Origin of the sequence: Hydrococcus rivularis NIES-593 (assembly GCF_001904635.1) — a bacterium.
GTDB classification, from domain to species: Bacteria; Cyanobacteriota; Cyanobacteriia; order Cyanobacteriales; family Microcystaceae; genus Hydrococcus; species Hydrococcus rivularis.
Genome location: NZ_MRCB01000003.1, coordinates 57,672 through 260,501, shown reverse-complemented (window position 1 = coordinate 260,501; position 202,830 = coordinate 57,672). Strand labels below are relative to the sequence as shown.

Below are 202,830 nucleotides of genomic sequence, written 5' to 3'. Positions count from 1 at the left end.
GTTTCATATTCTTATATTAACATAGAAGATTATGTCTGACTATATATGACTATACCTTAATAGTTTGGATTATATACTAGCAGTCGCTTTCTTCAGTCGGAGCGAGGGAAAGAAGGGAAAGCAGGGATTGAACGTCCAGTGATAACTAAGCCGGGGAAAAGGCAGCCAGAGGTTAAAGCTGACTTGCCAAAAGGGAAAGAGGGGAGAAAAAACCCAATCGAGAACCAAACTCTCTTTAACCGCAGGAGAGGGAGAGATGGAAGGAGCCAGCGACCAAGCTTCTCGATTAAACTCTTCTTTTAACAGTTGTATTCCCCAATGGGTGACTTGAGCGCGCGGGGAAGATTCCGAAGACACTATGCAGATGCTATTTTCAACGAAGCGATCGCTAGAGGCAACCACGAGCAGATTGGTTCCATCCAAAGTAGCCTCAAAAGTCGCAAAATCTCGCTCTTGCCAACTCAACAGCACGCTCTGACCATCTGTGCCAATATATTCAGCTACTAGGTCGGTTGGCTCGACCAACGTATTGCCATCTTCGCCTAACTTTCCTCTAACCCGACCGACTAGGCGACTGCCGTCGTTGAAATGATAAGACCAGTTATACAGTTTCGCGATATAGGTTGGCTCTTTACCAAAGGTGAAGGACAAACCGACAGGTGATAGAGTCAATCGGGTACGGTAATTAGTCACTGGTTTTTTTGAGATTATGAAAGATGCCGCGAGCGAGCGGGTCTTTTGATCTTATTTTAGCTCGTGCCGAGCGAGCTGGTGCTTCTTTTATCTAAGTCCTCGAACTGAAATTTTCCTTAAAGCCAATCTTTCTTTGTTCGATTCTTTTGTTGATTTCTCCGATCCCCTACTTCAGGAAAATTAACGAGAGCATTATAGTAATTTCCTAAATACCTGCTCCGGATAGTTAAATGGGAAAAGGGCGCGATCGCTGTTAAGATTTGTTGGGCATCTTTACTATTTCGCGACCTTTTCTCAACGGTACTATCTCAGCTTCCTTGCTTTCTCTAGCCACCCGAATCAGCAATCCAGCCAAAATCAAACTCGCCAGACTAGAACTCCCGCCATAGCTAAATAAGGGCAAAGGCAAGCCCGTTGTCGGCAATGCTCCAGTTGCTACGCTGATATTGAGCAAGGCTTGTCCTACCATTACCGTCATCGCACCAAGCGCCACCAATTGTTTGACGCGATGGTTACATTTCATGGCAACGAACAAAGCCAGTGTGGCATAGCTGACGAGCAAGAGTAGCAGCAGGATACCGCCTGCGAAACCAAATTCTTCGGCAAAGACGGCAAAAATAAAATCCGTGTCCTGAAACGGTAAGTAGGAGAGCTTTTGCTGCGATAGCCCAAAACCCTCGCCCCAGGTTCCCCCAGAACCAATCGCTAGTAAACTTTGAACCAGTTGATAGCCTGTGTTCCTCGGATCCGCCCAGGGATCGAGGAAGGAAATAATCCGCTGGCGTTGGTATTCGTTAATAGTGACGCTGACAAAGGCGGTCAACATGCCAGTAATGGCAGTTCCGCCGAGATAGATCGAGGGCAATCCCGACCCTAATGCAATCAACCATATAGTTATGCCGCACAAAGCCGTAGTACTTAAATTGGGCTGAAGCAAAATTCCGGCAAGCGTTGCCGCGAAAACTCCCAGCCAAGTCAGGCGTATTTTCCAAGGCAATCGCCTCCACTCCCCAAAAAACCAGGCACTTTGCAGAACGAGCGCGGGTTTCATAAACTCTGAGGGTTGCAGGAGGATCGGTCCAAGTTTAATCCACCGGGTGGCTCCGTTGACTTCCGAACCCAGGGGAGTTAGGGTTAACAAAATCAATCCCAAGCAAAGCAAAACCAGCCAAGGGGCGATTTTTAATAGCAAACGAATCGGCGATCGCGCGATCGCATTGCAACCCATTAAGCCTATCCAGATCCAGATGAGTTGGCGTTTGACGTAATACCATCCATCTCCTCGCGTCGCGTCATTATCTGGATTGGCAGCCACGGCATAGGAGGCAGAAAATAAGACGACTAAACCGATGCCAAGCCACAACAGGGTTAACCAGCGCAGCAAACGCGCTTCAACCGACCAATTTTTTACTTCTGGGTCAAAAATAGGAATGAGATACCGCAGCACAGTAAATTTTTATCTCCAGCCCTTGACAAAGCAAAAAGAGGTCGTCACTGACCTCTCTTCGGTCTGCTGACTATTGAATTGATTACAGCAAGCCCGTATTTGTTCCTGGTTTGCCCGTTGCCAGCTGAACTTTGATAATTTTTCCGCCCATTTTCATGATGCGCTGCTGTTCGCGGAACCAGTTATCATAGGGAACTAGCTTGGTAAAGTAGGTGTTTTGTAATTCGCGCTGCGTCCGAATCCGGGTTTGGCTGGGCACGCAAGCAGTTACTTTGAACATCCGCATAAGTTAGATTCTCCCAATCTATTTATCCGATATTTTAAGGGTTGTACTTTTCTTATTTACAACAAAGGCCGGGAGTCATGAGTCAATACTAGATCTTTAAAACTTATCTTTTTATTAAGATTAAGCCTTTAAGGAGCTAGCACTCACTCTAGACTTCCCGAACCTCTAATAGACAACTTTTCTTCGGTTGCCAGATTAGTCGCTCTAGCTCAAGCCAGAACAGATGTAGTCGAAGTATACACCCATTTCTTTGCCAGCATCAGCACCAACTAGGCTAGCAGTAACTTCTTTCATTGCCTGGATAGCTTGGATGGTGGAGGAAATGGGAACGCCTAGAGAATTGTAGGTTTCCTTCAATCCATTGAGAACGCGCTCGTCGAGAATAGAGGGATCGCCAGCTAGCATTGCATAGGTTGCATAGCGCAGGTAGTAATCCAAGTCGCGGATGCAAGCAGCATAGCGGCGGGTGGTATACATATTTCCGCCAGGACGGGTTACGTCGGAGTAGAGCAAGGACTTCGCGACAGCTTCCTTGACGATTCCAGCAGCATTAGCGCTGATAACGCTGGCTGCCCGGACGCGCAGTTCGCCGCTAGCGAAGTAGTTCTTGAGCTTATCCATGGCAGCACCGTCGAGGTACTTTCCTTGAACGTCAGCCGAATTGATGACAGAAGTAATTGCGTCTTGCATAGTTTTGCTTCCTTATTTTGCCTAGTCTTATAAATCTTTACGAACAAACGCGAGATCTTTCTTGACGAATTAGGGGGCAGTAGTCCCTATGACATGGCTCCGATTACGTAGTCGAAGTAAGAAGCTGCTTCGGAGGCATCATCAGCAGACATCAGTCCTAGAGAGACTTCCTTCATTTCGCGGACGCTTTGAGCCACAGCGCCGATGTCGGTTCCCAAAGACTTATACATTTCGCGAACGCCAACTAAACCGATTTCTTCAATCGGGGTAACATCGCCAGCAACTACGCCATAGGTGATCAAGCGCAGGTAGTAATCCATGTCGCGCAAGCAAGTGGCGGTCATTTCTTCGCCATAGGCGTTGCCGCCAGGAGAGACGATATCGGGACGCTTTTGGAATAAGCGATCGCCTGCTTGCTTAACGATGGTTTCGCGAGCGCCAGTCAGGGTTTCGGCAATGCGCAGGCGAGCGGCACCGCCAGTAACAAACGCTTTGATTCTATCTAGTTCGCCAGGGCTGAGATAGCGGGCTTCTGCATCTGCATTCACGATTGATTTCGTGACAATACTCATCGATGGATTCCTCCCAAAAAAAATGAGACTAAAAAAGAGCGGATTCTCTTTAAACTATTAGCTCCGTTAAAACGGCTTAACAATCTTGTGTTTTAACACATTATTGACCCACCCGAATGCTCGAAGTTGAATAAAAATTCGGCTTTAGCGGGTAGCTTTTGCTTTTTGAGACTGTGGTTTGACTTGACTCGGAATTATGTCCCGATAGGTCTTACCGCAATTATTCTGAGGCATTGCGTTCACATTCGCTGTTACTCCTTAACAGTTTTTAACATTTTCCCTCAGAAATAAGGTCTGAACTCAGAAAAGCGATCGCTTATTGTTTTTTTGCTTAGCACGATTGAAGCCATTTGACAACCAGGACTCAAGAGAAAAATTCGGGGATTGGCGATCGCACTCAATACTACTTGCTAGTTGCTTAAATATTATTTCAGTTTGATATAAATATGAGGAGATTTTTAAATCTCAAAAATTTCTACTACTCTAACAAGTTCACTAATTTTTTTATGACCATAGTTTCTCGGATCGAACGAAGGAGAAAGCTTATTGAGTTGATTTCTTAGTTGACTTAAATCTGCCCATCCATCTTCACCTGAACTAGCCTCATAAGCATTTTTAAGTAAATTAATCAATTTTTGATTTTGATTAATCTTATTGTTCTGGCTAGATGTCTTTGACTCACCTAAAATATCTGTATAAACAAACTTGTTGCAGGCAGCCACGAAAGCTTCGGGTGTTTTTTGTTTTTCTCCAAAGCCATAAACAATCAATCCTGCTTCGCGAATGCGAGAAGCTAATCGGGTAAAGTCACTGTCGCTAGAAACAATACAGAACCCATCAAATTTACCTGTATAAAGTAAATCCATTGCATCGATAATTAAGGCGCTGTCAGTCGAATTTTTTCCGGTAGTGTATCGAAACTGTTGTACGGGTTGGATAGCAAATTTATTCAATTTATCTTTCCAACCGTTTAGATGAATACTCGTCCAATCGCCATAGATGCGTTTAACATTTGCCGTTCCATACTTAGCAATTTCTTCAAGTAAAGGCTCAACAAGATTGGCACTAGCATTATCTGCATCAATTAAAATAGCTAATTTAGCAGGATTGGATAGGTTGACGAAGCTCATAGGCTGAGGCAAAAACGACTGCTCTGGGTCTCTGTATCTAGAGTGCCCAAACGATCTAAAAAAATAGAGACGCGATCGCAAACCCTGCCTATATTTCCCAACCTAAAAATGCTGTGACAAATACTGCACAAATTCTACGTGTTCTTGACTATTCAATCCTTGTTGCAGCAGTGCTAAAACTGTTGTCATCTCTCCTGCGAGTAATGCCGTCACATTTAACCACAAACCAGGAAAAACAAAACTTTTAATGATACCATCGGCATCGGGTTCGAGTAGCACGTATTCGTCATTTTGCAAGCTGAACCAATCGAGTTTATTTTCTAAAATCTGCCAAACAATATATTCTCTAACACCATTACGACGATATGCCCGTTTCTTGTCGTATAAGTCAATGGCTGCACTGCTGGCGGCGACTACTTCTGCGACTAACTCTGGTGCGCCCTCGATGTAATCGTCTTGGCTAATACGTGCTTGTCCGCCGAGACGTTCGTCAATCAACAACACCGCATCTGGTTGCGGTTCGTTATCTAAGTCCAAGCGGACTGTGGCATTATCGGCTAATTTAACGCCTGGGGTAGCAACTTTGTAAACTCCCAACCAGATAATTAGGTCTCCATGAGGTTGTCCATGACTGTTAAAACGCAATGGGGAGGGCACGTACACGACTCCTTCAATTAATTCTGCTTTCTTAAGATGGGGCATCGCGGTATAACGGCGTTCAAATTCGTGGCGAGTGAGTCTATCCCCACTTTCTAAAGGCGGTGTATTTGGTCGTGCAAAAGTCGTCATAAGCCGATTCCAATTGAAGAAGTTTTGCTGCATCCAGTATATCGAGCTTGATAAAATTCTTTAATAAAAATAAAGACGCGATCGCTCGCGCCTCCATTCTATCTATGCGACTGATTTTACAGCCTTACACATTCAATTTTGCGGGTGTAAAACTAGGTACGACTATCTCCGTATCTTGCTTGGTCAGCTTATTATAGAGCTTCTCCGTATTGGGGAAGTTTGCCGCCGGAAGTGTTGGGAAGCGACGGTAGGGCACCACATCCTCACCGAACACTTGGGCATATTCCATGCTGTTGACCATCGCGCCAATGAAAGCACGAATGCCCTGCGTAGCCAGAATTTGATTGTATTTCTGGATTTCGCGCTGATTGAGGGGCGCACGCCCCAAGAAATGCTTCGTACCTAACTCGATTACTTTTGTATTGGGGAAAGGCGCGTAGAACTCTTTGATGTAGAGATCCGAACACCCCAATCCTTCGATAAACTCCTTAACCGTAATTTCTCCATTGCTCAGCTTGCTCTCCAGAGCAGAGAACTCAGTCTGAACGATAAAGGGATTGAGGTCGCGCTCGAAAATCTGACGATAGGCAGCTCGAATGAGGTTTCCAACCGCCACTTTGTCAGCCAAAGAGGTGAGCTTGAAGATCTTGGTTTGCTGACGCTGAGTGCTTACGCCTTGATTAATGCGGAATTGAATTTCGGGTTCCGTCAGCATTGCCGTCGTCTGACCCAACTCGACAAAGCGAGGCGTAACTTCTTTGTCAACTCGCTTCCCGATATCTTCGCGCAGCATTCCTACTCGTGCCATGCGCATTTGCAGACCGCCAGGGGTTAAATAGCGTTCGTAGGGAACGGTATCTTCCCCAAATGCCTGGGTATATTCGGGGCTGTCGATAATTGTATCTACGAGAGCATAGAAGCCTTTCTTGGAGCAAAGATCGAAGTACTTGTTCATTTCCTGACGACCGTAGGTCGGACGACCTAACAGGCGACGATGGATATACTCGATCGCTTTGACGACGTAGTATGGAGTCCAGTATGTCTTGCGGAAAGTTTCCGACTTCGCCAGCATTTTGATAAATTCGCGCAGCGTAATTTCGCCGTTCTCCAGCTTGATTTCTGCAACGCTCAGGCGCTGACCTTCGTAGACATCCCGTCCGAAGACCTGGCGATAAGCAGCCCGAATCACTGCCTGAGTCGAGCTTTCGCCATACTTGACGCTGACTCCATTGCTCGCTCCTGGCAGCTCGTTATTGAGGCGAAATACCTTCGGTCCCAGAGATCCTGGCATCTCTCCTCGCGCCGAGGGATTGCTATTTTGGTTGTTGATAGCAGGACCCCGGTGAATGAGGATGCGCTTGGTATCTTTGTTAAATGGAGCGGGTCTGGCGTTGGGATTGCAAGTTTCTTTAGGGAAGATCGCGCCAAATTGAATTTCCAGCGGGTCGTTACCGGAACCGTAAACGTGTTGATCGGGTAGCGGGCGATCGTACTTGGCGAAAGTTGTGATAAACTGAGGGACTTTGCGGAAGGGAGCGCTGTAGTTAAACAGATCTTGCTGCATTCCCCAATTGCGGCATTCCTGTGCTTCTTGACCCAATCCCCGGAGGTAGGGGACGGTTTCTTCGCCGAAGTAGTCAGAGTATTCTTGCGAATCTACTAAAGCATCTACTAGCGCGGCAAGTCCGCCGCGAGAAACAATGTCGAAGTATTTCTGAACTTCTTCGCGCGAGGAAGGACCGCGACCTAGAATATGACGGAACGCCAGTTCGAGAGCGCGGCTGTTGATAAATGGCTCGAAGAACTGTTTCCGGTACAGGGGAGATTTACATAGGCGGCGAACAAACTCTTTCATGGAAATGTCGCCGTTTTTAACCTGAGATTCTAGGTAAGAGATAGACAGGCTGTAGGCGCGAGTAATATCGCGCTCGAAAATTTGTCGGTAGGCAGCTTTGATAACAGCTTGCTTTTCTAATTCCGACAAACCGGGCTTCATAACGAATTTCTGCCGCCGCTCCGCTGCATTAAAATAACTCTGAGGCAGCGCTAATCCTTGCACGTCCGCAGAAGGCCCTTGGCGCAGCTTATTAGCAGGCGTTGGCGCTTTAAATTCGCTGATGAGAACGTCGAAATACTGCTTAACAATTTCTTTCGCTTCCAGATCGCGCTGGAAGTAATCGATAGAAGCTGCTCGCATTTCTTGGAGGGCAACGATAGTCGCATCGGTCGAGCAAGCATTTTCAATTACTTCTCGCAGTCCGCGCGTATTGACTACCAATATATTGGGGTCGCCAGCGACGATCGCGTAAGTAGTATAGCGCAAGAACCAAGATAAATCCCGCAGAGACTTTTGCATGTTGCTCGGACCGTAGCGGGAAATAGGAATGGGGCGAAATCCTGGCGGAATGGGACCTGTAGAACTAAAAATGGAGCGCAGACCGCCAAATATGCCGCCGCCACCGCCACCGCCTTCGACATAGGTGACATCCATGCCCGTTGCTTGCCGAGCACCTCCAGCTGCTACGCCAGCCACTGCCATTTCTTCGACCGAAGGTTTTTCCAGGTAAGCCATCGGCGACCCTCCGGTGAAAATCCGGTTAGCAGCACGGGACACGATTAGGTCGGAGTTTTTCGTCAGCGTCTGAGCAATGTCTATCCGCTTGCTGCCGGAGCGAAAATATTCGGTTAACTGATTGAGTTCTGCCTTTTCTAAAAAACGATCTTGTTGTTCTGCTTGAGAGATCGCAGAAACTGGGACGGTTTGATAGAGTTGAGGACGGGCTAACGAGCTTCCACCACTTGCCTTGACAGTCATTGGATTTCAACTATCTCCCATTAAAAAATTTGTTTAGTGAACTCCAGATTGGAGTAAAGATGCTTGCTACATCTCGATTTAAAATCAGATGTTTAAATTTTTGCGTCAGCATCTAGATTAGAATGTTTCGCGCTCTGTGAGTTACATTATTAAGAATTGTGTCGCGAAGTCTGAGAAAAAGTTCGAGAAGGCTGGCGATCGGGAACTAGGAGAAATCAAGGACAGCGATTAGCCTTGGGAGCGATCGCTCCCAAGGCTGGTCTGAATCGACTGTTTGTCAAGCAAAAATCAAACGATTTTTACTTTTTTTAAACAAACGAGAATGCTGGAGAGCCAAGGTTCAAATCGGTCGGAACATTTTGCAAAATGCTAATGAGTTCTCCTCTGGCTGCATCTCCAGGATCGTAGATCAAGGCTGCATTGATACTGCCGCTGCTAGTCGTGAAGAAGTCCAGACTGTACTGCGCGATCGCGCCATGCAGCTGAATAATATCTTGACTGGAGTCGAAATCGCTAATTAACGCATAGTCAGACTCGCCAGTGGTCAGCGGATCGCCATCGCTGTAGAAAACGCGATTGGCATCTCCCAATACAAAAGTATCGCTATCTGAAAAGCCAGTTAAAACATCCAACTCGCCAGCACCATAACCAGCAGACGGATCGACTCCAACTAAGCGATCGCTGCCAGCGCCACCATCGAGGGAATCATTGCTCGCTCCGCCTGTAAGGCTATCTGCGCCAGCTTCGCCAACCAGGCTATCCTCGCCTTTACCACCAAAGATGAGATCGTTGTCGGTACCGCCGTTGAGGGAGTCTTTTCCTTCTCCTCCATCGAGAGTATCCTGACCTGCATCGCCAAGAATGGTATCGTCGCCGGATTCGCCTAAAAGGCGATCGTTGCCAGCTCCGCCCTCGATCGAGTCGTTGCCGCCGCCACCGAGAATATTATCCCGTCCTCCGTTGCCTTTGAGGCGATCGTCGCCGTCGTTGCCAAAGATTCTGTCTCTGCCAGCGCCTCCTTCGACCGTATCGTTTCCTTCGTCAGCAGTAATTAGATCGTCGCCGTCGCCGCCGAAGATCTCATCTCTACCTGCCAGCGCTTGTATCACATCATTGCCGCCCAAACCGGAAATGCGATCGCGACGGTTGGTGCCAGTTATGATATCATCGCCTTCGGTGCCGACAATTTCATTGGGAGGACCGAGTTCGCTGAGAGCGTTGAAGGCATTGAGCCGACCGCCGGAGACAGTTTTTCCTTCTAGAACCGTGAGGGGATCGACAGTCGTCAGAAGCAGTTCTTTGACTTCTTGTGCGCTGAGGCTGGGGTCTTCCGACCAAAGCAAGCTGGCAACTCCCGATACGTGAGGCGTAGCCATTGACGTACCATCATAGGATGCATATCCCCCTCCAGGAACAGTGCTAAGGACACTCACCCCTGGAGCACCTAAATCGACGGAAGTTGCTCCGTAATTAGAAAACCACGCCAATTGGTCGCTAGCATCAGTAGCTGCGACAGAAATGATGTTGTCTAAATCGAAGCTAGCAGGGTAAGCAGGGTTTGGACCATCATTGTCATTAGCTCCGTTTCCTGCTGCCGCAATAAACAACTGCCCTGCTTTACCTGCGGCAGCGATCGCGTCGTACAAACCTTGGGAGAAGAAATAACCTCCCCAGCTATTGCTAGTCAGTTTCACTCCCATGAGGGTGGAATATTCCACTGCCTCAATCGCATCGAAGTCAGTTCCGCCTCCTCCAGAATCCAAAAACTTGATCGCCATAATCTTGGCGTTCCAATTGACACCAGTCACGCCAGTGTCGTTATTACCTTCAGCAGCAATTGTCCCCGCGACGTGAGTGCCGTGGAAAAAGTCATCAAAGGGATCGCCATCTTCGTTAACAAAGTCATAGCCGTAGTAATCATCTACATAGCCATTGCCATCATCGTCAACGCCATTGTTGGGAGTTTCTCCCGGATTGGTCCACATATTGTCGTTGAGATCCGGATGATTGTAGTCCACTCCCGTATCAATTACTCCCACTACTACGTCGCTTCCGGTTTGCCGATCCCAGGCTTCTGGGGCATCGATATCGGCATCGGAGGTGCCACCTGTTTGTCCGGTATTGTTTAAACCCCAGAGTTCGCCAAAACGCGGATCGTTGGGAATAGTTGCCGTAGTAGAGCGGATATAGTTAGGTTCGATATATTCGATCGCGGGATCTGCACTAAAACTTGCGATCGCGTCTCTGACGCTCGTTCCCGCTATCTTCCAACGTTGAATTCCCAGCGTCTTGGTGGTTTCTAGAACTGTAGCTCCTAGCCTTTCTTGGAGAAGACTAACTTTGTTTGCTTCTGTGCCAGCTTTGAGTTTAACGATCAGCTCGCCGGAGGCATAGTCTTTTCCTTCTGCCAAACCAGCTAGTCTTGCTAAGGGGCTAGTATTTTCTGGGATGGGACTTTCATCGGCGTTATTTGTCGTTCGTTGGGCGGATAGCGATGCGGTGGACACAGATGAAGCACCAGATCCTCCTTGCAAAATCGCGATCGTTTCCCCTCTGGCTTCTACTCCTGGATCGTAAATCATGGCTGCATCTACCCGTCCCGAAGGAGTGGTAAAGTAGTCTAATTTATACAGGTCGTCTGAGCCTTTGCGTTGCAGGGAATCTTGGCTGGGGTCGTAGTCTGTAATTAAAGCATAGTCAGACTCGCCCGTCGTCAGCGGATCGCCATCATCGTAGTAAACGCGATCGTTATCGCCAAGGGCAAAAGTGTCGTTTCCCGTACCGCCAGAGAGAGTATCGATCTCGCCCGCACCAAAACCAACTTTCGCGCCGGAGACTACCGCGAGGTTGATTCCCACTAAATTATCATTTCCGGCTCCTCCATCGAGGAGATCGTTATCGAATCCTCCCACCAAGGTATCAGCCTCAGTGCCGCCGCTGAGACTGTCACTGCCGCTGCCTCCTAAGATGCGATCGCTTCCCACATTGCCAGAAAGCGAGTCAGTGCCATCTCCCCCGTCGATGGTGTCGTCGCCGCCTTGACCGACGATGGTATCATTGCCTGCCTGTCCGAGCAAACGATCTCGACCAGCGCCGCCATCAATGGAATCGTTGTCCTCGCCACCGAGAATGTCATCGCGACCCTCATTACCGATTAAAATGTCATTGCCGCCATTCCCAGAGATGGTATCATTACCGCTCCCTCCTTCCGCTTTGTCTTTGCCATCTCCAGCAGTAATCAGGTCATTGCCTGTGCCACCTAAAATTTGGTCGTTGCCAGCTAGACCTTGTAGAACGTCATTGCCACCCAAACCAGAAATGGTATCGGGTCCTCTGCCGCCAGTTAATACGTCATCGCCCTCAGTACCGATGAGTTCGATACCAGGCGGAATTTCATAGAGATAAATTTCATTGTCGGTGCCGTCATAGCTGCTCCAGACTACTTTATTACCAGAAATCTGTGGGCTGTAGTCGGAGAAGTTGTTATTGGTCAGTTGGATGACATCGCCATCGTAGAGGTAGATTTCGTCGTCGTTACCGTCATAGCCACTCCAAACTACTTTATCGCCATCTATCTGTGGACTGTAATCGTAGAAATTGTTGTCGGTTAGTTGAATGGTTTGGTTGCCATCGTAGAGGTAGATTTCGCTGTCGGAGTAGTCGGGAGGATAGGCGGACCAAACTACTTTATTGCCATCTATCTGAGGGCTGTAATCGTAGAGATTGTTGTCGGTCAGCCGAGTAGTCTTATTACCATCATAAAGGTATATTTCATCGTCGTTGCCGTCAGAGCCGCTCCAGACTACATTGTTGCCTGAAATCTGTGGGCTGTAGTCGGAGAAGTTGTTATCGGTTAATTGAACGATTTTGCTGCCGTCGTAGAGGTAGATTTCGTCGTCGTTACCGTCATAGCCACTCCAAACCACTTTATTGCCCGAAATCTGTGGGCTGTAGTCGGAGAAGTTGTTATCGGTTAATTGGACGATTTTGCTGCCGTCGTAGAAGTAGATTTCGCTGTCAGAGTAGTCGGGAGGATAGGCGGACCAAACTACTTTATTGCCATCTATCTGAGGGCTGTAATCGTAGAGATTGTTGTCGGTCAGCCGAGTAGTCTTATTACCATCATAAAGGTATATTTCATCGTCGTTGCCGTCAGAGCCGCTCCAGACTACATTGTTGCCTGAAATCTGTGGGCTGTAGTCGTAGAAGTTATTATTGGTCAGTTGGGTAATCTTGCTGCCATCGTAGAAATAAATTTCACTGTCATTAAAGTCGGGATAACCAATCCAAGCTACTTTATTGCCATCTATTTGCGGACCGTAGTCATCAAAGTTGTTGTTGGTTAATTGGATGATGTCATTATTGTTAGCCATGTTTCACGTCTCCTGATTCAATTGGGCAACTTTCAATGGGTTGCTCAGTTGAGAGTTCGCACGGTAGCGATTCTTCTTCAAAAACTGCCCGTGATTACGATGCGCCAATCGCCAAAATTATTAATTTAATTTGCATATTGCGGTTGTTGTCACTGCAAGACAATATAACTCCTTCGCTACCCTCTTAATTTGGGAAGCGAACGATGTTGGCAAGATAAGTATGCAGCGCTTTCAATCCGCCAAAATCAAAAAACTTCTTGGGTTCTTAGAATCCTGTGTCCTCCAATTGCACTCCTAATAAACCACTTAGCTTTAGCAAAGACAAATGGTTCCTTTGAAAGTTCTTTTGAATGTTTGTTAGGGAAAACAGAAGCGAACGATCTTTGAGAAGAACAAAGATGTTTTGATTGAGTATGTATTGTATGTTTCTATTTTAGGATATATGCAAATTAAATCAACAAAATTTGTCTTAAACTTCTGGAAATCGATTGATAAATTATCAAAGCTTCATTTTTCTTAACTATAGCGATCGCTAGATTTCTTCAACAGTTCTTCATTTTTCTTCGGTTTAATGATAAGTAACCCGACTCGGTTTTGGTTTATGGTCTCGATTGCTAAGCAATATAGGAGTTACAGGAAAGCTGTAGTACCCTCCAAGCAAATTTTGATTATTGATGATGAAGCTGACAACCGAATGGTTATCGGTTGTTGCTTAGAAGATCTGGGGGGTTGGCAAGTACTCGAAGCCGCTTCGGGTGAGGAGGGGCTGCTCGAAGTACAAACCCGAAAACCCGATGCCATTATTTTAGATATAGAGATGGGCGGGATGAATGGAATCGAGTTTCTGCAACGACTGCGCGCGAACCCCGAACATCAGAAAATTCCAGTGGTGTTGTTGACGGTAATTGCCGATTTGCTCGATCCCCAGGAACTGTCAAAGCTAGGGGTTGTAAAAATACTTGCCAAACCCTTTAAGCTGTCTGCCTTAATAACCCAGATAGCGGAGGTGCTTGAGTGAATCTGAGATCGCTCGGAATTGCAGAGTGAGTAAAATATTTTCCGATTCGCTAGTTCCCAGCCTATGAAACCTTATCAAAAAATTCCCATTCAGGAGTGCGACGAACCATTAGTTGCCATTCCACTTGGAAAATTCGCGATCGAGTCTCCCCATCCCTACGAAAAACTGGGGGCAAATTACAGAGGGCAATCGCCCTATTCTCTTCGCCAAGGCGTTCTTGAAGCGTTAATTAACGCCCAAACTTACTTACATCAGCGCTATCCGGGATGGAAAATTAAAATTTTTGATGCTTATCGACCCGTCGAAGTGCAACAATTTATGGTCGGTTATACCTTAGCTAGGCTGCTACGAGAGAGGGGATTAAAGCAAGAAAATTTATCGAGCGAACAGCGTCAGAAGCTTTTGGAAGAAGTCTACCAAATTTGGGCAGTTCCAAGCGATAATCCCGCTACGCCTCCCCCACACAGTACGGGAGCGGCAGTTGACGTTACTTTAGTCGATGCGACGGGAAATACGCTGGATATGGGAGGGGAAATCGACGAACTCTCGCCGCGATCGCATCCCGATTACTATGCCAACATGACTAGCGAAAAAGAACGCCTTTATTGCACCAGACGGCAGCTGTTATATGAAGTCATGCGCGAGGCTGGATTTTGCCGTCATCCGGGAGAATGGTGGCATTTTTCCCTAGGCGATCAAATGTGGGCGTGGCAGCACAGTCGAGAAAATCTCGATAACTTTCTGGCTGCTCGGTATGGAAGGGTATTAAATCTGTAATAATTTAATACTGAAGAGTTGTAAACCTTTTTAAAGAAAATGTCACTACCTCTGTTTAAAGGTTACTTATCAGTGTTCTCTACCAGTCAGCAGAGACAATAATCCTGAGAGGAATTTCAAAAAGGTTTACAGAAATTGCAGGGAAAGCCTAAAAGCCTTATCCCTCAATTGAGATGAGTCCAAAGACTGAAAAGATAAACATAAAGAAGGTTAGTTATGACTCAGATGTCAGGAGCATCCGATGTCCCAGATATGGGTCGTCGCCAATTCATGAACTTATTGACTTTCGGGACGATTACGGGCGTAGCGGCAGGCGCACTCTACCCAGTCGTCAAGTACTTTATCCCGCCTTCTAGCGGCGGAGTTGGCGGCGGCGTTACCGCTAAAGACGCTCTCGGTAACGATATCATCGTCAGCGAATTTTTAGCGACTCATAACCCAGGCGATCGCACTTTAGCACAAGGACTCAAAGGCGATCCTACTTACATCGTCGTACAAGAAGACAAAACTATCGCTAACTACGGTATTAATGCCGTTTGCACGCACCTGGGTTGCGTCGTTCCTTGGAACGCCGCTGAAGAAAAATTCATCTGTCCCTGTCACGGTTCCCAGTACAATGCTGAAGGGAAAGTCGTGCGCGGTCCCGCACCGCTATCCCTTGCCTTGGCACATGCTACGGTAGACAACGATAAAGTTGTCTTTACCCCCTGGACGGAAACCGATTTCCGAACTGGCGAAGACCCCTGGTGGGCTTAATTAGTCTCGATAGAATAACGATTTGTTGAAGTTTCAGTTTTTGAGTAATTTGACATAGAGATGAGAACCCCTTATATCTCGGCAATATGGCGAACTGGCAAGCAGGTAATGCTCAAAGCAACCCTGCTGGCGATCGTTTCTGTTGCCCTTTTCCTTGCCAGCGATCTAGCATTTCCTCAATCGGCGGCAGCTTATCCGTTTTGGGCGCAGCAAACCGCACCGGAAACCCCTCGCGAACCTACCGGACGCATCGTTTGCGCTAACTGTCACCTAGCCCAAAAATCTGCGGAAATTGAAATTCCCCAGTCGGTGCTGCCCGATACCGTTTTTGAAGCCGTGGTAAAAATCCCCTACGACACAAGCGTCCAACAAGTTTTAGGAGACGGTTCTAAAGGCGGTCTCAACGTTGGCGCAGTTCTCATGCTGCCAGAAGGATTCAAGATCGCTCCCCCCGACAGAATTCCTGAACAAATGAAGGAAAAAGTCGGTGGCATATACTTTCAGCCCTATCGGGAAGACCAAGAAAACGTCGTTATCGTCGGACCTCTCCCTGGCGAACAATATCAGGAAATCGTTTTCCCCGTTCTCTCTCCCGATCCCGCAACTGATAAAAATATTCACTTCGGTAAATATTCCGTTCACTTAGGTGCCAATCGCGGTCGCGGTCAACTCTATCCTACGGGAGAAGCTAGCAATAATAACGTTTTTAAAGCATCTGCGGCTGGCACGATCTCACAAATTAGCAAGCAAGAAGCAGGCGGCTACGAAGTGACGATTACTGCGGCAGATGGCAGCACCGTGGTAGACAAGATTCCTGCCGGACCAGAATTAATCGTTTCCGAAGGACAACGGGTTGCTGCCGGAGAAGCCCTTACTAACAACCCGAACGTGGGAGGATTCGGTCAGAAAGATACAGAAGTCGTTCTGCAAAGTCCAGACCGCATTAAGTGGTTGATGGTGTTCGTTGCTGGTATTATGCTGTCTCAAATCTTGCTGATTCTCAAGAAGAAGCAAGTCGAAAGAGTTCAAGCAGCAGAAATGAACTTTTAATTCGAGCGTTAATAATTCCTATCTAGGGCGGGTAATTATTACCCGTCTTTTTTTTGCGATCTTCTCTTGAGCGCGATCGCAAATTCTACCATTTTTCATTCATTAATGACAGAGATAGTCGATCGCCCTCACCCCCAACCTCTCTCCNCTATTTGGGAGAGGGGAGAAGAATGTCGATCGCGAAAACCTGAAAATTGGTATTAATTCTGATACGGCAGGGGTTAGTTCTGCGATTTCAGCGATCGCTTTATTGCGCTTCAACTTTGCTAACTGGGGCAGCTTTTTGGTGGCTTGGTAATGGCTCTAGTTAATCAAGCATACACGGTATTGGTGTGGATACCGTTTTCGTGCGCGATCGCGTTGTAACTGTTTTTTAAGTGACCGCCGAGCAGGTGGCGATCGCGCAACAATCCAGTTGAACTTAACTAAGAAATGAGTTCTCAGTTGCCTTTCCTGGAGGCACGGACGGCGATGCTTGCTAGAACTTTAGGAAGTGCTACTAAGCAGAAAATAGTAGATTCTCAGTTCGTCATCTTCATAATAAATAGAAGTATTGGCATGGGTGCGACGATACGCCTCGCACATCTGTAAGGCTTCGTACTGCACGCTAGCTCGACCTGCTGCCGATCGATAGTAGCGATAGGTAGGATCGGACAGGAGCGAGTAGGGAACATTTTGAGGAGCGATCGCTGAGGTAATAAAGGGCTTTTTTTCCACGAAAATAAACAGATGAGGCGTGGAAAACGGAAATTTAAAATCCGGATTGCCTACCTTTTTGACATAATTGTTGACAACCTGTGCCAGATCTTGATACCATCCTGCGCCATAACTTTGGGAAAACTGCTCGACGGGAGCGACAATCGCCCAACTTTTGTTCGGAAAGAGCATGCGGAGTTCTAAGGTTTTGCGAGCAGCTATATCGTATTCTAGATAAGGAATCTGGGGCGGCAGGGGAAGTAAGAAATTCAGCGAAAAGGCAAAAACGAGTATTAAGCAGACGGCGTGCGACCATCGACGCAATATTAAACTCAATAACCAGATTGCCAAGAGCGACAGAAGTCCCCAAAGTAAACTCAATCCTATTGGCAGCGTCAAGAGAAAGCTTTGACCCCAGTGCTGCTGATTTTCGGGACTAGCCGCGAGTAGCGCCAAGGCTATCCACGCGATCGCAACTACGGCCAGGGCAAACCTGCGTCCGCCTAGCAGTCCGATCCCGCCAACGAATGCCAGAATTAGTAGTAGCGGAGCTGTCATGGTAACGATCGCCAAGCAACAAACAATATCGATCCCAGCAGATTGTCTTTGTTTTCCGAATCCGGCATTGCAGCAGCAGGCGATCGCTAATAGAAGAAAAGTCGCTCCGATTTCTAACTCGCCTGCTGCCCATTGTCGAATCAGCGATGTATTCAAACTCTCTACAATTGTACTCAGCCATTGTTGCAACCAGTCGGGTAAATTGCTATGAATCTCTTTGTGCCAAGTAAATAAATAAGCTCCCAAGCTGTAGGTCGCTATCAGTGCGGCTGTTGTATTCTGCGTGAGAACGCGCACGTGATAACCGACGCTCAACACTAAGAGTAGCCCCAATAGCGGACTTAAGAAGCGAATCACCTGCATGGCATCGATCGCCCCTAATAGGGACACGACAGTTGCTAAGGCAGGTAACACGGGCACATAGTTGACCTGGGGCTGTTCTCCTGCCAGAAATTGCCGGGTTATCAGCAAGGTGCGATAGCTATCGGGGTGTGAGAAACGCAGTTCGAGTAGGGGATGTTCGAGACGAAGCAGGATAGCAAAGGTGAAAATGACTAACAGTGCCAGCACGGCCAGCTTGTTCTGTTCTATGGCAATTCGGATCGATCTAAGGGAGCGAACCAGCCAAATTTTGAGGAATCGCCCACTCTGACGAGCTACCTGCTGAAGTTCGGCAAACAAGCCGCGATCGAGCCAATCTACGGTAGCAAACGCCAAGGGTTGCAACGCTAAGGTCAACTGCGCGATCGCACCCCGGCGATGGCGGAACAGCCAGCCCAGCAGAAAACACAAACCGCAAAAAAGCACTAGGGTAAACCAGCTAAATAGGCGCAATGTGCTTAAACTCAGTACTCCCGCCACTGCAACTAGCGTCATTCGCGCCCAAGCTGCGATCGCTCGACTGTCAGGCGATTTGGCTTTGGCAGAAGACATCAACTGACCGGGCAACCAAAAAAATACGGCGATAAATAGCGCACTTACCCAGAGAGCAGCAATTAGATCGAGGAGAAGGTTTTGAATAACTGACACGATCGCAAATTTAAACGTTAAAAATTTAACCAGTTAATTCTCAGCTTACAGGCAAATCCATCATACTCTATAATGCAAATTAAATAATGTCATTTTGGCGATCGATTACAGTTTTTAAATTTGTACATTTTATATCCTAAAAAAATAACATTTTTGCCTCAAAAAATACTCTTTTTAAGGTGCAGCAGAAGCCATAAACTAGGTAACGCGAAGTCCAAACTCCTTGAAAATTATGGCATTTTACCCAATAAAGATTTAGTTATTATAAATTTTGATTTTAGACTCTTGATGTTTTAATTAGGATGTGACTATAATTAAAGATTAAGTATTTTCTTTTAAAAAAAGCAATTCAATATTCATAGAAAAATAGCAATAAATCGTAAAAAACTTGACAGAAACTTTATAAAAGCTGTAAGTTGTTATGTCATAATAATTTTTGAAAACATTTAAGTATATTCTCTTAAGTAAAATCCGATGACTAAAAAAATATTAGTTACCGGAGGAGCTGGTTATATCGGCTCTCATACCGTGTATCAATTGGGAAAATTTGGTTATGATGTCGTGGTTTATGACAACCTTTCTACTGGTTCGGCATCGGCAGTAACTAATGGCGAATTGATTGTTGGCGGATTAGAAAATAAAAAATTTTTATCGCATATTTTTGCCAAACATCAATTTGATGCCGTCATCCATTTTGCAGCCAGTATTTCCGTCCCGGAATCCGTCGCTCAACCCCTCGATTACTACACCAACAATACTTGCAACACCTTAAATTTATTGCAGTGCTGTCAGATCTACGGGGTTGATAAATTCATCTTTTCCAGCACCGCTGCTACCTACGGTGAGCCAAAAGAAAATCCGGTGACAGAAAACTCGCCAACCGAACCGATGAATCCCTACGGTCGCTCTAAACTGATGAGCGAACAGATAATTCGCGACTACAGTCGCACTTCTGGATTAAAATACGTTATTTTGCGCTACTTCAATGTAGCTGGCGCAGATACGAGCGGAAAAATCGGTCAGTCTGCCAAAAAAGCCGAACACTTAATCAAGGTGGCTTGCGATGCTGCATTGGGTCGTCGTCATTGTGTCAAGGTCTTTGGAACGGATTTTCCTACTCCAGACGGCACCGGGATTAGAGATTACATCCACGTAGAAGACTTGGCAAGAGCGCATATCGATGCACTGCGCTACTTAGAAGCAGGCGGTGACAGCCAAATTTTCAACTGCGGTTATGGTCGAGGTTACAGCGTCCGAGAAGTTATCGACAAAGTAAAAGAGATTTCTGGCGTAGATTTTTCTGTCATCGCAACAATGCGACGAGCAGGAGATCCTGCTTGTGTCGTTGCCTGCGCTGACAAGATTCGTCAGATGCTCGGTTGGGAACCTAAATTTAATAGTTTGGACACAATTGTTAGAACGGCTTTGAATTGGGAGAAAAAATTAATTGCGCTTGCCCAATTAGAAAAAACCCTAGCCGAACAAAATTTTAAGCTAGGCGTTCTCCTGCTTGAGAAACAGATTATTTCTGCAGCTGAATTAGAGAAATTCTTACAAGAACAATCGGCTAACGGAATGAAGTTAGGCGAACTGTTAGTTCAGAAAGGAATTTTGTGCCAAAATCATTTAGAGAGCATTCTAAAAGAGCAAAGCTGGCGAAAGAAAGGTGTTTGGTTAAAGTTACCAATTGCAGTTTGATCTAACGAGTTATCTGTTGTTTTCCTAGCCCTTCAACCTAAAAATTATTTTTCTGAAAACCAATAGTTTTTCTTACTCCTTACTTCGAGCAATCTTGGAATAGTTAGGAGTTCTAGAATCTATGTTTAATTCTCTCAATTAAAATTTTTAGTTTATTAGATAAAAAGGAGCAATAATGTCTAATTATTGGCTGTTAGAATCAATCGAATCAGCATTGACTACAGTTTTACCGAGCGCCTTAGAAAAACTTAAATTTTTGAGTAATGACGAAGTGCAAGCAGGCTCCGCCGTCTCACAGCGGAGTACCTTGCACTCTACTTTTCTTGAAAAAATGAGTCTTGCTTTTGGCAATGCTTGGGATCGCGATCGCGCTAAAGCATTACTAAAAAACTTAGTAAGCGGTAACAATTTACCAGAGATTAAAATTGTTTCGTCTACGCAAATTAATGGCGGCAAAGGAGCTTTCGATCGCGTCGATAATGTTATCTATTTATCGCAGGAATTTTTAATTGCCAATGCTGGTAATTTAGATTCTATTGAAAGCGTTCTTCTAGAAGAAATCGGTCATTTTATTGATTCTCAAATTAATCCTACAGATTCGGCGGGAGATGAAGGAGCAATTTTTGCGGCAATTGTTCAAGGAAAATCTCTATCTGACTCGGAACTTAACGCTCTAAAAACCGAAAATGATACGACTACTGTTACCATTAACGGACAAACGAGAACGGTAGAACTTGCGGCAAGTTTTGGCAATATTACTCTCGATGGAAACTTAAGCGACTGGACAAACTTTTTCCGCTTAGATGCAGTTCCAGGAACGGGACAACCAGGATATGAAATTTATGGCAAATATGCAGGCAATGCCTATATATTTGCGATTAAATCAGATAGTACTCAAATTGCTACTGGAACGACTATTTGGCTAAATACCGACCGCAATACAAGTACGGGCTATCAAATATTTGGTTTTGCCGGCGGTGCAGAATATAACGTCAATTTTTTCACCGATAATCAACCCTATCTTTATACGGGTGCAGACGGAGAAATTCCGGTTGGAGATACGATTGCTGGCATCCCTTTAAATTATGCTTTTGGCAATAACAATCAAATCGTTGAATTTGCCGTTCCCATCTCGCAGTTGCAAGGAGTTTCTCCCAATAGCGCGATCGATATTTTAGCCGATATTAATAATCAGGTATTCTTACCATCAGATTATTCTGCCGCCCCCTATACGATTAAAACCAATTTACCGCAGAGAACTGACTTTAGTAAAAAAGTCGCCATTGTTTTTTCTGAAACAACTGCTAATAACTTTTTTGATAAAAAGGCATATACCCAGCTATTCATGTCCATGCAATACCAGGCGATGATGGCAGGGATTCCCTTTGACATTATTACAGAAAACGATCTGACCAATATCAATAATCTGGTCAATTATGATGCTATAATCTTTCCCTCTTTTCGCAACGTTAAAACTAGCCAACTGGGCGCAATTACAGATACTCTACTCGACGCGGTTTATAAATACAATATCGGCATTATTACTGCCGGAGATTTCCTAAGCAATGACGAAAATAATAATGCTTTACCGGGCGATTCCTACATTCGCATGAAGCAGCTTTTAGATGTCACTCGTACTACGGGCGGCGGTCCCATTAATGGTACTCTCAGAGCTGAGGATATTACCCATCCGGTAATGCAGAATTATGCCTCTAACGAGCCAATTCGTGCCTATAATGGCATATTTTTTAACGCCTATGGCGACGGAATTACTGGCGACAACAAACAACCCATCGTTTTGGCAGATTTTGAAGCAAACGGTCAGAGTTATAATGCCATTTTAGCAACGCAAACAGGCGGTAGAAACGTTCATTTTGCGACTGAAGGATTTCTCGGAGATAATAATTTAGTTTGGCAAGCACTGCAATGGGTTATTTCTAATAACCAGCCAACCGTTCGACTGAATATGAGTCGGGATGCAAGTATTTTTCTCTCCCGAAATGACATGGATCAGTCGCAGTATATCGATCAAGTTCCTCGCGTAAATGTTCCACTGTACGACATCATTGCTGAGTGGAAGAATAACTATAATTTTGTCGGTTCTTATTACATCAATGTTGGGAATAGACCAAACCAAGGAGCCGTTACGGATTGGACGGTTTCTGGTCCCTTATACCGAGATTATATTGCTCTGGGCAATGAAATCGGAACTCACTCTTATACTCATCTGCAATTCGACTATACGCCTCCTAACGATACCAATGTTTTAACTCCCGCTCAATTAGAATTTGAATTCAATCAATCCAAATTAGTTATCGAGCAAGAATTAGGAAAATACGTTCCGGGTTTTCAAGTTATTGGTGCGGCAATTCCCGGTCAACCGGAAGGAATTGCCGTCAGTGAAGAATTAAGAAAATATCTTTCCTATGTAACGGGTGGATATGCAAGCGTTGGTGCGGGATATCCAGGGGCATTTGGATTCATGTTTCCGGAAGATGATTATGTCTATTTCGCTCCCAACATGTCTTTCGATTTTTCCTTAATTGGATTTAGACAATTAACGGCACAACAAGCCGAGGCAGTTTGGGCGCAAGAATATGCAGAGATAATTAACAAAGCTGCCCAACCGATCGTTCTCTTTCCTTGGCATGACTATGGTCCTACTTTAGCCGAGCCTGGTTATACCAAGGAAATGTTTACCAATTTTATCGCTAGGGCATACAACGACAACACAGAATTTGTTACTTTTGCCGATCTCCATCAGCGCATCAAAACCTTCGAGCAATCTCAGTTATTTATTAACAATGCTGGCAATACTATTACTGCGAGAGTCGCTTCCAATGATGTGGGAAAATTTTCGCTCAACGTTAGTAATAACCAATCCATTCAAAGTGTAAACAATTGGTATGCCTACGACAGAGATACGGTATTTCTTCCCAAAAATGGCGGCGAATTTACTATCAATTTGGGTGCGACACCCGATGATGTCACGCGGATTACTAACTTGCCCATGCGGGCTGAATTGTTGTCTTTGACGGGAAATGGCACCGATTTAGAGTTTACCTTCGTTGGCGAAGGTGAAGTCGTCCTCGATTTGAAAGCTGCTAATGGAAGAAATTATTCCATCGAAGGGGCAAGCAGTTGGACTCTCAATGGAGAAATCCTGAGAATGCGATTCAATACCGTCAAGCAACATACAGGGCGCGTCAGCTTGTCTCCAACGGTTGCAAGTCCCCTGTCCGTTGCCAATCCCATCGCCGATGTTGCAGTTGATGAAGATGCAGCCAATACCGTTATCGATCTCAGTAACGTCTTTAGCGACGGTAGCAGCCCCCCGGCAGCCATTGAGAAAACCATCTTTGCCAACAGCAATAGCGATTTAGTCGCTGCTACGATCGCCGATAATAATCTGGTTCTAGATTATCAACCCGATCGCTTTGGCACCGCAGAAATTACCATTCGCGGTACATCTAATGGTTCGATCGTCGATGACACCTTTATCGTTACCGTCAATCCCGTCGATGATGCACCTATCGTCGCCAATCCGATTGCCGATGTCAGTGCCAACCAAGATGCACCCAACACCAGCATCGATCTCAGTAACGTCTTTACCGATATCGATAACGATCCTGCCGCGATCGCGAAAACCGTTCTGACTAATACGAATCCCAGCTTAGTTACTGCCGCGATCGCCAATAATACCCTTACCTTAGATTACCAACCCAATCGATTTGGCACTTCAAACATTACCATTCGCGGCACATCTGGCGGCAAAACCGTTGACGATACCTTTAGTGTCACCGTCAACCCAGTCGGCAAGGTCATCAATGGAACGGCTAGCAACAATTCCCTTTCAGGCACCGCAGGTCGAGACATTATCTACGGTTTGGGCGGAAATGACACGCTCGCCGGCAACGGGGGAGATGATGTTCTCTTTGGCGGGGCAGGCAATGACTCTCTCCAAGGTGGCGGCGGACGCGACGTACTGATTGGGGTCGATCCCAGTCAATCGACCGCAGGTAGGGGCGAGATAGATATTCTCAGAGGCAACCAAGGCAGCGATCGCTTTGTTCTAGGAGAGTGGGATCGAGTTTATTACGACGACGGCAACGACGGCGATCGCGGTTTAGCCGATTATGCTCGAATCGTTGATTTCTCGGCTACTCAGGGAGATACGATCCAACTTCGCGGGAATGCTTCTAACTATAACCTGAGTGCTTCTCCCAGCGGTTTGCCTAGCGGGACGGCTATCTTCTTAAAGACTTCGGGACAGGACGAACTGATTGGCATCGTACAAGGGGTTAGCAACCTAAATCTCAATAGCAGCGCTTTTAGTTTCGTTTAGTACTTGGGAGGATTTTCTCGATGGCATCGTCTTTTATGACAACGCAAGACCCAACAGAAACGAGACTGGAGGGCATGTCCTTACCCGCTTCGCCCTTATTTGGCACCGACGGCATTCGCGGCAAGGCGGGCGCACTTTTGACCGCACCGCTGGCATTGCAAATCGGCTTTTGGGCGGGGCAAGTCTTAAAAACCTACCATTCTCAACCGGGAGCGATCGTGGTCGGTCAAGATTCTCGCAATTCCAGCGATATGCTGGCAATGGCGCTTTCGGCTGGTCTAACTTCAGCTGGAATGGAGGTGTGGCATGTGGGGTTGTGTCCCACCCCTGCCGTTGCCTATCTCACCAGTATCTCCCCCGCGATCGCGGGAGTCGCTATCTCGGCAAGCCACAACCCTCCCGAAGACAATGGCATCAAATTTTTTGGGGTGGATGGAACTAAACTATCCGACGAGCTACAAAACCAGATCGAAGCCGGACTGCGAGGGAAGCTCTCAGAATCCGTCTCTGAGTCTTGGGGACGGCAATATTACCGACCGGAGTTATTAGATAAATACTTTCAGTCTTTACAAGCTTCCTTCCCCTGCTGCGAAAGCTTGGCAGGCATGCGGATCGTCCTCGATTTAGCCTGGGGTGCTGCGGTTCATCTCGCCCCAAAACTCTTTGAGGCAATGGGTGCCGAGGTCATCTGTCTCCACGATCGCCCCGATGGCAATCGCATCAATGTTAACTGCGGCGCGACGCATCTGGATTTCTTGCAAGCTGCCGTCGGGCGCACTCAAGCCGATCTCGGTCTGGCTTTCGATGGTGATGCCGATCGCCTGATGGCAGTAGACGAACGAGGACGGGTGGTGAATGGCGATTACATCCTCTATTTATGGGGTCGGGAGCTAATGCAAGCGGGGCGATTGCCCGGAAAAACGACCATCGCGACGGTGATGTCCAATTTGGGTTTTGAGAGGGCTTGGCAACGGTTAGGCGGTCAACTGATCCGAACCGCAGTCGGCGATCGCTACGTCTGGGAAGAAATGCTCCGCCAGGGAGCCATGCTGGGCGGGGAGCAATCGGGACATATCCTCTGTCGGCATTACGGCGTTTCTGGCGACGGCTTGCTGAGTGCCCTACATTTGGCTGCACTGGTGCGGCAGTCGGGAACTTTGCTCGGAGAACTGCGCGATCGCAGCTTCGCTCCCTATCCTCAATTGCTCAAAAACGTCCGCGTCAGCGATCGCGATCGTCGCTTGGATTGGAGAGCTTGCGAACCCCTGCAACAGACAATCCAACAAGCTGAAACGGCGATGGGAGAGGAAGGACGAATTTTGATTCGCGCATCCGGCACCGAACCCGTCATCCGAGTCATGGTAGAAGCCACCGAACTAGAACTCGCCAGCTACTGGTCGGATCGGCTCGTCAGCGCCGTCGAGCAACATTTAGCAGCTTGAAAAATTTATCGCTTAGCTTCCCTAATCCAAACGCTAAAATGCAAAATTCAAAATCACTATAATATGATTCGCATTCTTATAGTAGACGACCAGAAAATGTTTCGAGAGGCGCTCAAAACTCTGTTGGAGTCAGAGCCAGATTTAGAAATCGTCGGCATTGCCAAAGATGGCTACAGCGCGATCGAGCAAGTCAAGACACTGCACCCCGACGTGGTACTCATGGATATGGAAATGCCTAAGCTAGATGGCGTGAGCGCTACCAAAACCATCTGCCAGCGCTTTTCCAGTTGTAAAGTTCTCGTTCTCAGCAACCACGACGACGACGAGTACGTCGCTAAAGCGCTCCATGCCGGGGCGATGGGCTATCTGCTCAAGACTATCCCCGCTCAGGAACTCCGAAAAGCGATTCGGTTTCTTCACAAGGGATATGCTCGCATAAGGCCGGGACTCTACGCCCAAGTAGTTCCGACTTTTAAAGGCATGACTTCTACCATAAAAACTGTCGAGTTAGCCGAGAAACTTTCCTTAGAGCTAGGAGCCACAAGCGCTCCTTCTAATGGCTCTGCTCTCCAGTTACTTGAGAGAGAGAATCGAAGGGCGATCGAACGCAAGGAAAACGAACCGCTCGAACGCCCGAACGTCAAAGAAATTAGCTGGTGGCAAGTGCTTGCCATGCTAATAGTAGGAGTTGGCTTGACGGGAGGAATTTATCTGGTGCGTCAATTCTTCAGACAGCCTTTACCTTCCCTAAACCTATCGCAACAAGCCGCTACCCTTGCCGATACAAAATTTCCTGGAAAAATCAAACCAGCTAGAACTTTCAAGATCGCGGCGACAACTCCTTCAGTGGTAGAAAATATTTACGTTAAGATCGGTCAACCCGTCAAAGCGGGCCAACCCTTATTGGCCGTGCAAAATTTGGAAGCAGAAAATGCGCTCTTACAAAAGCAACAGCAGCTACAAGCGGCGCTACAGCAGCAGCAGATCGCCTTACAACAACAGCAAACCGCTAGAGGGCGTATCTTAGAACTCACCCAAGAAATCGATCGCATCTCTCGAACTGAAATCCCCCTAGCCAGTCAAATCGCTGAGGCAGAATTGCAGGTTTCTCTTGCCCAGAGCCAAGTTGATACCGTTCCTTTACCCCAACGGCAGGACTCGATAGAACGAACCCAGGCAATCTATCAACGCGCTCTCTCCAAAGTCCATCGCTTTACCGAACTCTATCAAGAAGGCGCGATCGCCAAAGATCAACTAGAGCAAGCTCAAGCAGACCTTCAGGTCGCCCGCGCCGATTTTCAGGTAGCACGGGAAGCCGCCCAAGCAACGGCCGCCCTCAAAGCTGCCAGACAAGAAAAATCTCGCTACCAGCTTCGCTCGGCTCTCAACGCGCAGCAGGAAAAACTCAAACAACTGCAACAACAACTCCAAACCGCTCGCTTGGAATATGCTCAAGCAACCGATCGCTTAGAACTGCTGCGAAAACAAACGTCTCAGCTATCTGCCAGTCAAACTCCCCAGACAAGGACTATCGTGAAAGCCACTAGCGACGGCATTGCGATCGAACTGCCAGTCGCCGTCGGAGAGCAAATTTATACGGGCAATCCCTTGATCGGATTGGCGCAATTATCTAACCTAACCGTTGAAGTTCCTGTCAGCGCTCGCCTGATTAACGCCCTCTATCCAGGACAGTCAGCCGCGATCGCAGTTGGAGTCGGCGAAAACACCCAAAAGTTTACAGGCAAGATCGTCTCGATCGATCCCTTACCCGATGGCGAATTAAATCATGCAGTAGAAATACAATTTGCCAATCCCAAGCAAGCTTTGCTAATCGGTCAAGTAGCAACCGTCGAGTTTTTACAGTAAGCAGTTACCAGCTACCAGTGAAAAATAAACTATTGACCGCTCGCGGAATAACTGACTAACTGGTAACAATAACTAATCACTAATCACTGATAATGAAACCTTGCGTGCTATTGACCACAGAGGGCACTTATCCCTTTCATAAAGGAGGGGTGAGTACGTGGTGTCACGTTCTCACCCAGCGAATGCCCGAAGTCGATTTCAAACTCTTTGCCCTTGTCGCCAATCCCTATCTGCCGCTGCGCTACGAGCTATCCTCGAATGTTCGCCAGGTAGTCAAAGTGCCTTTGTGGGGAATCGAAGATCCCGTGGAATACTCTTGGCGCTTTCCCTTTTCCAAGGCGATCGAGAGCAAAACGAAGGCGACAGAACGGACGATTGAGAAGCGGTTTATTCCCCTGTTCGATCGCTTTGTGCAAGCCATTCTCTTTGGCAAGTCGGATATGGAAGCGCTTGGACGCTTGCTTCTATCGATCCACGAATATTTTCTGCGCTACGACTACCACAAGACTATGAAATCGCCTCTGGTGTGGTCGGCTTTTGGGCGATGGGCGCTTGCCGATTGGCAGCAGCAGTACGATCCCAAGCGCCTGACGATCGCCGAACTGACGGAAGTCATGCGCTTGTTGTACCATTTCCTGATTTCTATCCACCTCCCCGTCCCCGAAACGGATATAACTCACTCGTCGGCAGCCGCTTTTTGTGGTTTGCCCTGCGTTATCGCTAAATTGCAGCGGGGTACGCCCTATTTACTGACAGAACACGGGATCAATATCCGCGAGCAATACCTCAACCTCAATCGCAGCATCGATTCTCCTTTTGTCTGCCTGTTTATGTATCGAGTGATGGCGGCAGTGGTAAAACTCAACTATCACTTTGCCGATCGCGTTGCTCCGGTTTGCGCGTACAATTCCCGTTGGGAAAAGTGGTGGGGCGTGCCGGACAAGAAAATTAAGGTCATCTACAACGGAGCCGATCCCGACAAATTTCACCCAACTCCAAGCGTCGAGAAAGAACGCCCGCTCGTGATGAATATGGGCTTGATCTTTCCTCTCAAAGGTCAACTCGATTTGATCGAAGCCGCCGCGATCGTTCGCGATAAAATTCCCAACGTGGAGTTTCGCTTCTACGGGAAAGCCTCCGACGAAGAGTATTTTGCCGAATGTCAGCAACGGGTGCGCGACTACAAGCTAGAGGAAAATATCAATTTTGCCGGGTTTACTAACGAACCCTGGCGCGTTTACAGCGAAGCCGATGTGGTCGCCATGGCAAGTATCTCTGAGGGCTTTCCCTATGCTGCGATCGAGGCGATGCTCTCCGGCGCGACTATTGTTTCTACCGATGTTGGCGGAGTCAGCGAGGCGCTGGGCGATACGGGATTGCTAGTACAAGCTCACCGCCCGCAGGAACTCGCCCAAGCCATTCTCAAGCTACTGGAACTCCCCAAGGAGAAGCGAGAGCAATATGGTCGGCGGGCACGCGATCGCGCTTTGGCGTTGTTTACCGAGAAGCGCTTCCTCGAAGAACATTTGAAAACCTATGGCCAGTTAATCGAGCGTTTGAGGACAGACGAGGAAACCAATGAATTTGCCAGAGAAAAAGTTACAGGAATTGCTTGAGGCAGTCGAGGACATCAATCCCCAACTGGTGGACTATTGGCAGGCGACTGCCATTATTGAATCTTTGGGCTACACCGATCGCGTTATTCAAAAAGAATTTAATTTTCCTGATGCGCTCTGTTTGGGCAAATATATCTACGAGCGCCATAGCCCTTTTCCCTCTCCCAAGCCTTTGCAAGCGCGCCAGCGGTTTTGGAAGCGGGCGATCTCAGAAATCGGGATTTTTATCGATCAGTTCTCTCGCAGCTTTGTCTATGCCATCCCGCTAATTCTAACGTTGCTTTTGGAGTATATCGGACTGGAGGGGAAAGTGCGATCGCTGCCGCTTGGGCTAGCATCTCTGATTACGCTGGCAACGTTGGCGAGTCTATGTACCAGCGGCGGTTTCGTGCAGATGATTAGCCGCCGAGGCGCATTCTACATTGGTTTGGGAGAGCCGTTGCAAGCGCGTCGAGTTTGCCTGCCCATTTTCTACTTAGGTGCTGCCGCAAGCATTCTCTTTTGTTTGGTTGGACTTTGGTTTGGTTTTTATCGCAGTCTCGTCGCCGATGAATATTTGATTTTGGCTGCTATTTACTATTTATTGCTCAGTTTGCTTTGGATGCTGATCGCGATGCTTTCGGTTCTATTTTCTAAAGCCGAGGCTTTCGTTCTGATCGGATTCAGCCTGCTATTTCTTCTATTTCGGGTGCGTTTGGGCATGGACGCGATCGCGGCTCAAATTGCAACGACTTCGATTGCTTTGGCAGCAGTTATTATTTTAGTTGCGATCGCTTTTAACAAGGGAAAACATGCCTGTGATGGCAGTGCTGATGTCAAATTACCCCATTTGAGCGCTCTTATTTATTTACTGGCTCCTTATTTTTTCTACGGAATCGGTTATTTTAGTTTTATTTTTGCCGATCGCTTAATAGCGGGTTGGGCGATCGATCCGGCTTCAGGGTTAATTTTTGCGATTAATTCCGACTATCAAAGAGATATGGATTTAGCGCTGCTTAATTTCCTAATGCTCGTTCCTTGGGTGGAATATTTGAGCTATAAATTTATTCGTTATTGGTACGATCGCGCTAAACGATTAACTCCAATAACAAGCCGCGCTTTTGTCAAGAAATTACGGTATCTCTATGGATTAGCGCTCCTCTTGACAGTGCTGTTTTTTATCTTCTCATTTACATTGGTTGTTGGTGGATTCAAACCCCTTAATTTAGGAGCCAAAGAAACATCACAAACGCTTTTGGGCTGTTTTGGATATTTGTTTTTTGCGATCGGATTGTTCAACGGAATTTTACTGTTTAGTTTGAATCGGGCTAAGGAAGCATTGCAAGCTTTATTGCCCGCTCTTGCACTCAATTTTACCGTTGGTTATCTTTGCGCTAATCTTGTCGATGTCCACAGGGCTGCGATTGGTTTGCTAGTCGGTGCATTTGCTTTTATGATTTTTTCAAGTCATAAAGTTTTGCAAGCCATTAAATTTCCCGACTATGCCTATTATTTAAGCGGATATTAAATAAAATAAGTCATCATACTTGCTTAAACTCTTTTTGCTCGTTTAGAGATTGTGCTGTTTCCTGTTTGGCGAGCTTCCTGCGTTCGAGATAATCTCTATGAAAAATCCATTGCCCATTTTTGATAAATCCCCAATCTCTCACCTTAAAACCTCTGAAAAATAATGTCCAAGCTCCATCCGAACCTTCTGGAATTTCTAACCGATGCAGAGATTGAGGCGAACTGATGCGGAAATGCCCAACACCTCGCCAAAATTTGCCTTCGGGCTTGATTTCCCAGTAGCCACCTTTTAAAATCAGCGTTGCATACCACCAGGGATGATCGTGAAGTTCGTCGGGGTCGCTCAAACAAATTTTGTGCAGCATGATATTGAAGGGAAGATCTCGCGCTTTTTCCTCGTCGGTCAACTTATCTTTAAACAATAGATAGTAACGGTACATATAAGGCTGCACGTTATCTCGGTCGTAAATAATGCGCATGCGACCCAATTTTTCTAGAAGTTTTAGCAACATCGTTAAGATTTTCAATAGAAATTACTTTAAGATTAGCAAGGAATTTTCGAGTAGGTGCATCTCAATCAAACTTCTCTCAACAAACTCTCGCGTTGTCTTTTCTTTGCCAAATACTGCTGATGAGATTCATCAGCTAGATAGTATTCCGTTGCGGGTTGAATTTGGGTGACAATTGCTTTGTCAAAACGACCCGATCGCTGGAGGTTTTGTTTAGAGAGCCTTGCTGCCATTTCTTGTTCGTTATCATAATAAAATATGACAGATCTATACTGCTCGCCTCGGTCGGAACCTTGGCGATTGAGCTGAGTCGGATCGTGAATCGACCAAAATACTTCTAAAAGTTGTTCGTAGCTGACGCGATCGGGGTCATAATCGAGCTGTACGACTTCGGCATGACCGGTTATTCTTGATAAAACATCCAAATAGCTGGGATTGGGAAAGTGTCCTCCCATATAGCCTACTGAGGTAGAAATTACTCCTTCAACGTTCCGAAAAGCTTCCTCAACACCCCAAAAACACCCGGCTCCAAAAGTAGCTTTCATGCCTTTTTCCCGACTCTTGTGTAATTATCGAGCGCTATTTACTCGTGCATTATTCCATCGATTTTTTCGATATGCTTAGGATTATCCAGAATTGTCAAAAATTCTCCTTTATCTTTAAAAATTAGAAGTCAAACAAAGATTCTAACTCGGTACGCATTGCTTCAAAGTTTACAACTTGGGCAACGATAACATTTTCTTGTCCCAAGATTTCTAATTCGCTCCTCCAGTATCGTACCTTGGCTTCGTGCTTAAACCAAAAGTCAACGATTGTCCGAACTACTTCATCCCAATCCCAATTGGGTTTGTAGGGGATGGCTTGAGTCGATTTAATGAAAGCATCGAGGGTACATTGATAGCTTCCCAAATAAGCTTTTCCTCGATGGGGATTTTGTTCGACTCGTTGTTGATGTTCAAAGAATTTTAAAACTGGTACTACTCCAACCAAATCGAAGGAATAGGACATAACGGACTCTGAAAACAATTTATATCAAAACACTTTTCTTGATTCGATCTTAACCAGTTAAATCTAAAAAAACTGTTCTATATCAACTCTTTTTTACAAATGATAGGCTGGTCGGGTCGCGATCGCGCTCCAACAAAAACCAACCACCAAGACAGAAAGACCAATAAATGCCCTTGTATCTTGGTGGCTCAAGTTGTTGAGTTGACCAAAACAATTGCCAATTGGCAATTGGCAATTCGCAATTAATAAATTAGGGAGTACAGGCTCCCACTGAAAGTTTGATTTCACTGGCTCTCAATCAGTGGTGAGTCTAAACTGCCTACTGATTGTATTGCGAATTGATGTGACCGAATACAGTTCTTCTAAGGCGCTAAGGCATTACCCCGCAGAAGGCTGCCAATGGTCTTAGCCGTAATCTTCATCTGAATGAGAGGATTAGCGGGTACTACCGTCTTGTAGAGATAGCTATCAAAAGTCATTTTTTGTACATCCTTATCAGCACACATCTCTACAAACGCCTCGCGGGTGGCATCGGTGCGATAGAAGACTCGTTGCAGGATATCCAGCACGAGATAAGTCATGCCGTACTTCTTATCCCAACGCTTGAGATAAAGCTTGAGGTCGTCTTCGGTGGGAAGGCGCTGTCCGCCGTTGGTGGTTTCTACGATGGTTTCGGCGCACATGCGAGCCGATTTTGCCGCAAAGTAGATCCCTTCGCCAGAAGACTTGGTAACGGTTCCTGCTGCGTCTCCTACGAGGGCAACTCGACCGACGACGCGACGGGGACGGGGATGTTCGGGGATGGGATGTGCTTCTACTTTGATAATTTGTCCGCCTTCTAGTTTACGTGCGGCGCGGGTACGAATCCCCATTTGCAGGTCTTTGATGATTGCCTTGTTGACCTTCATCGTGCCCGTTCCTACGGCAACGTGGTCGTATTTCGGGAAAACCCAAGCATAGAAGTCGGGGGAAACATCGTTACCGACGTACATTTCTGCCAATTCTTCGTAGTAGTTCATTTTGTCTTCTGGCAGGCGAATGCGTTCTTGGAACGCGATCGCGTAGTTATAATCCCCGGCATCGATGGCTTTGGCAATGCGAGAGTTAGCACCATCTGCCCCGATGACGACATCAGCTTTGAGAGTCTTGATGACTCCTTGAGCATCGCCATTTGAATGGTCGGCGTAATGAAGAGTATAAGGGTCTGTATTATTGCTGGGAATATCTAATTGATAAACGGTGCCATTAATCAGGTTTGCGCCCAATTTGGCAGCGCGATCGCGCATAAAACCGTCGAGAACTTCCCGGCGGCACATGCCAATATATTCGTCTTTGTTTTCTAAATTGATATCCACCTCGATATTCGACGGCGAAATCATCTTCATTTTTCTGACGCGCCGATCGATAATTTCTGGCGGTAGATCGAATTCGCTTACCATGCACAGCGGAATCGCACCGCCGCAAGGTTTGGCATTGTCTAGCTTGCGCTCGAATAAATAGGTTTCGATTCCGGCTTTTGCTAGTACTTCGGCAGCCGAAGAGCCAGCCGGACCCGAACCAACAACAGCAACCCTTAACACCAAGGCTTTTCTCCTAATCCGTAAGCAAGTTACGGATTGCATCGTACCACGGACTTCCGCTCTCTACGACCGATTTTGGTCGATTTCGAGCAAAGTTGAAATAGAGCTTAACATCTTTGGTAACAAAGCTTCACAATTGGGAGAGCGATCGCGTGCTTTTCAGATTTGTCACCAGATGTACCTGTAGGGGCAGGTTTTGTCTTCAAGTTACGATCGCCGTTCAGAAGTGTTGGCTAAACCTGCCCCTACTGAGATTTGCCAATCGAGAATTGGCAATCAAAAATCGCGGCAGGTGACTCCTTACCGCGACCCGTTGAAGCTATAGTCTAGACTCCAATCCTACCAACCGATAGGGGTTTCTTGGGGCGTTGGCGTTGACGTTTGTGGCTGTTTGGGAATCAATTGCATCAATCCAAACCCAACTACAGCAACGGCTGCCAGTCCGCCAACAATCGCTGCTGCTTTGAGGGCAGAATTGACTTTTGGTTGCGAGGTTGTATCCGCTTCCGTTGGATCTTCTGAATGGGCGAAGCGGTGATAAAGGAAGTCGAGGGCGTAGTTACGCAGTTCGTAGTAGGCAGGATCTTCGAGGATGCGGGCGCGAACGCGAGGACGGGGGAAGGGAATCTTGAGGATTTCGCCAATCTTAGCAGCAGGACCGTTGGTCATCATGACTAAGCGATCGGCTAAGTATAACGCTTCATCGATGTCGTGGGTAATCATTAACACCGTTAGGCGATGTTCGCGCCAAATTTTAAGCAGTTCGTCTTGCAATTCTTCTTTAGTAATCGCGTCTAATGCCCCAAAGGGTTCGTCTAAAATCAAGATTTGCGGACGAATTGCGAGGGCACGGGCGATCGCGACTCGCTGTTTCATCCCCCCCGACAATTGGGCTGGCTTTTTATTGGCGGCTTCCGTCAATCCCACCATTGCCAAATGTTCCTCGACAATTGCCACTTTCTCGGCTTTGGTTTTGTCGGGATAAGCCCCCTTGACTGCCAGATAAACGTTTTCAAAGGCAGTTTTCCAAGGCAGTAAGGAGTAGTTTTGGAACACCATCATGCGATCGCGACCGGGTTTGGTAATCAGTTTATCCTGTAGCTTTACCTCTCCCGTCGTCGGTTGATTGAATCCAGCCACCATGTTCAGCAGAGTCGATTTTCCGCAACCAGAGTGACCGATAAGGCAGACAAATTCGCCTTCAGAAACGGTCAGATCGACCCCTTCCAAGACTGGATAAGGACCGTTAGGCGTGGGATAAACCTTGGAAACTCCATTAATCGAGAGCAAAGTTTTATTTTCTCGAACTGACTTTTGTTCGGTATTGGTAATAGCTTGCATTTTTAGTTATCAATCGTTACTGCTGTGCTGCTATAGTTTCATCGATGAGAATTTCCGAGATGCGGAACTCCCGTCGAATATCAAAACGTTCGACATAACTGACCGGATCGTCTGGATCGAACACCATGCCATCAAATAACGCAAAGCTATGGCGATCGGGTTCGATATCGGGCAAGCCCAACTGACGACAGGCTTCGCCAAAGAGATCGGGACGGCGTACCCTCTCTAGAATTTCGATCCAGTTTCTGGGGAAAGGCGCATATCCCCAACGGGCAAGTTGGGTGAGAATCCACAATCCCTCTACCCGTCCGGGACAGTTGGTTTGGTCTACATGGAACTGATTGAAACGCAAGATCCGTTCTGGGGGTGCCCCTGTGCCGCGATCGTAGGGATCGAGGAAGCCGGGACGAGTGTATTCTGGTAAGGAGCCGACGTATTGCGGCTGACAGAGTAAGTCGAGGATTTCTTCCCGATGGCGGCGATCGTCGCAGTATTCGCAAGCTTTCAGTAAGGCTTTGACAAGGGCGATATGGGTTTCGGGATATTTTGCTACCCAGTCTTCCCGTACTCCTAACACTTTCTCTGGGTGACTCGCCCAAATGTCTAAGTCGGTGGCGATGACGTAGCCGAGTCCTTCATAAACGGCGCGGGAGTTCCAAGGTTCCCCGACGCAGTAGCCGTCGATATTTCCGGCTTTGAGGTTGGCGACCATTTGCGGGGGCGCGATGACGGTTAGGCTGACATCGCGATCGGGATCGATACCGCCAGAAGCGAGCCAGTAACGCAAAAGCAAATTGTGCATCGACGATGGGTGAACCATTCCGAAGGTATGCACTCGATCGGAATTGTTGGCTAGGGCAGCTTTCAAATCCCGTAAAGTCTCGACTCCCCACTGCTGGAACTGTTTGCTTAGAGTGATGGCATTGCCGTTGCGGCTGAGTACCAACGCGGTAATGATGGGAACAGACGGTTTGCCTCCCGCACCGATGGTCATGCTCAAAGGCATTCCGGCGACCATCTGCGCTGCATCTAAACGTCCCGTTGCCACGCCTTGCGCGATCGCTTTCCAACTCGGTTCGCGACTGAGGTTAACTTCTTCTAAGCCTTCTTCTTTAAAGAAACCTTTTTCTTGGGCAACGATGAGCGGTATGCAATCGGTTAGAGGAATAAAGCCGATTTCGAGGTTAATTTTTTCTAAGCCATGACGAGCGATCGCAACTTTCTTATGGGGAACTTGTCCGACTTTTTTGGCGCGTTTCTGCTGGTTGAGGAAGTAGACGATCTCGTTGCGCATCGCATAGTAGCTGGGATGGTTGACCACTTCCAGACGATGGCGGGGACGAGGAATCGGTACGTCGAGAATCTGTCCGATATGTGCCTCTGGACCAGTGGTGAGCATCACCACGCGATCCGAGAGCAATAGTGCTTCGTCTACATCGTGCGTCACCATAATCGTCGTGACGTGGTTCTCTTCGACAATTTGCATCAATCGCTCTTGCAAATTGCCTCTGGTCAGCGCGTCTAACGCCCCAAACGGTTCGTCTAGTAGCAACACTTTGGGACGGATTGCTAGGGCGCGGGCGATCGCGACCCGCTGTTTCATTCCCCCAGATAGTTCTCCCGGACGCTTGTTGGCTGCGTGCCTCAGACCGACCAGATCGATGTTATGCTCGATGATGCCTCGCCGTTCCCCTTTGGGCAAATTGCCCAGAACTCGATTGACTGCCAGGGCGATATTTTGGCGTACTGTCAGCCAGGGTAAGAGGGAGTAGTTTTGAAAGACAACCATGCGATCGGGACCCGGTTCTCGCACTTCCCGACCTTCAAGAACTACTCCTCCCGCCGTCGATCTATCTAATCCGGCAATGATATTGAGTAAAGTAGATTTTCCGCAACCGGAGTGTCCGATTAGAGAAATAAATTCTCCCTTTTTGATTTTTAGATCGATATTTTTCAGGGCGATATAACTGTCGCCATTTGGCAGGGGAAAGATTTTATCAACGCGATCGATTTCGATAAAAGAAGACATTATTCAATAGAAAGAATTTGAATGTAGTGCGGGCATCCTGCCCGCGCGAGCAAGATGCTCGCACTAACAAAGAAATTTACTTCTGTTCTTCAGGAACGACGAGACTAGCAATAAAGCCAACCAAGCGATCTAGTAAGAAACCAACGATGCCGACGTAAACGAGGGCGAGAATTAACGGGCTGAGACGGCCGCTATTATAGGAATCCCAAATAAAGAAGCCGATGCCAACGCCGCCTACCAACATTTCAGCAGCGACGATTGCCAGCCAAGACAAACCAATCCCAATTCGCAACCCCGTAAAGATATACGGAACGGTTGAGGGAAAAAGAATATTGAAAAAATACTCAACTTTAGAGAGTTGCAAAACTCGCGAGACGTTTTGGTAATCGCGAGGAATTTGTTGAACTCCTACCGTAGTATTGATAATGATGGGCCAAATTGCTGTAATGAAAATCACAAAAATAGCGGAAGGGTTTGCCTGACTAAATGCCGTTAAAGAAATCGGCAACCAAGCTAAAGGGGGAACGGTTCGCAACACTTGAAAAATTGGGTCTAGGGCATCGAACATCAGGCGATTAGAACCAATCAAAATGCCCAAACCAATCCCAACAATAGCGGATAGAGAGAAGCCAATCCCAACCCTTTGCAAGCTGGCTAAAATTTGCCAAAATAACCCTTTATCCGTTCCGCCGTTGTCAAAGAAAGGATTGATAATGAGCGGATTCCAAGTTTCTTGGAGAATCGTTAAAGGTGCGGGAATCCCAGACTTGGCTCCCCCGGCTAAAATTTGCCAAACGATTAAGAAAATTGCGATCGCTACGATGGGCGCAATAATTTTTCTGGGCGATTTTTGCAGGGCTGGTAGCAGAGAAGCCAATCTATTATTTTGGGAGCGGGATGGTAAATTAGCAGTCATTTCGATCGGTTATTGTTTTTTGGTTAGTAGTTAGTTGGTATGAGGTAGTTAGTAGCTAGCCTTAGCAATTAGTAGAATAAAATACTATTAACAACTAACTACTAACAACTGACTTTCTATACTTTCTTAATTGCCAGACTCTTGAGATATTCTTCTGGCTTTTCTGGATCGAACTGCACGCCATCGAAGAAGGTTTCTACACCGCGAGAAGTACTTTTAGGAATCTCTGCATCGGCAACTTTTAGTGCTTTAGCCGCTTCTTTCCAAAGATCCTCGCGGTTGACTTCATCGACTAATTTTTTCGTATCCGTATCTGGCTTAATATATCCCCAGCGAATATTTTCGGTTAAAAACCAGAGATCGTGACTCTTGAAAGGATAAGACGCATTATTCGACCAGAATTTCATCAACTCTGGGAAGTCTTTTTTGACGACACCCGTACCGTAATCGATATCGCCTTTCATGCGTCCCAAAATATCCTTTGCTGGAACTTTTAACCACTTATCCTGGGAGATAATTTGGCACATTTCTTCTTTGTTTTCTGGCTTATCGCACCACTGCTGGGCTTCCATTACTGCCATCAGAAGTGCTTTAGCTGCCTTGGGATTTTTATCGACCCAATCTTTGCGCATGGTGAAAGCTTTTTCTGGGTGATCTTTCCAAAGTTCTCCGGTCACAATAGCTGTATACCCTAATTGCTGGTTAATTAGCTGAGCATTCCAAGGTTCGCCGACGCAGAAAGCTTCCATATTGCCAGTTCGCATATTGGCTACCATTTGCGGTGGCGGTACGGGGATGAGGGAAACATCTTTATTCGGATCGATTCCTCCAGCAGCTAGCCAGTAGCGAATCCACAAATCGTGAGTTCCGCCTGGGAAAGTCATCGCTACTTTAATTTCTTGTTTGCCGCCTGCTTTTGCTTTTTCAAAGGCTCCTTTGAGGGCTTTGCTATCCAAACCGACTTTTAGATCTTTGTAGGTATTCGCAACAGAAATTCCCTGACCGTTAGTATTGAGGCGAGCGAGGATATACATCGGTAGAGGTTGCTTGGTCTTGGTGATTAGACCCATCGTCATCAAGTAAGGCATGGGGGTCAAAATATGCGCCCCGTCGATGCCGCCACCGTCAGAACCCAGTTCCAAATTGTCTCGCGTGACGGGCCAAGATGCTTGCTTGACAACCTCTACTCCCGTCATGCCATATTTGTCGAAAAGACCCTTTTCCTTAGCAATAATTAGGGGAGCCGAATCGGTCAGCGCGATAAAACCGAGTTTGGCGGTCGTGACTTCGGGTCCGTCACCTGAGGCAGCAGCAGGACTCGTCGTTGCAGCGGGAGAAGATGTCGGCGTAGTTGTCTGAGTATTGTTACTGGTGCAGCCATGAAGAATCACTGTGCCTGCGGCAGTAGCACCTGCGGTTAAAATAAATTTGCGTCTAGATAGTTTGCTCATGTTTTCTCGATAATTTCTAGCTGTTAGAAAATAGGCAAGATTTAGATTGTCGAAATTTAATCGCATAGGTAATATCAAATCTGGTTAAACAGCCATATTGCTTGTAGGGGTGAGTTTAGCTAAGATTTTGAGTGTAATTAATAACTTAAAAACAAAACCCCTCTCCACCGATATTGCGGGCAATCAATCGGATTTGATATCAATCAGAATTTCTGTGAGAAATAAACGTCTATTAAATACTTTTTTAGACAATTTTTCTCGGCAGTAAATTTGGGTAATAATTCCATTGAGGTTTGGATTTTTTAAATCATTGAGGGGTACTTGGTTTTCAATTTACAATCTTTAATGAAGGAGATTGTATTTTTTGTTACAGATAGTGATTTTTAATGCATTTTTAGCATCACAAAGATTTTTTATTGCATAAACTCAGTGGAGTCTGAGGAGCGTTTTTACGAAGTTAGAGGAGGATCCGCCGTCTCACGGCGGATCCTCCTCTAACTCTAGGTGATTTATGGTACAATTGTATTAATTAAAAGAAGTTCGAGAAAAAGTTTTTAGGGGTTCAGCCCTTAACAAACTTTCCTTAGAACTGCTCTAAAGCCGTCTGTAACCCTTTTGTGTTAGAATTTTTGAGGATTTTGCTGTCAAGAGAGTCGTTCGGTGGCTCTTAGCTTGATTTGAGGAATTTTATGACGAGCACGAGTAACTACGGTGCAGAACAGATTCAAGTTCTTGAAGGTCTAGATCCTGTACGCAAGCGTCCGGGGATGTATATTGGTACGACTGGACCGAGAGGACTCCATCACCTCGTTTACGAAGTGGTAGATAACTCTATTGACGAAGCGTTAGCAGGTTATTGTACCCACATCGAAGTCGATATTAACCCCGATGGTTCCGTCACCGTAACCGACAACGGACGTGGTATTCCCACAGATACCCATCCTACCACTGGCAAGTCAGCCCTCGAAACTGTCATGACAGTCTTGCACGCTGGCGGGAAATTTGGCGGCGGCGGTTACAAAGTTTCAGGCGGACTGCACGGTGTTGGCATTTCCGTCGTCAATGCCTTATCGGAATGGGTAAAAGTTACTGTCTGGCGAGACAACAAAGTTCACACCCAGCGCTACGAAAGGGGCATTCCCGTTACCGAGTTAGAAATCAAGCCAGAGGAGGAAGAACGCACGGGAACATCTGTCACCTTCTTACCAGACTTGCAAATCTTTACGGGCGGTATTGAGTTCGACTATAGCACTCTCGCCGGAAGATTGAAAGAACTTGCCTATCTCAATGCAGGAGTCAAAATTACCTTTTCCGACAAGCGAGGGAGCGAACTCCACGTCGAAACCTATTGCTATGAAGGCGGAATCAAAGAATACGTCGCTTACATGTGTCGGGAAAAAGAACCCTTACACCAAGACATTATCTATGTGTCGGGAGAAAAAAATGGCATTCAACTCGAAGTTGCCATGCAGTGGTGCGTTGATGCTTACAGCGACAACTTATTAGGATTTGCCAACAATATCCGTACCATTGACGGGGGAACCCATTTAGAAGGATTAAAAACCGTTCTGACGCGCACGCTCAATAACGTTGCTCGCAAACGAAATAAAATTAAGGACAACGAGCCTAACCTTGCTGGAGAAAACGTTCGAGAAGGATTGACGGGGGTCATTTCCGTCAAAGTTCCCGAACCCGAATTTGAAGGACAAACTAAAACTAAACTTGGCAATACAGAAGTTCGAGGAATTGTCGATTCCATCGTCGGGGAAGCCTTGAACGAGTACTTAGAATTTCATCCTCAAGTTGCCGATGCGATTATAGACAAAGCGATTCAAGCTTTCAAAGCAGCTGAAGCTGCCCGTCGCGCCCGCGAATTAGTTCGCCGCAAATCGGTCTTAGAATCTTCTCCCTTGCCAGGAAAATTAGCCGATTGCAGTTCTAGAGATCCCAGCGAGTCAGAAATCTTCCTCGTGGAGGGGGATTCAGCTGGTGGCAGCGCCAAACAGGGAAGAGACAGGCGCTTTCAAGCGATTCTGCCGCTACGGGGAAAAATCCTCAACATCGAGAAAACCGATGATGCCAAGATCTACAAAAATAACGAAATTCAGTCGTTAATTACGGCACTGGGATTGGGAATCAAAGGAGAAGAATTTGATGCGTCGCAGTTGCGCTATCATCGCATCGTGATTATGACCGATGCTGACTCGGATGGCGGTCACATCCGCACTTTATTGCTCACATTCTTCTATCGATATCAACGGGAATTGGTCGATCGCGGTTTTATTTATATCGCTTGTCCTCCCCTCTATAAAATAGAGCGAGGTCGCAATCATTACTATTGCTATAGCGATCGCGAAAAAACGCAAATAATCAATCAGTTTCCTGCCAATGCCAATTACACTATCCAACGGTTCAAAGGATTGGGGGAAATGATGCCCGATCAGCTTTGGGAAACGACGATGAACCCAGAAACCCGCACCCTCAAGCGAGTCGAGATTGAGGATGCCGCGGAAGCCGATCGCATCTGTACGGTGTTAATGGGCGATCGCGTGGCTCCCAGGCGAGAATTCATCGAAACCTACGGTCCTCGACTCGAATTTACCGATTTGGATATCTAATTCCGATTTCAAGAATCTCTGTAACGCCTAACCCCTACTACGGCGCTAACCGTTCTCTCAACCAGCTACCATCTTCGAGCAAGCGATAGCGCAGGCGATCGTGCAGGCGACTGGGGCGACCTTGCCAAAATTCGATCGAATCGGGAATGACTCGAAACCCTCCCCAGTGGGGCGGGCGGGGAATTGCTTGTCCGGCATATTTTTCCTTGAGTTGGGCGAATCGCTTCTCTAAAACCTCGCGACTGGCAATGACTTGGCTTTGATTGGATACCCAAGCCCCTAGCTGGGACGTTTCGGGACGACTGGCAAAATATTCGTCCGATTCTTGGGCGGAGACTTTTTCAACTCTACCTTCGATGCGGACTTGGCGTTCTAGTTGCGCCCACCAAAATACCAACGCCGCCCAAGGAGTTTGGATTAACTGCTGTCCTTTAGCACTGTCGTAGTTGGTATAAAATGTAAAACCCCGTTCGTCGAAATCTTTGAGCAAGACCATACGGGCTGAAGGTTTGCTATCTGGCGCGATCGTTGCTAAAGTCATGGCATTGGGTTCGGGCAGCTGAGCTGCGACTGCCTCCGCCAACCAGACTTGGAACTGTTGGAAGGGATCGCGATCGGCATTGGCTTCGCTTAAGCCTGCAAGAGTATAATTTTGACGTAGATCGGCTATCGAGATGTTCGCCATTTAACTTTGTATCGTTAATCTTTCGCAGTTCTCAAATTTATTATGATAACGCCTGCTCAAGAAGCGATCGCCACCTTAATCGAATTGGCACAAAATGGAGAAATCAACCCTTGGGACGTTCCCGCGATCGACATCATTGACCGTTTTTTGAGGGAGTTGGGACTTCCCGACGAGATCGATGCCGTTCGAGGACAGGCAAATTTACCTAAATTCGGGCAAGCTTTCTTGTGGGCATCAATGCTAGTGTTACTCAAAGCCGATACCTTAGCAAGTCTCGAAGCCGATGAAGAAGACATTGTTCCGGAAGAATTAGAATTATTATTAGAAGAAGAAAATTCCCAACGCTCCCTACCGAGGGATTTAGAACGCCATATCCGCAGGCGAGCTTCAGCACCACCGCTTCGCAAGCGACGGGTGACGTTGCAAGAGCTGATCGCGCAAATCGAGCAAATTGCTGCTGAATTAGAGAAAGTCTCCGATTCTGCTGCTGTGGTAGAGCGTTCTCGTCCTCAATCTCGCCGAGAAGCCATTCGCACGATCGCTCAACTCGCTCATCAGGAAAATTTGACCGAGTTAGCTAGCCAATTAGAACAGTTTCTCACCTTTGAGTTGCCGCAGCTAGCACCCGAAAAGACGCAAATCGAGCTAGAAGAACTGTTGAACTGGTGGGCGCAAAGTTCGCTCAACGATGCCAGGGCTATGGGAGAAACTCCTAAAGCGAAGGATAAAGTTGGCGTTTTCTGGGCGCTGTTGTTGCTGTGTTCTCAGTCTAAAGTGGAGCTATCTCAAGCTGAATTTTATCAAGACCTTACAATTCAAGTGGTTCGCTAGATTGTCCCCTCGTTGAAAACGATTTTCTCGATTTGTGCGAGGTAAGTGCTAAACTGGGCATTATTATTCATCATAGTCATTGTCATTCGCGCCATAGGTGAGGAACAAGTATTCATGAAAGCCATGATTCTGGCGGCTGGTAAAGGAACTCGCGTAAGACCGATTACCTATGAGATTCCCAAGCCACTAATTCCCATCTTTCAAAAGCCAGTAATGGAGTTTTTACTAGAACTTCTACGAGAGCATGGCTTTGACCAAATAATGGTAAACGTGAGTCACCTAGCCGATCGCATCGAAGATTATTTCCGCGACGGTCAGCGCTTTGGCGTTCAAATTGCCTATTCCTTTGAAGGGCGGATCGTTGACGATGGGAAGTTGGTAGGAGAGGCATTAGGATCGGCAGGAGGCTTGCGGCGCATTCAGGATTTTAATCCGTTTTTTGACGAGACTTTCGTGGTTCTCTGCGGCGATGCACTCATCGATCTAGATTTAACCGCAGCCGTCAAATGGCATAAAGAAAAAGGCGCGATCGCTACAATCGTTACCAAATCCGTGCCTAAAGAAGTTGTCTCTAGCTATGGGGTAGTCGTCACAGACTTAAGCGATCGCATCGTCGCTTTCCAAGAAAAACCCTCGGTTGAAGAGGCCTTAAGCACCCAGATCAATACGGGAATTTATATTTTTGAACCAGAAGTCATTGACTTTATTCCTCCTGGGATAGAATACGACCTCGGCAGTCAGCTATTCCCCAAGCTAGTCGAGAAAGGCGCTCCTTTCTACGCTGTCAATATGGATTTTGAATGGGTAGATATCGGGAAAGTCCCCGACTACTGGCACGCGATTCGAGCTATTTTGCTCAGAGAAATTAAAAATGTCGAGATTCCTGGAATTGAGGTCAAACCGGGTATTTATACCGGACTCAACGTAGCAGTTAATTGGGATAAAGTAGAGATTACGGGTCCCGTTTATATCGGGGGAATGACGAAGATCGACGATGGTGCCAAGATTATCGGACCTTCTATGATCGGTCCGAATTGTAGGATTTGTAGCGGCGCTACAGTGGATAACAGCATCATTTTTGATTATTCCCGTTTGGGATCGGGAGTCAGATTGGAGAATAAATTAGTCTTTGGTCGCTATTGCGTCGATAAAACCGGAGCGTCAATCGATATGAAAGCCGCTGCCCTCGATTGGCTCATTAACGACACTCGCAAAACGCCAAATTTTGAAGAAACGCAAGAGCATCAGGCCATCTTTTCCCTGCTAAATAACGGCACTGGCTCTGGCGAATAGAGCTAGTTTTTATCCTTTAATCAACTCGACTGCATCGCGTCCGTCTACTTGCTGAAGATAGACTTTCACTCGTTCCTCAGAAGCGGTGGGAAGTTTTTTACCAATAAAATCGGGATGAATGGGCAATTCTCGATGTCCGCGATCGACCAAAACTAGCAAGCGAATAGCTTGGGGTCTGCCGTATTCGGTAACGGCATTTAGAGCAGCGCGGATAGTGCGCCCTTTATAAATAACATCATCTACTAGAATAACTGTTTTGCCAGTGAGATCGAAAGGAATTTTGGTTTTTTCTGGGGTTCGCGTTTTAATGCGATCGAGATCGTCCCGATAAAAGGTAATATCGATCGCTCCTATGGGAACCTTGACTCGTTCGAGGATCTCGATTTGATTGGCTAGCATGGCAGCTAAGGGAACGCCTCTAGTGTAAATTCCCAATAAAACAATTTGAGAAAGATCCCCCGATTTTTCTACTATCTGAGAAGCCAATCGGGTAACAGTACGACGGATCTCTTCGGCTGATAGAATTTCAATAACTTGTGTCATTTTGGCGATCGCTCAGTTGTCCTTTGTCATTAGTCATTGGATAGTGTTAGTCGCTACTGGGAACTACATCTGGTAAGGAACGCCTAAACCAGTAAACCCATACAAGTGCGATCGAGCTAAGAAGAATTAGAGTTAGACTAACCATCTGAGCCATTTTTAAAGGACCAAACATTAAGCTGTCGATACGCAATCCTTCAATCCAAAAGCGACCGATACTGTAGGCAACGAAATAGACTAAGGCGATCGTACCTACTTTTAGGCGTTCTCGATGTTTCAATCCCCAGAAAAAGATATACATCAGCAACAAAAAAACGAGTAAATTCCAAATTGATTCGTAGAGAAAAGTAGGATGGAAATACTCGTAATCAAGATATTGCGGTGGGCGATTGCTAGGGGGAATATAAAGTTTCCAGGGTAAATCGGTTGGTTTACCAAAAGCTTCCGAATTGAAAAAATTGCCCCAGCGTCCAATGGCTTGTCCTAAAGCAAGTGCGGGAACGACTAGATCGAGCAATTGCCAAACGGAAATTTTATTAAGACGTGCAAAAATCATTGCTGCTAATGTTCCTCCGATAATTGCCCCATGGATGGCAATTCCCCCTTTCCAAATAGCCAAGATATCGCCGGGACGTTGGGCGTATTCTTGCCACTGAAAAATTACGTAATAGAGTCTCGCAGAGGGAATAGCAGCAATAATTAGCCAAATAGCTAAATCTCCGATTAAATCTGGATTAATATTACGACGCTTGGCTAAATATTGCGATAAAGTCACCCCAATCAAGACGGCAGAGGCAATTAAGAACCCATACCAGCGAATGCTTACGGGTCCTATCTCAAACATGATAGGACCGGGCGATTGAAATCGAAAGGCTAACAGCATGGAAAATAAAGAATAAGGTTAGAATCAATTGGTGTCATGATTAGTTCAAAGTTTAAAGTTTAGAGTTCAACGTCCAAAATGTTTGGCTGGCTAATTTTAAACTGTTTTGGTTAATCCTTAATTTTTGCAGTTTGACCGAGCTTTGTTAACTTAGCCAATGATAGATTAAATCTATCATTCCCAGTTTTCCTTTGCACAAATGCGATCGCGTGGTTAGCGATCGGCTCGCTGAGGTACAATTCAACCAGGGTAAGCTTTTTATAAAAATGCTCGAACATCTACAAACTCAACTTTACCAACTCGAACAATTTGCCAATCGCCTGGTCTCTCTACAGTTAACCCATCTAAGTGGATTTAGCCTTGCGATTATTTTCCTGGCAGGACTGCTGACTAGCTTGACACCTTGTATGTTATCGATGTTGCCCATCACGATTGGCTACATTGGCGGTTATGAGGCAAAAGGGAGATTTCAGGCTGCCGTTCAGTCTGCTTGGTTCTCACTTGGGTTGGCAACTACGCTGGCAGGATTGGGAATTGTTGCCGCCTCTTTAGGACGAGTTTACGGACAAGTCGGCATCGGAGTGCCTATTTTTGTGAGCGCGATCGCGATTATCATGGGGCTGAATTTACTAGAATTGCTGCCCTTGCGCTTTCCTTCCTTGGGAGCTACCGATTGGATTAAAGAAGAATTTCCGACTGGTTTGCGCTCTTATTTATTAGGTTTAACCTTTGGTTTAGTTGCTTCTCCTTGCAGCACCCCCGTTTTGGCAAGTCTACTCGCTTGGGTTGCCTCGACGCAAAACTTATTACTGGGAGGGGGATTGCTCCTTTCCTATGCTGGCGGATATGTTACTCCCCTGATTGTAGCGGGGACTTTTACGGCTTCTATTAAAAAGTTACTAGAACTACGTCGTTGGTCGGATTGGATTAATCCGGCGAGTGGAGTTCTTCTGATAGTATTTGGGGTCTTTTCTCTTTTATCTCGGCTTCCTGTAGGAAGTTTTTAAACCGATCTCATCCTAATTTTAATATCCCGATCTTTACCAAGAAATTCATCAAAAACTACCTGCATTACTCCAAAAATCAAAAATTCAAAATCTAAAATCAAATGACAGTTTCAGATTCATCGAATACCTCTGAGTTACTATCTTTACTTCAACAAGGATTTCGCTCTCTTATAAAAGTCATTACAGACCTTCGCCTGGCAATAATTTTACTTTTGGTTATTGCTCTTTTTAGTGTTAGTGGAACCGTTATAGAACAGGGGCAATCGCTGCAATTTTATCAAGAAAACTATCCGACATATCCTGCATTATTTGGATTTATTACCTGGAAGTTTATTTTGATTTTAGGACTGAATCATGTTTATAGTACTTGGTGGTTTTTGTCCTTATTAATTTTATTTGGAACGAGTCTAACTGCTTGTACTTTTACCCGTCAAATTCCTGCTCTCAAAGCAGCTCGACATTGGAAATTGTATCAGCAATCCCGCCAGTTTCAAAAACTCGTCCTTAGCGCAGAATTAGATACAGGTTCTCCTACATCTCTACTTCCTTTGCTACAAAAGCGCGGCTATAAAGTTTTTCAAGAAAATCAGGCTCTCTATGCCCGTAAAGGGATTATTGGACGAATTGGTCCTATTATCGTTCATGCAGGTATTTTGATTATTTTGGCAGGAGGAATTTGGGGAACTCTCACGGGTTTTTTGGCACAGGAAATGGTAGCGAGTGGAGAGACATTTCAGGTCAGAAATATTTTAGAGTCAGGTCCTCTAGCAGCGCCACAAATTCCTAAAGATTGGGCAGTTAAAGTCAATCGTTTTTGGATCGATTACACGCCTAATGGAGAGATCGATCAGTTTTATTCCGATCTTTCTGTTATTAACGAGCAAGGAGAAGAATTAGACCGCAAGACAATTTATGTTAACCAACCCCTGCGTTATCGCGGCGTGACTTTTTATCAAACCGATTGGGGAATTGCTGGAGTAAGGGTGCAAATTAATAATAGCCCCATTTTCCAACTGCCGATGGCTCAGTTGAATACCAATGGAAGAGGTCGCCTTTGGGGAACGTGGATTCCCACAAAGACCGATTTGAGTGAAGGGGTTTCCTTGATTGCAAGGGATCTGCAAGGCACGATGGTAGTCTACGACAATCAAGGCAATTTAGTCGGTGCAGTGCGTTCTGGAATGGCAATACCAATCAATGGAGTAAATTTGAAGATCCTCGAACTCGTTGGCAGTACGGGATTGCAAATTAAGGCAGATCCAGGCGTACCCATCGTTTATGCTGGGTTTGCTTTGTTGATGGCGGGGGTAGTGATGAGTTACGTTTCTCATTCCCAAATTTGGGCATTGCAAGAGGGAGAACGCTTTTATATCGGTGGAAAAACCAATCGCGCCCAAGTCAGTTTTGAGCGCGAATTGATAGCAATTGTAGAAGAACTCAAATCAGAAAAATCCGCTCGAGTTGTGGAAACCGTTTAAGTCCTATAATTATCAGTGCGATCGCACCAACCTTTTAATCATTTTTATGTGAAGAATGCCCGCTTCATAAAATGGCTCTCCTACTGGTTCAAATCCTAGTTGTTTGTGTAGTTCTTTAATATATTCCTGCGCATGGATAATAATCTCTTCATAATCCTTGTTTTTTTCAACAATTTCTGTCGCTGCTTTCATTAATTTTTTCCCGATTCCTTTGCCTCTAGCTGAAGGTAAAAGCGCTAATCTTTCTATTTTGGCTGTTTTTCGATCTAAGAATCTAATTCTTATCGTTCCTATTGGTTGACTGTCTAGATACGCTAAAAAATGTATGGCAGTTTCATCTCGACCATCAAATTCTATTTCTGGCGCTACCCCTTGTTCTTCTTGAAAAACCGAGCGTCGAATAGCATGAATTCTTGTCGATTCTTCAAAATAGTTAACTTGTTTAATTTGTAAATTATTCATCTCAAGTCTATAAACTGAATTAATCGATGTTAGTTTAATTCGAGCGTTCGCTGACGAAGAAAGCCAGAGAATAAATTCTCTGTCTAATCCCTTAAGTCCTATAAGACAGACTTAAATTTTGAGCCAAGAAATTCATTTCTTGGTTAACTGCAATCAGAATGAAATAACCCTGATTAACAATTCCTTTAAAGCAATAATACCCCCTGGCGAGATATCCTGAAGGTGGGAAAACTGATTTATCCGAATCGGATAGGGATTAAATCTTTAATTAAAACCAATCAAAAGTGTGGTGTAAGAACTGACATTGAGGAGTTGAGAACCAATAACAAAGTGCAAGGTACTCCGCCGCGAGGCAGCGGAGCCTGAAAAGCACTTCGTCAATTAGACTAGAAACTGAGGTCTAATCGCGCGTGACTAATGACTGACGAACAAAAAATTGCTGTTGAATTTCGAGATGTTAGCTATCGAGTTCAACAGCGATATCTTCTATCCGATCTCAATTTTAGTATCTATCGAGGTGAAGCCCTAGTCTTACTCGGACGTAGCGGTAGCGGCAAAACGACGACCTTAAAACTCATCAATCGCTTGCTATCGCCAACGCAAGGACAAGTCATCGTCAGCGATCGCCCGACTACTGCTTGGAATGCGATTCAACTGCGCCGCAGCATCGGCTATGTCATTCAGGAAATTGGTTTATTTCCTCACTTGAGCGTCGAAGAAAATATCGGTCTCGTTCCTTCCCTAGAAGGTTGGAAAAATAGTCGCCTGAAGTCGCGAGTTTATGAATTATTGCATTTAGTCGGTCTGGAACCGGAAAAATTTGCTAGCCGCTATCCCCATCAACTTTCAGGCGGACAGCGACAGCGAGTCGGAGTTGCTAGGGCACTCGCTGCCGATCCCCCAATTCTTCTAATGGACGAACCTTTTGGGGCACTCGATCCTATCACTCGTCTGGAGTTGCAGCAACAGTTTTTCTACTTACAAAAACAACTGGAGAAAACAGTCATTTTTGTCACCCACGACATTCAGGAAGCTTTTCTTCTCGCGTCTAGAATTGGCTTAATGGAGGAAGGCAAGTTAGTGAGTTTGGGAGTGCCTAGTGAATTTCGGCAAGATCCCCACCCAGAAGCACAGCGTTTTTTGGCTTGTTTGCGAGTGTTAGAGTAGGTAGATGGGGAATTTATTTCCAGAAATTTGGCTGCGGACTGGCGAGCATCTAGTTTTGGTCGCTATTGCCATGACGGCAGCGATCGCGATCGGCATCCCATTAGGCATTCTCATCACTCGCCAACCCAAACTTGCCAAACCGATTCTCGCTATCGCCAACGCCATTCAAACCATCCCCAGTCTGGCGATTTTTGGCTTTCTCATCACCGTTCCCTTTCTAGGGGGAATTGGCAAAGCGCCAGCAATCGTCGCCCTCTCTCTCTACGCCTTACTTCCTCTCATTCGCAATACCTATACTGGAATTACCAGTATCGATCCTGCCATCCGCGAAGCGGCGAGAGCAATGGGGATGACAGATAGGCAGATGTTGGTGCGGGTTGAAATTCCTCTCGCATTAGGCACGATCCTAACTGGCGTGAGAGTGGCAACCGTCATTTGCGTCGGCATTGCTACCATTGCTGCGGCTATTGGCGGCGGGGGTTTGGGAGTCTTTATTTTTCAAGGCATTGCCACTGTCAACAATCAGCTTATTTTAGCTGGGGCAATTCCTTCAGCTACTATCGCCATTATTGCTGATGGAGCGATCGGCTGGCTGGAAAGTCAGCTAAAACAGCCAGGAAAACGCAAGCGGTTGGTAGTCGGACTATCTGTAGGCACGGCGATTTTACTGGGGTTGAGTCTATGGGCGATCGCTTCTCAACAACCCCTTGCTCTCACGACAGAAGGGACGATTGTGATTGGTTCAAAAAATTTCACCGAACAAGTTATTTTAGGAGAAATTCTCGCCCAAGCGATTGAAGCGAAAACAGATTTAAACGTCGATCGCCGCTTTAATTTAGGCGGAACTTTTATCTGTCACGAAGCTGTAAAAGCCGGCAAAATTGATGGATATATCGAGTATACAGGAACGGCTTTTACTACTATTTTGAAAAAACAACCAATTAGCGATCCAAAAGAAGTTTTCCGACAAGTCAAACAAGCTTATCAAGAGAAATTCCAGTTAGAATTTTTTCCCTCTTTAGGGTTTGAAAATACCTTTGCGATCGTCATTCGCCAAGAAGATGCCGACCGATATAACCTGAAAACAATTTCCGAAGCTGCTAAATATACGCCTCAATGGAAAGCAGGATTCGGTTATGAATTTTTTGAGCGGCAAGATGGCTATCCAGGTTTATCCAAAACCTATGGATTAAAGTTCGCTCAAACTCCACAGGCAATGGAATTGGGATTAGTCTATAAGGCATTGTCAGAAAAGCAAGTCGATTTAGTTGCAGGTAATTCTACTGATGGGGTTATTCCTGTCTTAAATTTTGTCATTTTGGAAGATGATAAACGATATTTTCCACCCTATGAAGCCGTGCCAATCTTTAATCAAAAAACGCTTGAAAAATATCCTCAACTGATAACAGTAATTAATGGTTTAGTGGGAAAAATTTCTGCCTCAGATATGCAACAATTGAACTATCAAGTAGATAACCAAGAGCGAGCGTTCAAGGAAGTCGTGCAAGTTTTTTTAGAATCCAAAGAATTATAAAGCGAGGGAAGCTCAGCGATCGGAGAGAAAATAAACTACAAGTTTCCGCTTAATTTTTCATCTATTCTCCAATCGGCTTCACCCCGCAAGCCGCAATCACTTTGCCCATCATGGTTCTCAATCCAAATCGACTCTCATCTTGAGCAAAAAAAACGAATCGGTCGGGGGTCGCTTTGGGTTTGGCGCTCAAATTGACTTAACAGTTCGAGGTCGTCAGCAAGGTTTGCTTAAATGCCTCGCGCTTGGCGGGGTCTTGCTTCCGAACGGCGCACCCGTGTCCTCCTCTTTTGGCGTTTTCGCTTGACGTAATCGAACGGCTAACTCGTCCGCACTTTCTTTCACTTCGATAGTTGGGCAAGCGTTGGTGGAGGCTCGAATCCTTGGGCGATCGCCCCACAGACTTGTCGAATCAGATCGAGGTGGGGTTCGTCGGGTAAAATCCGATTGGGATAACAGCGCTGGCAGGGAAGAAACCCGGATTGTTCTGCCTCGTCAGGTTGGGAAAAACAGCAGGTTTTCTCGCCAAGGTTGGCGCGACGGACAGCAAGGAAGGCAGTAAATCCCCGTCGAACGGACGGCATAGACGCAGGTGCGATCGAATGGGGGATCGCGATTGACAACGGCTTACCAGTATTCGTCTTCGCTCATCGGGTCGTCTCCAAAATCATACTCTTTGGATTGAGACTAACCTATGCTGACTAGGCTAGCTATGCAACTCTATCGGTTTCTTGCGCTTTACCAAACGGTTTGCGATCGCTGATGCAATACTAGACCGTACACGGCTTCGGTCTGTCGTGCCAGTTTGGGCCAGCTAAAACGGCGTTCTAGGTCTTCATAAGCATTATCGATTAACCACTGAGCATAGCCGGGATTTTTCAAAACTTCCAAAATTCCCCATGCCAGAGAGTCGGGATTATTGGTATGCGTCACAATTCCCGTTTTCGTATGTCGTACCACTTCTGGAAATCCGCCTGTATCCGATACTACAACGGGAACGCGGGCGGCAAAGCTTTCTAGAGCAACGATTCCAAAAGGTTCGTAAAGACTGGGGAAGACGGCACAATCGGCTATAGTTTGGAACTTATCTAAATCCTCCTCGGACATGAAACCTGTAAAGTAGCACTTGTTCGAGATCCCCAAGTTCCAAGCTTGCTCTTTAAGCTTATCGGTATTGCCGCCGCCGATAATCACAAATTTGACATAGCCGCCCATCTCCCAAATAACTTTGGGAGCGGCATTTAACAGCACGGCAACTCCTTTTTCATAAGTCATGCGACCGACGTAATAAACAATTTTTTCGCTATCTTCGGCATAGCGACGGCGAAACGCCTGGTAGTCAAAGTGAGGATCGCGTTGCTTTTTCTCGGCTCGGATGCCATTATAAACAACATCTATTTTGTCCCAGGGAGTTCCCAATGCTCGTTGCAGTTCTTGACGCATGTAGTCGCTACAGACGATGATGCGCCATGCATTGTAAGCCAGGTTTCCTTCTTTGCTGGCGATGTAACGCTGCTCCTCTGTGTAAATGCCGTTGTGGCGACCGTATTCCGTAGCGTGAAAGGTAGCAACTAAAGGAATCTTAAAATGGTGCTTGAGCGCGATCGCGGCATCCGATACCAACCAATCATGGGCATGGAGAATATCAAAAGGGCCTTCTTCTACAATCAGCTTGCCCCCGTAATATCCCATACTGTCGTTCATGTTGACGACCCAATGGAAAAAGTTATGAGCTGGGGCAACGGGAACCCGATGAACGCGAACTCCTTCTACCTCTTCATAACCGGGAGCTTGACCGAACTCCACTGTAATTAAACGAACCTCATGCCCCAATTTCACCAGTTCTGGGTAAATTTCCGCCACATGGCGCGCGATACCGCCGACAATGCGCGGGGGAAACTCCCATGTTAACACCAGAATCCTCATGCGCCCCAAACCTCTATCCTCTAAAAATATCAATCCAAACTTACATATTTCTCTAACTTTGGCAACCGTTTTACCACACTGGATCGGAATATAGATAAATGGTTAAATGTTGCTTTCCGTCTGGAACGGAACTAATACAAGCACAAATGGGAGTTCCATCGCCCAGTTCGACCTCGCAAGCATAACAAGACCCCATCAAACAACCAGTGGGAATAAAAACTCCTGCCCGTTTGGCTACCTCTAACAGGGGTTCTCCTGGTTGCGCGTCAATCGTAACATCGTCAGGCAGAAATTGAACGTTAACTGTCATCGGTAATCTCAATAGATGAATCTCATCTTTCATCTATGTAGGTTAACTCAATTGAAAGAAAAATGTGTCCTTGCAGATGCTCCCAAACTGAAGGCAGTAGCCCATTAACGAAAGGAGCAAATTTTACCTCGATTTCTTAGAAGAGATTTTAATTTCATCGAGATTCCAAAAAGCGCCTCCGAGTGCAGAAAATTGAATTCCTTCAAAGCGATCGCGTACTGCCCCCAAAGAATAGGGTTGAACCAAATAAATCATGGGCAAATATTCTTGCTCTAGTCGTTGAATTTCAGTATAGATTGCTTTGCGTTTTTCTATGTCTAATTCTCTAGCTCCTTGGATAGTCAATTGAGCCAGTTTTTGTTCCCACTCCGATACTTCCCAGCCCTCTATTGGTTTCTGTCCCGGTTGGGGTTTCTGATTAAAAGTATGCAAATTACCATCAGTCAGCCAAACGTTAGGTATATGAGGTTCGTTATCGCCTGTCAAGCCAAGCAAATAACATTCCCAATCCAAACTATTGCTCAATTTGTCTACTAAAACATTAAAATCAATAGGGGTATAATCGACTTGAATGCCTATTTTAGCTAAGTCATTTTTTATTTGTGCCCCCATCGCTTCCCGACTTTTATTACCAGAATTAGTGATTAGAGTAAAACGAACTCGATTTCCTTCTGAATCCAATAATTGTTCTTTGCTATTGTATTTAAACCCGGCTTCTTGCAATAATTTCTTTGCCTTTTCAGGATTATAATTATATCCCTTCAGAGTTTTATCATAGTAAGGAGATTGAATAGAAATTAATGAGTTAATTGGACCTCCCAGCCCCTGATAGATATTATTAATAATTCGTTGACGATCGATCGCATAGGCAACTGCTTGTCTAAATTTAACATTATTAAACCAGCGAGATTTAATCGGATTAACTAACGGCTTCCCATTCCTTTTGCCTTTATTAAGATTAAAAGAAATAAACTGCGATCCATAAGCAGGACCTCCATTATAAATAGTAAACTTGCCTCGATCTTCTTCTCGTTTGAGCAAGGAAAAATATTCGGGATTAACGCTCAAAGAATCTAAACTTCCCGACCGAAATTGCAATAAAGAAGTATCTTGAGATTCTACAATTGCTAAAATCACTCGCTCGATATAAGGTAATTGATTTCCTTGTTTATCCTTTTTCCAATAGTAAGGATTGCGTTCGAAGATAACCCGCTGACTGGTAACAAAATTTTTGAGTTTGTAGGGACCATTAACAATAATTTGTTCGGGGGGCGTATCGACTCCCCAAGTAGAGAGAAATTTTAGCCTTCCCTCTGCATCTTTTGTTTTTAATGTTTTTCGTAAGATATGGGCAGGTAAAATAGGCAATCCAGCCGTATCGAGAAAAGGTGCATAGGGTTCTGGCAAAATAAATTCTATTCGTCGGTCGTCTAGTTGGCGAATTTTAGGAAAAGCTTGGCTGAGACCGATTTTTAGGCTATCTTTGTAATTGTTAGGAATATTTTGGTTGAGATAGAGGTCATTGTAGCTAAAAACGACATCGTCCGCAGTTAGCGGTTGTCCGTCCGACCACTTCAACCCTTTTCTAAGCGTAAAAACAAACTTCAGTTTATCCTCGGAAACTTGCCAAGATTCGGCTAAAGCCGGTTCTTTTTTTCCCGTGATAGGATTTTCGGTAATTAGACCTTCGTAGATATAACCAAACACATTCGGCGACTCTGCCGAGAGAACGGCATTAAACGTTTTAGGATCGCTTATGATTGAGAAGACGACTTGAGGAACTTGAGCCGCTTGGCTTCTGAAACTGGCTGGATTGCAAGCCCCCAGAGAGACTGTAACGAGTATCCCTAGGACAATTGCTATCCCACGACGACAAATTGTAGCAATAGAACTAGAAAGTTTGGTCATTGGTCATTGGATTTTGGCTTTTAGATTTTGGATTATTAGTGGTGATTAGTTAGTCGATAGTAGTTAGTAGTGAGTGGTTGGTCTTGTCTTCCCATCTCAGAAGTCCCCCCACTCCCCCCACACCTCCTCCACACCTCCAGTCTTCCGTCCTAACCAAGTCCGTCTCGGCGTCCGAGTTCGTAGACTCCGCTAGCAATACAAGCTAAAATTCCTACACTAACTGCCCAGCTACGGCCCAAACCGATTTCTACGCCCCAGTTACAGAGTCCTCCCAGGGCAAGAAAAGGAACGATGCTAAACAGAGAAGCATAAAAAGCGTTTTGCGATTCTCTTGCCCGACGAGTTTTTTCAAACTCTTCAACCGAAGTGTACAGCGATCGCTCGGCAAAGTTAAACCAGCGATCGAGTTTTTCGATAATCCATTCTCTAGCCGATGAGAATCCCAAATATAAAGCCAAAGACCAAAGACAACTACCAGCGATCGCAATCGGATCTAGCTTGAGCGAAAAGGGAAAAAAAGCATCGAGCATAAGCGGAGTGGCGCGATAAACAAGCGCAATTTACTTACTGTTTCTGGATTTTAACAAAATCTTTCTATAAGCTGATATGATATCGGACAGCGATCGGCTTTGACGATCTTTTAAAAATCTTCCGATCCAGTTTGTAGGTGTGAGAAGTGAGCTTATGAAACTCATTGCCTCCCTGAGACGAACAGCAAAAAGTCTTCGTCTGCGACAACATTATTTTCTCCTCTTAACCCTTCTGGTTATGGCAACCTGCATTATCATTGGAGGAGTTAAACAACAGCCTCTCCAAGCCCAAACCGTCCCGGCTGCCACAAGGAACAATCCTTGGCAATACGCTTCTTTTCCGGTAGAAAATTTTCAGGCTTACACTTCTCCTTTTGGCTATCGCACCTCTCCGGTCGATGGAACGACTCAATTTCACTATGGTTTGGATATGGCAGCCCCCTTGGGAAGCTATGTTCGCAATTGGTGGGGCGGGAAAGTAGTAGAACTATCGGACGATACGGGCTGCGGTACTAGAATTGCCATTCAATCGGGACAGTGGAAACATATTTACTGTCATCTTATGGGGCACGTTGAAGAAACACCTCAAGGTCGTTATTTGATCGATCGAGAAGGTGGAGTTATCCTTGGGCAAGGGCAAAACGTTCCCGCTAGTGCCCGAATTGCCCGCGTGGGAATGACGGGTCGGACGACAGGACCCCATCTTCATTGGGAGTTAAAGTACGCTGACAAATACATCGACCCCGCCCTAGTGCTTCAGAAAATGTATAGCCGACATTCGACTTCTCGTTCCTAAGAAACCCCAGTAGTTTAAGAGTTCGAGAGTTCGAGAGATTAAGTGATTATCTTGCGAATTTCTTCTACCCGTTGCTCGTACTGAGAGTCATCGAAAACTGGAAGGCTTCCTTCGAGAGAAATAGATTGTAACAGTTCGATCCAAGATTTACAGCCGCCGTATTCTTGAGAGTAGGAAACCATCTGCGGCTGAGGAAGTCGATAAACTCGCAGCAGGAGAACGTATAGCGGTTGGCGAGGTTTCCAGTTAAAGCGATCGCTCGCCAATCGCTCGTTCCAGATATGATAGGGAAGCAAGCGATCGACAACTGATGCTTTGCTGACACAAAAAACATCGCTAATCTCTGCCCAACTGCCGATGCGAACGGTTTCTGGATGCCAACCGGAAGCGACGGGCGTGACTCGTCCCGCGTATTCTGGCTTAAGTAGATAGGGTTTTTGATGCTCGTAAGTCGGATAAAGCAGCACTCGCTCGTACTGAACCTGAAAACGCCCTCCAACTTCTCGAATTCCGCCTTTACGCAGCAGCATGATGGTTTTACCCGCTTCTAAGGCGTTGACAGCAACTGCCCATTCTTTGAAGGCGTGCGTGGTACTGGGCATATTCTTTACCGAAGTTTCGGACAACTTAGTTGGCTGGCTTTATTAGCAATCATACGACAATCCCATACTAAATTGTTGTGCAAGGTACTCCGCCGCGAGGCGGCGGAGCCTGAAAAGCACTTCGTCAATCGACGATCTTAAGCTTTACTTGAGCTAGAGAAGTTATGTAGACGATTTGCAAATTGGCTTGACATTCCCGTGTCACATTTGCGCCTCATACTAAAAATAAAGAATTTATTAAATATTTGGCTCGCTCAAGAATCTAGAACACATTTTTTCAAACCCGTAAAAGCCGTCCAACTATGAATCCTGTCGAATCTCAGCAGCCCGAGTCGGATAAGCCGTCGAACATTTCAGAACAAACGGATTCCAAGCCTTTACCGCCTAGAAAACCCTGGTTCTGGGCATTAATAATACTAGCTCTAACGACGGGTGGAATCGTTTTCTGGCGGGCGATCGCACCTTCGGGTCAAACCTCTCAACCTGCTAGCGCCCAGCAGCAGGGACAACCGCCCAAACCCGTCGAAACCGTAGCACTTGCAACCGGAAACGGGACGAGGCGCATACAACTGTTGGGTCAGGTAGAATCGAGAGAGCAAGCAACGATTCGCGCTCAAACAGACGGAGTGGTTCGACGGATTTTGGTACAACCAGGCGATCGCGTGACGGCGGGAATGACCATTGCCATCCTCGACGACTCCGACCAACAGTTAGCCGTTGCCCAAGCAAAAGCAAGACTTGCCCAGGAACGCAGTAACCTCGCTCGCTTGGAAGTAGGAACGCGACCGGAAATCATCGCCCAGAGACAAGCAGCCGTGAAATCGGCAAAAGCGCGAGAACAGGAAGCCCAAGACAACCTCGATCGCCTGATTAACCTCGTCGCAGAAGGCGCATTCTCCCAACGCAATCTAGTCGAAGCGAGAGCGACAGTAGACGATGCGCGAGGAGAACGATTAGAGGCAGAAGCCGCTTTAGCCGAAGCCGTGGCAGGTCCGATTCGAGAAGAAATTGCCGCACAACGGGCGAATGTGGCGGCAGCAGTGGCAGCTTTAAATCAATCCGAATTATCTCTACAAAGAACTCGCGTGAACGCCTTGACCTCTGGAGTCGTACAAGAAAGACAGGTCAGTCCGGGAGACTATATAGAAAGTTCGGGCGCGATCGCGACTTTAGTTGCCGGAGACAGCCTCGATGTTTTCCTCGAATTGCCGGAGGAATTGAGCGGCACGATTAGACCTGGTTTATCCGTAGAATTAAGCGCTCGCGCCTTACCGCAATGGCGAGAACGCGCCACGATTACAGGAGTCGTGCCAGCAGCCAATTCCGCATCGAGGCGACAGCGAGTGAGGGTTCGCTTAGACAATCCTCCGCCAGGATTATTGTCCGGCATGGCAGTGACGGGAACTCTGGCGTTACCATCCAATCGGTCGGGCTTTGTGGTATCTCGCGATGCGCTGACCAGAAGACAAGATCGGTGGCTCGTTTTTACTGTTGTCGATGGCAAGGCAAAGCCAATTGAAGTGGAAATGGTTGCCGATATGGGACAAGAAGTTGCGATCGACAGCGAACAATTACGCGCAGGACAACCGATTGTTTTACGAGGTGGAGATGGGCTGACCGATGGAGCGGCTGTAAGAGTAATGAATTCTGGATCGTGAAATCTAAAAATTCATTTTTGCCTTTTGCCTTTTAACTTTTGCCCTACTCATTATGAATTTTATTGAAACTGCCGTTCGCTGGCGACACGGAACCTTCGTTTTATTCTGCCTGCTAGCTATATTGGGCATTCTTTCGCTACTCAACATGCCACTGGAACTGCAACCGGGGGGCGATCGCCCGGAAATTACCATTACTACGCCCTATCCTGGTGCGGGACCAACAGAAGTCGAAGACCTAGTTACCCGTCCCATCGAAGAACGCATGGAGGAAGTTCTGGGGGTACAGGAAATCACCAGCAGTTCTCGTCCTGGTAATAGCGCGATTACCCTGGAATTTACCTGGAATAGCGATGTCAACGAGCGCTTAGTAGACATACTCAATAAATTACAACAGGTAGAAGATCTCCCCGAAGAAGCCAGCGAATCGGATGTCGAACTGGTAGGCGGCAATAGTTCGCCCATGATGTGGATAGTACTTGCTCCCAAAGAAGGCACTAACAGCGATCCCGATCGCTACCGCGATCTAGTAGAAGATCTCATCGTCCCCAGATTGCGCCGAGTCGAGGGGGTAGGACAGTTCCTTACCCCTGGCGGGCGCGAACGGGAAGTAGAAGTACGAGTCGATCCAAGAGCTATTGCAGACCGCAACCTGACCATTGGCGACGTGGTTAGAGTTCTGCGAGAGAATAACCGCGACATCCGAGGCGGTCCTTTGGTATTGGGCAGGCGAGAGTACCGAGTTCGTACTGTAAGCCGATCGCAAGAATTGGAACAAATTGAAGGATTTATCCTGCGTCGAGATGAGTCGGGTACGGTCTTTCTGCGAGATGTGGCAGAGGTGCGGATGGGACGCACAATCCAGGATAGCGCTCTAATTTTTAATGGAGAACCTGCGGTGGCGATCGGGATTATTCGCCGAGTCGGGGCAAACGTACCGGAAGTATCGAAGGGAGTACGCGAAATTATATCGGAGTTTCAGCAACAGTTTGACCGACAGGGAGAAGGCATTCGCTTTGTCTACAACTACGACGAAAACGAATACGTCGAGCAGTCGATCGCGTTGGTAGAAGGAAACTTGCTGACTGGCGCATTGCTGGCGACGGCAGTACTTATCCTTTTCCTCGGTTCGATGCGAACGGTGGCAGTCGTTGCCCTGACTATCCCGACGACTTTGATTACCGCATTCATCGTCATGTCCTTCCTAGGGCGGACGCTCAACATTATCAGTTTGGCCGGATTGGCGTTCGCCGTTGGCATGGTGGTCGATAACGCGATCGTAGTCATCGAGAATGTTTTCAGCCACTTGCAGCAAGGCAAAAGACCGATTCGAGCAGCGATCGACGGCACTCAGGAAGTTTGGGGAGCCATGTTGGGATCGACTCTGACTAACGTGGTGGTGTTTATCCCGCTAGTCGTCGTCACGGGCGAGGCAGGTCAGTTATTTACCGATATGGCGATCGCGCTTTCCGCTTCCTCGCTATTCTCTCTATTTGCCGCACTGACTCTAGTTCCCATGCTCTCCGGTTTATTCCTCAAAGAGGAGGAAGCGATGCAAATGTTTGAAGGCGGTGAATATCGAGGCGGCAATTGGTTTGAGAGGTCGGTAGCCAAAACTTCGGCAGTTTTTCGACTGTTTCAAGGCAAGTTAGAAAATTTCCTCGCTTCTACAGTAAGTTGGTCGCTTGGGCGAGGTCGCATGGTACGCCGATTGTTGGTTTTGTCTGTTCCAGTCATGCTTTTGCTGGCTAGCTTTTTCCTGCTGCCTCCTGCCGACTACTTGCCCGAAGGAAACCGGAACCTCGTATTTTGGGTGGCAGATCCTTTACCGGGAACTAGCATTCCCGAAGCGATTCGACTCTCAGAAGGTCCCAGAGGATTCTTGAGAGAGCAACCAGAAGTCGATCGCGTTATGTATATAAACAGATCGGGACGGCGCGGAATTGCCGCCATCCTCAAGCCAGAGTTTGCTACCACGCAAGGACTTGCCGATATGGTAGACCGAATGCGATCGCAAAGTAATAATTTTCCTGGCTATCGTACTCTATTTCCGACTAGATTCTCGATTTTCCAAGATCCGGGCAAACAATTTGAAATTCAAATCGTAGGCGAAGATTTGGAGAGATTGAGTCAGCTGGAGAAGCAAATTACCGATAAATTGCGGGCATTCTCTGGCGTGCAAAATGTTCGCTCCGATTATACTTCGGGTGCGGGAGAACTTCGGGTGATTCCCAATCGAGAGAGACTCGCAGAGGTTGGTCTATCCGAAGCCGAAGTAGGAACGATGGTAGAAGCAGCCCTTGGCGGTCGCTTTGCCTCGGACTACATCGATGGCAAGAAAAAACTAAATGTCTCGGTGGAGTTAAAAAACACCTTCGTACAAACCCCAGAACAATTGCGCCAACTCCCTCTCTATACCAGTCGCGGACAGGTACAGTTAGCGGACGTGGCAGAAGTACGCGAGACGACCGGACCCGATGTTATCAACCACGTCGATTTAGAGCGATCGATTACCTTAACGACTACACTAGCGCCAGACGCGCCGCTGGGAACTCTGGTCGAACAGACAGAAAACGAAGTGTTAGCCCCATTGCGAGCCAATTTACCGACAGGATATCGCTTGGAACTAGCTGGTTCTGCCGATCGCCTCTCTGAAACGGTATCTCAACTCGCTTCTGCTTTCGTGCTTTCGGTACTGATTACCTACTTATTGCTGGTGGCGCTCTACCGCTCTTTCCTTTATCCTTTCGTTATCATGGCAACCGTGCCGATGGGGATGAGTGGGGCGATGTTGAGTTTGGTGATTGCCAATCGAATTCCCGGTTTAATCGTCCCTCTGGATATGATTACCGCCCTGGGATTCGTTATTTTAACGGGCGTGGTGGTCAATAATGCGATTCTACTGGTAGACCGAGCCTTGCAGCTTCAAGAGGAAGGTAAAGATTACGATGACTCTTTGTATCATGCAACGCGCGATCGCCTGCGGGCTATCTTTATGTCCGCTGGAACCAGCGTCTTAGGAATGCTCCCGCTAGCCGTCGTTCCGGGACAAGGGGCGGAACTCTATCAAGGGTTGGGGATCGTCCTCACGGGCGGTCTTGCCTTTTCGACGATTTTGACTCCCACCGTCGTTCCCGCACTGATGGGACTGCTGGGCGATTTTTCCGGTCGCAAGCCATCCAAACCCAACAAGGGAGAAATCGCCGAACCCGTAATAGCAGACGGCAATGGCAAAGCGATCGCATTGACTAATCGGGCAGACAACTAGGCAATCAAAGGAAAGAGAACAAAAATGCAAAAATTCATTCCCCTGATAGCCAGAACATTTCTCGCTATAATCTTTGTTCACTCTGGATTTGGTAAAGCGTTCTTTGATTTCGCTAGTACTCAGCAGCAGATGGCTGAAGCAGGAATCCCAATTCCATTTGTCGTTTTGATTTTTACAATCGCCTTCCAAATTGTCGGGGGCATATCTTTAATCCTGGGATACAAGGCTAAAATTGGGGCTATTTTACTGATAATTTTCTTAGTTCCTGCCACCCTTGTTTTTCACAATCCAATTGCCGATCCAACTCAGACAATTGATTTCATGAAAAACTTGGCCATCTTGGGAGGCTTGTTAATGGTCGTTTCCTTTGGTTCGGGACCATTGAGTTTAGATGGAAGGGCTGACTCTTTGAAGATGTCTTCTAGACTTCAAGATTAAAAGCTCCATATGCCAGAAAAAATGGCACAACATACAAAAAGAAAAAAGATGCTCTACTCTCGTAAGATTGTGCTACGACTATCAATTTTTCTAACAGTCATGGCGATCGCATCTAATACCATTTTTCATTCATTAATGACACAGATAGTCGATCGCCCTCACCCCCAACCCCTCTCCCAAATAGGGAGAGGGGAGAAGAACGTCGATCGCGAAAACCTGAAAGTTGGTATTGGTATAAGATCTATTTGACCTGAGGAATTGAAGGTCTTGCTAAGGAATTAAAACAGGAGGAAGCTAAATAATACAATGCTTTTATTGAAAAGAATGCCAATAAATTAATTTAATATCAGATCCGGTTGAACAAACACAATAACCAGTAGTGCGAGCTTCTAGCTCGCGTTCGAACAGGCATGAAAAGCGAACGAGATGTATGCGCTTTGTCGAGCGCACGCTACGATGAGCGCACTGCACTACATAATATTACGGTCAATTAAACGGATTTATATAAAGCGATCGCATACCACATTTAAATATTCTTTGGCAACTGACGCAGGTGCAGCGATGCCCGAAAGCGACTAAAGCCAACGCGAGGTTTACCCCAGGAAGTATACCAGTAAATATCCTGAATAGCTGCATTTTCACTAGGATTACCATACCAATCGAAATGGATGAGTCCTAGATTGTTCGTGCCGACTACTTCTTTGCCCTCTTGAAACCAGCGATTCTGCCATAGCCACTTAACAAAGTTATACAGCCAATTCGGTTTCTGTTGCCCCCTAAGCCAAGGAACGTTTTTTCCCCACTCAGGGATTTGTATGGGTTGACGGGGAATCCATTCAAGGGAACATTTCCAATCTGGCAACGAGCGATCTGTATGCCTAACCTCAATCATTTCTGGCAGATTCGTCCAGCCAATCCAAAAGCGCCGACGCTCTGGCATCAAAATTGACTTCGCTTTAGTATGAATGAGTTGAGTCATCAACTCTGAATTTTTCAGGGCGCTTGAAGTGAACTGAGTTAAAAGATGCGGCTTGAAAGACTTTTCGGAGTCTGAGACGACTGAATCGGAAGGGCGGCGCGACCAATAATCCAAACGTGCCGTGGCGCTGTAGTGAATGTCGCCAGAAAGAATAATAACGCGATCGCGTCCTTCAAAAAGCGTAGCTAAAAACGCAGCTAAGCCAGAGGCGTTCATATTCCAGCCATCCCCTACATCGGCATTAAAAACTTTGCCCTGCTTTAAATACCATTGTTGAATGCCAGCGATCGCCTGCAAGGTAAATATATTAGTTGGCGAAATAACTAGAGTCGCTTTAATGTTCGATCGCGCTTGCTGCAATACCGATCGCAGTTGCCGCTCGAAGGCACTCGGACAGAGTAAGGCTGGCGGAGCAATGGGGTCGCGATCGGCTGGGTAGCCGCGCCAAGTACGAGTATCCAGAACGATAACCTCATGGCTGCCGCCTCTAACTGTATAATGCCATCTAAGGGCTTCTGGCGAGCGGTCTAACACCAAAAACTGTCCGTCCAAACGCATTTTGGGAAGACTTGTCAGCGGATCGGATTCGGGTAAACCAAGATAGCACGCGATCGCCTCCTCTGCTGTCTTATCCCCTCCCGCCGATGCCGACCACTTGCTCGCTGCTTCCAGGAGTTTGGCTCCCGATTGCCCATCTTGAAATTGCTCTGGCGTATTTCCCCACCCTTGAAAGACGGCATAAGCCAATAAAGCGTTTTGAACTACACGCCGCCCTAGCGGTTTTCCCAATACCCGCAGGCACCACGCTTGATTCAAATACCAATCATCGCTGATATCGTGGTCGTCAAAGATAGTGTATCTGGGAACGTTGGCAAGCGCCCGTCGTACTTTCCAGATCGTGCTAGCAAACTGCTGCAAGTCTTTCAATTCCCGATCCCATTGCTTAGCTGCTTGTCGATCCTGACAAATCTCGCGCCCTTTAGGAAATGGCTCCAACCAAAAAACCTGGGACCAGGCGAACAGATAAATGGCGTAATACTCTCCCAATCCAAACAAATGACTTTTAGCCAATTCTGCTTTGTCGCGAATCCCTGCGGTAAATCCTGCTTGCTCGCATGCAATTTTACTGCGCTGTCCCGGCTTTAACTGCTTTGAGGTTAGATGAGAGACTTTTGACGATGGCAGTAATGGCAGTTGTTCCTGCCAACCGAGTAAAAGGTCGCCAACTTCAGTCAGCGCATACAGCAAGGGATCGGCAACATCGTCGCCATAAATCTGATCGCCTGTCAGAAAAAGTTGATGGGGTCTAAAATCGGGTAAGGCTGCATTGTGTTCGAGCAAACTATCCAAAATGGGCAGCGCATCGTAACCTTTGCCATGAGGTTTACGACAAGATCCATACACGATCTGCAATCGATCTAGGTCTTCAGGCGGTAAGGCGAACGTGGGCAGTTGATGTGGGAAATAGCTAATCGGAACTAAAGACAAACTCGGAGAAGTTAGCACTTGCTGCAAGGTTTGTCGATCGCCTTCCGTCCCAGTAAAGCTTAAGTCATAAGCATAGATTTGTCCCGATCGCAAGAAATCGCCGTTCTGCGATTGAGCCGTTACTGCAACTATGTGTAGATACCGACCGAGGGCAACCGTCGTCCGCTCTCCAGCCATTGCTAACGCACCGACGACATTCCCACTGTCAGCAGTCTCGTACACCTCGATCGCAACCCGACGCGGTTCTTTAAGGGCAACCCAAACCGTCACCGACTCTGACGAGGTATGTTGCAAGATCGGACCTGCCAGAATCAGTGGCAATCTCTCTAAGCGATCGCGAAAAGAAATCTCGGACATAGTTTTATTGTCGATGAGATATTCAGTCTAGTGCAAGGGGACACCTCTAAGGACGGCAGTCGGAAGGCAGAAGTCGGAATTAGAAAGAAGTCACTACTAACCACTAACCACTAACTAAGAAGTTGAAAATTTTTATGACCCAGATGTAACGCCAAGCGCGTAAATTGGGAACGCTTAGGATTAATAGAAATCTCGATAAGAAACCAAACAGCGATCGCTCTATCATGACAAGTCAGTCAAACGCAACAGATAATTTAACTCTTGGCAACCAATCTGAAACCAAAACGCCACTGACTGCCGCCCATCTCCTAGAGAGGTACGCAGCGGGGGAAAGAAAATTTAGACAGGTACAGCTTAAAAAAGTCGATCTCAAAGGTGCAAATCTAGTACAGATCGACCTCAGAGGAGCCGATCTCAGTTATGCCAATCTCAGAGAAACAGATTTGAGTAGTGCTGACTTGAGAGACGCTTGTCTCGATGGAGCCGATCTTTACAAAGCCAATTTAAGTCGAGTTAATTTACAAGGCGCTCGTTTGGGAAAAGCTAACTTAAAAGAAGCCAATCTAACTAGAGCCTCTTTAGAGCAAGCACACCTCGAAGGCGCTTTTTTGACTAAGGCGTTGATGAGTCGGGCTAATTTAAAAGAAGCGCATTTAATTGGCGCTCATTTGAACGAAGCCGATTTGGGATACGCCAATCTCAGCAATGCCTATCTAGATAGCGCTTACTTGATCCAAGCCAACATCCAAAAAGCTAATCTAGAAGAAGCTAGTTTGATAGGAGCGTTTTTCAGTGGAGCCAGCTTGAGAGGAGCCAATTTTCACGGCGGTTACTACACCGATAAAACGAATTTCGATACTTCTTTTGACCCCGTTGGTGCGGGATTGCGGAAAGTCCAAAAGACGACTCTCGAAGAACTTCTAAGCGCTTTCAAGCATCTGAGCGAATCTGCTAGTCGTTACATCGGCCCTAAAATGACAGCGAGATATTGGGAGTCTTCCCGTCCCGAATTTGAGTGGCTCCACCAAAAGTTTCGGGTTAGTTCTTCCGGTCAGATTTCGTTTTCTGGCAGTACGACAGAGCCTCTGACTTTTGCCCAATTAAAGTATGGCTATAGATGGGTCAATAACTTCGTCGAGTCCTGCTCTGCGATCGTCCAAGAATTTCCCAATCTCATCGATCGCAGCAAACTAGAGTTTTACTCGTCCCAAGACAATCGTGACAATTAAATCAAATCAACTCTCGCACGTCAGCCACTTCCCCTTTAACAGCAGCGGCAACCACCATTGCCGGACTCATCAGTAAGGTGCGTCCCGTTGCCGAACCCTGACGACCTTTAAAATTGCGGTTAGATGAAGAAGCACTGATTTGATCGCCTTGGAGTTTGTCGGGATTCATCGCCAGACACATCGAACATCCCGCTTCTCGCCATTCAAACCCTGCTTGCAGGAAGATTTTATCCAATCCTTCCGCCTCCGCCTGCTTTTTCACCCGTTCCGAACCTGGAACGACGAATGCTTTAACGCCCTCTGCCACGCGTTTTCCTTTAGCGAATTTAGCTGCTTCGCGCAGGTCGCTAATGCGTCCGTTGGTGCAGCTACCGATGAAGCAGACATTCACTTTGGTGCCTTTAATTGGCTGTCCGGGCGTTAATTTCATGTAGCTATAGGCTTCTTGAGCGATCGCGCGATCGCTTTCTGCTAACATTTCAGGAGTGGGAATCGATTCGCTGACCCCAATGCCTTGACCCGGCGTAATTCCCCAAGTTACCGTCGGTTCGATCTCAGACGCATCAAAAGTAACGAGATCGTCATAAACCGCATCGTCGTCGCTGCGAATACTTTTCCACCATTCGACGGCTTTATCCCAGTCTGCGCCTTTGGGTGCAAAGTCTCTTCCCTTTAAATATTCAAACGTCACTTCATCGGGATTGATATAGCCGCATCTGGCGCCGCCTTCGATGGACATATTGCAAACGGTCATTCTCTCTTCCATCGACATTTGCTCGAAAGTCGTGCCAGCATATTCGTAGGCGTAGCCGACTCCGCCTTTCACCCCTAGCTTGCGAATGATGTGCAAGATAACATCTTTGGCATAAACGCCTGGTGCTAAAGTGCCGTTAACTTCAATTTTACGAACTTTTAGTTTCGATAGCGCTAGAGTTTGGGAGGCTAGGACATCGCGGACTTGAGATGTGCCGATCCCAAACGCGATCGCGCCGAATGCGCCGTGCGTAGACGTGTGAGAGTCGCCGCAAGCGATCGTCATTCCGGGTTGGGTCAATCCTTGTTCTGGTGCGATGACGTGGACGATCCCTTGATTTCCCGAACCGATATTATAGAAGCGAATTCCGTAGTCTTTGGCATTTTTTTCGATCGCCACCATCATTTCTTCGGCGAGATCGTCTAGAAAGGGACGGGCTTGGTTTTCTGTCGGAACGATATGATCGACTGTAGCGACGGTGCGTTCTGGATACAATACTTTTAGTCCGCGAGCGCGCAGCATGGAAAAAGCTTGGGGACTGGTGACTTCGTGGATTAAGTGCAAGCCAATAAATAACTGAGTCTGACCTGAAGGCAAAATTTTAACGGCGTGTGCTTCCCAAACCTTATCAAATAACGTTCCTTTACTCATGTAATCGGTCTTAACTGCTAGTGGTTAAAGCTTTAAAGATATATTCAATCTTAGCTCTTAATGGATAGTAGCGGCATGAGAAAAATATTTTAATTTAATTATTACAAAAAATTTTCTATTTATAGTTATGCTATGCAATTAAATCAAATTAATGTTGAATGCTAAATGCTATAATTGTCTTTTTAATCGTTGCGATCGTTGTTGCTTTAATTTGGCTCAGACCTATTCTGAGAGAAATTAGACGCGATCGCTTAAAAAATAAATTTTTCCCATTACATTGGAGAGCAATCATCGAGCAAAATATTCCTTGCTATCAAACCCTTCCACGTTCCTTACAGCAACAACTTCATGGACACATAAACGTTTTTTTAGCCGAGAAACAATTTCTAGGCTGTGGAGGATTACAGATAACTGATGAAATTAAACTGACTATTGCTGCTCAAGCTTGCCTTCTCTTACTCAATCAAAAAGGAAATTATTATCCAAAACTTAAGTCAATTCTCGTTTATCCAGGTGCATATATTGTAAAAACAACAACTCCTATTAGCGATTACTTAGTAGAAGAAAAGCAAGAAATTAGACTCGGTGAATCTTGGTATAGAGATCGAATTGTCCTTTCCTGGGAACAGATAAAATACGATACAAAAAATTGGCAAGACGGACATAACGTTATCCTTCACGAATTTGCTCATCAGCTAGATGGAGAGGATGGAAGTTTAAATGGCGTACCCCTTCTCGATCGCCAATCGGATTATATGACTTGGGCGCGTGTTTTTGAAAGAGAATACAAGCAATTGTGCAGCGATATCGAATTAGGTTTGAGGACAGCGATCGATGCATATGGCGCAACTAACCCAGCAGAATTTTTTGCAGTTGCGACAGAAACTTTCTTTGAAAAACCTCAACAAATGAAACAGAAACACCCCGAACTTTATGCCGAACTAAAACATTACTATAAATTCGATCCACTTGAATGGATTTAGAAACGACCAAAATAATAGCTAGAAACCCAAGAAAAATTCGAGTTAAATCCGAGTTAAAAAATCCTAGAAAAGCGATCGCAGCAGCTAGAGCTTGAAAAAATACCTTTTAACTCATCAACTATGACGATACCACAAAAGTCTTACAGTTTTTGCGGGCAATTACTCAGATTGTCTCAGAAAAACATAGTTTTGTAGTTAGCAATCTAAATCAAAGTAGTTTGACAATAAAGTCAGTGTCAAAATCTAGCCCTAACCGCGACAATACGGAAAACCGTATCTCCACAGAACTTTCAACTCCTCTAAAATAGTTAATGAACTCCGTCAGGAGTAGCATGATATAAATTTTAAACGGGTTCTTATAAAGGCTAGGGAATATGGGATTTTTTGATTCAGAAGTCGTTCAGCAAGAAGCTAAACAGTTATTTGAAGACTATCAATCCCTGATGCAACTTGGAAGCGAGTACGGGAAATTTGACAGAGAAGGGAAAAAAATCTTTATCGAAAAAATGGAGCAGCTTATGGAGCGCTATAGAATCTTTATGAAGCGCTTCGAGCTATCGGAAGATTTTATGGCGCAAATGACGGTACAGCAGCTTAAAACTCAACTCAGTCAATTTGGCGTGACACCCGAGCAAATGTTCGATCAAATGCATATGACCCTAGAACGGATGAAATCTGAGATTAAAGATTAATTAACATTTTAATTTAGCATTTAGTTAAGTTTGAGTGAAGTACCCTAAAGCTTTTAGGCTTTTATAAGAAAATTTTTATAACCAGCAGCGACGATTCTGCTCGAATTAAAACCCTAAAAGATTTTGAAGGGATTTGGAAACGTTCGAAAATGTCCATTGACTTAACGAGTTTGAAAGGACTGCACCATCTCGCATGCGAGGTAGTGCGGTTAAACAACCATATTGCTTGTAGGGGCGGGTTTTGTTTTTAAGTTACTAATTTCACTAAAAATCCTAGCTAAACCCGCCCTTACCGATATTGCGGGCAATCAAACAGATTTAATATAAATTCAGCAACGCCGGAAAAGTATGACAAGTCATACCATTTCTAATACCATTTTGGATGAAAGGATTGGGAACCCCTTTCTACGATTGAATTGTGTAAATTCATCTATCGCCTTCTTATTTCAAATTTGTATAACAAAGAACGCTACAGACGATCGAGGAAAAAGCCTGATACACAGATCTGCTGACTAATTGCGAACCGACGCGGACTCCCACGAAATAGAGGAGCATCGGCGAATTGGTATTATTGTTCGTCCATCAAAGTCGATCTCAATCTCAATCTGATAGGCACGATCGATTAGCTAATACCAATTTTCAGGTTTTCGCGATCGACACTCCCCTCTCCCAAATAGGGAGAGGGGTTGGGGGTGAGGGCGATCGACTATCTGTGTCATTAATGAATGAAAAATGATATAAGCCCAAAGTTAGTAATATGGTAGATTATTTCTGATTTCCGATTTTTAAGATGATTCTAGGTTTCGATCCGGGGCGAGATAAATGTGGCGTGGCGATCGTAGGATTGGATCGTCAACTTCTCTATCATCAAGTAGTGAGTGCGGCTGTAGCCCTTGACACTATTAAATCTTTATGTCAGCAATTTGCTATCGAACGGCTAGTCATAGGAAACCAAACGACTGCCAAACAGTGGCGACAGCAATTAAAAGAACATTTACCCCCCTCAGTATCGATAAAGATGGTAGACGAGCGAAATAGTTCCCTGGAGGCACGCGATCGCTACTGGCAAATGTATCCGCCCCAGGGACTGCAACGCTTAATTCCGCAAGGGATGAGAGTACCGCCGCGTCCGGTTGACGATATCGTTGCAATTCTGTTGATTGAAAGATATTTACAAAACGTATAAAACTAAAGGGGAAAGCACAATTCAAGATATACAGGATATAAAAGAATATCCAAGAATTCCGAAAGTCTTACGATTCACCTACCCGAACGATGTGACCATTTGGCATGAGCCTGGTGTTAGTTTGATAGGATTTTAGGGAATTCTATAGGTTGAAGCTTCTAAAACTTGTTTATTTAAGTAAAACGTAGCCATGACGACTGCTAACCCTTCCTCTCAAAGTCCCCTAATCATCAGGGATTTTAATGCTGAAAAACAGGCTGAGTTTTTTGAAAAGCTTAAACAGAATCGATTTAGCGGTCAATTGGTGCTGACAAACCCTAAGGGAGAGAGGTGGTTCTTCTATTTCTACTTGAGTCGAATTATCTATGCAACAGGTGGAATTCACCCCGTCAGACGCTGGAGACGAAACCTAATTACTTATTTTCCCCAAATCGCTTCCCAACCCTCAACCGTGCAGGTCGATCTCGCCAACATCGCCCCCGATAAGTTAAAAATTTGTTGGGAATACGAACTATTGTGTCTGTGGGTAGAACAGCAAAAAATCATGCGGGAACAAGCCGCCAAAATGATTCGCGCCTCCATCGTCGAGATCCTATTCGATATCACTCAAGGAATGGCAGTAGCGTGCGAAATCAAGCCAAATATCCTGCTTCCTCCCAGACTGGTTTTAATCGATGGCGAGCAAGTTATCGCAGAATCCCAGCAGTCCTGGCAAGCTTGGCAAGAAGCCAAAATTGCCGATCGCTCTCCCAATTCAGCACCAATCATTCGCCAAAGCGAACAACTGCAACAAAAAACCTCTCCCCAAGTCTATCAAACCCTCAGCCAACTCCTCGACGGGCAACAAACGCTGCGCGACCTGTCAATCCGCATGAAGCGACATGTCTTGCCAGTGATTAGTTCGCTGCTACCATACATCCAAATGGGTTTGGTGGAATTGATTAGCGTTCCCGATCTTGCCTCTCCCGTTGCTCCTCCACCGACTCCTAGCGGAGGTACGCCAGCCCCGATAACTTCTGGCAAAGCTCCCTTAATTGCCTGCGTGGACGACAGTCCCCTGATGTGCCAGACAATGGAGAAAATCCTCACGGCTGCTAATTATCAATTTGTCGGCATTAACGATCCGCTCAGAGCGATCGCTATTTTGCTCGCCCGCAAACCCGATCTGATCTTTCTCGATCTCGTCATGCCCAACGCCAACGGCTATGAAATTTGCGGTCAGTTGCGCCGAATGACTTTTTTCAAAGATACTCCCATCGTCATTCTCACCGGCAATGATGGCATCGTCGATCGCGTTAGAGCCAAGATGGTTGGATCTACGGACTTTATCAGCAAACCCGTCGATCCGGAGATAGTGATCGGTACGATTCGCAAACATCTCAGACAAGAAAGTCTCGCCTAGTTCTCTACCTAAATCAAGATTTAACGGTAGACTAAATTTTAAATTCTATAAAAACTGTTACGCCGATAAAATTTCTGGGAATGCTATACGTAGCTCTTGAAATCGACTAGCTAACAGCAGCCATTATTTCCAATCCCTGCTCTGGTTCTTTTGCGCGTTAATTGAGGTAAATGTCATGGGTACAGCCCTAGTTGTTGATGATTCTCTGACAGAACAAAAAATTATTACAAGTTGCTTGGAAAAAGAAGGCATCAATGTTCTGATCGCCTCTAGCGGAGAAGAAGCCCTAGAGAAAGTTAAAAGCACTCGCCCCGATGTTATCGTCCTAGACGTGGTACTGCCGGGGCGAAGCGGTTTTGAAATCTGCCGCCAACTTAAAGCCGAAGCCTCTACCAGCACCATTCCCATTATCATCTGTTCGACCAAAGGGAGCGAAATGGATAAATTTTGGGGAATGAAGCAGGGAGCAGATGCCTACATTCCCAAACCGATCGATCAAGCAGAGTTCGTGCAAACTGTCAAGCAACTAATTAAGCAATAAGGCTGAAAATCAATAGCCTATCTATCGAAAAATAGTAAAGGAGAAATACATATGATGTCCGATGCGTTCCTGCGGGATCTCGGACAAACTGCCTCAGGATCGGGCGGGCGAGGACGAGAAGAGCAGTTTTTGCGATTTTATCTAGAGCCAGATACGAAAGTGATGTTACCAGTGGCTCAATTGACAGAAGTACTTACCATTCCCCTCGGTCAGATTATTCCCATTCCCCACATGCCCGCTTGGGTAATGGGAGTTTATAACTGGCGAGGGGAAATTCTTTGGATGGTAGATTTGGGACAATTGGTCGGACTGACTCCCTGGCATCAGCAATCTTTCAAAGGCTCGACTTACAGAGCCTTTGTTCTTAAGAGCGCTGGCAAATCCGAAACGGCAGCTAAAAGCCAAACCCTCGGTTTAGTTATCAGTAGAGTCGATGATATAGAATGGTGCGACCCAGCACAAATCCAATCGCCGCCAGCCTCAGCAGTAGAGCCAGGATTGGCTCCTTTTCTGCGAGGGTTTTGGGTAAAACCCGATGGCGAGATTCTCGTCGCCCTCGAAGGAGAGGCGATTATGGCAGCTATGCCCAAATCGTAAATTCTCACTAAACACAGATAGATGACTATCTCAGACGAGCCTGACCGACAACAATGAAAGGGCAAGGTTAAGGCTTGTATTTTCAGGTTATTATTTTCGGATTATAAATAACAAATAATGAGATTTTTTAGCCGATGATGTTAATTCGGCAGATAATACGGGAATTCTATTAAGTGAAACTCTCCAAGTTGCTCAAGGCTCTCCATTGCGATCGCAAGATGACTAATTTACTGAATTTTTGACGAGGTTGACTTTATGACTCAGATTCCTCCTAAATCCGATCCTAAAGATTTTGTTAACAGTCGTCTGCCAGAAGACGATCGCGCGTTTCTGACAGACCAAACAGCCTCTGGCGACGAGCTGCCAACTCAAGCCTTTTACGCCGAATCAGAAGCGATCGCCGATGACAAAGAGCCGCTCCTAGAGTCAGAAGAAGCAGCGATCGAGCCTTGGGAACATCAAGCAATGCCGCGCAAGTCAGGTTGGGGACAAAAGCTGAATCTCAAGACGAAAGCAGCAGTGCTGGCACTGGCGATCGGAATTATTCCCGCCGTGGCGATCGGGTCGATCGGTTACTACGCCGCCTCACAATCGGAAACGCGACAAGTTTACACTGCCAAAAAAACCCAAGTCGATGCTCTTTCACAAGTCTTGACCAACTTCTTAGCCGAACGCTACGGGGATATCCAGGTGATGGCTGATTTGTCAGTTCTGGCAGATCCTCGACTTAGAAACACGACATCGCTCCAGGAAAAGCAAGCCAGATTAGAACAGTACATCAAGAGCTATAAAGTCTATGAGAGCATTGTCGTCATAGATATGAAGGGCAATCCCATCGTGCAAGCAGGATCGAATGACAGACCTGCCAATTTTCTTGAGAAAAAAGTCGATTACTATATGGAAGTTCTCAAGACCGGCCGTCCTGCCCACTCGCAACGTCCATCAGTTGTAACTGGAAAATATGCTTTGTTTTTCGCTGCGCCAATCAAAGACTCGGTAACGGGGCAAACCATCGGCGTTATTCGCACTCTCGTTCCGATTAAAGTGGTCGAAGATTTAATTAAACCCTTTACTAATGAAGCCAATGAAGTCCATTTGGTAGATAAATCGGGTAAAGTTTTCTTGGCTCCAGAAGGCGAGCAAAAACTGGTGGGTCAGTCTTTAGACAAAGAATACCCCGAATTTGAAGCGAAACTATTGACCGATCGAACGGGTCTTACTACCCTGCGAGATGCTCAGAAAAACTCGAACGTTCTTTTAGCTTACTCAACCCTACAAAAACGAACCGACCTACCTGATTTTGACTGGCGCATATTATTGAGCACTCCAACATCGACTGCTTTTGCCGCTCGGAGACAGTTATTGCTAACTACTTTGTTGGGAACGGGAGCAACTGCGATCGCAGTTGGTATTATCGCCGTTCTCCTAGCCGAACGCCTCACTCGACCGATTATATCGGCAGCCGAAGCCGTAGAAAAAATCGGTCGCGGCGAATTGGATACTCGCGTGGCGGTATCCGGGGAAGACGAATTAGCGGCTTTGGGAGCCAACATCAACGTCATGGCGGCTCAGCTAGAAACGTTGGTGCACGAACAAGCCGTATCGGTCGAACAAGCTCAGCTCCTCAAAGATCTTACAGTTAGAATTTCTCAAGCGCTGGATGTCGATACGATTTTTAGGACGACTGTAGAAGAAATTCGCAAGGCAATTGTATCGGATCGCGTTATTGTCTATCTCTTCGACAAAAACTGGAAAGGCACGGTCGTTGCCGAATCGGTGGTATCGGGCTTCCCCAAAGCGCTAGGCGCGCAAATCGCCGATCCTTGTTTTGCCCAAAACTATGTCCAGAAATATAAGAAAGGTCGCGTTCAGGCAACGCCCGATATTTACAATGCCGGGTTGACCGACTGTCACCTCGCACAACTCGCCCCCTTCAGCGTCAGAGCCAATCTCGTCGCGCCTATCGTCGCTAGTGGAGAATTGCTAGGCTTGCTGATCGCTCACCAATGTTCCGGGACTCGCAATTGGCAAGTCGGCGAGATCGACTTCTTCACTCAAGCGGCTATCCAAGTCGGTGCGGCGATCGATCGTACTAACCTCTTGCAGCGACAGCAAATCGAAGCCGAACGGGCAGGAGCTCTTAGAGATATTACCTTGGAACTGGCTCAAAAAGTTACGAAGGAGGAAATTCTCGCGCAACTACCGCTCGATAAGGTTCGTCATGCCCTCAGTTGCGATCGCATCATTCTCTACCAATTCGATAAAACCTGGAAAGGAACGGTCATTGGCGAGTCGGTAGCCGAGGAATTTCCTAAAGCCTTGGGAGCGCAAATCGCCGACCCCTGCTTTGCCGAGAACTACGTCCAGAAATATAAGAAAGGTCGCGTTCAGGCAACGCCCGATATTTACAACGCCGGGTTGACCCAATGCCACCTCAAGCAGCTAGAACCCTTCAGCGTCAAAGCTAATTTGGTTACGCCAATCGTGACGAGCGGCGACTTGCTGGGCTTGTTGATCGCTCACCAGTGTTCCGGCACTCGCCAGTGGGAAGAAGCGGAAATTAACTTCTTGGCTCAGGTGGCAACGCAAATCGGTCTGGCACTCGATCGCACCAATTTGCTAGACAAACAGCGTCTATCCGAGCTAGCACAGCGCAAAGAAAAAGAAAAATTGCAACAGCGAGCGCTGGAATTACTCATGCAAGTCGATCCGCTCACCCAGGGAGACTTGACCATCCGCGCCACCGTCACCGAAGACGAAATTGGTACCATTGCCGACTCCTACAACTCCACTATCGAAAACTTGCGCAAAATCGTCTCCCAGGTGAAAGAAGCCGCTCAAAAAGTAGCCCTGACCACCAGTAATAACGATGCCTTGGTCGCTGCCCTCTCCCAAGGCGCCATGCAGCAAACCGGAGAAATCGCCGCCGCCCTAGAACGCATTCAGGCGATGACCAACTCCATTCGCGCGGTTGCCCTCAGCGCCGAGCAAGCCGAAGAAGCGGTAGACCAAGCAGCTCAGACAGTAGAAGAGGGAGATGCTGCCATGAACCGCACCGTAGAAGGGATTATGGCAATTCGTCAGACGGTAGCAGAAACGGCGAAAAAAGTCAAGCGTCTCGGCGAATCGACCCAGAAAATTTCTAAAGTCGTCAATCTGATTAGTAGCTTCGCCGACCAAACCAACCTGCTTGCGCTGAACGCTTCGATTGAGGCGGCGCATGCGGGAGAACAAGGTCGAGGCTTCGCGGTGGTCGCCGATGAAGTGCGAAACCTAGCGCGGCAGTCTGCCGAAGCAACCGCAGAAATCGAAAAAGTCGTAGCGGAGATTCAGGCAGAAACTAACGATGTAGTCGCGGCGATGGAAGAAGGCACCGAACAGGTGGTTATGGGAACCAAACTAGTAGAAGAAACTCGTCAAAGCCTCAACCGCATTGCCTCAGCCAGCGAACAGATCGGTCAGTTAGTAGAAGCGATCGCCAAAGCAACCGAAGAACAAACCGAAGTGTCCGAAGTCGTCAGCCAATCCATGACGGGGATTGCCGCGATCGCCAATGAAACCTCATCCTCTGCGACCGACGTGTCAGCCTCCTTCAAAGAACTCCTCGCAGTCGCGCAAGCCCTCCAAGAAAGCGTCGGCAAATTCAAAGTTAGTTAAGCGCGAGAAGTGAGTTGTGAGTCGGCAGTCGTTTCTCACTCCAACCATCGGCAACTAACCTTCGCCAACCAATCGTCCAGCAACTACTAACCGCTAAGCATGACCCAGACCCCTCCTAAGCCCAATTTCAAAAAAATCGCTAACGATCGCAGTTTAATATCTCAATCTCCTCAAAGAGAGACGCGGACTCCATCGCCACAGCTAGTGCCTTCTCCAAGCCAAATCGAGCTATTAGACGCGCCTAAAGAAGGTAAAGCCAACCTTTGGCAAAACCTGAGCTTTCGATGGAAACTGGCGATATTGCTGATTGCTGGGGCTGCCCTGCCAACAATCGGCGTAACTCAGGGAATTGTTTGGTACAGTCAAAAGACCGCTCAAGACACGCTCAAAGAAACGGTTGCATCGAATGCAAGCGGATTCCAAGAAGATTATATTCACTGGCTACGACTGGAGAGTTCGGGACAGGTTCAGGCGATCGCCGACGTACTTGGGGCAAGCAAAATAGATTTGCAAAATCCCGCACAAATCAAAGCCAACCAAACGCTATTGCAAAGTCTGATCGTTCCCTCCAAGATCGAACAAGAGCGACTTGACGGATGGAAAAGCTTCAGAATCATCGCTAACGCCCAGGGAAAAACGATCGCTCAGTTCCTGAGAGTTCATAAAGATTATCCCCTAGGAACCGCTGCCGAAGATCGCAGCGAGGCAATTGAAAATGTCTCTTTACCCACAGGAATCGATCTCGGAAATATTGCGATCGTTAAAGAATCCCTACGCCTCAAACGCCCGCTCAAGGGAATCGAACTGCTCGATCGCTCGGTCATCCAAAAGTTGGGGTTGGGAGAGCAGTTTAAGGCTTCCGATGCTAACAAAGGGATAAAAGGACTGACTGCGATGGCAGTCGAACCGATCGAGGTCAACGGCAAAGTAGTAGGAATTGCGATCGCAGGAGTACTTCTTAACCGAAACAACATCTTAGTCGATACCTTCCGAGAATATTACGGCTCAGAAGCCAGTTTATATGCAGGCGACTTGCGAGCCAGCACGACGATAGCCGCAGCCGACGGAAAAAATCGAGCCATCGGCGATCGCGCTGCCGAAGCCGTCAAGAAAGCCGTTCTCGGCGGCGGAAAAAGATTCCCTTGGCGCGAAGAGATCGGCGGTAAGCCCTATCTGACCTATTACCTACCCCTATACGACTATCGACAGGATTTGAATCCCCAGCAAGCCAAACCAGTCGGAATGCTTGCTGTTGGAACTGCCCCAGAGACTTTAAATAGCGCCGTGAATAGCGTTCGCATCGTCGGCTACGGCATTGGCTTAGTGTTCTTGCTGGCGGCTGGCGCGATCGCAATCCCGGTAGCAGGAACATTTTCCCGTCCGCTACGGCGCTTGCAAGATTTTGCTAGAGGGATCGCTAACGGCGAAAAGATCGCTGGGTTAGCGGATACGGCTCGTCGAGATGAAATTGGAATTCTCTCTCAAGAACTCGATCGCATGGCGACCAAGATGGAGGCTAACCTAACAGCCCTGCGTCAAGAAAAAGCTCGCGAACAACTTCTCAAAGAAGTCACCTTGGATCTGAGCCAATACCCTCAAGTGAAAAATGCTTTCGAGATCGCCTTAGAAAAGCTTCGGATCGACCTCAATGTCGATCGCGCCTTTTTCTATCGCTTCGATGAAGAAACTTTAGCCGGAGAGGTCGTCGCTGAATCGGTAGCCCAAGGCTTGCCTCGCGCTCTAGGGGCTTTAATTACAGACCACTGTTTCCAAGATCGGCTTGCTGAGGAGTATCGTCGAGGTCGCATCCAAGCCCTATCCAATATTTATGAATCTGGATTAGCGGATTGCCACATCAAAATGCTAGAGGCGTTTGCCATCAAAGCTAACTTGGTGGTGCCTATTCTGCGCGGCAGTCGCCGCATCCTAACGGGTTTATTGTCCGTCAACCAGTGTTCGGAATCTAGAGTTTGGCAGCCAAGTGAAATCGAGCTACTAACGCAGATTGCAACGCAATTCGGTCTAGCGATCGACCGAGCGAACCTAATCGAGAAGACTGAGATCGCCGCAGAACGCGCTCAAGCCATCAAAGACCTTACGCTCAAGATATCTCAGTCCCTCGATTCCAAGACAATCTTCGATACGGCTGTGGCAGAGATCCGCCAAGCGATTCGTACGGATCGCGTCATTATCTATCAGTTCGACAAAAACTGGAAAGGCACCGTAGTTGCCGAATCCGTTGCCGACGAATTCCCCAAAGCGCTAGGAGCAGAGATCGCCGACCCCTGCTTTGCCGACAAATACGTCCAGAAATACAAACAAGGTCGAGTTCAACCAACTCCCGATATTTACAAGGCTGGCTTGACCGAATGCCACCTCAAACAACTCGAACCCTTTGGCGTCAAAGCTAACTTGGTTGCACCTATTGTGGTAGGGGAAGATTTATTGGGCTTATTGATTGCCCACCAGTGTTCGGCTCCCCGCAACTGGGAGCCGGCAGAAGTGGACTTTTTTGCTCAGTTGGCTACGCAAGTTGGACTGTCGCTTGAGAGAGCCAGCCTCCTCGATCGCCAGCGCCAGGAAAAAGAAAACTTGCAGCGACGAGCGCTAGAGTTACTAAAGGAGGTAGATCCCGTCAGTCAAGGAGATTTGACAATTCGCGCTACCGTCACCGAAGATGAAATCGGAACTGTAGCGGACTCCTACAACTCCACCATCGAGAGCTTGCGGAAAATCGTAGGGCAAGTAAAAACGGCTGCCAAACAGATGACCCTCACCACTAGCCAAAATGAGGTATCCGTACAAACTTTATCTCAAGAAGCCGTGCGTCAGTCCCAAGAAATTACTGATGCCCTGGCGCGAATTCAATCCATGACCAAATCGATTCGCGAGGTGACAGCTAATGCCAAGCAAGCAGAAATGGCAGTTCAACAAGCCTCCCAGACAGTGCGATCGGGCGACGCTGCCATGAACCGAACCGTAGACGGAATTTTGGCGATTCGGGAAACGGTCGTTGAGACTGCCGAGAAAGTCAAGCGCCTTGGAGAATCGACCCAGAAGATTTCTAAAGTCGTCGGTCTGATCGGTCGATTTGCCGCTCAAACTCACATGTTGGCGCTGAAAGCTTCTATTGAGGCTGCCCGCGCCGGAGATGAAGGACAAGGTTTCGCGGTGATCGCCGATGAAGTAAGAATTCTAGCCGCGCAATCGGCAGAGGCAACGGCGGAAATCAGTAACTTAGTAACCAGCATTCAGTCAGAAACTAATGAAGTAGCAACGGCAATGCAGTCGGGAACCGAGCGAGTGGCACTGGGAACGAAACTGGTGGAGGAAACTCGCCAAAATCTCACCAAGATTGCCGAGGCGAGCGCTCAGATCGACCAGTTGGTTAGAGCGATCGCCAAAGCCGCCAACGAGCAATCTCAAGCGTCTGAAACGGTTAGCCAGACCATGAATGAAGTAGCAGCGATTTCGACTAAAACCTCAAGCGAAGCCACTCAAGTTTCCAACTCTTTTAAAGAACTGCTGACAGTAGCCCAAACGCTACAAAAGAGCGTCGGTAAGTTCAAGGTAGAGTAAATACGGAGTTTTAAGGCTGAATTCCGAGATTCGATCGTCAATATTGAAATATTACTTATTCTTATTTCTCATCTCTATCCTCTACTCACGAGCAAACGATGGCACTCAACTCCGATATCCGCGACCAAGCTTACCAGTTTTTCATCGAAGAAGCGCCCGAACTGTTGCATAACATCGAAAGCGGGTTACTTACCCTTCGAGAAGAGCGCAGTACGGCAAAAGTCCACGAAATCATGCGAGCTGCTCATTCTCTCAAAGGAGGCGCAGCGAGCGTGGAACTGAACGCCATCAAAACTCTGTCTCATCGCTTGGAAGATACTTTCAAGGCACTTTACAGCGAATCGGTCGAAATCGATACCGAGCTAGAAAGTTTGCTCCTGCAAGCCTATGACTGTCTCAAAAATCCCTTGATGGAGCAAATCCAAGTGGGTAGCTTCGATGCAGACGCGGCGCTGCAAGTTGCCGAACCGATTTTTAAGCAGCTCGAAGAGCGCTTGGGAGATAGTCTCGCTAACGCAGATCGGTACATTCCCTCCTCTAGCGATTTGGGGATCGATATCGTCTCCTCGATCTTTGAAGTCGATGTCGCTCAGGGATTAGAACGCCTTGCCAATGTCGTTGCCAACCCTCAAAATTACGAAGTGGCTGGAGAATTGCGGGCGCAAGCAGAAGTATTTGTTGGATTTGCGGAGTTGCTCGGGTTGCCTGGATTTGGAGAAATTGCTCAAGTCGCTTTGCAAGCTCTCGATCGCCATCCCGATAAAACGTTACAAATTGCCCAACTGGCGCTGGCAGATTGGCAGATGAGTCGAGAGCAAGTCCTAGCAGGCGATCGCGATCGTGGTGGCAATCCCTCTGAGGCTCTCATCGCTCTGGCTCAAGATTCGACAGGAACGGCAGCACCGCTCGTTCACTCCGAAATAATTGAAGCTCGATCTGGCTCTGAAGCTCAACCTCTAGAAGCTTTCTGGGGTGAAACAACCCCTCCGGCACTAGACAATATCTTCGGAACCGCAGCACCCGATCCAGAAACTGCGCCGATTAATTTTAGTGCCCCTTCTCTCGATGATATTTTTGGTTCGGTCGCCCCTGAAACTGCCGAAGCAGCACCCTCTCTCGATGATATTTTTGGTTCGGTCGCCCCTGAAACTGCCGAAGCGGTTCCTTCTCTCGATGAAGTCTTCGGTTCGGTCGCCCCTGAAACCGCCGAAGCGGTCCCCATGCTGCATCTTACCGAGTCCAAACCCGAAGAACTAGCAGAGAAAATTGACGCAGCCGTTCAATCGGTCGAGCAAATTTTCGATCGCCTGCCGTCAATTGAGGAAACTTCCGAACCTTCTGCTCCTCTCTCTTTTCCGCTTTCTGCCTCTGCCACTCCTGCGCCGATTGCCGATAAAACCGATCGAGAAACATTTACCGAACCGGACAAACATCCAGAACTTCCCGGCGTGCCAGCAGCCAAGGCAGCCTCTAATCTCTCAGTTCGGGTAGACTTCAACCGCTTGGAGCGGATGAATAACCTAGTCGGCGAGCTTTCCATCAACCGCAACAGCCTTTCGTTACAAAACGAGCAAATCCAGGGGGGAGTTAAAGAGCTACTAGCTCGCTTTGCCCGGTTCCAGAAAATGACGGGGCAATTGCGAGAATTGTCAGATCAAATGTTAGTCAAACCAATGAATGACGAGCTTGGAGGTCTGAAATCGGATCGAGATTCAACCGCCGCTTCGAGTCAGAGTTCGGAATTTAGAATTCAAAGCTTGGCTGAATTCGACGCTCTGGAAATGGATAGTTACGGAGCGCTCTATTCGCTGCTGCAAGGGCTAGTGGAAGAGATGATCCAGCTCGAAGAAGCCGTCGAAGATATCGTCCTGTTCGCGCGTAACTCTAACCAAAGTCTAGAGCAACAGCGTCAGATGCTCACCAACTTGCGGGATGAGTTGATGTGGGCTAGAATGCTGCCTTTAGGCGAAGTTCTCAACCGCTTCCCGCGAACCTTACGCGACCTATCTACGACTTATCGCAAACCCGTGAAGCTCAAACTGAGCGGAACGGGGGTATTGGTGGACAAAGCCGCACTGGAGAAGCTCTACGACCCCTTACTGCACTTGCTCCGCAATGCCTTCGACCATGGAATCGAACCGCCAGAGGTGAGAAAACAGCAAGGCAAATCAGAAGAAGGACAAATCGAAATTCGGGCATTCCACCAAGGCAACCAAACCATTATCGAAATCAAAGATGATGGTCGGGGTCTGAATCTGGAAAAAATTGGGCAGAAAGCCATTAGCGTTGGCTTGGCAACTCCGGAAGAACTGGCAATGATGACCGAAGATCGCATTGCCGAGCTGATTTTCGAGCCAGGATTCTCTACCGCTAGCCAAGTCAGCGAACTGTCGGGACGAGGAGTCGGTCTCGATGTGGTTCGCTCTCAGTTGCGATCGCTCAAAGGCACTGTCGTAGTAACCTCTACGCCTGGAAAAGGAACGACTTTTACTTTGCGTCTCCCCTTGACCCTAACGATTTCTAAATTGCTGGTTTGTTTGATGAACCAGGAAGTAACCGGACAAGCAACTGCCGTGGCTTTGCCCTCCGACAGTATCGAAGAAATTATTATTCCTACTGGCGAGCAAATTAAAAAATCGGGCAGTCAGCGCTTCTTGCATTGGCAGCAGCAAATTATTCCGATTTATCGATTAAACGAACTGTTGACCTATAATTGTGCCTTGCCAGAAATTACGTCCAGTAAGGTACTCAGCTCGGTGCCCACCCCGGACGATTGGGCACTACCCCTCCTGCTGCTGCGTCGAGGACAGCAATTATTTGCCTTGGAAGTCAATCGCTTGGTGAGCGAACAAGAGTTAGTTATCAAGCCATTCGGAAGCGCGATCGCTTCTCCTAGCTATACTTATGGTTGTACGATTTTGGGAGATGGCACCCTAATTCCGGTTATCAACGGAGGCATCCTGCTAGACCAGTTCCTAGAACCCGAAACAGCCAAGGCAGCAATCAAATCGGCGTTCTCGGACAAACAACAAATTGCCAATGCAAAATCAGCGCCAACGGTTGCTCAGGCAACTACTATTCTGGTGGTGGACGACTCGGCCACCCTACGCAGAACGCTTGCCCTTACCTTACAAAAAGCTGGCTATCGCGTCGTTCAAGCCAGAGACGGACGAGAAGCGATCGAGCAACTGCAACAAACTGCGGGCATACAACTCGTTATTTGCGATGTGGAAATGCCCAATATGAATGGCTTTGAATTTCTTGGGCAGCGCCGCCGCGATCCCGAAATGACTAAGATCCCAGTCGCCATGCTTACTTCCCGCAGCAGCGACAAACACCGCCAGCTTGCTATGCATTTAGGAGCTAGCGCTTATTTTACCAAGCCTTTTATCGAACAACAATTTTTAGCAGCTATCAAAGACTTGCTCGCTCAAAATTCCTCTAAAGCTCTTACCGCCCTAAGATGAACGATCTCTCTAACAACCAATCTCCCAATATCGGACTGCCAATCGGACAGAGCCAACGATCGATTAAATTACTGACTTTCGGTGTTGGCAAACTGAATGTTGCTCTACCGGTCGATCTCGTCAAAAAAGTTGTCAATTACACTCCCATTTATGGAAGCGGACTCAGCCATCTAGGAGTAGCTCGCATTGACGATCGCGAGATTACGGTAGTTGACTTACACAAGCGCCTATTTAACGCCAGCCAACTCATACCATCTGGAGCGCGCGGTTATCTCATTATTGCTAGGAATAGCGTTGGCGAATCTTTTGGGATTTTGGTCGGGCAAGCTCCATCTTTGCATGACGTGCCTATCTCTCAAATTCGGGCACTACCTGCTTCTTATCGTCGCGCCGATACGTTGGAGATTGCCAGCCACGTCACGGTTATTTCTCACAAAGAGGAATCGCTGACAGTTTTTATCCTAGAAGTCGATCGCATCGTTCCGCCAGTTTCTGGGATCATTTCTGCCTCGCCCCAGCTCAGTTTTCCCTTTTAGATAACAAAAAGGTAAAAGTAAGGTTTTCTCTTTTGCCTTTTACCTTTTGCCTTATTAAAATGCGGATGGCGAGACTTGAACTCGCACGGCAATAGCCACACGCACCTCAAGCGTGCGCGTATACCAATTCCGCCACATCCGCAAGTGCTTTTCAAGCATAGCATATCTCGGATCTCACAAGCAATGGTAGGAAAGAATGTATTAGCATAAAAATTGCCGTAAACGCTGAGGTATCAACAATGAAATTGACCAGTCCCGCGTTCGCGCATGAAGGGAAAATCCCCCCGAAATACACGTGCGATGGAGAAAATATCAATCCCCCACTCGTTATATCCGACGTTCCTGCCGAAGCGAAAAGCTTGGTGTTGATTATGGACGATCCCGACGTGCCAAAACGCCTGCGAGCCGATGGGATGTGGGATCATTGGGTAGTCTTTAATATTGCGCCCAGTTTAACGGAAATTCAAGAGGGCAAAGAACCACCGGGGGTTCATGGCATCGGCACCAGCAAAAACTTGAACTATTATGGTCCTTGTCCCCCAGACCGAGAACATCGCTACTTTTTTAAGCTTTATGCTTTGGATACTCAGTTAAACCTTCCAGAGAAAGCAACCAAGCAGCAGGTGGAACGGGCAATGGAGGGTCGCATCTTAGCCAAAGCAGAACTAATGGGAAGGTATGAAAGAATTAGAAACTGAAGAGAAAAAAAGATCTCACTTGCCAAAAGTTTTGCTAGTATGTAATTGAGATCGTAGTGGATCGACCTAAACCCTAGAGTGAAGTGGCAACGCCTCTTATAGGAGGCAACGCCAAACCAGGATCTGAGGAAGAGGCGACTAAGGTAAGGAGAAAGCGAGAAGCTGGCGATCGGTTCCAATTAGAAAAGGTTACGGAGGGAACCTTGGAAAATCAAACAGAAATGATTTGACGGGCTGAGTCTATAAGTGACAAAGCCCGTCAAATTATTGTGCCTAACATCTGTGGCTTTTTAGTGACTGCTTCCATTCTTAACGAAAGCTAGGGTCAAGCTATCGGGTACGAGGAAGTGATTGAGATGGTAAGCTCTCTCTTCTGTTTTTAGAAGGATTTTTTCATACAAATAGCGAGTAGCGCGATCGCCTAAACTTTCTGCTTGAGCGGCTTGACGGCGTATGAGTTGGATTAGCGCTTGTTCGGCTTCTAGATCGTGCTCTATCATTCGGCGGCAGTCATAGGCACCGTCAGGTTCGGGAGAAAAACAACACAGTTCTGCCAGCTTAGCAAAACTAGCGACTGGAATTCCACCCAATCCATTTAAACGCTCTCCAAGATCGTGTACGTGTTCCTGTACCGCTTCGTAGGATTCTTGGAAGAACTCGTGCAGTTGATAAAATTCGGAACCTTCTACAACGAAATGATGTTTTTGATATTGAAGGTATAAAGCCTGGAAGCTAGCAAGGGTAATATTTAACCCCTCACAAACTGGTGCTGTTACACTTTTGTCTAACAAAACCGGATTGTCGCCAACTTCGCCAAAAGCACGCAGTAAACCTTGAGCTGTAGACATAGTTGCGTTCTCCTCTCGATTTGAGAATGCCTTTAGAAATATTCTAGTCTACGCAGATCGCGCGAAAGTGTAAAGAAAATTACTGTAAGTCTTAAAGTTTAAAACTTTTTTACCAAGCAGCCAACTAGCACCGAATATCTTCTTAAAAACTACTTGAGAATAATTAGCATTTATAGATATACTCAAACTGGAGGATATAAATGCCAAAGATTATCATTTAATTAAAAAATGAACGGTGTCAATTCACAATTAGCATCAAGTTATGTTGTCAATGTCAACTGGGCAGATCGGTGGGCTATCTATCGCCGCTTGCAAGAGTTACAAATTCCTTGCCATTGCAAAACCGATCGCCCTTTACAAGTAGCCATTCACAGTCCCACAGCTGCCATTCAGCTATGGAGTGCAGTCAGACAAATCGCCACACCTCGCTGGGAATTAGTCCGTTGGTTAAATGGCTGCTGGCATCTGGAAAGTAATGTCAACGAGTAGTGAAATTTAAGTCTGGTGGAAAAAATGTCAAGTGTTATTCCCGAAGTCTCGGACTTTAGTCTGGTCGGACAATTACTAGGCTTTATTATTAAAGATAGTTATAAGATTAAGTATCTGAGAATTGCTTTTGCCGATCGCGAATATTGGGTCAAGCCAGCTAAAGAAATTCGCGAGCAGATCTTAGAAACTATTGTCCCCGGTAGCTGGGTTGAAGTACGGGGAATGAGACAGCAATCTCGTAAGACGGGTAAAGTCAAACTGAAAGCGAATTCCGTCAAACCCGTTAAGATCGACAATAATACTTCAATTCCAGTTTCTGTTTCCGAATCGCCGCCACTGTCCAAAGCCAGTATTTTAGTGTGTCAAAAATCGAGTTGTTGGAAAAGAGGAGGTCGAGCAATCTGTCAGGTATTAGAAGAAAGCTTGCGCGATCGCGGCTTGGCGGACAAAGTTCAAATTAAATTAACGGGTTGTCTCAAACAATGCAAACAGGGTCCCAACTTAGTTATGATGCCCGATAAAGCGCGTTACTGCCAAGTCCGACCGGAGCGCATTCCAGAATTGTTGGAGGAGCACTTTGCTTCTAGCTATAGTTAGGTAAAAGCTTGAACGATCTTACATCCGCAGGCGATCGCCATTTTTTAGCTGCTCGTTTTGTTTTTGTTTGTCGCTATTTTGGAGACTTTCCGACCATTGCTTAGCAAGGGTAATCATATCCGACGGCATCATTACAATTGTTGTCGTGTTGTTTTCTGCCCCAATTTCCGTTAGCATTTGCAATCGCCGTAACTCCAGCGCTGCCGGATTTTCCATAATTTTTTGCGAGGCTTGCGCTAACTTAACTGAAGCTTCTTGTTCGGCTGAAGCTTTGATAAGGCGGGCGCGTTTTTCGCGTACCGCTTCTGCTTCTTTCGCCATTGCTCTTTGCATTGCCAGGGGAATTTCTACATCTTTCATTTCTACCCGTTCGATTTCGATGCCCCAAGGTTCGGCCATCTCATCCACAATTTGTTGAACCTCGTGATTAATTTTGTCCCGATTTTGTAGGACATCATCGAGAATGTTTTGTCCGACAACGTTTCGTAGCGTGGTCATCGCAGCCTGATAAACAGCTACTTGATAGTTCTCAACCCGATTAATGGCTTTGGAAGGATCGAGAATCCGATAGTAGAGAACTGCATTGACTTTGATCGTAACGCTATCAGCCGTGACTGTTTCTTGAGGAGCAATGTCAACGGTTTTAGTACGGACATCCACTTGAGCTTTTCGATCGACTAGGGGGATAATCCAATACATGCCCGGCCCTTTGATGTCGTTGAATCGTCCCAGACGAAAGATAACGCCTCGCTCGTATTCGCGATCGATTTTGATGCCGCTAACGCCAAAGAGAAAAACTAAACCAATCAGAGTGCCCAGAATCGCTTCCATATTCGACTCCTCGAATGCTCTAAAGTCTTTTTGCATTCAGATTCGAGATGATTCCATTTTAGAAAGCCTGAGGGTGGAGAGGCGATAGCTTAACAAAAAGATCGGTAAATCTTATATTAATTGTTTGTCTACTTACTGTGTCAATTTTGTTTTGCCTGGTTTTGTGGTAGTGCGAAAGCTCCTTCGCGTCTTGCTCGCACGAGCGAGACGCTCGTACTACGATCGAATCAAACTTGACAAACTACTACCTACTGACTTCCATGCCACCTGAAATCCAATGGTATCCCGGTCACATTGCCAAAGCGGAACGACAGCTCAAAGAACAACTCAAGCGCGTCGATGTCGTGCTGGAGGTGCTAGATGCCAGAATTCCCCTCGCTTCGCACCATCCCCAAGTAGCGGAATGGATTGGTAGCAAACCGCGAATCTTAATTCTCAATCGCGCGGATATGATTCCCGAATCGGTGCGTCAGGCATGGCAAGCTTGGTTTAAGCGACGGGGAGAAGTACCTTATTTTACCGATGCCCAACAAGGTCAAGGTATTAGAGCCGTCAGTAAAGCGGCGCAAGCGGCGGGAGTCGAGATGAATCGGAGACGGCGCGATCGCGGCATGCGTCCCCGTCCCGTTCGTGCAGTGGTCATCGGCTTTCCCAATGTCGGTAAATCGGCGCTAATTAATCGTTTGTTGGGGCGCAAAGCCGTTGCTAGCGCCCGTCGTGCGGGAGTGACTCGCCAACTGCAATGGGTGCGGATTTCCGAGTCAATCGAGCTACTAGATGCGCCTGGGGTCATTCCTTCTAAGCTAGACAATCAAACCGATGCCGTCAAATTAGCCATTTGTGAAGATATTGGCGAGGCAGCTTACGACAATCAGCACGTTGCCGCCGCTTTGGTCGATCTCTTGGTTGAGCTAGCCTATGAGGAAATATTGCGATCGCGCTACGGATTAGATCCCCTCTCCATGACTGGGGAAGAATATATTCACGCGTTGGCAAACAGTCGCTATCAAGGAGATGCTGAAAGAGCAGCGCTTCAGTTATTAAATGATTTTCGTAAAGGATTGATGGGAGCGATTCCTCTAGAGTTACCGCCGACGAATTGAGGTTATTTTAAGCAAAAACTGACGAATTTGGTGAGTTTCCCTTCCCCCTTTTTCAAGAGGGAATTAGGGGATGAGAGCAAAAGCGCTCTAGACAGCTGTTTTCTCTTGCCAATCGGGCCTATCCGCACCGCCTAACTTGGTGACTATGGGAGAATGGGTTGCCAGATGAGTGGCTAATTGGGCGTTAATCTGGTCGCGCACAATTTGACGGTAGTCATAAAAATGTTCTATGAAAGCACAAACTTTTATATAGTGATCGGTAACGCGGGGATTGTATCGAAGGATCTTAAACAAATTAATCCAGAACTTCCAGCGCGTCTTGCGAAGCATCCCCTGTCGCCAAATTAAAATGAGTAAGGCGCGAATTTCTCTCAACCTAAGCCGAAACTCTCCAGAATGCTTGGGCGCTCTTAGCTTCATAAAGTGACGGAAGGTGCGATCGAGATAGCGTTCCGGATCGTAGAGTTGCCAAAATCCCTCGATATATTCGCGGGCAATATCTTCGATGGGACGAGTCGGCACGAAGTTCATGAGCGTCGTCTGATTCATTCCAGATTTTTCTGCGAGTAGTCGTCCTTCTTTCTCCAGTCGATGCCAGAGAGCCGTATTTGGGAGTGCCTGCAACATGCTGAACATGGCGACGGGAATGTCTGTCTGTTCGACAAAGCGAACGATGCGATCGCCCGCCCCTGGTTTTTCACCATCGAAACCAATGATAAATCCCGCCATAACGCGCAATCCAGAGCGCGTAATCTTTTCTATGGCTTCGCTTAGGGAGTTGCGGGTATTTTGAAACTTTTTGGTTAGGTTTAAGCTGTCCTCGTCTGGCGTTTCAATCCCCAAAAAGACATTGGTAAAGTTGCACTCTGCCATCAGTTCCATCAGTTCTGGATCGTCGGCTAAGTCTACCGAGGCTTCAGTCAGAAACTTAAAAGGATATTTCTTTTGAGCCATCCAGACTTTCAACTCTTTCAGTAACAACTTGACGTTGCGCTTGTTGCCGATGAAGTTATCATCTACCATAAAAACCGAACCTCGCCAGCCGAGATCGTACAGGCGATCGAGTTCTGCGAGAAGTTGTGCTGGCGTTTTAGTCCGGGACTTACGACCATAAAGAACGATGATGTCGCAAAATTCGCACTGGAAGGGACAGCCGCGCGAAAATTGCAGCGACATATTGTCGTAGGCGTCGAACTCCAATAAATCATAGCGAGGGATAGGGGTTTCGGTAACGGATGGTTTTTCGGTTGCCCGAAAGGTGCCGTTCGCTTCCCCGCGCGCGATCGCTTCTACCAATAATGGTAAAGTGATTTCGCCTTCATCAAGAACTAAATAATCTGCTCCTGCCGCTTTCACTTCGTCGGGAAGTGAAGTAGGATAGGGACCTCCTGCAACTACTCGCTTTCCTCGCCGCTTTGCCTCTTGGATTTGGGCGAGCATGTCTTCTTTCTGGACGATCATGCCAGAGACGATGACCAGTTCTGCCCAATCCCAATCTTGTTCGGTCGCCTCACGAACGTTGCGATCGACTAATTTATACTCCCATGCTTGCGGAAGAATCGCCGCAACGGTAATTAAACCGAGAGGAGGTAATAATGCCTTCCGATTCACGAGGGCTAAAGTTTTCTCAAACGACCAAAAACTCTGAGGAAATAGGGGATATAACAATAAAACTCTCATGTAGCTTGCGTTTTTCCTTGCTTTGCTGAGTTTGAGTTTTTCAAGCTTAACGTATTAGGAAGCTTGTCCATTATTCCCAATATAAAGATTCTTTAAGCCAGTCTTTGTCAGGAATATCTCACTAGATGACTCGGACTGGCGATAGAAGTGACATACACAAAGACAGAGAAGGAAGGAAGATGGTTCCTGCGAGTCTTGATTTATTATTTATGCCTTACCAAATAATTTCATTATCTTACCTCAAAAAGCTTACTATCGCAACTCTCCAGAGATATTTGACAAAAAGCTAGCAATTGTTCAAGAAAAGTCTTTTTTATGGTTAACAACTTATAAGTTTGCGAGTCGGACACGCTTATTTGAAATACGCCTTCAAAAACCGGAATATATGTATATTAATATCTGGCTAGGGATATTATGGGAGAGAGACTAGCGAGGTTGCAGTCAATAAAGTTTTTCTCTAAAATTTTTAGAGAAAGATTGGCATTTTTTTTGCTTGAATTTTTCCTTGCTTTTTTGCCTTTTTTTAATAACCTATTATTAAGAGACTTGTTTGGTTTCTTAAGAAGAAATTAACTATTGAAAATCTAAAATTCACTTTTTAATTTCTGAAACCCCCAAAATTAAAATATTAAGAAAGAAAAATAAATTAGCGATTGTCTGTTTCTATTTAATCCGCAATTGAGTAAAATCATAAATTACATCAATCGTACCCTTATGCCCTTATGAAACCCCTATGTTTATTCAAGACGAAGAAGTCTCTGGCAAATCGAAGGCTGTAGCTGAGTGCTTGACATAAGCAAGATAAGCACAACCCCAATTTCCCTGATGAATTCAGAAAATAGTCTATTTTCTTAGGAGAGATCGATCGCTGCCCCCAAAATACTTCTAGCTGTCCACAAACCGTTGATGACAGACTTGGCTAACGACTTAACAGCTACCCAAATAGCCGCATTACTGGCTCGTTATGGGTTTGAGTTGAGAGGATATACCGCACTAGAATTAATCGACCAGTGGCTGCGACTATATCCAGCTAAATGGGTTCGCTTAGCTGTCGTAGAAGCTCTCTATCAAGGACGTTACAAAGCGATTTCAGTGGAACATATACTTAGCATATGGCTGCGACGCGGACAGCCAACGTTTCACTTTTCCTATGAATTTGAACGTCTCGTGTTTCGGGTTCTTCCTCCCGCTAGCGAATCTAAATCTGCCTCGGACGCTACAGAAGATTCAGAACGAGAGGAGGATAATGAATTAGTCGCTCGCCTGCAAGAAGTTTCCAAGAGATTGAGCCGCTTCCATCAAGCGATCGCCAAGAAGCCGTCTACAGCTAACTCTACTCCAGAAGAGTTGTCAACCATTACTCTCAATCGTTCTACCTCTCAACAGTCAAGTCTAGTTAGCGCTCAAGAAAATACCCTTCTAGAGGCAAAACCGCAACAGAAGTCTCCCCCTCTCCCGGACAACGAGTTTAGACCCTTGGCAAGCAAGCGACGAGCCATTCGCGAATTTACCCCAGCGATCGATCAATCTGACTTTTACTCTAAGCTCAAGGCAGTCGTTCGACAAGAATTAGACGAGAATTCTGAATAAAGATGAGGTAGCTTTAAATTTCGACCTCAGCGGGTAACTTCTCTTTTAAAATATGTTAAGAAACTGAAAGGAAAAGACTCAATGCGCATTGCGATCGTTGGTGCAGGATTAGCAGGAATGGCGACAGCCGTCGATCTAGTCGATGCAGGCTGCGAAGTAGAAATTTTTGAATCTCGGCCGTTTGTTGGCGGCAAAGTCGGCAGTTGGATCGATGCTGACGGCAACCATATCGAGATGGGATTGCACGTCTTTTTTGGCTGCTACTATCAACTGTTCGACTTGATGAAAAAAGTCGGTGCTTTCGAGAACTTACGGCTTAAAGAACACACCCATACCTTTATAAACGATGGGGGACGAGTCGGAGAATTGGATTTTCGCTTTATTACGGGCGCCCCCTTCAACGGATTAAAAGCCTTTTTTACCACTTCCCAACTCTCAACGGTCGATAAAATCGCCAATTCGATCGCGTTGGGAACTAGCCCATTGATTCGCGGTTTAGTAGACTTCGACGGGGCAATGAAAACAATTCGAGAGTTGGACTCGATTAGCTTTGCCGACTGGTTTCGCCGGAAAGGCGGCAACGACGGAAGCCTCAAGCGGATGTGGAACCCTATCGCTTATGCCTTGGGATTTATCGATACCGAGCAAATTTCCGCTCGCTGCATGCTAACCATTTTCCAGTTTTTTGCGGCAAGAACGGAAGCCTCGATCCTGCGCATGCTGGAAGGGTCTCCCTCTGAATACTTACACAAACCCATTATCGATTACATTGAAGCGCGCGGCGGAAAAATATATACCAGACGGAGAGTGCGGGAAATTTTCTACCAGGAAAAAACAGGACAAATGCAAGTAACTGGGATGGCAGTTGCCAACGGCGAGACGGAAGAAACCATTGTTGCCGATGCCTATGTTTGTGCTTGCGACGTTCCCGGTATTCAGCGCCTTCTCCCGCCAGCTTGGCGCAAATGGACTGAGTTTGACAATATTTATAAACTCGATACCGTTCCTGTGGCGACAGTGCAACTTCGCTTTGATGGATGGGTGACAGAATTACGAGATCCGCAGGCACGCCAACAATTAGAAAAAGCTGTCGGAATCGATAATTTGCTATACACTGCCGACGCTGATTTTTCTTGCTTTGCAGATTTAGCACTCACCAGTCCGGGAGATTATTATAAAAAGGGACAGGGATCGCTGTTGCAGTTAGTGTTAACCCCTGGCGATCCTTTTATCAAAGAGAAAAATGAAGCGATCGCCCAACACGTCCTCAAACAAGTTCATCAACTCTTTCCTTCTTCGCGGGAGTTGAATATGACTTGGTATAGCGTCGTTAAGCTAGCCCAGTCTCTCTACCGCGAAGCACCAGGAATGGATCCCTATCGTCCTCCGCAAACAACTCCTATCGCTAACTTTTTCTTAGCAGGTAGCTATACCCAACAGGATTATATCGACAGCATGGAAGGTGCTACAATTTCTGGACGGCAAGCGGCAAAAGCGATTTTAAAGGGTGCTGAGACATTAAAAGTCAACGCGCAACTATCAACAGCTGGATAATCTGCCGATCGCTGGCTTGGTAGTCGAGAATAGAAATAGAGTAGATAGTTAAATCTCTCCCCATCCATTCCAAATCAAATGACGAACTGGTTAGAACATACCGTCCAAATTGAGATTGATGCTCCTATCGAACTTGTCTGGAATCTCTGGTCAGATCTAGAACAAATGCCGCGTTGGATGAAGTGGATCGACTCGGTTAGAGTTTTAGAAGACAACCCCGAACTCTCTCGCTGGAAGCTGGCTAGCGGCGGTTTCGAGTTTACCTGGCTTTCTCGTATTCTCAAGTTAGTGCCGCATCAGATCATCCAGTGGGAATCGGTTGATGGTTTGCCTAACCGAGGTGCAATCCGTTTCTACGATCGCCATGGTAGCAGTATCGTTAAAATGACCGCAGCCTATGCCATTCCTGGATTTTTAGGTAAACTAATGGATAATTTATTTTTAGGACGGATCGTCGAGTCAACTCTGCAAGCCGATCTCGAACGCTTTAAACAGTACGCGATGCAAAAGCAGGCTCAGTCTTAGTAACTAGCGACTTGTTATTGGTAAATCCGAACTCGCAAGGCAGTTAGAGATTAGTTAGTGGTGAGTGGTTATCAGTTAATTATCCCCCGTTCCCCAGCCTCAGAAGTCTCCACACCTTCGCCTGAATTATCTTTTTTATGATGGGGGCGCTTATTCAAAACGTTCCCAATAGTCTTCTGAGGACTCGGGTTCTAGTTCCCAGCGCCTGCGATCGCGTCGTTCCAACTTGTCTCGCGTGCGGATAGGTTCCCCATCGACTGGAGCAATCCCCATCGACTGAAGTAGTTGTTCGGTCACGCTTTGGTCGGGCGTAGGAGTCTGTCCGCCGACGGCTTCTTCTCCCACGACTTCAGCTTGATACCAATCGTCGTCGAGATCGCCCCCCGTCACGTTAGTACTAGAATGACGCTCGTAGGTAAACCTCTCCCAGGCGCGTTCCATTCCCATACTGCGATCGACCAAGCCCTCAAAAATTAGCTCGGCTTCTTCGGTTCCGATTAAATCGGCTAATAAAATCTCTTGAGAAATAATTTCTGGCGCTGCTTTAGGCGAATTGATAGGTTGAAAAAAATTACTGTCTTTCATGACGATCGCTCCTACCCCTTAATCATGAAGCATGAATTGAGCCTTTAATTAAATGTTATTAACTCGATGAGGCAGCTAATTCTTTCCAATAAAGACTCTTAACGACTCGAAAGGAAATTTCATAGAAGATAACAAGCCTTACTCTTTTGGTTCTATGGCTGAGATCACATCGCTCTTTACTATGAAATCACCGCCCTTTCCCTTTAAATATCGGACGATCGAGCTAGAAAGTAAAACGATTGAAAACTCTGGTTTAGCCGAGAATTCTCGTAGTTTTCACGATTTCTATCGCCAATCTAACTTGACAAGAATGGAAAACGAACTTTATCTTGCTCGACTAAAACAAGATGTCGATGCCTGGAATCAATGGAGAAAGGGCAATAGCCAATGGATCGACCTCTCTCGCGCCCAGTTGAGGGGTGCTGCTCTCAGACGAGCCTGGCTCGACAACATCGATCTGAGCGAAGCCAACCTCAGCCGCGCCGATCTCAGAAGAGCGCGTCTGTGCAATATTTGCGCGATCGCAGCCGACTTCACCGAAGCCAATCTCAGTCGAGCATCTTTGCAAGATGCCGTTCTCAAAAGAGCCAATTTTGCGAAAACTTCCTTAAGATGGGCTTGTTTAATTGGATCCGATCTCAGCGGAGCTAACCTAGCGGGAGCCGACTTAACGGGAGCCGATTTGACCAATACCGACTTGAGCGGAGCCAACCTGACGGGGGCGGAGCTGACGGGCGCAGACTTGAGTGGAGCTTCTCTGATCGACGTGCAAGCGTGCGGAACCAATTTTCAAGGAGCAATTTTCACCGGAGCTTGCCTGGAAAATTGGAAAATTGACAAGGCGACGCAGTTAGACGAGCTAATTGGCGATTACGTTTATCTCGAATCCGGTCGGCAGGGGCGCTTTCCGAGCAATGGCAGCTTAGGGCTAGGAGAAATCGGTCAGCGATTGCAAAAACTTTTAGGAAAGATCGAGCCTTTAGGGACGTGATGCTCCACGGCGGCTAGAAGCCCCGTGGCTTTTTTTGAGCAATCGAGAGAGCGAACAAACGCGATTTTTTTAGGTAATGTTTTGTGAATTTAAATAGGGTTTTAGGTTCGGAGTGCAACAATCGACTAAGGGAATTTCTGCCAGAGATCCCAACCCGACAGAATTTAGCAAACTCGACCAATCAGCCTGCAAGCTAACGTCTTTTGGGTTGGCGCGGTGCAGTTCGGCTAACTCGGCGATCGTTGCGTGCCAAATGCCGTTTCGAGCATAAATAGCGATGCGCTCTCGCTTCGAGACTGTAGCTTTTAGCTGGCGGTTGAGGATGGCATTCGGTACGATCCGTCGAATCTTGCCGCCGACAACGGGATTTTGAGAAGGGCTTTGGGGATTGATCGAGACGGAGAAAAACGATCGATACTGCTTGTTCGCGTCTAGGAGGCGATCGAGGCGAACGCTAATTGTACCAGGCGTTTTGGAGAGAGGTATGCGTTGCTTGTAAACGAAGCGATCGCCTTGATACAAAACGAAATCTGCAAACAGATCGGGGGTTGCTTTGGTGGAAATATAAAACCAAAAGGTGGACGTTGCAGAGACGGTCAGCGTTGCAACCGCAAAACGCCAACTAATATGCCAGTCGCAATCGCGGCTAACGCGCAGGGAACGAACTGATTACTGTACGGGCGGGTTTGGATTTATTGGAATCAGATTGGTTGTCTTGACCATTAAACCCACCCCTACTGATAACCGATCGTGCCAGCACGTCAAATCACAAAATCTTCTTTGATGCTAAAGATATTGTGGGCTATTTGAATGCTAAAGCGTTCTTGGGCTTCGCCCCTAAAGCGCGGTAGCTGAATGAAGTTATCTTGATTTTGCGATCGCACTTCCCGCAACGTTTGCCCCGATTCATTGAGTAATGCTAGCGTCAAGTTATCGGGAAGTACGGTTCCCTCTCCCATCGGTTGAAGTTGGATGCGAATACCGATTTTTCGATCGCAATCTTGAGCGATCGCGACTAGCAAAGCCACCTGTTTTTGAGATTCGGGCAACCGAATCGCTTTGAATCGTTTGATGGTGTCTTCTCCTCTCAGGTGATAAATACTGCGCAGCCGAGGTAAAATTCTGGGGTTTGCGATCAGGGCTTCTACGGGTTGCCAAGCTTCCTCAAAAGTATGGTCGAACCATTGGCTGAGGTTAGTTGGTTGTTTGGGCGATGGCGTTAATTCAATCGTATCTTCAAATGCAGACGACAATTTGAGGCGATGGGAAACCTTGCCGCTAATTTGCTCGACGAGCTGGCTGGTGACGTATTCCATTACCATGGTCGGGAGAGCGAAAAGAGACTTTCCAGCTTCGGATGTCGTGGTTTCGAGCAGCGATCGCTGCCCCAGAGAGGCAAGGGCTTCTAAGAGTTCGCCTTGGGAGATAGGTAAGCCCAGATTGGTTGCTAGGCTAGAAAAGGAAATCGGTCGTCGCTCGATCGCCAGCCAGTAGAGAACTTCCCGCTCCAACTCCGACAAGCGTCTCCTCAGCGGCGCTAGCAGTTTGTCAATATCCCCGAAAACAAAGATTTCTCGTTCTAAAAATTCGGCGACATTGCCATTAAATAAGTCGCGAATGAGTTTGGCAGCCAGCTTGAGCGCGGCTGGATTGCCCTGATAGCGTTCGACAAGCGATCGCCAACTGCTAAAATCGCTCAGTCCCTCAGCTTGCAAAATTTCTCCGGCATCGAAGATCGATAAGCCAGATAAAATTAATGAACGCACGGGGGCTGATTCTCCCTCCAACCAACCAATCTCTCTCGGATTTTCTAGACTGGTGACTAACAAGCAACTCTGATGCGATTCTTCTCCGACTCGCGCGAACAGTTCGCCGTAATTCTCGTAACCTTCCCGATAGCGTCCGGCTAGTTGATTGGGTTGTAAAATGGCTTCCACGCCGTCAAGGACTAGCAAACAGCGCGACGAGCGTAAATAACTCATCAGCGAAGATAGTGAATCGCCTTCATATTCCGATTGTGCGCCAGAAAAAGCTTTTTGCAGGCTGGCAAGCAGTTCTTTGAGCCTAGGAGCTTGACTCAAAGAGCACCAGAGCGTGCAGTCAAACTGTTCTCGAATTTCTTCTGCCAGTTGTCTGGCGAGAGCCGTTTTGCCAATGCCGCTAATGCCTCGTATGGCGATTAGATTACAGCCATCTTGTATCCATTGTTTGAGGGTGGCTAGTTCTTCAGTTCGACCGAAGAAGACGGATCGTTCCGGCGTTTCGTTCCAATTGTGGCAGGTTGCTATTTCTGAGGTGACATGCCCGTCCAATTCTTCATGAGAGGTCGAGCCAATGTTTTTCTCATTTGGATTTTCTTCGATTAGCTGCGATAGGGTTGTTTTGACTGGTAGGGAAAACAAGCGTCTCTCCAAAATGACCCGAAAGTTGGTTTTGCTAACTTCTTCTCCCAAAACTTCTGAAAGCAGTCGCCAGAGCCGAGGTCCAATGTCGCGCATGAGGTAATTGAGACTGTACTGGGAGTTTTCTGCCATTTGGTCGTAGGTCATTCCTTGCCAGGTTCCCTCAAGGATAGTTACCTCTGGGGCGCTCAGGTGTCTGCCTGCTTGCTGAAAAACGATAGCATCTACAAAGTTCAAGGTTTCTTCAAAATTCATCGATCGATTAGGGTAGGGAACTTTACTCCATGTAATTTTAGGCAATATTCATTCAAGCATAACTTGGCTCGGCAGCCTCTCCTGTTTATTTGTGTTAATAGTATGCATAACTCGTACTCGAAAACCCCGATGATACATGCCAAATTTATCAAATTATATTTGCATTATTTCCATTTAACATAACTCACCTCATAAATTATGTTGAAAAAATCTAGGCAATTTACTTAAGTGAGTTTGATGATGTAAGTAATACCGTTTTTGGGACAACCTGTAAGGAGTTAGACACTGAAGCAGCATTTATATCATTTTTCATTCATTAATGACACAGATAGTCGATCGCCCTCACCCCTAACCCCTCTCCCAAATAGGGAGAGGGGAGAAGAATGTCGATCGCGAAAACCTGAAAATTGGTATAAGTACTGACAAGATAGACACAAGTTCGGAAAACAGTCGATTTTTTCAATTCTGCTCGCTTGTCAGCCCCGCGATTTATTCAATAGTAATAATTACAAAAATTCAATGAATAAAGATAGCGATCGCGCCGCAAAAGTCGCATTTACAATTTTTAATTTGGATTAGTTTTTTGAAACCATCAAAGAAATTTATTCAACTCAAACAAAACACCTCAAAAATTCCACTGTTTCTTCTGTCAAAAACGACTTTGACGTTTAGGAAAGAAGTCAGCGATAGAATATCGCTACCTCATATTTCAAGTCGTCTTCATCCGACTAAAGAAGTGTTGCAGTCCATTTTAATGGATTCAGTCCGTCAGCTGGGAAATTAATTTCCATGGGCCTGTTGCGAAACTGACGATTGAATTTAACTATCGTGTTTTATTTCTTCACTATTGTTTAAAAAACTTTGCATACTGCGTTGAATGATTTTCTGTGCCAAAAGAGCTTAAAAAACATTTAGTATCGCTCTCTCATGACAAAATAGTGATAGGTATTCTATGACAAGCAAAATTAATATGACACAAGCAACGCAAGCAACCATAGAATCAATCCTTCAGGAAAAGCGTTTATTTGCGCCCCCGCCGGAGTTTTCTCAACAAGCTTATGTGGGCAGCTTCAGCGAATACCAGCAGCTTTATGATAAAGCCAAAGCCAATCCAGAGCAGTTTTGGGGAGAATTAGCCGAGCAGGAATTACACTGGTTCCAGAAGTGGAACAAAGTTCTCGACTGGCAACCTCCCTTCGCCCAATGGTTTGTCGGCGGCAAGATTAACATTTCCTATAACTGTCTCGACAGACATCTCACCACCTGGCGCAAAAACAAAGCGGCTTTGATTTGGGAAGGAGAACCAGGAGACTCGCGCACGCTGACCTATGCCCAATTGCATCGGGAAGTTTGCCAGTTTGCCAATGCCATGAAACAATTGGGCATTAAGAAGGGCGATCGCGTCGGCATTTATATGCCCATGATTCCCGAAGCCGCGATCGCAATGCTAGCCTGTGCGAGAATTGGTGCGCCCCATAGCGTTGTTTTTGGCGGTTTCAGCGCCGAAGCCCTCAAAGATCGACTCGTAGACGCGCAAGCCAAGCTGGTAATTACCGCAGATGGAGGCTATCGCAAAGATAATATCATTCCCCTCAAAGAACAAGTCGATCGCGCCCTAGCCGATAACGGCGCGCCAACCGTGGAAAATGTCTTAGTCGTTCGACGCAGCCAACAACAAATTCATATGGAACCGGGGCGCGACCATTGGTGGCACGACCTCAAACAAGAAGTATCTGCCGATTGCCCTGCCGAACCAATGGACAGCGAAGACGTGCTTTTCATCCTTTACACCAGCGGTAGCACGGGCAAACCCAAGGGAGTCGTTCACACCACCGGAGGCTACAATCTCTACACCCACATGACAACCAAATGGATCTTTGATATCAAAGATACCGATGTTTACTGGTGTACGGCGGATATAGGCTGGATTACGGGTCACAGTTACATTATCTATGGTCCCCTATCAAACGGTGCGACGAGTTTAATGTATGAAGGCGTGCCCCGTCCCTCCAATCCTGGCTGTTTTTGGGATATCGTCGAAAAATACGGGGTAAATATCTTCTACACCGCACCAACAGCGATTCGGACATTTATTAAGATGGGCGAACATCTGCCCAAAGCCAGAGATCTCTCTTCCTTGCGACTGTTGGGAACGGTCGGCGAACCGATTAACCCCGAAGCGTGGATGTGGTATTACCGCGTTATTGGCGGCGAACGGTGTCCGATTACCGATACTTGGTGGCAAACGGAAACGGGAGGTCATATGATTGCGTCCTTCCCCGGTGCTATTCCCATGAAACCCGGTTCTGCGACGCTTCCTTTTCCCGGCGTTGTTGCCGATGTCGTGGATTTAGATGGCAATCCCGTTAAAGGTGAAGAAGGAGGATACTTAGTTATCAAACATCCCTGGCCCGGCATGCTGCGTACCGTCTATAACAATCCCGACCGCTACCGCAGCACCTATTGGGAACACATTCCTCCCAAAAACGAACAATATGTTTACTTTTCTGGGGATGGAGCGAGAAAGGATAAAGACGGTTACTTCTGGATAATGGGTCGCGTAGACGACGTGATAAATGTTTCCGGGCACCGTCTGGGGACGATGGAAATCGAATCTGCCTTGGTATCTCATCCTGCCGTCGCTGAAGCGGCGGTCGTCGGCAAACCCGATGAGGTGATGGGCGAGTCAATCGTTGCTTTTGTTACCCTAGAAAGTAAGTATAGTCCTAGTGAAGGGCTGATAAACGAGCTGAGACAACACGTGAGTAAAGAAATTGGACCAATCGCGCGTCCGGGAGAAATTCGCTTTACCGATGCTTTGCCTAAAACGCGATCGGGTAAAATTATGCGTCGTTTGTTGCGCAGCATCGCATCGGGTCAAGAAGTGGCAGGCGATACCTCGACGCTAGAAGACCGCAGCGTACTCGATAAGTTGCGAGGTGGGGCATAAACTTGTTTCTTTAAGGGGCAATTCAAAACGGTATGCGATCGCGCTTTATGGTTATTAACGCGATCGCACCTTAAATTGCTTTAGTATTAACCCAGCATAATAAGTCTAAATAAGAGGTATAAGGGGTGATTCGATCGCACAAAAGAAGATTGCTATGAAAAAAGTTGCAGTATTTGGCAACACTGGAGGCGGTAAATCAACGCTAAGCAAGAGATTATCGGAAATTACTGGTTTGCCACTTCACGCCTTGGACAAGATTAAATATCAATCGGGGGGTACTGAGGTTCCACACGAAGACTACAAGCGTGCCCATCAGAAAATCTTGGAGACCGATCGATGGATTATTGACGGGTTTGGTTGCATAGAAACTGTCTGGCTGCGACTTAATGAGGCCGATAGTCTAGTTTTTGTCGATCTACCGCTATGCGTACATTTCTGGTGGGTGACTAAACGAGCGATCGCAGGTTACTTTAAACCGCCCGAAGGCTGGCCCCAAAAGAGTCCAATCTTAAAGAGTTCGATTAATAGTTATCGTGTGCTTTGGTTATGCCACAAATATTTAACCCCAAGATATCGTGAGTATATCAAGCAGGCTCAAAGCACCAAAAGTGTTTATCACATTAGATCTACTCAACAGATTTCACAATTTTTTGAATTAATTGAAAATGATGCCAGTGTTGAAGATAGTTCGCCAACGTAACTATACATTTGCGTGCTACTTGACTCTTGGCAGTGGGATTTGAGGAGCGATCGCGCCATTTTTCGACCCTTCGGATCGATTAGTCTTCTTGATACTATTGAGAACTTCTATATTTTCTTCTTTTATTATGAGCGAAACTTCTATTCGTCCTGCTCGAATCAATAAAGTTATTCCTAACTCTATTGCAGCCGAAATTGGATTTGAACCGGGAGATGCGATCGTTTCTATTAATGGAACTAAGCCCCGCGATCTTATTGACTATCAGTTTCTTTGCGCGGATGAAATTTTAGAAATTGAAGTCATTGACGTTGCCGGAAAAACTCATCACATTGAAATAGAAAAAGACTACGATGACGATCTAGGATTAGAATTTGAAACGGCTCTTTTTGATGGTCTCATTCAATGTAATAATCGCTGTCCTTTTTGCTTTATCGAGCAACAACCACCAGGAAAAAGAGATAGTCTTTATCTCAAAGATGATGACTATCGCCTGAGTTTTCTTTATGGAAGTTATTTAACGCTAACCAATTTAACCCAAAAAGAATGGCAGCGCATCGAGCAAATGCGCCTTTCTCCTCTCTATGTCTCCGTCCACGCCACAGAACCAGAAGTTCGCATTCGCCTCCTAAAAAATCCCCGTGCGGGACAAATCATGGAACAGTTTCAATGGTTTCAAGAAAGGCGCTTACAAATTCACGCTCAAGTCGTTGTTTGTCCCGGTATTAACGACGAAATTCATTTAGAAAAAACTCTTTTAGATTTAGCCTCATTTCATCGAGGAGAAATTCCTGCTGTTGTTTCTGCTGCAGTCGTTCCCGTCGGATTAACTCGCTTTCGTCCTACAGAGGATGAGTTAATTCCCGTCACCCAAGAAAAAGCCACAGAAGTTATCGCTCAAGTGCAGAAATTGCAAGAAAAATTTCGTCAAGAATTTGGAAGTAATTTTGCTTGGCTAGCCGATGAATGGTTCCTCATTGCTCGACAAGAATTGCCATCAGAATCTCACTACGAAGATTATCCTCAAATTGGCAATGGAGTAGGTTCGATTCGTCAGTTTATCAAACAATTCCAAACAACTGCGAAAAAGGTTCTTCCCGATCGACTAAAGAAACCTAGAAAGTTAACTTGGGTAGTAGGAAATGCTGTCGAAATTGCCTTTAAGCCTTTGGTAGAAAAACTCAATCAAGTTCAAGGATTAGAAGTAACTTTAGCTCCTTTGCGCAGCAATTATTGGGGGCAAGAAATTACTGTAACTGGTTTGCTTACCGGACAGGATTTGATAGAAGGATTAAGAGAAAAGGAGTTAGGAGAGGCGATTTTATTGCCATCGGTTATGCTGAAACATGATGAATATAAATTTTTAGACGATTTGACAGTAGAAGAAGTGGCTCGCCAATTAGGAATTAAAATTCTACCCGTCAATGGGGTTGAGGAATTTCTTAAAACTTGTATTAGTGATAAGTGAGTGGTATTCAAGGGAGAGAAATCGTAGAGACGCGATATATTTATTGCGTCTCTACCTGACTTTATTTAATACTTTTTTCAGAGACGACTAACTAGATTACTTGTTTTTCTATTTCCAGATTAAACAACATTTGCAAAGACTGAAGGCATCGCCGACGGGCTTCGATATCTTGCTGCGCCCGCAGTTGTACCATCGGTTCGTGAAGAATTTTGTTAACGATGCCTCTTGTGAGCGCTTCGATGACTTCTTGGTGTTTTTCGGCGAATTCCGTACCCAAGCGCGAGAGGGCTTTTTCTAGTTCTTGCTCGCGGATGGTTTCAACTTTGGAGCGCAAACAACTAATAGTGGGAACGGTTTCGAGCGATCGCCACCACAACTCGAATGCTGCGATTTCTTCTTCTAGCAGGGCTTCAGCTTCTTGTGCCATTTTGCGGCGGCTTTCGTAGTTCTGTGCCACTACTGCTTTGAGATCGTCTACGTTGTAGGACTGAACGCTTTCCATTCCCCCAACATCGGCATGGACGTTGCGAGGCACGGAAATGTCAAATAACATTAACTCGCGATCGCGAGTTAATGAAGCTTCTAATTGCGAGCGATTGATAATCGGTTCTGTGGCGGCAGTACTGGTAAAGACAATATCCGATGCGGCTACCGCACTCATCATTTCTGTCAAAGGATAAAGTTTGAGTTGCACTTCTGGAAACTGACTTGCCAATTCTTCGGCACGCCGATGAGAACGGTTAACGATGCAAATTTGTTGTGTTCCCTTTGCCAACAAGTGCTGGACCAACAAGCGAGACATTTTCCCCGCACCAATAATACAAACGCGACGGGCAGCTAAATTCTCGGCTTTCATGTGCGCCAATTCTACGGCTGCCGAACTGATAGAAACTGCGCCAGTACCGATATTCGTTTCGCTGCGGACTCGCTTGCCTGCCGTCATCGCTTGTTTGAAGAGGCGATCGAGGATTTGTCCGAGACTTTGATATTTTTGTGCCAATTTATGAGTATTTTTAACCTGTGCTAATATTTGTCCTTCCCCTAACACCAGACTTTCCAGTCCTGCTGCGACTCGCATCAAATGGCGTACCGCATCTTGGTGCAATAAGATGAACAAGTACCGCCGCAGTCGATCGAGGGGAATGTGACCGATTTCGGAGAGAAATTGGCTAATTTCTCGCACGCCTTGGTCGGTTTCAGTTGCGATCGCGTAGATCTCCAATCGGTTGCAGGTGCTGATAATTGCAACTTCAATGATGTGAGGGTAGCTTCGCAGGTGAGCTAGGGCGCTTTCTAGCTTGGCTTCTTGAATGCTCAATTTTTCACGAATTTCCACAGGGGCTGTCTTGTGACTCAGACCCACAACAGCAATATTCATGTGTTCTCCTAGAGTTTTTTGTCTTCCGTTGCTCGAATTAAAACTACAGAGGAACTTACCTTACAAGTCTCTAATCTTTGCAATTTAAACGCGATCGGTTCTTAGAGAAAGGATTTGAAAACAAACTTTATGAATCAGACAACGCGATCGTTAATTCTCGATTTCAATTAATGAGTTAGAGGTTAGTTGTTAGTGTTTACTTCCTACTAACTACTAACGACTAACTAATTCCTAACGACCTATCTCAATTGTATTGTCTTGGGCTTCTCAAACATGTGAATCGTATCGACAAAGCGGGCTGTCATCGACTGGGAGGAAATAACTAAGCTTTGCGTTCTCGCGCCGCCATGGAAGAAACGAACGCCTTCCATTAAAGTACCGGGGGTGATGCCGCAGGCAGCAAATAATACCGTTTCTCCGCTTGCCAGTTCTTCGGCGTTGTAGCAGCGATCGGGGTCGCTAATGCCCATTTCCTTGAGACGAGCGATGTTGCCTTCCTTGCTCTCGCCGATCAAGCCAGTCTTGACGATTTCGGGGTCGTAGATCAACTGTCCTTGGAAGTGACCGCCCAAGCAACGCATTGCTGCTGCGGAAATTACGCCTTCGGGCGCTGCACCGATTCCCATCAGCGCGTGAACGTTTGTTCCTGAAAACGCACAAGAAATGGCTGCCGAGACATCGCCATCGCTAATGAGTCGAACTCTCGCGCCAGCTTCTCGAATTTCTTGGATCAGTTCTTTGTGACGGGGACGATCCATCACGATGACGACCAATTCCTCGATCGCGCGATTTAAGCACTCAGAGAGAATTTTGAGGTTTTCTGTTGCCGACTTGTTAATGTCTACATGACCTCTAGCTGCGGGTGGCGCTGCTAATTTTTTCATGTAAAAGTCTGGCGCAGCAAACAAACCTCCTTTCTCGGAAATGGCTAGTACTGCCATAGAACCGTTTTGTCCGTAGGCGACTAGGTTAGTACCTTCGCAGGGATCGACGGCAATATCAATCTCGATCAGTTCGTCTGGATTGCAATAGTCTTTGGCATCCTCGCGGGTACAGATGCCTACTTCTTCTCCGATATAAAGCATGGGAGCTTCATCCCGTTCGCCTTCGCCAATGACGATGCGACCCCGCATATGGATTTTGTTCATCCGCTCCCGCATCGCTTCTACGGCTACGTGGTCGGCGGTATTTTTGTCGCCTTTGCCCATCCACTTGGCTGCGGCGATCGCGGCTTGTTCGACAACTTCAATAATTTCTAAACCCAGCGTACTTTCCACGGAATTTTTCCTCCCAACAGCTTATCTAGTTATTTGGTTTTCCTGGCGTTGTTTGTTCGCTTCACAGTCAAAAGTCTATCAGACAGTGGGAACTCCTTGAAATTAAGTCTGGTCTTGCTAATTGTTAAGTTTTTCTACAAAGAAGGTTTGAAAACACAAAAACCCGTCTTAGGCGGGTTTTTAGTAGCTCGAACGGACAAATTAAGATTTCGATTTATGCCCAAGGATCGGGCATGTGTTTATTAGATGGCGATTTGGATGGTTCGACGGGTTTTGGTGCAGGTTGGTCTCCCACAGGAAAATCAAAAGCGATCGTTGCTTTCCCAGGATCTAATTCTTTGTGTAAATCTTCCCACTCTCCAGAAGCGTTTAATTCTTCATAAATCAGAGACTCTTCAGCAAACAGATTATCAGAAATCATGGTAGCTTCTTTATCGACTGCCAATCCCCTGCCAGGTTGCTGTTGATGGCCCATCTGCTGCGACTCTTGGCTGAAGAAATCTTCAGAAATCATGGTAGCTTCTTTATCGACTGCCAACTCCCTTTTGGGTGAGGGTCTCCTTTCGGGTTCTTTGACAGTAGTGCTTTGAGTAGAAGTTTTTGGCACGGCATCCAACTCTCTTTTGAGTTGTTGAAATTCGCGGGTAAATGTTTCGAGCAAATTCTCTAGGATTTGCAGGCGTTCGGAAAGATTGACAGAAGATGCCATAATCGTAGTCTCCAAGTCTCCAAAGAAGATGGGTGAGTTCTGTAGTTGGTTTATTCTTCTCTACTTACCAGAATTCCCAGAATCTTCCTTGAAGTTACCAACAATTATTTTTTCTCTTGGCAATTTCCAAGTCGTTCAAGCGCGATCGCGAAGCACTTACGCAGACGATCGCGCGTCAGGAGGAATTTCGCTCATCTGCCCTAAATATTTTCTTAAATAGGGAGAAAACACTTCATAAATTAGCGTTATCGGCTTGCCATCGTGCCAAAAGAGGTAATGACGACCCCAAAAAGGTCCTTTTTCGCCGAATGAGACTTCCAATTCCTGGGAATGACCGTAATAGATGCCTTGAATATCTCGGTATAACTCGGCATGCAAGCGCGAGAGGCTTTCCCAAATCGGCAGAGAGCGATTCTGTAGATACTCGTCTACATGGTTGGCATCCCACCAAGAGGCTGCATATGCTAATCTCTGCCCTGATGCTGTACGCAACCAAACCTGTCGTCGCAACCTCGGTTCGGGAACGGCTTTTACCTGATTGGGTGCCCCATCGTCTTCGGTTCCAATCAGAGACATATCGATGACATCCACTTCTGTTTTCTCTCTCGTCAAGAGTTGTAGATGACGAGTCGGCGAACCATCTCCTAGCAGCAATATTTGCCATGTCGGTGCTAGTTGAGCGTGAGGTAATCCTTGGCGAACAACATCTTCACCTCCCTCCCAGATAGGGGTTAGAGAATGCCATTGAGATGCTCGCGTCGTTTCATCATGAGGTTTAAAGGTAGCAGTCAAGGCTCTTTACAAAACTTAACTCTTCGTTAAGCTTATGATAGCAGAAAGCAAGGGATTGATGAGAAGGGGACTGGGAGAGCTGGGAGTGTGGGGGGACAAGGGGGACAAGGAGACTTCTGAGACGGGGAGAACCGGGAGGGTGGAAAGACAAGGGAGGAAACTAACCACCAACCACTAACCACTAACTAATTCCCAATCCTTTCATCCCAAATCCCAAATCCAAAGTAATATAATTTCTGCCGACTTCAGCTACATGCCCATAATTTCGTACCCGGCATCCACATAGATAATCTGTCCGGTGATCCCGCTGGCGAGATCGCTACAGAGAAAAGCGGCTGTATTGCCAACTTCTACTTGGGTAACAGTTCGTCGCAGGGGGGCGACTTTTTCTACATGGTGGATCATATCTAAAATTCCTCCGACGGCTGAGGAAGCAAGCGTGCGGATAGGTCCGGCAGAAATCGCATTAACGCGGATATTGAGCGGACCTAATTCTGAGGCTAGGTAGCGAACGCTCATTTCTAAACCAGCTTTGGCAATTCCCATCAGATTATAGTTGGGAATCACTTTAACGCCGCCTAGATAAGTGAGAGTGAGAATACTTCCTCCCTGACTCATTAAAGGTTTGGCTGCCCTTGTTAAGCTGACGAGAGAATAGGTGCTGATTTCTAGGGCTTGAGTAAAAGCGGCTTTGGGGATCGCGCTAAAGTCGCCTGTCAGTCCTTCTTTGTCAGCAAAAGCAAGACAGTGAATGAGGATATCTAACCTGCCCCATTTTTGCGCGATCGCTTCAAAGGCAGAGGTAATTTGAGCTTCATTCTGCACGTCGCAAGGAACGAATATACTAGGATTAAGAGGGTCTACCAGTTCGCCAACTTTTTTTTCAAAACGCCCCTTGTCATCTGGTAAGTAAGTGACACCGATGTTCGCACCAGCTTTGTGGAGTTGCTGGGCAATTCCCCAAGCAATAGAGCGATTGTTGGCAATGCCAGTGACTAGCGCATTTTTTCCGGTTAAATCTAACATGATCTTGAATCTTTAAATTTGAGCCGCTCAATCCTCCTATTACTAGGATTGGCATGTATAATTTTTGTACGAAAGCGGAAATTATTGCTCTCAATACAATTATTTTGAAGCAAAAAGTACCAAAAACTTTGGCAATTTAGATAAAGTGTTTTATCTATCTCCTAAGTTCAAAACGCCTTAAGGATAGCCTACAACTCACTTTTCCATTGTTTTAAACCCGTGATGGATCTGTCCCTGACTCAAGATAAACCGCTAGCAGCTGTATTCCGACAAATTGGTAGCGGAGGCTTTTCTCCGGTCGTCGAAACGTTTGAGCGAGGAAAAACGATTTTTTTTCCGGGCGATCCTGCCGAAAGAGTTTACTTTTTGCTCAAAGGAGCAGTTAAGCTATCGAGAGTATACGAAGCTGGTGAAGAAATTACTGTTGCCTTGTTGCGAGAAAACAGCGTCTTTGGTGTATTGTCCCTGATTACGGGACAGCGATCCGATCGCTTTTATCATGCCGTTGCTTTTACGCCTGTAGAATTGCTTTCTGCCCCTATCGAGCAAGTAGAGCAATCGCTCAAAAGCAATCCCGAACTGTCGATGTTGATGTTGCGCGGGCTTTCTTCTAGAATTTTGCAGACGGAAATGATGATCGAAACCCTCGCTCATAGAGATATGGGTTCTCGGTTGGTCAGTTTTCTTTTGATTCTCTGTCGAGATTTTGGCATGCCGACTACCGATGGCATTCGCATCGATCTGAAGCTATCTCACCAGGCGATCGCCGAAGCTATTGGTTCTACTCGCGTGACGATTACTCGACTGCTCGGAGATCTGCGCGATCGCGGGATGATTTCCATTCACAAGAAAAAAATAACCGTTCACAATCCAGTCGCTCTCAGCCAACAGTTTACTTAACCGATCGTCTCGAATGACTAGCGCCTACGTCCTAATTACAGCAATTGTTATTTTGGGAGGCTTAATTGCTGTATTGGGCGATCGCTTAGGCAGCAAAATTGGTAAAGCTCGCCTGACACTATTCGGTTTGCGTCCTCGTCAAACGGCGCAGTTAGTCACAGTTTTGACGGGAACGTTAATTGCTCTTTCGACGTTAGGAATTTTGTTTGCCCTAAGTAAATCTTTGCGTCAGGGTGTGTTTGACTTAGATCGGATCCTCAAAGAGAAGAGAGAAGTTGAGAGCGAGTTGGCACGAGTCAAACAACAAAGAAATCAAGTCGAACGAGAACTTTCTGTCGCCAGAAGCGAACAAACAACTGTTGAAGGTCGCCTTCAACAGATCAATCAAAATTTCGCTCGCGCGCGATCGCAATTGAAAACGATTTCTAACCAAGCTAGGACACTGCAAGAAGATATTAAAACGCTACTGGCAGAAAGGCAGCAGCTAGTTCGGCAAAAAAATGACCTATCTCAACAAATTGCTCGATTTCAAGAACAGCTCAAAGTAAAAGATCGAGCCTTAAGCGAACAAGACCAAAAAATTGCCCGACAAACTGAAATTTTAAAACAAAGACAAACTCGTCTTCAGGAGTTAGAAAAACAGCAACGTTTGCTTCAGGGAAAAATCGACGAGCAAGACCGGTTAATCGGACAATTAGATAAGTCAATTTCTGACAAAGACCAAAGTCTTAAAAGCAAAGAAGAACAACTCAAAGAATTAGAATCTCAGCAAGCATTTCTCAAGCGAGAAGTCGAGGTTTTAGAAGACTATTATCAGACTTATCAAGAATTACGAGAAAGGAGAATTGCGATCGTCAGAGGACAAGTTCTCTCCTTTGCTGCCGTTCGCATTGTCGATCCCAATGCAGTAGTGGGAGCGATCGATCGCCTTTTAAGTCAAGCCAATCGTACTGCTATTTCTGCTACTCAACCCAGCAATGAAGAGGTTCGAGAACGAGTCGTTAAAATTACCAAAGCCCAGGTCGAACAATTAATGGCGCAAATTAAGGATGGGCGAGATTATGTAGTACGAATTCTCTCGGCAGGAAACTACGTCCAAGGGGAAAAGGAAGTGCGCGTCTTTGCAGATGTCGCTCTCAATCAAAAGGTCTTCGAGCAAAATGATATCATTGCGACTATCTCGGTCGATTCGGTTGAGGCAAAAGAGCTAACCGAAACCGATCTCCAAAATCGACTCGATATTTTATTGTCGGCTTCGCAATTTCGCGCTCGTCGCTCTGGAATTGTCGGAGATATTCAAGTTGAGGACGGTCGCATTAAAAAGATTTTGAATTTCATCGAGCAACTCAGTCAATCTAAAGATGTTCCCGATGAGATCAAAGCGATCGCATCGGAGACAGCCTACACAGCAGGTCCGCTTAAGTTGCGATTAGTTGCGCTCAAAGACAGCAAAATTCTTTTCAGTACTTATTGACATCAGGGTATGGCTACTGCCATACCCTGATGATTCTTAAATCAAGCTAATTTTGAGGATTGGGATCGGTCACCGCTTCTGGCTGTCGATTTTGCAATTGCTCGTTTTGTTGGCGCTTGAACTCATCAGCTGCATTTCTAATGCCGGAATCCGTCTCTTGCTGAAACTCGCCCATACTGCGACCGCGATTTGTATTGGCGCGGTGAATTAGGTCGAAAGCGTTAAAAGAACCGCTACCGATATTACCGCCCAAAACATTTTGTTCGTTAGATTGATAGCCGTCGCGATCGCGATTATCCATCGAATTGACCGACTGAGCTAAAGTTGACTGTCCGAAAGCGACTGTTGCTCCCAAGCAGAGACTGAAAGTTATCGCTAGTGTTTTCAAGGTAGAGTTGTAGCTTTTCATAATAGATAAACCATGGAACCCAGAGAATTTTTTAGGCAAAACGGCGACGGAGTAAGGGTTGAATTGCTAACAATACTAGCGCATCAAAAGTCGCCAAAATTAGCAGCGTGCCGCTAAAATCGAGCGATGCCCAGGGCGTATGCAGCACCACGCTATTAAATGTCCAGTCGTTGTTGAGATAGAGATAGCGAATCGGATCGATCGCGTAGGTTAGGGGATTGAGACTGGCAACGATTTGTAACCATCCTGCCATGAACGAAAGTGGCGCTAAAGCAGTGCTGGCAAAGAGCAAAGGCAAGTTAGTGACGAAGATCGCGGCAATCAGTTCGATATGACCGGGCAAAGCAAACGCCAAACCCAAACTCAATGCCGTCACGCCTAAAACGATTAGAAAGACGATGAGGGCAATTGTTCCCAATCCAGCTAAACTGGGCAAACCCGCCCCCAATAAGGCGCTAGCTCCCACGATAACAGCCGTTTGGATAAAGCTGAGGGCGATGATATAAATCGTCGAAGCTGCGACAATCGAGTAGCGCGAGGCGAGGGGCGCGACTAATAGGCGATTGAGGAAACCGAATTCGCGATCGAACATGACGGGCAAACCCGCATTCAACGCGCCCGAAAAAGCCGTAAAAACGATGATTCCAGGAGCGAGAAATTTGGCATAACCGAGGTCATTTCCGAACAACCCTGGCGGGGCATTGTAAAACAACGCGCCAAACAAGATTAACCACATAAATGGTTGAATAATCCCAGCGATTAAGGTCGAAGGACGGCGTTGGAGTTGAATAAACAGGCGTTTGGTTAGGGCTAAAGTTTCTTGTAGAAACTCTCCTAACCCATTGCCGGCTTCATCTACTTGCTTTCCCATCGAAGGATTCGGCGCTAAACTCGGCTCAAATTTTGACGGTGTAATCGTTTGACTCATAGCTTTATTTTTCTCTTTCTAACTTCATTTCATTTCTTGTTTTTTCTCTGCCTTAAGATCGCGAGTGCCGACAGCAGCTAATTCTGCATCTAATAAAGTCCGTCCCGTGGCTGCTAGATAAACATCGTCGAGACTGGGACGCGATTGTGCCATGCTAAAGATAGGCAAGCCAGCTTCTTGCAAGGATTGTTCGATCTGGCTGAGAGGGTTGCCCCCAGAAGTGACGATGAGGTTGAGGGAATTTCCTTGAGCGCTATTGATAATGACTTCTTCTACAAATGGGAGAGCTTGTAAAATTTCTTGAGCTTTTTGCGCTTCTTGGGCGGGCGAGAATTCCCGAATGCGCAAGGTAACGCGATCGCCGCCAACTCTATTTTTTAATTCCGATGGCGTTCCTTGAGCAATCACCACTCCTCGGTCGATAATCGCCAAGCGATCGGCAAGCGCGTCGATTTCTTCTAAATAATGACTCGTAATCAACACCGTCGTTCCGGCTTCTCGCAGCTTGCGCAGGAAATCCCAGACGACGAAACGACTTTCGATATCTAACCCGACACTGGGTTCGTCGAGTACCAGGACTTCGGGTTGATGGAGCAAACCTGCTGCCAAATCGAGGCGCTTGCGGATTCCTCCCGAATAAGTTCCCGTTTTCTTATCGGCATATTCTTCTAAACCGAGCAATGCGAGCAATTGCGCGATGCGATCTTTAGCTTTCTCCTTGGGCAAGTGGTAGAGCGCTGCTTGCAACTGAAGTAATTCCCGTCCCGTCAGGACTTTATCGAGGGCTACTTCTTGCGCCACATAACCCAGTCGCCTGCGTGCCGCTTTGGGGCGATCGATGACGGAAACTCCGCCAACCTCAATTTTGCCAGCATCGGGTTTGGTTAGGGTACACAGACAGCGAATCGTCGTCGTCTTCCCAGCACCATTAGGTCCGAGTAAGCCGAATATTTCTCCGCTTTGGACTTTAAAAGAGATATCTTTAACGGCTTCTAGGGAGCCGTATCGTTTTTTTAGCTGTTCGATGATAACGGCAGGAGCCATAAATGTTTCCGTGCTTGGACAAGCTATACAATTCTCAACATTTTCTTCTTCCTATTGTAGGCGCTTGACGGGCAAACCGAAGCGATCGCTAAACTAATGCGACTTTTGAAGCATTAAACTACTCCAATTTTGGAAGAGCAATTGCGCCGGGCGCAGCGCCTGGAAGGCGGATCGCGCTTGTGGGTTCGGTGCGGCGCTTGAGATAAGCTAGAGCTAATGGCTTAATCGACCTTTTTGCCGCCCATGCATGACTTCTCTGCTGTACCTTCTGCCCTCAGTTCCGGTTGCCTATACAAAGTTGGTGGAAGTCTAGCATTCGATCACCCTACCTATGTAGAACGAAGGGCAGATAAAGAACTTGTAGATGCCCTCAGATTGGGAAAGTTTTGCTATGTCTTCAATTGCAGACAAATGGGCAAGTCTAGCCTGCGCGTGCGTGCCATGCATCGGCTTCAAGCCCAAGGTATGAGTTGTGCATCGATCGATCTGACCAGCTTGGGAAGCCATGTTAGCCAGCAGCAGTGGTATAGCGGGATTATTACGCAGCTATGTTTGGGTTTTAATCTGACTGAAAAAATTAATTTAAAAGCATGGTTGAGACAGAGAGAAGAACTTCCTCCCATTCAAAAATTGGGACAGTTTATTGAAGCGGTAATTTTAGTCAACTGTCCGGGGAAAAAAATTCTTATTTTTATCGATGAAATTGATAAGGTTATCAGTCTTGATTTCCCTCTAGACGATTTCTTTTCCTTAATTCGCTTCTGCTACAATCAGCGGGCTGAAAATCCGCAATACAATCGCCTAGCGTTTGCCTTATTTGGGGTTGCCACGCCTTCGGACTTAATACGAGAGAAAACCCAAACGTCCTTTAATATCGGAGTTGCGATTGAACTAACGGGTTTTACAATCGAAGAAGTTCGACCCCTAGAGCCAGGATTAAAAAACATTGCCGAAAATCCTAGCGCCGTTCTCAAAGAAATATTGTCTTGGACGGGAGGACAACCCTTTCTCACTCAAAAGCTTTGTCAGATCGTCGCTACGGCTGACACTTTCATTCCCTTAGGCGATGAAGCAGAAATTGTCGAAAAAATAGCGCGCGATCGCATTATTGAAAACTGGGAATCCCAAGACGAACCCGTCCATCTCAAAACAATTCGCGATCGCCTTTTGGTCAACGAACAACGCGCTGGCGCGCTTCTGGGATTCTATCAGCAAATCTTGCAACAAGGATTCATCGAAGCAGACGGCAGTCCCGAACAAAGCGAATTGCGGCTATCGGGGTTAGTCGTCAAGCGCGATGGGAAATTACAAGCCTACAACCCAATTTATCAAGCCGTTTTCAATCGCCCTTGGGTAGACAAACAATTAGAAAAGCTGCGTCCTTACGCCGAGGCACTCGTCGCTTGGCAAGTTTCTCAATATCAAGATGAATCTCGCCTGTTGCGAGGGCAAGCTTTAAAAGACGCGCTAGCCTGGGCTGTGGGAAAAAGTCTTAGCAACGTAGACTATCAATTTTTGACCGCCAGTCAAAAATTAGACAAACGAGAAGCCGAACGCAAATTAGAAGCCGAACGCAAAGCCAACAAAATTTTGACCGATGCCAACGAAAGAGCCACGCGCATGATTCGCATCGGTTCTGCTATTTTAATCGTTTCTGTTGTGGGATCGGCGATCGCGCTCTCGACGGCAATTTATGCCTTCAACAAGCAGCAGCAAGCTCGCATCGGCACCCAGCTTCAAAAAATGGGAGATACGGCGTGGCGACAGTTCGAGTTCGAGCAAATCGAAGCCTTGCTCACAGCTATGAAAGCGGGACAAGAATTAGAAAACCTGATTCAAAAAGACAATCGTCCCTTGCAAGACTACCCCGCTACCAGTCCCATACTCGCTCTGCAACAAATTCTCGACACCATTCAGGAAAAGAATCAGCTAGAAGGACATCAAGAGACAGTCAACAGCATCAGCTTCAGTCCCGACGGGAAATGGATTGCTACCGCTTCTAGGGATGCAACGGCTCGGTTGTGGGATCGACAAGGTAACGGGCGCGTTATCTTTCAAGGACACCACAGCGATGTCTATAGCGTTGCTTGGAGTCCCGACGGACAGACGCTGGCAACGGCTTCTAAAGACGGTACGGTCAAACTTTGGAACTTACGCGGGCAGGAACTAGCCACGTTTAAGGGACACGAAAGTTCCGTCTATAGCGTTGCTTGGAGTCCCGACGGCACGAGAATCGCCACGGCTTCGAGAGACGAAACGGCTAGGATCTGGGATTGGCAGGGCAGGCAGCTGGCGATCTTAGTAGGACACCAAAGGTCGGTCGATGATATTAGTTTTAGTCCCGACGGGAAACAGATAGCAACTGCTTCCAGAGATGGAACGGTGAGGCTGTGGAACTTAGAGGGCAAACAGTTGGCAATTTTTCAGGATGCTTCCAATGCCTTCTACAGCGTCGCTTGGAGTCCAGATGGAAAGCATATTGCTGCCGCCGCTAGAGACGGTACGGCGAAAATATGGGACAGACAGGGCAATCCGATCTTGACTCTAATAGGACATCGAGAATTAGTCAATAGCGTTGCCTTTAGCCCTAACGGAGAGAGGATAGCAACGGCTTCGAGCGATGGAACCGCTAAGCTGTGGGACTGGCAAGGAAACGTGTTGGCAACGCTTGCAGGACATCAAGAACCTATCTATGATGTGGCGTTTAGTGCCGACGGGCAACAAGTGGCGACTGCCTCTAGCGATACTCTCGTCAAGCTATGGAACCTTAAAGAGAAACCCCCAGGAGAGTTTAAAACTATAGAAGATACTGTCACTAGCGTTGGTTTTAGCCCTGACGAACAATTAATTGCGATCGCTTCTAAAGATGGCATGGTTTATTTACAAGATTTGCAGGGCAATCTCAGACATCAGTTCAAAGCCCATCGCGATCGAATTTACAGCATTAATTTCAGCCCCGACGGTCGGCAAATTGCTACTGCCTCAAGCAACGGTATCGTCAAAATTTGGAATTGGCAAGGCGAAGCGTTAGTAGAATTGAAAGTCAATTCCGTTCCCGTTTATGGTGTCAATTTTAGTCCCAACGGACAGTTGCTGGCGATCGCGTTTAGAGATGGCGATGTCTGGTTGTGGGATGTGAGAGGAGATCGACCAAAAAAAGTCACGAGTTTTAAGGCGCATCGGGAAGCGGTTTACAGCGTCAGTTTCAGTCCCGTCCGCCTGACGCTTTCCCCGGAAGTCGGACAACAAATCGTCACGACCTCCAGAGATGGAACGGCTAGGCTGTGGGATTTGCGGGGTAATCTATTAACCGAGTTTAAGGGACATCAGGATTTAATTTACCGAGCCACTTTTAGTCCCGACGGGCGCACCATTGCTACCGCCTCTAGAGATGGGACAACTAAGTTATGGAACTTGCAAGGAAACCTAATTGCCGATTTGAAAGGCGATCCCTTCCCCGTCTACAGCGTCAGTTTTAGCCCCGATGGAAAAAGAGTAGCAACGGCTTCTAGCGACGGGACGGCGAGGGTTTGGGACTTACAAGGAAATCTCAGGGCAGAGTTTAAGGGAGATCGAGATTTGCTCTACGGAATCAATTTTCAAGCCGAGCGATCGCCGTTTTCTAAAAAAGATAGCCAACAGGTGGTAACGGTTTCCAGGAATGGCACGGTTAGACTTTGGCAAGTAGAAGAAGAATTAGCGAGATTGGAAGGTCTTCTCGAACAAGGATGTAAGTGGTTGAACGATTATTTAGTCAGTCATTCGCAAGAACGAGAGAAGCTAAAAGTTTGTTCTCAATCGGCTTTTTCTAAGTAGCCGTCACTAACTGCCATCTCTAGAAGGCATGAAAATCTATCGGTTCTGTTGCAAAAAATTACGGTAGTTTGGTAGAAGTAAAAATTGTGGCATGACTCGACTCCTCTGAACCCATTTTGTAAATGAACCCAAAGTCACTTTTCAAATGGCTCAAATGGCATCACTTTTAGTCTGAAATTATACTTTTTATACTTTAAGTTTTTGCAACACAATCCTCATACCAATCTGAAAAATCTTGGCTACAGATAGATTTTTCAAACCTTTACTTTATAAGATCGGTCTTTCTCAATCCCAAATCCCAAATGGTATCATGTCCCAATCCCCTATCTACCAAAAAGTTGTTTTCTGCGACTTTGATGGCACTATTACTGCGATCGAAACCTTTGCGGGAATGCTTAAAGCGTTTGCCCCAGATTTATCGGCAAAACTGATGCCCCAAATGTATAATCGCACCCTAACGCTACGAGAAGGCGTTCGCCAACTGCTAGAATCGATTCCCTCCTCTCGCTATCCCGAAATCCTTAAGTATGCCTCGGACAAACCCATTCGCCCTGGATTAGAGGCTTTACTAGACTTTCTCGATCGCCAAAACACGCCTTTTGTCGTTATTTCTGGCGGACTGCGGGGAATGGTAACGAAAGTCTTATCTCGCTATGGACTTTTAGAAAGAGTAGCTGCTATCTCTGCCGTGGACGTCGACACCAGCAAAGACTATCTGCAAGTTTACTCGGACTATGAAGGAGAGACAGAATTAGTTGCTAAAGTACAAGTGATGGCACGATATCCCGCTCAAGAAACGATCGCGATTGGCGATTCCGTTACGGATATTAACATGGCACTGAAAGCTGATTTGGTTTTTGCTCGCGATCGCCTCATCGATTATATGGAATCGGAAAATAAACCTTATATTCCCTGGAACGACTTTTTTGAAATCCGCGATTTTCTGCAAAAGCGCCTACAGCAGTCCTAGATCGTTGAAGCAACGGCGCGTCAATGCCATTCGGGCAAAGGCATCTTTTTCTTGACGAATCTCTATATTTGTGGCAAAAAAGTAAACATTTTTTCTTTCTCTAAGTACCCAACCAACCATCCGATTTGGGGTTTCCGCCATCGTCAAATCCAACCCAACCCGTCTTGTCCCTGATTGTGTCGTCAGGCGTTTGCTCTAGAATCATTAGACCTCCTGCAAAAATCTAAGATGGCTATGTAAAATAGAGTAGCGCGATCGGACATAATCATGACGTATTCTCAGATAAAAAATTTAAAGCCGACAGAGTTTAAATAGCTGTGTGGGGTGTATCCAGAAACTTTTAAAGAGATGGTAAAAGTCCTAGAAGCTGAAAAAGTATTACAGAATAATTTGATTGCTGGAATTTATAATTATGAGCTTTTTGTTGACTCAAATGTAGCGATCGCGTAACACTTTTGCAGGAGATCTATTGAATGAAAAATGGTATCACCTATTCCCAAAGGTAGATAAACGCAGAAAATAAACTGGGGAACTCTTACATTTAACAGATGTTCGATCGAGATCGACCTGCTCTAATAAAAGAGAAGTTGCATTGGTACAGTATTTAGTGATGCCTAAATTAAATATTGGTCTTACAGAAGAACAAAGACAAGGCGTAATTGGACTTCTCAATATCGATTTAGCAGACTTTTATTTGCTGCTAATTAAGACCAAGAAATATCACTGGGATGTGATTGGACCTCAGTTTCGCTCTTTACACGAGTTGTGGGAAGAACAATACGAGACTTTGACTGCTAACATCGATCGGACTGCCGAAAGAATTCGCGCGTTGGGTGGCTACCCAATTGGTACTGCTCAAGGATTTCTCCAACATAGCACCATTCAAGAGCAACCCGGCACGCTGCCCACTGCGAACGATATGGTGATGAGCTTGGTTAACGACCACGAGCAAATTATCCGCAACTTGCGCGAGCATGTCGATCGTTGCAGCGATGAATTTCACGATGAAGGAACGGCCGACTTTTTGACTGGCTTGATGGAAGAACATGAAGAAATGGCTTGGATGCTACGTTCTTTTATTGAAGGGGAAGATCTTAAGCCAAGCGGCGATCGCCCTGGATCTGAACTTAAGGAATCAATTAGTATATAGCATACAAGCTGGTTGAGTAACAAAACTCAAATCGCCCTCACCCCAACCCCTCTCCCGCTCTGGGAGAGGGGCTCTCAACTTAAGACTTTGGAGTGAAGTCCCTTCGCCCCTTGTGGGAGAAGGGATTTAGAGATGAGGGGACAAAGATTTGTCAGTCAACCAGGCATACAAGTCAAAGCAATTGCTTTTGAGGGCAATACCAATCATGATTCCAGAAGCTGCGCGATCGCCTTCAATTGATAAAGAGAAGTCGGAATTCGGAAAAAATCCTTCCGACTTCTCTTGTTTTTTCTAGCCAAAGACAAAATTGGTTTCGGCAAGGCTATCGGCTTGAATGCCTTGTAGAATGGCAACATCTCGACCGAACGCCTCAATAACCGCGTCATTGCCTGCCTGACGCAGATTCCAATCCCCTCCCAATGCCCCGTAGGTGAGACTGGTGTCGGCAAAACCGATAACATCGCCTTCGGTACTATTGAAGTCAGTAATTGTATTCGCTACAGAAGGCAAGCCATCATCGCTGCTGGTAATCCAGAATTGGTCGGCTCCAATGCCACCTGCTAGTAAATTATCGCCCTCCCCCGCACCGAGGAAAAAGCGATCGCTTCCCTCTCCTGCCGAGACGATATCCTTACTGCCATCAAAGTTTCCGCTAGGATCGGCTGCATCGAATACATCATCGCCAAAAGTCCCAAAGACAGTTTCTGGGAGTTCCGTACTGGCGGGCGCGACATTAGCGCTCAAAACCTTATCCTCGCGGAAGTTCAGGTTTTGAATGCGGGTATCTTCTTCGGGAGCCACATCTGCTACATCAAACGGATTCTGTTCGTTAAAATTGGCAGCGAGATATTCCGCTAGCGCATCCTGTTCCGAACCGTCGGCAGCAAAGGTAGCGACACCCGTGCGGCTGCCAGGATCGGGATTTTGAGAGTCTTCTGTTACCAACTTCACTGGATTAGTGTTGGCAAACGTCGCGAAAGGATAGTTATCGCCGCCACCGGCGAGGAAGTCAAGCGTAACAGTTCGGAAGGTACGGTTAGGATCGCCTTGCAGTTCGCCGTTTTGGACGACGACATCGGTGACGTTGCCTCGATTGTCAGTAACAGCTAAGGACAAAACGCGATCGCCCGCTGGCAAGTCGGGGTCAAAGCTAAAGGAAATGCCCGAAACTTGAGGAAATTGACCGGGCGTTTTGCCGGGTGCCGTTGCTGCCACGCCGTGTTCGATAGTTTGGAGCAGCTGTTCGGCGGTTAAAGTCAGTAAGGTCAATCCATTGTTAAAACGTAAAGAATTGGCAATATCTAACTGGGAAATATCGCCCTCTTCTTTACCCGCTTCGGGATTAGCTGCGGTCGGCAGCAAGGTAAAATCATCGGGATCGGTCGAACCGCCCGCCGCCGCGATCGCGCCGATATTGGAGCGAATGCCGCCGCCATTTTTGATAGATATGACCGTGCTGGGATCGACCGCTTGAGCCGCCGCCAGGTTAGCATCGGCAGTTAGATTCCCTAAGTTGGTTTCCTCGGTGCGAACGAAGGTGCGATCGCCTCTGAGGAAGACATTGGTCTTGCCAAAGATCTTGCCGTCTTGCTCGTTAATTACATTAGCTAGGGTGTCGGTAATGGCTACCACTTCTGGATCGGGAGTTCCGCCGACATCGGCTACTCCCTGCTCGTCGGCAGCATAAGCGCCGCTGATGTTGGGGTCGATGCTTTCAGGAACGAGAACCCCATTGGCATCGAAGTCGGCAACCAAGCGCCCGACATACTGGTAATTGGCATCGGTGTTGACGATCGCGATCGGTTCGCCGGAGGCAGAGATAGTTAGGATGGGATAAGTGCCGCCGCTAGTATCTCCGCTTCTGAGGCGATCGCTCTCATCCGAGAGCAAGGTATGGGAACCGCCTGCAACAATAATATCCACATCCCTCAGCAACGGGGCAACCGCTTGCTCGATACTGAGTTGTTGGAAGTGACTCAGTAGGACTACCTTATCGATTCCGGTTGCCGTTAGCTCATCTACTGTCTTCTGAATTTCAGCAGCTAAGGCAGCAACATCGTTGGGATCGGAGGGAATCACGCCTACATCGCCAGAGGAAGAAATCGAGGGGAGAAGCGGTGTCGTCGCCCCTACAATCCCGATTTCTTCGCCATTAACCGTAATTACGGTACTTTCGGCAATTGTATTAGGAATCGTGCTGGCTTCTTGCCCGTTTGCCGTTACCAGCCCGCTCAAGTTGTTGTCGGTACTAAAATCTAGATTGGAACTGAGGTAGGGAAATTGAGTACCGCGATAGGCATCGTCAGGGCTAATCAATCCTTGGACTTCCCTCGTTCCCAGATCGAATTCATGATTGCCCAATGCTGAGGCTTGAATGCCAATTTGATTCAAAATTTCAATGTCGGCTCGTCCTATCCCTGCTGTGCCGACGGGGGTATTAGCCAGGGAAGGATCGCTAGCGGCAAACAGGAAAGGACTGGGAATGTAATTGTCTCCAGAGGACAAAACCAAGGTATTTTCATAATCATCCCGTAGCCCGTTAACGACGGCGGAGAAGCGCGGCGCATCGTCTAGTGCCTCAACACCAGCCTCAAAGTCAGATCCATGGAGAAGTTGCAGCGTAAAAGCTTCTGACGCTGGTTCGGGTTTTGACTCTGTCAAGCGGAAGCGCCCTAAGATGGGTTCGTGGTCGCTTGCTTGGGTGGAAAAATCGGCATTGATATGAACGCTGTCATACTCAGCATTTTCATACAAGCGATCGCTGGCAAATATATGGTCGAGAGACTGGGAATTGCCTTGAAAGTTGTACGAGTAGGTAGCATCGTCGGTTGCTTTGCCGATAAGGTTGGTCAATACTCGCTCGTCTCCTTCACCCGCCAGCCGCGACAGCGTATCGGTGAACTCAAACGTATTGAGATCGCCCGTCACGATGACATTAGCGTCGGGATTTTTTGCTAGAAGTCCGTCTACGAAGTTATTAACGACTTCTGCTTGAGCATTGCGCTCATCTTCCCCAGCTTGAACAAAGGGTTGAGTTGCCCCAAAAATAGGCGTACTGCCGACGCGCGATGTCCAGTGATTGTTAATTATGGTGACTGTCTCGCCGTTGAAGGTAAAATCAGCCACTAGCGGATCGCGAGAATCGTTAAACGCCTCGACATCCAGCGACTGGAGCGAGTTTTTGTTAAGTTGAACTCGCTGTGGATTATACAAATAAGCAACTCGAATATTGCCGCCCGGTTGCCCGCCGGAAGTGCCATCTGCTGGCGGGACTTCAGCAAATTGATAAGTAGGACCGCCAGCGGCAGCAATCGCATCTGCGAGGGCTTGTAAGGTGCGATCGCCTGCCGTCGTGCCGTCGTCCGTGGCGCCGCTATTGTCCTGAATTTCTTGCAGGGCAAGGATATCGGGCGACTTGAGATTATTGACGATTTGAGCGGCGATTTGAGCGATTTGCTCGGTGTCGGACGGATCGAGATTCAGAACGTTGTAGCTGGCAACGGTAAGCTGGCTTTCTGTGCTGACTAAGGTAGTTTCTTCTTGTCCGAGTCCGCCATCGGTGACTTCAAAAGCTTCGGTAGCGACAACTTCGTAATTCCCAAAGTTATAGTTAACCACTCCCGTCACGTCGCTCAATTTGTCCGCAACTTTGACCCTTGCCTCAAAGTCGGGCAATACCTGTGCGTCTAGTTGTACTTGAATGCGTTCGGGATTGGTATCGTCAGCTTGCAAGGGAATGCCGCCGCGAGAATTCAAACCGGGCGTTGCTAGCACTCCTTCGTCCGTAACCGTCCAAATTTCGCCAAATTCGTTGGTAGGAGAAACGGCAACGGGATTTTGAATCGTTACCCGCATTCCTTCTAGACTTTCGTAGAAGTCGATCGCGTCTTCCTGGGGATCGAAAACTTCAAAATTGTCGTTTTCAACGATTTCTGTTGGCGGCGTGCGTCCTCCTTTGCCCAAAACCACTGCCGCTGGCAGGTCGTTACCCGTCGATTTTGTCGCAATCGTGGGGCTGACAATCTGAGTGAGCGAAAGATTTCCCGTATCTTTGCCGCCGGGAACAAATTCTTGTACTGTGCCCTCAATCTCTAATTCATCGCCAACTGCGACGGTGGGGGCTGAATCGGTGAAGACAAAAATCCCCTCTGAAGTCGCATCGTTGCCATCTCCCTCGGCATCTTGCAAGTAGAAACCTCGCTCGTCTACTGCCGTGACAATCCCAGTCGTTTTGACAGTTTGACCGACTAATGAGGAGGTCTGACTTTCGCCTTGAATCGCAGAAATTTCTACCGTTCCCTTGCTATTATTTTGAGCGCTAGGATCTGATGCCGGAGTGATTTGAGCGGTTGCGATCGCTGATGGGGAGGGATTGCGATCGCCGCTAGCCCCACCAAGACGGGGATCGAGATTGAGAGGTTCGGGTAATTTAATCTGAATAATTTCGGTGTTGTCGATTTCTGGCGGACGACCGATAGAGAAGGGATAGTTGTTGTCGTTGGCAACGAGAAGAGTATTTTCATCGATGACTAACAAGTCTTCGATGGTGACGAAGGGAAAGGTAAAGGTCGTGCTGCCATCGCCGTTGATGTCGTTAGGATCTTGCACGTTCAGCAGATCCACCAATTCTTTTTTGAAGACAAAGCCATTATCGTCTACTTTAGAGAAGTCAACTTGGAAGATTTTCTTGAACTGGGCTTTTTCGCCTTCATTGCCATCCCGTTCGATAACTAGGAATTCGTTGTCGTTGATGGGCGTAAAATCGCCGATCGCGTGGCTGGGATCGTCTAGGCGGTAATATCCAACTAAATCCTCGGAATAGGAAGACGTAGCAACGTCATACTTGTAAATGCGCAGGGCATTATCGGAATCGCCCTCTACCGATCCTTCTAGTAAAGGATACAGGGTGGCGCGATCGGAGCTGTATGCCATGCCCTCAAAGCCGCGAGAACTGGCTAAATTAGCTTCTTCTGGGTCGTCGGTCAAAAAAGGGTTATCGGGCGATCGCACGAATTCGCCAATAACGCGATCGCGTACCAAATCTCCCGTCTTGGGAAAGTCAGTAAAGAACCCATCCACTCCCAACTGGATGTACTGTTCGTACTCTTCTTCTGCGGTTTGAGGCGTTCCATCTTCTTTCAACACCAAGAATCGTTCTTCATCGCGGAAGGTGTAGGGATGCACTTGCAATCCGGCTTCGTGGGCATCCCTAACCACCGGAAGCACTTCTCCGGTGAGTTGTTCTGTAATTTCGGGTACGCCGTCCCCATTGCCATCGACTGGCGTATCCAGCTTTTCGGTAAGAACGAAAGTGCGCTTCCAAGGTCCGATCCCATCGGCGTAGGTAGCCACAAAATCCTTCAGGAGGTTAACGTCTGGGTTGCTGCCTTGATTAATTAAATCGCCGTAAGTCGTCTCAGCCGTAATTAAATCCGTTCCATAGATCGATACGGGATCGAAGTTGGGATCGCTGAAATTGGCGACGATATCGTAGGGCTGTAGTTGGAATTCGTCGTACAACTGCACCAGGGGCGTATTTTCTAGCGGCGTTCCAGGCAAAAGTTGCTTGTCCAACTTCAGCAGGTTCTGCACTTCAAAGGACTGAATAAACAGTCGATTGGGATCGGTAAAACCTTTATCTAGTAAAGTTTCTACCAGAGGCTCTTCAAGGGACAGTCCCTGCTGGGCGAAGTAGGTGGGATGCTTGGTTTCGGGATAAATACCAATTTTTTGCCCCGTCCGCGCTTCGATATCTTGTACGAGGTCGATAATCTCCTCAAGCGTAGGAACTTCATATAGCCCGTTAAAAGACTGGTCGCGGTAATCGCGAGGCTGAACGGCTCGCAGCGTTTTAATTTCTTCTAGCGTAAAGTCTTCGGCAAACCAGCCCGTATAGCTTACGCCATCAACGGTTTTAGTCGTTCGGCGGTCTGCAAATTCTGGACGAGTAGCAACGTCGGTAGTCGTGTTGGCTGGGATGACTTCGCCTGTTGCCGGATCGACAACTGCAAGCATGGGTTCGTGACGGGCGATTAATACCCCATCTTTCGTGCTGACTAAATCGGGTTCGATGAAGTCAGCCCCTTGTAAAATCGCTCGCTCGTAGGCAGCTAAAGTGTGTTCTGGTAGTTCGCCGCTAGCACCTCGGTGTCCGATGACTAGCGGTTCTTGTCCGTTGAGGGTTTTCAGATTGGGGAGATTGGGAGTAGAAATAGGCGCTTCTTGTAAGACTCCGTTAGCATCAAAGTGTAGCAGGTATGGACCGAATTCATCTCCTATCCAGAAGCTGCCATCTTCGGCAACGACGAGCGATTCTACATCGAAATCCGCCCCCGTCAGCAATCGGTCTTCAGTATTTGCGTTAGTAATTTCCCAAGGAATTAGCCGATTGGGATCGGATAATTGGACGAACTCTTCTACATTAACGCTGCCGTCTCCAGCTTCCGAACCGACAAAATTGGGGTCTGCTTTATAAATCCGCAACAGATAATCGGCACTGTTGTTTTTTGCGCCAAAACCATTGTCGGAGAGGAACCAGAAGTTTTCTCCATCGGCAAACTGAACGCCGCTAAAGCCTTGAATTGGCTGCCCTTCAAAAGGGCCGGTGCGATCGTTAGCTGCAATTGGCTGTCCCTCGCCATTGTCTGCACCCGCCGGAGGACCTTGTGCAAAACTATCGGCAGGAAGCGAAGCAAATCCCTCTAACTCTGGACGCGGCACCTCCTCTGGTTTAACACCAAACAAGGTTTGGTACATGAGGCGATAAATCTCGGTGTTGTCCAGGGTGCTGGGCAGTTTATCTGCATTCATGCCGAAGGCTTTAGAAACGATACTGCCGGGAACGTCGGACTGAGTTGCCCAGCCAACCCCGAAGGGATAGGTATTGCCATTAGCGTCGGGTTGAGAGACAAAAGGCTCGGTATTAGCTCCGTTGGTGCCATCGAGGGGAACTTCGGTTCCCGGTTCGGTTGTCGGATTGACTTCCTCGGTTCCCACGGTTTCATCGGCTGCTAGGGGATCGCGCACTTCTAAACCGCCAGCATCGCTATCGGCAGCCGTAATTAGCAGCGTATTGGGGTTAACGTTATCGATATAGTTCTGCGCTACCCCGATCGCGTCGTCGGCTCGTTTGGCTGCTTCAACTAACCCGGCTGCGTTATTATTGTTGCTAAAATTGTCCGTGCCTTCCTCTTCCATCACCACCATAAATCCATTGGGGTTCTGGGAGACGATGGAGAGGGCAGCTTCTAGCATCTGCGCTACTGTGGGGGGAGTTTCATTGCCCGGTTGTCCGTAATTTCCTAATCCTTCGGCGGTGTTGACTTCTTCTGGCTGGTCGTTGTAAGTATCTTCTGCTGCAAAAATCCCTAAAACTTTCTGAGTTCCTGGGGGCAGATTTTGCAATTCTTCGAGGGTGTAGACGACTGTATAGCCTTTTGCTATTGCTTCTTCTATCAGGTTGCGTCCGTCTTTTCTAACCCCTTCTTCTCCGAAGCGTCCGACAACGCCTTTAGGCAGGTAGTGGATTTCGCCTCCGCCGAGGATGACGTTGGCTCCCGATTCGACAATTTGAGCGGTAATGCCCGTAAAATCGTTGCGGTTTTCTGCTTGTGCTAGAAACGCTCCCGTTCCCGGTTCGGCGATAATACCGGAGTTTATCACTGCCGTAGCTTTTCCGGCTTTAATTGCCTCTTCCATGATGGTCAGTCCGGTTTTGCCAGAGGCGGGAACGACGGGATTGCCGTTTTCATCTAAGCCGTAGGAACTAGCCTGTACCTTTACGCCCATGGCATGGGTAACTGCACCAGCGTTGGAAGTGCCGGTGAGCTGGTCTTTCATGTGTCCCAGATATACTCCGGCATTGGACATCCTGTCCCAGTTGAGTCGCCCATCGGGCCCATAATGGAGGAAACGGGCAGCCGCGTAGTGAGATGGGCTAGTGCCGTCTGGGTGGATGAAGATGACGCTGTTGGTGTTCGCCATAGTTATCAAATTCTGTTAAGAACTCCTCAAAAGGTTAAAAAAGAGCTACCCTAGCACAGAAGTCATGACCAACTTCCCGTACTCTTGCGCTGGTAAGGTTTACCATTTAGTAGAGTTTCATTCCCAGGTTAAGAAGCGAATAGATTTGGGTTAAATTTTGTGCGCAATTCGGTATCGCGATCGCCTTTCTGTAACGGTTTATGACAATCGCGCTTTTGACTTCAATTCACAATTATTTCGCTTTTAGCAAATTTAAATTTCATGGCATTTGTTTGCCAAAAACTTGGATATTGCCAACAGTAATGGTTGGTGTTTTGTCAGTTATTGCAATTTAGTTATTTATTATTTTTTAGTCTTATTGATTTATTTTATTTTGACCTTTTCTATCGATCCCTTTCCTTAAGCTTTACTTGTTTCCTCCGATTCCCGTCGATTGGCAATACATCAGAAAGCGCCAGATCCATCTTTACTGATGCCAGAACTAGCGCTCTCCATTTTCTTATTGATTTTTATTATATTTAGGGTCTTTATATTGGCTGACCCCATTTGAAACCTATATATAGAATTCCCCAAATTTTCCGAATTCTTGAATTCCTTAATTATTTTTTTATCTTTCTTTTTCTTAAGTCTCGTCACTTTTTGTAAACATTTGTTGAGTTGTCGTTAAAGATACGCCAAGTTTTTTGGATAGCCAAACTTCAAAGTTACGGATGGCGTAAGAACGTGCTGCCATGGCGGGATCGACCATTGGCTCTACTAAAATAGTAAACATTCCCAAGCGGTTGCCTGCGATCGCGTCGGTAAAAAGGCGATCCCCAACCATTGCCACCTGCGAGGCTGGTAAATTTAATGCCTCAAGGGCTTGTCTCAACTTCCGCCGAGATGGCTTTCTCGCCCCCCAGATATACGGCGCATTAAGGGATTGAGCGATCTTGCCGATGCGATTTTCGCTTAAATTGTTACTAACCAGCCAGATTTCCGCTACCTGTCTAATTTCAGTCGCCCATTGGATCAATTCTTCAGATACTTCTCTAACTCTGAGGGGAACTAGCGTTTCATCCACATCCAAAACCAAACCTTTAAGTTGGTAATGGTGCAAAATCTCTGGCGTTATGCCCAACACGGTATCTCCTAAAATGAGATCGGGCTGTAGAATATCTACCTTCAACATCGATCGATATATATAAATAGGGACGTTGTTAATCTTATTTCCTTGCCTGAATGACTTGCAAACTTCCTCCGAGATAAAGACGCTGTTGGCACTCCGAAAACCCTACAGCCTTAAGTTGCTCGACTAAATCTGCCTCTAGTAGCTGCCAAGCTGTTTCCGTTTCAAACAACCACATAAAAGTTGCCAGAGGCAGCCAAAATAAGCCGTTAGTTGGCTTGTGGAGGTCGATCGCGGCAAAAATCCCTCCTGGCTTGAGAACGCGATAAACTTCGCTTAAAATTTGTTTGAGTTGCTCGCTTTCCATCTCGTGCAGGGCAACGCTAGCGTGCACGAGGTCGAACTGTCCGTCAGCCAGTGGCATTTTTTCTGCCAACCCTTCGATATAATTGGCTTGAGGGACCGAACGAGCAGCTCTTTGAAGGGCAAGAGCAGATGCATCCAATCCGGTCACGCGATTGGAGAATTGCACTAAAAATCGAGTGGTCTGACCCGCACCGCAACAAAGGTCTAAAATCTCGGTATCGGGTTTAATGTCCAAATCTTGCAAGGCAAGATGGCGAAATCGCTTTTCTCCTCCAACGCCAAGAGTAGCTAGACGAGAAATGCCATCATAGAGCCACTGATATTTATAGCTTAAGGGTCTTAGAATTGTAGCCATTTATAAGAGTTCGGGGTTCGGAGTCCGGAATATTTCTCCTGACTCTTTATTCCTGTATTCTGTACTAAAAGGATGCTTTTTCTTGCCATCTTTTTCTTCTGGAAGGATGTTGCATCCATTGAAAAGAGACGAGGTTTAACAAAAGTCCGATCGCGAATAAAATAACCATTAAAGTGATTTGATACCACGCGATCGGCGTTACAAATAGATCGAGGATGATGTGGAGTAAATTCAGCACCGAATAAAAGACTGTTAAGCCAAAATGAGCAACTCTGAAGCGTTTCGACTCAGTAAAAGCCGTAGCGATAATAGCAAACATTGGCAAGACAAAAAAAGCTAACATTAACCACATCACCCAAGAAATATCTCCAATTTCATGGGAATGAGCGACGCTTTTTCCGTGAAACAGAGGCATTAAACCTAGGTCGGTGTGAAAAATTGTTCCTAAAAGGAAAGTGATCCAAAGGGTAATGATTTTCCCTTGATAATTGACTGACATAATTATTAATTTCTGAATGATTCAACTTGAGCGATTGTCTTTTGGTTTTCCCAAAGAAATTAAAATTCTTGGAACCTAAATATTAAGTTGTATCAACTGCTTATACAGTCGTCTAAAGACGACTTTGAATAAGAGGCAGCAATAGAATATCGCTGACTTTCTTGTAATTAATTTCCCGTTCGATCGAAAAAGTCTTTTAAACGAGGCTTGATAGGAATTTTAGTTTATTTTAATAAAGTTGAGCTTTGAACCTAGAACTAAAGTTCTAGGCGTTGATGCCCAAGATACAAGATCTGAGTTTAAACGGAATAAACTAATTATAGATGAAAACTTTTCAATTCAAAAGCCTTATTAATATTTAGCAATATAAAGTCAAGATTCCCCAAAAGATACAGTTTAGTCTACTTTTGGAAGTTAACTTCAGATGAAGCTTCTTTCCAAAATATTAGATGGCACTCTGGTTTCCTCAAATAAGTGATTAATTTGACGTTGTAGGACGTTAAAGTCTTGCCAAGGATTGTAACGAATTAGCATTTTCAATTCTCCCTCGTGTAATATTTAGTCGATCGCTGATTTTGTTTTTGAGATTTTAAATCCTTTCTTGAAACCCTATGTTATTGATAAATAAACCCGATGTAAATCCGGTTTTTAACACTTAATTAATCCCGATAACCGAACTAAATTTTTTTGGTATAGGTGAGGAAAACTGAATAATTTTAGTACGGAGAACCCTTTATTTTAATTTCTTTTAATTACAGGACAGTTTTAAACCGAGCGAGAATAGGAGTAGAAAAGCAAAATAAGAGGAGGCGAGAAGGATGATGCACGATTGGAATGTAGTCGTCAATCTTCACGAGCATAGCTTTCAAAAAGCCTTTAAAGAGCTTCAAGGATTTGGAATCGTTAATGAAACGGACTTTTTTAATGTTTTAGCGATGAAAGTTGGCGATATCAACCGATTTCTAGAAAACTTACAGGAGTGGATCGCAAACCATCCCGATTTTTTGACTCGCATTGCTCGCATCGTTCCCGTAACCGATACCTTTACTTTTCAATCGCCTGAAGAATTTGAAGCTAAGGCAAAAGAGATTGTTTTGCAGTGGGTGCCCCAACTAGCAGGTAAAAGTTTTCACGTGCGCATACACCGTCGCGGTTTTAAAGGTCGCCTTTCGAGTTTGGATGAAGAGCATTTTCTCGATAAAATTTTGCTAGAAGCACTGGAGAAAGCGGGAACGCCAGGACGCATTACCTTTGAGAATCCAGATGCGATCGCGATTGTAGAAACCTTGGGTCAATGGGCGGGTTTAGCTTGCTGGAAGCGAGAAGATTTAGAACGCTATCCCTGGATGCGGATTGATTGAAAATGGTTATGAGTTAGCGGTTAGTTGTCGCTAACATTTTCCCCAACTACTAACTACTATCAACGACCGAATGCCCCGGCCACCAGCATCACATCGACTTCTTGCCCTGACGCGATCGCCGTTTGACCGACGGGTAAAACAGCCAAACTGTTCGTTCGTGCTAGATTGATGAGATTGGCTGAATTTTGAGCGCCACCCGCCAATTGAAACTCGCAGACACCGTCAACCGACTGCAACTGTCCCCAAAGATAAGTTTCTCGCTTGCCATCAGAAATCAAACGATCGCGCGATCGCACTTTCATAAAAGTCGGCAGCCAATTGTCCGACAAACCCGATAACTTTCTCAAAGCAGGTTGCACGAAACGCCAGCAACTGACTAGGGCAGATACTGGATTTCCGGGAATGCCAAAGTAGGTGCAACCATTGGCAAACGCGGCAACCGTAAGCGGTTTTCCGGGTTTAATCGCAACGCTGCGGATACGGATTTCTCCCCCCAACTCGGCGAGGAGTTGCTCGACATAATCATAATCTCCCACCGAAACCCCGCCTGTAGAGAGAACCATGTCGGCAGTGGCAATCGCTTGAGTCATTTTCTCTTTGAGGAGATCGGGTTTATCGGGTACGATGCCCAAGCGAATGGGAATTCCTCCCTGACTTGCCACAAATGCAGCCAAAGCATATTGATTTGAGTCTACAATTTGTCCCGGTTGCAGGGTTCTATCGGGTGGAACCAATTCATCTCCCGTCGAGAGAATAGCGACGCGGGGGCGGCGATAGACCGTTAATTGGGTACATTGGGCAGTCGCTAATACAGCAATCTCAGACGCATTAATTAGTATCCCTGGCTCCAGTAGCGGATTGCCTGCCTGGTAGAACGATCCCCGCTGGCGGACGAAGGCGTTTGACCTACTTGGAGGAGATAGCACTAAAACGCAATTTCCTTCTCGTTTGGTATTCTCCTGTATGACAATAGTATCTGCCCCTTCTGGCATCATCGCCCCAGTAAAAATGCGGGCTGCTTGTCCCGATGCGATCGCGCTTTTGGGCTGAACTCCGGCGGGAATCTCTTCGACAATTTCTAAAACGGCGGGAGATTCGGCACTACAGGATTCAACATCGGCAAACTTAACTGCATAGCCATCCATCGCCGAATTATCCCAGTAGGGAAAATCTAGCTCGCTAGTAACGGGTTGCGCCAGAATGCGACCCGTGGCATCTTCTAGAGTAACGACTTCGGTGTCTTTTCGCGTATCGAGTGGCTTAACTAGCTCTAGAATGATTGATTCTGCTTCTTTGACTGACAACATAGCAATGGAGACTAAAGACCCGTATTCGGATTATACTTGTCATACTCTCGCCTAAGTTTCATTAACCGTCGGGGAATGAATTCCCCGTCTTATATATAAAGTCCATTAAAATGGACTCAGATGCCTATCTAGTCGTCTTTGGACGACTTTAACTATGAGTCGGTTCTCCCTAACAGCCAAAATCCCACTCCCAAACCAATAAAATTGGGCAACCACGCCGCCAGAAAGGGAGAAAAAATTCCAATCGTGCCGAAGCTTCCCAGCGAGAATCCTAACACGTAATAAAGAAACACGATCGCGACGCTCAATCCAAAACTGGTTGCTCGACTCACGTGTTGAGGACGACTTCCCAACGCCGATCCGACTACGCCAAATACCAGACAAACAAAAGGAAATGCCATTTTTTGTTGGGTTCTCACTTGAAACATGAGAAGCTTCTTTTCATCGCCTGTCTGTCGGAGGAGTTTTATATATGCTTGCGCTTGAGCAATGTTCATTTCATCGGGATCGCGACCGAGAACGGCGAGATCGAAAGGAACTCTGGAGAAGGGAATCTGTCGGCGATCGAATGAAAGTGTCTCGTCGTAGGAAGTATCGGGAGCGATTTTATAGATCGTGCCATTAAAAAAATCCCAAGTTTGTTGCTCCCCGTTCCAACTTGCCGAGTCAGAAATAATAATTTGGTTTAAGTTTTCTCCTAACCATTGCAAAATAGTCAGCATTTTCATCTGTTTGCCATCAAATTGTTTGGCATAAAACAAGCTTTTGAGTCTCTGCCTAGTTTCGCCATTGGGCAACGTCACTCTCTCGTAGTCGGGATAAAAAATGTCTCTCGTTTGCCAAAAGGGATGTTCTTCCTGGATAGATTCCACTAAGATAGCTGTAGCTCGATAATTGGCTGCGGGAACGACTAATTCGTTGAAGAGAAAGGTTATGCCTGTAACTAATAGGCTAAGCGCGATCGCGGGAGCTACAATTCGATAGAGACTGACACCGCAACTGCGCAAGGCAATTATCTCGCTATTGTTGCTGAGGCGACCGAATACCATTAGCGAAGACAGAAGAACTGAGATCGGCAAGGCATAGGAGACAAATTCGGGCACTTTCAACAGCAATACTTGCGCTGCTTGCACGATTGGCAAATTGGATTCAATAACTTTGTTAATCAAGTCGGACAAATAACCGATCGCAACGCCTAAAGAAGAAAAAATGCCAACACTCAAAAGAAAAGGCCCGATCGACTCAGTGACGATATAGCGATCCATGATTGATATGCCACCAAGCTGCGACTTGAGCAAATAATAAAGCGGTTTATCAAATTTCATCGCTATCGGTGATTATCGGCGGCAATATCTTTATCCCTGACCATTTAAATCGATCTTAGATATTAGAACAACTCGAACGCTTGCGTTACAATTTTTAACAAAAGCCGCAACTCTTATACTAAATACCATGAAAACCGCATTAATCACTGGTGCATCTTCTGGAATTGGTGCAGCTTTTGCTAGAGAATTAGCTGCCCGCAAGACCGATGTGGTCTTAGTTGCTCGTTCTGAAGAGAAATTAGCGCAACTTGCCAAACAACTCCAAGAGCAATTTCAGGTTCGCTCAGAGGTTATCGTCCAAGATCTGACCGCGCCAGGAGCAACACAATCCGTAGCCGATGCAATTTCTGAAAAAGGATTGACAATAGATTTATTGATTAACAATGCGGGTTTTGGCGATTATGGCGCGTTTGTAGACACAGACTTACAGCGACAGGTAGAAATGATTCAACTCAACATTACGACGTTGGTTGAATTGACCTATCGATTTCTCCCTGGCATGAAACAACGCGGTTCGGGAGGAGTTATCAATGTCTCTTCTATTGCAGGTTTTCAACCCCTGCCCTATCTATCTGTTTATGCTGCCACAAAAGCATTCGTTCTCAACTTTAGCGAAGCACTTTGGGCAGAAAATCAAGGCACTGGCGTTCGTATTTTAGCCTTATGTCCGGGAGCAACAGAATCTGAGTTCTTCAAAGTTGCCAAGTTTCCCTCATCTTTTGCTGGTAAGAACGGGAATCGATATACTCCAGCAGAAGAAGTGGTCAGAGATGCCCTGAAAGCTTTAGAACAAAATCAGTCTCATATAGTTACTGGCGGTGTCGGCAATAAATTGATGGTTAATCTCTCTCGCTTTTTTCCCCGCGATTGGTTAGTTAGTGCAGTGGAAAAACAGTTTAGAGGTTAGCGATTGTTTTTTGGTATTGAATATAATTTTCTCGTACTTTTTTAAGCTAAAAGGGTGAGTATTACTCACCCTTACTTTTTTGGCAATACTAAGCAATCGATCTGTTATACCATTTTTCATTCATTGATGACAGAGAGAGTCGATCGCCCTCACCCCCAACCCCTCTCNCCTATTTGGGAGAGGGGAGAAGAATGTCGATCGCGAAAACCTGAAAATTGGTATTGCGTTTTAGTTGACAGTTTCTTCAATAACTACTTCTTCGACTGTTTCTTCTACAAACTCTACTTCAGTAGTTTCTTCAACTACTTCTTCCTCAACTGATACGATTAATTCTGCAAATTATGCGCCTCCCCAGGTAAGATTTGATTGTTAAGATTAGCGCGATCGCTTAAATTATTAACAAGTTATTTAACTACCTGCAAATTTTGTCTACTTGGTAAGACAAGGTGATACAGATTAGATGAGAAATAGTGAAGATAAATAAATACAATCTTCTCCATCAAAAAATTGATTTTTTAACCGTTGAATTGTTTATTTTTATTAAGGAGAGTGTCCATTTATACCAGTTATAATAAAAACGCGATCGCGGGAATAAAAATGAATAAATTAAAACTCGCTACACTGAAATAAAACATAGAAAACTAAGGTGAAATAAGAATGGGATCGATAGAAAGAGAAAAAGCTTTAATACTATGGTTTGAAGAAGTAGGAGCAGAAGATGTCGGTTTAGTAGGGGGGAAAAACTCTTCTTTAGGCGAAATGATCCAACAGTTGAAGCCCAAAGGGATTAACGTTCCAAACGGATTTGCAACGACTGCTTATGCCTATCGGCATTTTATTGAATCGGCGGGTTTAGAGAACAAATTACGGAAAATTTTTGCCGATTTAGACGTAGATGATGTTAATAATTTGCAGGAACGGGGACAATATGCGCGATCGCTAATTCTCAATACGCCCTTCCCAGCGGACTTGCAAGAAGCGATCGCCAATGCATATACAAGTTTGTGCGAACGATTCGGGAGTGCAACTCGCCAACAGGTCGATGTGGCGATTCGTTCTAGCGCAACGGCTGAAGATTTACCAGAAGCTAGTTTTGCCGGTCAACAGGAAACCTATCTCAACGTCTATGGGATCAAAGCCGTTATAGAATCCTGTCATAAATGCTTCGCCTCTCTGTTTACCGATCGCGCGATTTCCTATCGCCAGCACAACGGATTCGACCATTTCGCCGTTGCCCTTTCCGTCGGGATTCAGAAAATGGTGCGTTCCGACTTAGCCACCTCTGGAGTCATGTTCTCCATCGACACCGAGACGGGTTTTAAAGATGCCGTCTTTATTACCGCCGCCTACGGATTAGGAGAAAACGTGGTTCAGGGGGCAGTCAACCCCGACGAATATTTAGTCTTCAAACCCACTCTCAAACAAGGGTATCGTCCTATTTTGGACAAGCGGCTGGGCAGCAAAGCGATTAAGCTGGTTTACGATACGGGCGGATCGAAGCTGACCAAAAATGTCGCCGTACCTAAAGCCGATCGCGGGAAATTCTGTCTCAACAGCGACGAGATTTTACAGTTGGCGCAGTGGGCAATTCAGATTGAAGACCATTACTCTCAAGTCCGGGGAACTTACACCCCAATGGATATTGAATGGGCAAAAGATGGAATCACAGGAGAATTATTTATCGTTCAGGCGCGTCCCGAAACCGTTCAATCCCAGAAATCCGGTAACGTCCTCAAAACCTATCGATTGAAAGAACGCACCCAAGTATTGGCGACGGGGCGCAGCGTCGGGGCGGCGATCGGACAGGGAAAAGCGAGGGTTATCGTAGATGTAGGCAAACTTAATGTCTTCCAACCCGGAGAAGTCCTAATCACCCATCGTACCGATCCCGACTGGGAACCGATTATGAAAAAAGCCAGCGCGATCGTTACTAACCAGGGAGGACGCACCTGCCACGCTGCTATTATTGCCCGCGAGATGGGAATTCCTGCCATTGTGGGTTCTGGAAATGGCACGGAAGTCATTAAATCGGGTCAAGAAGTGACGATTTCTTGCGCCGAAGGAGAAGAAGGTCGGGTTTATGAAGGTTTACTCGACTTTGAAGTCACAGAAACTACCTTAGACAATCTGCCTCGCACCCGCACGCAAATTTTCATGAATGTCGGCAATCCCGAACAAGCCTTTTCTCTCGCCAGCCTTCCCTGCGACGGGGTAGGGTTAGCCCGGTTAGAATTTATCATCGCCAACCACATTAAAGCCCACCCATTAGCCTTAATTCATTTCGACGAGTTGCAAGACGACTCGGTAAAAGCAGAAATTGCCGAGTTGACCAAACTGCATCAAGATAAACCCCGGTTTTTTGTCGATAAGTTGGCGCGGGGCATCGGCACGATCGCGGCGGCTTTTTATCCCAAGCCCGTCATCGTGCGGATGTCTGACTTCAAGTCTAACGAATACGCCAATCTTTTAGGCGGTCGTCAGTTTGAACCCAAAGAAGAAAACCCCATGCTGGGATGGCGCGGTGCATCCCGTTACTACGATCCGCTCTATCAAGAGGCTTTTGCCCTCGAATGCGAGGCAATACTCAAAGTGCGCGATCGCATGGGCTTAATCAACGTCATTCCCATGATTCCTTTCTGTCGCACCCCGGAAGAAGGGCAGCGGGTAATCGAAGAAATGGCAAAAAATGGCTTGAAACGCGGCGAAAATGGCTTGCAGGTCTACGTTATGTGCGAATTGCCCAGCAACGTCATTCTCGCCGACGAATACTGCGAGGTATTTGATGGGTTTTCCATCGGTTCCAACGATCTCACTCAGCTAACGCTAGGATTAGATCGCGATTCTGCCCTAGTTGCCCATCTGTTTGACGAGCGCAACCGAGGCGTAAAGCGGATGGTGAAGATGGCAATCGAAGCGGCAAAAGCCAAAGGTCGCAAGATCGGTATTTGCGGTCAAGCGCCCAGCGATTATCCAGAGTTTGCTAAGTTCTTAGTTGAATTGGGAATCGATTCGATCAGCCTTAATCCCGATTCTGTCCTCTCAACTTTGTTGATGGTTGCAGAAGTGGAAGGCGTTAAAGCGTAAGCGATTGAGGTGGGTAATGCCCACCTTTTTCAGCTAAAAGATGCTCGATGTGCCAGATGGGATCGGCGCGATCGCGTTGATTTTGACATCCAGCATCAGATCAAAGCTCTTCAAACTCAGGCATCAATTGAAGCACTCCCATAGCTAATTCTTTAGCATCGAGTGCCTTAGTCTCAAAAAGCGCCATCATATCCGGGAGTTGAGGATTGCCGCGAGAGGTTCCCGTCACTCCCATAGCGACGATCAAACCGCAATATCCCTCGGTTTTATGACAGCGCCGATCCCACTTTTTGCGAGCTTGAACGTGTTCGGGATCGTCGCTGACAAACTCGCCAAAGATGTAGAAATTTTCATTGAAGGTTTGAAAAATCCCCAGATCGTAGTTGACTCCCGTCAACGGATCTTCTCCTGGATTAAAACAAATTGCCTTGAGTCCTCCATCCTTTTTGAGCGTTTCAATCAAAGCTTTGGCTTTAGGACGAGAGGTTTGAATCAAGACAACGGGCATTCCCTCGCCTTTGGGGGAAGCCCCTTGGTTTTGATAGTAAATTTTTGGATGATGGCGAAGCGTTTCGACTAATTCCCAAGGCACCATTCCCACGCTCAAAAAAGCATTATCGGGAACTAAATCGTCGCGCAAGGGCAAACTCAATTGCGATTCCTTCTCGTCCTCTTCTGCCTCTATGGTTTCCATAATGTCGAGTAGCTCGGCAGATAACTCTGGTAAGGTAGAAACCGTCACGGGGATAGTTTCACAAGCGTCGGGTGCTGGAGAGGTAGAAATCCGATAGCGCTTGCTAATTTTATCGATAGGCTCTCGGTCTAATCCCCGCTTGCTGGCGCGAAAGAAGCGCAGAAGAGCCTGAAGCGATACATAGACGGCTTTAGCTTCTTCTTCGTCCAAATAAGGTCTGATGCCTTCATAGGGATGCACGCTGCCAAAGAGGGAGCGAATCTGGGAAGGGGGTAAATCGGCGAGGTCGAACTCTTCCTCCTCCCATTCGACATCGCGGACGGGTTCGTAATTGAGAAACCAGCAATCTTGAGCTAAAAAGGCTTTTTCGAGTTGCTCGACCGACTTTTCTTCTAGGGCAGCCAGCCGAAATCGCTTGAGCGAGTCGAGAGAGCGATAGAGGATAACGCCGTATTCTTTGCCCAACATTCCCATCACGCAGGCATAGATTGTCTCAACATCCCAGCGATTGAGTTCGATCGCCACAACATCGCGATCGGCGAGGACTTCCCAAGGGGCTGCTTGCCATAGCTCGCGGGCAAGGTCTTTGAGAGCGGTATCGTAGAGGGGCGGAATGGCAGGCGGTCTTGTCCCGCTGAGATCCTCGAAGCTGCGAAATAGCTCGTCGATCAGGGGTAATTCTGGAACGTAGTCGATCGCGATATCTAAATTCTGCAACGCTCCCCGCAAAAAGAATTGAATTTCTCGATTGCGGACGACGATTTTCTGCGGTCGAGCAGGTTTCGCCGGACTGTGAGGGGTTTCGATCGCTCTGAGTAACGTGCGCACGACGGCTTCGGGCCCCATTTCTGGAGAAACTACGTCCATCGCCCTGACGAAGCCTTCCGAGCCGTCTACCCAGATAATACATTCTCCATTGCCTTCCGTATCTGACTCTAGATGCGCTCTGAAACTCGATAGCGAACGGCGATCTCCTTCCCAGACGCTGGGAATTTGGGGAATTTTTTTGAGCCGACGTCTAGTTGGCTGAGGGAGAGTGTTCATATTGCTCGATTGAGTTGTGTGGAAAGATCTGGCACTCAGGTGCGATCGACTGGCAACGTTCCGATTCTACTTTAACGTGAGTTCGGAGTTCGTAGAGACGTTTCGGGGGAATGTCAACTCCCAATTCAGTTATCCGTTCCTAACTTTACTTTCTAGTTAAATATACTACTGACGTGACGAGACGACTTGATAAACAAAGCTTAACGTAGCCCAAGCCTTGGTATCCAAAGCATAGACATCGGTTAGAGAGCCAATAATTTCGCTTTTGACGGCACTAGCGTCATGCAAGTCTTGTAGCAATGCTAGAGCGACTTCGAGTGGATTGGGTACGTTGAAGATTTGTTCGCGATCGCCTTTAAGATATTCTTTAGAGCCTAGCGCTTCGACGGTCTTGACAAAGGGAGCATAGGCGCAAACGACATGCATTTCTGCCAATCCTGTCGGAGCCGATACGAGCCAGTTAACCGAGGCAGTAGGATTGGGAACGACAAGTTGCTCGCCTGGGATAAGGCATCGCTCCTTCAATTTAGAACTCGTCTCAGTCGGGAGCGATTCTCGCTCCCGTCGCGGAGCGTGTAGGGCAATTGCCCCTCCCCCAGAATCAATGCCCAGCAGCAGGAAATAAATTGGGCGATCGCTCAAATTTTCCAGTCGATACTGGATCTGAGTGCCAATCGGCAGGCGCGGCAAGACAGCAGTTTCGCCTACCGAGGTAGTACTCGCTGGTAAAGACGAGTTATCCGCCCCAAACGCTTGCCTGCGAGTATCGCGCCGAATGAAAGCTTGAGGGGGTTTCCCCGCGATTTCCAGCGTCGCGCTAACTGCGAGGTTCGACGAGCCTTCGTTTGCCGTGAGCCGCCACCACTTGACTGCCAGCAGTTGTTTGAATTGGGGTTCCAATCGCGCGATCGCCGATTTGATCGCTTCGCTGCTCGACCCTTTAGCGTTTGCCAAAGCAACTCCTCCGGCAGACAATAATCCATACCCTTCCCATCCCAGGGCAGCGCTGGGATTGTCTTGGGTAGAGGCTAGGGTCGTGCCCGAAGAATCTGCGGCTCGAACCTTACTCAACACGCAATCTGCTGCTTGTTCTCCCGCCGCGATCGCCCCAGCAACCGCGGCAACGCTCGCCAATGCACTGGTGGCATCCACTCGTTCGATCCGCTCCAAACTGGGATCGAGCGCCACTGTCAGACTTAAATGGCGCGGCAGGATGCGAATCGATTCTTGGAGGAGCTGCCCTACTTTTAGCGGCATAGGTCGCTCGTCTGGAGCTTCTAGCAGCTTCGCTTTTGCCTTCAAGCCCTCCCGCGAGCGGATTTGCACTACGACTTCTTTCGAGTCGGGCGATGGGACGACCGTCAAACAGGAATTAAGTCCGTAATGGGCGAGAACGTAAGCAGGAAGTCCGGCCAGTAGAATCTCGACGGCGCGATCGTCTTCTAAACGAGTGATGACTCCTTCTGCACCGATAGGATTTTCAGGCATTAAATAATAAGTCAACAAAGGTTGCTTATCGCCGCTAATTTGCTGGGGTTCCTGACACATGCCGATCGCCACTGCCATTTGCTCGGCAGTTCTCGTCATGGCAACGAGAATTCTACTGGCTGGGGCAACTTGCCAGAGATACTGGGTCAGGGTATGGGTAAATAAGCCCGCATTCAACCCATCGATCGCGATTTCCGTTGCCATTCTCTCCCTTCCGGCGGCTGAGAGGATCGTACCGGATCGGCTCGTTCCAGTAGATTTCCAAGTTGGCGAGGTAGCATTCAAGCGGCGTTGCAGTTGTTCTTGCGTTGCCAATTCCTCTGGATTGGGGTTTTCTGCCAGGGTAGGGAAAGAACGCACCCGCAAGTTTCCCTGAAGCAGGCGACCCGTACTGCAATAGCTGGTATCTAAAACGAAAGTGACTTTATCGGTGGCTAGCGATCGCCCCAGCAAAAGCAGCGTTTCTTCGAGCAAATCGTTAGTTGCAGGCGTGCCTTTGGTAGTCAGAATGCTATCGCTAGGCATCAAGCTATTGACGAGTCGATAAGATTCATCAACCGTCTCAGGAACTTTTACCTGTCTGCCGTAACCGCTAAAGTGAAAGATGACCACATCTCCTGGCGTTGCCTGTTCGATGAGATGTTCGAGAAAAGCGCTTTCTATGGCTTCTCGCCTGGCTTGCTGCCCCGTCAGGGTTAGAATGTCTTGCGCTTTAAAGCCAAAGCGATGAACGAGCAATTCTTGCTGTAGTTCTACATCCGTCAGGCAGCCTTTTAAACTGGTGCTGTCGGGATACTCGTTAATCCCCACCAACAGGGCTAATTTGCGAGGCGTTGGCGCTGCCAGAGTTTGATGGTATCGGTTTATTGCCAGTGACAGTCGGCTATGACTGACTCCCAAGGTCAGCACCCCCAACCCAGCCTTTTGCAAAAAAGTCCGCCGATTCGATCCCATTAGAAATCCTCCCCTGTAAGGATGAAGGCGGGGAGCCAGTTTGGGAGAACAAACACTAGCAGGCTCAATCGTCTCTCATCCCTACGTTTTAGCTGACTCATTTAGAAAAAAATGGATGCGATAGAGACGCGCTCGGGCACGTCTCTACTCTAACGCAAACGCGCTAACAACGATTAATTTCCGTTGGCTTGCATCATTGCTTTGGCTAATTCGGCTGCCACCTCCGGACGAGAAAATTCGGGCGGAGGGAGTTCGCCTCGCCGCAACATTTCTCTGACTTTGGTTCCTGAAAGGTGAATGCGTTCTTCTTTCGTACTCGGACTGGTTTTGCTGGTCGCCATTTGCTGGGTGCGAGTGCAATAGAAAGCGTGCTCGAACTTCATCGGCACGATCCCCAATTCTTGGGGATCGAATTCGTCGAAGATTTTTTGTCCGTCGTAGGTGCCGTAATAATCACCCACGCCAGCATGGTCGCGACCGACGATAAAGTGGGTGCAGCCATAGTTTTTGCGAAGGATAGCGTGGAAAATGGCTTCTCTGGGACCCGCATAGCGCATCGAACAGGGATTGATAGCTAAAATCACCCGCTCTTTCGGAAAATATTTCTCCAGCATAATTTCGTAACAGCGCATCCGCACGTCAGCGGGAATGTCGTCGCTTTTCGTCGCACCGACGAGGGGATGGAGAAAGAGTCCGTCTACAACTTCTAGGGCGCATTTTTGGATATATTCGTGGGCGCGGTGGATGGGATTGCGAGTTTGGAAGCCGACAATTGTTTGCCAGCCTTTCTCTTTGAAGAGTTTTCGCGATTCGGCCGGATCGATTTGATACTTGGGAAAGAGTGGGTGGGGATCGCGCTGAAGCAACCAGACGGGACCAGCTAAATTAATCGCTCCCTGTTCGTAGAGAACGCGAACGCCGGGATGGTTGATGTCGTCAGTGCGATAGACGTTAATCGCTTCGTGGGCTTTATTGTAGCGGTATTTCTGCGTTAGTTCCAATACGCCGATGAACTTGCCGTCGGAGTCGTCGAGTCGCACCCAGTTGCCTTCTTTGAGAGGTTCGGCGACTTCCTCGCTTACTGGCAGGGTAACGGGAATCGACCAAGCAAGACCGTTGACCATGTGCATATCGTCTACGACTTTCTCGTAGTCTTCCTGTTCCATGAAACCCTTAAGGGGACTATATCCACCGATGGCGATCGCGATCAGGTCGGAAGTCGCCCGTTCGTCGAGTCGGACGCGGGGCAAATACTCGGCTTGAGCTAAAAATTCTTCGCGTTCCGCAGTAGTGGCTACGCGATTAATCAGTTGACCGCCATGAGGCGCAATTCCATCCGTATGTGTAGTCATATTAATTTTTCTAACTGTCGGGATCGATCCTACCAAGGTCTGATATCTATTTAATAGGGTACTGGCGATGGGGATTTTTTTTCACTGGCAACGCTCCATTGCTGCCCGCCAATTATGGGATATCAAAAAATTTTAGTAGCGCTCGATCGCTCGCCGCAAAGTGAAATTGTCTTTGACAGCGCCCTAGAAATCGCTAAAGAGTTCGGTGCTGCTTTGATGGTGTTTCATTGTTTGCCAATCGAAACTCCGGCAATGACCCCTTATGCCAATCTCTATGGCGAAGAACTGATTGATTTTGCTCAAGCTATCCACCAACGGCTAGAAGAAGAAACCCAGCAAGTCCAGCAGTGGCTGAGGGAATGCTTTCAAAAAGCGAGCGAACGGGAAGTCCCGACAGAATTGGATTACAAGGTTGGCGATGCGGGACCCTGGATTTGTGAGATGGCTAGTACTTGGGGCGCAGATTTAATCGTTCTCGGTCGTCGCGGCAGGAGGGGTTTAGCGGAAATGTTTCTAGGAAGCGTCAGCAATTACGTCATTCACCACGCCAGTTGTTCGGTTTTGGTCGTGCAAGGAGTTAGTGGTTAATAGTTAGTAGTTGGTAGTTAGCGGCCATTTTTCTTAACGATTAACGACTAACTACTAACAAAAAAAGAAGCTTCACTGAGATCTAATGAAAAAGATTGGCTCTCAACCAACTTTCTTGCCAACAATAACCAAACCTCGCTTTATCCCATCTAATTCGGCCACTTTTGGCAAATATCCCCACTGCTGAAAATGATATTTGGCGAACAGTTGCAAGCTCGGTCGATTGTGGGCAAAAATAAAACCGACCAGAGTATCGAGTCCTAGTTCGGGACTTTTTTGGATTGCCTGTTGCAGAAGTTGTTTTCCGATCCCTTGGCGGCGGTGAGGCACGGAAATGTAGAGACTGACTTCTGCGGTTTTATGATAGGCAGGACGACCATAAAAAGATTGAAAACTCAACCATCCCATGATTGTATTATTATCATTTTCCATCACCCAGAGCGGTCGGCTGGTAGGAGAATGTTCGTCAAACCAGCGCTTACGACTTTCAACGGATACAGGTTCTAGATCTGCTGTTGCTATGCGAGAGGGAATGCTGGCATTGTAAATCTCGACGATAGCGGGTAAGTCGGCTTCAGTTGCGTCTCGAATCTGTTTTTGAGAGATCGCGCAAGACATAGAACAATCGGGTTAATTGGCGTGCGATTCTAAGATAAACTACCTCATTTTAAATCTTGAATTGTATAACTTATGGTAGATTTTTGGGATCTGCCCTCGTTCGTTGCACGGCGATCGCAAACCCAATTTCTAATGCCAACAACCCTCAGCCAGAAAGCTAACTAGCGACAGAGTTCCCATTCTTTTCATCCATCGTCAATAAAAGCGATCGCCCCGATCTATTTACCCTAAAAATTAGGAATTAAAAAGACAATATGCTTGCCCAAATCCGCCATCTTTTAAGCCAGTTTTTTAGTAAGTCAAGGACAATCAACAACGAACCTCTTAATAAAGTCAGTTTAATTGTCATTATTTTAATTGATATTTTTATTGCTATTAATGTTTTTGCAGGATTGGATGATATTAGCCAATGGTATATTAGCCCTTCCCAGGCTTATCCTTGTTATTTCGAGTGGGAAAATTATCGAAAAGACGCTGCTAACGATAAAGATTATCGGATTGTCAGGCTGGCATTTTCATACGACACGAGCGATCGCTTCAGTTTTCAGCAAACCTATCAAAAAGCTGAAGAAGAACATTTAGGTTGGGTTTCTAAAACCTGTTTAAGGTATGGCGACTACAAAGATAAAATTAACAATTCTGAAAATCAACAAATCATAAAAACCATCGATCGCAAACAATCAGAAATCAGTACGCTCGAACAAAATAATCGCAATATTCGCGCTCAATATGACTCGACGCTCTTAGAAAAAATTGCGGGTCAACCTCGCGAGCGATCGATTAATCTCATTGCTGCTGAAAAAGCCAAACAGGAATTAGAGCGCAATAACCGCCAAATTTCTACACTGAAAAAAGAAATATCTAATCTTAAAAATAAACTGGTTACCAAACCCGAAAGCGTTGGTTTTATAGCCTTTCTTAAGGATGGCGAGAAATTTAGGGAAGTCGAAGGGGGCTATCAGCAGGCATCATTTTGGTATCCAAGTATCCAACTGGCTTTTCAGTCCCTCTTTCTTGTGCCGCTGATTCTCATCGCCTTGTCGGTTTACAACTTGGGTCAGCGAAAAGGATATGGACTCATCTCGCTAATGAGCTGGCATTTGCTGGTCATCTTTTTTATCCCGCTGATTCTTAAAATCTTTGAATTTCTTCAAATTGGTGCGATATTTCGATTCATTTTTGATATTATTCGCGCTCTTTTTGGCAGTTTACTTTTCTTGCTCAGTTATGTTTATATCTTGCTGATTCCACCGATCGGTTTTGGAATTATCAAGTTTTTTCAAAAAATTGTCTTTAATACTAAAGCCCAGGCAGCTAGTAGAGTTCAAAAATCTCGCTGTATCAAGTGTGCTAAGAAAATTCGGCCCCACGATAGCTACTGTCCGCACTGCGGTTATTACCAATATATTGAATGTCAACACTGCAATAATTTGACTTACAAACATTTGCCATATTGCAAACAGTGTGGATCTTCTCAAAACCTTGATAATTTGTAGTCGCTGGTATCAGCGTAAAAACTTTTACAAAAATCCGCTTTCGGGATGCAGAATTCTGTACAATAAGACGGTTGTATTGGGCGATGCCGTGATCGAGCGCTATACCTTGCCCGAAATGGGCGAAATCTGGACAGAGACATATAAATTAAAAACCTGGCTGCAAGTCGAAATTGCAGTCTGCGAAGCACAGGCAGAATTGGGCTACATACCAGCGGAAGCGGTTGAAGAAATTAAGGCAAAAGCTAATTTCGATCCCAAGCGAGTATTAGAGATCGAGGCAGAAGTTCGCCATGACGTAATTGCTTTTCTTACCAACGTCAACGAGTACGTTGGCGATGCTGGCAGATATATTCATTTAGGATTAACCAGTTCGGATGTCCTCGATACGGCTTTGGCATTACAACTGGTAGCCAGCCTGAACCTAATTTTAGAATGCCTCGAAGAGTTAATCCAAGCGATTCGCTATCAAGCGCAACAACACCGCAATACAGTTATGGTAGGGCGATCGCACGGCATTCACGCCGAACCGATCACCTTTGGCTTTAAATTGGCGGGATGGTTGGCTGAAGTTCTCAGAAATCGCGATCGCCTGGTTCGTCTGCGCGAAAATATCGCTGTGGGCAAGATTTCTGGCGCGGTGGGAACCTATGCTAATATCGACCCCAGAGTAGAGGCGATCGCGTGTCAAAAACTGGGACTCGATCCCGATACGGCTTCTACTCAAGTCATTTCCCGCGATCGCCATGCGGAATTCGTTCAACAACTCGCCCTGTTAGCTGCCTCGATCGAACGCTTTGCCGTAGAGATTCGCAACTTGCAACGCACCGATGTCCTAGAAGTCGAGGAGTTTTTCTTAAAAGGACAGAAAGGGTCTTCTGCTATGCCTCACAAACGCAATCCCATTCGTTCCGAACGCTTGACGGGGATGGCGAGGATTATTCGAGGTCATGTTGTCGCCGCATTAGAAAACGTTGCTCTCTGGCACGAACGGGATATTTCCCACAGTTCCGTAGAACGGGTCATACTTCCCGATACCTGCATTCTGATCCATTTCATGATTAAAGAGATAACCGACCTAGTCAAGCATCTGTTGGTCTATCCAGAGAACATGAAGCGGAATATGAACGTTTACGGCGGGGTGATTTTCAGTCAGCGAGTATTACTTGCCCTAGTTGCCAAAGGAATGAGTCGGGAAGAAGCTTACACAGTCGTCCAATCCTGCGCTCATCAGGCGTGGAATACCCCAGAGGGAGATTTCCACGACTTAATTAGCAAAGATCCTCGCGTAACGCAACTGTTATCCCCTCAAGAAATTGAATCGTGCTTCGATCCGCAACAACATTTGAAAAACCTAGACGAAATCTATCAGCGATTGGGGATTTAATAGTTTTACCCGCTCAAAGCTGGCGGAGGCGACAGGGAACTCATAAAGACGACTGTACAATCCCTTGACTAAAGTTGCTTGCCAGCAATCCTGACCTTTTCTCTCCATTCTCGTTCGACGCGATCGATTCCATAAAAATGCTTCCAGAAGGCATCGGTAAACCGGGTAGGCATAACTTTCGTCATCAAGGGGACAAAAATACTGCCGCCTGTAGCAGCTATATACCGAGGACGAGGATGTCTTGCAGTGAGTGCTTTGATAATAACTTTGGCAACTCGTTCGGAAGTCCAACCGAGGAGTTGCAATTGCTTATCGATCGCCTCTATTTTTTCAAAAGCCGGATGATAAATCGTTTGTGTGGGTTCTGGTACGGTGTGTTGAATTTCCTCCCAAGCGACGCGAAAAAATTCCGTCACTACCGGACCGGGTTCTACCACGCTGACTTGAATGTTAAATGCCTTTAATTCCATCCGCAAAACATCGCTGAGGGCTTCGAGGGCAAATTTAGAACAGCTATACAATCCCCCTGCCGGAAAAGCCATCCGCCCGCCCAACGAGCTAATATTGACGATTCTTCCTCCCCCGCGATCGCGCATCGCAGGAATTAACGCTTGAGTCAAGAGTAAAGGAGCGTGAAAATTGACGGCAAACTGCTGTTTGGCGGCTTCCGGAGGAATTAATTCTATTGGACCCATTTGTCCGTAACCCGCATTATTGACTAAAGCATCCACGCGATCGAACGTTTGTAAGGCACTTTGCGCCAAGGCTTTTATTTGGTTTTCGTCAGCCATATTCGTAGGTACGACGAGAACGCTAGCACCAGCTTGACGGCATTGAGTGGCGACTTGCTCTAATTTGTCTTGTCTTCTAGCAGATAACACCAAACGGATACCAGAAAAGTTCTTGGCTAAAGCCTCGGCTAGCGCTGCGCCGATTCCAGCCGATGCACCAGTGATGAGAATAACTCGTTTGGAGAAAGGAAGATCTTGGCTTGGCGTTCCCATTGGTAACTACTACATTAAGCTGATTTTATTCATTATATTTTTTGACGATCGCATCAGTAAATATCTATTAAAGTGAATCCGCTTGTAGGTTTTTAAAGGGTTGTTTCATGCGATCGGTAACCGATCTCGTTGCTTTTTACTGATAAGTGTTTTATCGTCAGTGGCTTTAGAATTCTGCGTATTTTTTCTGAGATGAGAGGGGATTTAGAAATTAAAACTAAGCTTTCTAGAATTTGACCGATAGAGCAAGCGTTTTGTCGGCAAAAAGCAATCATCCAAAGATTGCTTGTACGACTGGCAAGAATTAGGAAATCTGCATCGCGATATCAAATCCGATCGAACAAATATACAGCAGTGTGCAGATCAAATAAGTACAATCATTTGTACTAAATAGTTAAAATAGATTTTTTAATGAAGCCTTACTCTCTAGACTTGCGCCAAAAAATTGTGATAGCTTACGAAAACCAAGAAGGTTCGATTCGTCAGCTAGCCAAACGTTTTAAAGTCAGCCCAGATTGCGTTAGAAGATTGCTCAAACGTTATCATACATTTGTGGTTTATTGAAAAAATTTTAGTTCCTCAGTTATGGTCAGGGGCGGTTGTGGTTATGGATAATTTACCTGCTCATAAAGTTCAAGGGGTCACTGAAGCGATCGCCTCAGTCGGAGCCAAGGTTATCTATCTCTCTCCTTATTCACCAGACTTTAATCCGATTGAAAATCTGTGGTCTAAACTCAAAGCTTACCTTCGTTCTGTCGAAGCCCGAACCCAAGATACATTGCATGATGCGATTCGTGATGGCTTACAGCTTATTACCTTGAAAGATGTTCGTAATTGGTTTGCTCATTGTTGTTACTGTACTTAACTACTCTGCACACCGCTATAATAACCAGTAGTGCGGGCTTCTAGCTCGCGTTCGAGCAAGCATGAAAAGCGAGCGAGACGTATGTGCTTACGCGAACGCACTACGTATACCATTTTTCATTCATTAATGACACAGATAGTCGATCGCGAAAACCTGAAAATTGGTATTAGCTGTAGGAGAATTAGTTTATTCTTTCGAGGTAAGCGCGATCGCTAGCTGGCCAAAGCTAATCCATCGGCACGCGGTTCGGAAGCAGCAACTAACGCATCTCCATGTCTCAGAATCATTTGACCTTTCCCAAACATGAATTCAGGAGCAATTTGAACGTCGTGACCCCGTTTAATCAATCCCTCAACGATGCGATGGGGTACACCCTTCTCCAAAAGCACGCTCTTACCCGCCAAAAATCGCCATCTTGGGGCATCTAAGGCTGCTTGAGGATTCATTTGATAATCAGCCATATTAACAACCATTTGCAAGTGTCCTTGCGGTTGCATCGGCGCACCCATGACACCAAAGGCTCCCAGCGGTGCCCCATCTTGTGTCAGAAATCCAGGAATAATCGTATGGAAAGGACGTTTGGCAGGTGCGACTCGATTGGGATGTCCCGCCTCTAAAGTAAAACCAGCGGCCCGATTTTGCAGGGAAATCCCCGTACCGGGAACGAGAATGCCGCTGCCAAAACCGTCATAATTGGATTGAATATAGGACACCATCAAATCGCGATCGCTGGCACATAAATAAACAGTTCCTCCTTTTGGCAAACCCGATTGAGCGAGTTCGATCGCTTGGTGTTGGATCGATTGTTGGCGTTCTCTGGCGTAGGTTTTGTCTAATAGGTGTTCGACAGCAACTTCCATAAAATCCGGATCGGCGACGTGGCGATGAACGTCCGCGAATGCAAGTTTCATTGCTTCAATCTGCCTGTGAAAATTTTCTACCGAATCGCGGGGATAGCTTGCCATATCGAAACCTTCTAAAATAGCGATCGCCATGAGAGCAGCAATTCCTTGACAGTTAGGAGGAATTTCCCACACCTGTAACTGACGATATTGGGTGGAAATCGGATCTACCCAAAGCGGTTGGTGAGTGGCGAGATCGGCAGCGGTTAGAAAACCTCCCGTATCCGAAGCAAAATTGGCGATCGTTTCGGCAATTTTTCCGCGATAAAAACTCTCTGTGCCGCTTGTTGCAATTTCTCTCAAGGTTTTGCCATGTGCTCGACTGTGCCAAATTTCCCCCGTCTCTGGGGCGCGATTATTGGGAAAAAAGACTTGTTTGAAGGGTTGAAATTCTGGCGAGGTTAGAGGAAGATAAATTTCTGCTGCACGTTTCCAAGCTTGTGCGGTGAGGGGAGACACGGGAAAGCCTTCTTCTGCATAGCGAATCGCAGGCGCAAATAATTGTTCAAAAGGCAATTTGCCCCATTTCTCCCACAAACTTCGCCACGCCGAGACTGCACCCGGTGTTGTCACTGTCAACCATCCCAATCCCGGCATGGTTAGCATTCCAGCAAAGCAATCGAGGGAAAGATTTTGGGGACTTTTCCCCGAAGCATTGAGTCCATGTAGTTTCCCATCCCAAACGATCGCAAAAGCATCGGAACCAATCCCGTTTGAAGTCGGTTCGACAACGGTAAGCGCGATCGCCATGGCAATGGCAGCATCGACGGCATTCCCTCCCGCCAAAAACATTTCCATCCCTGCCAGCGTGGCTAGGGGTTGGCTGGTTGCAGCGGCGCAGCGTTTGCCTAGAATCACGCGGCGTTGGGAAGGATAGGGATAATCGTTGAGATTGAAATCCATGCGATCGCGCTTACTCCTTAATTGACTCGCTAAATACTTTTTTAAATTTCAACTAGCAACTCATCATAGTTGCGATCGCACTCATCCCCTATCAAAATCTAAAAGAAATCTGCCATCCAAGGATGAGAACCAGAAAATAACAATCTTGCCGTCTCTAAATCTTCTTGCGTCGCCTTCAGTCTATCTAGAAGTTGCAGTTGCTGGGGAGTTAAGAAACCTGTATAAAGAGACGCTAAACTACGAATATCTATTTGGAAAGTACCTTTTCCGCCTTTAGTGACTTCACCTCGTCCCTCGGATACACTTAGACAGAATTTACCATTGTTAGCAGCTAATAAATCATCCCGAACTTCTAAGTGTAATTCAGCCTCTAACCCCATCGGATAACCCCGCTTTGACAAAGCTGAAGGCACATCAATTATTCGCAGCATCCAATTCATGCGATCGATGATTTTGGCTGTTTGTTCGGGTAAAAGCAGCAGGAAGGGGTCAAATGGCGAACCGCGCCAAGATATCTTACCGATTTGGGAGCGATGGTCGCCTAAAAACGTCCACAAGCGCTTGGCGGCTGATGCTGTTAGGATTGCCCAATCTCTAATCTCGATCGCTGACTCTTGTTTCTCTCGATTCTGAGTAAAAATTATGTAGCCTTCAGGTTCGTTCTCAGAACCGATAAGATAAGCATAAATTGCCTCTTCTTTTGGAGGTTCGAGCACTTGCTCCCAAATCGCTCGATGGCGAACTAAGTTACCATTATTAACCTGAGCCTGTTGGTTGTAGATGTCCTCAAAAATCGTATAGTTAATTGGACTGACGGGATAGATGGAAAGATTGCGTTCTTGTAGCCAAATGCTAGCAACTGATAATTCCCAGCGACAGAAGCTTCCGCCTTGTTCGTATCCCACCTTTCGATAGAGTGCTTGAGTGGCGGGATACAGCACGGAAATGGGAACTCCCAGCTGATAAAGTTCTTCAATTGCGCGACTTAATAATTCGTAGGCGATTCCCTTGCCGCGATCTTCTGGCGGTACGCCAACTGCGGCAATTCCCGCCATCGATAGGATTTTACCGCCATACCACTGCCCCATATGATAAATCCCTAAGCCTGCGATCGCTCTTTCCCCTTGGCGGAGGACACGGAAATTTTCAGCGCCGATGCGATTGAGGTAACGCTCCCAGTCGTTAGGAGAACCGCCAAAACACTGTTGGATAATTTCTCCCAGCCGCTGTATTTCCTGCAAGCTGGAGATGGAGCCATATTCAAATTGAGAGGTCATAACAGCCCGATTGTAATATAATTGTATTTTATATTACTACGCTATCGACCTCATTATCCTCCGCTAGATTGATTAGTAAAAATAAAAATAAGGGCGAGCAATTGCCCACCCTTGTATTGTAAATCAGTGCGTAGGATCGATTGGAGGATTAAGGAATTTGCTGGCGAAGCTTCCTAAATTTTAGGCATCCTGCTTCTTCTTTCTCAGAGAACCCGCCCCTAGAGTGCCGATTGCTAGTAAGCTTAAAATAGAAGTGGGTTCGGGAACCGATACTTTGGGTCCAACCGTGAATATCCAGTCGGAAGCAGCGATGTGATGATCTGTGTAATTGGGCTGGGTTTGATGGGGATCGTCTTTAACATGATTGATCCAACCCCAACCAGAAATTCCCGAAAATCCTCTGTGTCCCAAATCGTCGTTTTCATTGCCTAAGCGGAAAAACAGCCCAGATTCGTCAGCCTGAGAGGACAGATTGAACGTTCCCAGTGAAGATGATATCGTTCCAGAACCAACTGTATAGGAAGACTCTTTAGATAGTCCCGTCACTTCTAAATCGTCATCGCCTAAAACCTGGGTAACGTTTTTATAGGTAAAGTCAATATTCCAAACTGCCGCGGTACCAGATTTATAACCGTTGTTGGGATCGCTGGGATTTGTGCCGCCGATATCCTCGCCGCCGAATGCTTTTCCGAAGATACGGATAGTTTTAGCTCCTTCATCATAAGTCAAGAACATTTCGGACTGGGAATTCTCGAAATCGAAGGTATAAATTTCATTTGAGTAGGTAGCACCTCCTGCTACAAATGTATTTCTGGTTAGTAACCCATCGAGACGCAGACCGTATGCAGGTGGTTGGAACGCTCCAACAGGATGATTTTTGAGTTTGTATGTTCCAGAGCTTATTATGGCAGCTTGAGCAGAAGTAGCCGAAAGGACAAAATAAGTGCCTGCCATTACGCCTACGCAGGCTAATGCATTTCTGAATTTCATCAGTTATAATATCCCCAACAGTAAAAATCTTTCTTTTAGGACTAGGTAATGTGCCCTAGTCCGTTTCTGAAATTCATTATAGAAAGTCTTATTCAGTAAATCCACGCAAACGCTACGTAAGTGGACTAACTTTACTAACAATTTAAATTAATGACGGTTTTTAGCAGGAATTTGTAAACTTTCGATTAAGCGGCGATAGACAAGCTGATTTTTTCTTGACAATTTTCCATTTCTATGTGATGTCATATCTGCTATCGGGCACAGGACTTGAGCAACCACCCTAGAACAACTCCTAGTCCTCCGAAGCGAACGATTTGCCAGAAGACTTCTCCCATTAAGCCGCGTCGCACTCCTTCCCAGAATAAGGCTTTGAGATGGCGATCCGACAGTAAAGCGCTCTCTAAGGAAACTTCTAAATCTTGAAGGTGTTCTTTAATTTGCTGTAATTCTTTTTCTAACTCAGGCGACTGAATTCTTTGCCATTGTTGCTGAAGCTGTTGCTCGCGTTGCTGAAGTTCTGTCTGATGCTGACTATCCCGTTGTACTTGAGCGTAACGCTGTTTGAGAGCTATCAAAGAACGCTCTACTCTCATCAGTTCTTGCTCGAATTCTTCATTATCTCCGTTTGGCTGGCTGGGATTTTCTGGGGACATTATTCCACGATTCTGGTTTGAACTTAAACTAGAGATAGAAATCGTTAGCTCTAGGTTTCTCAATTATCCCTTACCCCAATCCAAAATCGAAAATTTAATTTTCCTATGACTCTTCCCGCTCAACAGTCAAAAACAGAGGCTCTCCAAGCTTTTAGCACTCTGGAACTTGCTCAAGCTTTAGCAGAACGTCTGGCGATCGCGCCGAATGACTGGCATTGTCTCAAAGCTAATCGTCCAGCGCAAGCGGGACAACAATTGTCGGCAGCATTAGTCTTTCTGCTTAAAGAACAACCTCAAGAAGCGCTAGTCCGGTTGAATCAAGCAGTAGGTTGGTTAGACCGTTCTATTTCTGCGCCTCCCTGTCCGACTCATGGAAACCATAGCACCAAGCAATAGTCTGAGTTCGAGACGCTCGCAGGAAAAATATAACTATCTAAATAAATTAACAAAGAAGGGGATTGAGTCTTCCTCTTCTTATTTGCTTGCAAAGCCTGAGTTCGCTTCCCTCTCTATTCCATTGAACGCGATCGAAAATTTGATGGAGAAGACATAAACCTCGACCGCTTTCATAGTCGTCTGAAGGCAATAATTCGGTTGGTTGACAAGCGCAATCGCAATCAGGCGAAAACCCGCAGCCTTCATCAGAAATTATCCAAGAATATCCATCTTTGGTGATGGCAAATTGAACCACGATTGTTTTGCTGGGATCTAATTTATTGCCGTGCTTGGCTGCGTTAACGAGGGCTTCTTGGAGTCCGAGTCGGATTTCTGGCTGCAACTGGGAAGGAATTTTGGCAAGTAGTAAATCGAGAACTGGATAAAGATAGAGGGTAGAAGTGAAGCTCATCGTACTCCAACTTCCTCTAGTGGCAGGCAGTGAAATGGCAATCACGCTCTTTACCTCTAGTTGTGATTAAATGAACCGAATTGAGCGATAAGAGTAGCCGCAACATAACAGCAAGATGAGTTGTCTGTTGTCAGCAGATTTTTAGGTAAGATTCCCATCAGTCATAGGCTAATTACGCAAAAACGCAAACCTTTATACGATCCCCACCCCCTCCTTAAAGTTTTTAAGTTCTTTTTTGGTTCCAAAGAAAGCGATCGATGCATTCATTATTTTCAAGCCCTTTTTATTTAAAGTTAAATGACTTTAATTGGGGAGGGTTGGTTTCAGGAACTACTTGTAAATACGGTTCCTCCATTTTCTTGCTCATGGTTTCTATTCGATCTTAGAAGTTTCAATAGTCTTGGCTTTTTCGTCTGAGATGCTATAGAAAACCATCATTAGAGTTACCGTTAAATGGTTTGCCAATGAGTTTATGAGTAAATCTAATCCATATCTCTCCTCGACTAGAAAGATTACTGAAGAGATTATTAGTATTTAGCCTTAGACTAATACGATCATATCATGTTTGTCGATTCGTGTCTAAGAAAAGCCGCACATTCAACGTGAACAGTTTGGGGAAAGAAGTCTGCGGGTTGAACAAAAATTAATCGATAGCTACTATCTTGACAGAAGAGTTTGAGATCCCGCGCTAAAGTTGCTGGCTGACAACTGATATAAACTAATTGAGAGGGTCGAATTTGCAGTAGTGTATCGATAACAGCGCGATCGCAACCTTTGCGGGGAGGATCGACCAACACGATATCGGGTTTCGCTTCTAGTTGAGGCAAGACGGTTTCTACCGCTCCAGCTATAAAACTGACATTGGCAATGTTGTTAATTTGTGCGTTCAGTTTTGCCTGCTCTACTGAAGTTGGTTGCACTTCGATCCCTATCGCCTGCTTGACTCGTCGTGCTAGCGGTAGGGTAAATGTCCCTATTCCGCAGTAGGCATCGATTAACACTTCATTGCCCTGCAAATCGAGTTTTTCAATAATCCTATTTAATAAGGCTTCTGCCACTTCGGTATTGACTTGAAAAAACGTTTCGGGACGTAATTGCAGCTCAAGTCCGGCAAAGATTTCGCTTATGTAAGGCTTTCCCGCTATGGTGCGCGTTTCGCTGCCAAAAATCGCGTTAGTGCGTTCTGGATTGCGATTGAGGGCGACTCCGACTAGCTGCGGATAGCGTTTTAACCAGATTTGCGCTTGTTCTTGAATGCCTTTGAGATGCCAATCCGTACTAACTAACGTCAGCAATATTTCTCCCGTCCGCCGTCCGATGCGGAGGGAGAGGTGACGTAGTTGTCCGCGATCGCGTTTTTCATCGTAAATCGACCAACCCCGTTGTTGAATGTCCCGCTTAATTTCTGCCAAGAGGGGATTTAAACGGAGATCTTGTACCGGACATTGATTGAGGTTAACGATTTGATGGCTGTTGCGTCGATAGTATCCCGTTTGTACTTTACCAGTTGCAGAGAGGCCCAGAGGATAGGTAGCTTTATTGCGATAGCCCAAAGAAGCCTCATCGGCTAGAATGGGAGCGACATTGGGTCGAGAAAAACCGCCGATGCGTTCTAGTGCCCGAATGACGCGATCGCGTTTAGCGATGCGTTGGTAGCCATCGTCGATATGCTGCCACTGACATCCGCCGCACTTATCGGCAACGATACAGCGAGGACGAATGCGGTGGGGAGAGGCTTGAATCAGTTGGTGAAGCTTGCCCAGGATATATTGACGTTTGATCTGAACTAATCGCACCAAAGCGCGATCGCCCGTTACGGTATCTGGCACGAAAACGACGCGATCGTCTATTCGTGCGACTCCATCGCCATCGCTGTTGAGGTCGGTGATTTCAAGTTCGACTAAATTTCCTTGTTGGGTCATTCAATGAAAGGATTGTGGATGAAAGGATTTTAGATTTTAGATTGGGGAGTAGTTAGTAGTAGGGGCGGGTTTTTTGCAGTAAGTGTCGGTAAATCTCTAGAATTTTTAGATAAACCCGGCCGTACAGTGGTTAGTAGTTCATTATCCCCCGTCCCCTTGTCTCCCAGTCTCCCAACACTTTCCCTACTTCCGACTCCTGCTTTTTTGAAGAAGTGCTTCTGCATCTTCTTTACTGAGCGGTTTTGAGAAGAGATAGCCTTGTCCTTTTTGACAAGCAAGTTTTTTGAGTTGTTCGAGTTGCTCGGAGGTTTCTATGCCTTCGGCGATCGCATTCATGCCTAAAATGTTAGCCAGGGCAACGATCGCTCGAACAATTTCGCTGCTGTCATCTTCGGGCTTCATTTGCTTTATAAAAGAGCGATCGATTTTAATGGTACTGACGGGAAAACGGTGTAAATAACTTAGCGATGAATAGCCCGTACCAAAATCATCAAGACACAACTCAATCTTTCGCTTTCTTAATTCTAAGAGTAAATCGGTAGCAACTTCGACATTTTCTATCAGCAAGCTTTCGGTAATCTCTAGTTTTAATGCACTTCCATCCAAACCCGTTTCGGCTAAAATGCGATCGATCTGCTCGATGAAATTAGTCCCTCGAAGCTGTTTGCCGGAAAGATTGATATTAATTTTCAAAGGAAGTTGCTGTGGAAATCGCTCCTGCCAAGTCCGCATTTGCTGGCAAGCTTCTTTGAGCATCCACTGACCGATGGGAACGATTAAGCCCGTTTCTTCGGCGATGGGAATAAATTCGGCAGGCAAGATTAATCCTCTCTCTGGATGCTGCCAGCGAATTAAGGCTTCAAATTCTGTAGTTTTCCCGCTTTTTAACGACACGATCGGCTGATAGAAAACTAAAAACTCTTGCTGGTTAATTGCCCGTCGCAGATCGGTTTCTAGCTGCAAGCGAGATACGGCAAGCAGGTACATTTTCGGGTCAAATACGGCATAACATCCCTTCCCCTGTGCCTTTGCCCGATACATGGCAGTATCGGCATCTCGCAGGATCTCTTCCGAGCTTTGATAATCGGAGTTACTCAAGGCAATACCAATGCTGGTATTGGTGAAAACTTGTTGACCGTCGAGATCGAAAGGCAAAGTCAGAGTCTGGAGAATTCTCTCAGCAACGAGAACGGCCTCCTTAACCGTCTTGATATCTTCTACCAGAATTGTAAACTCGTCGCCGCCGAGTCGAGCTAGGGTATCGCTGGGACGAAGGCATTCGCTCAATCGACGGGCAAAACCTTGTAGCAAGCGATCGCCCGTCAAATGTCCCAAGCTGTCGTTGATGAGTTTAAAGCCATCGAGATCGAGGAACAAGACGGCAAATAGACTCTCTGGGTGCCGTTTGAGGCGCTGAAGTGCGTGCTCCAAGCGATCGGTAAAGAGAGCGCGATTGGGTAAGTCGGTTAGGGGATCGTAAAAAGCATTGCGCTGAAGTTGCGCTTCTGCTTGCTTGCGTTCTGTAATATCAGTATCGGTGGCATCGATCCGAATAGCTTTGCCCGAACCATCATAAATAATTTGACTGCGATTATATAGCCAGCGTACCTCCCCATCGGGTCGCACGATGCGATATTCCATTTCGAGACTGCCAGTCTCGTGTAGCTGTTTGAGATAATACTTCACCTGTTTTTTATCCTCTGGATGCACGATTTTAAACCAGAGGGTGGGATGGTTGTAAAACTCCGATGCGGAGCGACCGAAAACTTTTTCCGCAGTCGGGTTGATATAAAGAGTCTTCAACGTAGTTGCTGAGGCTGACCAAACCACATCTTGAATGGAGTTGAGAATTCCTTCTAGCCGTCGTTCGCTCTCGTACAGTGCCTGCTCTATCCGCTTGCGATCGGTAATATCTGTAATCATGCCCAACGCTCCGACATAATTCCCTTCGCTGTCAAATAAAGGATTGCTAGATAAAATCGTCCATAAATCGGTTCCATCGCGGCGGCGGAGCTTGAAATCGAAACTTTCTCGGATTCCTTGAAGGTGTCGCTTTCTATGAGCCATGGCAATTGCCCTACCTTCCTCGTCGAGAAAAGCCAATAAATTTTTGCCCATCATTTCCTCGATGGTATAGCCCAGCATCTGAGCCATTTGCGAGTTGACAAAGCTGGTGTTACCGTCGCGATCGAGTACCCAGATCCCTTCGGCTGCCGTTTCTACGATCTGGCGATATTTTTCTTCGCTCTTTTGTAGGGCTTGTTCGGCTTTGTAGCGTTCCGTAATGTCTCGCAGAGAGACGAGATAGGCGGTTTCTCCTTGCCAGTTAATTTCTCTCACTCGCATTTCAGCAGTAATCAGTTCTCCTGTCTTTTGTTGGATACAAATTTCAGCAGTGTTTCCTACTACGCATGGCAAGCCAAACAAACGGTCTAAAATTTCTGCCATAGAAAGTCCGAAAAGCGATTCGGCAGCCGGGTTGACAAACCGCACCTTGCCATCGAGATCGACGACGAGCAAACCGTCGGAAATTGTGCTGATAATCTGCTGCAAGCGATCTTCGTTCTCTTGTAAATCTATTTCTGCTTGCTTGCGATCGCTAATGTCGCGCACTACGATCAACGCTTCTTCTTCGCTCAGCGGAGAAATCCTTATCTCTTCATAGGAGAGTTTGCCGCATTTTTCTAGTTGATGCTCGTAAACTTGCAATTCGCCTGTAGCTATAGCCCGCTTGACCGCCTGTAATTGCTCCCTTAACAATTGAGGCGGCAAAACCTCACAGAGGGACTTCTCAATCGGAAGAAAAGTCCTTGCCTCTGACTCTTTTGGCGGTATGAAGTCAAGACACACGCCATCTTGCCGAACTCGCATAATCAAATCGGGCATGGCATCGACGATCGCGCGATTGCGAGCTTCGCTGTGCTGCAAGGCTTGTTGGGCATGCTTTTTTTCGGTGATATCGGTAGCAATTCCATCGATCCGAATCGGTTTCCCGGAGCAGTCGTAAATCGGTTGGGCGCGATCGCGAATCCAACGCACTTCTCCATCGGGACGAACGATTCTATATTCGAGATCTTTGCTGATGCCTTGCTCGATTACGAGGCGGGAAGCTGTCTCAACCTGCTGGCGATCTTCGGGATGAACGGCTTCTAGCCACAAGTTTGGATTTTCTAAGAATTCTGAGATAGTACGACCGTAGATGCTTTCGGCGGCAGAGTTGATATAGATGTATTGATAAGACTCCAGAGAAATCGACCAGACGAGATCTTGGAGGGAATTGAGAATATTGTTGAGATGTTCTCGACTCTCCCTCAATAACTGCTCTGCCTGTAGGCGCTCGGTTTCTATTTGCTTGCGTTGGGTGATGTCGCGATCGATGCCGCGATATCCTCGGAATCTGCCATCAGCGTCAAAAATCGGAACTCCGCTGGTTTCGAGGACGACGAAACGACCGTCTTTATGGCGGTTGGTATTTTCTATACATTGAAAGGGAAGCTGTTGAGTTACAAAGGTAGTGAAAATCTCACTCACCCGACGAGCTTCTGCTTCAGGCATTAGATCGAAGGGAGTTTTGCCCAAGACTTCTTCCGGTTCGTAGCCCAAGAGATCGCGCACTTGGGGACTAGCATAGCTATAAACCGCGTTTTCATCGACTTCCCATACCCAATCGCTGCTTGTCTCGACTAAGTTGCGAAATTGTTCTTTGCTTTCTTGCAAGGCTGCTTCTGTTCGCTTGCGATCGCTAATATCTGTAATGATGGCGATCGAGTATTCGGGGTTGCCTACTTTGTCGCGTGCTACCGAGATGGCGATCTGACACCAAATAATCGCTCCGTCTTTGCGAATGTAGCGCTTTTCTTTTAATAAGCTTGATGTTTTGTCGTCTAAAAGTCCTTGTCTCCAGGTGCAATCGGATTCAAAATCGTCGGGGTAAATAATATCGGTAAATCGCAACTGACAAAGTTCTTCGGCAGTATAATCCAGAAGCTCGCACAAACTTTGATTGACTTCTAAAAATCTGCCATCGCAAGCTATTTGAGCGATTCCTACCGCCGCTTGCTCGAAAATTTTTTTTGAGTGGGTCAGTGCTGCCTTTAATTGTTTTCGGCTTATCAGATATCCTAAGAAGAAGCTGGCGAATCCCAACAGGAGGAGCGCCAAACTTAAATAATCGATCGGGGCTGAAGTAATTTGACTTAACATATTAGATTTCAACCCTTTAGAGTTCTCTATCGGGCTGCGATCGCAATTTCAGATAGCCAACTTTAGAAAATTATAATTTCACTATTTTCTGAAATTGTACTCAATTAGTCGTTCTAGATTCAAAACTAAAAATCTAATCGTGCAATCTGAACAAATCGCAACCATCCTTAGTGAATATTTCGGTGTCGATACCGTAGAGATGCCTACTGCCGACTCGTGGCAGGTGAATACTCCTCAAATGCGCTTGTTAGTCATTCTTTCTGAAGATAAATCTTGGCTGAGGCTATTGCTGCCGATCGCTCCGGCACAAGAAGTACAATCCTTTCTAGAGCAGATCCTCGAAGCTAACTTCGATCTGACCCAAGAAGTTCGCTATGCGCTCTATCAGGATGTTTTGTGGGGAGTTTTTCAACATAGCTGCCCCACTCTAACGACTGAAGATTTTAAAGGCGCGATCGTGAAATTAGTGTCTTTAAAAGAAAAAGGGTTGGAAGAATGTTTCAACCTACTGATTGAAAAGCGCATCCGCCAAATTATCAAAGCTGCCAAACTCCAGGGGCAAAGCCTCGAAGCAACGCTACAAAACCTCAAGCGCATGTACGAGGAGGGAATGCTCGGCGGTTTACAGCAAGATCCCCAGGAAAGACAACGATTTTTAGCCGCTTGGCAATATCAATTAGAGCGTCTCTGGTCGGAAGTAGAAATCCCCTAGTAGCGTTGCTGAATTTAGGGATGATATTAAATCCGTTTATTAATTGACCATAATATGTAGTGCGCCTAGTTGAGTGACCAAACTCAAATCGCCCTCACCCCAACGCCTCTCCCAGAGCGGGAGAGGCTTTCCACTGAAGACTTTGAACTGAAGTCCCTTCGCCCCTTGTGGGAGAAGGGATTTAGGGATGAGGAAACAAAGATTTGTCAGTCAATCAGGTAGTGCGCTCATCGTAGCCTGCGCGTAAGCGCATACGTCTTGCTCGCTTTTCATGCTTGCTCGAAGGCGAGCTAGAAGCTGGTACTACTGGTTATGATGTTTGTTCAACCGAATTTAATATGGTTTGTCATTTTAGACGGAACCCTTCGCTAACGCTCAAGGGCAGGCTTCGTGTACTGAAGAATTCTGACAGATGCTTCGTTAGACTTACACCTGGCAATAAACCCAAAAGTATACATACAAGTCCTCCGATCCCTCTAGGCTTGAATGAGAAAATCAGAAGCGGTAAGCGTTGGAATATCACTCAACACAGCGAACTGTCCTCCCGATCCAAAACCGTTGCCAGAGCTATTAGGATTGTAGAACAAATTTCCGGTAGAGCGACTATAGACGATCTTGGCGGCGCTAGTGGCTGCTGTCGTATCGTTGGCAACAGCAGCAAACTCTTTTGCAGTGCCGCTTAATTCCGCGAACGTAGTGCGATCGAGAATAATTTTGTCAGTTTTAGAGGCAAAATCCCTAATGCGGTCAACGCCAATAACGGCTCGATTGAAAGCACTGTTTATGTCGAAGTAGAAGCGATCGCTGCCACTGCCGCCAATGAGAGTGTCATTGCCCGCGCCGCCTTTTAGAAGATCGCTGCCACTGCCGCCAATGAGGGTGTCATTGCCAGCCTCGCCCCTGAGAGTGTCATTGCCCGTGCCACTCGTCGTGGGCGTACCGTCACTAGCTTCAGTGCTAGCAGGAATAGGATTGCTGCCAGTAAATTCCCAAGCTCCGATATCATGGCGACCGTTAACCGGGCGCGCGCGGCCTAAATAGTCGTTGGTGGGAGCATTTTGAGAAGTTCCAGCGTCGATGGCAGGGGAGCCTGTCCGCAATTGATAATCTTCGGCTTTAAAGCCACCCGGTTTGACTAATAAGGGATCGGCTTGGAGATCGTCAGGATCGGATGTCGATACAGAAGCTATTTCTACTGTCGTAGAACTGTCGTACCAAAGATTTTGCTGAAAATTGAGACCGTCGAGACTAGGCACATAAGCCATCGTCCTTCCATTTGTTTGATGGAAGATGTTATTAGCAAAGGTGGTATTGACGTGACCTTCATCCTCGTCAACGTGAAGTAACTCCTGGGTGCCTTGATAGAAGGTGTTGTTAATCACCTGGGTGTTTCTCAGACCGCCGCCTTTTTCGTAATTGCCATAGAAAAAACCCGCTGACCCACCAATGACGATGTTGTTGCGGACAATATTGCGATCGAGATTGGTCCCAAGCACATTGGTACTAGAAAATTCATTGCCCATCTGTATGCCTGCCGATGGATGCCAGGTGTTTCCTCCATCTTGAGTGCGCCAAAACTCGCGATTTCCCGTGTTATAGATGAGATTGTTTTCTATTACAGAGTCGATCGCGTTCAACACGTACATTTCAACCGCGTAATTGTCGTAGACGACATTTCCAGAGGCTCTATTTTTACTGCCAGAAATACCAATTCCTTCACCAAAGTTATTAAAGACTCGGTTATCGGTAATCGTAATGTTGTTGCCAAAGCCGCTGATTCCCTGACCCCAACCCCCGTAAAAATCACGGTCTTGGTTCTTGAGGGTAGCGCGATACACCGTGTTGTTATCAATGAGAATATCTGTCGGGCGAGAGTCAGACCGATCGTAACCGACAAAGATCCCCGTATCTTCGGTATTATGTACGGTGTTATTTAATATGCGTATATCATCGCCTCCCCAAACAGAGATCCCATTCTTCGGAGCGTAACGAACTTCAAAGCCTTCAAAATCGATATATTGACCGTCAAGGTGAACGAGAGAAGACCCTTCGGTCAACTTGCTGCCATCTAGGATAGGTTTTTCGCCCTCGAAGGCGCGAATGGTGATGCGAGCATCCTCGGTGCCAGAACGATTCTCACCTACCCAGATTCCGTTTTCGGGATAATAAACGCCACCGCGCACATAGATTGTGTCGCCTGGTTTCACTTGGGAGATAGCACGGGTTAAGGTGGCAAACGGACGGTCAATCGTTCCAGAATTATTGTTGGTGTCGCTACCTGTTGTTGAAACGTAGTAGTCGGTCATAAATTATTTTTAGGGAACAGTAACCGCAAGGATTGTAACAGATATTGTCATAAATCCTATAAATGGTAGAGAAAATAACACTTTTCTTGGGAAAGCAGATAAATTTCTCAAAAATCCGGAAAGCTACGGTTGCCAATTGTGGTTAATTCTGACGGAATAGAACTCTTAAACTAACTGTCATCTTTGAGGAGAAAACGCGACAATGGGTCAAAAACTAGCTTATAACCAAGCCAAACAGACCAAAGCTATGACTGACGAACAGTTCGAGCAAATTGTCGAAGCAATCTTGGCTGGAAAATACTCTTGGGCATGCGTTCTCATTCTACGCTTCGCTGGTTACAATCCTCTTCACTACATTCCCTATCGCACCTACAATCGACTGCTCAAAGATAACTGCTTGCAGGGTAAGTCAACTCAAGCACAGCCAGATGTCGCCTCAGTTATCAAATCTAGCCAAGGTCTATCGCTTGGGCGAGTTACGCAAATCGACGATCTTAATTTCACCGAAGAAGTCGATCGCAACAGTACGAAAGTTCGCGGTGGCATGGGAATTTTTGAATATTTTTGGCGCTAAAATCTCGGTGTTGGCTCCGAAATTATACCGTTTTCAAAAATGCCTGCTATGAATTCCTTGTTTAATCCACCTATACTCCCCACACCTCCCACACCTCTCTCTTCATCGGTAGCTAGAAAAGAGAAAATTGATATTATTACCTTGAAGCCTCTAGCTTTGGTGGGATGGTTTGTACCGGAAAGTGGAAGAGGGCAACAATTGCCCTTACGGTAAAGATAAACATTGTCAGCGCGCCGATGGCAAAAATGATATCTCCTGGAATCCGCAGCCATACCGTCCATCGCATCCAAGGACTGCCGATGACTTCAGCACTGCGAGCAAACCAGGTGCCCTGCTCGATCGACTGAACCAGTTGATGGAAGTCATTGGGAATCAGACCAAACACCAAACCGCCTGATATACTTATCGTCTCTTGACTCACTTTATAAGGTTTTGCCCAAACTCAAAAAAATTTTTAGAAGGACTTGACACTCTGTAGCGATTAGCTGCTACTATAAACAAGGCGATATCGTTGGGGTGTAGCCAAGCGGTAAGGCAGCGGGTTTTGGTCCCGCCATTCCTAGGTTCGAATCCTAGCACCCCAGTGTAAAAATAAATAGACTTGCGAATTGGTATTATTCATTCTGGGTTGCGATCGCACGATATCGCATAATGCCAACCGAATTGCAGGCACCCCAGCAAACGGATTCGTAGTATTCCAGCGACAATAACCAAACAATTGTCAATTCGCACTTATCAAGCTCTAATTGCCAATTGCTGCTCTCGCTTCCTCAACCCAAGGCAAACGCCCGTATTTTAGATAGAAACCCGCTAGCATCAACAAGACAATCCCAATTGTTCCCAATCCCATATAGTTTGGTGCCCAGAATACGACTTCAATGGTATTGATTTGACCGGGTTGAAGGTGCCAGATTAGCTGATTTTTTGTCTCACCAACTTCTGGAGTCAAGAAATTATTTGCCGTAGTGCGTGCGCCCCAAGGGGTATTTAAAGCCAACTCTAAATCGATCAAAGACCCAGGACTGACAATAATATTTCCCTGCTTGGAGAGAACGCCTAGAGCGCGTAAATCGACGTTTAGATTTAATTTATTGCGTTCCACAATCAGCCAATTATTTTGCTGTACGGACATTTGAGAATTGAGCTGAACTAAGTCGAGCGTTTCGCTCGCGACCGTCCCAGAAGGGACTTGTTCGTCAGCCTTAAAAAACTGGTTAAACTTTTTCGCGAGTTCCTGTCCGTTCCCAAAGGGAATCGTGACAATAATTTCTTGCGGGGAAATCCGTTCGGTTTTTCCCTGCAATTGTTCGGCTCGTCGTTCTATGCTATTCAACCACTTAATTGCTTCCGAACCGCCTAGCGTAGTGAGTTGTTGTTCTAATTTGATGTGTTGAACGATTTCTCCGCGATGCTGATGATCGAAGTTAATGCCTACTTCATAGCGAACGCAACCTGTTAGTAATGTTAAAAGGCACAAGACAAAAGGCAAAAGCAATCTAAATGGATTTTTCCTTATCTTCTTTTCTGTCTTCATTGGTTGTTTGTCATTAGTCATTGGTCATTGGTCATTAGTTCCTTGTTTCCCCTACTTCCCCCACTCCTTCTCCTCCGCCCTCCGTCCCCATCCCTTCTTTCTAGTCTTCTTCTAAATCTTCGTTACTCGCGGCGCTGCCGCCACCAACAGTTACTAAGTCAATTTGCTGGCGGTAGTAATCGACGCTTTTTACTTCTACTTCGACTTCATCTCCTAAGCGATAGGCGATGCGATTTTTGCGTCCCACCAAACAGCTATGGCGAGAACGATATTCGTACCAGTCGTCTTTGAGCGAGCTAACGTGAACCAATCCTTCGACTAACAGGTCTTCTATTTCGACGAAGAAGCCATAGGATTGCACTCCGGTGATTAAGCCCCGGAAAACCTGTCCGGTGCGTTCCTTCATTTTTTCGGCTTTCTTTAAGCCTTGGAGGTCTTTTTCTGCATCCTCGGCAAGTTTTTCTCTATCGTTGAGGTGAGAGACGATCGCGTGTAATTCTTCTTCTAGCTTTTCTTGGGTTTGAGGAGGCAAAACATTCCAGTTGATTTTGCCATGGCTGGTGCTACTGCCGAGATTAACGCCTGTTTTTGCTTGTTTCTGACGGCGATCGCGCCCTTCTGCAAATATCGTCTTCAGCACTCTCTGGACTAACAAATCGCCATAGCGCTGTCCCGGCGAAAGGCAATGAGTATAGCGATCTTCGTAGGCTAGTCCGAAATGCGGCGCGGGATGGCTGCTGTATTTGGCTGACTTGAGCGTCGATAGCAACAAATGATTCAAGATTCTAACGCAAGGCGCTTTCGAGAATGCCTGGGTTAAATTTTGATAGTCGCGGGAAGTAATCTCCTCCTCAGATTCTAAGCGTTGGTCTAATCCCAGATTGTTTGCCAATTTCAGGACATCTTCCAACTCATCCCAATCCGGTTCCGGCTGGGCGCAGTAAATTCCGGGTACGCCGAGGGCAAAGAGGTGATCGGCTACCGCTTTTCCTGTCAATACCGTCAACTCGGTCAACAGAGAACGAACTGGCAGGGCGGAAGACACCAGAATGGCACCGATTCTTCCCTCATCTTTATAAGGGCATGACGTTTCTGAAAGAATCTCAAAGCTGCCTCGCTGGATTCTTTGAGCTTTGATTAGAGGACTGAGATTAAAAAATAGCTGCTTGAGGCGATCGACGACCTCTGCCATCTCCGGTTCGATCGCTTCTGGATTGTTGAGCAAAGACTGCACCTGCTGGTAGCTGAGTTGGTGGTCTACCCTAATAACGGTCGGTAAAATTTCATATTCAAGCAGTTGACCCGTCTCGTCGAAGGTCATTAGGACTGAGATAGCTAGCCGATTTTCATCTGGAGCAAACGAACACAGACGAGTGACGGCTTCTGGAAACAGGGGCAGGACTTTTTGTCCGAGATATATTGCCGTGCCGCGCTTTTTGGCTGCTTTATCTAAGGGAGAATCCGGTTCGATATAGTGAGCAACGTCGCTGATGTGAATGCCCAATTGCCATTTTTTCCCTCTCAGTTTTTCGAGGGTGAAAGCATTTTCTATAAAGGGGGGATGATCTCTTTCTATGTCTTCTTCTATGGTGAAGGTCAGTAACTTTCTGAGGTCTTTTCGTTTTTTGATTTCGGCTGATATGGAGGCTTCTGACAGTTTCTCTGCTGCTTTGAGAACTTCTGGCATAAAGGTTTGGGGCAGGTCGTGCTTGCAGCAAACGATATCCGTATCTGCGGCTGCTTCTGCATCGCTTCCCAGGATGCGAGTTACTTTTCCTAGCGGCCCGTATTGTCCGATGGGATAGCGCACCACCGAGACGTGAACGAGATGATTGACGGCTTCTTCTAGATTGTTGCCATTTTGTTTGAGGTCTAACTCGAACAAGAGTCGGTCGTCTAGGGGAACGGCACGGTATTTGCTATCGTCGCGTTTGACTTGCGCTAACAGCGAAGGGTTGGCTCTTTCTAAGATGAGCTTGACTTCTCCTTCTGGAGAGCGACGGCGACTGCCTTCTTTGATGATTTTAACGAGGACGCGATCGCCATTCCAGGCATTGCTGAGATGGCTTTCTCTAACGTAAATATCGTCGGCATCTTCATCGTCTTGGATGGCAAAGCAGAAGCCTTTACTGGAGCAGCGCAGCTTAGCTTCTACGACATTTTCTTCCTGGACTCGACGATATTTTCCTCGTTCTTTAACCAATATCCCAACTCGTTCTAAGGCATCTAGGACAATTTGCAACTCCTGGATACTTTCTTCATCTTCACAACCGAGTTTTTTTTCTAAAACTTTAGCGGCGACTAATTTATCTTCACTGAAATGGGATAGTAATGTAGCGATTGAAAATTCCATCTAAAATAATCCTTCTGTGTTTAATTCTGATTTTCCGAGCAACTGCTCTTATGAGCTACTACTTTTTAGCATTGCTAATGAGAAAACCCAATTCAAAAATGTCAGCCGTCAATCGATCGCAGACCGTTGCGTTAACCGATTGTTCCCAACTAACTTTGCGATCGGGTAAATTTCCTCATCATGCAGTTTTCTAAATCTATCATTGGCAGATCGAGAGGCGACATACAAGATTCGACTATAAGAACTGTCGTAATGCAAAAAAAATTTTCTAGCTTTTTACTTGGCTAGGGAGGACTCTAGCTGGCGGTTATCGTTCAGTGCGCTCCAAGCTCGCGCAGCTGCAATAACTTTGTGAAGTTGCAGCTAGCTAAAATGACCTTGTCCGCAGGGAGTTGTAGCCCTATTATAATTTTGAGAGCCATCTCTCAGCAAACTAGAATAGTTTAAGCGGTTTAAGGGCTAATGCTGAGGTTTTATTATTGTCAAACTGTAGATAACCCCTCAGCATTTTTTTCCAGAGGACATTTCATTTAGTCTTTAATTTTACCAATAGAGGAGACATTTTGCTTCTCTTTTCTTCAACCTTTAAGCTCAATTAGTACTAAATTAGTACTAAGATCTCATTGTTTGAGCGAGATAATTTTTTAGTGAGAAAAATCGTATTATGTTGACGCAATTCCGAAAACGCTATCCTCACGCCAGCCTCATCAGCGAGCTAGTGCAAATCGATCGCGACAAATACATCGTCAGAGCTTTGGTACAAGTGGGAGGCATGACCGTCGCTACAGGTTTAGCTGCTGCCGATACAGTCGAACAAGCAGAAGATCGGGCAAGAAGTAGAGCTTTAGCCATTTTGGAGATCGATGAGGCAATAATCGTTCCTTCAGAAGTTACAGCAACAGAAACTCCGAAAACTGAAAGCGTCAAAACAAGAGAATCTCAAACAGCCGTTTCTCAACCGCTTGAAAAGATCGATCGCGCCGAAATTTCCTCATCTCAAAGTTCCACAACCGACCGACTCCGAACCATTTCGGACTCGCTTGCAGGCGCCCAAAGGAATTCGGGAGACAACTTGGAGGAGGATGCGCTTCGCTTGTCCGGGCGAGACCGCACTCCAGCGTTCGTCCAAGCTCAAGATAAAGTTGAATCGTCCGAATCGCTACCTTTACTATCTAACGGAGTCACTTCCGCTCAAACCACTGGCGCGTTTGCCAAGTCCGAGGGATCCCAGGAGAATGTTAGTTTCCGCGAATCTATGACCTCAGATCCTGAGGAAGCTCGCTTAAGCTTTCAGGAAACTGCCGAAGCGAGCGAAGTTGTCTCGGAATCGGCTCAACTTCCGCAAGAAACTGCAACTCCATCGCCCACCTTATCTTTTGATGAGATGATGCTCCAAACCACCGTTCAAATGAAGCGTTTGGGTTGGACGGACAAACAAGGGCGCGAATACTTGATAGAAGCTTACGGAAAGCGATCGCGCCACTTGCTTAACGATGAAGAACTGCTCGACTTTCTTCGCTATTTGGAGAGTTTACCCAGTTAGTAAGGCTTTTATGCAGAAGGCAATTACCAGTGATTCGATGATTTGATGAAAGAATTGGGAATGGTTAGCCGATAGTAGTTAGTAGAAGCGGGTTTATCTAAAAAAACCTAGAGATTTACCTACAGTTACTGTTTCGGAGTCCCCCAGTCTCCCGCTCTCCGAGCCACCTTCTCGCCAAATAATTCCCAATTACTGACCGTTAACTACTGCGGGTGGATGGCTAGCAGAGGGGCGGCGATTAATCACTTGGTCGATTAACCCGTAGGTTTTTGCTTCCTCCGCAGACATGAAGAAATCGCGTTCGGTATCTTCTGCGATTTTGTCTAGAGGTTGTCCCGTGTGGCTGGCAAGATGCTCATTGAGCAAGTTTTTGAGGTAAAGAATTTCCTTGGCTTGAATTTCAATATCAGTCGCTTGTCCTTGGGCACCTCCCAAAGGCTGATGAATCATGATCCGAGAATTAGGAAGACTCATGCGTTTGCCTTTTGCTCCGGCACTGAGGAGAAAAGCGCCCATACTAGCTGCTAATCCGATGCAAATAGTGCAGACATCTGGACGAATTTGATTCATGGTATCGAAGATTCCCAGACCTGCCGATACCGAACCGCCGGGAGAATTGATATACAGATAAATATCTTTCTCAGGGTCTTCTGCTTCTAGGAATAACAATTGGGCAACGACTAAGTTAGCCGACTCGTCTGTAACTTGCTGCCCTAAAAAGACAATTCGCTCTCGCAGCAGTCGAGAGTAAATGTCAAATGCGCGTTCGCCACGACCTGAAGTTTCAATTACGGTAGGAATCATTGAGTTTCTATCTTTTGTCCGACTTCTCTTTGATTGTAACGATTGTTGTGTCGATTCGCGATTCGAGGATATTCTACTTTTTTCCACTGACAAAGAAACAAAACCTTACTTCGATCGGTCGAATTTCTTTGAGTTTTGGGACTGACATGACGCGATCGCGCCAATTACTCTAAACAATATCAACCTACTCGCAAAAAGTTTTTTCTCGATCGGATCGAATTCGAGTCTTCTGCTCTTGTCACGGTTTTCCTCTTGCCAATCCACCCTGCTGTCAAGCAGGGTTTTTCGTCACTAGGTATAGCATGGGGGGGTAGGCGAGATAATACCAATTTTCAGGTTTTCGCGATCGACTATCTGTGTCATTAATGAATGAAAAATGGTATAAGGCTAGTTTACGCAGGAGTGACTAGCTGCTCTTGAGTTAGCTTTCTGTATTCAGCGACCAGTTGGCGGAACTGGTCTCCCTCAATAGTTTCCTGCTCGATCAACAGATCGACCAACTTATCGACCAAGGCGCGATTTTCCTGGATAATCGATCGGGCATGTTCGCGACAATGACTGATAATCTCTCGTACCTGTGCGTCGATGCGAGAGGAAATTGCTTCTGAATATTCAGCCCGCTTGTTGACGAGATCGTTGCCTAAAAAGACCGCTTCGTTCTCGCCTTCAAGGGCGACTAGCCCCAACTCAGACATGCCAAAGCGAGTGACCATTCGCCGCGCCAGATAAGTAATTTTCTCTAAATCGTTACCTGCTCCTGTGGTAACTTCGGACTCGCCAAAGATAATTTCTTCGGCAACCCTTCCGCCTAAGAGTCCGGTAATGCGAGCCAATAGTTGCGATCGCGAAATCAAGCCTTGTTCTTCATCGGGCGTAAACCAAGTTAACCCTTTGGCTTGTCCTCTGGGAATTAGAGTTACTTTTTCCACTGGATCGTGACCCGGACACAGCGTTCCGACGATCGCGTGACCGATTTCGTGATAGGCAATCAGGCGCTTAGCTTTGCTATCGACTAAGGGAGTTCCTTCCATCCCGGCGACAACGCGATCGATCGCATCGTTAACTTCTTGCATGGTCATCGCCTCTTTGCGCCGCCGCGCTGTAAAAATAGCGGCTTCGTTAAGGACGTTGGCCAAATCGGCTCCCGTAAAACCCGGCGTGCGACGAGCGATGGCTTCTAGAGAGACATCCGAGTCAATTTTTTTGTTGCGGGCGTGAACTTCTAGAATTTCCAACCGTCCTTTCAAATCGGGATAATCGACGGTCGTTTGTCGATCGAAACGCCCCGGACGCAATAGCGCCGAATCGAGAACGTCGGGACGATTGGTGGCAGCAATCACGATGATGCCCGTATTGCCTTCAAACCCATCCATCTCGGTGAGTAGCTGGTTTAGGGTTTGTTCTCGTTCGTCATTGCCACCGCCAATCCCAGCGCCGCGCTGGCGACCGACGGCATCAATTTCATCGATAAAGATCAAGCAGGGAGCGTTTTCCTTGGCTTTTTTGAATAAATCGCGCACTCGCGAAGCGCCCACTCCTACGAACATCTCGACAAATTCCGAACCGGAGATACTAAAGAAGGGAACGCCTGCTTCTCCCGCGATCGCTTTGGCCAACAGGGTTTTTCCTGTGCCGGGAGGGCCGATGAGCAATACTCCTTTGGGAATTTTGGCTCCAACTGCCGTAAATTTTTCTGGCTGTTTGAGGAAGGTAACAACTTCCTGCAATTCTTCCTTGGCTTCTTCTATTCCAGCAACATCCTGGAAATTAATTCCCGTTTTCGCTTCCATCTGAAAGCGAGCGCGAGACTTGCCAAAGTTCATCGCTTGTCCGGAGGCGCTAGCAGAACGGCGCAGGATCGCAATGACGACTCCTAAGAGTAAAAACAGGACTAATAGGTTAGTGACTAACCCGATAGCTGCCGAACGATCTGCCGTAGGGCGATTCTCTACTTCAACATTTTTTGCTGTCGTCAGCAGCGCATCCAATTCTGGGTTCCGCTCGAATAATTGGACTTCTTGGGGAGATTCGTTTTCGCCCTGACCTACCAAGGTAACTCTTGCTATCTGATTGGCTGGATCGAGTTCGACTTTACTAACTTGACCTTTTTCCAGCTTCTCTAGCAGTTGGCTGTAACTAAGCGCATTTTTTTCTCCTGTGGCAAGAGCTGGCAATCCCATTAAAATCGTCTGGCAAATCATCAAACCCGTCACGAGCGGTTTGAGGTATTGGGGAGAGGATCGTTTTTTGGGGAGTTTGCGATCGCTGGGGGGATTTTTTGTTCTCACTCGTTCGTTATTTTGCTCCTGCCGCGTTTCCTGCCAAGAATTTTCCTTCATAACCAACTGCTGTAGATGTGACTCTATTTTCCATTATGCATCGCCTCAGTCATCGGTCATTGGTCAAAGTTTGTTGTTTGTTAGATTTTCAATCTCTGTACGGACAATCCCTTGTCTGGCTCCTACGACTGCTGGCGTTCTTTTCATTTGCCTCGTTCGCTGTTTTTTCCGTATCGCGTTTCTTGTAGAGTATTGCCGATTCCTTGAATTATCCCGCGAGCGATCAAGCCAATGGCTCTGCCGATCACTTGCGTGAGCAAGTAAACAACGCCTTTGCCAACAAACCCAACAACCGCTCGCAGGCGCGGGGAAAGCGCGTCGCGCAATTCTAATACTATTGTCACCAACCAAGGAATTCCCCTAAGTTGGTAAAGTTCGTCTTGGCGCGGCGCATAGATATAAGTAGTTTTCAGGCTGCCTCCGTTTAGGAAAAATAACCGATATTGACTTTCAAAAATATTTTTTGGCTCTTCAATGTAGCGTTCTTTTCGGTATCGCCAAGAAATGTCGTTCCGAAATCGCGCAATCTCTCTAGAAGACAGATATTTTTTCTGATAAAGATTTTGCTTGATAATTTCAATTTCAGAAAAATTATTCAAGATCGTTTGGACAATCGCATTGACAATTCGCTCGATTAGGTTTTGTAAAATAATTTCTGCTCTGGCGATTGCTTCGGGCGATTCGGAACGATAGAAAACATTATCGATCGCCAAATGAGTTTCGAATAAACAATATCCCAAAAGCTCATCGATCATCGGAATTTTTTCTAAGATTTCTTCTTCAATCGTTCTAGCATCTAGGGAAAAAATCTCGATAATTTTATTAGCATTCAAATCGAGCGAGGTGTAATATTGACTAAAAAAATCTAATAAAGAAGACTCTAATAACTCTCGCAAAACCAGGGAGCGTTTCTGGGGTAGCTCCTCGCGAGTAACATTGAGCGATCGCAAGTCTTCTAAAATTTTTCTGAAGCGATCGAGAACTAAATAAAATATTTCTTGTTTTTTATTGGCTTGCAGAATATCGATTTCTAGCGGAACGCCAGTTCGATTCTCTATCCCCAGTTGAATTTTTGCCAGCGTATTATTTAATATAATTGCTGTTGGAGATGTCCCAGGCACAAGCAAGTCAGTAGGGAGAAGGGAGAGACGGGACAGGTCGCGTTTGGGAGAGATGGCTAGGTCGCCGCCGCGATCGCTGTTTTTTTTCGGTTCGGGAGCGGTTTCCGGAACGACGACAACTTCTATGGGCACGAGTTGCTTGACTAGCCAACGCGAAGCTAGGAGTTCTCGCCTTCTCCCACTCCAATATAACCAATCGAATAGCGGTAGCTGAGGGTTATCTAGCTGAGCTTGTACCTCTTTTAGCGTTGCTTCAATTTGCGCCAGTCCCGACTCCCCCGTGCGAACGAGCCAATTTCTGCGGCGGATGGGTTGTCGAAGAGAGGGCATTGGATACCATTGAGTTTCGCCTGCAGCAACCAGACGCAGAGCTGCTACAATTTCTTCGATCGCCGTTCCTTTCGGGGCGTAACCTTTCACGCCATAGGCTTGAGCTGCTAACAGGTTTTCTGAATCGGTTGTTGCGCTTAAGAGAAAAATTGGTAAATCGGGGTAATCTTGTCGAGTCTGCCGACAGAGTTGCCAGCCATCGGGCATAGCTGGTTCTAAAATAACAAGATCGGGAATTTTTTCTGCCAATCGGGCAAGTGCGGTAGCCATGCTGTCGGCTTGGGCAATAACCCGAATATCGTCAAAGGCTTCTAATGCTGTAGCAAGACCTAGCCGAAAGATCGGATCGTCGTCGATGGTCAGAAGTTCAATCGGGCGATTGCTCACAGAATTTCGTCGATCGCTAGTCGTCAGTCATCGATCGGTTCGATTGACACTTCATAGTTTACAACCCGCCGTCAGTTTGCACTTCTGACACTGAGGAAAGTTTCTACGAATTAGCCATTCACGACAATTCCCTATCTCTGGAATACCGATCGATTGTCATTATCTCGGTCATCGTTCATTTGTCAAGGACAATCGACTTTCGAGCGACAACCGCAGTCATTTTAGTTTATCCCAGTATCCCGAAATTAATTCTCGTAACCGTAGAAATCTATGCGATAGTCAGTTATCTTAACACCTGTTTGTTCTTCGATTTGTTTGATTAATGTCTCTGGAAGTTCGACGCGAACGTCAATAATGCGATCGCTATCGAGACAGTTGACGTGACTGTGAGAGTCGCTAATATTGCCGTAGAGTCTGCCGTCGCATCGCTCTACACATTCGATGATTCCTTGACTCGATAAGGCTTCTAAGTTTTGATAAACAGAGGTGTGACCGATATCTTTGCCCTGTTGGTTCAAACGGTCGTAAATTTCTCTGGCTGACAAGTGCTCTTGCGCTTCCCAAAGCAGTTCGAGAATGTAGCGGCGCTGGCGACTAACCCGCATCCCCATCGTTTGACAGCGTTCGATGGCATCTTCGAGGGAGTGAATGGGTTTGGTTTTTGCCCCTTGTTCTTTCATATCTGAGGCTAGTTATTTAGGTACCAAGACAAACTCATTACCAGTTTAGCCTAGAAAAGCCGAGAATGTCTACCTTGGCGCTTCCATAAGCCACCAGCATGACATCGCCGCACGCTGGCAGCCATAACTCGAACTCGAACATGAGTCAAATAACTCAGGGCACGATTTTAGATAGCAACCGTCGCATTCGACAAAGAATAAGATAGCGCTTCTTTTAGGAGTGCTGCTTTGTCAGTACGTTCCCAGGGCAGTTCGAGATCTGTCCGTCCGAAGTGACCGTAGGCAGCCACATCTTGGTAGAAGCGACCTCTTTCTGCTGGGAGACGGCGCAAGTTAAAGGTCTGAATAATGCCAGCCGGGCGTAGTTCAAAATGCTGTTTGACAGCCTCTAGTAGTTTTTCCTCATCGACTTTTGCCGTGCCGAAAGTTTCTACCATGATGCTGACGGGTTTTGCTACCCCGATCGCGTAGCTCACTTGCACTTCGCACTTATCTGCCAAGCCTGCTGCGACGATATTTTTAGCGACATAGCGGCAAGCGTAGGCAGCCGAACGGTCTACCTTAGTGGGATCTTTGCCAGAGAAAGCGCCGCCGCCATGACGAGAATAGCCGCCATAGGTATCGACGATAATTTTCCGACCCGTCAGACCCGCATCTCCTTGGGGACCGCCGACGACGAATTTCCCGGTTGGATTGACTAGATAGCGAGTATCGCGATCGGGTTTGACATCAATGTCTGCGAATACTGGCTCAACGACAGCTTCCCAGAGATCGGCTTTGATTTTTGCCTGAACGGCAGCGTTGTCGCATATCTCGCCAATGGTCTCTGTGTGCTGAGTCGAAATTAAAATCGTGTCGATTCCAATGGGTCGTCCGTCTTCGTAGACGACGGATACCTGAGTTTTCCCGTCTGGACGTAGATAGGATAAATCTCCGGTTTTGCGAACGGCTGCCAATCGGCGAGAAATTCGATGGGCAAGGCTGATCGGCATGGGCATCAGTTCGGGCGTTTCGTTGCAGGCATAGCCAAACATCAACCCCTGATCGCCAGCACCGATGCGGTCTAATTCGTCATCGCTGAGTTCTTCGCGTTGTTCGTGAGCTGCCGTTACCCCTTGAGCAATATCGGGAGATTGTTCGTCTAAGGCAACTAAGACGGCACAGCTATTGGCAGAAAAGCCATTATTGGCATCGGTGTAGCCGATTTCGGCAATTTTCTTGCGTGCCAAGTCAACGTAGTTGACATGAGCGTTGGTGGTAATTTCCCCAGTGATGAGGACTAAACCCGTATTAACGACGACTTCTGCGGCGACGCGGCTGTGGTCGTCCTGGGCGAGTAATGCATCTAAAATCGTATCGGAGATCTGGTCGCAGATTTTGTCGGGATGACCTTCAGTGACGGATTCAGAAGTAAATAAATAGCGGCGAGACAATTTTCGTTAGCCCTCCTTAAGAAGTACTACTAAGCGATATTAACTAACTGCTGAAATTAATCTAATATCATAGCGGTAAAAAATATAGATAAGTGTAACGCTAAATCGGTTATCGGTTCGTTAAGAATCATTTTTACAGAATCTTTACAGGATTTTGGCTCCTCTTTATCGATCGGATTCAATCCTCCAACCATGGATAGTTTCCGAACTCGTAGCAATCCACTACATTAAATAATGTTCACTACTGCAAAACAAGAGGAAATCTCGTGCTGGAGTTATATCAGTTTGAACTGTCCCAATATTCGGAGAAAGTCCGTTTAATCCTTGACTACAAAGGACTGGAATATAAAAAAATTGAAGTAACTCCCGGTATCGGACAATTAGAACTTTTTCGACTTTCGGGTCAGCGGCAAGTTCCCGTTCTCAAAGATGGAGAGACATTCGTTGCCGATTCGACAGAGATTGCTTTCTATCTCGATCGCAAGTATCCCGAAAAACCAATTATTCCAACCGAGCCGCTTTTGAGGGGACAATGCCTCTTAATAGAAGAATGGGCGGATGAATCGATCGGGTTAAAAGGTCGCAAGGCTTTTATCGGCGCGTTAAACCAAAATCAGAATTTTCGCATCTCAATTTTGCCCAAGAATGTCCCTGACTTTTTCAAATCCTTGGTAGGGGCTGTCCCTTCTGAATTTTTGGGGTTGTTGGGAACGGGAGTTGGCTTCGGTCCGGATGCCATTAAAGAGGCACGCCGAGGACTCGAACAAGATTTAGAAGCCCTTACTCTTATTTTACAGAATCGTCCCTATTTGGTGGGGGACGAACCGACTTTGGCAGATTTAGCAGTGGCGGGACTAAGTATGATCCTGAAGTTTCCTGCCGGAAATTATTTAAATGTTCCCGAACAACTCAAAGGCAAAGGAATTCCGGGGTTGGCAGATCGAAGTGCTTACGAGCCGTTTTTCTCCTGGCGCGATCGCCTTTATGCCCAATATCGCAAACCCTTAACTGGGAGTGGTGAAACCGATTCTAGTCCTACGTCGATAGAAATAGATTAGATGATTCCTTCATGGCTGGCGATCGCGAGCATTACTTTTGCGATCGCTTTTGCACTCAATCGAGTTTCTCCTAGAGGTCGTCGCTGGTTTAGCCGCCTGCGCCGACCGAACTGGCTTACTTTTGAATGGGCAATCCCTTTGATCTGGATTGTTATCTTTATCTGCGGAACCTGGTCGGCTTATCTGGTTTGGGAAACTGCTCCCGGTAGCAGTCGAACTTGGTGGCTGATGGCGTTTTATTTACTCGTAGAGGTGGCGATTCTGGCTTATATGCCCGTGATGTGCAATCTTCGCAGTCTGAGAGTTGGGACCTTTATTGGGGCGACGGGGTTTTTCTTGGGGCTGATTCTGGGGTTGTTGGTTTTTCCCGTTTCGAGGGAGGCGGGTTTTTTGCTGCTTCCCTATTTAATCTGGAGTCCGATTGGGACTTTCGTCACCTGGCAGACGATCGATCTCAATCCTGGGGATGCTTAGATATATCTCTAGAACCACTTCTGTAGTTTCCTCTGGTATATCTATTAAAAAGAATTGCTAAGTGTCCGGGTTTGTTAATTAACGATTGAGAAAGTTTGACCATGAGCGATCGCCAACCTCCAGATTTAATAGCCATCCGTCAAGGCAAAGTCAAAAACCTCGTCCATGCCAATCTCGCCGGAATTAATTTAGCGGGAGCGCAGCTAGCTAATGCGGATTTGTCTCAAGCTAATTTAATGGGAGCGACGCTGACGGGAGCGAATTTACAGGGAGCTATTTTGCGGGCTAACCTACGAGGAGCCGACTTGAGCGGAGCCGATTTGACTGGGGCAGATTGTCGCAATGCCGACTTGCGCGGAGCCAATCTTCTAGACGCGCAATCTTCCCAAATTAGCTTTGCTGGAGCATTTTTAGGAGGCGCGATCCTCAGTCATTTAGACTTGAGCGGTGCAGATTTTCGAGGGGCGGACTTGCGGGGAGCAACGCTGACAGGAGCTAGGCTAGATGGAGCAGATTTGAGCAACGCTAATTTAGCGGGAGCGGATCTCTCGCAAGCCGATTTAGAAGAAGCCACCCTAAATGGTGCTATTTTACGAGGAACAAATTTGACCAAAGCCAATTTATTGTGTGCTCAAGTCGAGCAAGCCGTTTTGACTGGCGCTATTCTCGAAGGGGCTTGTCTTGAAGGAACCCCTTTAATGCCAATTCGCAATTGAATTGGATTTAAAAACCTTCCCTATCTCTAAATTTCGACAACGGGCCAATCGAGTTCTCGTTTATACGCTGTCATATCCCAAAATTTACGCAACTGAACTTGACGAATGGTAAGTATTTGGGGTTCGGTTCCCAACCAGCGATCGTTAAAATTGGACAGACGTTCGACCAAGCGATCGCGGTCTAAATCGGCAGCAATTTCATCAAAATAACCTAAAGTTATATGTCCGGTTAAATAATATTGTTGTTCGATTCCTAGAGCAATTAAATTGGAGTTTTGATAAATCGATCGCCGCAGCCGCAAAATTTTTTCATAATCTATCTCGTTTCTTGGCACTAAACCGACAGCGATGGCACGGGGAAAAATAATTAATCCCATTAATTGCCATTGACTCGGACTGTTTTGAGGAATAATTTTTTTATAATTTTCAAAGCTTTCTCGGATGCATGCTTGGAGTTGGCGATCGAAGTCGAGATTTTCTGCGATTGAGTTCTTATAGGCATCGTTCCAAATTAAGTCGGCTACCGTCAAATGAAAACTGCTTGGAGGAACTGCTACGACCAATTTTGAGTCTAATTGTTTCAGTAGCTCCTCTTGAGCGATCTCTAGATCTTTATAGAAATCTGAATTGTCCGAGTCTTCTTCTGCGGGAGGCGTTATCGCGCTGTAACCTGGAAAAGGAACTGCTTTTCCATCCCGAAATTTGGGAGACTTTTGGATGTTCTGAAGTTGAGTCTGATAAGTGGAAGGCAGGGTCATTCTTGCCATCCGATTGACATAGACTTGATAAGTTTCGTCCAATCTAATTTCCTCTATGAGTGCCTATACTCATTTTCTCTCATCTAACTTGACTCAGAATTCTGAATTCATAATTCATAATTCCTCATATGCCAATCTATCTTTTTTGGGGAGACGATGATTTTGCGATCGCGCAAGCAGTCAAACAACTGCAACAAACCGTACTCGATCCTAACTGGTCGTCCTTTAACTATGATAAGATTTCTGGCGACGAACCCGATGGGACGATATTCGCCCTCAACCAGGCGATGACTCCGGTTTTTGGCGCGGGAGGACGGCTTGTTTGGTTAGTCGATTCTTCTATCTGCCACTCTTGTTCTGAAGCGTTGTTGTCTCGTTTGCAGCAAACTTTACCTGCGATTCCTAATACCTCGCATTTGCTGCTGACTTCTCAAAAAAAACCGGATGCACGGCTAAAATCGACCAAATTATTGCAAAAATATGCAGATATTCGCGAATTTTCTCTTATTCCTCCTTGGAAAACGACCGAACTGGTCGAGCAAGTCAAGCAAGTCGCCGGACAAGTTGGGGTAAACCTCACGCCTGCTGCTGCCCATCTGCTTGCGGAATTACTCGGCAATAATACCAGACAGTTATGGGGCGAACTGGAAAAGTTACGCCTCTACAGGGGAGAAAACTTTCATCCCATCGACACCGACATCGTTACTCAGCTAGTCAATGGAAGCGCTCAAAATAGCATCAAGTTGGCAGAAACCATTAGCAATGGCAATGCCGATTTGGCTTTGGGGATAGTCGCCGATCTCATCAATCGCAACGAACCCGCACTAAGAATTGTTGCAACCTTAGTCGGACAGTTTCGGACTTGGGCAATAGTTAAACTAAAACTAGAAGCCGGGGAACGGGACGAAAAAGCGATCGCAACAGCCGCAGATATTGCCAATCCCAATCGAGTTTTTCATCTTCGCAAACAAGTTCAATCTTTTTCTTCTCGTCAATTGCTTGCTACCCTACCAGTTCTTCTAGAACTCGAAATGAATCTCAAAAAAGGTGCCGAACCCATTTCGACCTTACAAATGCAAATTGTTAAACTCAGCCAACTTTTAAAAAAAAAATTAATGCACTAAATCCTATTATTTAGCGTTAATTATCAATCTAATTAAGGGCAGATTGCCATCGGTAAAACTACCGAATTTATGCAACTTAGACCATTAAAACTTCACATTATCTCAAGACAAAAATTAAGTGTTTCTACGATACCTTCGGATCTCGCGGATAGACTACACTGAAGTTATCTTGGGGGATTTCAAAAATTTATTTCTAAACAGACCATACAGGTCAATAATCAGTAAAAGGGAGGAGTAGATGCGACCCCCTCAATTCGCTCTGGCAGGATCGATCCAAAGCCGAAAACTACTGCGAGTTATCAATAGGCGAGTCAAACCATTAAAGATTAATCTTTTACTCCAATTACAAGTTGAACGTTCGTCAACAATGAATACCCAAGAATTTGAATTTGACGTAGTAACCGTCCAGCCAAAAGCCTCGAAAATTAACTTGAATCGAAGTTATAGTCAGTATTTCACTGAAGAATTAGGAAACCAGATCGTTCTGGAAATGGTATCTATTCCTGAAGGAAGCTTCATGATGGGTTCGCCTGAAAGCGAAGTAGAAGCCTACGACAGCGAAAAGCCCCAGCACCAGGTAACAGTGAAACCTTTCTTTATGGGCAAATACCCCGTTACCCAAGCTCAATGGCAAGCGATCGCGGCACTCGATCCGGTCGAGTTGACACTCAACCCAGAACCCGCCAAATATAAAGGAGCCGATCGCCCCGTCGAGAAAGTCTCTTGGTATGAAGCCGTCGAGTTTTGTTGGCGACTGTCGCGATTGACCGGAAGAATTTATCGATTGCCCAGCGAAGCCGAATGGGAATATGCCTGTCGAGCCGGAACCAATAGCCGCTTTCATTTTGGCAGGAGACTGCCAAAAAACCTCGTCAATTGTTACGGATCGCTGTCGATGCAAGGATACGAAAAGGGAACTACGCCCGTAGGAATTTTTGGGGTAGCCAATGCCTTCGGCTTGTACGATATGCATGGAAATGTCTACGAGTGGTGTGCCGATTGCTGGCACGACGACTATGAAGGTGCGCCGACCGATGGAAGTGCTTGGTTGTCTGAGGATGAAGAAGGCGAGGATCGCGTAATTCGCGGGGGATTTTGGCTCTCTTATCCCAGACACTGCCGTTCGGCTTTTCGCGATTGCTGCGAACCCGATCTGAGATCGAGTACCGTCGGCTTTCGAGTAGTCTGTGAAATTTAAGGCAGAAGGCAGAGAAAGTTAACTATCTGAATGATTTTGTCGTTTTTTAATCAAGGAAATGGCGCGGCTGACACTTTCGGGGAAAATGACCACCAAACCGCCATTCTCGACGCGGTCTAAACCCGTTTCAATCGCTTCTGTTTCGTCCAAGATAGTTTGATAGCGAGCATCAGGCTTTTCTTGAAGCATGCCTTTGACAATCAGATCGGCAACTTCGCCGCGCTCTCGTCCTCGCGTATCGTCGTCTTCTTTGACGATAATGCAATCGAAGATTTGCGCCGAGAGTTTACCCAAAAGAATCAAATCCTCATCGCGGCGATCGCCGGGGCCGCCCACTACTCCAAGTTTCTCGCCACTCCAATTGCGGACGAATCCGCCGACTGCTTCATATCCGGCAGGATTGTGAGCGTAATCGACTAGAGCGTGAAAAGAACTCAGCTTAAATAAATTCATCCGTCCGGGCGTTTGATTCGCCGACGGACTAAAGGTTCTGATCCCTTGACGGATTGCTTCGATATCAACGCCATTAGCAAAGGCTGCCAAACAAGCAGCTAGCGCGTTGGCAATCATGAAGGGAGCCATTCCTCCCATCGTGACGGGAACATTGACAACTTCTTCAATGCGCAGCGTCCATTCGCCTTCTAGAATTGAAAGATAGCCATTTTCGTATACGGCAGCCATACCACCCCGACGGATATGGTTTTGGATAATCGGATTATCGGGGTTCATAGAAAAATAAGCGATCTTACTTTTAACGCGTTCCGCCATTGCCGCCACGAGAGGATCGTCAGCATTGAGAACGGCATAGCCATCGGGACTGACGGTTTCTGCCACTACGCTTTTGACTTTCGCCATTTGTTCGATAGTATCGATATCGCCAATTCCCAGGTGATCGGCTGCCACGTTCAAAACCACGCCGATATCGCAGCTCTCAAACGCTAGCCCGGAACGCAGAATTCCGCCACGAGCCGTTTCTAGAACGGCTACTTCTACAGTTGGGTCTTTTAAAATAACGCTCGCGCTCTGGGGTCCGGTATTATCGCCTTTTTGTACTAAGTAATCATTAATATAAATGCCGTCAGTTGTGGTGTAGCCGACCACTTTTCCCGTTTGGCGATAGATATGAGCGGTCAGGCGAGTCGTAGTAGTTTTTCCGTTGGTTCCCGTCAGGGCAATTATGGGAATGCGAACTGGCGTTCCTTTTGGAAAGAGCATGTCCAGGACGGGAGCCGCGACGTTGCGAGGTAAGCCCCGGCTGGGAGCGACGTGCATGCGAAATCCCGGAGCCGCGTTGACTTCGACGATTACGCCGCCGACTTCTCGTAAGGGTTTGGTGATGTCTGGGGTGACGACATCAATGCCTGCAATGTCCAAACCGATGAGCTTGACAACTCGCTCGGCAATCCAAATATTTTCTGGGTGAATATCGTCGGTGCGATCGATAGCAATCCCGCCCGTACTCAAGTTAGCCGTGTCTCGCAGGTAGGCGATTTCTCCTTGCCTGAGTACTGTTTTGAGGGTGTAGCCTTGACGTTCTAGGACAGAAATCGAGGTGCGATCGATGGTAATTTTCGTTAGCACGTTATCGTGTCCTTCGCCGCGATTGGGATCGCGATTGGTTTGTTCAATCAATTCTTCAATGGTCGATCTCCCATCGCCGACCACGTGAGCGGGTATTCTCTCGGCAACGGCTATCAGTTTGCCATTAATCACTAAAATGCGATGGTCGCTTCCCTGATAAAAGCGCTCCACGATTACCGAGCGGCTTTTGGCTTCCGCGCTTGCTAGGTCATAGGCAGCTTCAGCTTCTTGCCAGTTCTTGATGTTAATTGTAATGCCGCGTCCGTGATTGCCATCGAGAGGCTTGATGACGATGGGATAACCGCCTACATCTTCGATCGCGTCTTCGAGTTCGTCGAGATATTGAATGACGGTTCCGCAAGGCACGGGAATTCCCGCATCCTGAAGAATCGTTTTTGTCCCTTCTTTATCGCAGGCGAGTTCGACAGCTAAGATTCCGGAATAACTGCTTAAAGTTGCCTGAATGCGCTTTTGATGAATTCCGTAACCGAACTGAACCATGGCGCGAGCGCTCAGCATCATCCAGGGAATTTTTCGCGCTTCGGCTTCTTTGACAATGGTTTCCGTACTCGGACCGAGTGAGGCATTGGCACGAAGATCTTTGAGGTCAGCTATGTCTTGCTCGAATTCTGCTTTGGGATAGGTTCCCGTATCGACAATCGATCGACACAGGCGCACGGCTGCTCTGCCAGCGTAACGTCCTGCTTGTTCGTCAACGTATTCAAAAACGACATTATACACGCCGGGAGTCGAGGTTTCTCGCGTGCGACCGAATCCCACTGGCATCCCTGCCAATTCCTGGAGTTCGAGGGCGACGTGTTCGATGATGTGTCCCATGTATGTGCCTTGCTGCACTCGCTCCAAAAACCCCCCGCGACGACCAAGAGAGCAGAAATGTTCTTCTATGGTCGGCAATACCTTAACCAATCCTTCATAGAAACCGGGGATCTCGTTAGAGGATTTATCTGCCAGATCCTCTAGATCGAGACGCATAACAATTAATTTATGCCGCCGAATGCTCCAGTAATTGGGACCGCGCAGGGTTTGGGTTTTGAGAATCTTCATAAGTGTCGATTGTCGTGCCTTGATGAGAAGCGCGAAGAGACAGTTTTTAATTTTCTCGCTTGCCAGAAACGAGAAACTGTTCGCTATGAACAATTTTTGAGAACTTTGTGACTGCTAGTCCCTTTACTGTTTTGGGACGGGTTTTTGTAAGTGGAGATGATAGTTATCTCCGTGGGAGAGAATGTGAACTCGCAGGTTGTGCAAGCTGATTGGTTCGGTAGCCCCTACCTCTGTTTGGTTGGTGTAAGACATCTCTCTCGCATCCACAATTGTAACCGTTCCTCGTCCAATGACTCGCAACCATCCATCTTTTTCAAACAAGGCGCAGGTATCTTCGTCAATGCCGATCCCCAGCCGTTCGGGGTGATTAGAAATCGCGCTGAGCAAACGAGCCATGCGATTGCGGTTGTGAAAATGTTGATCGACGATAATCTCTGGGATGAAGCCCAAACCGATTGCCATATCGACGAGAGCACGATTGGGACATTCGCCGCTACTGCCGCCAGCGATCATATGATGCCCCATGATGGCGGCTCCCGCGCTGGTTCCGGCGAGGGTAATTTCTCCCTGTTGCACCCGTCCTCGGATGCGTTCCATAAGCGGCGTATCGGCAAGCAAGCCGCATAGCCTCAGTTGATCGCCTCCGGTTAAGAAGACTCCCGTACATTGTTCGATGTACTCTTGGAAATAAGGGTCTTCGCCTTGTTCGCGATCGCGGATATCGAGAACTTTAGTAAATTTAGCCCCCATCTCTTCAAAAATCTGCTGGTAGCGATCGCCAATGAGCAGAGGTTCTCGCGATGCCGAGGGAATAATCGCGATCGCGGCATCGCTTCCTCCGGCACGAAGCCAAAAGGTATGTAAAATTTCTCGCCCGTGAACTTTATCTTCAGCACCGCCGATTACCAAAATGGCAGTTTTTGTGGACGGGGGCATATGGCTTGCTGGGATTTCAGTCTCTATTTGCGGCATGTTATCGCTTTTGAGCATAGGCATGGTCTAAAGGTATTTTGGGTGACGGTGCTGAAAAAAACAATTCCTATTTTTTGAGATTTCTCAGAGGCTTTGAATCACTCCGTCCCCTCCTCTAGTTTTTCGGGATTGACTTGTATAACTGCTTGGCTAAGTGTCACCCTCTGCGATCGCCAAGCTTATTTGTATTAACCAGGTTTCACCCCTTTTTAGACTTTAAAGCTTAGCTCGATTCGGTTAGCATGAAGTAATTATTTAGTTCACACTTTGTATAGAACCTTTATAATTACTACACAATAGAGGAAAAGTCAACGATACATCGATACAAGATACTGTTTATCAGTTACCAGTCATTAGTCATTGGGATTGGGAGAAAGGGAAAGGGGAAAAGGGCAAAGGGCAAAGACATTTTCATTTTCCCTCTTTTCCCTTGTCCCTAAAAAATTTGTCATTGGTCATTCGATGAAAGGATTTTGGATTAAGGAGTAGTTAGTGGTTAACTGTCTCCCCGTCTCCCAGTCCCCCAGTCTCAGAAGTCTTCCTACACCCTCACACTCCCCACACTCACCTATCCTTCCAATTACTGGTTATCGAACACCGAACACTGATTGAGGATTTCCATGCGATTCGACGTGATTACGCTGTTCCCTGATTTTTTTACCTCTGCGCTGGAATCTGGGTTGCTGGGCAAAGCTTTAGCCAAACAGATTGCCCAAGTCAATTTAGTTAATCCCCGCGATTTTGCAATGGACAAACATCGACGAGTCGATGACGAACCATACGGCGGCGGGGCGGGAATGCTGCTCAAACCCGAACCAATTTTCGCGGCTGTGGAATCGTTGCCGATTTTGCCTAGAAGAGAGGTTATTTTGATGAGTCCTCAAGGTCAACCCTTGAATCAGCCACTGCTGCAAGAGTTAGCTAGCAATTACGACCAACTGATTCTGATTTGTGGGCATTATGAAGGAGTTGACGAACGAGTAGTAGAGCATTTAGTTACCAGGGAAGTGTCCCTGGGCGACTTTGTCCTTACTTGCGGAGAAATTCCTGCCTTGGCAATCATTAATGGCGTGGTGCGACTGTTGCCGGGAACGGTGGGAAAAGTTGAGTCCCTCAAAGCAGAGAGTTTTGAGGACGGATTGCTCGATTATCCGCAGTACACCAGACCTGCGATTTTTCGCGGCTGGGAAGTTCCAGAGGTTTTGCGATCGGGAAATCACCAGGAGATCGATCGCTGGCGCAAACAGCAGCAAATACAAAGAACGAAAGAACGCCGTCCCGATCTTTGGGAAAGATGGATAGAAACTCACCAAACCGATGTCGATCGTGAATAGTGAATGGTTGATGGCGATCGGCAAGATCAACGAGACACCAAAGTCATCGAGTTAGCATAGAAGAGAAATCGCAAGTAAGCCCCATCAGCATTGTGCAGCTTTGTTGCTGCTGGATTGGTCGTTCGCCTCCCACAAGCGCCGACAATTCCGCTTTCTTTGGCAATTAAAGCGCTATCTGCTATAGTCCAGATCGTTTCGTTGGTTTTCAAATCGAGCTTATAAATTAGCGTCGTGTTAGGGTTAAGTTTGGCTAGTTCTTTAACGAGTTCGGGAACTCTAGGATCTCTGGTCAAATATTGGTCTAACATTCTTCGGAAATTACTTACGCGAATATTCGGGACATAGCTTTTGCGCATGGCATCATCTGCGACTAAGTTAATAGATGAGCCGGGACTATACCGAAAATAGACAACCTCCGTACCTACCGGACAAGAAATCTCGGAAAATTGGGGTGGATTGCTTAAGATGGTTGTCGCGATCGGTTCGGCAACAGTCAGAATGATTAAACTCAATCCAAACATCCATAGCAGGAAAGACCGATCTGGTTGCGCGGGAATTTGCACCAGGCGATGCCATTCCATCTTTTGAGCGATAAATTTCGCTTTCTCCACTTTTCTAAAAAACTCATCTTTAGTGGCAATCTCCTGCTCAACAGAGTCAGAACGTCTAATCTTTCATACTCACTAATTAAACATGCAAGGTCTGGGTTTAGCAATGCCGTAGCCTTGTGCATAATCGACTCCGATTTCTTGCAACTTTTTCAAAATCGCTTCATTTTCTACAAACTCGGCAATAGTTTGAATTCCCATAGCATGAGCGATCTGATTGAAACTCTCGACCATGACATAATCGATGCGATCGCTAGTAATATTCTTAACAAAGCTCCCGTCAATTTTTAAATAATCGATGGGTAAGTTCTTGAGATAGGTAAGGGAACTCATGCCATTGCCAAAATCATCGAGAGCAAAGCGACAGCCAAGTTCTTTGAGGGAGTTGATTAACTTGGCAGCGCGATCCAAGTTGGCAATTGCAGTAGTTTCGGTAATTTCAAAGCAAATTGTTCGCGGACGGATTTGGTATCGCGTCAATTGCTCGGCGAGAAAATCAAAAAACTGAGGATTATTGACGCTTGCTCCGGAAAGATTGATCGCGTAAAATTCCTGCAAGCGATCGGGGTTTTCTTGATGGTATCGTTCGTAGCTAGCGAAGAAAGTACTAATGACCCAGCGATCGACAGCTGGCATCAGATCGTAACGTTCCGCTGCCGGAATAAAAGCCATCGGCGATACTAACTCTCCGGTTTCATCAACTAAACGAAGCAAGACCTCGTAATGGTATCTTCTGGAGGCGCGAGTAACCGAGACGATCTTTTGACAGTGCAGGCGGAAGCGGTTTTCCTCTAGGGCTTGGGTAATTCGGGCGATCCATTGTCTTTCGCCTCGTTGCCGCACTAGATCCCTATCGTCAGTTCGATAGACGCGGATGCAGTTGCGCCCGTTTCCCTTGGCTGCATAACAAGCCGCATCGGCTGCGCTGAGGATATCATTTAAATCTTTAGCATCGGCATCGATCGCAACTAGGCCGATACTTGCTCCGATAGTAAATATTTTGCCGCCCCAAATGAAACGAAAATCTTGGACGATCTGCCTGAGAGTCTCTGCGATCTGTTGAGCCATTGGTAGCGGACATTGATAAAATAACAGCCCAAATTCGTCGCCTCCCAAGCGAGCGAGAATATCTGTCGTGCGAACTCGTTTTTGCAGAAGGGCGGTCACTTGACGCAACAGTTCGTCACCAGCAATATGACCGCAAGTGTCATTGACAACCTTGAACTGGTCTAAATCTAGATAGCAAAGGGCGTGTTGTCGATCGCTATTTTTGGCATCGGCAATGGCTTCTATCAGTTGCCGCTCGAATTCTCGCCGATTGACCAATCCAGTCAAGGTATCGTGGGTTGCTTGCCAGGACAATTGACGGGCTAGCTGTCGAGATTGGGTGACATCGTGAAACACTAGCACGGCACCAATTGTCTTGCCATTGCGATCGCGAATCGGCGCGGCTGAGTCATCGATGGCATATTCCGTTCCGTCGCGAGCGATTAAAATGGTATGGTTTGCCAAACCAACGATGCGATCTTCGCGCAAGACTCGTTCTACCGGATTTTCTACTGGCTCTCTAGTGACTTCGTTAACGATCTTAAAAATTTCGGCTAAAGGCACTCCTTGAACTTCGTTTGCTCCCCAGCCAGTGAGTTGTTCCGCCACCGGATTGAAATACTCGATCTTACCCGCCATATCGGTGGTAATGACCCCATCCCCAATGGATTGCAAGGTGACTTGAGCCAGTTCTTTTTCTTGAAAAAGAAGTTCGGCGATGCGTTGGCGCTCCCGAATTTCCCTTTTGAGGGCTTCGTTAATGGTGACGAGTTGGGTGGTGCGATCGAGCAGTTGTTCTTCGAGTTCTCGATTCAATCTGCGCATTTTGATTTCTACTTGTTGGCGTTCGATGAGTTCGGTTCGCAGTTGTTCGTAAAGTTCTGCTCGCTGGAGCGCGATCGCTACTTGGGTGGTCAGTTGCTGGAGAAATTCAATTTCCCATGACTGCCACTGTCGCCTATCAGAGCATTGTTGAACGGCTAGCAATCCCCACAGTTGCTTGGAGATTTTGTCATTCTCTTCTTCCCCTGTTAACACAATCGGAACGACTAGGTTAGCCCGAATTTGAAATGGAGCTAGCAGATCGATATGACACTGAGATAACCCATCAGTATAAATATCTGTCGTAACTTGGATGCGACCGTTTTTGTAAGGTTCGACCCAATTTTCTCCAAAGCAACAGTCATGAATTTTTCTCCCTAACATCGAAGGCAAACCGTCGCTGACTGACTCGATCGCAACAACTCCACTCCAATCGGGATTGAATCGATATACAATTACCCGCTCGGCTTTAAGTAGCTTGCGGACTTCTGCCACGGTGATGCCGAGAATTCTGCCTGGCTTGAGCGAACGGCGAATGCGGAGGGCCGTTTTGGCTAGAAGATATTCTAATTGAGTCTTTTGTTGAGATTCGCTGGGAGTTTCTTCCTGTGATTCGGGAACTTGACTAGCTTCGGGTTGCATCAGGAATTTTTACCAAATAGTGACTTCAATCACATTTAAAGTTCCCCAAAATTTTTTAAGAGTAACGCAACCGTTAATAATGAAACATTAATTTACAGGATTTCAACATGCTGCAAGTCAATTCAATTCCCAATTATTGCTCCGTATGGGCTGCTCGCGCGATCGCGTTCTTGAGAGGCTCGAACCGCTACCTTTAAGGTCTTTTATCTAGCCAAACTTTTAATTAATCTTCATAGATTAGCTTTGATTTTTCTCCGATCTAATTTTATTTAACTTAAAGCTTTTTATTAATAGTTAACATTCGTTTAACTTATTTAATATTGTATAGAGTTTGCTTTAAAAGAAGTTGCAAGTTTTGCATATTTGCCCCAAGAATGCGCTACGCTCACAAATCATAGTAAATACTTTTGAGCGCGATTTGTAAGGAGTAAGCACACAAATGAAGTAATAAATCCTGAAGAAATTGTATAGCTCAATTCAATCGAGTTTTACTCTTGGGGGTGAATTTATGAACCAAAAAGTCCTCGAAAATACCCGTAATGTAGCGATTGTTGGTCCATACTCAAGTGGAAAGACCACTTTACTAGAAAGTTTGTTATTTTTGGCGGGTGCAACCACTCGCAAAGGCAGCATTAAAGATGGCAATACCGTTGGCGACAGTTCTCCAGAAGCCAAGGAACGCCAAATGAGCGTAGAAGTCACCGCTGCCAGTGCAACTTATCAAGACATCAACTTTACCTTTCTCGATTGTCCCGGTTCCATCGAGTTTGCTCAAGAAACCTATAATGCTTTAGTCGGGGCAGGAGCAGCTATTATCGTTTGCGAACCCGTCATCGATCGCGTCCTAACCTTATCGCCTCTATTCAAATTCCTCGACGACTGGGAAATTCCTCACCTGGTTTTCATCAACAAAATGGATCGGTCGAAGAACGGCTTTATGGATGTTCTCCACGCTCTTCGAGAGGTGTCGAGCCGTCCGTTAATTCCCCAACAATACCCCATTTACCAGGGAGAAGAGCTAGTTGGCTATATCGACCTCGTTACCGAACAAGCTTATCACTACCACGCAGGCAGTCCTGCCGATCCCGTCCCTCTTCCCGAACACCTCAAAGACGAGGAAAAGGCAGCCCGCACTGAAATGCTGGAAACCTTAGCAGACTTTGACGACCATTTACTAGAAGAACTGCTCGAAGATATAGACCCCCCCCAAGAAGAAATTCTCCAAGACTTGAAGAAAGAGCTAGGCGCAGACCAAATCGTGCCTGTATTTTTGGGCATTGCCGAGCAAGATTATGGCGTGCTTCCCCTGTTGGATGCCCTAATTAAAGAAGCTCCCGCCCCCACAGTAACAGCCGAACGTCGCGGACTAACTGCCGCAGACAAGGACAACACGATAGTACAAGTTCTCAAAACCTACTTTACTCCCCAAGGTGGACGACTCTCTCTGGTCAGAGTTTGGCAAGGGGAAGTTACCGACGGCATGGCGCTTAATGGCGTTCGTGCGGGCGGCATCTATCGGATGATGGGACAGCAACAACAGCCAATCGGACGAGCGTTTGCGGGAGAAATTATTGCCATCGGTCGTTTGGAAGGCATCCAAACAGGAGATATCCTGACTAGCTCGAATCAGAAAAAAGTTCCCCAATTGCCTCAAGCAGAAAAGCTAGAACCCGTCTATGCCTTGGCAATTACTCCGGAAAACCGCAAAGATGAAGTGAAACTCAGCGCAGCGATGGGCAAACTGATCGAAGAAGATCCCTCGCTATATTGGGAGCAACACGGGGATACTAAGGAAGTGATTCTCTGGGGACAGGGAGAAATTCATCTCCAAGTTGCTCTAGATCGTCTGCGCCGCAAGTACAACCTGCCCATGACAACCCATTTACCCCAAGTTCCTTATAAAGAAACCATTCGTCAGGCGACCAAGTCCCACGGACGCTACAAACATCAAACGGGCGGTCACGGCGCTTTTGGAGATGTCTATTTGGATATCAAACCCCTGCCGCGAGGAGAAGGCTTTCACTTTCACGAAACCATCGTAGGCGGCGTGGTTCCCAAGCAGTACATTCCAGGCGTGGAAACGGGCGTGCGCGAGTACCTCGAACACGGACCTTTAGGTTTTCCGGTGGTCGATGTCGATGTTACCCTCACCGATGGCTCCTATCACACTGTAGACAGTTCCGAGCAAGCGTTCAAACAAGCGGCTCGCATCGCAATGACAGAAGGGATGCCTAAGTGCCAGCCGATACTCCTAGAGCCGATTCTCATGATTGCTGTATCCGTACCTTCTGAATTTACCTCCAAGGCACTACAGCTAGTCAGCGGACGGCGAGGGCAAATTCTCGGTTATGAAGGACGAGAAGACTGGAAAGGTTGGGATCGCGTGACGGCATACTTACCCCAAGCTGAAATGCACAACTTTATCATTGAGTTGCGATCGCTGACCATGGGCGTTGGCACCTTTACGTGGCAATACGACCACCTGCAAGAAGTGCCCGAAAAACTTACGGAAACCGTTCTGGCAAGCGCTAGCAATGGGAATGGGAAGAGTTGATCGAGACAGGCAATATTAATAAATGGGTGGGCAATGCCCACTCATTTATCTGTTCAAATTTACAAACGTTTGGCAAGAACTGCATAGAAAGGATCTGCTCCCATCATGCCCAGCATTTGTAGAAAACTGGGCATGGTGGAGGCACGAGCGATGACTTCTGGTTCGCTAAAGCCGGGGACGGATCTAAAATAGCGTTTGACTAATTCAATTCGGCTCATGTCCGTGCCATCTCGCCAAGCCGCGATCGCTTTTTGATAGAACATACGATTGGAAAAACTGACGATCGCAATTCCCTCTGGTTTGAGAACGCGATGAATTTCGGAGAAGATCGCTTCGGGATATTGCAAATATTGCACGGAAACTGCAATGAGAACGGCATCAAAATCCCCATCTGCGAGAGGTAGCTTGGGATTGGCATTGAGATCTTGCACGAAATAATGATTCAATCGAGGATTTTTTGCCAATTCCTCTTCGTTCATGCCGTGTCCTTCGACATGGGCGAATTCTATCTCTTCTGGCAAATGAGAAACCCAACTGCTCATCAAATCGAGAATGCGCGTGTTAGGTTTGAGTCTTTCTCGATAGAGATTTGTCAGTTGCTCGATAAATCCCTCATCGACGTGAGTGACAAGACGGGGAAAAGAATAAAAAAGCGTGTCGTCCGTGTCGTCTAATTTATTGCGTTGTTCTGGTCTCAGCATAGTCAGTTATCAGTTATCAGTAGGAGCGCGTTTAATGGTCAAGGCAACCAATCTGATTCGATAGGGATAACTCCAAACCCGCCCGTACAGTTATCAACGATCGTTACCATTTGCTTCAGCAATATTAGCTCCAATTGATGTACTACTTCTAATCAACTATTTAGATAAAATAAACTCATTTTTATGGTGATTAAGATATTTATAGGCATTAAAAATTCTGAGAGCAAACATATAGGCTTTGTTATATATTAGACTCCTGCTTGCTAACTCTTCATTACTCATCGATAATTTATAACTAACAATTGACAACCATACACTGATTACTGATTACTGACTCAAGGAATCCATTTTGGCTGATAACCAGGGTCTTCTAATTCTTCTAGTTTTTTCGGATCGAACTTAGGTGGTTTCGAGTCTGCTTGAATTGTTTGGAGTTCTGGTAAGGGAAATAGCCAGAGGCTTCCTTTCAAAATTGCCTCTCCGCTATCAGTTCTGATTTCGGCATTGGCAACGGCGATGTTAGTAAAAAGTTGGTCGAACAGCAATACCATTCCATCGGGAGACATGCTCAGGCTAACGTTTTGATAGTTAGGCAATCCCAGTATGGGAACTTCTTTCATCGTTTCTAGGTCGATCGCGGCTATATAAGCCTCTCGATCGATTTGTTGCTCGCCTCTTTGAACTAAACCTATTTTAAGACAGTAGAGAAGTCTTTCTTCTCGCGGTTCTAACTGGCAATTGACAACCGGAGCTAGGGTTTGAAACAGGGGTTTTGCCTCGCCTTCCTTATTGATGAGTACTAGCGATCGCGTGTAATCGGCATTATCTTTGACGAGAAATTGCTGGGAGCCATCTTTAGAAAACCCGACGATAGCTTCATAAGCGGGCAAAAATTTCGATTCTCCCCCTTCTGGCGTTAGGGGAAGCGTCGCTATGCCTCCTCGCTGAGCAACTGCAACTGTCTTGCCATCGGGTGCAACGAGAAAATTATTTCCTGACAATCCTAGCGGTCTCGGTTGACCGTTTTCTGGAATTACCCACAATCCAGAGTCAGCCGGATTGTTTCTATTTACCCGTTGAACGACGATGGTTTTGCCGTTATCGGATAGGTCAAATTTGAGATTTTGGTAGTCTTTGGCATCTAAAATGCGCTGAATTCTTCCCAGGCGTTCGACTGACTTGGAAGATTGAAAATTTAGTCCCGTCGAGACGGTATAAAGTTGTTGTTTTTCAAATCCTTGATTTCCGCTCCCTCGCTCGAAAGCAGAAAATAATATTTTGTCGCCATCGGGATAAATTTCAAAATGGGTGACGATTAAATCGCCAGGCGTGAGTGCGTCTCTTCTCTTGCGAGTGAGATTGACGAGAACTAATTGCCCTCTCTCTTTGTCCGCCATGCTTATGTAGACAAAGGCGCGATCGCGACTTTTAAAGACATTGGCATAAGATTCCCCGACGCGATCGCTGTTGAGTTGTTTTATCCTCGCCAGACTGAGTTGATAATTATTGCCATAAGTTGGCGGTTTGGCAAGCGTATACGTTAATTTTCGTCCCGTCCAGCTAATTTTTCCCGGCAAAGGAGGTTCGATGATAAGATTTTTTTCTACGCTTTCGCGATCGACAAGACGATTAAACCCCAGCGTAAACCAACGGTCGTTCACCCCTACGATCTTATCTTCCCAGCTAAACTCAGTAACGCGCAAGGGAACGCGATCGCCTTGCAAAAGAACGATGCCTATCAGCACGCACAGCACTAAAATAGCACCGAGAACAATGCGATCGAAGCGCTGAAGGGATCTTTTAGAGGTTGGCGGTTGTTGTTGGGGAGTTGATGTCATCTCAGTTGAGAATTAGTGAGTACGATTAAAAAGTCGAGCCATTCCATCCCCACATTGACCCTTCAGAATTATTGAACTCGATATAGGTTCGATTTTTAGCAACTCCTAACTTCTCTTGAATTTGCTGGCAAAAGTCTTGACTCATCGCCTGCGTTTGCGAGGGAGACATCTTGCCAACGCTTTTCACTTCGATGTAACACGTTGGCTCAAACGTTCCTCCAAAACTCATTTTTACATTTGGCTCAAACGATGTCATGACATAGGATTCTGGTTTTCCCAGATGCTTTGCCAACTTCGCCGAAAGACTTTTGAGCAGTTCGTCTACAGTAGTTGAATCTGGTGCGGCAACAGATGATTGAACTTTAATTAATGGCATAGCTAGTAATTGGTAATTAACGAATTATTCGGTCATCCTCCATATTGCCAACCCGTGCTTTCGAGCAGTAGGGGATTGCCTTCGCGGTGGATGCCGGCAGCGATTACTTGACCGACAAAAACGGTGTGATCGCCTTTGGCTACGGCATCGATTACTTGACATTCAATATAGCCAAGCGAATCTTTAATAATGGGACAGCCCGTCGCTGCACCTTCGTAAAACTCTACGTCATCGAATTTATTGCCTACACGACGTTTGCGCTTAAAAAATTTTGCAGCTAAGTCTTTTTGTCCATCTTCAAGAAAACTGATGGCAAATACCCCGCTTTTTTTAATCATTTCATGGGAGATAGAATCATTTTTCACGCAATTGACGACTAGGGGCGGCTCGAAGGAAGCTTGCATTACCCAACTAGCGGTAAAACCATTGAGTTCCTCCCCATCTTTCACCCCACAGATGTAAAGTCCGTGGGGGATCTTGCGCAGCATTGTTTTTTTCGCTTGTTCGTCTAGCAAGGTTGTTCTTCTCCCTAATTCCTTCTCTCGAAATTAGTCTATCAATCTTTACAGATTTTTTGATTCATTTCTGTTTGGGGTTAAAAACTCGTACTGTTCGATCGAAAATACTTTTCGGCTGAAAATTTTGCTTAAATTTTTTGAATTCGCCAGCATCAAACCAAATTCCGCGACATTTGGAACATTGTTCGTACCAAATGGCATATAGGTCAATATCCAGCATTCGTATCATTTTGGCATGGCATTTGGGACATTTGAGTTCTTTTTCGCTGCAAGCGCAGCTCATGCCTGTAGCAGAGACGCCAATGTCTACGCTTTCGGAACCCTGAATCATTTTGAGCCGTTCGGCTTCTAAAGAGTCCAGCCAAATTCCAGCGCACTTAGGGCAGCGATCGATTTCTATTCCCTGATAGACAAAGCTTTCCAGTTTTGCCCTACACTTAGGACAGGTAATAGGTTTCATGTTATTTATTTATCTATGAATAAATCTTTTGTTTCTAGATTAACCGAGCCAGCAGCAGAAGTCATTACGAGAACGCTAACCTTTTCTTAGTAAATTTTTAAGGTAATTTTTGGGTTTTTTATACAATTTAAATAAATGTCTAATAATTTGAGGCGATTAATTGGTCTAACAGGCGGAATTGCTACTGGCAAAAGCACGGTTTCTCGCTATCTAGCCGATACTTATCAGCTTCCTATTCTCGATGCCGATCTTTATGCGAGAGAAGCTGTTCAAGCCAATTCGCCGATTTTATTGAATATTTTCAAACGCTATGGCGATCGCGTTCGACTGCCTGATGGAAATCTAAATCGCCAGCAACTAGGCGAAATTATTTTTAATAACTTAGAAGAAAAAAACTGGCTAGAATCACAAATTCACCCTTATGTCCGCAACCGCTTTCAATCTGAAATAGAGCGAACAGATGCCCAGACAATAGTTTTAGCAATTCCGCTTTTGTTTGAAGCGAAAATGACCGATCTAACTACTGAAATCTGGTTAGTTTATTGTTCTTCTCAAGAGCAAATTAGACGCTTAATCGAACGCGATAAGCTAAGTAAAGAGCAAGCGATCGCTCGCATTCAAAGTCAAATCCCTATAGAAGAAAAAGTGGCTTGGGCTGATGTCATTTTAGATAATTCTTCTACCTTAGAAAATTTGTTTCGCCAGATTGACGATGCTTTTTGTCAGTCTACTAATTTAAAATAACGTTAGCTTTTCTGTCTGAATTCTTCTCATCCTTACCTACTCGCGATCGCTTCGCATACTCCCATCCGGCATAACCGTGAATTGCAAGATAGCATCGCTGCATCCTTGTGTCTCAACAGCACCCATCAAATTAGCACCAGTGAGATTAGCATCCTTAAAGCTGCTATACAATAAATTGGCATTACTCAAATTAGCTCCATTAAGATTAGCCCCGTTAAAACGGCATTGGCAGAGTACGGCAAAGCTGAGGTCTGCATCAACTAAGGAAGCTTCATCAAAGTTAGTCTTATCCCCATAAACCCAACTCAGGTTAGCACCATCGAGTTTAGCTCTACTGAGATCGGTTCCTTCCAGACTTGCCCCTTTAAGGTTAGCACCGCTAAGATTGGCATCGCTGAGATCGGCACCATCCAAGTTAGCTTCCTCCAAATTAGTTCCGCTCAGGTCAATCCCTCTCAGTTTGGTATCGCTTAAATCAACACCACGCAGATCGATCCCAGAAAAATTCCTCTCGCCAGCAGAATAAAGCCCTGATAATTCTTTTTTCATAGATTAACTCCTATATTCTTTCACATCCTCAACAAGACTGAATTGGCTCCTGAGAATATCCCAGGAACGAAAGATGTGAGAGATGGTTGCTCGTCACTGAAAATGAGCAACTGGGAAATTACTTTATTATTCTCGATCTTTGCAACAAGCGTTCAAAAATCCTTTGACAAGTGAATGTGGTCGTTCGGGAGTCGATGAAGTTTGAGGAACGAATAAGCTTGCCAGAAAAAAGCGATGGGTTGGCAGTTCGAAAATGCGAGGTTCCCCCTCAGCGTCGTATCCGGTAATTTTTTTTGAATTGCTTTCATAAGCTTTATTTATAGCGTTCTTTCAGTACCAGCATAGTTGCTGCGGTAGAATGAGTCAAATTTATTAAATTCACATTTTAAATGAAAAAAAATCATATAACCTTGGCGCAGCTTCAAGCTTTCGCAACGGTTGCAGAAGTCGGCAGCTTTACCACAGCTAGTGAGGTGCTGGGCATGACGCAATCAGCAGTGAGTCACTCCATCGCTAGCTTAGAGAAAGAGTTACGAGTGTCGCTGCTCGATCGCGATCGCAACGGCATCTTTCTTACCGAAATTGGCAAGCGAGTTCTCGTGCAAGCGCAAGAAATCTTGTTTCGTGTAGAACAAATTCGACAGGAGACGGCGGCAGCAGTCGGTTTGGAGACGGGAAAAGTTCGTTTGGGCAGTTTTCCCAGCGTGACTGCGCGTTTTCTCCCCGGACTTTTGCGTCAGTTTCGACAGCACTATCCCGGCATTGATGTTGTTTTATTGGAAGGAACCGATGATGAAGTGCTAGAGTGGATTAATTCTCGCGCCGTCGATGTTGGCGTAGTTGCATTGCCCGTCGAGGATTTAGAGACGATCGCGATCGCGCAAGACGAGTTTCTAGCAGTCGTATCGGCTTCTCACCCTTTGGCAGAACGGGATAGAATTCACATCCGCCAACTAGCACAAGATCCCTTCATCATGTCCAAAGTCGGATGCAAACCCATTATTGTGAAAATGTTTCGTCAAGCCAAGATCGATCCGAAAATCCAGTTTGAGGCGATCGACCTGCGAACCATTTTTTCAATGGTGCAAGAAGGAATGGGCGTGACGATTGTCCCGGAAATGTCACTTCCTGACAATCTGACGGGATTTCGCATTTTGAACCTCGAACCAAAAAGATTGCGACGATTAGCCTTTGCACTGCCTTCTCTAGAAACGGCTTCGCCTGCCGTTAAAATCTTCTTGCATCAAGCACGCAATTGGGCAGAGTCTCAGCATTATCTTATCCCCGAAAAACAAAACCCCTTAGCCAGACAGCTAGAGGGATCTTGAAGCGATTCTGTATAGATTAACCGCTACGCCGTTTTACCTCAGTTTATGACCTGGATAAACCAGGTGGGCACCGACGCTTCGCGTTTTCGTTTCCGAGTACAAGCTCGGTCTACTGCCACGCAATGCTGTTGGTTCCCTTATTTTTCAAGCATAGATCAAAAAACTTGATTGGCAGTCACCAACGTAGCAGCTCAACTTCTTTTATATTAATCGTTTTTTCTGATTTAGGCAAACTAGATTTTAAGGACGGAGAGCAGAAGTCAGAATTCGGAAGTCGGAAGTCGGAATTAGCAATAAATTACTACTAATACCAATTTTCAGGTTTTCGCGATCGACATTCTTTTTCCCCTCTCCCAAATAGGGAGAGGGGTTGGGGGTGAGGGCGATCGACCATCTGTGTCATTAATGAATGAAAAATGGTATAACCACTAACTACTAACTCATCCCCAATTACTAGCTAAATTAGTTTATGCTGGAATAGATCGCAGTTTACGTAACTTTACAAAATACTATGCAGTGCGTCATTCACCGTCGAGCGCAGTTTTCAGCGAGTCATCGCTACTGGCTGCCAGAACTCGATGAAGCAGAAAACTGGGAACGATTTGGGGCAGGTAGTCGATTTCCCGGACACGGACATAATTATGTCTTGTATGTATCTCTCGCCGGGGAAATCGATGAGTATGGCATGGTACAAAACCTATCCAATGTCAAACGGGTTATTCAGCAAGAAGTTACCAGTCAACTGGACTATGCCTATCTCAATGACGTGTGGTCGGAATTTCAACAAACCCTTCCAACAACAGAAAATATTGCTAGGGTCATTTGGCAGCGATTAGCCCCCCACCTACCTCTGGTTAACATTCAACTGTTTGAACATCCCGATCTGTGGGCAGATTATAAAGGAAACGGTATGGAAGCGACTCTGACTGTTAAAACTCATTTTAGTGCCGCTCATCAATTGGCTTTACCCGAATTGAGCCAAGAAGAAAATAACGAAATCTATGGCAAATGCGCTCGTCCCAACGGTCATGGGCATAATTATCATTTAGAAGTATCGGTAGTGGGAGAAATCGACCCGCGTACTGGAATGATAGTCGATTTAGGCGATCTCCAAAAAGCGATTGACGACTATGTTGTAGAACCTTTCGACCACACTTTTCTCAACAAAGATATCCCTCACTTTGCTAAAGTCGTACCGACGGCTGAAAATATTGCCCTCTACATCGCGCAATTATTGCAACAACCCATTCGCGAACTCGGTGCGGAACTTGAGAAGGTTAAATTGATAGAAAGCCCCAATAATTCTTGTGAAATTTACTGTCGCCAGTTAGCTGAAGGGACAACAAATCTACAAACGAAAAAACCTGCTTTAGCGGCTAGGTAGAAACGGTTCAAAGTTCAAAATCAGTAATCCAAACATTTTGAACTTTGAACTATAAATTTTGGATTATACCATTTTTCATTCATTAATGACAGAGATAGTCGATTGCCCTCACCCCCAACCTCTCTTTCAGTTTGGGAGAGGGGAAAAAGATGTCGATCGCGAAAACCTGAAAATTGGTATTAAATTGAGGGGCACAGTGGTGGATAACGGCTCTAGTAATTGCCAGTTATCGCCGT

155 protein-coding genes, 2 tRNA genes, 1 other RNA gene and 3 pseudogenes (1 of these 161 cut by a window edge) are annotated in these 202,830 nt (G+C 46.5%); 74 read left to right on the top strand and 87 right to left on the bottom strand.

The window, feature by feature from the left end:
• Positions 1-69: 69 nt before the first annotated feature.
• The 9 genes from NIES593_RS05000 to NIES593_RS23425 all read right to left on the bottom strand — a co-directional run bounded on the left by NIES593_RS05000 (position 70) and on the right by NIES593_RS23425 (position 12,795).
• Entirely contained in the window at positions 70-693 is a 624-nt protein-coding gene (locus tag NIES593_RS05000; RefSeq protein ID WP_073598521.1) for a hypothetical protein, read from the bottom strand.
• 253 nt (positions 694-946) lie between these two features.
• A complete protein-coding gene (locus NIES593_RS04995; RefSeq protein WP_073598520.1) occupies positions 947-2,140 on the bottom strand; it encodes an FtsW/RodA/SpoVE family cell cycle protein in 1,194 nt (397 codons plus the stop codon).
• An 82-nt stretch (positions 2,141-2,222) separates the two neighbouring features.
• The gene (locus tag NIES593_RS04990) at positions 2,223-2,426 is read right to left on the bottom strand and encodes a phycobilisome linker polypeptide (protein ID WP_015145928.1); all 204 of its coding nucleotides are present in this window, start codon (positions 2,424-2,426) and stop codon (positions 2,223-2,225) included.
• A 204-nt stretch (positions 2,427-2,630) separates the two neighbouring features.
• On the bottom strand, positions 2,631-3,116 hold the full coding sequence (gene apcB / locus NIES593_RS04985; RefSeq protein WP_015145929.1) for an allophycocyanin subunit beta: 486 nt from the start codon (positions 3,114-3,116) through the stop codon (positions 2,631-2,633).
• 86 nt (positions 3,117-3,202) lie between these two features.
• On the bottom strand, positions 3,203-3,688 hold the full coding sequence (locus NIES593_RS04980) for an allophycocyanin subunit alpha (protein ID WP_015145930.1): 486 nt from the start codon (positions 3,686-3,688) through the stop codon (positions 3,203-3,205).
• A 458-nt stretch (positions 3,689-4,146) separates the two neighbouring features.
• Positions 4,147-4,818 carry an NYN domain-containing protein gene (locus NIES593_RS04975; protein ID WP_073598519.1) on the bottom strand — a complete coding sequence of 224 codons (672 nt, stop codon included), beginning with the start codon at positions 4,816-4,818 and terminating at the stop codon, positions 4,147-4,149.
• A gap of 102 nt (positions 4,819-4,920) precedes the next feature.
• A complete protein-coding gene (locus tag NIES593_RS04970; protein ID WP_073598537.1) occupies positions 4,921-5,607 on the bottom strand; it encodes a Uma2 family endonuclease in 687 nt (228 codons plus the stop codon).
• A gap of 124 nt (positions 5,608-5,731) precedes the next feature.
• Positions 5,732-8,422, bottom strand: coding sequence for a phycobilisome rod-core linker polypeptide (locus NIES593_RS04965; RefSeq protein ID WP_073598518.1), 2,691 nt, complete (start codon positions 8,420-8,422; stop codon positions 5,732-5,734).
• Between the two features lie 308 nt (positions 8,423-8,730).
• Positions 8,731-12,795, bottom strand: a complete 4,065-nt coding sequence (locus NIES593_RS23425; RefSeq protein WP_139253626.1) for a S8 family serine peptidase — start codon at positions 12,793-12,795, stop codon at positions 8,731-8,733.
• A gap of 664 nt (positions 12,796-13,459) precedes the next feature.
• Here NIES593_RS23425 and NIES593_RS04930 point away from each other — a divergent pair.
• The 4 genes from NIES593_RS04930 to petA all read left to right on the top strand — a co-directional run bounded on the left by NIES593_RS04930 (position 13,460) and on the right by petA (position 16,396).
• Positions 13,460-13,813: a response regulator gene (locus NIES593_RS04930; protein WP_217651817.1), complete on the top strand. Its 354-nt coding sequence runs from the start codon at positions 13,460-13,462 to the stop codon at positions 13,811-13,813.
• 63 nt (positions 13,814-13,876) lie between these two features.
• Positions 13,877-14,590, top strand: a complete 714-nt coding sequence (locus NIES593_RS04925; protein ID WP_073598517.1) for a M15 family metallopeptidase — start codon at positions 13,877-13,879, stop codon at positions 14,588-14,590.
• A 216-nt stretch (positions 14,591-14,806) separates the two neighbouring features.
• Entirely contained in the window at positions 14,807-15,346 is a 540-nt protein-coding gene (gene petC / locus NIES593_RS04920; RefSeq protein ID WP_015145935.1) for a cytochrome b6-f complex iron-sulfur subunit, read from the top strand.
• 60 nt (positions 15,347-15,406) lie between these two features.
• The gene (petA, locus tag NIES593_RS04915; protein WP_073598516.1) at positions 15,407-16,396 is read left to right on the top strand and encodes a cytochrome f; all 990 of its coding nucleotides are present in this window, start codon (positions 15,407-15,409) and stop codon (positions 16,394-16,396) included.
• A gap of 486 nt (positions 16,397-16,882) precedes the next feature.
• Here the strand turns inward: petA and NIES593_RS04910 are convergent, their stop codons facing one another.
• Entirely contained in the window at positions 16,883-18,679 is a 1,797-nt protein-coding gene (locus NIES593_RS04910) for a hypothetical protein (RefSeq protein WP_073598515.1), read from the bottom strand.
• A 474-nt stretch (positions 18,680-19,153) separates the two neighbouring features.
• Between NIES593_RS04910 and galE the strand changes: the two genes are divergently transcribed.
• From galE to NIES593_RS04880, 6 genes are all read left to right on the top strand, one after another.
• Complete coding sequence (gene galE, locus NIES593_RS04905; RefSeq protein WP_073598514.1) at positions 19,154-20,377, top strand: UDP-glucose 4-epimerase GalE; 1,224 nt, start codon at positions 19,154-19,156, stop codon at positions 20,375-20,377.
• Positions 20,378-20,552: 175 nt separating this feature from the next.
• Positions 20,553-24,722, top strand: coding sequence for a polysaccharide deacetylase (locus NIES593_RS04900; protein WP_073598513.1), 4,170 nt, complete (start codon positions 20,553-20,555; stop codon positions 24,720-24,722).
• A 20-nt stretch (positions 24,723-24,742) separates the two neighbouring features.
• Entirely contained in the window at positions 24,743-26,164 is a 1,422-nt protein-coding gene (glmM, locus tag NIES593_RS04895) for a phosphoglucosamine mutase (RefSeq protein ID WP_073598512.1), read from the top strand.
• Between the two features lie 63 nt (positions 26,165-26,227).
• Entirely contained in the window at positions 26,228-28,030 is a 1,803-nt protein-coding gene (locus NIES593_RS04890; protein WP_073598511.1) for a response regulator, read from the top strand.
• A 92-nt stretch (positions 28,031-28,122) separates the two neighbouring features.
• Positions 28,123-29,646, top strand: a complete 1,524-nt coding sequence (gene pelF, locus NIES593_RS04885; RefSeq protein WP_073598510.1) for a GT4 family glycosyltransferase PelF — start codon at positions 28,123-28,125, stop codon at positions 29,644-29,646.
• A complete protein-coding gene (locus NIES593_RS04880) occupies positions 29,609-31,153 on the top strand; it encodes a hypothetical protein (protein WP_073598509.1) in 1,545 nt (514 codons plus the stop codon). Before pelF ends, NIES593_RS04880 begins: the two co-directional genes overlap by 38 nt.
• A gap of 13 nt (positions 31,154-31,166) precedes the next feature.
• On the opposite strand, the gene NIES593_RS04875 is transcribed toward NIES593_RS04880, so the two are convergent.
• The 3 genes from NIES593_RS04875 to NIES593_RS04865 all read right to left on the bottom strand — a co-directional run bounded on the left by NIES593_RS04875 (position 31,167) and on the right by NIES593_RS04865 (position 32,669).
• Entirely contained in the window at positions 31,167-31,664 is a 498-nt protein-coding gene (locus tag NIES593_RS04875; protein ID WP_073598508.1) for a hypothetical protein, read from the bottom strand.
• A 65-nt stretch (positions 31,665-31,729) separates the two neighbouring features.
• Positions 31,730-32,206, bottom strand: a complete 477-nt coding sequence (gene msrA / locus NIES593_RS04870) for a peptide-methionine (S)-S-oxide reductase MsrA (RefSeq protein ID WP_073598507.1) — start codon at positions 32,204-32,206, stop codon at positions 31,730-31,732.
• A gap of 121 nt (positions 32,207-32,327) precedes the next feature.
• On the bottom strand, positions 32,328-32,669 hold the full coding sequence (locus tag NIES593_RS04865; RefSeq protein WP_073598506.1) for a hypothetical protein: 342 nt from the start codon (positions 32,667-32,669) through the stop codon (positions 32,328-32,330).
• A 99-nt stretch (positions 32,670-32,768) separates the two neighbouring features.
• On the opposite strand from NIES593_RS04865, the gene NIES593_RS23925 reads away from it, so the two are divergent.
• Entirely contained in the window at positions 32,769-32,915 is a 147-nt protein-coding gene (locus NIES593_RS23925; RefSeq protein WP_175561035.1) for a hypothetical protein, read from the top strand.
• Between the two features lie 116 nt (positions 32,916-33,031).
• Here the strand turns inward: NIES593_RS23925 and chlP are convergent, their stop codons facing one another.
• From chlP to NIES593_RS04840, 5 genes are all read right to left on the bottom strand, one after another.
• Positions 33,032-34,249 (bottom strand): geranylgeranyl reductase, encoded by a 1,218-nt coding sequence (gene chlP, locus NIES593_RS04860; RefSeq protein WP_073598505.1) that lies wholly within the window; start codon positions 34,247-34,249, stop codon positions 33,032-33,034.
• A gap of 339 nt (positions 34,250-34,588) precedes the next feature.
• The gene (locus NIES593_RS04855; RefSeq protein ID WP_073598504.1) at positions 34,589-35,590 is read right to left on the bottom strand and encodes an ABC transporter ATP-binding protein; all 1,002 of its coding nucleotides are present in this window, start codon (positions 35,588-35,590) and stop codon (positions 34,589-34,591) included.
• Positions 35,591-35,606: 16 nt separating this feature from the next.
• On the bottom strand, positions 35,607-37,619 hold the full coding sequence (locus tag NIES593_RS04850) for an ABC transporter ATP-binding/substrate-binding protein (RefSeq protein WP_073598503.1): 2,013 nt from the start codon (positions 37,617-37,619) through the stop codon (positions 35,607-35,609).
• A 76-nt stretch (positions 37,620-37,695) separates the two neighbouring features.
• Positions 37,696-38,535 carry a nitrate ABC transporter permease gene (gene ntrB / locus NIES593_RS04845; RefSeq protein WP_073598502.1) on the bottom strand — a complete coding sequence of 280 codons (840 nt, stop codon included), beginning with the start codon at positions 38,533-38,535 and terminating at the stop codon, positions 37,696-37,698.
• A gap of 116 nt (positions 38,536-38,651) precedes the next feature.
• Positions 38,652-39,986, bottom strand: a complete 1,335-nt coding sequence (locus NIES593_RS04840) for a CmpA/NrtA family ABC transporter substrate-binding protein (protein WP_073598534.1) — start codon at positions 39,984-39,986, stop codon at positions 38,652-38,654.
• Positions 39,987-40,675: 689 nt separating this feature from the next.
• Here NIES593_RS04840 and gyrB point away from each other — a divergent pair.
• Entirely contained in the window at positions 40,676-42,604 is a 1,929-nt protein-coding gene (gene gyrB, locus NIES593_RS04835) for a DNA topoisomerase (ATP-hydrolyzing) subunit B (RefSeq protein ID WP_073598501.1), read from the top strand.
• Positions 42,605-42,641: 37 nt separating this feature from the next.
• Here gyrB and pdxH read toward each other — a convergent pair whose 3' ends face one another.
• The gene (gene pdxH, locus NIES593_RS04830; RefSeq protein ID WP_073598500.1) at positions 42,642-43,289 is read right to left on the bottom strand and encodes a pyridoxamine 5'-phosphate oxidase; all 648 of its coding nucleotides are present in this window, start codon (positions 43,287-43,289) and stop codon (positions 42,642-42,644) included.
• 39 nt (positions 43,290-43,328) lie between these two features.
• Here pdxH and NIES593_RS04825 point away from each other — a divergent pair, with 39 nt between their 5' ends.
• Both NIES593_RS04825 and NIES593_RS04820 read left to right on the top strand, forming a co-directional pair.
• The gene (locus NIES593_RS04825; RefSeq protein WP_139253625.1) at positions 43,329-44,120 is read left to right on the top strand and encodes a segregation/condensation protein A; all 792 of its coding nucleotides are present in this window, start codon (positions 43,329-43,331) and stop codon (positions 44,118-44,120) included.
• Between the two features lie 114 nt (positions 44,121-44,234).
• Positions 44,235-45,413 (top strand): nucleotidyltransferase family protein, encoded by a 1,179-nt coding sequence (locus NIES593_RS04820; protein ID WP_073598498.1) that lies wholly within the window; start codon positions 44,235-44,237, stop codon positions 45,411-45,413.
• A 9-nt stretch (positions 45,414-45,422) separates the two neighbouring features.
• Here the strand turns inward: NIES593_RS04820 and pyrR are convergent, their stop codons facing one another.
• Positions 45,423-45,956 carry a bifunctional pyr operon transcriptional regulator/uracil phosphoribosyltransferase PyrR gene (pyrR, locus tag NIES593_RS04815; RefSeq protein ID WP_073598497.1) on the bottom strand — a complete coding sequence of 178 codons (534 nt, stop codon included), beginning with the start codon at positions 45,954-45,956 and terminating at the stop codon, positions 45,423-45,425.
• A gap of 46 nt (positions 45,957-46,002) precedes the next feature.
• A complete protein-coding gene (gene lgt, locus NIES593_RS04810) occupies positions 46,003-46,836 on the bottom strand; it encodes a prolipoprotein diacylglyceryl transferase (protein ID WP_073598496.1) in 834 nt (277 codons plus the stop codon).
• A 266-nt stretch (positions 46,837-47,102) separates the two neighbouring features.
• Here lgt and NIES593_RS04805 point away from each other — a divergent pair, with 266 nt between their 5' ends.
• Together NIES593_RS04805 and NIES593_RS04800 are read left to right on the top strand one after the other, a co-directional pair.
• On the top strand, positions 47,103-47,843 hold the full coding sequence (locus NIES593_RS04805) for a cytochrome c biogenesis protein CcdA (protein WP_073598495.1): 741 nt from the start codon (positions 47,103-47,105) through the stop codon (positions 47,841-47,843).
• A gap of 101 nt (positions 47,844-47,944) precedes the next feature.
• The gene (locus tag NIES593_RS04800; protein WP_073598494.1) at positions 47,945-49,321 is read left to right on the top strand and encodes a cytochrome c biogenesis protein; all 1,377 of its coding nucleotides are present in this window, start codon (positions 47,945-47,947) and stop codon (positions 49,319-49,321) included.
• A 12-nt stretch (positions 49,322-49,333) separates the two neighbouring features.
• On the opposite strand, the gene NIES593_RS04795 is transcribed toward NIES593_RS04800, so the two are convergent.
• A complete protein-coding gene (locus NIES593_RS04795; protein ID WP_073598493.1) occupies positions 49,334-49,783 on the bottom strand; it encodes a GNAT family N-acetyltransferase in 450 nt (149 codons plus the stop codon).
• Positions 49,784-50,200: 417 nt separating this feature from the next.
• On the opposite strand from NIES593_RS04795, the gene NIES593_RS04790 reads away from it, so the two are divergent.
• Both NIES593_RS04790 and NIES593_RS04785 read left to right on the top strand, forming a co-directional pair.
• A complete protein-coding gene (locus NIES593_RS04790; protein WP_073598492.1) occupies positions 50,201-50,950 on the top strand; it encodes an ATP-binding cassette domain-containing protein in 750 nt (249 codons plus the stop codon).
• A gap of 4 nt (positions 50,951-50,954) precedes the next feature.
• Positions 50,955-52,484 (top strand): glycine betaine ABC transporter substrate-binding protein, encoded by a 1,530-nt coding sequence (locus NIES593_RS04785; protein ID WP_073598491.1) that lies wholly within the window; start codon positions 50,955-50,957, stop codon positions 52,482-52,484.
• A gap of 492 nt (positions 52,485-52,976) precedes the next feature.
• On the opposite strand, the pseudogene NIES593_RS25440 reads toward NIES593_RS04785, so the two are convergent.
• The 5 genes and pseudogenes from NIES593_RS25440 to NIES593_RS04760 all read right to left on the bottom strand — a co-directional run.
• Positions 52,977-53,048, bottom strand: a pseudogene (locus NIES593_RS25440) (Ada metal-binding domain-containing protein); the annotation flags it as partial.
• A gap of 171 nt (positions 53,049-53,219) precedes the next feature.
• Positions 53,220-54,407 (bottom strand): glycosyltransferase family 4 protein, encoded by a 1,188-nt coding sequence (locus NIES593_RS04775; RefSeq protein WP_073598490.1) that lies wholly within the window; start codon positions 54,405-54,407, stop codon positions 53,220-53,222.
• Between the two features lie 70 nt (positions 54,408-54,477).
• Positions 54,478-54,717: a 2Fe-2S iron-sulfur cluster-binding protein gene (locus NIES593_RS04770; protein ID WP_073598533.1), complete on the bottom strand. Its 240-nt coding sequence runs from the start codon at positions 54,715-54,717 to the stop codon at positions 54,478-54,480.
• A 123-nt stretch (positions 54,718-54,840) separates the two neighbouring features.
• Positions 54,841-56,625 carry an ABC transporter substrate-binding protein gene (locus tag NIES593_RS04765; RefSeq protein ID WP_073598489.1) on the bottom strand — a complete coding sequence of 595 codons (1,785 nt, stop codon included), beginning with the start codon at positions 56,623-56,625 and terminating at the stop codon, positions 54,841-54,843.
• 149 nt (positions 56,626-56,774) lie between these two features.
• On the bottom strand, positions 56,775-57,155 hold the full coding sequence (locus NIES593_RS04760) for a hypothetical protein (RefSeq protein ID WP_073598488.1): 381 nt from the start codon (positions 57,153-57,155) through the stop codon (positions 56,775-56,777).
• Positions 57,156-57,309: 154 nt separating this feature from the next.
• Here NIES593_RS04760 and NIES593_RS04755 point away from each other — a divergent pair, with 154 nt between their 5' ends.
• Positions 57,310-57,951, top strand: coding sequence for a M23 family metallopeptidase (locus NIES593_RS04755; protein WP_073598487.1), 642 nt, complete (start codon positions 57,310-57,312; stop codon positions 57,949-57,951).
• A 38-nt stretch (positions 57,952-57,989) separates the two neighbouring features.
• Here the strand turns inward: NIES593_RS04755 and NIES593_RS04750 are convergent, their stop codons facing one another.
• Positions 57,990-58,553: a DUF1802 family protein gene (locus tag NIES593_RS04750; RefSeq protein ID WP_073598486.1), complete on the bottom strand. Its 564-nt coding sequence runs from the start codon at positions 58,551-58,553 to the stop codon at positions 57,990-57,992.
• Positions 58,554-58,855: 302 nt separating this feature from the next.
• Between NIES593_RS04750 and NIES593_RS04745 the strand changes: the two genes are divergently transcribed.
• Genes NIES593_RS04745 through NIES593_RS04735 form a run of 3 tightly spaced genes read left to right on the top strand, consistent with a single transcriptional unit; the run spans position 58,856 to position 63,914 of the window.
• Complete coding sequence (locus NIES593_RS04745; RefSeq protein ID WP_073598485.1) at positions 58,856-60,211, top strand: efflux RND transporter periplasmic adaptor subunit; 1,356 nt, start codon at positions 58,856-58,858, stop codon at positions 60,209-60,211.
• Between the two features lie 52 nt (positions 60,212-60,263).
• A complete protein-coding gene (locus NIES593_RS04740) occupies positions 60,264-63,476 on the top strand; it encodes an efflux RND transporter permease subunit (RefSeq protein WP_073598484.1) in 3,213 nt (1,070 codons plus the stop codon).
• Positions 63,477-63,500: 24 nt separating this feature from the next.
• Entirely contained in the window at positions 63,501-63,914 is a 414-nt protein-coding gene (locus NIES593_RS04735; protein WP_073598483.1) for a DoxX family protein, read from the top strand.
• Positions 63,915-64,440: 526 nt separating this feature from the next.
• Here NIES593_RS04735 and NIES593_RS04725 read toward each other — a convergent pair.
• Complete coding sequence (locus NIES593_RS04725) at positions 64,441-66,738, bottom strand: alkaline phosphatase D family protein (protein WP_073598481.1); 2,298 nt, start codon at positions 66,736-66,738, stop codon at positions 64,441-64,443.
• A 224-nt stretch (positions 66,739-66,962) separates the two neighbouring features.
• Here NIES593_RS04725 and NIES593_RS04720 point away from each other — a divergent pair, with 224 nt between their 5' ends.
• Positions 66,963-67,967: a pentapeptide repeat-containing protein gene (locus tag NIES593_RS04720; protein ID WP_073598480.1), complete on the top strand. Its 1,005-nt coding sequence runs from the start codon at positions 66,963-66,965 to the stop codon at positions 67,965-67,967.
• Position 67,968: 1 nt separating this feature from the next.
• Here the strand turns inward: NIES593_RS04720 and leuC are convergent, their stop codons facing one another.
• Positions 67,969-69,372 carry a 3-isopropylmalate dehydratase large subunit gene (gene leuC, locus NIES593_RS04715; protein ID WP_073598479.1) on the bottom strand — a complete coding sequence of 468 codons (1,404 nt, stop codon included), beginning with the start codon at positions 69,370-69,372 and terminating at the stop codon, positions 67,969-67,971.
• 158 nt (positions 69,373-69,530) lie between these two features.
• Here leuC and NIES593_RS04710 point away from each other — a divergent pair, with 158 nt between their 5' ends.
• The 10 genes from NIES593_RS04710 (at position 69,531) to NIES593_RS04665 (ending at position 86,012) form a co-directional block, all read left to right on the top strand.
• Positions 69,531-70,355, top strand: coding sequence for a M90 family metallopeptidase (locus NIES593_RS04710; protein ID WP_073598478.1), 825 nt, complete (start codon positions 69,531-69,533; stop codon positions 70,353-70,355).
• Positions 70,356-70,729: 374 nt separating this feature from the next.
• Positions 70,730-71,047 carry a DUF1825 family protein gene (locus tag NIES593_RS04705; RefSeq protein ID WP_015144025.1) on the top strand — a complete coding sequence of 106 codons (318 nt, stop codon included), beginning with the start codon at positions 70,730-70,732 and terminating at the stop codon, positions 71,045-71,047.
• Positions 71,048-71,837: 790 nt separating this feature from the next.
• Complete coding sequence (locus tag NIES593_RS04700; RefSeq protein WP_073598477.1) at positions 71,838-72,233, top strand: pre-16S rRNA-processing nuclease YqgF; 396 nt, start codon at positions 71,838-71,840, stop codon at positions 72,231-72,233.
• A 190-nt stretch (positions 72,234-72,423) separates the two neighbouring features.
• Complete coding sequence (locus tag NIES593_RS04695) at positions 72,424-73,635, top strand: response regulator (RefSeq protein ID WP_073598476.1); 1,212 nt, start codon at positions 72,424-72,426, stop codon at positions 73,633-73,635.
• Positions 73,636-73,810: 175 nt separating this feature from the next.
• Positions 73,811-74,176, top strand: a complete 366-nt coding sequence (locus NIES593_RS04690; protein ID WP_073598475.1) for a response regulator transcription factor — start codon at positions 73,811-73,813, stop codon at positions 74,174-74,176.
• A 51-nt stretch (positions 74,177-74,227) separates the two neighbouring features.
• Positions 74,228-74,773 carry a chemotaxis protein CheW gene (locus NIES593_RS04685; RefSeq protein ID WP_015144021.1) on the top strand — a complete coding sequence of 182 codons (546 nt, stop codon included), beginning with the start codon at positions 74,228-74,230 and terminating at the stop codon, positions 74,771-74,773.
• A 255-nt stretch (positions 74,774-75,028) separates the two neighbouring features.
• Entirely contained in the window at positions 75,029-78,430 is a 3,402-nt protein-coding gene (locus NIES593_RS04680; RefSeq protein ID WP_073598474.1) for a methyl-accepting chemotaxis protein, read from the top strand.
• A gap of 99 nt (positions 78,431-78,529) precedes the next feature.
• Positions 78,530-82,009 (top strand): methyl-accepting chemotaxis protein, encoded by a 3,480-nt coding sequence (locus NIES593_RS04675; RefSeq protein WP_073598473.1) that lies wholly within the window; start codon positions 78,530-78,532, stop codon positions 82,007-82,009.
• Positions 82,010-82,107: 98 nt separating this feature from the next.
• Positions 82,108-85,476, top strand: coding sequence for a hybrid sensor histidine kinase/response regulator (locus tag NIES593_RS04670; RefSeq protein ID WP_073598472.1), 3,369 nt, complete (start codon positions 82,108-82,110; stop codon positions 85,474-85,476).
• On the top strand, positions 85,473-86,012 hold the full coding sequence (locus NIES593_RS04665) for a chemotaxis protein CheW (protein WP_073598471.1): 540 nt from the start codon (positions 85,473-85,475) through the stop codon (positions 86,010-86,012). The genes NIES593_RS04670 and NIES593_RS04665 overlap by 4 nt, the downstream gene beginning before the upstream one ends.
• Before the next feature lie 60 nt (positions 86,013-86,072).
• On the opposite strand, the gene NIES593_RS04660 is transcribed toward NIES593_RS04665, so the two are convergent.
• Positions 86,073-86,154 (bottom strand) — tRNA-Leu (locus NIES593_RS04660).
• 97 nt (positions 86,155-86,251) lie between these two features.
• Between NIES593_RS04660 and NIES593_RS04655 the strand changes: the two genes are divergently transcribed.
• Positions 86,252-86,710, top strand: a complete 459-nt coding sequence (locus tag NIES593_RS04655; protein WP_073598470.1) for a YbhB/YbcL family Raf kinase inhibitor-like protein — start codon at positions 86,252-86,254, stop codon at positions 86,708-86,710.
• Between the two features lie 83 nt (positions 86,711-86,793).
• A complete protein-coding gene (locus NIES593_RS23920; protein WP_175561034.1) occupies positions 86,794-86,940 on the top strand; it encodes a hypothetical protein in 147 nt (48 codons plus the stop codon).
• 60 nt (positions 86,941-87,000) lie between these two features.
• Here NIES593_RS23920 and dpsA read toward each other — a convergent pair whose 3' ends face one another.
• On the bottom strand, positions 87,001-87,558 hold the full coding sequence (gene dpsA, locus NIES593_RS04650) for a DNA starvation/stress protection protein DpsA (protein WP_073598469.1): 558 nt from the start codon (positions 87,556-87,558) through the stop codon (positions 87,001-87,003).
• Between the two features lie 228 nt (positions 87,559-87,786).
• On the opposite strand from dpsA, the gene NIES593_RS04645 reads away from it, so the two are divergent.
• Both NIES593_RS04645 and NIES593_RS04640 read left to right on the top strand, forming a co-directional pair.
• Positions 87,787-88,047, top strand: coding sequence for an Asr1405/Asl0597 family protein (locus tag NIES593_RS04645; RefSeq protein ID WP_073598468.1), 261 nt, complete (start codon positions 87,787-87,789; stop codon positions 88,045-88,047).
• A 24-nt stretch (positions 88,048-88,071) separates the two neighbouring features.
• Positions 88,072-88,644 carry a (2Fe-2S) ferredoxin domain-containing protein gene (locus NIES593_RS04640; RefSeq protein ID WP_073598467.1) on the top strand — a complete coding sequence of 191 codons (573 nt, stop codon included), beginning with the start codon at positions 88,072-88,074 and terminating at the stop codon, positions 88,642-88,644.
• Between the two features lie 18 nt (positions 88,645-88,662).
• Here NIES593_RS04640 and NIES593_RS04635 read toward each other — a convergent pair whose 3' ends face one another.
• Positions 88,663-89,475, bottom strand: coding sequence for a slipin family protein (locus tag NIES593_RS04635; RefSeq protein ID WP_073598466.1), 813 nt, complete (start codon positions 89,473-89,475; stop codon positions 88,663-88,665).
• Positions 89,476-89,735: 260 nt separating this feature from the next.
• Between NIES593_RS04635 and ylqF the strand changes: the two genes are divergently transcribed.
• Complete coding sequence (ylqF, locus tag NIES593_RS04630; protein ID WP_073598465.1) at positions 89,736-90,578, top strand: ribosome biogenesis GTPase YlqF; 843 nt, start codon at positions 89,736-89,738, stop codon at positions 90,576-90,578.
• An 87-nt stretch (positions 90,579-90,665) separates the two neighbouring features.
• Here ylqF and NIES593_RS04625 read toward each other — a convergent pair whose 3' ends face one another.
• Entirely contained in the window at positions 90,666-92,258 is a 1,593-nt protein-coding gene (locus NIES593_RS04625) for a B12-binding domain-containing radical SAM protein (RefSeq protein ID WP_073598464.1), read from the bottom strand.
• A gap of 906 nt (positions 92,259-93,164) precedes the next feature.
• Between NIES593_RS04625 and NIES593_RS04620 the strand changes: the two genes are divergently transcribed.
• The 3 genes from NIES593_RS04620 (at position 93,165) to NIES593_RS04610 (ending at position 95,927) form a co-directional block, all read left to right on the top strand.
• The gene (locus NIES593_RS04620) at positions 93,165-93,848 is read left to right on the top strand and encodes a hypothetical protein (protein WP_073598463.1); all 684 of its coding nucleotides are present in this window, start codon (positions 93,165-93,167) and stop codon (positions 93,846-93,848) included.
• Between the two features lie 81 nt (positions 93,849-93,929).
• A complete protein-coding gene (gene zds, locus NIES593_RS04615; protein ID WP_073598462.1) occupies positions 93,930-95,402 on the top strand; it encodes a 9,9'-di-cis-zeta-carotene desaturase in 1,473 nt (490 codons plus the stop codon).
• Between the two features lie 78 nt (positions 95,403-95,480).
• Complete coding sequence (locus NIES593_RS04610) at positions 95,481-95,927, top strand: SRPBCC family protein (RefSeq protein WP_073598461.1); 447 nt, start codon at positions 95,481-95,483, stop codon at positions 95,925-95,927.
• Positions 95,928-96,077: 150 nt separating this feature from the next.
• On the opposite strand, the gene NIES593_RS04605 is transcribed toward NIES593_RS04610, so the two are convergent.
• Positions 96,078-96,512 (bottom strand): DUF6335 family protein, encoded by a 435-nt coding sequence (locus NIES593_RS04605; RefSeq protein ID WP_073598460.1) that lies wholly within the window; start codon positions 96,510-96,512, stop codon positions 96,078-96,080.
• A gap of 181 nt (positions 96,513-96,693) precedes the next feature.
• Here NIES593_RS04605 and NIES593_RS04600 point away from each other — a divergent pair, with 181 nt between their 5' ends.
• On the top strand, positions 96,694-97,503 hold the full coding sequence (locus NIES593_RS04600) for a pentapeptide repeat-containing protein (protein ID WP_073598459.1): 810 nt from the start codon (positions 96,694-96,696) through the stop codon (positions 97,501-97,503).
• 69 nt (positions 97,504-97,572) lie between these two features.
• On the opposite strand, the gene NIES593_RS04595 is transcribed toward NIES593_RS04600, so the two are convergent.
• The 3 genes from NIES593_RS04595 to NIES593_RS23915 form a co-directional block, all read right to left on the bottom strand.
• Positions 97,573-98,103, bottom strand: a complete 531-nt coding sequence (locus NIES593_RS04595) for a DUF928 domain-containing protein (RefSeq protein WP_281250701.1) — start codon at positions 98,101-98,103, stop codon at positions 97,573-97,575.
• 161 nt (positions 98,104-98,264) lie between these two features.
• Positions 98,265-100,160 (bottom strand): DUF1822 family protein, encoded by a 1,896-nt coding sequence (locus NIES593_RS04590; RefSeq protein WP_073598457.1) that lies wholly within the window; start codon positions 100,158-100,160, stop codon positions 98,265-98,267.
• Positions 100,161-100,476: 316 nt separating this feature from the next.
• Positions 100,477-100,623 carry a hypothetical protein gene (locus tag NIES593_RS23915; RefSeq protein ID WP_175561033.1) on the bottom strand — a complete coding sequence of 49 codons (147 nt, stop codon included), beginning with the start codon at positions 100,621-100,623 and terminating at the stop codon, positions 100,477-100,479.
• A 507-nt stretch (positions 100,624-101,130) separates the two neighbouring features.
• Here NIES593_RS23915 and acs point away from each other — a divergent pair.
• The 3 genes from acs (at position 101,131) to NIES593_RS04575 (ending at position 105,275) form a co-directional block, all read left to right on the top strand.
• Positions 101,131-103,110: an acetate--CoA ligase gene (gene acs, locus NIES593_RS04585; RefSeq protein WP_073598532.1), complete on the top strand. Its 1,980-nt coding sequence runs from the start codon at positions 101,131-101,133 to the stop codon at positions 103,108-103,110.
• 154 nt (positions 103,111-103,264) lie between these two features.
• Positions 103,265-103,810 carry a P-loop NTPase family protein gene (locus NIES593_RS04580; protein WP_073598456.1) on the top strand — a complete coding sequence of 182 codons (546 nt, stop codon included), beginning with the start codon at positions 103,265-103,267 and terminating at the stop codon, positions 103,808-103,810.
• Between the two features lie 127 nt (positions 103,811-103,937).
• On the top strand, positions 103,938-105,275 hold the full coding sequence (locus NIES593_RS04575; protein WP_073598455.1) for a TIGR03279 family radical SAM protein: 1,338 nt from the start codon (positions 103,938-103,940) through the stop codon (positions 105,273-105,275).
• Positions 105,276-105,366: 91 nt separating this feature from the next.
• Here the strand turns inward: NIES593_RS04575 and NIES593_RS04570 are convergent, their stop codons facing one another.
• From NIES593_RS04570 to fabI, 5 genes are all read right to left on the bottom strand, one after another.
• Entirely contained in the window at positions 105,367-106,653 is a 1,287-nt protein-coding gene (locus NIES593_RS04570; protein WP_073598454.1) for a glutamyl-tRNA reductase, read from the bottom strand.
• 239 nt (positions 106,654-106,892) lie between these two features.
• Entirely contained in the window at positions 106,893-107,930 is a 1,038-nt protein-coding gene (glpX, locus tag NIES593_RS04565; RefSeq protein WP_015143994.1) for a class II fructose-bisphosphatase, read from the bottom strand.
• A gap of 214 nt (positions 107,931-108,144) precedes the next feature.
• A complete protein-coding gene (locus tag NIES593_RS04560) occupies positions 108,145-108,639 on the bottom strand; it encodes a hypothetical protein (RefSeq protein ID WP_073598453.1) in 495 nt (164 codons plus the stop codon).
• A gap of 156 nt (positions 108,640-108,795) precedes the next feature.
• Entirely contained in the window at positions 108,796-109,431 is a 636-nt protein-coding gene (locus tag NIES593_RS04555) for a chorismate lyase (RefSeq protein WP_073598452.1), read from the bottom strand.
• A 249-nt stretch (positions 109,432-109,680) separates the two neighbouring features.
• On the bottom strand, positions 109,681-110,457 hold the full coding sequence (fabI, locus tag NIES593_RS04550) for an enoyl-ACP reductase FabI (RefSeq protein WP_073598451.1): 777 nt from the start codon (positions 110,455-110,457) through the stop codon (positions 109,681-109,683).
• Positions 110,458-110,679: 222 nt separating this feature from the next.
• Between fabI and ntcA the strand changes: the two genes are divergently transcribed.
• Both ntcA and NIES593_RS04540 read left to right on the top strand, forming a co-directional pair.
• Positions 110,680-111,357: a global nitrogen regulator NtcA gene (gene ntcA, locus NIES593_RS04545; protein ID WP_073598450.1), complete on the top strand. Its 678-nt coding sequence runs from the start codon at positions 110,680-110,682 to the stop codon at positions 111,355-111,357.
• Positions 111,358-111,370: 13 nt separating this feature from the next.
• Positions 111,371-112,831, top strand: a complete 1,461-nt coding sequence (locus NIES593_RS04540) for a DUF3084 domain-containing protein (RefSeq protein ID WP_073598449.1) — start codon at positions 111,371-111,373, stop codon at positions 112,829-112,831.
• A gap of 46 nt (positions 112,832-112,877) precedes the next feature.
• Here NIES593_RS04540 and NIES593_RS04535 read toward each other — a convergent pair whose 3' ends face one another.
• The 3 genes from NIES593_RS04535 to NIES593_RS04525 are packed head-to-tail and all read right to left on the bottom strand — an operon-like array spanning position 112,878 to position 115,212.
• Positions 112,878-113,240 carry a hypothetical protein gene (locus NIES593_RS04535; protein ID WP_073598448.1) on the bottom strand — a complete coding sequence of 121 codons (363 nt, stop codon included), beginning with the start codon at positions 113,238-113,240 and terminating at the stop codon, positions 112,878-112,880.
• Between the two features lie 31 nt (positions 113,241-113,271).
• On the bottom strand, positions 113,272-114,168 hold the full coding sequence (locus NIES593_RS04530; protein WP_073598447.1) for an ABC transporter permease: 897 nt from the start codon (positions 114,166-114,168) through the stop codon (positions 113,272-113,274).
• Between the two features lie 24 nt (positions 114,169-114,192).
• Positions 114,193-115,212, bottom strand: a complete 1,020-nt coding sequence (locus tag NIES593_RS04525; protein WP_073598446.1) for an ABC transporter ATP-binding protein — start codon at positions 115,210-115,212, stop codon at positions 114,193-114,195.
• Positions 115,213-115,455: 243 nt separating this feature from the next.
• On the opposite strand from NIES593_RS04525, the gene NIES593_RS04520 reads away from it, so the two are divergent.
• Both NIES593_RS04520 and NIES593_RS04515 read left to right on the top strand, forming a co-directional pair.
• The gene (locus NIES593_RS04520; protein ID WP_073598445.1) at positions 115,456-119,028 is read left to right on the top strand and encodes a WD40 domain-containing protein; all 3,573 of its coding nucleotides are present in this window, start codon (positions 115,456-115,458) and stop codon (positions 119,026-119,028) included.
• Between the two features lie 310 nt (positions 119,029-119,338).
• The gene (locus tag NIES593_RS04515) at positions 119,339-119,998 is read left to right on the top strand and encodes an HAD-IB family phosphatase (protein WP_073598444.1); all 660 of its coding nucleotides are present in this window, start codon (positions 119,339-119,341) and stop codon (positions 119,996-119,998) included.
• On the opposite strand, the pseudogene NIES593_RS04510 reads toward NIES593_RS04515, so the two are convergent.
• Positions 119,984-120,206, bottom strand: a pseudogene (locus NIES593_RS04510) (class D beta-lactamase); the annotation flags it as partial. The gene NIES593_RS04515 and the pseudogene NIES593_RS04510 sit on opposite strands and share 15 nt — an antisense overlap.
• Positions 120,207-120,608: 402 nt before the next feature.
• Here NIES593_RS04510 and NIES593_RS04505 point away from each other — a divergent pair.
• Positions 120,609-121,148 (top strand): Dps family protein, encoded by a 540-nt coding sequence (locus tag NIES593_RS04505; protein ID WP_073598443.1) that lies wholly within the window; start codon positions 120,609-120,611, stop codon positions 121,146-121,148.
• 291 nt (positions 121,149-121,439) lie between these two features.
• Here NIES593_RS04505 and NIES593_RS24785 read toward each other — a convergent pair whose 3' ends face one another.
• From NIES593_RS24785 to NIES593_RS04480, 4 genes are all read right to left on the bottom strand, one after another.
• Positions 121,440-129,131: an esterase-like activity of phytase family protein gene (locus NIES593_RS24785; protein ID WP_073598442.1), complete on the bottom strand. Its 7,692-nt coding sequence runs from the start codon at positions 129,129-129,131 to the stop codon at positions 121,440-121,442.
• Between the two features lie 622 nt (positions 129,132-129,753).
• Complete coding sequence (locus NIES593_RS04490) at positions 129,754-130,302, bottom strand: YqeG family HAD IIIA-type phosphatase (RefSeq protein WP_073598440.1); 549 nt, start codon at positions 130,300-130,302, stop codon at positions 129,754-129,756.
• A gap of 34 nt (positions 130,303-130,336) precedes the next feature.
• Complete coding sequence (locus NIES593_RS04485; RefSeq protein WP_073598439.1) at positions 130,337-130,960, bottom strand: class I SAM-dependent methyltransferase; 624 nt, start codon at positions 130,958-130,960, stop codon at positions 130,337-130,339.
• 64 nt (positions 130,961-131,024) lie between these two features.
• Positions 131,025-131,459 carry a hypothetical protein gene (locus NIES593_RS04480; protein ID WP_073598438.1) on the bottom strand — a complete coding sequence of 145 codons (435 nt, stop codon included), beginning with the start codon at positions 131,457-131,459 and terminating at the stop codon, positions 131,025-131,027.
• A gap of 818 nt (positions 131,460-132,277) precedes the next feature.
• Here NIES593_RS04480 and NIES593_RS04470 point away from each other — a divergent pair.
• Positions 132,278-132,820 carry a THUMP domain-containing protein gene (locus tag NIES593_RS04470; RefSeq protein WP_245817282.1) on the top strand — a complete coding sequence of 181 codons (543 nt, stop codon included), beginning with the start codon at positions 132,278-132,280 and terminating at the stop codon, positions 132,818-132,820.
• Between the two features lie 59 nt (positions 132,821-132,879).
• Here the strand turns inward: NIES593_RS04470 and NIES593_RS04465 are convergent, their stop codons facing one another.
• A complete protein-coding gene (locus NIES593_RS04465) occupies positions 132,880-134,127 on the bottom strand; it encodes a molybdopterin molybdotransferase MoeA (protein ID WP_073598437.1) in 1,248 nt (415 codons plus the stop codon).
• Positions 134,128-134,279: 152 nt separating this feature from the next.
• Entirely contained in the window at positions 134,280-135,452 is a 1,173-nt protein-coding gene (locus NIES593_RS04460) for an LptF/LptG family permease (RefSeq protein WP_073598436.1), read from the bottom strand.
• Between the two features lie 127 nt (positions 135,453-135,579).
• Here NIES593_RS04460 and NIES593_RS04455 point away from each other — a divergent pair, with 127 nt between their 5' ends.
• On the top strand, positions 135,580-136,359 hold the full coding sequence (locus NIES593_RS04455) for an SDR family NAD(P)-dependent oxidoreductase (RefSeq protein ID WP_073598435.1): 780 nt from the start codon (positions 135,580-135,582) through the stop codon (positions 136,357-136,359).
• 657 nt (positions 136,360-137,016) lie between these two features.
• Positions 137,017-139,443, top strand: coding sequence for a phosphoenolpyruvate synthase (ppsA, locus tag NIES593_RS04450; protein WP_073598434.1), 2,427 nt, complete (start codon positions 137,017-137,019; stop codon positions 139,441-139,443).
• Between the two features lie 100 nt (positions 139,444-139,543).
• Here the strand turns inward: ppsA and NIES593_RS04445 are convergent, their stop codons facing one another.
• The 4 genes from NIES593_RS04445 to sat form a co-directional block, all read right to left on the bottom strand.
• Complete coding sequence (locus NIES593_RS04445) at positions 139,544-141,181, bottom strand: DUF6930 domain-containing protein (RefSeq protein ID WP_073598433.1); 1,638 nt, start codon at positions 141,179-141,181, stop codon at positions 139,544-139,546.
• Positions 141,156-141,305 (bottom strand): hypothetical protein, encoded by a 150-nt coding sequence (locus tag NIES593_RS24495; RefSeq protein ID WP_217651813.1) that lies wholly within the window; start codon positions 141,303-141,305, stop codon positions 141,156-141,158. The genes NIES593_RS04445 and NIES593_RS24495 overlap by 26 nt, the downstream gene beginning before the upstream one ends.
• A 41-nt stretch (positions 141,306-141,346) precedes the next feature.
• Complete coding sequence (locus NIES593_RS04440) at positions 141,347-143,623, bottom strand: caspase family protein (protein ID WP_073598432.1); 2,277 nt, start codon at positions 143,621-143,623, stop codon at positions 141,347-141,349.
• A gap of 173 nt (positions 143,624-143,796) precedes the next feature.
• Entirely contained in the window at positions 143,797-144,975 is a 1,179-nt protein-coding gene (sat, locus tag NIES593_RS04435; protein ID WP_073598431.1) for a sulfate adenylyltransferase, read from the bottom strand.
• A gap of 114 nt (positions 144,976-145,089) precedes the next feature.
• Between sat and NIES593_RS04430 the strand changes: the two genes are divergently transcribed.
• The gene (locus tag NIES593_RS04430; protein WP_073598430.1) at positions 145,090-145,563 is read left to right on the top strand and encodes a universal stress protein; all 474 of its coding nucleotides are present in this window, start codon (positions 145,090-145,092) and stop codon (positions 145,561-145,563) included.
• A 102-nt stretch (positions 145,564-145,665) separates the two neighbouring features.
• Here NIES593_RS04430 and NIES593_RS04425 read toward each other — a convergent pair whose 3' ends face one another.
• Entirely contained in the window at positions 145,666-146,181 is a 516-nt protein-coding gene (locus NIES593_RS04425) for a GNAT family N-acetyltransferase (protein ID WP_073598429.1), read from the bottom strand.
• A gap of 254 nt (positions 146,182-146,435) precedes the next feature.
• Between NIES593_RS04425 and NIES593_RS04420 the strand changes: the two genes are divergently transcribed.
• Together NIES593_RS04420 and purB are read left to right on the top strand one after the other, a co-directional pair.
• Positions 146,436-147,677, top strand: coding sequence for a hypothetical protein (locus tag NIES593_RS04420; RefSeq protein ID WP_073598428.1), 1,242 nt, complete (start codon positions 146,436-146,438; stop codon positions 147,675-147,677).
• A gap of 88 nt (positions 147,678-147,765) precedes the next feature.
• Positions 147,766-149,061: an adenylosuccinate lyase gene (gene purB / locus NIES593_RS04415; protein WP_073598530.1), complete on the top strand. Its 1,296-nt coding sequence runs from the start codon at positions 147,766-147,768 to the stop codon at positions 149,059-149,061.
• A 68-nt stretch (positions 149,062-149,129) separates the two neighbouring features.
• Here purB and NIES593_RS04410 read toward each other — a convergent pair whose 3' ends face one another.
• Positions 149,130-150,065, bottom strand: coding sequence for an SDR family NAD(P)-dependent oxidoreductase (locus NIES593_RS04410; RefSeq protein WP_073598427.1), 936 nt, complete (start codon positions 150,063-150,065; stop codon positions 149,130-149,132).
• 411 nt (positions 150,066-150,476) lie between these two features.
• Here NIES593_RS04410 and NIES593_RS04405 point away from each other — a divergent pair, with 411 nt between their 5' ends.
• Both NIES593_RS04405 and NIES593_RS25740 read left to right on the top strand, forming a co-directional pair.
• Positions 150,477-150,629 carry a helix-turn-helix domain-containing protein gene (locus NIES593_RS04405; protein WP_073598426.1) on the top strand — a complete coding sequence of 51 codons (153 nt, stop codon included), beginning with the start codon at positions 150,477-150,479 and terminating at the stop codon, positions 150,627-150,629.
• A 43-nt stretch (positions 150,630-150,672) separates the two neighbouring features.
• Positions 150,673-150,930: a transposase gene (locus NIES593_RS25740; protein ID WP_425432528.1), complete on the top strand. Its 258-nt coding sequence runs from the start codon at positions 150,673-150,675 to the stop codon at positions 150,928-150,930.
• 212 nt (positions 150,931-151,142) lie between these two features.
• Here the strand turns inward: NIES593_RS25740 and NIES593_RS04395 are convergent, their stop codons facing one another.
• The 4 genes from NIES593_RS04395 to NIES593_RS04380 all read right to left on the bottom strand — a co-directional run bounded on the left by NIES593_RS04395 (position 151,143) and on the right by NIES593_RS04380 (position 155,655).
• A complete protein-coding gene (locus tag NIES593_RS04395) occupies positions 151,143-152,735 on the bottom strand; it encodes a gamma-glutamyltransferase family protein (protein ID WP_073598424.1) in 1,593 nt (530 codons plus the stop codon).
• A gap of 98 nt (positions 152,736-152,833) precedes the next feature.
• The gene (locus NIES593_RS04390) at positions 152,834-154,012 is read right to left on the bottom strand and encodes a GNAT family N-acetyltransferase (protein WP_073598423.1); all 1,179 of its coding nucleotides are present in this window, start codon (positions 154,010-154,012) and stop codon (positions 152,834-152,836) included.
• 180 nt (positions 154,013-154,192) lie between these two features.
• A complete protein-coding gene (locus NIES593_RS04385) occupies positions 154,193-155,002 on the bottom strand; it encodes a PEP-CTERM sorting domain-containing protein (RefSeq protein WP_073598422.1) in 810 nt (269 codons plus the stop codon).
• 251 nt (positions 155,003-155,253) lie between these two features.
• The gene (locus NIES593_RS04380; protein ID WP_073598421.1) at positions 155,254-155,655 is read right to left on the bottom strand and encodes a sll0565 family protein; all 402 of its coding nucleotides are present in this window, start codon (positions 155,653-155,655) and stop codon (positions 155,254-155,256) included.
• Between the two features lie 105 nt (positions 155,656-155,760).
• On the opposite strand from NIES593_RS04380, the gene NIES593_RS04375 reads away from it, so the two are divergent.
• Positions 155,761-156,051 carry a DUF6439 family protein gene (locus tag NIES593_RS04375; protein ID WP_073598420.1) on the top strand — a complete coding sequence of 97 codons (291 nt, stop codon included), beginning with the start codon at positions 155,761-155,763 and terminating at the stop codon, positions 156,049-156,051.
• A gap of 46 nt (positions 156,052-156,097) precedes the next feature.
• On the opposite strand, the gene NIES593_RS04370 is transcribed toward NIES593_RS04375, so the two are convergent.
• From NIES593_RS04370 to NIES593_RS04360, 3 genes are all read right to left on the bottom strand, one after another.
• Entirely contained in the window at positions 156,098-156,547 is a 450-nt protein-coding gene (locus tag NIES593_RS04370; protein ID WP_073598419.1) for an ATP-binding protein, read from the bottom strand.
• Between the two features lie 509 nt (positions 156,548-157,056).
• Positions 157,057-158,424 (bottom strand): 23S rRNA (uracil(1939)-C(5))-methyltransferase RlmD, encoded by a 1,368-nt coding sequence (rlmD, locus tag NIES593_RS04365; RefSeq protein WP_073598418.1) that lies wholly within the window; start codon positions 158,422-158,424, stop codon positions 157,057-157,059.
• A gap of 183 nt (positions 158,425-158,607) precedes the next feature.
• Positions 158,608-162,627, bottom strand: coding sequence for a sensor domain-containing protein (locus NIES593_RS04360; protein WP_073598417.1), 4,020 nt, complete (start codon positions 162,625-162,627; stop codon positions 158,608-158,610).
• A 139-nt stretch (positions 162,628-162,766) separates the two neighbouring features.
• On the opposite strand from NIES593_RS04360, the gene NIES593_RS04355 reads away from it, so the two are divergent.
• The gene (locus NIES593_RS04355; protein WP_139253622.1) at positions 162,767-163,339 is read left to right on the top strand and encodes a hypothetical protein; all 573 of its coding nucleotides are present in this window, start codon (positions 162,767-162,769) and stop codon (positions 163,337-163,339) included.
• 476 nt (positions 163,340-163,815) lie between these two features.
• Here NIES593_RS04355 and NIES593_RS25100 read toward each other — a convergent pair whose 3' ends face one another.
• On the bottom strand, positions 163,816-165,645 hold the full coding sequence (locus NIES593_RS25100) for a right-handed parallel beta-helix repeat-containing protein (RefSeq protein ID WP_073598416.1): 1,830 nt from the start codon (positions 165,643-165,645) through the stop codon (positions 163,816-163,818).
• 202 nt (positions 165,646-165,847) lie between these two features.
• On the opposite strand from NIES593_RS25100, the gene NIES593_RS04345 reads away from it, so the two are divergent.
• Complete coding sequence (locus tag NIES593_RS04345; RefSeq protein WP_073598415.1) at positions 165,848-166,219, top strand: HetP family heterocyst commitment protein; 372 nt, start codon at positions 165,848-165,850, stop codon at positions 166,217-166,219.
• A gap of 136 nt (positions 166,220-166,355) precedes the next feature.
• Here NIES593_RS04345 and NIES593_RS04340 read toward each other — a convergent pair.
• Positions 166,356-166,613: pseudogene (locus NIES593_RS04340) on the bottom strand (nitric-oxide reductase large subunit); the annotation flags it as partial.
• A gap of 118 nt (positions 166,614-166,731) precedes the next feature.
• Here NIES593_RS04340 and NIES593_RS04335 point away from each other — a divergent pair.
• Positions 166,732-166,803 (top strand) — tRNA-Gln (locus tag NIES593_RS04335).
• 158 nt (positions 166,804-166,961) lie between these two features.
• On the opposite strand, the gene NIES593_RS04330 is transcribed toward NIES593_RS04335, so the two are convergent.
• Both NIES593_RS04330 and NIES593_RS04325 read right to left on the bottom strand, forming a co-directional pair.
• Positions 166,962-167,753, bottom strand: coding sequence for a DUF3153 domain-containing protein (locus tag NIES593_RS04330; protein ID WP_073598528.1), 792 nt, complete (start codon positions 167,751-167,753; stop codon positions 166,962-166,964).
• Between the two features lie 100 nt (positions 167,754-167,853).
• Positions 167,854-170,106 carry a ribonuclease R family protein gene (locus NIES593_RS04325; protein ID WP_073598414.1) on the bottom strand — a complete coding sequence of 751 codons (2,253 nt, stop codon included), beginning with the start codon at positions 170,104-170,106 and terminating at the stop codon, positions 167,854-167,856.
• A 664-nt stretch (positions 170,107-170,770) separates the two neighbouring features.
• On the opposite strand from NIES593_RS04325, the gene NIES593_RS04320 reads away from it, so the two are divergent.
• Positions 170,771-171,649 carry a hypothetical protein gene (locus tag NIES593_RS04320; protein ID WP_073598413.1) on the top strand — a complete coding sequence of 293 codons (879 nt, stop codon included), beginning with the start codon at positions 170,771-170,773 and terminating at the stop codon, positions 171,647-171,649.
• A 189-nt stretch (positions 171,650-171,838) separates the two neighbouring features.
• Here NIES593_RS04320 and clpP read toward each other — a convergent pair whose 3' ends face one another.
• From clpP to metK, 5 genes are all read right to left on the bottom strand, one after another.
• The gene (clpP, locus tag NIES593_RS04315) at positions 171,839-172,540 is read right to left on the bottom strand and encodes an ATP-dependent Clp endopeptidase proteolytic subunit ClpP (RefSeq protein ID WP_281250700.1); all 702 of its coding nucleotides are present in this window, start codon (positions 172,538-172,540) and stop codon (positions 171,839-171,841) included.
• A 305-nt stretch (positions 172,541-172,845) separates the two neighbouring features.
• Positions 172,846-174,792 (bottom strand): ATP-dependent zinc metalloprotease FtsH, encoded by a 1,947-nt coding sequence (ftsH, locus tag NIES593_RS04310; protein WP_073598411.1) that lies wholly within the window; start codon positions 174,790-174,792, stop codon positions 172,846-172,848.
• Between the two features lie 143 nt (positions 174,793-174,935).
• On the bottom strand, positions 174,936-176,630 hold the full coding sequence (locus NIES593_RS04305; RefSeq protein ID WP_073598410.1) for a DUF3685 domain-containing protein: 1,695 nt from the start codon (positions 176,628-176,630) through the stop codon (positions 174,936-174,938).
• A gap of 245 nt (positions 176,631-176,875) precedes the next feature.
• On the bottom strand, positions 176,876-177,310 hold the full coding sequence (locus tag NIES593_RS04300) for a Fur family transcriptional regulator (RefSeq protein ID WP_015143781.1): 435 nt from the start codon (positions 177,308-177,310) through the stop codon (positions 176,876-176,878).
• 167 nt (positions 177,311-177,477) lie between these two features.
• A complete protein-coding gene (gene metK / locus NIES593_RS04295; RefSeq protein ID WP_073598409.1) occupies positions 177,478-178,743 on the bottom strand; it encodes a methionine adenosyltransferase in 1,266 nt (421 codons plus the stop codon).
• 266 nt (positions 178,744-179,009) lie between these two features.
• On the opposite strand from metK, the gene NIES593_RS04290 reads away from it, so the two are divergent.
• The 3 genes from NIES593_RS04290 (at position 179,010) to NIES593_RS04280 (ending at position 180,991) form a co-directional block, all read left to right on the top strand.
• Entirely contained in the window at positions 179,010-179,801 is a 792-nt protein-coding gene (locus NIES593_RS04290; RefSeq protein ID WP_073598408.1) for a glutathione S-transferase, read from the top strand.
• Positions 179,802-180,275, top strand: coding sequence for a TspO/MBR family protein (locus NIES593_RS04285; RefSeq protein ID WP_073598407.1), 474 nt, complete (start codon positions 179,802-179,804; stop codon positions 180,273-180,275).
• A gap of 101 nt (positions 180,276-180,376) precedes the next feature.
• On the top strand, positions 180,377-180,991 hold the full coding sequence (locus tag NIES593_RS04280; RefSeq protein ID WP_073598406.1) for a pentapeptide repeat-containing protein: 615 nt from the start codon (positions 180,377-180,379) through the stop codon (positions 180,989-180,991).
• A gap of 26 nt (positions 180,992-181,017) precedes the next feature.
• Here NIES593_RS04280 and NIES593_RS04275 read toward each other — a convergent pair whose 3' ends face one another.
• Positions 181,018-181,791, bottom strand: coding sequence for a DUF1868 domain-containing protein (locus tag NIES593_RS04275; RefSeq protein ID WP_073598405.1), 774 nt, complete (start codon positions 181,789-181,791; stop codon positions 181,018-181,020).
• 86 nt (positions 181,792-181,877) lie between these two features.
• On the opposite strand from NIES593_RS04275, the gene holA reads away from it, so the two are divergent.
• Positions 181,878-182,873, top strand: coding sequence for a DNA polymerase III subunit delta (holA, locus tag NIES593_RS04270; RefSeq protein WP_073598404.1), 996 nt, complete (start codon positions 181,878-181,880; stop codon positions 182,871-182,873).
• A gap of 367 nt (positions 182,874-183,240) precedes the next feature.
• Complete coding sequence (locus NIES593_RS04265) at positions 183,241-184,071, top strand: formylglycine-generating enzyme family protein (protein ID WP_073598527.1); 831 nt, start codon at positions 183,241-183,243, stop codon at positions 184,069-184,071.
• 18 nt (positions 184,072-184,089) lie between these two features.
• On the opposite strand, the gene cphA is transcribed toward NIES593_RS04265, so the two are convergent.
• Together cphA and NIES593_RS04255 are read right to left on the bottom strand one after the other, a co-directional pair.
• On the bottom strand, positions 184,090-186,717 hold the full coding sequence (gene cphA, locus NIES593_RS04260) for a cyanophycin synthetase (RefSeq protein WP_073598403.1): 2,628 nt from the start codon (positions 186,715-186,717) through the stop codon (positions 184,090-184,092).
• A gap of 123 nt (positions 186,718-186,840) precedes the next feature.
• Entirely contained in the window at positions 186,841-187,689 is an 849-nt protein-coding gene (locus NIES593_RS04255) for a cyanophycinase (RefSeq protein ID WP_073598402.1), read from the bottom strand.
• A 620-nt stretch (positions 187,690-188,309) separates the two neighbouring features.
• On the opposite strand from NIES593_RS04255, the gene trmD reads away from it, so the two are divergent.
• Entirely contained in the window at positions 188,310-189,023 is a 714-nt protein-coding gene (trmD, locus tag NIES593_RS04250) for a tRNA (guanosine(37)-N1)-methyltransferase TrmD (protein ID WP_073598401.1), read from the top strand.
• A 26-nt stretch (positions 189,024-189,049) separates the two neighbouring features.
• Here the strand turns inward: trmD and NIES593_RS04245 are convergent, their stop codons facing one another.
• Together NIES593_RS04245 and NIES593_RS04240 are read right to left on the bottom strand one after the other, a co-directional pair.
• Complete coding sequence (locus tag NIES593_RS04245; RefSeq protein WP_175561030.1) at positions 189,050-189,634, bottom strand: hypothetical protein; 585 nt, start codon at positions 189,632-189,634, stop codon at positions 189,050-189,052.
• Between the two features lie 72 nt (positions 189,635-189,706).
• Positions 189,707-192,142 carry an EAL domain-containing protein gene (locus tag NIES593_RS04240; RefSeq protein WP_073598400.1) on the bottom strand — a complete coding sequence of 812 codons (2,436 nt, stop codon included), beginning with the start codon at positions 192,140-192,142 and terminating at the stop codon, positions 189,707-189,709.
• A 508-nt stretch (positions 192,143-192,650) separates the two neighbouring features.
• Between NIES593_RS04240 and NIES593_RS04235 the strand changes: the two genes are divergently transcribed.
• Positions 192,651-194,696, top strand: a complete 2,046-nt coding sequence (locus tag NIES593_RS04235; protein ID WP_073598399.1) for an elongation factor G — start codon at positions 192,651-192,653, stop codon at positions 194,694-194,696.
• Between the two features lie 59 nt (positions 194,697-194,755).
• Here NIES593_RS04235 and NIES593_RS04230 read toward each other — a convergent pair whose 3' ends face one another.
• From NIES593_RS04230 to NIES593_RS04205, 5 genes are all read right to left on the bottom strand, one after another.
• Positions 194,756-195,397 (bottom strand): class I SAM-dependent methyltransferase, encoded by a 642-nt coding sequence (locus NIES593_RS04230; protein ID WP_073598398.1) that lies wholly within the window; start codon positions 195,395-195,397, stop codon positions 194,756-194,758.
• A gap of 335 nt (positions 195,398-195,732) precedes the next feature.
• Positions 195,733-197,235, bottom strand: coding sequence for a TolB family protein (locus NIES593_RS04220; RefSeq protein WP_073598397.1), 1,503 nt, complete (start codon positions 197,233-197,235; stop codon positions 195,733-195,735).
• Between the two features lie 25 nt (positions 197,236-197,260).
• On the bottom strand, positions 197,261-197,611 hold the full coding sequence (locus tag NIES593_RS04215; RefSeq protein ID WP_015143798.1) for a phenylpyruvate tautomerase MIF-related protein: 351 nt from the start codon (positions 197,609-197,611) through the stop codon (positions 197,261-197,263).
• A gap of 32 nt (positions 197,612-197,643) precedes the next feature.
• A complete protein-coding gene (locus NIES593_RS04210; RefSeq protein WP_073598396.1) occupies positions 197,644-198,126 on the bottom strand; it encodes a flavin reductase family protein in 483 nt (160 codons plus the stop codon).
• A gap of 64 nt (positions 198,127-198,190) precedes the next feature.
• Positions 198,191-198,589, bottom strand: a complete 399-nt coding sequence (locus tag NIES593_RS04205; RefSeq protein WP_073598395.1) for a TFIIB-type zinc ribbon-containing protein — start codon at positions 198,587-198,589, stop codon at positions 198,191-198,193.
• Between the two features lie 135 nt (positions 198,590-198,724).
• On the opposite strand from NIES593_RS04205, the gene coaE reads away from it, so the two are divergent.
• Positions 198,725-199,333: a dephospho-CoA kinase gene (gene coaE, locus NIES593_RS04200; RefSeq protein WP_073598394.1), complete on the top strand. Its 609-nt coding sequence runs from the start codon at positions 198,725-198,727 to the stop codon at positions 199,331-199,333.
• Positions 199,334-199,369: 36 nt separating this feature from the next.
• Here coaE and NIES593_RS25095 read toward each other — a convergent pair whose 3' ends face one another.
• Complete coding sequence (locus tag NIES593_RS25095; RefSeq protein WP_073598393.1) at positions 199,370-199,882, bottom strand: pentapeptide repeat-containing protein; 513 nt, start codon at positions 199,880-199,882, stop codon at positions 199,370-199,372.
• A 389-nt stretch (positions 199,883-200,271) separates the two neighbouring features.
• Between NIES593_RS25095 and NIES593_RS04190 the strand changes: the two genes are divergently transcribed.
• The gene (locus NIES593_RS04190) at positions 200,272-201,210 is read left to right on the top strand and encodes a LysR family transcriptional regulator (RefSeq protein WP_083602324.1); all 939 of its coding nucleotides are present in this window, start codon (positions 200,272-200,274) and stop codon (positions 201,208-201,210) included.
• Between the two features lie 13 nt (positions 201,211-201,223).
• On the opposite strand, the gene ssrS is transcribed toward NIES593_RS04190, so the two are convergent.
• A non-coding RNA gene (ssrS, locus tag NIES593_RS04185) (6S RNA) lies at positions 201,224-201,406 on the bottom strand.
• 315 nt (positions 201,407-201,721) lie between these two features.
• Between ssrS and NIES593_RS04180 the strand changes: the two genes are divergently transcribed.
• Together NIES593_RS04180 and NIES593_RS23410 are read left to right on the top strand one after the other, a co-directional pair.
• Positions 201,722-202,594 (top strand): 6-pyruvoyl trahydropterin synthase family protein, encoded by an 873-nt coding sequence (locus NIES593_RS04180; RefSeq protein WP_073598392.1) that lies wholly within the window; start codon positions 201,722-201,724, stop codon positions 202,592-202,594.
• Positions 202,595-202,679: 85 nt separating this feature from the next.
• Positions 202,680-202,830 carry the 5' portion of a hypothetical protein gene (locus tag NIES593_RS23410; protein WP_139253621.1) on the top strand. 32 nt of this gene lie beyond the right edge of the window, so only the first 151 of its 183 coding nucleotides appear in the window; its start codon is at positions 202,680-202,682; its stop codon lies off the right edge, out of view.

Bases quoted from the DNA above. Each gene is read 5' to 3' on its own strand.
- NIES593_RS04575 (WP_073598455.1), top strand. From the start codon at position 103,938: ATGAGCGAAACTTCTATTCGTCCTGCTCGAATCAATAAAGTTATTCCT.
- NIES593_RS04855 (WP_073598504.1), bottom strand. From the start codon at position 35,590: ATGCAAGCTATTACCAATACCGAACAAAAGTCAGTTCGAGAAAATAAA.
- NIES593_RS04755 (WP_073598487.1), top strand. From the start codon at position 57,310: ATGAAACTCATTGCCTCCCTGAGACGAACAGCAAAAAGTCTTCGTCTG.
- NIES593_RS04675 (WP_073598473.1), top strand. From the start codon at position 78,530: ATGACCCAGACCCCTCCTAAGCCCAATTTCAAAAAAATCGCTAACGAT.
- leuC (WP_073598479.1), bottom strand. From the start codon at position 69,372: ATGAGTAAAGGAACGTTATTTGATAAGGTTTGGGAAGCACACGCCGTT.
- NIES593_RS04805 (WP_073598495.1), top strand. From the start codon at position 47,103: ATGCTCGAACATCTACAAACTCAACTTTACCAACTCGAACAATTTGCC.
- NIES593_RS04465 (WP_073598437.1), bottom strand. From the start codon at position 134,127: ATGTTGTCAGTCAAAGAAGCAGAATCAATCATTCTAGAGCTAGTTAAG.
- NIES593_RS04530 (WP_073598447.1), bottom strand. From the start codon at position 114,168: ATGAGTCAAACGATTACACCGTCAAAATTTGAGCCGAGTTTAGCGCCG.
- NIES593_RS04735 (WP_073598483.1), top strand. From the start codon at position 63,501: ATGCAAAAATTCATTCCCCTGATAGCCAGAACATTTCTCGCTATAATC.
- petC (WP_015145935.1), top strand. From the start codon at position 14,807: ATGACTCAGATGTCAGGAGCATCCGATGTCCCAGATATGGGTCGTCGC.
- cphA (WP_073598403.1), bottom strand. From the start codon at position 186,717: ATGAAGATTCTCAAAACCCAAACCCTGCGCGGTCCCAATTACTGGAGC.
- NIES593_RS04655 (WP_073598470.1), top strand. From the start codon at position 86,252: ATGAAATTGACCAGTCCCGCGTTCGCGCATGAAGGGAAAATCCCCCCG.
- NIES593_RS04925 (WP_073598517.1), top strand. From the start codon at position 13,877: ATGAAACCTTATCAAAAAATTCCCATTCAGGAGTGCGACGAACCATTA.
- NIES593_RS25095 (WP_073598393.1), bottom strand. From the start codon at position 199,882: ATGAAAAAAGAATTATCAGGGCTTTATTCTGCTGGCGAGAGGAATTTT.
- NIES593_RS04405 (WP_073598426.1), top strand. From the start codon at position 150,477: ATGAAGCCTTACTCTCTAGACTTGCGCCAAAAAATTGTGATAGCTTAC.
- NIES593_RS04255 (WP_073598402.1), bottom strand. From the start codon at position 187,689: ATGCCGCAAATAGAGACTGAAATCCCAGCAAGCCATATGCCCCCGTCC.
- NIES593_RS04180 (WP_073598392.1), top strand. From the start codon at position 201,722: ATGCAGTGCGTCATTCACCGTCGAGCGCAGTTTTCAGCGAGTCATCGC.
- NIES593_RS04665 (WP_073598471.1), top strand. From the start codon at position 85,473: ATGAACGATCTCTCTAACAACCAATCTCCCAATATCGGACTGCCAATC.
- NIES593_RS04490 (WP_073598440.1), bottom strand. From the start codon at position 130,302: ATGTTGAAGGTAGATATTCTACAGCCCGATCTCATTTTAGGAGATACC.
- NIES593_RS04300 (WP_015143781.1), bottom strand. From the start codon at position 177,310: ATGAAAGAACAAGGGGCAAAAACCAAACCCATTCACTCCCTCGAAGAT.
- pyrR (WP_073598497.1), bottom strand. From the start codon at position 45,956: ATGACACAAGTTATTGAAATTCTATCAGCCGAAGAGATCCGTCGTACT.
- fabI (WP_073598451.1), bottom strand. From the start codon at position 110,457: ATGTTAGATTTAACCGGAAAAAATGCGCTAGTCACTGGCATTGCCAAC.
- NIES593_RS04605 (WP_073598460.1), bottom strand. From the start codon at position 96,512: ATGAAAGACAGTAATTTTTTTCAACCTATCAATTCGCCTAAAGCAGCG.
- NIES593_RS04515 (WP_073598444.1), top strand. From the start codon at position 119,339: ATGTCCCAATCCCCTATCTACCAAAAAGTTGTTTTCTGCGACTTTGAT.
- ntcA (WP_073598450.1), top strand. From the start codon at position 110,680: ATGGATCTGTCCCTGACTCAAGATAAACCGCTAGCAGCTGTATTCCGA.
- NIES593_RS04345 (WP_073598415.1), top strand. From the start codon at position 165,848: ATGGGTCAAAAACTAGCTTATAACCAAGCCAAACAGACCAAAGCTATG.
- NIES593_RS04390 (WP_073598423.1), bottom strand. From the start codon at position 154,012: ATGACCTCTCAATTTGAATATGGCTCCATCTCCAGCTTGCAGGAAATA.
- NIES593_RS04900 (WP_073598513.1), top strand. From the start codon at position 20,553: ATGTCTAATTATTGGCTGTTAGAATCAATCGAATCAGCATTGACTACA.
- acs (WP_073598532.1), top strand. From the start codon at position 101,131: ATGACACAAGCAACGCAAGCAACCATAGAATCAATCCTTCAGGAAAAG.
- NIES593_RS04820 (WP_073598498.1), top strand. From the start codon at position 44,235: ATGAAAGCCATGATTCTGGCGGCTGGTAAAGGAACTCGCGTAAGACCG.
- NIES593_RS04220 (WP_073598397.1), bottom strand. From the start codon at position 197,235: ATGACATCAACTCCCCAACAACAACCGCCAACCTCTAAAAGATCCCTT.
- NIES593_RS25100 (WP_073598416.1), bottom strand. From the start codon at position 165,645: ATGACCGACTACTACGTTTCAACAACAGGTAGCGACACCAACAATAAT.
- NIES593_RS04720 (WP_073598480.1), top strand. From the start codon at position 66,963: ATGACAAGTCAGTCAAACGCAACAGATAATTTAACTCTTGGCAACCAA.
- NIES593_RS04440 (WP_073598432.1), bottom strand. From the start codon at position 143,623: ATGGGATCGAATCGGCGGACTTTTTTGCAAAAGGCTGGGTTGGGGGTG.
- NIES593_RS04205 (WP_073598395.1), bottom strand. From the start codon at position 198,589: ATGAAACCTATTACCTGTCCTAAGTGTAGGGCAAAACTGGAAAGCTTT.
- NIES593_RS25740 (WP_425432528.1), top strand. From the start codon at position 150,673: ATGGATAATTTACCTGCTCATAAAGTTCAAGGGGTCACTGAAGCGATC.
- NIES593_RS04620 (WP_073598463.1), top strand. From the start codon at position 93,165: ATGACAGACTTGGCTAACGACTTAACAGCTACCCAAATAGCCGCATTA.
- NIES593_RS04840 (WP_073598534.1), bottom strand. From the start codon at position 39,986: ATGAGCAAACTATCTAGACGCAAATTTATTTTAACCGCAGGTGCTACT.
- NIES593_RS04975 (WP_073598519.1), bottom strand. From the start codon at position 4,818: ATGAGCTTCGTCAACCTATCCAATCCTGCTAAATTAGCTATTTTAATT.
- NIES593_RS04420 (WP_073598428.1), top strand. From the start codon at position 146,436: ATGCTTGCCCAAATCCGCCATCTTTTAAGCCAGTTTTTTAGTAAGTCA.
- NIES593_RS04600 (WP_073598459.1), top strand. From the start codon at position 96,694: ATGAAATCACCGCCCTTTCCCTTTAAATATCGGACGATCGAGCTAGAA.
- NIES593_RS04280 (WP_073598406.1), top strand. From the start codon at position 180,377: ATGAGCGATCGCCAACCTCCAGATTTAATAGCCATCCGTCAAGGCAAA.
- NIES593_RS04705 (WP_015144025.1), top strand. From the start codon at position 70,730: ATGGGATTTTTTGATTCAGAAGTCGTTCAGCAAGAAGCTAAACAGTTA.
- NIES593_RS04485 (WP_073598439.1), bottom strand. From the start codon at position 130,960: ATGGCTACAATTCTAAGACCCTTAAGCTATAAATATCAGTGGCTCTAT.
- NIES593_RS04635 (WP_073598466.1), bottom strand. From the start codon at position 89,475: ATGGAAGCGATTCTGGGCACTCTGATTGGTTTAGTTTTTCTCTTTGGC.
- NIES593_RS04540 (WP_073598449.1), top strand. From the start codon at position 111,371: ATGACTAGCGCCTACGTCCTAATTACAGCAATTGTTATTTTGGGAGGC.
- NIES593_RS04690 (WP_073598475.1), top strand. From the start codon at position 73,811: ATGGGTACAGCCCTAGTTGTTGATGATTCTCTGACAGAACAAAAAATT.
- NIES593_RS04640 (WP_073598467.1), top strand. From the start codon at position 88,072: ATGTCAAGTGTTATTCCCGAAGTCTCGGACTTTAGTCTGGTCGGACAA.
- ppsA (WP_073598434.1), top strand. From the start codon at position 137,017: ATGGGATCGATAGAAAGAGAAAAAGCTTTAATACTATGGTTTGAAGAA.
- ylqF (WP_073598465.1), top strand. From the start codon at position 89,736: ATGCCACCTGAAATCCAATGGTATCCCGGTCACATTGCCAAAGCGGAA.
- NIES593_RS04215 (WP_015143798.1), bottom strand. From the start codon at position 197,611: ATGCCATTAATTAAAGTTCAATCATCTGTTGCCGCACCAGATTCAACT.
- NIES593_RS04460 (WP_073598436.1), bottom strand. From the start codon at position 135,452: ATGAAATTTGATAAACCGCTTTATTATTTGCTCAAGTCGCAGCTTGGT.
- NIES593_RS04560 (WP_073598453.1), bottom strand. From the start codon at position 108,639: ATGGCATCTTCTGTCAATCTTTCCGAACGCCTGCAAATCCTAGAGAAT.
- NIES593_RS04790 (WP_073598492.1), top strand. From the start codon at position 50,201: ATGACTGACGAACAAAAAATTGCTGTTGAATTTCGAGATGTTAGCTAT.
- dpsA (WP_073598469.1), bottom strand. From the start codon at position 87,558: ATGTCTACAGCTCAAGGTTTACTGCGTGCTTTTGGCGAAGTTGGCGAC.
- NIES593_RS04520 (WP_073598445.1), top strand. From the start codon at position 115,456: ATGCATGACTTCTCTGCTGTACCTTCTGCCCTCAGTTCCGGTTGCCTA.
- NIES593_RS04785 (WP_073598491.1), top strand. From the start codon at position 50,955: ATGGGGAATTTATTTCCAGAAATTTGGCTGCGGACTGGCGAGCATCTA.
- zds (WP_073598462.1), top strand. From the start codon at position 93,930: ATGCGCATTGCGATCGTTGGTGCAGGATTAGCAGGAATGGCGACAGCC.
- lgt (WP_073598496.1), bottom strand. From the start codon at position 46,836: ATGCTGTTAGCCTTTCGATTTCAATCGCCCGGTCCTATCATGTTTGAG.
- NIES593_RS04375 (WP_073598420.1), top strand. From the start codon at position 155,761: ATGACTCTTCCCGCTCAACAGTCAAAAACAGAGGCTCTCCAAGCTTTT.
- NIES593_RS04890 (WP_073598511.1), top strand. From the start codon at position 26,228: ATGATTCGCATTCTTATAGTAGACGACCAGAAAATGTTTCGAGAGGCG.
- NIES593_RS04570 (WP_073598454.1), bottom strand. From the start codon at position 106,653: ATGAATATTGCTGTTGTGGGTCTGAGTCACAAGACAGCCCCTGTGGAA.
- NIES593_RS04240 (WP_073598400.1), bottom strand. From the start codon at position 192,142: ATGCAACCCGAAGCTAGTCAAGTTCCCGAATCACAGGAAGAAACTCCC.
- NIES593_RS04445 (WP_073598433.1), bottom strand. From the start codon at position 141,181: ATGAACACTCTCCCTCAGCCAACTAGACGTCGGCTCAAAAAAATTCCC.
- rlmD (WP_073598418.1), bottom strand. From the start codon at position 158,424: ATGACCCAACAAGGAAATTTAGTCGAACTTGAAATCACCGACCTCAAC.
- NIES593_RS04625 (WP_073598464.1), bottom strand. From the start codon at position 92,258: ATGAGAGTTTTATTGTTATATCCCCTATTTCCTCAGAGTTTTTGGTCG.
- NIES593_RS04580 (WP_073598456.1), top strand. From the start codon at position 103,265: ATGAAAAAAGTTGCAGTATTTGGCAACACTGGAGGCGGTAAATCAACG.
- ntrB (WP_073598502.1), bottom strand. From the start codon at position 38,535: ATGACTGCTAATTTACCATCCCGCTCCCAAAATAATAGATTGGCTTCT.
- NIES593_RS04880 (WP_073598509.1), top strand. From the start codon at position 29,609: ATGAATTTGCCAGAGAAAAAGTTACAGGAATTGCTTGAGGCAGTCGAG.
- NIES593_RS04680 (WP_073598474.1), top strand. From the start codon at position 75,029: ATGACTCAGATTCCTCCTAAATCCGATCCTAAAGATTTTGTTAACAGT.
- NIES593_RS04480 (WP_073598438.1), bottom strand. From the start codon at position 131,459: ATGTCAGTCAATTATCAAGGGAAAATCATTACCCTTTGGATCACTTTC.
- NIES593_RS04285 (WP_073598407.1), top strand. From the start codon at position 179,802: ATGATTCCTTCATGGCTGGCGATCGCGAGCATTACTTTTGCGATCGCT.
- NIES593_RS04385 (WP_073598422.1), bottom strand. From the start codon at position 155,002: ATGAAATTCAGAAATGCATTAGCCTGCGTAGGCGTAATGGCAGGCACT.
- NIES593_RS04850 (WP_073598503.1), bottom strand. From the start codon at position 37,619: ATGTCTTCTTTTATCGAAATCGATCGCGTTGATAAAATCTTTCCCCTG.
- NIES593_RS04645 (WP_073598468.1), top strand. From the start codon at position 87,787: ATGAACGGTGTCAATTCACAATTAGCATCAAGTTATGTTGTCAATGTC.
- NIES593_RS04190 (WP_083602324.1), top strand. From the start codon at position 200,272: ATGAAAAAAAATCATATAACCTTGGCGCAGCTTCAAGCTTTCGCAACG.
- galE (WP_073598514.1), top strand. From the start codon at position 19,154: ATGACTAAAAAAATATTAGTTACCGGAGGAGCTGGTTATATCGGCTCT.
- gyrB (WP_073598501.1), top strand. From the start codon at position 40,676: ATGACGAGCACGAGTAACTACGGTGCAGAACAGATTCAAGTTCTTGAA.
- NIES593_RS04770 (WP_073598533.1), bottom strand. From the start codon at position 54,717: ATGACAGTTAACGTTCAATTTCTGCCTGACGATGTTACGATTGACGCG.
- NIES593_RS23425 (WP_139253626.1), bottom strand. From the start codon at position 12,795: ATGGCTAACAATAATGACATCATCCAATTAACCAACAACAACTTTGAT.
- NIES593_RS04875 (WP_073598508.1), bottom strand. From the start codon at position 31,664: ATGTTGCTAAAACTTCTAGAAAAATTGGGTCGCATGCGCATTATTTAC.
- NIES593_RS04455 (WP_073598435.1), top strand. From the start codon at position 135,580: ATGAAAACCGCATTAATCACTGGTGCATCTTCTGGAATTGGTGCAGCT.
- NIES593_RS04425 (WP_073598429.1), bottom strand. From the start codon at position 146,181: ATGTCTTGCGCGATCTCTCAAAAACAGATTCGAGACGCAACTGAAGCC.
- NIES593_RS04750 (WP_073598486.1), bottom strand. From the start codon at position 58,553: ATGCCCAGTACCACGCACGCCTTCAAAGAATGGGCAGTTGCTGTCAAC.
- petA (WP_073598516.1), top strand. From the start codon at position 15,407: ATGAGAACCCCTTATATCTCGGCAATATGGCGAACTGGCAAGCAGGTA.
- NIES593_RS04965 (WP_073598518.1), bottom strand. From the start codon at position 8,422: ATGACTGTCAAGGCAAGTGGTGGAAGCTCGTTAGCCCGTCCTCAACTC.
- NIES593_RS04685 (WP_015144021.1), top strand. From the start codon at position 74,228: ATGATGTCCGATGCGTTCCTGCGGGATCTCGGACAAACTGCCTCAGGA.
- NIES593_RS04320 (WP_073598413.1), top strand. From the start codon at position 170,771: ATGTTGACGCAATTCCGAAAACGCTATCCTCACGCCAGCCTCATCAGC.
- NIES593_RS04505 (WP_073598443.1), top strand. From the start codon at position 120,609: ATGCCTAAATTAAATATTGGTCTTACAGAAGAACAAAGACAAGGCGTA.
- NIES593_RS04470 (WP_245817282.1), top strand. From the start codon at position 132,278: ATGATGCACGATTGGAATGTAGTCGTCAATCTTCACGAGCATAGCTTT.
- NIES593_RS04710 (WP_073598478.1), top strand. From the start codon at position 69,531: ATGCTAAATGCTATAATTGTCTTTTTAATCGTTGCGATCGTTGTTGCT.
- NIES593_RS04325 (WP_073598414.1), bottom strand. From the start codon at position 170,106: ATGGAATTTTCAATCGCTACATTACTATCCCATTTCAGTGAAGATAAA.
- holA (WP_073598404.1), top strand. From the start codon at position 181,878: ATGCCAATCTATCTTTTTTGGGGAGACGATGATTTTGCGATCGCGCAA.
- NIES593_RS04980 (WP_015145930.1), bottom strand. From the start codon at position 3,688: ATGAGTATTGTCACGAAATCAATCGTGAATGCAGATGCAGAAGCCCGC.
- NIES593_RS04430 (WP_073598430.1), top strand. From the start codon at position 145,090: ATGGGATATCAAAAAATTTTAGTAGCGCTCGATCGCTCGCCGCAAAGT.
- sat (WP_073598431.1), bottom strand. From the start codon at position 144,975: ATGACTACACATACGGATGGAATTGCGCCTCATGGCGGTCAACTGATT.
- NIES593_RS04800 (WP_073598494.1), top strand. From the start codon at position 47,945: ATGACAGTTTCAGATTCATCGAATACCTCTGAGTTACTATCTTTACTT.
- NIES593_RS04230 (WP_073598398.1), bottom strand. From the start codon at position 195,397: ATGCTGAGACCAGAACAACGCAATAAATTAGACGACACGGACGACACG.
- NIES593_RS04535 (WP_073598448.1), bottom strand. From the start codon at position 113,240: ATGAAAAGCTACAACTCTACCTTGAAAACACTAGCGATAACTTTCAGT.
- NIES593_RS04670 (WP_073598472.1), top strand. From the start codon at position 82,108: ATGGCACTCAACTCCGATATCCGCGACCAAGCTTACCAGTTTTTCATC.
- apcB (WP_015145929.1), bottom strand. From the start codon at position 3,116: ATGCAAGACGCAATTACTTCTGTCATCAATTCGGCTGACGTTCAAGGA.
- NIES593_RS04990 (WP_015145928.1), bottom strand. From the start codon at position 2,426: ATGCGGATGTTCAAAGTAACTGCTTGCGTGCCCAGCCAAACCCGGATT.
- NIES593_RS04765 (WP_073598489.1), bottom strand. From the start codon at position 56,625: ATGACCAAACTTTCTAGTTCTATTGCTACAATTTGTCGTCGTGGGATA.
- NIES593_RS23925 (WP_175561035.1), top strand. From the start codon at position 32,769: ATGATAGGCTGGTCGGGTCGCGATCGCGCTCCAACAAAAACCAACCAC.
- NIES593_RS04395 (WP_073598424.1), bottom strand. From the start codon at position 152,735: ATGGATTTCAATCTCAACGATTATCCCTATCCTTCCCAACGCCGCGTG.
- NIES593_RS24785 (WP_073598442.1), bottom strand. From the start codon at position 129,131: ATGGCGAACACCAACAGCGTCATCTTCATCCACCCAGACGGCACTAGC.
- NIES593_RS04265 (WP_073598527.1), top strand. From the start codon at position 183,241: ATGAATACCCAAGAATTTGAATTTGACGTAGTAACCGTCCAGCCAAAA.
- NIES593_RS04380 (WP_073598421.1), bottom strand. From the start codon at position 155,655: ATGTCCCCAGAAAATCCCAGCCAGCCAAACGGAGATAATGAAGAATTC.
- NIES593_RS04795 (WP_073598493.1), bottom strand. From the start codon at position 49,783: ATGAATAATTTACAAATTAAACAAGTTAACTATTTTGAAGAATCGACA.
- NIES593_RS04775 (WP_073598490.1), bottom strand. From the start codon at position 54,407: ATGAGGATTCTGGTGTTAACATGGGAGTTTCCCCCGCGCATTGTCGGC.
- trmD (WP_073598401.1), top strand. From the start codon at position 188,310: ATGCGATTCGACGTGATTACGCTGTTCCCTGATTTTTTTACCTCTGCG.
- NIES593_RS04410 (WP_073598427.1), bottom strand. From the start codon at position 150,065: ATGGGAACGCCAAGCCAAGATCTTCCTTTCTCCAAACGAGTTATTCTC.
- pelF (WP_073598510.1), top strand. From the start codon at position 28,123: ATGAAACCTTGCGTGCTATTGACCACAGAGGGCACTTATCCCTTTCAT.
- ftsH (WP_073598411.1), bottom strand. From the start codon at position 174,792: ATGAAGGAAAATTCTTGGCAGGAAACGCGGCAGGAGCAAAATAACGAA.
- NIES593_RS04970 (WP_073598537.1), bottom strand. From the start codon at position 5,607: ATGACGACTTTTGCACGACCAAATACACCGCCTTTAGAAAGTGGGGAT.
- msrA (WP_073598507.1), bottom strand. From the start codon at position 32,206: ATGAAAGCTACTTTTGGAGCCGGGTGTTTTTGGGGTGTTGAGGAAGCT.
- NIES593_RS04610 (WP_073598461.1), top strand. From the start codon at position 95,481: ATGACGAACTGGTTAGAACATACCGTCCAAATTGAGATTGATGCTCCT.
- NIES593_RS04740 (WP_073598484.1), top strand. From the start codon at position 60,264: ATGAATTTTATTGAAACTGCCGTTCGCTGGCGACACGGAACCTTCGTT.
- NIES593_RS04235 (WP_073598399.1), top strand. From the start codon at position 192,651: ATGAACCAAAAAGTCCTCGAAAATACCCGTAATGTAGCGATTGTTGGT.
- NIES593_RS04695 (WP_073598476.1), top strand. From the start codon at position 72,424: ATGACGACTGCTAACCCTTCCTCTCAAAGTCCCCTAATCATCAGGGAT.
- NIES593_RS04760 (WP_073598488.1), bottom strand. From the start codon at position 57,155: ATGCTCGATGCTTTTTTTCCCTTTTCGCTCAAGCTAGATCCGATTGCG.
- NIES593_RS04865 (WP_073598506.1), bottom strand. From the start codon at position 32,669: ATGTCCTATTCCTTCGATTTGGTTGGAGTAGTACCAGTTTTAAAATTC.
- pdxH (WP_073598500.1), bottom strand. From the start codon at position 43,289: ATGGCGAACATCTCGATAGCCGATCTACGTCAAAATTATACTCTTGCA.
- NIES593_RS04725 (WP_073598481.1), bottom strand. From the start codon at position 66,738: ATGTCCGAGATTTCTTTTCGCGATCGCTTAGAGAGATTGCCACTGATT.
- NIES593_RS04590 (WP_073598457.1), bottom strand. From the start codon at position 100,160: ATGAATTTTGAAGAAACCTTGAACTTTGTAGATGCTATCGTTTTTCAG.
- NIES593_RS04330 (WP_073598528.1), bottom strand. From the start codon at position 167,753: ATGAAGACAGAAAAGAAGATAAGGAAAAATCCATTTAGATTGCTTTTG.
- NIES593_RS04700 (WP_073598477.1), top strand. From the start codon at position 71,838: ATGATTCTAGGTTTCGATCCGGGGCGAGATAAATGTGGCGTGGCGATC.
- NIES593_RS04745 (WP_073598485.1), top strand. From the start codon at position 58,856: ATGAATCCTGTCGAATCTCAGCAGCCCGAGTCGGATAAGCCGTCGAAC.
- NIES593_RS04525 (WP_073598446.1), bottom strand. From the start codon at position 115,212: ATGGCTCCTGCCGTTATCATCGAACAGCTAAAAAAACGATACGGCTCC.
- glmM (WP_073598512.1), top strand. From the start codon at position 24,743: ATGGCATCGTCTTTTATGACAACGCAAGACCCAACAGAAACGAGACTG.
- NIES593_RS04360 (WP_073598417.1), bottom strand. From the start codon at position 162,627: ATGTTAAGTCAAATTACTTCAGCCCCGATCGATTATTTAAGTTTGGCG.
- coaE (WP_073598394.1), top strand. From the start codon at position 198,725: ATGTCTAATAATTTGAGGCGATTAATTGGTCTAACAGGCGGAATTGCT.